This window comes from Oceanicoccus sp. KOV_DT_Chl, assembly GCF_900120175.1.
Lineage (GTDB): Bacteria > Pseudomonadota > Gammaproteobacteria > Pseudomonadales > Dasaniaceae > Oceanicoccus.
The window spans coordinates 576717-784128 of the sequence record NZ_FQLF01000001.1; the positions used below are offsets into that span (position 1 = coordinate 576717).

Below are 207412 nucleotides of genomic sequence, written 5' to 3' on the forward strand. Positions count from 1 at the left end.
GCTCTGGATGTATATTGGGCAAATTTTGCCGCAATGTTAAAGCCATTGCCACCGGAACAAAGTGCTATGGATGCGGGTATGCGCCATGCCTACGAAACCTTAGACCCTGTTATTGCTGAAAACTATGATCCGATACTGCTACAGCATCGTGATTTTATCTATCAACAACATTTAACCCTACCGCTGGATTTTTAATGAGGCTCCCATGACTTTATCGTTACAGGAAATGTCCGATCGCTTTGAAATACAAGATTTGCTTTATCATTACGCTGATATTATTGACCAGAAAAAATTTGATCAATTGCGTGATGTCTTCACCGAGGATGCCTTTATTGACTATAGTGTCTACGGCGGCGCCAAGGGTAACAGGGAGGAGATTATTGCCTTTTTAAAAGAGGCGATGACTATTTTCCCCAATACTCACCATATGAACGCCAATGTACAAATTACGGTTGATGGTGATGTTGGTACCGGGCGGGTGATGTGTTTTAATCCGCAGGAAATGAATTTGGGTGAGACCACTGAAACTTTTATGCTGGGCCTATGGTATGTTGATAAATACCAGCGCACTGAAGCCGGTTGGCGAATGAGTGAGCGGGTTGAAGAAAAGTGTTGGAAGTTTAACGTGCCGGATTTTATGAATATCTAATTAAGTGAGTGGGGTAAACCATGAATATTGTAAAACTTATAATAACTTGTGTCGGCGTGATGGGATTAATTCATCCGGTGTTGGCGGAAATGCCGCGCAGCAGTGCGCCGGAACAGGCTAAGGTTTATATTATCAGCCTGCTGACGGTGCAGTAATCGACTCTCGCACGTTTACCGTCAAGTTTGGATTAAGTGGCATGGGAGTTGCCCCGGCAGGGGTGGATACGCCGAATACCGGTCACCATCACTTATTGGTCGATAGCAAATCGCTGCCAGCAGCAAATCAGCCTATGGGTGGTGATGTAAAACACTTTGGCGGTGGGCAAACGGAGACGGAGTTGACGTTGGAGCCGGGCACTCATACCTTGCAACTAATTCTCGGGGATAAAAATCATGTGCCGCATAACCCTGTGGTAGTCTCTAAAAAAATTACTATCACGGTTAAATAGGAAGTACTGAAGACGTGTCTGAAGAACTGAAGCTATATGGTTTTGATTGTCCTTTTGTCGAGCGCACCAGGTTGTTGCTAGCGTTAAAGCAGCTGGATTACGAATATACGCGTATGCAGGATTTCAACCCAGCGCCTGATTGGTTTTTAGCATTAAACCCACTAGGGAAAGTGCCCGTATTGATTCATCGTGAGCAAGCGATCTATGAATCAGCCATTATTAATGAGTATCTTGAAGATTGTTTTCCCAAGCCTACGGCCTTCTCTAAAGACCCCGCTGCAAAAGCCCTAGCCAGAATTCTTATTGATTACTGCGGTAAAAGTTTTGTGCCAGCGATGTTTGGCCTATTGATGAATCGTGAGCAAGCTAATGCTGAAGCCGTGATGACTGCTAGTTTAGAGAGTTGGCGTTGGTTAAATACTTTTTTAGTTCAGCATAACCGCAAGGGGATTTTGCTTTAGGTGATACCTTTGGCATGGCCGATTTAAGTTACTTGCCATTTTTTACCCGGTATAGCGCTGTTGCCTACTTCCGACATTTTGAATTACCTGCGACGAGTGAATTCAGTCGCGTGCGCCGCTGGCGTGATGCTTGTTGTGATCATCCTCTCCGCTTTATCGCTGATGATGCCAGAGCAACATGTGATTAAGTTGTACTATAGCCATTCGCAAGGTTGGGGGGCTGGGCGCTTACCACCCAAGGGGATGGAAAATTCCCTTGACCCATCTATTCCTTATGATGAAAGACCCATGCCACCCAGACCCGATAAGCAATACTGGTTAAGTTAACACAGCTAAGTTTTTCTGTTAGCTGCCAATTTTAAACCTTGTAGCAAGGCGTTGCGCATCTCTCTTGGGTCGATAATTTCATCGTAAGCCATGGTGTCGCCAGTTGACCATGAACCCGACACTTCAGCTTCAGCTAATTGTTTGGCAGTTTCTGTATCGACGTTGGCGGCGTTACCCCCCCTAAAGCCGGAATGCCCCCTAGCGTAATACCGGGTAATGCCAGCGTGAGTGTTTGCTTGTCAAAGGGGTTCATAGCCATTAACGAACTGCCAAAACCAAACGCTTTGCGTAAGGTAACGTGTAGTTTTGGCGAGCTTAGTTTGGCCTGAGCTTGATACATTTTTGCCGCGGATTTTAAGGTGCCATCCCGCTCTGCTTTAGTGCCGGACATAATGCCGGGGTTGTCGGCTAGAAACAGTACCGGTAGCTGAAAGTTACCAGCAAGGGTGAGAAAATGAGTAGCTTTATCAGCTGCCTCGTGGGTAATCGAGCCAGCATAAACCATTGGTTGATTGGCCACTATCGCGATGGCATGGCCACCTAATCGAGCCAAGCCAGTGACCATTGATTTACCAAAGCCGGGTTGAAATTCTAAAAACGCCTTAGCGTCTACTAGTTCGTCAATCACTTTGTGAATGTCATAGGGTTGCTGGGTATTCCGTGGAATAATCGATAAAATAGTCATTAACGCACGTGGGTTTTGGTCAGTAGTATGGGGGAGAACAGGGGGCGATTGCTGGTTGTTTTGTGGTAAATAACCTAGGTATTCCTGAATCAATTGACAGGCTGTTTGCTCATCCTTAACCACATTATGAGCGACGCCGGAGATGCTGGCATGCATCGCCGCAGAGCCTAATTCTTCTTTGCTAACCTGTTCGCCCATAGCGGCAGCTACCAGTGGTGGGCCAGCCGAGAAAAGAGTAGCTTGTTCCAGCATGACGACAAAATCCATCATGACTCCGCTTAAAGCGCCATGCCCTGCAGAGGAGCCAAACACTAAGGCGATGGTGGGTACTTTGCCGATAAGTTGCGCTAATTCAATTAAGTCACTGGGGGCATAAGGGTGGCGTTCCAGAGAGTTACTACTCGTGCTCCCGCCCCATCTAACATTAATATATAGGGGACTTTTTCCTGTGCGGCCAAGCGTGCCAAGCGTACTCGTTTGGCGTTGGTGCCGTGACCTATAGAGCCACCTTTACTGGTGAAATCTTCGGCGGCAATTACGACACTACGGCCGTTGATACTCGCAAGGCCGCCTATTAGCGCGTCGGCGGCTACGGTGGCTTCACCGTTATAGCTCATGCCGCCGACCAGCGTGCCTAATTCCATAAAGCTATTTTTATCTACTAACAGCTCGATGAGTTGGCGGGCATTTAGCCTGCCACTATTACTGCGTTTGCTCAGTTTATCCTGTCCGCCCATGGCTTGCGCAGTCGATTTTCGATGTTGAAATTCTACTATGAGATCTTGCCATTCAGCGGGAATTTTCTCGTCGCTCATTAATAGTTCACCAGTATTATTGTTCTGCGAGATAGTCTTCACGAATTTGTTTTTTTAAAATTTTTCCAGAGGCATTGCGCGGTAAGGGTTGCTCGCTGAAAATGACACTGCCGGGGACTTTGAAGCCCGCCATTCGCTCTTTCACAAATAGTTTAATTTCATCGGCGCTGCATTTAGAGCCAGGTTTGCAAGTGATGGCTGCAGTAACCTGTTCACCATGAACTGAATCAGGCACGCTGAATACGGCTACTTCCCAAACGGCAGGGTGATCATAAAGGCAGTTTTCAACTTCAACGGCTGAAATATTTTCTCCGCCGCGAATAATAATGTCTTTGGCTCTGTCGACTAAAAAAATAAAATTGTCGGTATCTACATACCCAATATCGCCTGTTCGCAGCCAGCCGTTGACAAATGTGTCTGCAGTAGCTTGTGGATTATTCCAATAACCTTGTGCGACTGTTGCGCTTCGGGTCCAGATTTCCCAGTGCTACCTGGTGCTAATTCGTTGCCCTCTTCGTCGCAGGTTTTAACATCGACGATGGGTGAAATAATTCCTGACGTTTTTGGTTTGTGATAAAACGGCTCGCCGGTACAGGTGGCGCAGGTGGCATTGTTTTCTGTCATGCCATAACCCGTTCCGGGGTAAGCAGCAGTCATTTTTTTATTGACCAGCTCAGTAAAGCGGTCAGGTGTGGCGGCGCCACCACTACCTAGCGCAAATAAGCTGGAGGTATCATATTTTTCATAATCGGGATGGTCTAATACATCCATGACCATAGTGGGTGCGGCACTAAGGGTAGTGATTTTTTCCCGCTCAATGATTTTTAATGCTTCTGTGGCATCCCATTTATGCATCATTACTATTTTTCGACCGCCGCGCAGTGAGAGTAAAAACATGGCGTATAAACCGGATACATGAAAGAGCGGTACTGCCAGTAAGGCGTTGGGTGGATTGCCGCTACTCATCATGGTTTCAATCGCTTTGGGGTTTACCATGGCGGAGCTAATGGCGGAAAATTCAAAGTTGTATAAGGTTTGAATAATATTGCGGTGACTACTTAGTGCGCCTTTGGGTTTACCAGTAGTACCGGAGGTATAAAGAATCTGGATGGGGTCTTCGCCGCCAACATCAAAGGCCGGTAGCGCCACGTTGTCAGCGTTAGCTAAAAATTGTTCCAGTGTTTCAGCTTGCGGATTGTCAAGCGGTTGTTCGCTACGAACAACGACTGCTTTGATTGAGAGTGTAGCGAGATCGTCAGCGATAAAATCATAGCGTTGTTGGTCACAAAAAACGACAGTAGCGCCGGCGTCGCTTAAACCGTACGCCAGCTCATCTTTTTGTCCCCAGCTATTAAGGGGTACCACAATAGCACCTAAAGAAACTACTGCGGCATAACTTGTCATCCATTCCGGGAAGTTACGCATGGCAATGGCAATGCGGTCGCCTGGTTTTACTTGATAACGATTGACTAATTGATAGCCAATACTATCGACTTGCTGAAAGAAGCGATTGAAACTCCATTCATCGCCGTTGTAATTGATAAATACTGCGTCACCATGCGCGCGGGCAACATCCAGTAGGGCTTTTACACTATTTGGAGTCTGCTCATAAACCCGATAGCTTTGGCCCGAGAGTTCCCGCTCTACAATGTGGTAAGGCGCGCCTGCCTGGGTGAGTTGAGTAATCGAGGTATTAATGGATTCAATAAGTGATGTCATAAGTTTAGGTGTTTGGGAAGAGAATTGATGATGCAACGTATGTTGCGCGGAGTAGCTATTATAGGGGCAAGGTAGAAGCGGTAAAATTAAAATAAATGTAATTCAAACAGGTGATGTTCCGCTTGTCAGCAACTGTTATCGTGTTGATGATCATCCGGATTATAGTGATCCCGGTAAGTAAATGCGCAATCAGGAGTTCGACATGTCATTTTTCCCCCATCGTTTTGATAATAAAGTGGTACTCATTACCGGTGCGGCCTCCGGCATAGGTCGGGCCAGTGCTGTGCGTATTGCGCAGGAGGGGGGCAGGGTAATGCTGGCGGATATTGATGAAGCCGGTATGGAGGCAACGGCAACACTCATTGCTAATCCTGAGCAGGTAGCCATGACTCGGTTGGATGTCACCAGCGCTGAGCAGTGCCGGCAAGCGGTAACCAGCACTATAAGCCAGTGGGGACGGTTGGATGTATTGTGCAATATCGCTGGTATTGCGATGGCAAAACATTTTCAAGCAGTGACTGAGGATGATTGGCACCGCATGCGCAGTATCAATCTGGATAGTGTATTTTTTATGAGCCAGGCAGCGATTGCACATTTGATTGAGAGTAATGGCAATATCGTTAATATGGCTTCCTCAGCGGCGTTAGTCGGACAAATTTATAATGCAGGTTATTGTGCGACAAAAGGTGCGGTGGTGATGTTATCAAAATCGATGGCGGTGGAGTTTGCTGATCGTGGTGTGCGGGTTAATGCAATTTGTCCGGGGGCGTGCAAACACCGTTAGTAGAGAAGTTTGTCATGCCGGAGGAGGCTAATATCGATATGTTTATGCGGATGATGCCATTAATGGATATGGCGCAGGCGGAGGAGATTGCAGCATCAGTGGCGTATCTGGCTTCGGATGAAGCCAGATATATTACGGGAACTACCTTGGCGATCGACGGCGGTCAGACGGCCAATTAATGCTTGCTGATAATTCAGGCAGCATTACTTTGTGGATCGGCTGTTTTGTTCCAGGATTCTGGCAAGTAATTGATACCAAGTGCGGCAACTGATTTGCGTAATACTTTTTCCAGATCAAGGATGCCGTCATAGCCAAGAGCTGCGGTATATTCAGCAATCACTTCATCGACGATTTCCATGCTGTCATTGACCAGCGTTGTGCCCATTTCAGTGAGTTCGATGATTTTGGCGCGTTTGTCACTCTCATCAACATGGCGTTTTACGTAGCCGACACGTTCCATTTCTTTCACCAGCTTGCCCATCGCTTGTTGGGTGATGCCGGCGCGTTCGGCCAGTTCGGTGAGTCTGACGGCTTCAAAACCCAGATTGGAAAATAATGAGGAGTGGGAACGGCGTATTTTGGTATGACCGCGCTGGTGGCATTTTTGCAGGGTTCTGCGTTCAAAATCTTTAGCGAGCTCTACCAGTAGTCTGCTGAGATTATTAGATAGTTTATAGGCGGCATCAATTTTAGGTAATGAAGTCATAAGCAGCACTCAGTTGTGATTATTTTTAGCATGCAGCCCAATCTTTGACGGCATGAGTATAAATACGTAGTGAATAGGTATTTATACGTATACGTTAGTACATTAACCAATGATTACAACAAAGTCGAGTTTTGTTATAACAATATTTTATTAGCAGCTAATTGGTAAGCTATTGATATGAAAGATAAAAATGACTCAGGGCTACAGGAGCTACTCAGCAAGCAGGCTATTTATGAGTTGCAGTGTCGTTATTGTCGGGGCATTGATCGCATGGATCAGGCACTGGTCCGTAGCTGTTATCACCCGGATGCCACTGATGAGCACGGTAGTTTTAGTGGTGGGGTAGAGGATTAACTCCAGTGGTGTTGGCGGTTATTGAATAAATATTCGATGAGTATGCACTATGTGGCCAACTGCCTGGTTGAGCTAAAAGACAATAGGGCTGTGGCTGAAACTTATGGTACTGCGGTGCATCAGGGTTTGACTGATCAGCCCGAAACCAATTTAACCGTAGGTTTTCGTTTTATCGATACTTTAGAATGTCGCGCCGGTGAATGGAAAATCCTGCATCGGGTGGCGACCACCGAGTGGGTCAAAAGGAATTTACCCGAGCAGCAGTGGCCAATCCCTGCTCAATTGCGTCGCGGTAGTCGCGATCGACAAGACCCCATTTATAAAGCATGGGATTAAACGCCTGTGGCAATAGCCTTAATTTAGTAGAGACAAGCTATGACTGACCCCGCCAAAACAATGGTAAGCCCCTATATTGATTATCTGGGTATTAAAATTATTCATATGGAGAATGGTATCGCTGAAATGGAATTGGAGCTGACAGATGATTTTAAAAACAGCGGTGGTATGGCTCATGGAGGAGTGTTAGCCAGTTTGGCGGATAGCGCAGCGGGCTCGGCAGCCTTCACCATTGTGCCTGCCAATCAAATTGCAGTCACCACGGATTTCACTATGACCTGTTTGCGTTCAACGGTTAGTGGCACTTTGTATGCGCGGGCAGAAATGATTCATACCGGTAAGCGCTTTATGCGTGCTGAGGTGAAAATTCGCAGCGCCAGGGATTTGTTGGTTACGGCTGGCGTCTCTTTTATGGTAGTGGAGCGGCGCTAAATTATGTTAGCTCTGATGCGGGTTACAGTAATCTTTAAAGTCCGTTGATTTGTTCAAAGCCATAGTTTTTGAATGTCTGGCGCAAATTATCCGGTACTGAGCCGTTTTCAGTGAGCAGCGCAATATCGCCAGCAGGTGTTGCCGACGTCTGGCTTTTTTGCGTGCTAGCTTCAGTGGCAGCAGTTTGGCGTAATTGCAGTACCCGCCGGGCAATCGCCTCACCGGAATCAATCCAGTATTTAATGTGTGGTAGCGCTGTAGCTAGTTCATTTTTGACCAGTGGGAAATGCGTGCAGGCGAGTACCACAGTATCGGCCTGCGGCCAGAGCGGGTGTTGGGCAAAAGGTTCTAACACTTGCTGATAAGCGGCAAGCGCAATCTTTTCCCCCGCTAATTTTTGTTCGACCAGTTGCACGAGTTTATTGGTTCCCAGGCGGATAACGTCGCAATCTATGGCAAAGTCATTAATTAGTTCGTCGGTGTAATCCCGGGCAATGGTGCCCGGGGTGGCTAGTAGGCCGATGACTTTGGATTCGCTGTGAAGAGCCGCAGGTTTGATAGCGGGTACCACTCCGACAATAGGCATGCTGAATTGCGCGCGTAAATGCGGTAGTACCAACGTGCTGGCGGAGTTACAGGCAATGACCACTATATCCGGTTGCTGTTGTGCAATGGCTTTAGCAACGACCTCAAGCACCCGATTAATGAGCACTGATTCATCAAGCAAGCCGTAGGGGTGCATGGCATTATCAGCGAGGTAGCAAATAGATGCCTGCGGTAATTGCTGGCGGAGATGCCCAATAATACTGAGCCCACCGACACCGGAATCAAACACCAGAATGTGATCGTTAGAAGCCTGCATTTTTTTATATTAAATTAGAAAGTGTAGGTGCAGCTATGATAGCGATTAGTTTTCGAATGTCCTAATTAGAATGTCATTGGCTGAATTAGACTGGATGCCAACCGGTAATTATTTTCGTGTAGAATCACCGGCTTATTTATCATCAGAACTTTTTTGTCACCAGCTTATTAATTGACCAGCAGGAAATAGTAGAACTCATGCGCGTAATTACAGTTAACACCAACGGAATCCGTTCAGCCGCTAAAAAAGGTTTTTTTGAATGGTTGGCTACGCAAGATGCGGATGTCGTCTGTATTCAGGAGACTAAAGCCCAGCTTGATCAGTTAACTGACCCGGTTTTTCATCCGGTAGGCTATCACTGTTACTACTTTGATGCTGAAAAAAAAGGGTACAGCGGTACAGCGTTATTTTGTAAAAAGGAGCCTAAAAAAATTACCAGGGGCTTGGGTTTTGATATCGCTGATACCCAGGGACGTTATATTCAGGCGGATTTTGATGGCGTCAGCGTGGCGTCGATTTATTTTCCTTCAGGTTCCAGTGGCGATGAAGCACAGGCGCGAAAGGAGGTGTTTATGGAGCACATCATGGCGCATTTCAAAGCCGCCCGCAGGAAGCGTAGGGAGTTTATCTTTTGTGCGGATTGGAATATTTGTCATAAGGAAATCGATCTGAAGAATTGGCGTGGCAATCGCAAAAACTCCGGTTTTTTACCTCACGAGCGGGCATGGTTGGATACCTTATTTGATGAGGTTGGCTATGTAGATGCCTTCCGGGTCATTAATCAGCAGGAGGAACAGTACACCTGGTGGTCAAACCGTGGGCAGGCATGGGCGAAAAATGTGGGGTGGCGTTTGGATTATCATGTCATAAGCCCAGGGTTGGTGGATAAAATCCAATCGGCCTCAATTTATAAAGATGAGCGCTTTTCAGATCATTCGCCGTTTATCATGGATTACGATACTGACTATTAAGCTGGAGATTGTTTTCAGCGGCAATGATGGCTGTCCATAGTTGCCACTGCCAGCCAATCCAGTTACAGTAGCCGCCGTTTTATCAGTCAATAATTAAAGGTACCCCAATGAATTTTATTTCCTCCGCCCATGCTCAAGCCGCCGGCCAAGCCGCTCCTGAAGCCGGCATTATGCAGCTGGTTTTGATGGTGGGTTTGTTTGTGATGTTTTACTTTATCGCCATTCGTCCACAGCGCAAGCGTCAAAAGGAACACGCCGAGCTGGTCAGTAACCTGGCTAAGTCTGATGAGGTAGTAACCAATAGCGGCATACTGGGTAAAATCACCAAGCTGGATGAAAACTATGTGGTGTTACAAGTGGCTGATAATGTGGAATTGAAATTCCAGCGTGCGGCGATTCATGCGGTACTGCCTAAAGGTACTTTGAAGTCTATCTAAGGCTTCCCGGTGTCGTTTGATGCCCATAGATATATCGATGCCATCGCTTAGCGATGGCTTTTTTTTGTCTCCTCTTCCCCATTTTCTCAATTTTCCCGTTAGACTCGATGCTTTCAACTGAAAGGTTTTGCTAATGACGGTCACATATCCCCCCCGAATTTCACTGGCTCAAACGCCAACCCCGTTACAGTTGCTGGAACGCTTATCTGCAGAGATTGGCGGTCCGCGTATCTGGGTCAAACGAGATGATATGACGGGTAGTGCTGTCAGCGGTAACAAAATACGCAAACTTGAGTTTACTTTAGCCAAGGCACTTGCCGATGGCTGCGACACGATTATTACTTGTGGCGGGGTGCAGTCCAATCACTGCCGGACTACGGCGATACTCTGTGCGCAACTGGGGTTGCAGTGTCATCTCATCTTGCGTGGTGCTGACAATGAGCCTGTGGATGGCAACTTGTTATTGGATCGATTGGTTAATGCGCAGATCAGTTACTACAGCAATGCCGAATATCAGCGCCGTGGCGACGAAATTTATCAGCACTGGATTGAGCACTATGCCGCTCAGGGGCGTAAAGCGATGGCGGTGCCGGTGGGCGCCAGTGATGGTATCGGTTTGTGGGGGTATATTGCCTGTTGTGAAGAATTAAAAACGGATTTTGCCAATGCCAATATTCAGCCGAAACATATTATTTCGGCAACCGGTTCTGGTGGCACCCAGGGTGGTTTGACCGCGGGTAGTGCCTTATTTAATTTAGGGGCGCAGGTACACGGGATTAATGTTTGTGATGACGAACAGTACTTTCTGAATAAAGTGCATCAGGATCTGTTGCAGTGGCAGCAGTGGTATGCCGGGTTATTACCCGCTGATTTTAGTATCGAGCAGTTAGCAGTGAGTGTTATTGATGGCTATGTGGGCCGCGGCTATGCGCAAGCATCGGCAGAGGTTTTCGCCACTATTAAACATGTCGCGCAACTGGAGGGACTAATATTAGATCCGGTTTATACCGGTAAAGCCTTTGACGGAATGATTGATCAAATTCGTCAGGGACGTTTTGCTGATAGTGAAGACATTGTGTTTGTGCATACCGGTGGTATACTCGGTTTATTCGCGCAACGCGAGCAGTTATTTTAAACGAAAAATAAAAAGAGTTTTTTATGGATGCGCTCAGTGCTTTAGTTGGAGATGTAAATAAAATCGTTTGGGGCCCCTATATGCTGGTGCTGATTTTGGGCACTGGTTTGTATTTGATGGTCGGGCTGAAATTTATGCCCTTGCGCAATATCGGTAAAGCTTTTCGATTATTATTTCAGGGTCGTCAAGGTAATGCCGACCAAGGTCAAATTTCCCCCTTTAATGCTTTGATGACATCGCTCTCGGCCACTATTGGTACCGGTAATATCGCGGGCGTGGCGACGGCCATCAGTATTGGCGGGCCGGGCGCGTTATTCTGGATGTGGTGTACTGCGTTAATTGGTATGGCGACAAAATATGCCGAAGCAGTGATGGCGGTGAATTATCGCGAGATTGATGCCGACGGCAATTATGCTGGTGGTCCGATGTATTACATCAAAAATGGTTTGGGCAAAAACTGGAAATGGTTGGCAGCAGCGTTTGCTTTTTTCGCGGCAATTGCCGGTTTTGGTATTGGCAATACTGTGCAGGCTAATTCTGTCGCAGATGCGTTGCAGTCTACTTTCTCGGTGCCGTCGTGGCTGACAGGTTTGGTGTTGTTGGTATTGGTGGGCTTGGTGTTGTTGGGTGGCGTTAAGCGGATTGCCTCCGTAGCCGGATTGTTAATCCCCTTTATGGCAGTGAGCTATTTGCTGTTGGGGCTGGTGGTGTTGTTATTAAATTTTGCCGATATTCCTGCCGCGATTATGTTAATTGTAGAAAGCGCGTTTACCGGTACTGCCGCCCAGGGTGGTTTTGTCGGCGCAGGTGTGATGATGGCGGTACAGTTTGGTGTGGCACGGGGGGTGTTTTCTAACGAGGCAGGTATGGGGAGCGCGCCCATTGCACACGCGGCAGCACAAACCAACGATCCGGTAAAACAGGGCACGATTGCTATGCTGGGTACCTTTATTGATACCCTGGTTGTGTGCTCGGTAACCGGTTTGGCGATTGTATTAAGTGGTTTATGGACGACTGGTGAAGGCGGTGCCTCGTTAACTGCCGCCGCCTTTGCTAGCCAAATTCCCTATGGTGATGTGTTGGTGTCAATTAGTCTGTGCCTGTTTGCCTTCACCACTATTTTAGGCTGGAGCTATTATGGCGAACGGGCCTCGGTGTATTTATTCGGGACGTCGGCGTTAATTCCATTCCGGGTGTTATGGGTATTGGCCATTCCGCTCGGCGCAATGGCGCAACTGGGTTTTATCTGGTTGCTGGCCGACACACTCAATGCCTTGATGGCGATTCCCAATCTGATTGCGTTGTTATTACTTAGCCCGGTAATTTTTAAATTAACCAAACTGGGTATTAAAGAGGAGTGAGCTCGGCTGGCCCTGGCGATTAAGAGATAGCTAATGTAGGGATAATGCTATGCCAAGCTGGTTATTATTTGTATAGTGCGGATCGATGTGATTTTTCAGCTGGTAATAATCTATGGCTTCAGGTTTCGGTAATAAATTAGTCATTGCGATTTCTTCGCGGGCACTGTTCAATCTTGATGACAGTCATCGTGTCTATCAGGAGCAAGGGCTGGAGGCTTATGCCCGTTATCAGATTGAAAATGAAGATAAAATTCTCGACCCGGGTGAAGCATTTCCTATGGTGCAGAAGTTACTCCGTATCAATGAGCGCTTGGAAGGGGATCCACGGGTAGAAGTGATTCTGCTGTCCCGCAATAGTGCTGACACCGGTTTACGTATATTCAATTCGATCGAGCACTATGGTCTAAGTATTACCCGAGCTGCTTTTAGTGGCGGTGAAAGCCCTTATCGCTATGTGTCAGCGTTTGGTTGCCATTTGTTTTTATCAACCGAGCCAGAGGATGTTCGTTCCGCCTTGGCTAACGGGGTTGCTGCAGCAACGCTTATTTCCTCGGCCTCCAGACATGCAGATGATTCCCCGTTGAAGCTTGCATTTGATGGCGATGCAGTATTGTTTTCTGATGAGTCTGAACAAATCTTCAAGCAGAAAGGCTTGGATGCTTTCACCGAGAATGAACGTAATTCCGCGAAGCTGCCTATGACGGGGGTCCTTTCAGAGCATTTTTGGCAGCTCTACATGGTTTGCAATCCGAGTTTTCATCGGAGCAAGCACCGATTCGTACGGCATTGGTGACAGCTCGTTCCGCGCCAGCCCATGAGCGGGTCATTAGAACATTACGTGCATGGAATGTCCGAATTGATGAGTCTTTATTTCTCGGCGGTTTACCTAAAGGGGATTTTCTCAAAGCCTACGGCGCTGATGTATTTTTTGATGATCAAAAAACACACATCGATTCAGCTACCAGCTATGATGTGACGGCCGGCCATGTACCTCATGGTATTGCCAATACATAGTTGCTTAATACCGGATTGTCACAATAAAGTTTATAAATCCGACTTTAGTCACAAATCCCACTCCCTGAGCGGACGCGGCTGAATTTGCTGCTAAGCTAATCACTATGTTTATCTGTTAGAAGCTCTTGTGTACTCAGGCGCTAACGTTGTGATTCAGGTGTGGTTGTTAATGATTCAAACAATACTATTTGCTACAGATATGGGATTGCATACCCACTATCTCTTGCATCACGTCAATTCGCTGGCGGAGCAGTATGACGCCAGAGTCATCGTGGTCCATGTGATGGAGCCGCCAGGCCATTTGGGTGATGCTATGGTGCAGAGTTATCTCAGTGATGATAGCCGTAAAGAATTTAAGCAAGAGGGTATCAGCCGTATTATCGATGGTGTCAAAGGCCGGATTGTTGATGTGCTGGAAGAAGAGTTTATTGATGGCCAGCAGGGTTTGTCGAAAATAAGAGATGTCCGTGTTATTCCCGGAAAGCCGGTAGAAGTGATCTTGCGAGAGGCGGCAGAATGCAGCGCTGATATGATTATTCTCGGCAGTCACGGTGTCGATACGACCACGCCAAATATGCTGGGGTCGGTGACTTCCAGGATTTTACAAATGTCACGGGTGCCGGTTTATATGGTGCCTCTGATACGCAATTTTATGGCGAAAGCGGCGGTAGGCTAGTCGCGGTTGGCTATTATTTTTCGCCAGATTTTAGCAAGCATGTGTTAACAATGCTTATTCCATTCTGGGTTTTCTTGATTGATTCTAGCTTTTGTTAGGCTAAATTAGTTATATAGACTATTGTGTTTATAGGGCTTGACGATGAGACTAATTTAACCCTAAAAAACCACGTTAAGTATCCCTCGTAAGTTATTGATATAAATTGATTTTAATCATTATTCTTTAGGCTGGAGTGCACGCTATGAAGTTGCAACAATTACGTTATATTTGGGAGGTTGCCCACCATGATCTCAATGTTTCTGCTACCGCCCAAAGCCTCTACACTTCGCAGCCAGGGATCAGTAAGCAAATTCGTCTGTTGGAAGATGAGCTGGGTGTAGAAATATTTCCCGTAGCGGCAAACACCTGACTAGGGTAACGCCTGCCGGTGAGGCTATTTTAAAAACCGTGGGTGAAATTCTACGTAAAGTGGAAAGCATCAAGCAGGTTGCCCAGGAATTCAGCAATGAGCGCAAGGGCAGTTTGTCGATAGCCACCACCCATACTCAGGCGCGTTACGCCTTACCTAATACCATTCAAACTTTTATTGAGCAATATCCCGAAGTCTCGCTGCATATGCATCAAGGTACGCCGATGCAAATCTCGGAACTGGCTGCAGATGGCACGGTGGATTTTGCCATCGCTACCGAAGCGCTGGAATTGTTTAGCGATTTAATTATGATGCCTTGTTATAAATGGGATAGAGCGATTATTGTGCCCAAATCCCATGCCTTGGCGCAGAAGTCCGAGCTGACATTGGAAGATATTGCAGCTCACCCGATTGTCACTTATGTGTTCGGTTTTACCGGTCGCTCCAAATTGGATGAAGCATTCATCGAGAAAGGCTTGGCCCCCAAAGTCGTATTTACCGCTGCTGATGCTGATGTTATCAAAACCTATGTGCGTCTAGGTTTGGGTATTGGTATTGTGGCTAAAATGGCTTATGACCCGGCTTTGGATAGTGATTTGGTTGCGTTGGATGCCAGTCATTTATTTGAATCCAGTATTACTAAAATTGGCTTCCGCCGCGGCACATTTTTACGTGGCTTTATGTTTGATTTTATCGAAAATTTTGCGCCGCACCTTACTCGACAAGTGGTTGAAGAGGCCTATCAACGGCATACCAAGCAAGAGCTGGATGAATTATTTGCCCATATTGAGTTGCCGGTTTATTAAACGCTTGTCTGTTTCCTGCCCTGGCATGTTGTCATTTGGCTCATGCTTGGCACTTAGCTCTCCCGTGATTTTGTAATATTTATGCCTATTGCTGGCCGGCACTATTTGGCGTTATAAAATTGTGCGACAGTTTGCTTGGCTATCTGTACAATGCGCGCCCTATGACTGCCTTAACGCTATTAATTATCTACTGTCTTTTAATTTCACTGGTTTCTTTGCTAGGTGGTTGGCTGCCTACACGGCTAAAAATGACTCATACCCGCACCCAGTTGCTGATGAGTTTTGTCGCGGGGCTAATGTTGGGAATTGCCTTTTACCATTTATTGCCACATGCCATTTACACCTTGCCAGAAGCGGGAGGCGTTGATCAGGCAGTCTGGTGGCTGATGGTGGGTTTGCTGTTTATGTTTGTGTTACTGAGAATGTTTCATTTTCATCAGCATGGGCATAAGCAAGAAGAATGTCAGCATGATCATGGCGGTCCGGGTCATCAAGTAAATCGTTTGAGTTGGATTGGAGTGGCTCTGGGTTTGGGCTTGCACACCATTATTGATGGTGTGGCGTTAGGTGCAGCAGTGCAGGCGGGTATAGGCGAAGACGCAGGGGTGTTTGGTTTGGTCGGGCTGGGGGTGTTTGTCGCAGTAGCCTTACATAAACCCTTGGATGCCATGTCGATTGCGTCGTTATTAATGGCCAGTCACGCTAGCGCGAAAACCCGAATGTGGGTGATTGGGTTATTTTCGTTATTGTGTCCACTGGGCGCGATGTTGTTTTTTCTGGGGGTGGCCCAGTTTGGGCAGCAATCCAGTACGGCGGTAGGCATTGCATTGGCATTTTCAGCCGGTGTGTTTATTTGTATCTCGCTGAGTGATTTGTTGCCTGAAGTGCAGTTTCACTCTCATGATCGCTTAAAACTAACGCTAGCGTTATTGCTCGGTATTACTGCTGCTTATGGTATCGGTATGTTGGAGCCTGCTCACGGCCATCATGAAGATGAGGAGAGTCATCATGCGCTGTTCACTATTGAAGTCAGTGCAGATCGAAGCTAGTTCTGCACAAGCATTGCTTGCCTGCTTAAATCCCTGTAGATTGTCGCGCTTTTAGTATTCTGTCTTTTTTATATTGGAGCCTTGCTGTGGAAATCGCCTGTCTTGACCTGGAGGGGGTATTGATCCCTGAAATCTGGATAAACTTTGCCGAGAAAACGGGCATTGAAGAGCTGAAAGCGACCACTCGTGATATTCCTGACTACGATGTGCTGATGAAACAGCGCCTGCGTTTGTTAGATGAGCATGGCTATGGCTTACCTGATATTCAGCAAGTTATTGCAACACTTGAGCCAATGGAGGGCGCGCGCGAGTTTTTGGATTGGTTGCGTGAGCGCTTTCAGGTGGTGATTCTATCGGATACCTTTTACGAATTTGGTATGCCCTTTATGAAGCAGTTGGGTTACCCTGCTTTGCTATGTCATAAGTTGGAAGTCAATGCCGACGGTAAGGTGGTTGATTACAAATTGCGTCAGGCCAATCCCAAGCGGCAGGCGGTGATTGGTTTTCACTCCATGTATTACCGCACCATTGCTGCTGGTGATTCATATAACGATACCACGATGTTGGCGGAAGCTCATGCCGGTATTTTGTTTAAGGCACCGGACAATGTGATCGCCGAATTCCCGCAGTTTCCTGCCGTACATACCTACGAAGACCTCAAAAAAGAATTTATCAAGGCGAGTGAGCGAGATTTAAGCCTGTAAATTTATTGCTCTATGCGAGTGCCGCCAGTAGTTTTTCTACCTTGGTCAGGCACTCTTGGTACTCCGACTCGCACTCTGAATCGGCCACAATACCGCCGCCAGCCCAGCAGTGAATTTTATTCTGTTCGCAGACCATGGTGCGGATGGCGATATTGGTATCCATTTGTCCGTCACAGCTGATATAGCCTATGGCACCGCAGTATGCTGAGCGACGATGCGGTTCCAGTTCTTCAATAATTTGCATCGCCCTGACTTTGGGGGCGCCGGTAATGGAGCCGCCAGGAAAGCAGCTGGCTAATAGGTCAATAGCGGTATTGCCCTTTTTCAATTGCCCGCTGATTGTGCTGACCAAATGATGGACGGTTTCGAAACTCTGTAATTCAAACAGCTCATCCACTTGAATGCTGCCGTGTTTACAGGTTTTTCCCAAATCATTGCGCAGCAAATCCACAATCATCAAGTTTTCCGCTCGGTCTTTCGCGCTATTCAGTAGTTGCTGGGCAAGTTGTTGATCTTGCTCGGGGGTGCGGCCGCGACCAATGGTGCCCTTGATGGGGGAGGTGCTAACACGTTGATTGGCAAGGTGCAGGAAACGCTCTGGTGACACGCTGAGAATCGCTTGGTTTTTGGTTTGAATATACGCTGAAAAAGGGGCTGCGGCAGTACTCCTGAGCCGCTGGTAGGCTTGCCATGGGCTGCCTTCAAAGTCGGCGCTAAAGCGTTGGGCCAGATTGATTTGATAGCAATCACCGGCACTAATATAGCGCTGAATGGTTTCGAAGGCTTGTCGATAGTCAGTCTTGCTGAGGTTGGCGGTGAATGCAGATTCAAGTTGAAAGTCTACAGTGTCAGGTCTGCCCTCATTGCTATTCAGGCGCTGCCTTATATCGGTTAGCACTTTAAGGTCAGTATGGGGATGGGCGACTAGCACTGCTCGTCGTTTACGGTGATCAACCACGACTGCCCAGCTATAAATTCCCACGCTGGCATCTGCCAACGTTGAATCTTGTATAGCAAATGCCGGTATTTCTTCCAGTTGACGGCTGAGGTCATAGCCAAAAAAACCTAAAGCACCTCCAGTGAAGGGGAGGTGGTAGTCGTTATTAATCGCCGGTAAATGCTGCTGCAGCGAGTGCTGCAATTCATCAAAGAACGTGGTTTTGCTACTTGCAGGAGATGTACTTGAGCTGGTTTCACAGAGTGCGACCGGGGCGGCGCTGAAAATATCATAGCGACCGCGGGCTGAAAAAGGGGCTGCGCTATCCAAATAAACCGGCTGCTCCAAATCCAGTAACCGTGCAAATAGAGGTGCCGAATCTGCGCAGTAGGGCAGTTCCTCGATGGTTAATGGCTGCATAAAGCGATATCTCACCGGCCGCGATTGGCTCGGTTTAATAGGTGGTTAAAAGAGGCCAGATTGTAAGCGCTAAATGGCCTTCAAAGCCAGCCAAATTGCGGCCATAAGCTATTGATAATGTTTGCTTTTGCATTGACATAATACGCTTATCCCATTATGGTATCCGCCCGTTTAATGGGGCTGGTTTGGCAGGTTTTTGTGGTTGCTGGAAGTAGTTACCGAACGGCTGCAAGCATATAAAAATGCTGACTTTTTAGGGCGGCGATAAAATCAGGCAGTATCAGATAGTAGGTAGTATATGGCACTACAACGTCCGTTAATATCTGCTTACTCAGTAAAAAACTGTTCTGAGGGGAGTCGCTGAGTATTCGTCCCACCCAGTCACTTGATCGTGCCAATTGGCGATTAATTGATTTAATACTCCCCGATGGTTTTAAAGGAACGCTATTGCTTTCGATAGCGCTAAAGCTTTTAGGCTTGTGGTTTACAGTCACCGACTGACTACAAGGCATTAACAGGAAACATTGAGACAGTATTTATTATGACTAATAATTCCCAAGTTGCGCCTTCATTGGACAATCCCTTCGCTGAAACCCTGGACAGAGAATTTGTTGTTCCGGGACAAATTAACTATAAGCCCGGTCTGTACGAGGAAACCCTGAAAGCAGGTCAGGCGTTAATTGATCGTCCGCGCACTGCTGCGGGTGTAGTCAGTACAGAGAAGCAGCATGCCAAGAATCGGATGACTGTATGGGAGCGTCTAGAGGTACTTGCAGATGCTGGCACCGAACCCACTATATTATTTCAAAATTGGGGTCCCAACCTGGATGGGGCTTCATTGGTAACTGCAGTAGTTAAAATAAACGGACGTGATGTCGCCGTTTATGGTCATGACTTTACTGTGCGTGCTGGCTCAATGGATGCCACTAACGGTAAAAAGCTGGCGCGTTTATTTGAGTTGGCTGCCAAGCGCAAGATTCCGTTAGTCGGTATGAACGATAGTGCCGGCGCCTATGTGCCTGCCGGTGTCGGTGGTCTTGATGGCTACGCCGAAGCGTTTACTGGTTTGCGCCGCATTAGCGGTGTGGTGCCGTCAATTATGTGTATGTTTGGCTTTAATGCAGGGGGTGGCTCTTACTTGCCGCGCCAGGGCAGTTTCGTAATTCAGCCCAATGACACCTTTTTTGGTTTGACTGGTCCCGGTGTTGTTAAATCGGTATTAGGTGAAGATGTTACCCCTGATGAGCTAGGTGGTCCGGGTGTTCACAGTCAAACAGGGTGACCGATTTTGTGGTGCCCGATGAAGTTTCTGCTTTGCAAAAAGTAAAACAGTTATTAAATTACCTGCCAGCCAATAACGCTGAATTGGCGCCGTTCCAGCCAACGTCTGATCCTATTGATCGCAAGACCTGGGATATTGATATCCTGTTAAAGAAAGCCTTCAATTCTCCTACCGGTTTTAATACGCCATTGGATATCAGTATTTTGATCCAGCAACTGTGCGATCACGGTGATTATTTTGAAATTCAACCCGAGCGCGCGCGCAACACGATTTGTGCGTTAGGTCGCATGGGTGGCAACGTGATTGGTTTTGTGGCGAACAATTCGGCGGTTGGCTCAGGTCAGATCGATATTGATGCGGCCTATAAAAATGCGCGGTTTATTCGCTTCTGTAATCTCTACAACATTCCCATAATTTTTATGGAAGATACTACGGGTTTCTTGCCTGGTCGCGATCAGGAGAGCAACGGTATTGTGCAGGCAGGCCGTGCCATGCTGGATGCGATTGTTGATTTGCGTACGCCGCGCTTCCTGTTGCTGGTACGCAACGCTTTCGGAGGTGCTTACGCTTCTTACAACAACTATCCTACCGGTGCCGATTTTGTTATTGCGTTGCCAACTACCCGCGCTGCGGTAATGGGGCCAGCCGGTGTTGAATTTGTTTATAAAGATGAATTGCGAGCTATTCGCGGTGCAGTGCCTGGTCGTATCGCTGCAGCTATTGAAGAAAATACCAGTAATGGTATGTCTGCCACTGAAGCAAAAACCGCAGCTGAAACTGCTGTCACCAATTGGGCAAAGCAGGAAGAAGCGGCATTGGCTTTGCGTTATGAAAGAGAATTAATGAACCCCAATGAGGCTTTAAGTCTGGGGTCAATTTCACAAATAGTTATGCCTAGCGATCTGCGCAAGGTGTTAGCGGAAAATATGGCGTTCCATCTGGAACATTACACAGCAGAGCCGTTGAACGCCGTTCAGCGAGAGTTCTTCTGATAGCCATAGTGACTTGCTCCGTTCGAGCCAAATAAGCTAACACTAACAACAGCATTTAAAAAAGGGTTCTTTAAAGTGAAAACAAGTAATGATTACTACATGAATAATCCAGCGATACATCGCGACCGTCTATTGAGCAAGTCTGATAGTGCGTGGGTGCGGAGCTTTAATTGTGAAGACATGAAGCCACTAATCATCTGTCGTGGACCGATTCGCAAAGAAGCAATGGATGTGTTTGATGAGATGGGCATTCATGGTTACGGTATTTTGTTATCTGAAAAAGATTCTATTACCTACACCAATGCTTTGGCACCTGAATTACGTAAGTTAACTGACCCCGATCGTGTACACCGTGTGCCTGATTATACTGGAGCTACCAAAGAAGAGCGCGAAGAGCGGATTCAGCAGATTATCAATATTGCGCATAGCAATGGTTATGATTCTATTTTCGCGGGCTATGGTTTTATGTCTGAAGATGCGCAGATGGTTGAGTCCATGGAGCGTGCAGGCCTTAACTTTATTGGTCCGGGATCATTTACCCAGCGCTCTGCTGGCATGAAAGATCAGGCAAAACGTACTGCCTTGGAAACTGGCGTATCGGTTACACCAGGTGTTAACAACGCTACTAGTCTGGCGTTGTTTGCCAAATATGGCAAAGACGGTCTTGAGCAATGTGCCAAAGATAATAATCTGGACGTTGATTTTGCTGCCTGCAAGGACGAAGAAGAAAAAGCGTTAGCTTTATTGGCTGCATCGTATCGAGCCGGCATCGATATTATCGTCGCCGCAGATATTGGTCTGGCGCTGCAAGTTGAAGCCAAGCGCATGCTGGCTGAAAAACCGAATAATCGCTTTCGTTTAAAAGCCATTGCCGGTGGTGGTGGTAAAGGCCAACGTATTTTGCAATCAGCTAATTCTTATAAAGGCGCTACGCTCGAAGAAAAAGTAGAAAAAGCTGCTGCTAAAGTACCTTCATTGGTGTTGGAATGTCTGATCGAATTAAAAACCAATGGCGTTGGTGATAATAAAAACGTGTTGATTGAAATGAATATTGATACGACTCGACACCAGGAAATTCAGGTAGTAGGTAATGGCGAGTGGTGTATGACCATGGGTGGTCGTGACTGCTCTTTGCAAATGCATGAACAAAAATTGCTTGAAGTGTCGGTTACTGAAGAAGAATTGGCGACTGCTATTGCGACTGCTGAAACAGCGGGTAGGGCGGCAGAAGTTACACAGCTACAAAAGGATTTGGAAATCCTTAGAAAAATGGAACACGAGGGCGCAGTTTTTGGTAAGGCAGTAAAATTAGATTCAGTAGGTACTTTTGAATGTATCGTTGACGGTGAAGCACATTACTTCATGGAAATGAATACGCGAATTCAGGTAGAGCACCGCGTTACTGAATTGTGTTACAAGCTGAAATTTGTTAACCCTGATGACAGTGCTGATTATTTTATTGCGGAATCACTGGTTGAAGTCATGGTGTTGATTGCGCGCCACAATAAACGCTTGCCACTGCCAGAGCGCCTGCCGCGTGAGCCGGCTTCTGTTGAAGCGCGTTTGAATGCAACCAACCATGCATTGCAACCGCACGCCGGCGGTATTATCGAACGTTGGTCTAACTGTATCGAAGGTGAGATTCGTGATGATCAGGGTATTAGTATGCACAACCCTGATACCGATGTGTTTATGAAGTATCATCTGGCTGGTGCTTACGATTCAAATATTGCGTTGCTATTAACCACTGGCGATACTCGTTTGGATAGCTATCAACGTCTGGCAGAAATTATCCGTCGGACAAATTTACGGGGTAAAGACTTAGCCACCAATTTAGAGTTCCACTATGGTTTAGTTAATTGGTTTATTGGTAACAATATAAATGCCCGTCCAAGCACACGTTTTATTGTGCCTTATTTAACAGCAGTAGGTCAGTTGAAAAATGCGGCCAATGATATTGATTTAAAATTTGCCTATAACAAAATTCGTGGTGATGCTCTGGATTCATGTGATGCGGATCATAAGGCGGCAATGGTTAATGCGCTGGATCGTAAAGCGGGTTTATTGCTGCGTCCACTAAATGAACTGTTTGCTGATCCTCATGTAATGGCAGGGTGGTTGAGTATCAATCAACATAATTTTTCTTTCGAAAATGGCAGGGTTCAGTGGTTAAAAATCCAATTGAAGTGTTGGCCGATTTATATCATTTTTTGCATATGGATTACGTGCCAGGTAAGCCTGCGGCCAATATGATTTGGGGCACGATAATGAATTGCTGCAAAGTGCTGTCGATTTTTATTGCACCTTAAAAGATAAATTGGGCGTATCAAGTTTTGCCGATATCAAAACTAAATTGGCCGGTGCGGCACCCACTGGCATATCTAAGGAACAATGGGTAGGGGTACAAGCCGCCCATGCTGGTTATCAGTTGGGTAGTGAAATTCTTTCGGTACTGCCTTGCTTGGCACAGGCAACAGGTTTCTTTGAGTTGCGTGTTAATGATGACTTGACTATTACTATTCCTGATGCCTTAACAGATGAAGGGTTACAGTCAAAAATGGCTAAAGTGTTAGTGCCGCCGCCAGTTGCCAAGTCTGATGAAATTCTGGCGCTTAGTGGTGGAATGTTTTATTCCCGGGAAGCGCCAGGAATGGATCCGTTTGTGATAGAAGGTAGCCACTTTAATCAGGGCGACCCTTTATACATTGTTGAAGTGATGAAGATGTTCAATAAAGTGTATGCGCCGTTTTCCGGCACAATCGATAAAATTTTGGTCGAAGGTGATGGCATGATTATCAAGAAAGGGCAGCCTTTATTTAAAATCACACCCGATGAAGTGGTGATTGAAGAAACCCCTGAAGATATTCGCGCCCGTAAACAAAGTAAGACGGCTGAATTTTTGGCAGCTATTTAGTTGTTGAAGTGAAACTCGCTTAAAGGAAGTGCAATGATTACAGCATTAGATCACATTGCTATCGCAGTACCCGATTTGGAAGCAAGCATTAAACGCTTTATGGAAGACTTCGGTTTAACTTTTGATGGTACCGAAGATGTTGCCGCTGCAAAAACGTCAACGGCTTTTTTCCCAGTGCCACCAACCAGTATTGAGTTGGTGCATCCTCTCAATGGGGAAGGCCCAATTGCCGGTTATTTGGAGAAGAGAGGTGGTGGTTTACATCACTTATGCTTTCGCTCGGATAATATTGAAGAAGATGTAGCGCGTTTAAAGGCTAAGGGTTACCGGTTTTTATCCGACGGTCCTTCCGATGGTGCGCATAATTCCAAAGTGATTTTTATTCACCCAAAATCCTGTGATGGGGTGCTGATTGAAATTAATCAGCCGGGTGAAGATCATTAATTCAGCTTTTTAGTTGTTAATCAGCTGAAAATTTACAGCTAATAATTATTCCTGCTCGTCCGGAATAATAGTCAAACTAAGAGATTTCTAATCATGTCCGATTACAAACCAAAACAAGCTAGCGTTGAAGAGTGGAAAGCAATGGCCACTAAACAGATGAAGGGGAAAAGCCCGGATGAGCTGACTTGGCATACGGCAGAGGGCATTGATGTTAAATGTCTTTATACTGCGGAAGATATCGCAGGTTTGGAATATACCAATACTATGCCAGGAACTGCGCCTTATATTCGTGGCCCGCAGGCAACTATGTACGCTGGTCGACCTTGGACAATTCGCCAATACGCAGGATTTTCTACCGCTGAAGAGTCTAATAATTTTTATCGCAATGCATTGGCTGCCGGTGGTCAAGGTGTGTCAGTCGCTTTTGATTTAGCAACTCACCGTGGCTATGATTCTGATCATCCCCGGGTAACCGGCGATGTCGGTAAGGCTGGTGTAGCGATTGATTCAATTGAAGATATGAAAATTTTATTTGATGGTATTCCATTGGATAAAGTTTCCGTTTCCATGACGATGAACGGTGCGGTATTACCAGTTTTGGCTGGTTATATAGTTGCAGCCGAAGAGCAGGGGGTAAGTCCTGACCAGTTGGCCGGTACTATTCAGAATGACATTTTGAAAGAATTTATGGTGCGTAATACTTATATTTATCCGCCAGCGCCATCGATGAAAATTATTGGCGACATCATTGCTTATGCTTCTGAAAATATGCCTAAGTTCAACACCATTTCTATTTCCGGTTATCACATTCAGGAGGCGGGTGCAGATGCCGCTCTTGAACTAGCTTACACCTTGGCCGATGGTAAAGAATATATTCGCACTGCGATTGCTGCTGGTTTAGGTATTGATCAATTTGCCCCGCGTTTGTCCTTCTTTTGGGGCATAGGCATGAACTTCTATATGGAGATAGCCAAAATGCGCGCGGCGCGTTTGTTGTGGGCGGAAATTGTTGATGAATTTAACCCCACTAACCCGAAGTCGTCGATGTTGCGTACCCACAGTCAAACGTCGGGTTGGTCGTTAACCGAGCAAGATCCGTATAACAATGTGGTGCGAACCACGATTGAAGCAATGGCATCAGTCTTCGGTGGTACGCAATCCTTACACACCAATGCTTTGGATGAAGCGATTGCATTGCCGACAGAGTTTTCTTCGCGTATTGCCCGCAATACTCAATTAATTATTCAGGAAGAAACGGGTATTACCAAGGTTGTAGACCCTTGGGGCGGTTCCTACATGATGGAAAGCCTGACTAAAGAAATTGCGGATAAGGCGCGTGAATTAATTGCTGAAGTCGAAGAAAAAGGTGGCATGGCGAAAGCAATTGAAACGGGCCTACCAAAGTTACGCATTGAAGAGTCGGCAGCAAAAAAACAAGCCCGTATTGATCGTGGAGAAGACGTCATTGTTGGTGTTAACAAATACATTCTGGCCCAGGAAGATGACGTTGATATTTTAGAAATTGATAACGATGCGGTGCGCGAATCACAAGTTAAACGTTTGGCAGAGATAAGAGCCAATCGTGATGAGGCTGCAGTTGAAGATGCTTTGGAGGCCTTGTATCAGGCAGCCGTTACCGGCGACGGAAATTTATTGGCGCTGGCGGTTAACGCGACCCGCTTACGTGCCACAGTCGGTGAAATTTCTTTTGCCATGGAGCGTGAGTTCGGTCGTTTTAATGCCAATGCACAAACGGTTTCAGGTGTCTACGGTAGTGCCTATCAGGATGATGAAAACTGGCAGAACATCAGCAGCGATATTGATAACTTTGTAGAAAAACACGGTCGTCGTCCTCGTATGCTAGTGTGTAAAATGGGACAGGATGGTCATGACCGTGGTGCTAAAGTTATTGCGACGGCATTTGCTGATGTTGGATTCGATATCGACCTTTCACCTATGTTTTCTACCCCAGAGGAAGTTGCCAAGCAGGCCATAGAAAATGACGTGCATGTAGTCGGTGTTTCTTCCCAGGCTGCTGGTCATAAAACATTGGTCCCTGCGCTGATTAAAGCGCTGGCCAGTCAGGGTGCTAACGATATTATCGTGGTTGCTGGTGGCGTTATCCCAAAGCAGGATTATGATTATCTGTATAAAGCGGGTGTGAAGGGTATTTTTGGCCCTGGGACTAAAATACCCTTAGCGGCGCGCGGTGTATTGGATTCGATTAACGAAGCTTATAAACTCTAAGGCTATATCAAGCTTAGCAACTCAAAAGGATATTAGGCGTCTGTTCGCTGACGCCAGTCGCCCATGACTATTGATCTCGACCAATTACGCTCAGGTAATCGCCGCGCACTCGCCAAGGCGATTACTTTGGCCGAGAGTAAGCTAGACTCCCACCGTGAGCAAGCCCAGCTCGTTTTAGAGCAGTTATTACCTTTTACTGGCAATAGTATCCGTATCGGCATCACCGGTATTCCAGGTGTCGGTAAATCTACTTTTATTGAAACCTTTGGTCTGCACCTGATTGCGCAGGGAAAAAAAGTCGCGGTGCTGGCTGTCGATCCCAGTTCGCCTTTAGCCGGTGGTTCCATTCTGGGTGATAAAACCCGGATGGAAGAGTTATCCCGGCAAGAATATGCGTTTATTCGACCTTCTCCCTCGGAAGGTGCTTTGGGTGGTGTTGCGCAAAAAACCCGTGAAACTATGTTGCTATGTGAAGCAGCGGGCTACGATGTGATTTTGGTTGAAACTGTAGGGGTTGGCCAAAGTGAATATGAAGTTGCAGGCATGGTGGATTTTTTCATGGTGCTGATGTTGCCAAATGCGGGTGATGAGTTGCAGGGAATTAAGCGTGGGATTATGGAATTGGCGGACGCTTTAGTCATCAATAAAGCCGATGGTGAATCACTAAACCTCGCTCAGCAAACCAAGCGGCACTACGAAAATGCCATGCACCTATTGCGTCATACGTCCTTTTGGAGCCCGCAAGTACTGACGTGCTCGGCACAGGAAAAAAATAACATCGACACGGTATGGGGCATGATCTGCAATTATTATGTGGATGCTGTTAAGAATAATTATTTCACTGAAAAACGTGCGCGCCAGAATCAGGAGTGGATGGATAAACTGCTACTTGAAATGCTGAGCTTAAAACTCAAGCAAAATCCGGACGTTAAAAAACAGCTACCGGTATTGCATCAAAAAGTTACCAGTGGTGAAACGACGCCGTTTATTGCGGCTAAAACCCTGATTGATCTTCTGTAATTTATTTTTAAGGTTTCAACTATGGCTGATTTATTGCCGCCTGAACAGGTTAGACCATTACTGGATGAGTTCTTCCAGCAATATTTACCCATTACCCAATATTTGAATATGCGTTCGTATGAATATACTGGCGATAGCTTTTCTCTGGCTATCGACCTGGCCCCTTCAATTAATGACAAGCTAACGGCTTTTGGTGGGAGTTTATATTGTGTGTCGGTGATGAATTGTTGGGGCATGGTTTATTTGCAAGGCCGACAGCGAGGCATAAATCCGAATATGGTCGTCGCCCATGCTGAAATAGATTATTTGGCGCCGGTTGATGATGAAATCATTGTCGCAACCTGTCATGCGCCCGATGATGCTGATTGGGAGGGGTTTTTTGAATCTTTCCATAATCGCGGTAAAGCTCGCGCTAAAGTAAGTTCTACTATTATGTGTAAGGGCAAAGAAGCAGTGCGCTTTAATGGTCAGTATGCGATTATCGGTATGAACGATTAGAACTGAGAGAGTCATGACGTTAACAGTTTATAACAGCTACAGCGGCCAAAAAGAAATTTTTACGCCAATTGAACCCGATACCGTCAAAATGTATGTGTGTGGTCCTACGGTGTATAACCGTGTGCATATTGGTAACGCCAGACCGGTGGTGGTGTTTGATACTTTATATAGACTGTTAAAAACTTTGTACGGTAAGGTGATTTACGCGCGTAATATTACCGATATCGACGACAAAATTATGCAGGCGGCGAAAGATAATAATGAATCCATCGCCGCAGTTTCAGCCCGATATACGGATGCTTATTTTGAAGATATGGCGAAGCTGAATAATCTTGAGCCGGATATTATTCCCTTTGCGACTCAACATGTTGATGAAATGATTGCCATGGTGCAGTCACTAATCGACAGCGGGCATGCTTATGCGGCTGAAGGCCATGTACTGTTTGCTGTGAAATCGATGGACGATTACGGCAAGTTATCCAAGCGCTCCCTGGATGATATGTTGGCGGGGGCAAGGGTAGAAGTGGCTGCTTACAAAGAGTACGCGGGTGATTTTGTATTGTGGAAGCCTTCCGGTGAAGATGAACCTGGTTGGGATAGTCCCTGGGGACGCGGTCGTCCAGGTTGGCATCTCGAATGCTCGGCGATGATAGAAAAGCATTTAGGTAATACCATTGATATTCACGGTGGCGGTATCGATCTACAATTTCCTCACCATGAAAATGAAATCGCACAAAGTACCTGCGCCCACGGTGGCGAACAATTTGTTCGCTACTGGATGCACAACGCCTACATCAATATCGATGGCGAAAAAATGTCCAAGTCATTGGGCAATTTTAAAATGGTTAATGATTTGCTGGAGCATTACTCCGGTGAAGTGCTACGTTTCGCCATTCTGTCTGCGCACTATCGCTCGGAATTGAATTTTAGTGTTGAGGCTTTGGATAATGCCCGTAAGGCCTTGGATAATTTGTACGGATATTTACAAGCCGTGGCTGATGTAGAAGTCGATGATAGTGTCGATATTACTGGTCATGCCATTTATCAGGCGTTGCTTGATGATTTAAATACTCCCATCGCCATCCGCGAGTTACATGGTTTAGGTAAGGCCATGAAGGTCGCTAAAGGTGCTGAGCAAAGCCAATTAAAATCACTATTCCTGAAAACCTCGTCTTTGATGGGCTTGCTGCAACAGCCATTGGATCAATGGTTTTATGTTGAGGTGGCTGAAGATGCATTAGCTGATGTTGATGTCGATGCTTTAGTTGCTGAAATGAAGCAGGCAAGAGCGGATAAAAATTATGCTTTGGCAGATCAGCTTCGCGATAGACTGGCCGAGCAGGGTATTGTTTTAACCCGCGAGGGTTGGAAGCGCGGTTAGTCCTATGGATTTACACTAAAGATTAACGATGCATGTTGCTTGTTCTTTGGTAGTACATCGAGTTAAAAAATGATGACAGTGCTGAGTTTTTTCAAAAAATATTGGTTGCAACTCGCACTATGGTTAATTATTTTCCTTCCGGTTTTTAGTTTTATTCTAGTTTCTGTGGTGCTCTTAGTATTTATGTACTGGCCACAAAAATTCGAGGCAATTGATTTTACTCAGTTTTCGACAGATCAGAGCCGGTTGGTATTATTAGCCCATGGCGTAAAAGACAATACTGAATCTTGGGTAGATCCGTTAAAAAAAACTTACCAGCAGCATGACTATCCAGGTCAAATAATGGCCCTTGATTGGAGTAGCTATGCACAAAATCCGCTGCGCTGCGCGATTGAGGCTAAGCGTATTGGCCATTTGGTTGGTAAGCAGATAGTGCAAAGTAAAAACCTTGTGAGTGCGCACTTGATAGCGCATAGCTGTGGTGCTTTCATTATTTATGCTGCCTGTGAAGCGATTAAGGCGAATAATAGTGAAGTTGTCGTACACACAACGTATCTAGACCCGCTCTCAATATATGGCATCGATAGTAATTACGGCCTTCGTCACTTTGGTTCCTGCGCAGATTATAGTGATGCCTACATAGATACCGAAGATGGTGTTACTGGTAGTAATGTGCTGATCCCAAATACACATACCTATGATGTAACGGCCATAAGGCTGCGAACGAATCACTCAAGTCGGCCACATAACTGGCCAACACTGTATTTCCAGCAATTAGTGGCTGACGGAGTTGCGCCGGATTATTTTTCTGATCGCAGGTTAAAAGAGCGCAGTCCGGCCGGGGTTTTAGAGGTGCTGGATTAGCGCTAGTACTTCGACAAATATTGACGCGTTGCTTCTAATATTTCCTGCTTAAAAGAATTTTCCAACTCCGTTTTTTCCAGATCCAATTTATCGCGATGTGATTTTTCCAGCGCCTTCCAGTCATCAAGAATTGGAATGTGGGCGGTGGCAAGCGCTAATTCATTGAAGGGAATAAAAATTGCCAGCTGCTGTTGCTCTTCGGGTAGTGTCAGTCGATAGGCCATGATACGAATCGCCGCTTCAGTCAGGGAAATCTGTTCTTGTGCTACAGCTTTCAATACCATATTGATATTTTTCAGCGCTACTTCGGCTGCTTGAGTTTCATTTGTTGATATTTTTTCGGATTCCAGCTGGTTTTGCTGTTGGCGTGTATTGGCTTGCCGCCAAAGGTGTGCTGCGTACAGCGCCAAGATCACTATGATGACGCTGCCGATTAATCCCAGAGTTAACATAGAGTTCATAGGTCCATACCGGTTGAATAAGAGGAATAAAGATTGCTGGGTTGTTATAAGCCGTTTTCTTGCAGTAAGGTATTAATCTCGGATGCCATGGTTTGTTGCCACTGTACTTTATTGTTGTCGACCAATTGTTCCAGTGGGATTCTAATGGGTAACTGGAAGCCTCGACAATCGAGGTTGGCTGCAGGAATGGGGATATCTATGGCTACACTAACCCGGATGTCGGTAGGTTTTAATAATGGGGTGATGGTAAACCGCCCGTTGGTGTAGAACAAGCTTTGACAGGGGATGTTGATTTTTTCGCCCATAAAAGTTTGATTAACTGTGCTGCTGATTGCAATGGCCAACGGCAAGGAGGTGTTCATCTGTCGTGTATCGCTGCTAAATGTTGATTTTCCCGATTTTTTTACGGTAATAGAATATAACCCTAGCTCCCAAGGTTTATTCTTATGCTCATAAAGTATCGCGGGTAATTTTTCCTCAATGAGTCGGCCAATAAGTTGGTCGGTTATAATTTCTGCCGACGCTATCGGGGAAATAGCTATTAATAAAGCAAAACTGAAAAATATTTTTCCAGATATTAATTCCACTGTAGATAAAAAATTGTATTGCATGAATCACATACCTTAATGCTAATGATGGTGACTTATATTTTTCCTTGGGGTAGATCGGCGCTTAATGGCTGAGACTGTTCATTAACACTTAGCGTTGTTATCCCATCAGTAATGGACCAGCTCCAAAACTGTTCTTTACCTACTTGTTCGGTCAGTGGTGAAATAGTAATGGTTAGTTCACGGCCGGGGCTAACGACAAAGGGTTCAGGTAGCGGAAACAATATTTGATCCCAGTGGGTGGGCATATCGCTAGGTCCGGTACCAAACTCCACGCCTGAACTTAATGCTGAACTAAACCAGCTGCAAAGCGCAAATACTGTAGCGTTCTTTTCAGGTGTGACTGTGCCGCTGAATACTCTAGGCGTGGTGGCTTTGTTGATGGTGTGCATATCAAGAGAGCCCAAGTGAGCAGTATTCTCCAGTATACACTCAGGGTCCAGCGTGACTAAATCTGTTTGCTGCAATGGCACATGCGCTATGGGTGAGAAATCAATATCGTAGGGTTGGTCTTTTAAAAAACATAAGTCTTCCAATATGTCTTCATCACAAACCAGGCCGGCATGGAGGCTCACTTCGGCGGGAATCATGATGCCATCGGCAGCCAGGTAACGATCACGAACGGCTAACAATGGTTCTAGCATAGCTTCATAAAACAGGCAGTGCCCCATCCATTCGGAAACAATGACATCGACTTTTTTATCGAGCTGCAGGCTTTGATGGTCGTCATGGTAAAAATCAATGCTGTCAAAATTATTCGCCTGTGCGATTTCCTTGGCAGTTTTGATAAAGGGAGAGCGATCAACGGCGATGACTTTGCTGGCTCCAGCACGAGCGGCAAACATAGCAAGTATGCCGGTGCCGCAACCAAAATCCAGTACGGTGTGCTCCGGTTTGACGACCTCGGCTATCGCTTGTTCGTAAGCGTCTGTGCGCACTACATCCTGCAACATTACCTTGTGCATTGCTACGTCACGGTAGGACATACGGTAGTGGCTGGGGTTTTGATCTTGCTCGTTTTGCTTGTTCATATAAGCGTCAACTTTTTCTTTGCTTTAAAATTGAAAAAGAATAGACGAGCGTAGCCGGAAAAGACATTAATATCGTTTCCGGCGGGACGTTATTTTATTGGCTGACGGGCTGCTTGGCGATTAAATCAAACTTCCGCGTCAAAAGAAATTGGCATTGCCTTGATACTGTTGACAAAATAATCCCGAACATAGGCTACCGGCTCGGTAAATTGCGGGTTTCTCAAGCGGGGGATAAATTCTTCAAACATCACCTGCATTTCTAACCGTGACATATGTGCGCCAATGCAAAAGTGTTCGCCAGTGCCAAAGGCGCGGTGTTGACTGCTCAGTTCAGGGTTGTTTTTAAAGCGCTCAACATCGAAGGTCTCCGGGTTTTCAAAAATAGCCGGGTCATGATTGATAGCTTGCCAGTTGAGCACCATTTTATCGCCAGCTTTGAGTTGCTGGCCTGCTATTTCGACATCTTCCATAACGGTGCGGCGCATTTGTACAAAGGCTGGGTTGTAGCGAAGTACTTCTTCAACCGCGAAGGGGATAAGGTCTGGATCGTCGATTAATTTCTGTAATTGGTCCGGGTGTTCAATCAGTAGCCGCATGCCGTGGGCGATCACTGAGCGGGTACTTTCGTTACCGGCGGCGATCAGCATAAGGAAAAATAACTGGAATTCATCGGCCGTTAGTTTTTCATCGTTAACCGTGCCATCAAGCAGGGCGCCAACAATATCGGTTAAGGGTGTGGTTTTGTGTTGCTCTGCCAGATTGGCAGCATAGGCGTAAACTTCGATCGCCGCAGCTTGAGCGGCTGCAGCCCCTTGTTCGCCGCTCATGTCTTCATCTTCAGTAAAGATCATGGTGTTAGTCCATTCGAAAAACTGTTGTTTGTCTTTCATTGGGATACCGCATAGTGACAGTATGGCTACCAAAGGTAATTCTGCTGCGACATCAGTGACGAATTCGCAATGCCCCTGTTTGGCAATGTTATCGATGGTCTCTTTTGCCACTTCGCGGAACCGCTGCTCGTAGCCTTGTACGGCCTTAGGGGTAAAGGCATTGCGGACAATGCGTCGGTACTTTACATGCTCTGGTGGGTCCATATTGACTAGCATTAATCGAGAAAGGGCGATCTCATCCTCTGGCATTTCCTTGGGTAGGATAGTTTTGGCCTGGCTGGAAAATAGTAGCGGCTGTTTGCATATGTAATCGGCAATCTCGCGCTTCATTACAGCCCAGTATGGCACGCCGGTGATGGGATCCTCGATATAAGCGAGGCCACCCGATTGCTCTCTGATCCCCGCGAAGATGGCATGGTGGCCACCACCGATATAAATATCCGGGTCTAATATGTTTTTAAAGGGGCATGATGACATGGCAGGTTTCCATTATTAGTATTTATGGTTGCTGTGGAAGGCGGGCTATTTAGGTGAATTTTATGGTTGGTAAAGCATAACACTGAAAAGGCTAATGTCTTGTAGGGAGTAGGCTAATGAAAGTCGGGGATGGTGATTCATTGCCAAGGTGGTTTAATTATTTGTACTCTCGGTTCGCTGGCATCCACTAGGGTAGAGGATGCGTACTATGAATTAACTGATTTTTTCCGTCTTCATCCGCTAAGTAGCTCTATTAATTCAATTTTTTTCAACGCCAAAGGAAATAATTATGGCTTGTTATAAAAAAACTTAATGCAGTGAAAGGCCCAGAAAGTCTGACTTCGAGCGAACAAGGGTAGATATTGGCCCTCTTTTTGCACTCATTTCAACCCGTTGATATGGCTTCTCAACCGCCAAACAATTGCCGCTTGGTGCCACATTAGGGTAAAATGGCGGGCTGATTAGGGCCAATGTAGGCAATGATACGGCGTTAATCCGTGTTGAACTGTTGGAAGCCTCAAAAAACTGCACATAGAAGAAGCTAGGAAAGATCAGAATAGCTTAAATCTGCTAGAGAATAAGCGCCTTGGATTAATTTTTTCTGCACGAATGGTTTAGCCGCCCTTTGTGTAGTGATCACCGCCCCTGTTAGCTTGTGGCGAAATGTATGGGAAGTTAAATATGACTAGTAAGAACAATCAATCTCGTGGTCTGTATCGTTCAGAATTTGAGCGCGACAGTTGTGGTATTGGCTTTGTTACCAATTTAAAAGGTAAGAAGTCGCACGATATTATTGAGAATGCACTAACCATGCTGACTTGCATGGAACACCGTGGCGGGACCGGCTTCGATGTTCGCAGTGGTGATGGTGCAGGTATTCTGATTCAAATTCCCCATGAATTTTTTGTTACTGAAGGCGAGCGTTTAGGCATAGCAGTTCCTGATGCTGGTGAATATGGCGTTGGGATGATATTTTTCCCCGCAGATGAAACGCTGTTAGAGCCTTGTCGCAAAGTTTTTAATGCCAATGCTGCAGAGCTGGGGCTGGAAATTTTAGGTTATCGCCCGGTGCCTTCTGATAATTCGATGCTTGGTGCTGCATCAGTAGAGTCAGAGCCACAAATTGAACAGGTCTTTATTAAAAAGCCTGACGGACTTACCCAGCAAGAATTCGATCGTAAGCTGTATGTATTACGTAAATACACTGGGCATACTATTAACGAAAAAGTCACTGCCGAGGCTGATGTTTTTTACATCGCGTCTTTATCTTCCAGCACCGTTGTCTACAAAGGTCAGTTCACCACCGCGCAGGTACGCCAGTACTATCTAGACCTTCAAAATGATAACGTGAAGTCCGGTCTAGCGATGTTCCATTCTCGCTTTTCAACCAATACATTTCCTGCCTGGCGTCGGGCCCAGCCGTTTCGCTATTTAGCGCATAACGGTGAAATCAATACTGTACAAGGCAATATTAATTGGATGAACGCGCGCGAAGCGATGTTTAAGTCCATAAATTTTAGTGACGCCGAGCTAAAAATGTTAACGCCGATTTGTAATCGTGGTAACTCTGATTCAGCTAACCTGGATATGGCCATTGAATTATTGGTGTTGAGCGGACGTTCGCTACCACACGTTATGATGATGTTGGTACCAGAGGCATGGCAAACACAGGAAAACATGGACCCTGTGAAGCGCGCTTTTTATGAATATTATGCCTGCGTTATGGAGCCTTGGGATGGTCCGGCATCCTTGTCATTTACCGATGGTAAAATCATTGGTGCTACCCTTGACCGCAACGGTTTACGGCCATCACGTTATCTGGTGACTGATGACGGCACGTTGATCATGGGCTCTGAAACAGGTGCGCTGTGTGTTGATCAATCAACCGTGGTTCAGAAAGGGCGTTTACAGCCCGGCAAGATTTTTGTCGCCGATCTAGAGAAAGGTCGCATCATCAGTGATGATGAAATCAAGAAAGAAATCAGCTCAGCCCAGCCATATGGTCAGTGGTTGGCTGAAAATAAAATTTTACTAAGCGATCTGCCTACCCCAGCGTCCACCCGGGTGCAGCCAGCTGCTGCCAGCCTAAGACGACTGCAAAAAGCGTTTGGTTACAGTAATGAAGACCTGAATATCATCTTTACCCAGATGATAGAAACAGCGAAAGAACCTTTGGGTTCAATGGGTACGCATACGCCATTGGCCGTGTTGTCTGATCGCCCCCAACAATTGTCTGTTTACTTCAAACAATTATTCGCACAGGTGACCAACCCACCGATCGATCCTATTCGTGAAGAGTTGGTGATGTCCTTGCGTGGTTATGTGGGTAATTCACCTAACTTACTTGAAGAAACTCCTGAGCATTGTCACAAGCTCGAAATTGATCAGCCGGTACTGACAAATGAGGAGTTTAATAAGTTAAAACATATTGATCACAATCATTTACAGTCGCAAACGATCAACATTACGTTTAAGGCAAGCGGCAAGCCCGGCGAGTTAAAGTCGGCTTTGGATAGAGTGTGCCAGTATGCCAAAGATGCGGTTAACGACGGTTATACTTTGCTGCTGTTGAGCGATCGCGCTGTTGATACCGATCATGCAGCCATCCCGTCAGTGTTAGCGACTGCTGCGGTGCATCATTATTTAATCCGCGAAGGTTTGCGTGCCAAAACTGACCTTATTTTAGAAGCCGGTGATGTACGTGAAACGCATCATTTTGCCACCGTTCTTGGTTATGGCGCAGCTGCAGTAAACCCTTACCTTGCGTTCGAGTCTATGTACGAGCTGCGTGACGAGGGTGTTATTTCTACTGAGTTATCTAACGAACAGGTTGTTAGCAAGTATGTGAAAGCAGTTAACAGCGGGCTATTGAAAATTTTCTCGAAAATGGGTGTTTCGACACTACAATCCTATCAAGGTGCGCAAATCTTTGAAGCGCTGGGGATTAATCGCGAAGTTATTGATACCTATTTCACTGGAACCATTAGTCGTATTGAAGGTATTTCTCTGGACCAAATTGCGCAGGAAGCGCTGCTCAGTCATCGTGAAGGTTTCCCTACTGAAAGCCGAATTGCTGTTGATAACCTACTGAAAACCGGTGGCGAGTATGCCTGGCGTCACGATGGTGAGAGCCAGTTGTTTAACCCTACGACAATTCGTTTATTGCAGCATTCTTCTGCTAGCAATGACAAGGCTATGTTTAAGGAATATGCCGAAGTTATCGATGATCAGGCAAAACAAGCGCTGACACTCCGTGGCTTGCTGGAATTTCAATCGGGTCATAAATCGATTCCGCTAGAAGAGGTGGAGCCAGTAGAAAACATTTTCAAACGATTTGCTTCAGGGGCGATGTCATTTGGTTCTATTTCCTGGGAAGCTCACACTACTTTGGCAATGGCGATGAATCGTATTGGCGGTAAGAGTAATAGTGGTGAGGGTGGTGAAGACCCGATTCGATTTACTCCAATGGAAAATGGCGATTCCATGAACTCTGCTATTAAGCAGGTCGCATCAGGCCGTTTTGGTGTTACTAGCCACTATCTGGCTAATGCGCAAGAGTTACAAATCAAAATGGCGCAGGGTGCTAAGCCCGGTGAGGGCGGTCAGCTACCAGGGCATAAAGTAGATGCGTGGATCGGTCGCACCCGTGGTTCAACACCAGGTGTTGGCTTGATTTCACCGCCGCCACACCACGATATTTATTCCATCGAAGATTTAGCCCAGTTAATTTACGATTTGAAAAATGCTAATAGAGATGCCCGCGTTAACGTTAAGCTGGTTTCTGAAGCGGGTGTTGGGACGATCGCGTCCGGCGTCTGTAAAGCCTATGCAGATGTGGTTTTGATCGCAGGGCACGATGGCGGTACGGGCGCATCGCCGCTAAGTTCTATCAAGCATGCGGGGCTGCCATGGGAATTAGGTTTGGCTGAAACTCATCAGACTTTGGTGCGCAATAAATTACGTAGCCGTATCGTGGTACAGACGGATGGTCAGCTACGTACGCCGCGTGATCTCGCCATAGCTGCGATGTTAGGTGCGGAAGAGTGGGGTATTGCTACTGCGGCATTAGTGGTGCAGGGCTGTATTATGATGCGTAAGTGTCATTTGAATACTTGCCCGGTAGGTATCGCAACGCAGGACAAAGAGTTACGTAGTCGCTTCGCCGGTCAGGTTGACGTTGTTGTTAACTTCTTTACTTTGTTGGCTGAAGGTTTACGTGAGTTGATGGCAGAGCTCGGCTATCGCACAGTGAATGAAATGGTGGGTCAAACCCAAAGCTTGAAAGTACGCGAGGATGTCGATCACTGGAAATACAAAGGCGTTGATTTGTCGTCGCTGCTATATAAGGAAGAGGGCGCGCCTGATCAAACACTGTATTGTTCAATCGAGCAGAAGCATTTAATTCACGACATTATTGATCGCAAGATGATTATTGATGCGAAAGAAGCCATTGAGAATCAAACTCCGGTCAAGCTTGAATATGATGTGGTTAATACTGACCGTACCATTGGCGCAATGCTATCGAATGAGATATCGAAAAAATATAATGCTGAAGGTTTACCCGAAGACACCATTACCGTGAAATTTAATGGTTCTGCGGGACAGAGTTTTGGTTGTTTCTCTGCTAAAGGCGTGCGCTTGGAGTTAGAGGGCGATGCCAACGATTATTTTGGTAAGGGTTTGTCCGGTGCGCATCTGGTGGTTTATCCCGCTAAAAACGCACCCTTTTCACCTCGCGACAATATCTTGATTGGTAATGTTGCGTTCTTCGGTGCAACCGGTGGTAAAGCCTTTATCCGTGGTGTCGCTGGTGAACGTTTCTGTGTACGTAACTCAGGTGCGACGGCTGTAGTTGAAGGCGTTGGTGATCACGGTTGCGAATATATGACGGGTGGCAAGGCGATAGTCCTTGGCGAAACGGGGCGTAACTTTGCTGCAGGTATGTCTGGCGGTATCGCGTATGTGTTCGATCGAGATGGTACTTTTGCCAGCAAGTGTAATATGGAAATGGTTGAGCTTGAGCCATTGCAAAAGCCGGAAGATATTGCGGACTTAAAAGCCTTGATTGAGGAGCACAAGGAAGAAACCGGCTCGGATGTCGCTGAAGAGCTATTAGCTGACTGGGATAATGCCATTACACGTTTTGTGAAAGTGATGCCTATCGATTACAAGCAGATGCAATTGTATATGGACAAGGCGCGCGAAACTGGCAAGTTCGAGACTGAATATGAAGTGGCTGTCGAAGCTTTCGACATGCATTTAGAAAACCTGGCGGCTCAAAAAGCCTGAGCTGAATAGGAGAAAGAATTATGGGTAATCCCACTGGTTTTATGAAAGTAGCAAGAGCGTTACCGGAAGATCGTGATCCGGCTAAACGATTGATCGATTGGCAGGAAGTTCATGAGCATATGGAAACGCCCGCTATTGAGAAGCAGGCTTCACGTTGTATGGATTGCGGCGTGCCATTTTGTCAGTCGGCTGTCTCAAAATATGCGCCGGCTGTCGCAGGTTGCCCGGTTAACAATCTTATACCTGAGTGGAATCATTTGATCTACAAAGGTCGCTGGAAAGATGCAGTAGACTTATTGCATAAAACTAACAATTTTCCCGAGTTTACTGGGCGTGTGTGTCCTGCGCCGTGTGAAGGTGCATGTGTATTGGGTATTAATGCCGACCCGGTAACGATCAAGTTACATGAAGTCGCTATCATTGATCGTGCTTTTGAAGAAGGTTGGGTCGTTGCTGTACCGCCAGTTAAACGCAGTGGTAAAACTGTGGCCGTGATTGGTTCAGGCCCTGCCGGTTTGGCTGCTGCTGCGCAGTTGAATAAAGCGGGTCATATGGTCACTGTGTTTGAACGCGCTGATCGTATTGGCGGCTTGTTGATGTACGGCATTCCAAATATGAAACTGCAGAAAGAAATTGTGCAGCGTCGGGTGGATTTGCTGGCCGAAGAAGGTGTAGTGTTTGTTACCAATACCGAAGTAGGAAAAGATATTACTGCAGAAAAAATTGAACAGGATTTTGATGCGGTTGTGTTGTGTGTTGGTGCGACTGTGCCGCGTGATTTGCAGGCCGAGGGCCGGCAGTTAAACGGTATTCATTTCGCTGTTGATTTCCTGCGTTTGAATACCAAGAGTTTGTTGGATAGTGAACACAAAGACGGTAATTACATCAGCGCTGAAGGTAAAAATGTTGTTGTTATCGGTGGCGGTGATACCGGTACTGACTGTGTAGGTACGTCATTGCGCCATAAGTGCAAGAATGTAATTCAGCTCGAAATTATGCCGCAGCCACCGTTATCAAGACAGCCAAATAACCCTTGGCCGCAATGGCCAAAGCGTTTGCTGATTGATTATGGCCAGGAAGAATCAATTGCTGTACAGGGTGGCGATCCACGTAATTATTTAGTGCAGACTACCAAGATCGAGGACGATGGTAATGGCAATGTTAAAGCGGTGCATACGGTAGATATTGAGTGGGTTAAAACGCCGGAAGGTCATATGATTCCGCAGGAAGTGGCAGGTAGTGCAAAAGTTCACCCTGCTGACATCGTGTTATTGGCGATGGGCTTTATGGGTCCAGAAGGTGGCCTGGTCGAGCAGTTTGGTTTGGAGACGGACCCACGTTCAAATATCAAGGCTGACTACGATGTGTTTGCGACCAGTAAGCCGAGCATTTTTGCCGCTGGTGATGGTCGTCGTGGTCAAAGTTTGATTGTATGGGCAATTGATGAAGGTCGTCGTGCAGCTCGTGAAGTGGATAAGTTTTTGATGGGCGAAAGTTATTTGCCTTAGTTCACGATCTAGATTCCATTATAAAAAGGGGTGGCGTAAGCTACCCTTTTTTATTGCCTGTGATAAAGAGAGTGTGATGAACTATTGGCTTTTTAAATCTGAACCCGATGAGTACAGTATTAATGATCTGGCCGCCGAGCCATCCGGTAGTGGTTGTTGGGACGGAATTCGTAATTATCAGGCGCGTAATATTCTGCGTGATCAGGTGCGGGAGGGTGATTTTGTTTTTTTTTATCACAGTAGTTGCAAGGTGCCTGGGGTTGCAGGTACAGCGATAGTGACGCGTGGAGCCTATAGTGATCCGGCACAGTTTGACAAACAATCAAAGTATTATGATGAAAAATCTACTGCAGATAAGCCACGGTGGTTTTGTGTTGATCTGAGTTTTAAGTCTCGATTTAAAGAAGTGGTTTCGCTTAAAACTTTGAAGGCAACACCGGCACTGTCAGAAATGATGCTGCTCAAGCAGGGACGTTTATCGGTGCAGCCAGTGACAGCTGATGAGTGGCGTAAAATTTTGCAGATGGCGAAGCCCTAAAAGTAGCGCTTAGTTATTCCTGTGTCGGCCACTCTTTAATATATAAGTCCTGCTTGGCATAAGGAATTTCAATATGGTTTTCTGCAAATGTCTTATAGATCGCCATATATAAATCGTGGGAGATGCGCCCGCGGTCTTCAGGGCGGGTAATCCAGCCCATTAAATTAAAATCCAGACTGGAAGCGCCAAATCCTCGCATGCGAACTTTTGGTTCCGGGTCATTACTTAGATCCGGATTGTCTCTTCCTACTTGTATTAATAAATTAACTACCTGATCAACGTCAGAGCCATAAGCGACACCTACAACAATACGAATTCGTAAGGTTTCTGTGCCGCCGCTTTCATTAATAATTTTTGCATTGGCGATAACACCGTTGGGAATAGTGATTTCAACGTCGTCTCTGGTCAGTAGCCGCGTGCTACGCAAACCAATGGCGCATACTTTGCCTCGTTCCCCTGAATCCAGGTTAATATAATCACCAATTTTGTAAGGTGCATCTGCGACTATAAAAAAACCAGAGAATAAATTGGCAAGAGTATCTTTGGCCGCGAAGCCAATCGCTAAACCGGCGATGCCCGCTGAAGCTAGCCAGCCAATGGGATTGATTCCCCAAATCATTAACAGCATATAGCTGCCAATCATAATAATGAGCAATTTACTGGTCAAATCAAACAGCGGTACCGTTCGGGTTTCTACAAATTTAAAACGGTGATCGCCGCTAAAAGCGTCTAATAATAAACTCGATATTCTGACCGCCGCGCCCATCCAGCTGGCGACGATGAGTGAGACTAATAGGTTGATAAGGACTGAAGTGCCTACCGGTAGTTTGGCAACCATTACTGCCAACGATACACCAAAGAAAAATACGGAGACAAATACCGGTCTTCTCAAGTCATGCAAGATAGCGTCATCGATGGCGGATTGGGTGAAGCTGGTAAGTCGCCCCAGTAAATTCACGAGCAATGAACGGCAAGCTACCGCGAACAGATAGGCAATGAAAATAATAAGTAATGCAGCCAACAGTGAGTGCTGCGCAATTAATTGCCATCCGGGCTGCAGTGCTGCAGGGAGAAGTTCAGCAAGGTCTGGTAGTTGTTCGCTTAGCAAAAACTCTGGTGCCGTTGCTGTAGTTTCTGTGTTACTTACTGCGCTGTCTGCAGGATTGTCGTTGGGCATAGTGTAATCTCTGAGTATGAATGTCACTGACTTGGCAGTCGCGGTAAACTTAACAACTATTAATGTTCTTATTAGTATAGATGAACTTCTTTTATTCGGCGCTTGCATGACTGTATTTATTCTGCCAGATTGTGCACTCGAATTTGGCTCATGGCTAGAATGTTATGGGAACTATAGTTGGGCAATAGCAGGAGGTTGGTATGATCGGATATGTCACCATTGGTGTTAGTGATATGGAAAAAGCAAAAGCATTTTACATAGAGCTTTTGTCAGATATTGGCGCAAAATTAACTATGGATATGGGGCGCATTGCATTTATCGGTGCAGAAGATGGCGGCACTATGCTAAGTCTTTGCGTGCCATACAATGAGCAAGCTGCTGAGCCGGGTAATGGTAATATGATCGCTATTACCCCGGGCTCAAAAGAAGCAGTAGATACACTCTATAAAAAGGCTATTGCGATAGGGGCAAGCTGTGAAGGTGAGCCAGGGCAACGTATCCCTGATATGTTTTATGGTGCTTATTTTCGCGACCCGGATGGTAATAAAATTTGTTTTGCCCATTTTGGATAAACGGGTTTACAGATTTAAAGCACTACGCATAATAGGATTGAATTATGCGTAGTGTGATTTGCCGTACAGGCTGTCCAGCTATTGTTGAAGACTAGTCCAGATCTTTGGCATCGTGGCGCTCCGCCACATAGTTATCATCATCCCCCCAGATACGGTTGACCCTATTACCACGTTTAACGGCAGGCCTTTGTCGAATCTCTTCTGCCCAGCGCAGCACATTTTTGTATGATTGCACATCAAGAAATTCTGCTGCTTCATACAGTTTTCCCATCACTAAACCACCATACCAGGGGTAGTTAGCCATATCGGCGATGGTGTATTCATCACCACAGAGAAACCGGTGCCCGGCAAGCCGTTGATCTAATACATCCAGTTGGCGTTTCACTTCCATGGTAAAGCGGTTGATAGGGTATTCCCATTTTTCGGGTGCGTAAGCGTAGAAATGCCCGAAGCCACCACCTAGATAAGGGACGCTGCCCATTTGCCAGAAAAGCCAGGAATAACATTCGGCTCTGAGTCCCGAGTCACTAGGTAAAAAAGCATTAAATTTTTCAGCTAGATACAACAGAATCGCGCCGGATTCAAACACCCGGGTAGGCGGGGTAGTACTGTGATCGAATAATGCAGGAATTTTTGAGTTTGGGTTTGCAGCAACAAAGCCTGTACCAAATTGTTCTCCCTCTAAAATATTAATCAGCCAGGCATCGTATTCAGCAGCAGTTTTTCCCAGAGCTAATAACTCTTCCAGCATAATGGTGACTTTAATACCATTGGGCGTGGCGAGCGAATACAGTTGTAGCGGGTGTTTACCCACGGATAATTCTTTTTCGAAGGTGGCACCCGAGACGGGGCGATTGATATTGGCGAATTTACCACCTTCAGCGTTAGTATCCCATTGCCAAACTTTAGGTGGAACATAGCTGTCAGAGCTGCTCATAATATCTGGATCCATTGGTTAACTTATTAGGGTGTTACTGTGGTTACGATACTATAATTTTGGTCTCTAGAGATAATTTGCTGCTAATTTAACAAAAATATAATTCTGGGTATGCGTATAGTCGCTGATAGCTCTAAGCTGACTATAATGAAATATATTCGCGCCTAAATTGAGGAGCATCTGCTTGCCCATTCGCAATAAAATTTTTGGTATTTATGCAGTTATGGTGTTATTGGGTATAGGCTTATCCATCACTATTCTGATTTCCGGTCGGGCAATCGATGCGACCTCCAAAGAACTATTAGAAAAGAATGTGCCGCTGCTTGATGATATAAGCACCGTTAAAGTCAGTGTTATCGAGTATGAGCGTATCCTCTACGAGTACTACGCGACGACTGATCAACAGGAAATGACCCGCCGTCATGAAAGCATACATCGTGTGCTGGAACAGGCCTTTCACTCGCTGACATTAATCCCCGAAAATAGACCAATACTGAATGATATTCGGCAAATTTGTGATGAGATCCATTTGCAAGCTGAAAGCCTCGATCAAACATTGTCCAGCAATAGGATTGACTGGGACTTATCCCGTGATCAGCTTGCGTCGATCAGTAATCTTGGGCGCCAGATAACGCCCTTGTTAGATGAGATGCGTGCTCGAATTCAGGCGGAGGTCATAGGTACCGCGAGTTTGGTAGAAACCAATACCCAATTCACAACCCGTTTGGTAGGCCTGTTTAGTTTGGTAATCCTGTTGGTGGCAGCGCTGGTCGCTTTCTACCTCGATAGGTATATGCAGGCACAAAATAAGCTGGGGTTTTTAGCCTACCACGACGCACTGACTGGCTTGCAAAATCGACAACAGTTTGAGGAGGGCGTGGCGGCTTTGGCTGCTGGGAATGAACAATTTACTGTAGGGTTAATCAAAATTGATCGCTTTAACGTGATTACCGCCGGTCATGGCTATGGCGTGGGTGATGCGATTATCCGTGCGGTGGGTGAGGCGCTGTGCGAAGTGGTGAAGGAGTATGGTGGAGAGCAAGCTCAGGCGTTTCGATTTGAGGGAGCCAGTTTTGGCTTTATTGCTAATGCACCCGCGATGACTGGTTTAATTAAGCAATTGCTGCGTCGATTTGAACGACCATTAATAGCGAAGGGTTCGGAGTTTTATATCTCGATTGCTATTGGTTATGTGCAGTATCCTGATGACGAAAAGGACGTGAGCGCATTGATTCAGGATGCCGATGCAGCACTTTCAAGGATTAGCCGTCACGGTAGCGGTGAACCGTTGCGTTTTAAGGACGATATGAGGCTTGCAGAACAAAGCTGGTTGGCTATTGAAAGTGATCTTCGGGCTGCGATTGCTAATGAAGAGCTGGTGTTGTTCTACCAACCGCAGATTTGTGCGCAAACGGGAACGTTGGTGGGGGTCGAGGCGTTAATTCGCTGGCAGTCGCCGCATCGCGGTATGGTACCGCCGATAGATTTTATTCCCATTGCCGAACAAACCGGATTAATTGTCAGCATTGGTGAGTGGGTTATTAAACAGGCCTGTGAACAAGCCAAGCGGTGGCAGCAAGCCGGTGTGTTAGATTGTGTCGTTGCCGTGAATATCTCGCCAAAGCAATTTCTTCACCATAATTTTGTGCAAACTGTCGCTCAGTTGTTAACAGCTAGTGGCGTTGATCCTGCTTTTATTGAATTTGAAATTACTGAAGGGGTGATGGTAGAAAATACTGAGCACTGTATTGATATTTTAGAGCAGCTAAAAGCGCTTGGACTTAATTTATCGATCGACGATTTTGGTACTGGCTACTCTTCGCTGACTTATTTAAAACGGTTTAAAATTGATAAGCTTAAAGTTGATCAGGCTTTCATTAAAAATTTACCCACAGATACTAAAGACCTGGCCATTGTCAGAACTATTATCGATCTCGCTCACAACCTTGGCTTGAAGGTCATTGCTGAAGGTGTAGAAACGGAAACGCAGGCAGAATGGTTACGTTCGTATGGTTGTGAAGAGTTACAGGGCTACTTAATTAGTCGGCCACAACCGGCGTTGGAACTGGCGGATTTTTTTGCGCGCACCGCCAGAATGAATAAAAATGTGAGCCCAGATTGAGCGAGTTGTTAGTAATGTTAATCCAGTATGCGGTAACAAGGGTTATACGCTGCGCCGGGAAGTTTCATTCGGTTATGAAGAATAAAGCTTTTTAGCAATTGGTCCAGCGGCTCCATAATACTTTTGTCGCCTTGAATTTCAAATAGACCATGCTGTTCAATCGCGCGTATACCTTCTTCTTTTACATTGCCTGCCACAATCCCCGAGAAAACACGACGTAAATTAGCTGCCAGTTGATACACCGGCTGTTCTTTGTACAGATTAAGACCATTCATATTTTCATGGGTAGGGTTAAAGGGTTGCTGGAATTCAGGCTCGATATGTAGCATCCAGTTAAAATTATAGGCATCGCCATGTTGTTTGCGATAATTTCTGACATCAAGAGCACCGGCTGTCATTATCTTGGCCACTGCGGCGGGGTCATCGATAACTATTTGATAACGGGATTGCGCCTCCTCGCCTAAGGAGTGGTGAATAAATCCATCAACCTGAGCGAAATATTCTGCAGCACTAGCTGGCCCGGTAAGCACGATGGGAATAGGTTGTTCAGCGTTACTTGGGTGAAGCAGTATGCCTAATAGATACAGAATTTCTTCCATCGTACCTGCACCGCCAGGAAAGATAATGATGCCGTGCGTGCAGCGGATGAAGGCTTCAAGCCGCTTTTCAATATCGGGTAAAATGACTAATTGATTGACGATAGGGTTAGGGGATTCTGCGGCAATGATGCCGGGTTCCGTAATACCAATGTAGCGACCAGTTCCAGTACGTTGTTTGGCTCGGCCAATGGTGGCGCCTTTCATCGGGCCCTTCATTGCTCCGGGGCCGCAGCCAGTACACACGTCCATGTTGCGTAGGCCTAATTGATAGCCCACCTCTTTGCTGTAATCATATTCTTTTCGGCTGATGGAGTGGCCTCCCCAGCACACAACCAGATTAGGTTCCTGATCTGCTTTGAGTACACCGGCATTACGCAGTAAGTGAAAAACCACATCAGTAAGATCACCGATATGATTAAGGTCAAACTGATGAATAAGTTCGCGGCCATAGAGAATGTCTCTTACTACGGTCGCTAAGTGCTCGCGAATGCCCTGAATAATTTCGCCATCGACAAATGCCTCTGCCGGGGCATTTGATAGTTCCAGTTTGATACCGCGTTCCTGTTCAACAATGCGAATATCAAAATCTTTATATTCTTCAAGTAAGGTTTTGCAATCATCTATTTGACTGCCGCAATTTAATACAGCCAAACAGCAATTGCGGAATAGTTTATAGAGGCCGCCCTGACTGGTGTCGAGTAAATGTGCAACTTCGCTTTTGGAAAGTAAGCTCATGGCGCCGAGCGGTGAAAACGTACAACTTGCAATAGTGTTGGCCATGGTGTCTCTAAATAAAAAGGTTGATTAAGGACTGTTATTGATAAGGGTAGTCAATAATTAAGTTAAATACGAGGGTTTGTATTATAGGTTATGCGGCATTACCGGAATGACGGCGTCGCCAATTTTTATAGTGCCGGATATCAGGATTTTACAGCACAGTCCGCCATGGCCTAGCATGGCGGCAACAGCGCCACGGCCGAGTGCTCGTTCTATCCGGGCGCATGGGTGACATAGGGCGGTTGCCTCAAACAGGGCGTCGCCAATAGTGAATTGCTGATAACGCATGGCGTTGAGGTTAATGCCGCTAACAACCAAATTGCGACGTAAAGTTGCCGGTTTGATGTTGGGGATGCCGGAGAAGTGTGCGATCTGTTGGATGTATTCGGTTGAAATTAAAGTGACCTGTCGAGCAGAGCCGGGTGTTTTACTGCAGCGGTGATCACCTTCAAGTCCTAAGCCTTTTAGTGCATTGACGTGATCTGTTAACCGCATATCTGTTTTGTGGGCTGGGCGTAGCCCAATCCATTGCAAAGTGCCTGGTCTTAGCTCTGAAATATAGCGGGAAAATAAACGTTGCTGCGTATTCATCGTGATAACTGTTATCTCTTGGAGTAATCCAGTGAGTTAACTGACAAGCTGGACTAACCTGTTGGGGATAATCACTTATGGCTGAGTTAATACATGCTGAATAAGCGTCAGTAAGTCATTCGCTTTATAGGGCTTGCAAAGATAGTCATTCATTCCAGCATCCAGGCATTTATCCCTATCACTATCCATTGCGTTTGCGGTCAGTGCAATAATTTTAGTTGCTGCTTTTGAGTTGGGTAGTTTGCGGATCTGCTGGGTGGCTTCAAAGCCATCCATTACCGGCATTTGGCAATCCATAAGTACCAGATCGTAGTGTTGTCGCCTAACTGCATCAATAGCAAGTTCGCCATTTTTTACGGTGTCAAAGCTAAAGTTCATATTCGTGAGTAGCGTGGTTAACACTAATAGATTCACGTCGTTGTCTTCAGCGACCAATAAATGAAACTGGTCGGGTTTGAAATTAGCAATGGGGGTAATGGTTAGCGGTGTGCGGTAAGTTTTAGTGCTGCGTTCCGCCTGCTTTTGGTTGACAATAGTAAACCAAAACTCAGCACCATCGCCGAGCTTGCTGTTAGCACTGATGCTCCCTCCGAGTAATTCACAGAGCATTTTTGAAATACTGAGACCGAGGCCGCTACCGCCATATTCGCGAGCAGTTGAGGTGTCTGCTTGGGTAAAGCTTTTAAATAGTAAATCTCTTTTGTGGGGGTCAAAGCCAATACCGGTATCTTTAACACTGAACCGAATGTGATTGTCCTTTGCGATTGAACATTGCAGATTGATAGCGCCGCTATCGGTAAATTTAAAAGCATTGCTTAGCAAGTTGATCAGGATTTGTCGTAATCTGAGAGAGTCGCTATTAATACGTTTAGGGACATTGTTATCAATGTTAACTTGCAAGTTTATGTGCTGATTGGAATTGATGTTAAAAATTGTACAAACGTCTGCAATGAGTTCCCGAACATCAAACTCGTGAATATCGATTTCGAGGGCACCACTCTCAATTTTAGATAAGTCCAAAATTTCATTAATAAGTGACAATAAAGATTCGGCTGAAGTAATTATATTTTCAATATAAGTCGCTTGTTGAGACGACAAGGCTGTTCCCATGGCAATCTCAGCCATACCTAAAATACCATTCATTGGGGTGCGTATTTCATGGCTCATATTGGCAAGAAAAATACTCTTTTGCTGCGTGGCTTGCTCGGCTTCTTGCTTGGCCGTGCGCAATGCGTTGTTCATATGAGCTTGCGAAAAAATATCGGCCATATTGCGGATAAAAGCCACTTCATCTTCATGCCATTGATAAGTATTTTGAGTTTTCTCGCAGCAGACAAAACCAATAAGTTTCCCTTGTGCGCGAATGGCAGCATCAATAGAAGCCTGAATATTGAATTTAACATGTTGCGTGTAAAATTCTTTCAGTTGCGGGTCATTGAGCGTATCATCGCTGACAATAACCTCTTGTTTTTCTAGTATTGAAAAGTAGTGCTGATATTCCTTTTGCTGGTAGTCACAGGGAAGTCTATTAATACGTTTTTCGCATTTTTCACGGGCATCAATTTCGTAAACAACACGAAAAAAATCATTGTCGTCAGTAAGGCATACAGTAACAATTTGAGAGTCCAGCACCTGGTTGATAAGGTGGCAGATATGGGTAGCAGTTTTGTCAAGATCACCATCTATGGTGGTTTGTCTGCGGCTTAGTTCGGCGATGGCAGCTTGTTGTTTTTTTATGCGCTGCAGTTGTCGGGATTTTTGTAGATTGAGTAATGCGCGTTGATTTTCCAGTATGGCGATGGCCGCTTGATCCGACAGTGCCGATGCGAAGGCAATTTCGTTTTCGCTCCAGTGATGCTGGTGATGATTGTGTTCAATACTGATGTGACCTATATAGTTACTTTGGGTGCGAATAGTGGCGTCTAACATCGAGTAGGTGTTGTCGGGGATAAAAAATTGTTCTAACAGTTCAATACTTCTTGGATCTGAACGGCAATCATCCAGTGCCAGCACACGTTCTGCGTTGAGCGCGGTCATATAAAGCGGGTAACAGCTTAATTTAAAATCATAATTGACCTTATTCAGGTCGGTATAACAGTTATTCGGTTTATTGTATTCACAAATACAATGGTTGATATCACCTTCCGGGCTTGCTGTTACCAGCCATACAGAAATGAGATCAGCTTCAAGGTGGTTAGCAGCTAAACGCGACAGCGATTGCCAAAATTGATCAAGGTTTTCCGGGTCTTCGACCAGAATTCTTGATAGCTGCAACAGGATATCTTGCTGCTGTTGTTGGCGTTGACTCATGGGCAGTCTTATATCGGGTTAGATCACATTGAATTACCTGGCCAAAGTAGTATAGATTAAATTTGCTGGCTGGTGATTATCTAATCAGTGTCTTCTGGTGCGTTCTGTGCTTGATGGACGTATTTATGGGCGAATAATACTTGCAGAAGAAAAAAAGTTTGCCTACCATACTGTTTATGTGTACAGTACTTTGAAATCGGGCTACACAGTAAATATTCGGTTGGGTACCCGCCGCGGATTACATAATGTTACATTGACTAATTCGTGCCTGACCACAGCTTTTTAAGAATATTAAGACTAACGCCTAACAAGAACGAGAGAGATCATTATGGATACCAATAAAGAAAAAGCCCTGCAAGCAGCCTTACAGCAAATAGAACGTCAATTTGGTAAAGGTTCCATCATGAAGATGGGTGAAGAGTCGCGGGAAGCGATACCGGCAATTTCTACCGGTTCTTTAGGTCTGGATGTCGCTTTGGGTATTGGCGGCCTACCGAAGGGCCGGATTGTTGAGATTTATGGGCCAGAGTCCTCTGGTAAAACCACTTTGACACTCAGTGTTATTGCTGAGGCACAGAAAAACGGTGCGACCTGTGCGTTTATCGATGCTGAGCACGCGCTTGATCCCAGCTATGCAGAAAAACTGGGGGTTGATATCGACGATATGCTGGTATCCCAGCCGGATACAGGTGAGCAGGCCTTGGAAATTGCGGATATGCTGGTGCGTTCAGGTTCAGTAGATGTCATTGTCATTGACTCGGTGGCTGCATTAACGCCTAAGGCTGAAATTGAAGGTGATATTGGTGATTCTCATATGGGGCTTGCTGCCCGCATGATGTCGCAAGCGATGCGTAAAATGACGGGCAACATCAAAAATGCAAATTGTCTGGTTATCTTCATTAATCAAATTCGAATGAAAATTGGTGTGATGTTCGGTTCGCCTGAAACTACCACTGGTGGCAATGCTTTAAAGTTTTATGCTTCTGTTCGTTTGGATATTCGTCGTACCGGTGCGGTTAAAGATGGCGATGAGATTATTGGTAATGAGACTCGAGTGAAAGTGGTTAAAAATAAGGTCTCGCCACCCTTTAAGCAGGCTGAGTTTCAGATCCTCTATGGTAAAGGTATTTACCGCATGGGAGAGGTAATTGACTTAGGGGTCAAGCAAGGTTTGATTGATAAGTCTGGCGCATGGTATGCCTATAACGGTGATAAAATTGGTCAAGGGAAGGCGAATGCTGCTAAATTCTTACAGGATAATCCTGATATTGCCGAGGCGATTGAATCTAAATTGCGGCAGGAGTTATTGGGTACCAAAGTTGCACCAGAGTTGCATGTTGTTGAAGAAGCCGAAGCGGTTGAATAGCAATCGGTACCTTTAATGTCTGAAGTTCGACCTGTTGATATTCGACGAGCGGCAATGGATTTGCTTGCTCGTCGCGAACATTCCTTTCATGAGCTGTACGCTAAGCTCCGTCGTAAATTCCCTTCTAATTCTACCAGCGCCGATATTGAAAATAACGATGATGCGGCATGCGAGTTAGACAACTTGATTAAGCAGCAGTGTCTGCAGCTCGCTGAAGAAAATTTACAAAGTGATGAGCGCTTTGTTGAGTCGTTTATCAATGGCCGCAAAGCAAAGGGTAAGGGGCCACTGAGAATTCGTCAGGAGCTTGAGCAAAAAAAAATTGACGCGGATCTGTTGTCTATATACCTGGATGATTCCGATGCTGAGTGGGAGTGCTTGGCTGCAGAAGTTTATCGTCGAAAGTTTGGCGATCGTCGAGCGGGAAGTTATCAGGAAAAAACCAAGCGGCTGCGGTTTATGCAGTACCGGGGTTTTAGTTATGAGTTACTGGCAAAGTTGGTGATATAAAAATAATTGGAATGGCGAGGTGAGTTTATAGTCGCAGCATGGTTTAGCTTGGCAGCTCAGTTTTCTATCTGGTGTTTCAATTTGTTCCGGGTTTAAATTGAGTGGGCTCGTCTGGGTTATAGCAGCAGGGTCAGGGTATATGTAAAATCACTTTAACCATAGGGTCTTCATTACTGCTGTCCATATAGCCAATCATACTTGGGTTGTTACCAATCAGTAATTTTATTTCATCGTCATCATTAACCTGATTGGGTGGTTGGCTTTTTCCTGTGAAGACTTGTCTCGCCCAATATGCGTTTAGCTGATTCTGGTTTTTATTAATCAGCTTATCGTAAAACTCAATACGGACGGTACTGGTTCTGGCTTGATCAATGGGTATAACTAATTGCCCGGTTGGCAGGTTTTTCGTTTTCCCGAGAAAAATATTAGCGGCTTGTGCAGGGGTAATGGCATCAATATTTGCATCGCGATGAACAACGACATTGACGCCGGCGAAAAGCTGGCTAGAAAGTAACATGCATAAAGCGGCAGCATGTTTTCGTAAGCATGATGTTCTTGGGTGACGCGGAAACTGAAATGTGTGGGCTCGTTTATACATCAGAACACCACATCCAATACGATAGAGTAGATATCTATGTCGTCGATCTCATCAGCCTCACCGGTAAAGCGTAATCTGTTCCAGGTACCGGCTGTGTTGTCGAGCTCGGTATAGTGATTCCACTCGATTTTGGCGCTAGTATTGGGTGACAGGTTATAGCGAAGCCCTAGGGAATAAGCGGTGCTAGTAAAATTAAGTGGGTCTGTAGTAACAAAACCTGATAATTCTTTAGTATCAACAACTGCGCCAAAACAGTTTCCTGCAACTTCAGTACCCAGACACGCTCTGCCATTTGAAAATGTAGGGTAGGGGGTAAAATCAGGTTCATTGGTGGTGTAGGATTTTCCGATGGTGATATGAGGGAGCCACTCACCCAGATAACGCCCGATGGTGATGTATCCCGCATCAGTATCTCTGAAAACCTCTGTTTGATCGGTATCGTAGATGGAAATTTCTGTTACTAGTAGCCAGTTACCATCATCATACATACTGGCTAACGTGTAGTAAGTCCCGCCATCATTAATGTTTTCAGGCAAGTCTCTGCCGCCAAAACTGGAAAATTCGATATCAAATGTAAAAGCGCTAGCGCGATGCGTCCATGCACCGCTACTGGAGGTGATGTTCGCTCCGTAAAAGTCATTGGTATCGTAGCTGCTTTGGTTGTCACTGCCAGCAAAGAATTGAAACTGATGGATCCAGTCACCGAATGCGACGTTGTATAAAGCGTCTACGCCTTCGTAATTATTAATGGGCAGCGCGTAAAAGTCGCTTGGTGGTCTGGCCCAAGGGTAGCTGAGCCCAATCTCTAATGACTCCGAAAATAAGTATAAAGGGAGTCGTAATCGTCCGGCTCGAAGTGTTAGGGCGTCAGTTACTTCATGGCTGATAAAAGCCCACTCGGTCTCTAGCTCCCAGTCTTCAGCCCCTCTAGCGACCATTTGGATGGTAATGTCAGTCTTTTCGTTAAGTTTAAATCGGGCTTGCAAGCCGGCAATGCTATCCGTATCAAAGCTTATATCATCCCGGTAACTGACATTTTGGTCACCCACTGCGGGGTCGGATTGGGTGGCACTGGCGGAGATGAAGCCATTTAGACTTATCCGGCTGTTTTGATTATGTACTGATTTATCTGTTGACTGTGGGTATTTCTGTTGGCTAGGGCGGGCTTTGACCTGACGTTCCTGCAGCACTGGCTGCTGCTCATCATTAGCTTTAAGTTGTTGGATTTCCTGTTTTAAGGCTTCATTTTCCTCTCGCAGGATGTTCAGCATCTGGTCAATTTCGGCATCGGTATAGGCTAAAACCGTATTGGGCTGAGTGCATGCGGCCAATAATACTAGAGAGGTCGTCAGTTTGGTGAGAGTCATAATACTTGTTCAGTTAATGGTCGTTTAGGTTAAAAGCTATATGAGTATAGCAATAATACAAACTATATGACTATCTCCTGCTCACTGGTCCACGTCATGTTCATGACGGTATGTAGATTTAAAAAAGACTCAATATTTTTGTGAAAATATTCCCAAATAATGAAATGTATGTTTAAATCGCCTCATGGACATTAAATATTCAGCTGTTAACGCTTTATTTCGATTACTTCGGCCACTTGTCAGAATAATGATGAACTATGGCGTTGGCGTTGATGAGTTCATTGAGCTCGCCAAGCGTGCCTACGTGGATGTCGCAGAGCGTGAATTCACTCTGGAGGGACGCAAGCAAAGTACTTCCAGAATTGCCGTATTGACAGGTATGCATCGAAAGGAAGTGGCACGACTTCGGCAGCCCGATGAATTGGAAGTCATGCCTGAAACCTCCCGGCTGAGTCGTGTTATTAGCGGTTGGTGTAACGACCAACGATTTCTTAATGAGCAGAAAAAACCTGCTTTATTGAATATCGAGCAATTTGCAGAGCTAGTAGCTAGCTACAGTGGCAATATGACCAGCAGGGCAACGCTGGATGAATTGCTAAGGGTCGAAGCCGTAACTTGGCGGGGGCGCGCGCTCCAGCTTACCCGAAAAGTGTATATCCCTCATAAATCCGATTTGGAACGCTTGGCGATGATGGGTGAAGCGAGTTCTGATTTGCTAAACACCCTCAGCGTTAACCTCTCACAGCCAGAAGAAAATAGACTGCAACTGAGTACAGTTTTCGACAACTTACCTGCAGAAGTTATTCCTCAGTTAAAAACACTTTGTCATCAGCGCAGTAGCGAATTACTTGCGGAAATTGAAAGCTTTCTGATCTCGCGTGACAGAGACAGCAACCCGGGTATTGAAGGTAGTGGCAGGATGCGCGCGGGATTAGGCATTTACTATATCGAAGAATCAATGGAACCCGATTTATTCCAGGAGTTAGCATGAAGTTAATATGGCAGCGGAAGTATCTATTTCTTACTAGTCTTTTATTGATTTTACCGGGCTGTAGCGGCGGTACCAGTGGGACCGGCGATGGCGGTAATAATAATTCCGGTTATTTGGTTCAGGTGGAAACGGAACAACAGCTAGCGCAGTATTTTTGGCGGCCAATACCAATACAGATGAACTCAGTGAGCCGACTGTTGGCACTGCTGAAGATGCATTGTTTTCGCAAACCAATTTAATCGAGAGTAATGTCGATGAGGCCGACCGGGTAAAATTTGATGGAGAATTTTTATATGTTGCAGAGCTGCAGCGGTTTAGTGGAGATGATAAGCGGGCGCGGGTAAAAATTTATCAGACTGAAACTGCTACCCCCAGTAGCAGCGAGGTGGCTGAAATTATCTTACCCGTAAATGACAAAATCGAAGGTATTTATTTGGAAGGGCAACGTTTAATTGTTATCACGCAAGTGGGGGATGATTTACTCTGGCATACGTGGTTCAGTCCGCAATTATGGCAAGAGGGAGAAATATCCATTTTTGTTTATGACGTCAGTGATAAGTTATCCCCTGATTTTCTCTCCAGTATTATTATGCAAGGTAATTTACTGAACTCCAGAAAGGTTGAGGGCAATCTCTACATCGTCAATCGATTTAAGGTATCGGTAATGAGTGAGGAAGTAGAGCTAGCTGATTACTTGCCCTTCCTAAAAATTAACGGTACCCAAAGTCCGTTACTGGCTGCGACAGATTGCTATGTTGCTCCAATTGAAGAACCAAATAGTAGTTTTATAACTATCGTTAGCGCAATTGATTTAGCCAAACCGGATGCGGTTAATTCACTTTGTTTTAATGGTGATACCAGTGGCTTTTATGCTTCTGGCAAGGCAGTGTATCTCAGCCAGTATGATGCGCAAAATGCACAATCATTTATCCATAAATTTTCATATAAAAATGATGAGGTCGAGTATTCAGGTAGCGGTTCGGTACCTGGTGGTTTGGGAGTGAATAATAGTCATTTTCGGATGAGTGAGTTTGATAATGACTTGAGAGTTGTGAGCACGGTGTCCATTTGGGATGAAGATACAGGTCGTGAGTTCAATCATTATTTATCAATTTTTTCAGAAGACTCATCAAGCCAGTCGTTACAGCAGCGCTCACAAATTCCTAATGAGCAGCAGTCAAAAAAAATTGGTAAGCCTGGTGAGGATATTTTTGCTGTCCGGTTTGTTAAGTCAAGGGCGTATGTGGTTACATTTCTGCAAACCGATCCGTTTTATATTATTGATGTAAGTGATCCGGATTTGCCAGTGATAACGGGCGAGCTTGAAGTGCCGGGGTTTTCCACGTTATTGCAACCTTTGGATGATGACACGCTATTGGGTATTGGTGAGTCAGAGCTTGGTTTTGGGCAAGTTAAAGTAGAGTTGTTCGATGTTAGTGATATAGCTCATCCGGCTAGTCGCGATGTGCTGTTACTTAATAGTTATTACAGCGAGGCTTTATATCAACATCATGCTATCAGCCTATTACCGCAAGCTGATGCCTTTTCGGTGCGAGTGGCTTTCCCCTTGCGAGGATGGGATGGATGCAATTCTATTCAAGGTCTGCAAATGCTTACGGTCAACTTGAGTACCAAGCGCTTGGCTGATGAGGGGGCGTTGCTGCCGGCTATAACTTCATCGTTTGCTCGCGATGGTGAGCGCGCTGTTCTTGCTGATGATGCGGTTTTTTATATGACGGGCAATGATGTGACTAGTGATAGCTGGGGTAACGGTGATAGTTTTGGCTCGGTCGGGGATTTTTTTGAATGTATTACATTTTGAGCAAAGTTTGTGTGTTGATTTACCCAGGTAGTCGGTTGCGCGCTAGGCCTCTACAATCAGTGAGTCGGGTAGCGTAATAACAAATTCAAAACCGCCCTGAATATTTTGCGCTTTAATATTGCCGCCATGATGTTGGATAGCGCGGCTGGCAATCGACAGTCCTAGCCCGTGACCGCCGTTATTTTGGTGGCTGCGGGCGGTTTCTTCGCGATAGAAGGGCAGGAAAATTTTCTCCAGGGACTCTTCAGGTACACCATTACCCTGATCTCTAACAGTAATGGTTATTTCCCCTTGGGGTTTGTTGTAGGTGAGTATCAGGCTTACCTTGGTGTTGGCTGGTGTGTGTCGCAATGCGTTGCGAGTTAAGTTATCAACGGCATGCCACAGCAGGCCGCCGGAAGTGGTGTAGAGCAATTCATCACAATCGCTGATTATTTCAATAACCTTGTGGCTTAACTCTGCTTCCAGTTGATCATCACTAGCAATGCCATGGAGCAGGCCTACTAAGTCAATACAGTCGGTCAGTTCCTGGCTGTAATTAGGCATGACCAGAAGTTGGCTGATAAGCGCATTCAGCCGTTCACATTCTTTTTCAACCCTTTCCAGTTCGGCAGTGTCTTCTCCGTGCTTGCGCTGAGCAAGTGCTAATGCCGCCTGAATACGACCCAGCGGAGAGCGTAATTCATGAGATATATCCCTTACCAGTTGTTTCTGCTCTTCGAGGGTTTTTTCGAGTCGCTGCGCCATATTGTTAAAGTCATGACCTAATTCGGATATTTCATCATTGGCGAGTTTGTTAACCTCAAAGCGAAAATTCAAATTGCCATTGGCAAGCTGCTGCGTTGCTTTTCTAAGTGCGATAATGGGGCGGGTAATTGAACGCGCCATAAAAAAACAAATTATACCGCTAACCAATATGCCCACTAATAAGCGAAACCAAATGTATTTTGTAAAAAAATAAACAAAAGGCGACGGGGGCAGTGGCGTGGCAATTAATAATTTTGAGATCGCTTGCTGGTCTCGTATTAACATTCGGCCGTAAAGAGAGACGTTCTCTGTTTTGGTTACTAGCGTCGGTTGTTCCAGAGTGATTTTTTCCGCGAGTAACCTGATATCGTCTGGCACAGGGGTTGAACGTTTGGGCTCTTGCAAATTAATAATGTAAGCATTGACGGAGTGGATGCTAGGTAAGCCGACTAACCATAGGTCGAGTTCTTTGGGACTGCGGTCCCGGGCGATGTCGGCGGTGCGGCTTAGAATTCCTTGCGCTGCTTTGCCTAATTCGTAGGCGGAGGGTTGATCACTCTTTTCAAATTCATCGCTATAGCGAGTAGCGGCCAGCATCGAAAGTAATACGGTAATAGTAATTAGCCAGAAGCCAATAAATATTTTAAAAAATAACCGATTCATTGGCAGTGGCTAATAGTTAGGTTTCATCAACTTTAATAGCTTGGGTAAATTGATAGCCCACGCCACGAATATTTTTTATCAAGTCATCATCGACACCAAATTGGCCTAACTTTTTTCGTATATTGCTAATGTGGACGTCTATGCTGCGATCATAGGCCGCTAGTTTTCGCTTGAGCACTTCGCTGGAAATATTCTCTTTGTCGACCACGCTGCCAGCGCGCTGCATCAGTAATTGCAGGATTTCAAATTCTGTAGAAGTTAGATGGATTGCTTGTTGTTGGTAATAAAGTTCGCGGCGGGTTGTATCCAGTAATAAATCACCAGTCGATAACACGCTGGGAGTCTTTTGTTGGGTGCTGTTATTGGCGCGACGCAAAACAGCGCGGACCCGGGCAGCTAATTCTTTTGGGTTACAAGGTTTGGGGACATAGTCGTCGGCACCCAATTCCAGTCCCAAAATTCTATCAGTGTCATCGCCACGGGCAGTCAACATAACGATAGGCAGATCGCTGTGTGTTCTTACAGAGCGTAATACATCCAGCCCTTGGCGCCCTGGAAGCATAATGTCCAGTACCATCAAATCATATTTTTTAGTTTGAAATTCACTCACGGCGACATCGCCATTGTGAACAGACGTTATGATAAACCCTTCCAGCTGTAGAAAGTCTGTCAACAATTGACAGAGTTCGACATCATCATCGGCAATTAAAATATGTGCGCTCATCTAGCAGCCCTGTGCTTGTAATCGGTGGTAGCGGTTAATTGTTATTGAAGCTCGAATAATGAGCTATCTCCTTTACATAACTTTTACTTCATGTCAGTAAACTTAACAACAGCCGCCGCTGTAGTGGTAATAAATCACACATTCAAGACTTCGCACTCCTGGTTTTTGATAAATGCGCTGAGTTGCTGGCAATTGGTCTGATTGGTGACGACAGCAATACTGGCCAGTTCTGGTTTGAGATATTGTCCAGTGACGCGCTTCAAGTCAGCTATGGAAACTTGCAAAATACGCTGGCGGAATTCTCGTCGCTGTTGATGGCTACGCCCAAATAACTGATTATGAAATGCTTGCTTGGCTTCTCCCGCCGGGGAGCTTGGTTTATCCAGGCTGCTAATGACGCCGAGTATTGCCTGCTCTAATTGTTCTTCATCGTGTTCTTCGGTTAATAACCACTCTATAGATTTATCAAAATCGCTTAGCGTTTCTTCGATACGTGGATCTCGATACGAGTAAAAACGGAATGCGGCAATATTGGCATCGTGACTGGCTCCGCCACCGTAGGCGCCGCCTTGTTCGCGAATAGCCCGGTGCAAATAACCATTGCGTAAAAAACCGCCAAGTATGGTTAAAGGTGCTGCATCGGGATGATCGACTGGCACGGTTGGATAAGCTTTGGCGCAGAAATTAACCTGGGTGTTAGCTACCCAGACTTGCTTTTTGCTGAGCCGGATAGGTGCTGGGGTATAGGCTTGTGTTTGTGCGGGTCCTGGAATATTTTTCCACAGATCGTTAATGGTTTGTTCGCACTCGCTAATAATATCGGTATCACTGATGAGTAGCTGTTGTTTGTGTGCGCTGAGAATTTGTTGATGAATATCGTTTAACTGGCTAGCGTATTTTTTTAATTCCTCTTCATTCTGAAGCTTTATATCTAATGCTTTAATAGCTTGAATGCCAGCCAAGCCGCTAAGCTTATGACTTAAGGCTGCCGTTGGGCTCATGCCACTACTAGCGGCACTCATTGCCAAGCTATGGCCATTATTGGTAACTGATTGTTCTCTACGAGCACGTTGCTGACTTACCAGTTCGCGCATCCGGCCCAGTTCATCGAAACGAATGTTATGCAATGTTTGCTGCATGAGTTGAGCTTGTTGCAGGTGGTTTCTGGCTAATGCTTTTGAAGACAGTACCAAATAGCTTCCCACTTTTTGTTCATCATCGGTGGCGCCGCGCATGGTGGTGAAGGCGTTGATGCTGCCGCACACTTTTGCCTGCCAGGCTTGAGTCGCTAAATAGTCTTTGTCGCCAATGCCGAGTTCGGTCAATGCATTTGTGTAATGCGGCAGTAGTGCCACCAGTTCATCATCTAATGGTGGTAATTGAATAATGATTTGTTGGTACACCAAACCATTGGTGCCTTGGCTGTAGCTATGGATGGGCAGTATGGAGGAGTCAATGGTTTTGCCATCGACTATTCGAATATCGCGAGGTACATCCTCCAAGCCCACTTTGGGTAAAATAGAGTCGTCATCTTTTTGCATTTGCCGCTTATTCAGGGCGTTAGCTAATTCGATAACCTGCTGTTTTTGCTGGTCGTCCATGGCTGCTTTTATTGCTGCCAGTTTGGTGGCTTCAGCGGCATCTTTGACAGCAGAAAGTTGCTTGTCTGGTGACAGGGTTAGCGACACCCGATGAGGATTGTCGATTAACAGTTTACGTGCCAGAGACTTAATAAACTCCGGGTCCTTAATATCCTCGCGCAACTGTTCCAGTACGGGGTCTAAATTGAGTACTGCAATGGGGTCGCCACGGTGGGTGGCATTACCGATAGCGGCCAGAATAAGTTGCAAGCCGAAGGGGTAGCCATCACCACCAACTTCTCGCTGATGCAGTTCTAACTGGTGCAATACCGCTTCGACCTGCTCTTGAGGTACACCTTGCTCGGCCACTTGTTGAATAGTATTTAGAATCCCTTTTTCGATCGCCGCTATGTTGTCCAGGCTTGCACCTTCAACACCACAAACAAAGGTCAGTTCTCGCATCGAATCTTCCAGTCCACACAGTGGCGAGGGAGAGTTTGCAAGCTCAGTGGTTTCCAGCATACGTTGCAGTGGTGAATTACTGTTATCCAGCAGCACACTGGAGAGTAACTGTCCTTGCAGAAGATCCTGGAGGTTTGCGCTTTGGCCCCATAACCACCCATTACCAAGTGATGCTTGTTGTCGATACTGCCTTCTTCATCAAAGGCATAGTTTTCCTGTACCCGGATCGGTGCGCTATAACGCTTTTCTTCAGGGACATGGATGTTGACATCCAGCGCATCGAATCTGGCTAGCGCCTGTTGCTCAAAAGTCTGTTGGTGCTCGGCGGCTGGAATGTCGCCATAGGTCATGAATATGGCATTGCTTGGGTGGTAGTGCGTTTTATAAAAATCTTTAAGTTGCTGATAGCTCAGTTCAGGAATATGTTCCGGATCGCCGCCACTGTTGTAATGGTAGGTGGTCGTTGGGTAGAGGTGTTTACAGAGGGTTTGCCACAGAGTGCTGGCCACCGAACTCATGGCCCTTTCATCTCATTAAATACCACGCCCTTGTAAACTAAATCGCTGTCGGGGTTGTCGGTCTCGGCAAATTCTACACGGTGGCCCTCTTGGGCAAAATCCAGTTCGTCGAGACGGGAGAAAAATACGGCGTCCAGATAAACATCCAATAGATTGTTGAAGTCTTTGCGGTTTTGGCTGGCGAAGGGGTAGGCCGTCCAGTCAGAGCTGGTAAAAGCATTCATAAAGGTATTGAGTGAACGCCGGATCATCATAAAGAATGGATCGCGGACAGGGTAGCGCTCACTGCCACACAGTGCTGTATGCTCAAGAATATGCGCCACACCTCGTGAATCCATGGGTACGGTACGCAGTGCCACCAAGAAAACATTTTCATCATTATCCGCTGACATGTGGTAGTGCACGGCGCCAGTTTTTTTATGTCGGTATTCTTCAACGGTGATATTCAGGCTGTCGATAGTCTGGCTGCGAAGCCATTCAAATGCTGGGTGTAGGTTTGAAGGGGCAGTGCTGGTTGCTGATGTCATTCTTGATCCTAGCAGGTTGTAGTGGTGAAAAAAGCACCGTAGTTACCGCCATATCCTCTCTATTAATAGGCGGCTTTTAGGTTTGCTATTGTAGCGCTATATCAACGTTCTGCGTGCAGAAATTATAATTCAGAGGGTTAGTCCAGAAAATCAATGTCATCGTATAGAGTATTGAATTACTTAACAAATATAAACTTTTATCGAGTTTGCTTTGAGTTATGCTGCCGCCTAATTACAACGATAGGGTAGCCGCTGGTCGTAACTATTGATGGATCGTGGTCGAGTAGTAAACACTAAAGATGGGGTATGGGATGAAATCTCGCAGTAAATGGCTGTTGGTAGTAACTGCCTGTGTGGCAATTACGGTAGTGCTGGCAGGGATTAAAACGCTGCAAATTCGAGCGGCAATCGCCAAGGGCAAGGCTTTTGGAGAGCCTAAAGAAGTGGTAGAGCTCGCTCATGTGACCCAATTGCAATGGCAGCCAACCATTACAGTGACTGCTGAGGTGAAAGCGCTTCAGTCCGTAGAGTTGAGTAATGAGTTTGGTGGTCGTGTTGTTGAGATAGGTTTTGCAGCCGGGGAGCTGGTTAAAGAAGGGCAATTATTAGTTCGCTTGGATACCACCGAAGAACAAGCGCAATTAGCCGCAGCCAAGGCTGATGCCGAGCTGGCAGCCCTTGCGCTGGCGCGCAATCAGAAATTAGCTAAATCCGGTGTTGCTTCAGAGGAGGCTAGAGATCAAGCATTGGCTCAGCGCAATGCAGCCGTTGCCAGCGAAGATCGCTTGCGAGCAATTATTGATAAGAAAACGTTACGTGCCCCATTTACTGGAATGGCCGGTATTTTTGAGTTGGAAGTAGGGCAATTTCTTCAGGCAAATACAGTGATAACCAAGCTGATCGGCAACAGTGATCAAGTTTGGCTGGATTTCAATCTACCACAACAGCAAGCAACGCTAGTGGTTGGGGATACCGTTACCGTCACCAATATCAAATCAAGAAATAGTCAATCCAGTGCAGACTTTACAGCAACCATTATTGCGAAAGATTCATGGGTAAACCCGCGTTCAGGTAATTTACGCTATCGAGCCATTGCAGATAATACTCAAGGGCGAATCTACCCTGGTACAGTCGTTTCTCTGGCCGTAAATGTTGGTGAGCCACGGCAGGTGATGAGAGTGCCAATGACATCTATTCGCTATGATGCCTTAGGCCCCAATGTCTACGTCCTGGAAGCTGCAGAACCTGGAGCTAAGGCACCTGATCGGGCGCAAAAACGGCCAGTTGTGTTGGGTCCAGAGCAAGACCAGCAAGTGGTTATACTCTCTGGTTTAAATATTGGTGAGCGGATCGCGGGTAACGGCGCCTTCAAGTTGCGCAATGGGTTGTTGGTAACCGCTGTCGATAAGCAAGCACAGCCAGCTAGTGGTGAGGCGGTTAGTGAGAATCAGGAACAAATCCAATGACTGAGATGACGGAAACTAACGTTATCCATAAACCGTCGATTATGGATGTTTTTGTGCAGCGGCCAGTGCTATCAATAGTGATTTCTTTAGCGCTGGTGCTTATCGGCGTGCGCGCCGCTATGAGCTTACCTGTTTTGGAATTTCCTCGTATCGAAAGTGCTGCATTGATTATTAATACCCGTTTGTTGGCGCACCTGCTGAAGTGGTTGAGGGGTTTATCACTGAACCTATTGAGCGAATTGCCGCCACAGTGCCCGGTGTCGATTTTATCGACTCGAATACTACAGCGGGCATGAGTACTGTCAATGTCTGGTTAAAACTCAATCAGAATAGTACTGATGCCTTGTCCGAGCTTTCTTCGCGATTAAGTCAGATTCGATTTGAGTTACCTACCGGGCGGAAGATCCTGCCGTTTCAGTCAGGCGAGCAGATAGGCCGATCGCTGGTTTTTATTTGGACGTACCGCTTACTGCCGGCATGACCAGAGCGGAGACAACTGACTATCTTAGCCGTCGAGTTACGCCGATACTTAATTCTATTCCCGGTGTACAAAATGTTTCCTTTGAAGGTGGTCGCATGCCTGCCATGCGAGTCTGGATGGATCCTGAGCGCTTGGCGATGTTTAATCTCAGTGCTAAGGATGTGGAAGATGCGCTAAAGAAAAATAATATTATCGCCACGATTGGACGCAGTGAGAATAGTTCTCAGCGCATCGATTTGATGGTGGATACTTCATTGCAATCGGTTGTCGATTTTCAGCGTATGGTTATTACGGAGGTCGATAATGCGGTGATTCGTTTGGGAGACGTGGCCCGTATTGAAATAGGCGAAGAAGAAGGCACCGTGAATGCCATGCTTAATTTACAAGATGCAGTATACCTCGGTATTTGGCCTTTGCCAGGGGCTAACGAAATTGATATCGGTGACCGCCTCTATCAAACATTGGATGAAATTAACGCGACCTTACCTGACGGTATGCGAATTGGTATTGGCTACGATGTCACCAGTTATATGCGCGATGCTTTGCGTGAAATTTTTATCACTTTAATTGAAACTGTGGTGCTGGTTGGTATTGTCGTTGTCGTTTTTATGGGGTCTTTACGGACCGCACTAGTCCCTTTAATTACTATCCCTATTTCATTGTTAGGTGCCATTGCCGCTATGTCCCTAATGGGATTTTCATTAAATTTATTGACTGTGTTGGCAGTTGTCCTGTCGGTGGGTTTAGTGGTAGATGATGCCATTGTGGTGGTGGAAAATGTCGCCCGTTTTATGCGTGAAGGCATGACCAGAACCCAAGCAGCATTAGCGAGTTCCCGACAATTATTGTCACCAATAATCGGCATGACTATAACGCTGGCTGCAGTCTATGCACCTATTGGTTTTTTGTCTGGATTAACCGGAGTCTTGTTTAAAGAATTTGCTTTTACCCTGGCCGTAGCAGTGTTGATTTCCGGGGTGGTGGCATTAACCTTGTCGCCGATCATGAGTGCCTATGTTTGTCCTGAAGGTGGCCATGAAGGCAAATTTACCAAAGCAGTTAATAGTTGGTTTTCCCGTATCCAGAATTTTTACGGTCGTGTGCTGGATATGACTTTGCAATCAAGACCGCAGGTATTGACCATTGCGGTTTATTTTTCAATTTTGATCATTCCGTTGTTTTTATTATCACAACAGGAACTAGCTCCTACTGAAGACGAAAGTTCAATTATGGTAATCACATCTGCTCCACCGGATGCATCACTTGAATATACCAGTCGTTATATCCGTGAGGTTATTGCGACGATGCAAACCTTACCTGATACCTTTGGTATGTGGGAAATTGTTCAACCTGGTGGCGGCTTTGGTGGTATGGAGTTCGTTGATTTTGGATTACGTGATCAGTCTGTGCATGATATGTTGCCGGAAGCTTTTCAAAAATTAAATCAGGTAACCGGGGTTAAGGCGTTTCCTAATCTAGGCTCGGCTTTACCTACTGCAGGTAATTTCCCTGTTGAAATAGTGATTATGTCGGCGGACTCTGCGGAAGAAATGTTTCCCTATGCTGAAAAGTTGGTGGCTGCGGCTTTTGCCAGCGGTAAATTTATGTTTGCCGCTACTAATTTACAGATCGATTTGCCACAGGGGCGTTTTCAAATTGATAAAGATCGAGTGGCAGATCTTGGTATGAGCCTATCTGATGTCACTAAGCAAATGGGTCTGCTGTTATCAGGAAATTTTGTTAATCGCTTTGATTTGGATGGCAAAGCATACCGGGTTATTCCCATGGTCGAGAAAAGTGGCGCCCGGATGCGGATGCTTTGTTGGATATGAAAATTCGTACCCCTAATGGTGATGAAGTCGCTTTGTCTAGTATCGCCACGCTGGAGAAAAAATCGGCGCCTCGGTATCTCAGTAAGTTTCAGCAAAAAAATTCTTTTAGGGTCTATGGCCGGAATTTACCTGGTACTACCAAGGAGCAAGCGTTAGCGGCATTGGAGCAGGCCGCTGAGGAGATCATGCCTGCTACCTACTCAATTGATTATGCGGGTGAGTCCCGTCAACTACGCCAGGAAGGAAATACCTTGATTGGTGTGCTAGCTATTGCATTGGCTTTTGTATTTATGGTGCTGGCTGTGCAGTTTAATAGCTTTCGCGATCCATTAGTGGTGTTGCTGGGTTCTGTGCCACTCGCATTTTCCGGCGCATTGTTATTTACTTTTCTCGATTTAACCACGATTAATATTTACTCACAGGTCGGTTTCATTACGCTGGCAGGGTTGATCGCCAAGAATGCGATTTTGATTGTTGAGTTTGCTAATCAGTTACAAGTACAGGGTCGCGATAAATTGGCGGCGATTAAAGAGGCTTCTATGATTCGGTTGCGTCCAGTATTAATGACCACCGGGGCCACAGTGCTAGGACATTTTCCGCTGGTGTTGGTGTCAGGCGCCGGTGCAGAAGCTCGTAACAGCATAGGAATTGTGTTAGTCGCCGGTATGATGGTGGGTACGTTATTTACCTTGCTAGTATTGCCCAGTGTTTATATGTTGCTGGCATCCAAACATAGTCCTAAAACCAAGACTGCGGATGATATCGTACCTGTGGTAGCGGCATAGCATAATAGCGATGCCGCGAGGTTTCATGCTAGTCTGGAAATAATAATAACGTCAGATAGCTGGAAAAGTATTCATGGCTGTTTCTCCCCATTGGTGGTTTATCGCGCTGTATAGTGCATCACTTATTTTGATTGGTTGGTTTGCGGCCCGTAATAGTAAGGAGTCTTCGCTTAAAGATTATTATCTGGCGGGTGCAACACTGGGTCCATTGCCGTTATTTTTTACCCTCTATGCCACTAACTATAGTGGTGGTTCTTTATTCGGTGTGCCTGGGAAAGCCTATCACACTGGATTAGAAGGGGCGTCAATGATAGTCGGTTTGTTTGGTGTCGGCTGCGTGCTGTTGGCTTATGCGCCTAAACTTTATCGGTTGGCTAAAGCGCATCATTTTTTAACACTGGGTGATTTTATTCGCTGGCGCTACCAGTATCCGCCGTTGCTTTGGATGGTGAATGCATTAGCGGTGTTTTCTTTAATCGCCTACGTGCTTTCTAATTTGTTAGCGGTAGGATTATTATTAGAAACCTCCAGTGATGGTGCTATTAGTTTTGCCGTTGGGGTGATTGCTGTTGCGATCATTATGGCGATATATGAAAGCCTCGGTGGTATGCGCTCAGTGGTATGGTCCGATATTATTCAGGGTATTTTATTATTGTTGGGCGCGCTGGTTGCTTGTGCCTGCGCTTTTATGTTTGAGCCGAAAGCGATGCCAGCATTATTAGAGGCATTAGCGAAAGAACAGTCAAAATTGGAGAGTGGTCACTTTCCTGTGGTCAGCTTTATTAGTTTATCGATAGTGATAACGTTTGCCGCCTGTGTATACCCGCAAAAGATTCAACGTATTTATGCGGCAAAAAATATAGGTACTACGATCAAAGCCTATAAAATCATGTTGTTTATGCCGTTGATTACGCTGTTGCCGCTGACGTTGGTGGCGATGTCAGCTCCTGCCTGGGTGCCGGCCTGGAGGGACGCGATAGTGAGCGCGTTATGCTCTATGTGATTGCGCAGCTGGATCCATTTATTTATGGTGCCAGTCATTTGTTAACGCTTTACTTGGCGGCTGGTATCGCCGCCATCATGTCTACCATTGATTCTGCCTTGCTCACCCTCGGCTCGATGATTACACACGAAGGTATTCGGCCCAATAAGCCACACTGGTCGCAAGCAAAATTACAAACCCTGGGTAAGATACTGAGCTGGGCATTAATGGTGCCGATGGTGGTGGCGGCAATTTATTTGCCCAGTTCAATCTGGTCGTTGTTAGTCTTTATGTTAGAGACTATGTTGCAATTAGTGCCTGCGGTAATTGTCGGTGTGTGGTTACCACAATTGCAGGGACGGGCTGTTTTCTGCGGTATGGTGATGGGATTAGTAATAACTCTGGGGTTGAAATTAACGGCTAACTGGTCGATGCCGCTGGGTATTCATTCCGGTTTATGGGGTGTCATAGTGAGTTTGACGATTGCTTTAGTCATGAGTCTTAAGTCTGTAGCTGGGCGCTCAGTGAAGTTGACAACGTAATGAACTAGTTAGGCTTACCTGTCGTAGGTTTCAGCCGTGCGCCTAAAATACCGCGGGCTAGATAAAGGCTTAATACTTCTTCGCCACGCTGTATTTCAACGTTTATCATTTCCCCGGCTTGGCCTTGTCTGGTTTTCTGGTAGAGGCTCTGGGGGTTCAGTATTTTCTCTCCGGCATAGCTAAGTATGAGGTCGCCGGCTTGAATGCCGACAGCAGCAGCGGGGGAGTCAGGTAATATATCGGACACTGCTACGCGATTTTTTTGTTTATAGGCGTAAAGCATGCGGTCATAGTTCACTTCCCCTAAATCAGCGCGCAGTTTGCTATCGATAGCTCTGATCTGTGCATACAGTTTCCCCGCTTCTATACGTCCTTCTCTGTCTTTAGTGGTTCTGGCGACGCGATTTTGTAGTTCCAGTTTTTCCAGCTCGGCCCGATTAGAGAGTTCTTTAATGATGTTAATGGCTGCTGGGTTAATTCCTAGATCTAACAGTCGCTGCTGGTTAAACCAAAGCTCTCTCGGAGAGTTTTCCGTTACAGTTTTTTCAGGCGGTGTTGTATTTCTATCTATGTCGGCGAGTAAGTCTTCCATCAGTTGTAGTTCATACTCCAGCGCTTCACGAATTTGTTGCTCTGCAGTGAGTTGCCGTTTCAGGTCAATAACAGTTTGTTGCAGTGCTTGGTTGTTGCCATTGCCGGGGCTTGCTTGCAGAGTGTTGTCTGTAATTGCTGGGCTTGGCGTTGCCGGCACAACTCTGCTTGGTGGCCAACTGAGTATTATCAGTGTTATTACTGATCCTGTAGCGGCTGCGATTAATTGTTTTACAGGGTGATACATAGAGTGGGCTCAACAATGAATGATGCATTGGCTGATTTTTCGTCAGCATTTTTGAAACAGCAGTTGAAAGTTGTAAGGCGCTTAGTCTTGAAATGATAGCCGAAATTGAAAGTAGTTTCGTCATTGCGATGCTATTCGTGCAAGTGATACTGTCAATTTTTCGTCCAAGTTGAGTGAAACTGGAAAAAAGATTGAAAAAACAGCAATTTACTGTCGACCTGACAGGCTATAGCGCATAAAATACCCAGCCAGCTGATAGCTACTTTAACGCACAGCGGTGGCGTTAAAAATAATTAAAAAAGTACGACACAAAATAAAACGCTAAGGATCTGAGCCAATGATAAGAGTAGTGTTCAACCAGAAAGGTGGGGTTGGGAAGTCGAGTATTACCTGCAATTTAGCTGCGATTAGTGCCAGTAGAGGTTTTAAAACCTTGGTGGTCGATTTGGATGTTCAGGCCAATAGTAGTTATTATCTGGGCCATGAGCAGCCGTTAAATCTTGCCTACGCACATGATCAGGGCCATAAAATGCTTAGCGAAGGCTCCATCGTCGGGCTGTTCAAGCAATCCATTGATCTATTCACTCCAAAGCAAAATCCGATGGATTATGTGGTGGATACGCAATTCGAAAATTTGTATCTAATGGCATCGAGTCCAGCCCTAGATTTGATGGAGCGAGAATTAGAGTCGCGCTACAAAATTTATAAACTGCGCGAAGCTTTACAAGAACTCAATAAAACCTTCGAGCATATCTATATTGATACTGCTCCGGTATTTAATTTTTACAGTAAGTCGGCGTTGATAGCCGCTAACAGTGTCTTGATCCCATTCGATTGCGACACTTTTTCTAGGCAAGCACTTTATGGTTTGATGCAAAATGTGATTGAGCTGCAAGAAGATCACAATCCAGATCTGCGTATTGGTGGCATTATTGTGAATCAATTTAATAAGCAGGCACGTTTTCCTAAATCCTTAGTCGCAGAATTAATTAATGAAAGTTATCCTATCCTGTCTAGTTATATTTCGTCGTCAGTTAAAATGAAAGAGTCTCATGCATTGCAAACCCCGTTGGTGTATCTGCACCCAACGCATAAGTTGTCACTGGAGTTTGATCGTTTGTACCGGGAGTTAGCTGGTGAGCCGGCGATTAAGCGGGAGGAGATACCTCAAGAGCAGCGTGTAGCCTCGCTATTTATTCAGTAGTGATAGCGTGGCATCAGCTTCCTATGGTCTTGGCTTGATTGATTTAAAAAGAAGCTTGTGCGGCTTATCCGGTTTGTGTTATTTTTGATCAGCCCATTCTTATTGAGTTGTTTTGATTGAGCTAACAATAAATTTAATAAAAAATTGTAGTGTTCGCCATAACAATAGGCTATCTCCCTAAGCCAAGTAAGCCACTCAAGCTCATCTATTGCTGAACTGGTTTTACAGTATATGTGACGCTAACAATAATAATATGGATATGGTGCGATGATGAACCTCGAGAAAAAATCTGCTGGCAAGGCAGTGGCTTTGGCCTGTGTACTGGCATGCAGTGTGCCTGCTTATGCCATTAGTATTGGCACTTACAGCCTTGGTAATCACTCAGACGGTAGCGAAAGCCCGCCAGCTTATGGCTTGCGGCTGGATGGTTTGCTGACTGGTGCTAGCAACGAAGAATATACCTTCGACTTCGATCACGCCCTCAGTAATATGACACTTACCTATGATGGGACAACCGTGGTTATAGATGGTGCCGCTTATGGTGGTGAGGATATTGGTAGCGGCTATCAAGTGGGTACCACTGCGGTCTGGGACATTCATTTCGAGTATATAATCGGCGTAAGTCAACCTGGTGATGGCGGTCTGGACGATGTGCGTGTTGATACCGATTACAATAATTTTGGTAGCCTTTCGAGCTCACTGGGTACTTTTGAACTGGCTGACAAGGCTGATGGTAGCAATATGTCATTTCGCTTTGGCGATGAGTCGGGTAGTGGCCACCGCGGTGAGCCCGGTATTTCCGGCTGGGGTTGGTTGCGTCATGGTACCGATTGCGTCAACGAGAGCGATTGCGTCAATGTCCAGTACAGTGATTGGCTTTTTACTGCCAGTCCGGTACCGGTACCTGCAGCCGCTTGGTTATTTGGTAGTGCCTTAATTGGTTTGGTTGCGGTAAAGCGTAAATAAACAGTTTTCAAACGTTAATAAAAAAGGCCCCAACTTTGGGGTCTTTTTTTTGGCATGCGGAGCAGTATTTATAGTGTTTGCGACATGCCGGTGTTTATAGTTTAAAGCTGCCGACCTGGCTCATGAGCTCATTGGATGCGCCACCTAACGATTGGCTGGCCAATGCTGTGTTTTCAGCGTTCGTCGAAGCGGAAGTGGATTGTTCATGAATCGCGGTTAGGTTGCGGTTAATCTCTTCACTCACAGCGGTTTGTTGTTCAACTGCAGCGGCAATTTGTAGAGCCATATCAGTTATTAATTCCACTGAGGCATTAATCTCTTGCAATGAGCTGCCTGCTTCATTGGCGATATCGACGGATGCCATTGCGGAGGTGGCGCTGACTTCCATTTCGGCAACGGCATCGTTAACGCCAACTTGAAGTCCTTCAAGCATTTTTTGAATATCAGTGGTCGAATTCTGAGTTCTACTGGCTAGCGTTCTTACTTCATCGGCCACTACTGCAAAGCCTCGACCTTGCTCGCCAGCTCTGGCTGCCTCGATAGCAGCGTTTAGGGCAAGCAAGTTGGTTTGCTCGGCAATGCTGCGAATCACATCCAGTACTGAAGTTACCCCGGCAACCTGCTGCTCAACTTCCTTGATAAGGTTGGAAACGCTATTGACCTGTTCAGACACTGCCTTGATCTGGCTGACCGCCTGTTTGACAGTGGACAGTCCTTTCGCGCTTAACTCTGACGCACTGCGGGCCTGTTCTGCGGTGCGGCTGGTATTGCCAGAAATCTCGGCATTGGCAGCGGACATTTGATGAACAGCACTGACTACCATTTCCAGTGCTTCATTTTGAATTTGCAATGAATGCTGGGTAGCTGTTGAAATACCTGATAGTTCTCCGGAGGAGTGTGCAACTCTTTCGGAACAACTTTTAGTGTTACTTACCATGATATGTAATTTTTCTAAAAAGAAATTAAATTTGCTGGCAAGGGCGCCTAGTTCATCGGTGCTTGGTGCATCAATTCGCGTGGTGAGGTCGCCGTTACCTGACGCGAGGCCCTCAACACTTTTGGCGATTAGCAGTAACGGTCTGGTGATCAGCGGTGGCACAAATAGAATCATCACAAGGCAGATCACCAGACCGGCAATTAGCGCGCTAACAAGCTGAATACTGGCTTTGCTGGCACTGGTAATGGCATTGTCGGTGTAGAACTCAGATTTTTTTATCTGCGCTTCCTGAATAACATCAATCAGATCGCGGAGCAGGTTGAAGTCACGAGTACTATCTTGTTGGCTTATCTGTACCGCTCGACTAGTGTTGCCAGCATCCAGCGCTGAAAGCACACTTTGAGTGGTTTTATACCATTGCTGATAGAGTTGGTTGAATTGTTCTGCATAGTTATTTGATGGGTCTAGTTCACCCAGGCTAATAGCCTGATTAAACCGTTGTTTAGTCTGGGCCAGATTTTCTTTGTGAGCCTGGCGCTGGCTGCTGTCATTCTTATTGATATAGACCAGCGATCGCTCTGCGACGAGGGCCTGATAAAGATCTCTATCTGCCTGGAGTAATAAATCAATTTGCCGGAGAAACACGTTGCCCACGATATCGGTGTTATGGGATATCTGCTTGGATATTGAAATACCCAGACCAGAGCTTAAGCAGAAAATCAAGCCGACTAGTATTATCGGAAGACTGATTTTCCAGCGAAAAGCCATATTTCGATACCAGTTCATAAATTCTCCTTGATGCAGAATGGATCAATTGTGATGTGATGGTGTGATTTAACTCTATCGGTCGAAGCGCAGTTACCTTTAAGGTTTAGGTTAGATCTAGGGCTTTTGCCAGTCCTCGGGTGGTTTTGATTGCGCAGTATTGCCACACAAATTTCTGAATTCGATGATCTGCGAGTTAAGGCCAACCACTAACACACCAATGGCCATGTGGGGATGTTGCTGGTCATTACTGAAGACCGGGACGGCTATCTTTACCAAAATAGAATCAGTACTGGCATCGTGATATGAATTAATAATATGAAACTGTCCTTTTGTTAGATTAATAGTTTTTAAAAACTGCGCTTCATCGCCCTGATAATAATCGCTGGTACGAGCAGTACTAGCGACTAAACCCCCATTTAGGCCGATTAAAAAGCCTTCTCCGACTAAGGAAACTTGATTGATATAAGCCTGGATCAAGCGACTAACCGGGTTGCCAAGTAAAGATTTGAGGAGTGTTGAATCATTGCCGAGTGATGGCCATAGGGTATCGATAGTAAGGGGGGCAGTGTTGTTTTGCTGATTGAAAATTTGGAGCTGATCAATAATAACAGGGTGTCTGGAGAGCTTTATGACTGAGGGTGCAAGGCAGTCTGCCTGGTTGTTAACGAAATTTTCTGCATGAGCTAGTGTACAAGCTGAAAAAAGGAGACTGATTGCGACTCGTAACATACGCGTCCTTGAATATGATCTTGTGCTTATGGCAGTAAAAAATCCAGCGTTTAGTGTTGAAGTCCAATAAAGGCAATCCGGTGGGTTTGTTTAGCCGCAGGTAGATTTAATATAGTGAGGAGCTCTACAAGTTGCAAGTTAACTGCTGTTTATGTTTTACGCGAGTGTGTTGGTAGCGTCATTCTTTTTGGTTGAGCTGCAGCTCGCTCGCCAGTGCGGTGTTGGCGATGAACGTCGCAGCTACAACGATTGCGACGAATGCTGTCGTTGGTGAGCTTTACGCAATTGCTGGAGGTGCCAAAACGCCATCCAAACCCCTGCAGTTGCGAATAGCATGCCGCCTACAGCTTGACCTATCAATACGCCATTAGCTTGTGCTAATTGACCACCGACAATGACAAAGGGCAGGGTGCCTACGGTGGATTTGCCAACATTAAACCAGGTCGCATACATGGGCTTCCCTAGATTATTAAACGCTGCGTTGGAAATAAATTGGGCGCCGTTAAACATAAAAGTAATGGCGAGCCAGGTGCAAAATAACTCCATTAATTGCGCGGCTTCACCCTGTAATTTGAATAAATCAATAATCGGTTGTTGAAGTATGAATAAAAACAATGACACTAGAGAGACGTAGGCAATATTAAAATACAACGAGTCGCGAAGGGTTCGGTAAATACGGTCAAAGTTATAGGCGCCGAAGTTTTGGCCGATGATAGGCGCAATCGCCCCAGACAGTGAAAAAACCAACGCAAATGCGACGGGGGAAATTCTACCGACAATCGCAAAACCTGCAACATAAGCGCTGCCATAGGTTGCCACTGCTTTAATCACAATCGCGTTGCCAATGGGCGTTGACATATTAGTGAGCATAGCCGGCCCCGCAATTTTGAAAATGGGTTTTAGATCTTCAAAAAAATCGGCTAATACAAATCGCTTCATTAGCTTGTGCTTATTGGTTACGCCATAAAAAGCTAATATCAGTACTACTATACGACCTATCAGAGAAGCAACTGCTGCACCTTCAACTCCCCAGGCCAGAGCAAAAATAAAAATCGGATCCAGTACCGCATTAACGGCGCCGCCACTTAGAGTGGTCAGCATTGATAGGCGGGCATCGCCAACAGCTCTCAATGCGGCCGACATAGCCATACCGGTGGCTAGAATGGGGAGTGACGGAAGTAGTATTTGTAAGTAGCTGACGCCAACATCCAGCGCACCGTCGCTGGCGCCAAGCAAACCTAGTAGTAGTGGCAAGTTCACCCAAATAATCGCTGCCAGTACACTGGTGAGTAGCAGCGCAAGCGTTGCAACATTAACAACGTAGCGGCGCGCCTGTTCGACATTGCGTTGGCCGATCATTCGCGAGACTAGTGCCGCCATTGAAATGGTGATGCCAATACTGAGCGAGACTGTAAAAAATGACAGGCTGGCAGCAAAGCCAACGCCGGCAATAATATCATCGTTATCGAGCATACTGAGGAATAGGATGTCGACCAGGTCAACCAGAAATACGCCTACCAAACCCAGTGCACTTGTCGTAGTCATTACCCAGATATGGCGTATGATCGAGCCACTGAGAAATTTAGCGGGCAAGGTGCTGGCGTTAGCAGGATTGCTCATGAATACACAGTCTTTTAATTATTATCTTTGGCAGTTGAAAAGCTTACTGGATACAGCGGTAGGTGCAAAGGCCGGTTATCATAACATGATAAACCGGCGGCAGGTTATGTGTGAGGTATGAACCATGTATGGCGGGTTGAATCGGACAAAAAATAAACGACAGTCTCAGGCCGCTTAGATGCCAAGTGCTTGCTTAACGGTTTTTTCAAGATCGCCGCCTAAAGGTAGTTCTCTTGATCCATAGGTAGCAATGGCTTGACCGTCTTTATTAACGACATATTTATTAAAGTTCCAGCGTGGAGCGGATCCGGTTTGTTCTGCCAATGCTTTAAACACCGGGTTGGCCGTGTCGCCTTTGACACTGGAGGTGCTCAGCATTTGAAAGGTAACGCCGTAATTGATGTAGCAAACATCTGCGGTCTTTGCCTCGTCTTTATGTTCTTGCCGGAAATCATTGGAGGGAAACCCCAGCACTACCAGACCTTGGTCTTTATATTGTTGGTGTAATTGTTCCAGTTGTTTAAATTGAGGGGTGAAACCACAGTTACTAGCCGTGTTAACCATGACGATGACCTTTCCTGCATAAGCATCGCATAGATTGATAGATTCCTCTGATCGCAATTTACGAGTGTCGTAGTCAAGCAATGAGTTACAGTTAGCAAATGCTGTAGAGCCGCTTGATATCAGCAATAGAGTCAATAGAGCATGCTTGATAGCATTCATGGTTGGGTTCCTTTTTATGAATTACATAAGTATTGACTCTTACGTGTCTATTTAGCTTATGGATTAGTTAAGATTTGTTTGTTCACAAGTCACTTGATTGACTTGACCTTAGTGTCATCGTTAAATCTGTTTTCATTTTAATGACTCAGCATAGCAGTTGAATAGATACAGGATTTCTTATGGCAAAGTTACGTGTGGCAAGCACCCAGTTTCGTACCGGTAATGATGTGGGCGCCAATCTCGCTACTTGGTTGCAATTGATTGATGATGCTGCGGATGGTGGTGCGAAGCTTGTGGTGGGGCCAGAGTTTGGTAACCATACCAGTTTTTATGGTGATAAAGACCATGCCTGGCAGGTGGCACTGACCGATGGCAGTGATTATTTAAAGGCGATTCAGGCGAAAGCCAAGCAACGAAAGATCTTTGTGGTGTTTAACAGTACCTTTCGAGGCGAGCAAGCGCCCACAGTGTATATTCGTAATTTTCTCATTGGCGCTGATGGTGGATTGATCGGTAGCAATGACAAGCAAATATTAATGGGTGGCGAGGCTGAAAACTTAGCGAGGGCTACTCAAGAAGGGCAGGTTTTTGAAACTGACATTGGTCGTATCGGGATGATGTCTTGTCTCGAAGGAGTCCCACCAGAGGCGGCAAGGAATTTAGCCTTAAGAGGCGCTCAAATTATTACCAATAGCCACAATTCCTGCGCATTGGATGAACCTTATTTTCATATTCCAGTGCGTGCTGCAGAAAATCATGTCTGGGTGATTGCGTCAGGTAAGGTCGGCTATATTTGTGTTGATGAAGTGGTAGAGCCGCTGGCGGATCAAGTCGGTATCCCTAAACATTTAATCACCGCCTTGGGTGAAAATTGCATATACGATCCACAAGGCCAGTCATTGGCGCAATTTGAAACCCACCAGGCCGGGTTGATTTTTGCGGACATTGATGTTGCTGACGCAGATAATAAAAGCTGGTTGGATGGACATTTAATTACTGATCGGCGACCTGAATTATATGCCGCGGTAGCCGGGCCGGCGTTTACTTTTGAGGGCAGTGCTAAACCACCAATTGAAAGTGCTATTGTGCAAATGCGCAGTGATCGTCCGGTCAGGGACAATATGGATCGAGCTTTGGATTTGATTGCCGATGCCGCGCAAAATGATAGCCGTTTAATTGTGCTGCCGGAATTGTGCATTTTTGATCGTGGCTGGATACCTAACCATACGGCTGAGGCGCTGGAGTTATCTGCTGATTTTCAAGCTGAGCTTATGCAGCACTGTAAAAAATTAGGCGTCTATGTCGCCGCATCGATCGTCACCGAGGATGATGGCGCAAAACACACGGCGATACTAATCAGTGATCAAGGTAAGGTTATTGGCAGTTACCAGCAAACCCATATACCACAAAGTTATCGCGTCTGGTGCAGCGCCGGTGATGATTTGCCTGTATTTGATACAGCAATCGGGCGAGTAGGTTTTATGCTCGGCTATGATGCAGTATTCCCTGAAGTCGCTACCGTGCTGGCCAGAAAGGGAGCAGAAATTATTTTACACCCCACTGCCTGGAACTTTGATTGGGAGCCGCGTTTGTCGATGCCGGAGCGGGCCGCTGAAAACCGTGTGAGTATTTTATCTGCCTCACGGTTTGATGCAGCGATTAAGCGCGGTGGATTAATAAACCCGATGTCAAAATCAATCCCTTTACGGGCTAGGGACTTGAACCCTATTTGGCCAGTTGAGGCGCCCTATGATCGCGACTGTTATATCAGTAAAACTGTTTATCCTGAGCGTTCAAGGAATAAGGACTTGATTGGTTTTGACTTACAACAAGGACGCAGGCCTGAGTTGTATGCTGAAATTATTAAAGTATAAGTCAGGATTAGACCTATCGGAGTTTACGGTTAACTATTATCAGCAATGATTGCAGCTGCCAGAGATTGGCAGTGGGCAAATATGTTGGTGTTCATTGAGGGATACTCATGAGTACATCCAAATATCGAGGGGTTGCAAAAAAGCCACCCTGCAAGCATTGTATCCGTGCTCGTTGGATTCTGACGGTGCTTATATTGGCGACGATGTTGGTTGTCTTGTATCTGGATCAATCTGCTGCCTAGCAATCCATCTTCGCGAGCTGCGACGTATAGTTTTTATGTTTAATAACGTTGGGTCATTATTGTGATGAATAAATTAAGTCTTACTTGCTATGTAATGGTTGTCGCATTGCTAGCCGCCTGCTCTTCGGTAACAGTCTCTGACTATGAATCAATGCGGCCGGTGTTAAGCGCAGAACAATTTTTTGATGGGCAATTAACAGCTCATGGTGTAGTTAAGGATAGGTCCGGCAAAGTGATTCGCACGTTTAATGCCGATATAAAAGCCTATTGGCAGGATGGGGTGGGTACTCTGGAAGAGGATTTTGTTTTGATGATGGTGAGCAGCAGCGTCGGGTATGGACTTTAACGCCTGCTGGTAATAATCGTTATATTGGTACCGCCGGTGATGTGGTGGGGAGTCAGTAGTTGCTGTCGCCGGGAACAGTATGTTTCTGGAGTATGTGTTACGAGTGCCCTATAACGATGGAACAATTGATATCACCATTGATGATCGTATGTATTTAGTGTCGCCGACAGTGCTGCTGAATGAATCCAGAATGAGCAAGTTTGGTGTTGATGTGGGTGCTTTGCTGTTGGTAATTGAAAAGCGCGGCAATTAGGCTGGCGGGATTGAGTCGGGGTTGTTAATCTTGCGTTCACCAACGAACTATGGATTAAGTGACAATCTTGCCAGATAACGCTGCGATAGTATCGGCTATACAATTATTAAAATCCGCCGCTGAAGTCAGTCGCCAACGGCGTTTACTAGTGCTTGCTGGCGATAAAGAGTGGTCATCTGCGGTGATCGCTGAGTATTTAGCGGAAGCCGCAGAAACTATAGTCTCTTCAAAATTGGTCTGGATAGGCGAACAACCAAACCTGCCGCAGCTGCAATCAATGCCCTCATCCAAAGCCAGACAGTTACTCGGTCAGGAAGTGGAATTACTGATTTATGATGGTTGGTCCGGTATTGATGCTGATGCCCTGGCTGCTAGCAGCGGTGCTATTGCTGGTGGGGGTTTATTCATATTGCTGCTACCCACATTATCCTCATTAACAGCCTTCCTTGATCCACAGTACCAGCGTTTATTAGTTTATCCCTATACCCTTGAACACATTAATGCGCGTTTTTTAGCGCGTTTACAGCACTATATTGCGACGGATAAAGCGTTGCTATTAATTGAGCAGGGACAGGCAGTACCACAGCAAAAAATTCCCGTTAAGACGGCTTCTCCCCTTATAGCATCCCCCGATCATTGTTTAACTGCCGATCAAAGTCAGGCAGTGGCTGCAATCATGAGTGTTCAACGAGGGCACAGTCGGCGGCCACTAGTGATTAGCTCCGACCGTGGTCGTGGTAAATCTTCAGCTCTAGGAATTGCCGCTGCAGAATTATTAGAACAGGGCATTCAAACCATTACTGTTACTGCCCCCAGTCGTCAGTCGGTGGTGGCACTGTTTGATCAAGTCTCCAGGTTGCTTGGTGTCGATTCAGCGAATAAAAACAGTATTAATTATCATCAGTCTCAATTGATTTTCGCCGCCCTGATGAACTCATCAGCAATAAGCCCAATACCGATTTATTGTTAGTAGATGAAGCTGCGGCTATTCCGGCAGCCATGCTTGAAGCCATGTTACGGCACTATAATCGAGTGGTTTTTGCAACCACAGTTCATGGCTATGAAGGAACAGGCAGGGGCTTTGATATTCGATTCAAGCAAACGTTGACCGAGCTTCGCCCGCAATGGAAAGCGTTAGAGTTGAATCAGCCGATACGCTGGGCGCAGGATGATCCGCTGGAACAATTTTTATTTGAGGCGTTGCTATTAAATGCGCAAGCTGTGCCGTTAACGGCGCTGGCGGGGTTAGTACCTCAACGATGTGTTATTGAGCCAATCAACCGCGATGATTTGCTTACTGATCATCAGAGTTTAAACGAATTATTTGGTTTATTAGTTCAGGCTCATTACCAAACAACGCCCAATGATTTAAGAAATTTATTGGATGGCCCTAACATTTCGATTTGGGTTAGCCGTTTTCGAGGACATATTGTAGCGGCAGCGCTGTTAGCTCGTGAAGGCGGTTTTGAAGAAGCCTTGTCGCAGGCAGTTTATCAAGGAGCGCGTCGGCCACGAGGGCATTTATTAGCGCAAAGCCTCTCTGTACATGCCGGTTTTCCGCAGGCCGCGCAAATGACTTATCAGCGGGTTATGCGTATTGCTGTGCATCCGCAGGCGCAACGTCAAGGTATTGGCCGGCAATTACTTAACGCAATGATTGATCATACGCGTAACGCCGGGGTGGATTTTATCGGTTCAAGCTTTTCTGCTACTGCTGATGTATTAGCGTTTTGGCACAGTGTTGGTTGTGTGCCAGTGCGCTTGGGTGTGAGCCGCGACGCGAGTAGCGGTTGCCACTCGGCGCTGGTGTTATCTGCGTTGTCGGAGGATGCCCAGAGCATGCTACTGAATCTTCGTGATCGTTTTGGTAAGCAGTTTCCATTATTGCTAGCCAGAGGATTTAACACGGTAGATTTTACTGTCGTAGAGCAGTTACTACGCGGGCTGGATAGCGGCATGGTACTCGACCAGCAGGATTGGATGGATGTCGAAGCATTTGCCAAAGGTTACCGGCAATATGATATGTGTTTACCAGCGCTGCTGAAGTTGCTATGTGTTTCGATTGTAGGTGAGGGGTGGGGCGTAAACTTGTCTACATTGCAGCGACGAATATTGATTGAGTGTGTATTACAAGGGCGTACATTGGATCAGTTGGTCAGGTCATTACAACTGAGCGGTAAGCGTGCGGTGTTAGAAGAGTTGCGGGCAGCCATTGGTTCCCTTTGGTCGCAGTTGATAACAGCTTAGTTTTATTAGCCAGTAGGCGTTGCATTAAAATTGAGTAGTTTTTACGCACCGAACAGCTTTGGTTGCTACTGGCCTTAATAGAACTTTTGACGGTTGCATTGATGGGATCCTTGCCATAAATTGCTGAATTCTTATCAAACTAGTGGTGCCAGCCTATGCTCCTTGCCTGGAATGGCTGATACCTCAGTTAACAACAATATATATCGAGATTACTATGACAGAACAAGCTGTAAATTATGATGACGTTAAACGCTATCGATTAGACCCTGACCGTGAGCAGGAATTAGTTAATAGTGGTGGTGAGTGTACTTTTATCTGGGCAAATAAAGCAGGGCATCCTCTTGGGGTTACTACTGCCTACGTTCCGGTTGATGGCAAAATCTGGATGACTGCGACCCGAGAGCGAGTTCGAATCAAAGCGATCGCCAGAGATGGGCGTTCATCGATTGTTATTACCAGTAAAGGCACGCCAATGGGTGGCGGTAAAACTGTCACCTATAAAGGGCATACGGTAATACATGATGATCAGAAGACGAAATTATGGATGTACGGGTTACTTGCTGCGGGTATGCAACAAGAAGCTCGCCAGGATAAAGATAATGCATTCACTAGTGGTATTGATCCGGCTATGTTTATTCGTTTTCTTGATACCCCGGAGCGAATCGTACTGGAGTTTACGCCGGAAATGTCGATTCCTTTTGATGGCGATAAAATGGCCGAAGGTACAGCGCAAGCTTATGCAGAATTTGCAGCTGAAGATGCGAAAAAGTAATTTTGATGTAATCGTTATTAACATCATGCCGTGGTCAAATGCGGCGAATGTGTAGCCTTCATAAACGCTATAGCGTGATTGTTCTCGTTGTTTAGTTCGCATTGTATTCAAGGTGGCCATGCGTAATTACCTGTGATGATCCATGCCCAGTAAATATTAATTTCATTGAGGTCCATTCGAAAGCAGGCACCAGGCGTGTATGCATGCGCTTGAGTCTTTGCTCGTAGTCATTGTTGCCAGTATTTGTTTCATAGAATTTATAATAATCACTAAAATTAGGAGAAGTATCGATGTTCCTTAAATTAACTGCAGTATTCACAGCCATTACTTTATTCAGTCTTACAGGTTGTGGCGGTGGCGGTGGCGGCGGTGGTGGCAATGAACCAGTTGCCGCTCCTACTGAGAACGAGGCTGAAGAGACTGTCACGGCAGAAGAAAACGATAGATATATTATTTTAGATAATTATGACCCCATTGATGGGTCTGAAGGGAATGTTTATAACGTTAGTAGTGTATCTGGAGAGCAATACTCAAGTTATTTTTCAATTGATAGCGGTACTATTATCAATGCTATAAGCTGGGCTGGCATTGCACAAAATAGTTCAACGCTTGATGGACAAGTGGCAACATTTATTGTCAGGGTTCACTCTGGCGATATACTCCCTTCTGATAGCCCGGTGGCAGAGGCGGTTGTTTTGGCGAGCGCCTCCCTGTTAGGTTCTTCAGCATTTGGTTCAGTCTACGAGTTTTCATTTCAAGACAGTACTATCTTTACTCTTACCCCAGGCGATTACTGGCTTTCGATAATTGATCCTGAAACAGAAAATATTGGTTTCTTATGGCCAGTTGAAAGAGACTCTGCGTCCACAACCAGAGGTAATGGTGGAGCTTTTAGATCGACTGAAGCATCCAGTTGGAGGACTATTAATAATGGTGTTCCAGCGCGTGAAGCTCGAGGTAGGAATGTATTAATTGAAGGTGTATTACAATAATTTTGATTGCTACAGTGATTCTTAACAAAGCCAGGCCGACCTTGGTATCTTAGTATCGCTGCCTGCTTTAAGTATCTAAATACACTCATTGAGGTTGGTGTTAGTTGTGAGTTTGTCAGCTATTTTTTGTCAATACCACAGTACTCTGTTTAGGATGAACGCTGTCTTATCATTTTAAGCGTTTAGGACTTTGGCTATGTTATACCAGGTGCAAACTTTTAGTATCGGCAACTGCCGTCCGTTTTCCTAGTTGTGCCTTAATGATGGTAATGACTTTTTCAGCAGTATGGCGATAGGTGGTCAACTTGCCACCATATAAGCTTAGTAAACAAGGGTGGTGACTGTCAGTGTGCAGAATACATTCCCGAGGACGAGAAAACGCGGGTGACCTTCCAATGGGTAGTACCCGTATACCAGCAAATTCATCGATAACGGTGAAGCTATTGTCTGGAAAATAATAGCGCACAGTGGTTAATAGATATTCCCGTTCCTGCTCAGATACCGCCACAGTTTTTGGATCGCCGTTAAAGTTTTGTTCAGTGGTGCCCAGCAAGCTATGTTCACCCCAGGGCAGTAAAAAAATAGCGCGTTGATCCTGTGGCGATTCTAGATAAAAAGCGTCTGTTGATATTCTTTCGCGTAAAATTAAATGGCTACCTTTAACCAGTTCGCATGCTAGCTGTTCAGTCGAAGGGGTAACGGATGTTAGTACTTGATTGACCCATGGGCCGCTACAGTTGACCACAAAGCTGCTCTGGATTTGGTTAAGGACTTCGCCTTCCTTTATCATTAGTTGGTAACCATCACTGTACTTTTCAATTCCAGTCACTGTTGCCGGGCAGCAAGTTTGCGCGCCTAGTGCTTGCGCTGAATCTACAACCGCCTGTGTTAGCTGCGTATCATTTGTCTGGCCGTCACTGTAACTAAATAGCGATTTTAGTCCTTTCTTTTTTAAACCAGGCGGGGGCGGGGTGCTCCAGCTAAACCGTGACATTGAAGTAAACCCTGAAAGGATGGCATAGAGTGTTAAACCAAAAAATAGTTGCCAGGGCCTACGTGTAGTTGTTGAGTATACCGGTATATGAAAACGCAAAGGATGCGCTAATGATGGTGCCAGTCGTAATAGCCGGTTGCGTTCTTGCAGGCTTTCTCTGACCAGCCCCAGTTGCGCTGTTTCAAGATACCGCAAGCCACCATGTAATAATTTGCTGGAGCGACTGGAAGTCCCTGCTGCCCAATATTGGTGCTCTATAATAAGCGTTTTATAACCCGCGGCAGCGGCAGCTTGTGCAACACCTGCGCCGTGAATGCCGCCGCCTATCACGACTACTTCGTACTGATTATCTGTCATTGCTGAGTATTCTCGGAGTAGTGCATCTATTCTAATATTCCAGTTTCAGGGAGAGTAGTAAATATTTTTTGCATAGCCTGAGAGATAGTGTAGTGTGCTTTGAAATATTAATAATGTTTTTGGAGCTGGCTTTCTGTGGTTGAAGTAATTGTAGTCATATTAGCGTTGCTGGCAGGCGTGCTGGCGCGAGGCGTTAACCTGCCTCCCATGGTCGGCTTTTTGGTCGCAGGGTTTACCTTAATCCCGCTGCAGCAATTTTGGCCAGAGATCACTGAAATTGATTTCAAACCACTGGTAAGCATTGGCGTTACGTTACTGTTGTTCTGTATTGGCTTGAAATTACAATTACAAACGCTGTTACGACCTTTTGTATGGGCGGTGACCTGTATTCATATGTCGTTGTTGATCGTACTGTGCTTCGCTTTACTGTTTGCACTTAAAAGCATGGGATGGGCATTGGTAGCCGGTTTAAGTATGGAGCAGAGTTTAACTATTGGCTTTGCTTTGAGCTTTTCTTCTACCGTGTTTGCCGTGAAAGTGCTGGAGAACCGTGGTGAGATGGCTTCCTTGCATGGTAAGGCGGCGATTGGCGTATTGGTTATGCAGGATATATTTGCTGTCGCATATTTATCGATGATTTCCGGAACCACACCCTCAATGTTCGCGCCATTAGTGTTACTGCTAATTCCAGCTAAAAGTTTGTTGGTTGATCTTTTACGTCGTTGTGGGCACTCAGAACTGTTGGTGCTTGCCGGATTTGCCATTGCCTATGCTGGCTACGGTTTGTTTGAGGCTGTAGGTTTAAAAGGTGATTTAGGTGCGTTGTTTATTGGTGCAGTATTGGCCAGTTCGGATAAAGGCAAGGAATTAGCTAAATCGTTATTGACGATCAAGGATGTCTTGCTGATTGGATTTTTCTTGTCGATTGGCCAGTATGGACTTCCCTCTGGCGACGCGTGGTTGATGGCCTTGATGCTATTGGTGTTTGTTGTGTTGAAGCCCACGTTGTTTTTTGTGTTGTTTACCCGCTTTAAATTGCGTGCACAAACCTCTTTTTTTGGTGCGCTCGCACTTAATCATTACAGCGAATTCGGCCTCATTGTGCTTGCTATTGCCATGCAGCAAGGCGTATTGCCTGACACATGGGTAGTAATATTAGCGCTTTCATTATCATTAAGTTTTATTTTAAGTTCTTTGATTAATGTGCAAAGCGATAAGTTGTATGCGGGTTTAACCAAGCAGCTACAGCATTTTGAAACCAGCAGTCGTGTAGCTGAGCAGCGCCCAATTGATATTGGTAACGCTGAAATTCTGGTAATGGGAATGGGGCGTTTGGGTACCGGTGTATATGATTATTTACATGCGGGATATAACGATACACTGGTTGGTTTTGAAGAGAGTTTAGTTAAAGTTAAAGAACATACCAAGGTAGGTAGACGGGTGTTAGTCGGTGATGCCAGTGATCGTGATTTATGGCAGCGCCTGTCTATCAGTCAGGTAAAGCAGATCTTTCTGGCGTTAAGTAATCATCGTGAAACTGTGCTGGTGACCAATCTATTGAGAGAGTCTGGCTATGACGGAGTTATTGCTGCGGTGGCTAAATTTGATGACAATCTTGAAGAATTAAAAGCATTGGGCGTTATTGCATTTAATTTTTACTCGGAGGCGGGTGCAGGTTTTGCCGAGCATGTAGTTAATCATAAGGATTTTTGTTTGCTCTCGGAGCGCAGCCAAGCCTCCTGAATAACGGTATTCTGCCTTGGCATTAGCGTTGCGAAGAAATATTACCGCCATCAACCACCAGTTCCGTGCCTGTGATATAGCTCGCTTCATCAGACAATAAAAATCTAACCGCAGTAGCGACTTCTCTGGGCTTGCCCAGGCGCCCCATCAAGATACGCTGCTCAAAAGCTTGTTGGATACTACTGTCATGATCAATCGCTTGTTGAATCATTGGGGTTAAAATTTGACCGGGAGAGACGGCGTTAATTCGAATGTTGTAGCGGGCCAGATCATCGGCCAGCGCTCTATTAATACCCAGCATTCCCGCTTTTGATGCACTGTAGCTGGGATTCAAGGCGTTACCTAAGGTGGCGTTTATCGAGGATATACTAACCACGCTGGCGCCAGTTGTTTTTTTCAGGTCGCTGAGTAGAGCTTTAATAAGAAACGGCCAGCTTCTTAAATTAATATCCAGTACGGTGTTCCATGTTGCTTCAGTAAGTTGTTCTAACGGACAAACACCAGCTATACCTGCGGCGTGCACCAGTCCGCCAAATGTTCCCAAATGCTCTTGGCTAAGCGCGATGCCTTTTTCAATTTGTGCGAGGTCGGCAACGTCTACGGCCAAGCCGAAAGTGTTGACGCCGGTGTTGGTTTTGATACTGCTGGCTATGCTGTTGACTTTTTCACTATCCAAATCCCAAATAGCAACAGGGCGGCCAACGTCTGCGAGTGCCTGGGCGCATGCTAAACCGATACCGGATGCCCCGCCAGTGATAATCACCGGGGAGTTTGGGCTGGATACTATTGAATTCATAGGGGCTAATCCTAATGCTGCGGTAATAACGTTGTTTAAAAAAGTCCCGGCACACGTTGTGATTGCCGTGTGCGGGACAGAAAGACTGTACGATTAAATGAGACCTTATGTACAGCTGATGTAATTAAAACTCATACACAATATCTACACCGTAACTACGTGGCTCACCGAACATTGCGCCAGGTACACCGGCATTAAAATGCGCGATGTAATATTCTTCATCTTCCAGATTGCGTCCCCAGGCAGCTATCCGTAGATCTCCTTGTGGCATGGCAATATTAGATAAGCTAAGTCGCGCATTCAGCATGCCGTAGTCATCGGTGATATAGGTATCGGGGTTGATGCTGGAGCCAGAAAATTTCTCGTCCTGCCAGCTGTACCCAATAGTTGCTACCAGGTCACCTATAGACAATTCCGGAAATTGGTATTCCAGATCGAGGTTGTAACTGTGTTTAGGAATATTCGTAAAGCGAAAATCATCAGCAATATCCTGACCAGTCGCGTCGATGATTTCTTCATAGTCGGCATCGGTATAACCGTAATTCAGGTTTGCGGTTAAGCCTTCGACTAGCAGTGCGGTGACTTCCAGTTCAGCTCCCGCCATTTTGGCTTTACCAGCATTTAATACGTCGGTGATAGAGGGGTCGTTAATGTCTGATTGCACATTGATTTGAATATCATCGTAATCAGCTTGAAACAGTGCGGCGTTAATGCGTAAGCGGTTATCCCACCAGGTTGTTTTGGCGCCGATTTCATAAGACACTAATTCTTCAGGGTCAAAGCCCGCTTCAAAATTGGCGATACTGCTTGCGCGCACATTGAACCCACCCGTTTTATAACCGCTAACAAATTTAGCGTAGAGGTTAACATCGTAACTATAATCATACGCGACGATAAAACTGGGGCTGAAATTACTAAAGTCATTATCTCCCGTACCAGGTTGGCCGGGCGTTACGATTTGTGTGTCCAGAGATTCGCTGGTTTCGGCGATCTCTGCGTTGCGTTCGTCCCGTGACCACCGAGCGCCGACAGTAACGTGCAAACGCTCATCCAGAATTTCCGGGTATAGGTGGTTTGTCCAAACAGAGCGTAGGCGCGATTTTCAGTTTCCACATCGCGGTGACTAATAGTTCTGCGCGCTGGTACTGTGGTCAGATCCGTACTCTCCCCCTGTTCATAGAAATAGTAGATACCGGCGATATATTCTAGGCGGGTGTCCAGGGCGTCACCGACAATTTGCAGCTCTTGCGAAAGCTGATCCTGCTCAGCGTCGGTATTAGTAATGAAAATAGGGAAGGGCCCGTACACGCCGGTCATATAATCCTGATAGGTGTAGTTTTCCAATTCACGATAGGCCGTAATTGATCGCATTATCAGGCTGTCGTTGATTTCCCACTCTACATTAATGCTGTGGCCACTGGAGATAACCGCATTGGCCTGGAGTTCGGAAACTGCTGCATTACCTTCATTACCGCGCGGGGTTGTCTGCGGGTATAAGGGGACCGGTTGAATAAAGGCAGGTGTGTCGTCAATGTCGGAACGGTCATAGGTATAACGCACGCCAAGATTGTCAGTAGCCTGCCACAATGAGTCAAAACGGTAGGCTTCGCGGTCCTGGTCGCCAAAGCGATCCTCGCCAGTGCCGAGATTGTCGACAAAGCCATCTTTGGTAACGGTCAAGTAAGACAGTTTTACCGCCAGTTGGTCATTGATCGGCGTGCTGAAACTGGTTTTGCTACGAAACAGGTCGCGATTGCCGACAGTCAACGCTTGTTTGAATTCTACGGCGTCGAGATTGGGGTTAAGGGTGAGGAAATTTACCGCGCCTCCGGTAGCATTACGGCCGTACAAGGAGCCCTGGGGGCCGCGCAGTACCTCTATCCGCTCAATATCACCGACCTCCATTGCCAAGCCTTGACTGCGTGCCATATAAACACCATCCAAATAGACGGCGACGCTAGGGTCTTGGGTGATTTGATCGTCGCTATTACCCACGCCGCGGATATAAACCCTTGATGTAGTGGCGCTATTGGGGTGGGGTGTCAGTTGCATATTGGGCACATTGGCTTGCAAGTCAACCAGTGTGTTAATCCCCTTATTCTCGATACCGCTGGCACCAAATGCAGCGATAGAGACCGGGATATTCTGCACCGATTCTATTTTTTTCTGGGCGGTGACGACCAGCTCTTCTAGCACCATTTCGCCTGAGCTGGCTGCTTGGGTGGCTAGCATAAGTCCACTTGCCGCTATGGTAGCAGCCCTGCTGGAACGCTTTTTAGTATAAGTATTGTCATTAGTTATCATTGGTTGCAGCACCTTTACTGATTAATTAATTTTCTACCTTCTCGCAGGTAGAATTTAGGGCTGACAAATCTACCTCCGTGCAGGTAGATTTGTCAATAGCCAATGTGTAATCTTTCGGGACCAAAAAAATTAAGGTTTTAAAAGGTTGATTGATGACGGAAAGTGCTAGAACTGATCGCGGGAATGCGACCAGAGAGAAAATTTTACAGGCCGCAGAGGAGGTATTTGCTACCCATAGCTTTGCCGCCTCCCGTTTAGAAGATGTGGCTATAGCTGTAGGTATTCGGCGGGCTTCATTGGTGTATTACTTCAAGAGTAAGCAGGAGCTTTATGAAGCCGTAGAGGCGCGAGTCTATCGAGCGATGATAGAGCTTACTGAGCAAAGGCTTAGTGGTATCAACAATAGTCAGCAAAAATTAATCACGATTTTAGATAGTTGGTTGGATTTTCAAGTGTCGCGGCCCACTGCCGGGCAGCTTATTATGCGTAATATCGCGGATCAATATCCTAGCGATTTGGATCCTATCCGCTTCTCCGGTACTGCGCTCGCGTTGTGGGATACCACGATTCGTGAGGCGCAGGCAAAAGGTGAGGTCGCGGCAGTTGAGCCACAGCATTTGTTGCAAATTTTAGCCGGAGGAATTCTGCATTATGTCAATGAAAGCCATTTGCTAGGCAAGCAGCGCGAGTATGACGTTAGTGATAATGTGCAACTGGAAAAATTCCGGGCACTTTTGCATCAGCTGCTTCGTGCGGTGTTTATTTAATTAATAAGACTAGGCTGCCAAAGCGCTGGCAGCGCATGCACTGATTCAACAAATTTTTACTAGCGAGACATCACATTTTGCATAATTCACCACGCCATTAGCTGTTGAGCCAAGCAGTGCTTGAATGCCTTTTTTGGAATGTGTCCCTAAAATAATTAAATCCGCTTTTCTCTTCTCGGCAAGCATGCAAATGTGATCATAAGGCTTACCCACCTTAATAATTTGATTCTTTTTGGGTACACCAAAAGCACTGGCAAGCTTATCAATTTTGGGAGAGATTTTTTCCGTTAACTCTTTTTGATAATCCCTTGGAAGCATAGAGTAGGGAATCACATGGATCACGATAAGTTTACTGTTACAAAGCTTGGAGAGTTTTGAGGCTTTTGCCAGAACCTCTTTTCCTTCGCTAGTTGCGTCAATTGCACAAAGAATCGTTTTATACATAATATATAACTCTCACAAGTTGTCCGTAATGGTTGGGTATGACCTGAATCCTTGCTGGCAGCACAATACAAACAATCGCTTTACTATACTGAACTTAGTAAAGAACTGTAGTATTGAAGATGATTATTTGCAATTCTGCATCGATAGGTGTGTAAAAGAGTATCAGTGTGTGGCTAGGATACCCTGGCTTATGTTCACAGCACGTAATCCCTCCAGTCAGGGACAGCCCGTTAACTTTAGGTTCTCGCTAGCAGCCACATATTTGTACCTAAGCCAGACGCTATAGTTAGCTGCTTTGCGCCTAGTGATTAGAATTGCAGCGTGGAGAACAACGAAGAGCTATACAATGAATTGCCTAAGAACCCAGCCCAAAAAACGACGAGGCTTCAGTTAAAGGTGATGCAGTTTTGATAGTTGTGTGAGTGCTATCCCATTTTCTACTGCGCGGTGCCTTGCAAGGACATTTTTGCTGTACCTGATATGAGAGCCTATGCATACTTATTATCTACTCAACTGTAGTGAAAGCAGGAAGTCCCTATGAAACTCGTATTTTCTCAAAACAGCATTTTTCATCTCTATCGTTTAAGTGTCATCGTTGCGTCTAAAACCGGCAAAAAATACCGCTTGAGCAACGAGCAAGAACTGAATTCGTTAATTCGTTACTGTAACCGTTCAGAGAGTACCGATATCGCACGCCAGTATGATACCTTCTTACACTCTGTTGAACCTGAAATTCTTACAGAGATTGAAAAAATGACAGGCTTGTTGTTTCAAGAGGTTAGGTTGCGACTGGTTGGATAGGGTATGGCCGCTGGTTTATGAAGTAAATTAATTAGCTTGGCCTGCTTGGCAATGTGGCACATATTTAAATCTGTGCCAGAGTATGCACGCAGAAAATCGCCTATTTCGCAACCTGTAGTACATAGAGTCAATTGAGGTGATAGGCGATTTTATTAGTAAATATTGTTGCGCTGTTGATTAAATCGCTTTTTAATCCCGTTCTGGACAGCGTTCACTGCTATCATTTCTTTCCCTGCTCCCCATTCATTTTTATCCTCCATTATATTTATCTATTGGCTTCTGTCAGCACCCAGCAGAATCAATAATGGCCTATGACAAGTGTGAAGTGGTAATAGTGTGATATATACTGCGGAAATATTGACGTCAATATGGCTATAGGTTCCAGCGTTAACCCACTATTGAGAAATAAGATAATGTTACTGAAAGACACATTAAAGGCGGTGGTCCTGGTTGGTAGCCTGTGCGTCATTGTAGTGTCACCGACCTTGGTTGCAGGTGAAGCGTTAATCATTGGTGGCAATGTTGCCTACGATGAGCCGCCACACAGTTGGGTGGACTCCTGTTCTGGTCAGATAACCGGGGCCAATCGAGTGGTGCTGGAAAGAGCTTTTACGAAAGCGGGGGTTGCAATTACCTTTGATAAACCGATACCAGTAAGCGAAAGTGCCTATCGAACGGTGATTTCACAAATTAACAATGGTGAAGTGGATGCGCTGAAAGCGTTGCCAAGGATTTCGCTGGGTAGCGACTTTTTATTTAGTAACGAGCCGGTCGCTATGATCAAAGAGTCAATTGTCTTCCTTAAAAAGCATAAAAGTAAATTCAGTGAAGATCTGGCAAATGTCTCTGGCCTTAACGGTGTGGCAATGGAGTTGGGAGAAAACCGCCAGCAGTTGATTAAAAAATATGGTTGGAATGTGGCAGTTTATCAAGGCAATGATAAGCATCAGCTTATTACTCAACTTGAGTTGGGTAATTATGACTACATTATTATGGGGACGCATAAATTTCATTTGCTACAGCGTGACTTTATTAAAAATGATAGTTTGCAGTCTATTGAGATCCATGACTTTTATCGTGAATTTTATTTTGTAGTGAAAAAGGAGAGTACGGCTGCCCGCTATCTCCCATTGATTGATAAAGAGCTTAAAGCCATGCGTGACAGTGGCTTTATTGATTTTATCCAGAATAAATATCTGCAAATTTGGATTAATAAAAAAACCTGTGGTAACAATGACTGATTTCTGCTTCATTTTTCATCGGTCACCCAGCAATAATGCAGTGGTAAACACCGGAGTGGGATTTGACCGCCGTTTCTATTCCTGCAAGTAAATTTCCACCTCCTGAATTTATCGTGCCTGAGCCGCGATCTGTCATAGTTCTATCGGTCATCAATTTTTAATCTTCCCTATAGCGTTTCTATTTATACAATCGGAATGGTAAGTATTAATGGCAACGTGATAATTTGACGCTTCCTTGTACAGATAAAGGGTGAGCGGTTGATAGGGTCTGCTTCCATTTCTGCAAAGTTACAACGGTGACACGTCTCAGACCAGGTCGTCACGTTTAGGGTAGGTGTCTACCGCCATCCCAAAATATCGATAAGGCCGAACCTATGCGTTTTTGTTAGTCATTTATTGGCAAGCAATATAGAGGGAAATAATCTCAGTCCAGGCTGATGGGGGTTGATAGCAGATGCTGTTTTGCCCGCTGCAGAGTATTACAATGCTTTAACCCGAGCGTATCTATTGTGGTGCTGTTGTATAGTCGCACAACTATTTTTTGGAGAGTTTGTTATGTCTTATCAGCATGTCATCATCACTGCGTTTGGTGGGCCGGAAAAGTTACAGGTCGTGTTAGAGCCGGAGCTGCCCGAGCCTACGGATAACCAGGTGAGGGTTAAAGTGTTAGCAGCCGGTACCGGCTTTACCGATACAATAATTCGGCAGGGGCAGTATGTGGATGTTAAGGACAAGCCACCCTTCACTCTGGGTTATGACTGGTACGGAGTGGTGGATAAGGTAGGAGCTAATGTCAGCAATGTAACCGTCGGGCAATTTGTAGCCGACATGCCAGTAATTGGCGGTTATACCGAGTTCTTGTGTGTTGATGCCGAGCAGGTGGTGCTAGCCCCTGACGGTCTTGATCCGGCTGAGGCTGTGTGTATGATTTTATCCTACACCACCGCTTACCAAATGCTTACGCGCATACGAGAACTTAAACCCGGCAGTCAATGTTTAGTGCATGCTGCTGGTGGTGCAGTAGGCACGGCTTTGCTGGAATTGGGTAAAGAATTGGGTTTACACATGCTGGGTACTGCATCGGCAGCTAAAAAGTCTTTGGTGGAAAGTTATGGCGCTACTCATATAGATTACCAAAGTGAAGATGTTGAGCAACGCGTTAAGCAATTATCTGCCGGTGGTGTTGATGCGGTCTTTGATACGCTGGGGGTAGCAGCTGGTCACGTTCCTATAGTTGTTTAAAGCGCGGTGGTGTATTGGTTGCCTTTGGAGCGATGCAGTTGACGACCGGTGAGGAAAAATTGCCTAGTTTGTTGCTGGGTTTTGCCAAGTTGATGCTGTTATGGAAGTTGCTCCCTGATGGCAAAGATTCTGTGTTTTACAATATTCATACCCGCCGGGCAAAGCACCCGCAACAATTTAAGGATGATGTGCAGGCTTTGTTTAGTCTATTGAAAGCCGGTAAGTTAAAGCCGGCGGTTGCTGATCGCTTGCCGCTGGATCAGGCGGCAGAGGCGCACCGGAGAATAGACAGTGCAGCCGTGTTAGGCAAAATAGTATTGGTGAATGAGCACTAAGCTAACCAATTGGTAATGGCGTAATATTTTGCCACTGATAGAATCATAGTGATTACTATGCTTTTGGCTAGGTTTTTAAATCAATAATAGGCGCTATACAACTACAGGAATCTCACTAATGGCAGAACAAGAACAACTGCGTGGCAAATTACAGCAATGGCTGGCAGCCCGGCACCCTGAGCGCGAGGGGCTAACGATTTCAGAATTCACCAGTCCAGAGGCGGGAGCCTCGAATGAAACCTTGTTGTTTGATATCAGCTGGACGGAGCAGGGCGCTAGCCAAACGCAAGCGCTGGTAGCCCGCTTGGAGGCCAGTGGCGAAGGGATCTTTCCCGAGTATGACCTGCCATTGCAGTACCGCACGATGCAGCGCTTACAAAACACGCCGGTCAAGGTGCCGACTACGCTCGGGATGGAAATGGATACCAGTGTCATTGGTAAGCCGTTTTTTATTATGGAGCGTCTGCATGGCCGTTATATGGCCGATAACCCTCCTTATCAAATGGAAGGCTGGTTGACACAAGAGTCGCCGCAGGTGTGTGGTGCTATATGGGAGAATGCCATTGCGCAGATGGGGGCCGTTAACAAGGTTGATTGGGAGCCGCTGGGATTTGCTGACTTGTGGGATAACAAAACATTTGCGACGCCTTTGCAACAGCAGTTAGCTTATTATGAGAGTTTTCTAGCTTGGGCTGAAATTTTGGGGCGTCCTTTTCCTAAATTACACCCGGTGCTGGCATACTTGAAAAATAATCAACCGAGCAATGAGCCGCTGGCATTATGTTGGGGAGATGCCAAACCACCCAATTTAATGATTGCAGAAAATAGTGCCGATATTATTGGAGTGTTAGATTGGGAGATGGTGCACTTGGGTAATCCGGTACACGATTTATCCTGGTGGTTTGTATTGGATGATAGTCTGACTAAAGGTTTGGGTTTACCCAAAGTGGATGGCTTACCCGATAGGCAAAAGATGACTGCATTATGGGAGCAGCACAGTGGCCATAGTGCTGCAGAGCTGGATTATTATGAGTTGCTCAGTAATTTTCAGTTTGCCGTGATAATGCATCGCGTGGGTACGCGTTTAACTGCGCAGGGTTATTTTAAACCCGAAGACCAATTTGATTTGAATAACAACAGCACTTTGTTAATTGATGAGCAGATGGCCAAGTTTGGTATTAGTTGAATTGATACGGTAATGTGGTTTTTGCCAATTAAGCTATTGCAACTGTCATTCCTGCGCCGGCGCACTGCTGTTCGGGATAAATTAGCATTATAGAGTTTCAGCCTTCACCAATAGCACGAAACGTGTCGAGATAAGGTAGAGACTCAATTTTGACTCGTCATTCCCGATCAAGACGAGAATGACTTTCGCTTATTTATGGTGTTTCAGGTTTATCCCGGACAGCAGTGCGCGAAGGTGGGTAGCCAGTTGCGATTAACGATCAAGATTGCTCGAACTTTTTTATAGACTGCAACAACAGATTGTTTTACTAGCGTCGGTTGTATTTGAACCTTTGGTCTTTCGTAGCTCTGCCCCCCGGCTACGGGGAGGGTCGATCTGGAAATCAAGTCTCAACGTTGATTCAATAGAGTTGGGGGGGTTAAATAAAACAGGCATTCAGCGCACGATGGGTTGTTGTCAAAATATGCAGTGTTAATTAACTTTTAATTCAGCTGTGTCTTTTATATCGAGAGAAAATTTTATGTCAGGTTCAATAGGCCCCTTGCTTGCTGCAGATGAGCAATTTAATCATCAGGCAGTAGAAACATTCGCCTCCGTCGGTCAAAGTGACCCAGCCTGGGCGGAAAAAGTCTGTGGTATGGCAGCAGCCAAAGATGGCTCGGTACAAATTGCTTTTGGTTTTGGTAAGTACACCAATCGCAATGTGGTCGATGCCTATGCCGGTGTGAGTCGAGGCAAAGAGCAATGGGTAGTAAGGGCTAGCCGTTCACTTAACAGTGACCCTGAAACGGTTAATGTAGGGCCTATTGAATATGAAATTATTGAGCCACTTCACAGTGTGCGTATTTCTTTAGCTGCCAATGAGCATCAACCTATCGCTTTCGATATCGTATTTAATGCGGCTGTGCCATGTGTTGTTGAAGACAGAGAAGATCGTCGTGATATGCACGGCTACCGTAAAGCTACTGATCAAATTCGCTATCACCAAACCGGTGTCGTGACTGGCTGGTTAGAAGTCGAAGGGCATAGGATAGATATTAGTCAGGACAGTTGGGTTGCTACACGGGACAAATCCTGGGGCATTCGTCCGCAAGTCGGCATCCCGATTGCGGATATGGAGCCGGGTTATGAGTCGATGATCCCGCAAGCACTGGCAATTTGGAACCCTATGTTGTTCACACGCGCTGACGGTTCTCATTACGCATTTCATCATTATTTTTTACAGTTCTCTGGTCCTGGTTTTATGCATCAGCAATTACAGGGAGGGCTGGAAACTGAGGCGGGTAAAGAAAATTTGGTGCTTGGGTTAAAACCCGTGTTGGAATTTGACCCCGCTACAAAACGCTTGCAGCGTGGCTGTTTTAATTTTCATATGGAAGATGGAACGGAGCGTCCGATGACCTTTGAAAAACTATCAGAAACCGGATTTTATTTAGGGGCCGGCCATTACCACGGTGGTGACGGCGCTTACCATGGTAGTTGGCGCGGTGACTTACATATTGATGGTGACTATGTGGTCGATGCAAGCAGTCCTGAAGTGCTTGCCAGATATAAACAGTTTCGGGATAACATGATTCGCATTGAAGACCCGGTAGGGGGCGGTGTGGGTTATGGTAATTGCCAAACCTATGTTCATGGCGCCTGGCCAGAATTCGGTTTGACCGGTGATGAACCGTTATTTTAGTTGCTGTGAGCTTCTGTATTGCAGCGTGTGATAGTTTTTATAGGCATTTTAGTTCGTAGTATAGATAAAAGTCCTGTTCAATGGGCTCGCTACGCTCCGCAAGTTTTTTCCAGCCTTGCGGGCAGAGTTGGGCCATCTGCTTATGTAGTGCTTCAATGACAAAAAATGCCGAGTAAGGCGTTTGGGTGCTGCGGCTGAGGCTGTAACGTTCCCTGATTTCAAATTCTTTGTCTGAGTTAAGGCTAGTCTCTGTGCTGGCGATCCCGGTCTTCTGTACTTCCTTTTTCGATTCTTGTTGTTTCCAGACTTCTTTATCCGGGTTTTTGTCACGATGAAACGCTTCAAAGTTTAGTGTGTCGGCATCATCGACATCAAAGTCGGCAATGGTGCTACTGGAAACTCCCAGTAATGACAGCATAATAAAGACGGATAGCAGTTGTTTGCTCATAGTATTTCCAGTGTTCTTATTTTATTTACATTGTAAAAAGAAAAGGGACCATACTTGTTAGTATAGTCCCTTGAGTAAAGCTTTAATAAAATTTTAGAATTTCAGCTCATAGCCTACAGCGAAAGTGGTGTCATCGGTATCGTCGCTACCATCTTCGTCGGCTTCAATGGTTGAGTAGTATGCAAAAACTTTGGTTGCTTTACTTAGCTTGTAGTCGGCGCCAAAGGTTAATTGCGTGTACTCGCCTTCGTCGCCGTCTTCATCTTCAGTTTCGTTGTAACCGTACTGCGCTTTTAGTACCCAGCTAGGCGCTACTTTATATTCGCCGCTGACCAGAAAGCCATCCTCATCATCTTCAAAAACGCTGGAATCAGAGAGTTCGACTGTCTGATACATAAAGCCCAGTTTGGCATCACCGATAGTATATTCAGCTACTGCGCGCATGGTGTCGCGAGAATCGACTTCATCATCCACTGCCAGCGCAAGATACAGGCTTTCTTTGTTGTAGCTTAGGGCAACAGAAATGCCATCGGCGATGCTGTCATCTTCATTGGTTTCGCCGGGAATGAATGCACCGGTAAAGGTGAGACCATCCATATCAGGCGTGGTATACATAACAATGTTGGATTCGCGGTTTTCACCCTCAAAGAGATTTTTAATATCGCCAAGTGGGAGGTCGTTAAATTTATCGATTTTAGACTGGGCCAATTTAGTCGGCGTATCATGCTTGCCGGCGATAACGGTACCGAATCCACCTTGTATACCTGCGTATATATTGCGCTGTTCAAACGTATCATTGTCTTTGCTAGCGCCGCTATCACCATCATCGATATATACTTCAAACTCCATTTTATAGATGGCTTTTAAGTTGTCGTTAATGGCGAGACTGCCTTTAACACCCACTCTGGAAGCATTGCTTTCGAGCTGCCAGTTTTCAACATCATCGCTTTCCAGGTCGTAGTTGTTTAAGGTGAGGTTGGCTTTACCATAGACAGTCATATCCGCAGCATAGGCGCCTGATGTAAACGTTGAAGCAGCTACAATGGCTGCGGGTAATAGTTTAAGTTTCATCCGAGTGTCTCCAAAAGTTTGTTATAGCACCTGTCGGTGTAACCCCACAAAGTGCATATTTATCAATACCGATCCCCCTGGTTATTGAATGCGACAATTGTGGGACAGAAATATTTCAGTAATATGACAGAAGTGACATATTTCTAAAATTCATTTGAGTATAGATGACTTTTAGATAAATCAAGGAAATCAGCGAGATATCGATTTTTCCTCATAATCCACTTAATCCATGGGCAGAATGTAGGTAAATCTACGTACTTACGAGAGAAAGAAAACCCGCTTTACTAAGCGAGCCGGGTATTAATACTTGCCTAAGGGAATTGGTTTATGGATAAATCTACATTGCTCATATTGTCTTTGGAGGCAAATGATCCCGAAGCCGTATGGTTGGAATCATTGCTGAAAGCGGCAGCCGTTTCGTGCCAGCTAGTTAGGGCGTATACCAAAGATGATGCCATCGGTATTGCTCGCTCGACCCGTTTTGATGTTTTTTTGTTGGGTACTTCTTTGCCGCTAGGAGAGCAGCGGGAACTTTGCCGATTTTTTTCCCGAACCTATCCGCACCTTGCCATCGTGGTATTAACCTGTAGAAATTATCCAGAGCGCGCTGTCGAGGCATTAAGGGATGGTGCCGTTGAGTGTTTGTATAAAAATGAAATGGGACAGCACTCTTTGCTAGCTGCGATTCAAAGTGGCATTGAAAGACAATTTCAATTAGAGAATAAAGAGAGTTCCTCGGAATTATCGGCTTGCTACGATTCGCTGGTAAAACTCCCCAACCGCGTTTATTTTCTTGATCTCTTGCAGCACTGTTTAAACAACACAAAAAGTTTAATGGACGGGCAGTCAACTCTCAGTATGCCACTGGTTGTGATGCGGCTTGATTTAGATAGTGCTGATTGTGTTATTGATAATCTAGGTCGGGCACGATTCGATATGTTAATTGTAGCGATGGTAGAGCGAATTAAATCTTTTCTTCTGCCTGTAGATATTGTTGGCCGCGTTGCTGATAGTAGTTTCGTTATTGCTTTGCTGCCTCGTGGCGGGCATGGCATCAGTACACATGAGCTTGAAAATGTATTAAGAAATTTAACGCACGGTATGGCAGAGCCCCATAATTTAGTTGATAGGAATTTTTTTGTAACGTGTAGTATCGGGCTTTCAGTACATGCCCGCGGTAAAGATTGTGCGTTGGAGTTGATTGATATGGCTGAAGATGCCTTACGTAATGCGCAAACTTTTGGTGGCAATTGCAGTAGTTTCTTTGAGTCGGAATTCAATCAGAAAATAGCTGGTCGCTTGCGTTTGTCCAGTGAGCTTCATCATGCGTTGGAACGCAATGAGTTTGTTGTACATTATCAACCAATCGTGGCTGCAAGTACCGGTGAAGTACAGGGCGCGGAAGCATTGCTGCGCTGGTATCGGTCTGATGGCAGTGTTGTGGATGCCGAAGATTTTGTGCCGCTCGCAAATGAAAGTGGATTGATTATACCGATAGGTCGCTGGGTGCTGGAGACTGCATGCCTATCCGCGGTTGATATGTATCATCAATTAAATCTGGATTTTACTATGGCTGTGAATGTATCCATGCAACAGCTATTGGCGCCTGAATTTATTACTGAGCTAACGGACATTATTGATAGCAGCGGTATTAATCCAAAAAATCTTGAGCTGGAAATAGCTGAAACCCTATTGGTTGAAAATAGAGATGCAGTAATCAATGTGCTAATGGAAATTAGAGGCTTGCAAGTGGGTATTAGTATTGATGACTTTGGCAGTGGTTCTGCTTCGCTATTGCATTTAAGTATGCTACCAATCACTAAGTTAAAAGTTGACCAAGCCTTTGTTGCGGGATTAATCAGTTGTCAACGTGATTCGGATATTATTGCTGCCATCATCGCGTTTGCCAGACAGCTAAACTTGACTGTTGTGGCAGAGGGCGTTGAGACCAGTGCTCAGTTGGCGGTTCTATTACAACAATTAGGTTTGCCGGAAGGGGGCAGTGTCAGGGATATTTATATAGCCGACCTTTACCCTGGGGTGATTTTAAGCACTATTTGTCCACACCGGCATTCTCGATGGGAATGTATTAGTGGTTTTCATAGACTTATGTAACAGTCATGGTGTGCTAGTCGCGCCACTAATCACTGGAAAATAACGACAATTACGTCTATTTTGTTAGCAGATAATAATGCATAGATGTTTTGAAGGTTGTCGAGTGAAATCATTTTCTAGTGTGATATTGGAAAAAGCGGATCAGCTTTTAGCTGCTTCCAAAAGTCTGGATTACGACCGGATTGCATTGCATGAGCCCGAAGAGGTTGAAAAACTCCAGACGGTTTTAGCCAGCTTGCAAATTACCAAAAAAAGAATTTCTGAATCTCTGGATCAATACGCCAATAAACAACAATCCCCAGTAAGAGAGCTTGATGATCTTGATGGTTTAATGCTCGAGGACTCGGGTGGTAGTGATGACAAGGCTGCGGAGGCCTCGTCTGGCGTTGATAAAGAAGCGATGTTATCGCAGTTAGCTGATGAAGGTTTTGGCGATCGTGTAGGGCGGGTTTATAACAGCTTTGCCGGCAATCGTTCACTGCCTTTCGCCCAGGTTCCTCATGAGCGTGGGCTTCCTGAGTTTCTGGTGGTGTTGGCGCCTGACTTTACACCAGTGGCTGGTTTACATGGGATTTTTATTACCGATAAAGAAATAATCTCGATGATCCTGCCTTCCGATAAGGCCAATATTGACTGGACTGTGATCAAATCCAAAGGCTATTCAAACGAAGAGGAGATGATTGAGTTTCTTACTTTGATTGCTGCTGGCTTTGATGTGCCCTAAATTGTTGTCCACAAAATCTGTGGATAACTTCGTGGGTAAGTTGTTTAGTTTGCTCCCTTCTTCACGTATATCAACCCCCTTCTTAGATTGATCAAAAATCAATCTCTATCATTAAATATTAATAAAATCAGTCGTTTAGGAGGCTAACTTAAAGTTTTTTATGTCTATTCGCCCTGTGGGTAAGCCGATCTGGTCAAAAAAAGCTCCGTGTGAATAAGTTTTTTGCCTGGTTCAATTTGTCAATCAATTTTCGAGGCTAATTTCTACACGCTTTGGTGTCTATTTCGGCAAAAAGTTGCTAATCAATGCCGCGATAAATGCAGCCACTGGTGCAGGTTTCCTTGACTTCAATTTGGCTGAGTATGGGCAGTGAGGGTTTGAGTTGCTGCCAAATCCAACGACAAAGAATTTCACTGGTAGGGTTTTCCAGGCCAGGGATATCATTCAGGTAATGATGGTCCAGCTGCTCGTAGATTGGCTGAAAATGCTGCTTAAGCTCACTGAAATCCATAACCCAGCCGGTGTGTGGGTCAAGACTGTCACTGACGTAAATCCTTACATAGAAAGAATGCCCATGGAGGCGGGCGCACTTATGACCAGTGGGTACATTAGGTAAGCGGTGGGCTGCTTCAAAGGTGAACTCTTTGTAGATTTCCATAGGTATCGCGCCGAGTAGTAGAGTGGAGTTGGGGGCTTCACGCATTATAAGAAGATCATGTGCAAGCACCAAAACTTTCAGGCATAAAAAAACCACCTCATGGGTGGCTTTTGCTGTTTCCGAATAGTTGGCGGACCGGACGGGACTCGAACCCGCGACCTCCGGCGTGACAGGCCGGCATTCTAACCAACTGAACTACCGGTCCTTTAAGTCCTGTTAACTACTTCTGTAGTATTCAGGGTTCGCAGAGCGAACAAAGCCGGAAACAGTTTTACAACATTTTACTTTTGAGATTGGTGGGTGATGACGGGATCGAACCGCCGACCCTCGCCTTGTAAGGGCGATGCTCTCCCAGCTGAGCTAATCACCCCGCTCTCAAACGTGCGCGCATTCTACATTAATCGGTTTCCTTGTCAAACCCCTGATATAGAAAATCGCGGATATTTTCCCTTTACTACTAATCGTTTGTTTTATAAACAAAAAACCCGTTTGTATGGTGGCAAACGGGCGGTTTTACTTGCTTAAAAGAGGCGCTTTAGCGCATTGTCATCTGCGCTTTTTTTGATGATATTTATTCACTTAATTACAGTTGGTTTTTACCATCAAGCGTTTAAAGCTAATGCCATTGTGATCCTGATCATCACGTTCCGGTTCTCCATCCAGCTCTAGATTGGGGAAGCGCTTGAACAGTTCGGTCATGCTGAGAAAGAGCTGGTGTTTGGCCAGTGCGGCTCCAATACAAAAGCGAGGTCCGTAACCAAATAGTAGATCCGGATTGAACTCCCGTTCAACATCCAGTTTCTCAGGTTGACTGTAATAACTTGGGTCATGGTCTTTAAGGTGCGGCATCATCAGTACCATCTGTCCTTTGCGCACTTTCTGTCCAAGAACGTCCATGTCGGCAGGGGCGTATCGGGCAAAGCCCATTTTCGATTGGGTAGACCAGCGCATGATTTCACTAAAGGCATTGGAGAATGCTTCTGGTGACGCCAGCGCTTTGTCAATTTGGCTGCGGTCGTTTTTCAGAAAGCTATACACCGACCACTGCTGGGCCATTAGGGTAGTATCGGCACCAGCGCCAATCAGCGCCAGTATCAGTGTAATGATGTCCCATTCTTCAAACTGGTCACTCTCTGCTTCTACTTTTAGCAGCGAGCTTAAGAAATCATCTTGCGCCGGGGCGCTGCGTCGTTCGGCGATAACTTTTTTGATGACTTCAATCGCGCGGTTACTATCTTGCCGGGCGGCTTCGCGTTGCTCATCTGAAATAGTAGGGTTCCACGCCTGGGTGAAAGTTAAGATTGCAGGCTTGATTTCATCCCAGTATTTTTCCGGAACGCCTACCATGCGGATAATTGAAATAAATGGAATGTGTTGGGCGACTTCAGTTAAATAATCAAAGCTGTCGGGTGTACCGAGATTGTCAAAAAGTTTAATGATATCCGGCTCAATTTTGGCATTGATATTGGCTACAACATTCCGTGAAAACGCAGGCGAGGTGACCCGGCGTATTACTCGATGATGATCCGGGTCGGCCAGTAAGCTATGGCCAATCAGGGCGCGTTCAAAATTAGTCCACTGTTCTTCAGGCGGGCGCTGCGGGGCAAATTCCCAGTCGTAAAAATCTGAAGAAAGGTACTCGTTTTTCCAGCAGTCCATGATGTCTGTCATTTGCGTCATGATCCAGGCTTGCCAGGGCGCGTACCAAACCAATTTGCCGCGGCGTGCCAGCTCCAGACATTGTGGTACGGGGTCATAAAGATATTCTTGTGAATTAGGGTTATACACTTCTTCAATTGGACGTAGGGATTCTTGTGCCTGTTGCATCGCATGGTTCCTCTGCTATTGATGCTTGAAATTGAGTATCTTCTAAGAGTAGCTATTGTTGTTTCAAATCGCTGCTGCTTGAAGATTACAGATCAGACATTATCAGTGACTAAACTTGCCAAAAGGATACTGGAGTGTAAACTTATTCTCAAGTTACCTTATCATTACAGGCTTGTTAGAAAAGAGAGGTTGGCGTGGGTACATTGAGTACAGAGCTGGTTGGCAGGCGTGAGCGAAAAAAACAGTTACAGCGCGATCGTATTTGTGATGAGGCAATGCAGCTCATTGGTCTGCACGGTGTTGAAGGCACAACTATTGATGCCATTTGTGACTGCGCTGATATAGCGAAAAAAACATTCTATAACTATTACTGCTCCAAGCATGATTTGCTCAGTGATATTTGTCAGTCCAAGTTATTAAATCAAACAGCCATTTTAGTGGATGAGGCTTTGATGCAGAGTGATGATCTGGCGGTGCAGCTGGATTATGTGTTTGCGGTCATGGCTAGTCGAAATCGTCAGGCTGGCAAATTAGAGCGCGAGCTTATTGATTATATGGTTGGCAATTTATCCAGCAACCGGGCAGAGGGAGCCGGTCAGTTAAGTTTTATGAATGATTATTTTTTGCGTTTGTTTAGCGCCAGCAATGAGCATTTAAAGGAAGGGCTTACCGCCGATTTTTGCGCTGAGATGCTTGTGGGTATGGTGAACGCAGTGACGCTTAACTGGCTAAATAATGAGGATTACAATACCCAGCAAAAGTATCGGCAGTTACAGCGGTACGCGAAAGAAAGTTTTTTAAAAAATGCGGGCTAGTGATTCCCGTCAGTGTGAAAGAATGGTAATCAGAATTTATAGAAACAGGCTTGATCAAATAGGCTAAAGCCAGCTATTTTTTTAGTTGTGGTCGCGGCTTTTATTTGAGCGTTGGGCCTTACATGAGCGCAGAGCGTAAGAGGTAAACATGTTAAAACGTTATGATAAACCTATCCCTTTTGGCTGGTATGCCGTTGAGTACAGCGGTAATTTAGCAGTAGGGGAAGTTAAACCGCTGAAGTATTTTGGGCGTGAACTGGTGTTATTCCGTACCGAGTCGGGGCAGGCTTCACTGTTGGATGCTTATTGCCCGCACTTGGGGGCTCATTTGGGGCATGGTGGTATTGTTAAGGGTGAAAGTATCAGTTGTCCTTTTCATGGTTGGCAGTTTGATGGTGAAGGCATGTGTACCGATATCCCATATGCCAAGCGAATGCCGCCAAAAATTGATGGTAAGCAAGCAGTAGGCAAATACCATGTGGAAGAGACTAACCAAATGATTTGGGCTTGGTATCATCCGCAAAATGTGGCGCCTTTATTTCCGATGGAAACAATCTCTGAGCTTCACTCCGACGAGTGGTCAGCTATTGATACCTACGAGTGGACTATTAATACGATTCCACAAGAGACTGGAGAAAATGCTGCAGACATTGCGCACTTTGTCACTGTGCACAGTTCAGTTGGTATGCCTGATGCCGTTGTCACAATGGATGGGCCCAAGCGTCTAACGATGATGAATAGCGAGACCCAGGAAATTGATGCTCATGGTAATGTAGATCGAAGTGGTGAAAACACCGCTAAGGCAAAATTGGAATCCTGGAATCTTGGGCCGGGCTTTACCTATCAGAAGTTTTCCCGTTTGTTTGATATTGTAATGGTCGGCACAGTAACGCCAATAGATGACCAAAATATTCATATGCGATTTAATTTCACTTTACCTAAGGAGCAGTCCGGGGAGCATCAAATGTATGCCAATGGTTTTAGGGACGAGATTGTGTTTCAGGTAGGTCAGGATATTCCTATCTGGGAACATAAAACCTATGTTGATAATCCAGTGTTGTGTGATGGCGATGGCCCGATTGCAAAATACCGTAAATGGTTTCAGCAGTTTTACGCCAGCGATACCGAAAGCGCAAATCGAGCTGCATAAAGAGAAGATTATTTTTATCCTTTATTTTACGATTATAAATTTAACTCTAACTAAAATGAGAGCGTTCTATGTCTGAATTACCACAAGGAAATCCTGGCGATTGCTTAAATTGGCCAATGTTGAAAATAAAATACCTCACCGACCCAGAGAATATCGCAAAATTATTGCCACCTGGTATTGAGCCTGGAAGTAAGCCTGAAGTTACGCTGACCGTTTATAATTTTCCGGTGAATGGTCATCCTGAATTCGGCTTGGTTACTGCTGTTGCTGCTAAACATGATGGTAAGGAGGGGGAGTTTGCCTTAGGGTATGCGATTGATCGAGAATCAGAAATTTTTATTAGTCAGGAGAAATTTGGTCAGCCAAAATACCCTGCCAAGATAGATTATTTTCGATTGATGGACTATGTCGAAGCGAATGTGACGCATCAAAACTATACTTTTTTGGAGTTTAAAGGGCAGGTGACAGAAACCCTTGATCCTGGCCCAGAGTTTGTGGTCAATGAGTTTTGGGTCAAGTACTCGCGTAAAGCCTCATATACCGAGCCGGGTTTTGATTTTCCGCCACATGTAGTTGATGTTTATAGTAAATATGGTACTGCACTGAAACAAAAGGTGGTGGGTGAGCTGACTTTGCGTGAAAGTCCATGGGATCCGATTGCGCAGAATTTACCGGTCAAAAGTGAGCTTGATGCGTATTTATGGACACCTATATTTCTGGATAGAACAGTTAATTTGGGTAAGCCCCTGGATGCCGATGCGTTTGAACCGTTTGCCAGTACCATCGGTAACTCACGGTGGCCCGGCGAAAACGGTGGCCCTAAAAAGAGTTGATTTATAGAATGGTATATCAAGGGATGCTAAGCATCCCTTTTTTGTGGGTGGTCAATACTAGTATTCCAGAATTTGAGCCTGTTGAGTGAGGCCGTGTAAACCTTTTAATTGACACTCGCCGCTTAGCCCGTCATTAAATTGTGTGACTATGATTTGCTGGCTGTTTAGTATTTTCTTGCTATCAGCAATTAATATATGTTGCTGGTCATTCACGGCCATCAGACAATGCTGCTCTTCGTTGTTTTCATTGTAGTAATGGGCGTTAGTAACGGTCTTGCTAATAATTTTGGCAGTGATCAATAGTTTGCCCTGAGTCCCTCTCTCCATTGTCGTTATTTGAGTTAGGTATATAAATTCTTCTGCCATATCTATATCAGTGTCAGTACTTTTTTCTTTTTCATCTTGTTGTTCGGTAATGATGAGAAGGGCTAGTTGATCAATATCAATAGGTGTTTCCATTTTGTATTCGGTAGTTTGTAAAACTAATTGCTGGTCGTCCTGGTGTGCTAGCAGCCACTGGCTTTTACTGCTTATAGGTCGATCAGGGAGCTCGCTGCTGGGTTGGCCAGATTTGGCCCCCCTTTGCTTTTTACGGCATGATCGTAGTAGTAATAAGCGATACAGTTTTTCAGGCCACTAAATGCTCTAAGTTTGATTGGTTGATAAAAACTGTAAAAATTTGCTTTGGTGTTTTTTCCAGTGCGATAATGGATTGATTAAGTTTGCTCATTAGCAATAGTGCTTGCTCAGTCGATGCACCTGCTAATGACGTGATATTTTGTTGCTTGTTGTGCATCCGAAATTTTAAACAAGTGATGTAGTCTTGTTTTACTTGGTTGAAGAATGCTTGTACCTGCAGGTAAATCATACTGTTGTCGGGCGTTAATGCGTCAGTATGATTGAGTTGTGTCAGGTATTCCTGGTCGTGAGCGGCGCACCATAGCTGCTGTCCAGGCTCGCAGTGATCTAATCGTTGTGTCACTGTCAAAGGTATAGTGGATACCAGCTTTCGATGCTGGTTGAGATATTGCTTTAAATGTTTATGTAGTCCTGATGAGAGTGTGTGTCGGTCAAGCTTGTTGAGTAGGTGAAAGGCAATAAATAATTCTTCAACTGAGCTGGAGTTCTCTAACGATACGGAAGGATGTAGATGGCTGAGAGCTTCAGGTTCATAAAGCGAGAGAATATACACAATTTTGTTGACGGTTTTGATTGCGCCGGTGGGTACGGGTAAATGCAAGCTGGTGGTCAGCAGTTGTTCAAGATAGAGCAAATCCATGATCTGAAATGCAATCAGGTTAGCTGTCTTGCGCTGTGGTCCATAAATGATATTGGCTGATTCGTATACGTCTGCATAGACCTGTTTGTAACCAGTAATCAAATGTTTGAGTGCTGAGCACCCGTGATCAACCATGGTTGCGCGTTTTTTATCATCAAAATTACAGGGTTTACGTTCAAACATCGATATTAATGATTTGATTTTTTCGCTAAGTAGTGGCGTATAGGCATTCAGCAGCGCTATCCGTTTACTGTTGGAAACAGGCGCTTTGCTTAGCGTGATTAATTCCCTGTCTGCAATTTCAAGCATTGATGCAATAGCTTTGTTTTTAGCAGAAAATAATTTTTCTATTTCTTTTTCTTGAAAGTTTGTTTCGATATCTTTCTTGCTTTTAGTAATAGGTAGGATGAATTCCAGTGAAATTGTGCGTTCTGGTAAGGTGCGGCCTAGATATTCATCAAGTTCAGCTTTTGATTGCTCCATTTTCGCTTTGCCTTTTTCTGAAAGCTCACGGCTTTTGGCTTTCAGTTTTTGGCTAATAGCGGAGAGCGCGCTATTTTTTTCAGGGCTTGGGCTTTGGCTTGGTACGGCTGGTTCAGGTTTAGCGTTCGCCTGAGCCATTTCTATTTTTTCTTGTTCAATTTGAGTGGCTATCAGTTGCAGTTGGTTGTTGAAGGCGTTCGCGTTATCATCCAGCGGAATAGATTTTCTGGCGGGCGATTGGTTGATGCCATTATTTAAAATTTTAAGTTTATTCACACTCTCCGGTGGGCTTGTTTGTGCATTGCCAGAGTTAAGGAATATGGAGTAGTCGATAGCGATGCAAGAGGTTTCAGCTGTCTCCGCTTTATCGACCTTGGTGGGTTGCGGTTTAGCTTTCTCTTCAACAGCATCTGTCAGCGCTTGATCTAATTCGTCCTCATTTGTAAATAAAGCATCCTCATAGTGTTCTTTGGTTTCAATCGCTATTTCATAGTCCGAGTAATTCTTAAGGGTACAGAGGCAACCGCCTGCTCAATATCCTGTTGAGCATTCGGGTTATCCTGATAGCTTTTCTTTGATTGATTAGGGCTAGCGGGAGGCTTGGTCTTTTCGTCGTTGGTCATGATCTATGCGCTGCTGATGTTAGCTTTTGATTAACTATAGCAATGAATGACGGTTTCAGCGGGCTTGGCGGGTGCAAATAGTCACAAAAATGACTGTGGTCTCACGTTTTTTTGTGGCCCAGGCCACAGTTTTGTTCATAGTTAATTCAAATAGTTAGATTAAGCGCCTATTTTACCCAGTATCTTTGCTGTAGCCGTTGACTATATAGGGCTAACTAGAGACAAGATTTATTGCCATTTATCGAAAGGTGCATAGGAGGGTTTCGTGGCCAAAAGACGTAAAAACAAACAAGTTTCAACAGAGTCTTCTGTTGAAAACGGGAATGCCTGGGTTTTGACCACCAAGCGTGTAGGGGACCGGGTAGCGGGCTGGGTGGTTGATCAGTTATATGAACAGAGTACGCGGCAATTGGCAGGGAGTGAGCGATGCGATGTTACAACCTTTTGCTATCCCACAGGTGCTAAGGTTGTACGTGCCCGATTGCAGCCTGCCGAGCACTAATTATCAGCTAACAGTTCCATAGTTTGCGCTGTTCTCACTGAGCGTTATACTAGCCACTTTCAAGTGGTCAGATCTTTGTTTCGTGCTTGGTTCTCACTAAGCCAGATTCTCTTAGGTTCTGCCAGTTTACCCATGATGGTTTCAACTTGGCTTGCATCGTATGCCCCACCGGTTTTCATCAATCCAGGTTAAATTGTTCAGCGTTAAATGGGGGGCGTTAGAAGTACGATTTCCATTGCGTGCAACACTACTGTTATTTGCAGTCGTCAGTCTGTTGTTAGCACTGGGGGTTTGGCAGCTTGAGCGAGCAGAATACAAACACTTCTTAAATACTCAAATCACGCAACTTGCTGAGCAGGCTCCTCAAGAGCTTCGCGACTTATCACTCCTTGAAACACATCTATCACCGCAGCTAGTCTCAGTTGCAGGCTACTATTTGAATCAGTTTTCTCTACTTATTGATAATCAGCGCTATCAGGGCCGATTAGGTTTTGAGGTGATCACGCCATTCCTGATGGTTAACGAGCAGCTGTTATTGGTCAGTCGGGGATGGATGGCAAGGACAGAATCAGCAGTTTTCATTGAGCCCATTGAAGGTTTGCAACATTTGCAGGGTGTGATTCAGCCATTGCCATTGAAGACGTTTCTACTACCACCTCGTGCCGAGGAGATTCAATGGCCGTTAATATTGCATCATTTTGATTTTCAAACAGTTAAAAATATATATGACAAACAGTTAAATTCAGCAGTTTATCCTAATGTGCTAAGGTTGAGTGCTACTAGCGCAGGCGTGTTGCAGCGACATTGGCCGCAAAAACTTCATAATGCAGATGCAAGTAGTCGCTATGCCCTTCAGTGGTTTGCTATGGCATTTTTGGCTATTATTTTTTATATCCTATTTAATAGCAATCTTATTTCACTGGTTACTAAATAACTCAAAAGTAGACTTATCAAATGAACGAGAAAAATGAGAAGCTCGATTTAAATGTAGATGATAACGCCGTTTCACAAGATGCTGCCACTAGACAAAGAACTTTATGGCTACAGATGAGTTATCACAGCCTGGCCTTTATTAGTGCCTTGGCGCTGTGGGCTGCAGCGGATAGTTGGGCGCTGGTATCAAATTTATTGCTTGCCGATATATTGCTGGTGTTAGCTTCAATTGTGTTTGGCATTGTCATGGGTCAAACTTTCCATGAGTGGGGACATTTTATTGCCACCCTCAAATCCGGTGCAATTTATTCAGTAAAACCTTCCCCGAGAATTTTATTTTTCGATTTTGATTATATCAATAATACTAAAGAACAATTTCTGCAGATGAGTAAGGGCGGTTCCGCCGGCAATTATGTTTTTATTGCCTTGGTGCTGTTATTGATCCCGATGGATAGCGGCGGCCGGATTATGTTGCTTGCGACTGCTATCGCGCTGGCAGTATTTGTGGCTAAGGTGGAGTTTCCGGTCATTAAGCGTGTAAGCTCTGGAGAGGAGACGCTGGAAGTTTTGGCAGACCATTTCGCAGGTGGTTTGGAGTCAGTCTTCAGGCCTGCAATTAATACCGCTGTGATTGCTGGATTAGGTCTTTGGTTGTTTCTCTGTGTGTTTTTCTAATTTAGAAAGTCCTCGGGTTGATCGACATCCCGGATAATTCCAGGGTCGTCAATGGTAATTATCTTAAGCTGACTTCTGTAAGTGGCAAGAATCCTTTTAGCTCCTTGATCTCCTTGCAGTTGTTGTAATTCTTTGAACCATTGGCTGGGAAATAATACCGGATGGCCTTGGCGATATTTTCCGTTCGCATCGCTATAGCTAGGGGTGATTATTTTTTGGGGATCAAAGTTTGAAATTATTTTACTTAGCGTTTGTGCTTTAATCCAAGGCATATCTCCGAGCATTATTAGCACACCATCATAATCTCCATACCGGCTCAACTGTTTAATCCCATCCGTCAATGAGAAGCCCATACCTTGGGATGAATTGAGTGAATAGCAGCAAGTTAATAACAAATTATCCTGATGCTCGCCCAGCAGTAACGCCTGTTTTTTCTGATCACTTTGACGCAGTACAAGTAGCGTTTCCAGTTTAAGTTGTAACGGTATTGCTAAGCTTTGTTGTAGCAGAGTGGCTTGGTCCTGACGATGTCTTGCCAGTCGTTTGTCGCTGCCAAATCGTTGGCTGTTACCTGCGGCAAGCATGAGGGCGGCAATACGTGGCATCAGCTTACTTAACGTGGTTCATTATAACGGGCAATAATATCGGCGATGATGGCGATGGCAATTTCAGCAGGTGTTTTACTGTGAATATCTATGCCTATCGGCGCATGCAAACGATGCAACTGTTGTTCACTGATGCCCAGTTGTAATAGTCTTTGCCTGCGCTTATTTGAGCTGGCTTGGGAGCCCATTGCTCCTAGATAAAAAGCCGGTGTTGAAAATGCATCCATTAATCCCATGTCATCTAAACGCGGATCATGGCTGACGGTAACGATTGCGCAGTTGGGATCATTGGCATAATCGCGAACGACGTCATCTGGCATGCCAGTGTGGATGCTGGTGTTGTCGATCTGCCACTGCGATTTTAATTCCGGGCGAGGGTCGCAAACACTAACGCGGTAGCCTGTCGCCAGCGCAAATTGGGCAAGGTATCTACTCACTTCACAGATACCAATTATCATTAAGTGCACTTCCGGGCCGTAGGTGTGCTGAAGTTGTCGCGGTTGATGGTGCTCATTTTTATCCAAATGTAGATCAGGTCGTTGATGAGTAACGTCCACCGACTGAGTGCCATCGGTATAGTTAACTGTTCGTTGAATTGCCTTTCGTTGCAACAACGATTGCTCAATTTGTATAAATTGTTGTTTTATTGTGTCGCTGATTAGTTCAACAAAGGGTTCGATTAATATACCGAGCGTTCCGCCACAGGGAAGTTTAAAGCGCTCGATGTCAGTCTGGGTTTGACCGTAGATTTTATAACATGCTCTGTCAGCGGCGATGGTGCCAGTCTGTAATTGCGCAATGAGATCGTCTTCTACGCAGCCCCCTGATAAAGAGCCAACAATTATGCCTTCGCTATTACAGGCTAATAAGCTGCCAGTGCGTCGTGGTGAAGAGCCCCATGTCTCAACGACTGTACATAGCCAGCACGAAGTCCCCTCATGCAGCCATCGATTTAATTGGCTGATCACAGCTAAATCGAGAAAGTCATGGTTACTCATCAATTAGCTCAATAATAGCGGCATTTGTCGAAGTCGTTGGCCGGTAGCTGCAAATAGTGCATTGGCAATAGCCGGTGCGACAGCGGGTACTCCAATTTCCCCAATACCGCTGGGTCGCTCTTCGCTGGCAATTATGTGCACTTCTATCACCGGTATTTCATTCATCCGCATCACCGGTAAATCATGGAAATTACTCTCTACTACGCGGCCATCAGCTATCGTCACAGGTGGTTTGGTCGCAGCCGTTAAGGCGTAGATGATGGCGCCTTCAACCTGGGTTTTAACAATATCGGGGTTGATGACAAGCCCGCAGTCGACCGCGGCTAAGATGCGTTCAATCTTGTAACTAGCGCCGCTAACGGTTACTTCGGCAACCATCGCGCAATAAGACTCAAAAGGATCAACAACAGCCAGGCCCTGACTAACGTCTTTGTTTGGATTTCCCCAATTCGCTTTTTCGGCAGCTAATGCCAACACTGCGGCGTGTCGTGAGGCGGGGTCCAGTAATTGTTGGCGAAAAAGTAACGGGTCTTGCTGGCCTGCGTTAGCCACTTCATCAATGAAGCTTTCAACAACAAAACAGTTATGGGAATAGCCGACTGATCGCCAAAAACCGGTTTTGATGCCCGGGTCAAAATATATTTGTGCTACTGAAAGGTTGGGTATGTTGTATGGGACTTTTGCCCCTTCTGCCGTAGTTATGTCGTAGGGGCCGGCTTGCTTGCCAACAAACTTACCCAGCGAACGTGCAATCTCGGTGGGTACCCAGGCCGGCAGCATGGTGGCAGCAAGTTCGACACTTAGTCCTTCTACGATGCTGTTAGAGACAATATTATGTTGCCAACCAATTAATGAGCCTTGCTCGTCCAGCGCCGCTTTTATACCGTGGTAATTGGCACCACGATAATAGTCATGCTGCATATCATCCTCGCGCGACCAGATCAGTTTGATTGGCGTGCCCGGCAATTGTTTGGCTACGGCAACGGCTTCGCCGACAAAATCAGGGTAGCCTCGACGGCCAAATCCGCCCCTAAAAGCGTGGTATTGATAGTGATATTCGCTCGCGGTAGATCCGCATAATGAGCAGCTACTGCCTGACAAATGTCAGGAGCTTGGTTGGGCGACCATACTTCACAGTATTCCCCGGTTATTAATGCCGTAGTGTTTTGCGGCTCCATCGGGCTGTGATGCGTATAGGGCGAAGCATATTCAGCTTCAAGGAGGGTTGCCGCATTAGTCAGCACTTGTGCTAGCTCATCCCCCTGGGCTTTGACTTGGTAAGACTCGCCGTTGATAAGCGCTTGTTGTTGTCGCTGTAGAATGGTGGCGGAATCCAGTCCAGCCAAGGGGCCTTTGTCCCATTCAACGATGAGCTGCTCAGCGGCTTTTTTGGCTTGCCAATAGCTGTCAGCAACAATAGCAATACCGCTGTGAATTTCTGTAACTGCGATAACTCCAGGCATTATTTTTGCGTTGCTGTCGTCCCAGGATTTAATGCTGCCGCCAAAGTGCGGGCAGCGAATAACCATTGCGATTTTCATTTTTGGTAAATTGACATCGATACCAAAGATGGCTTTGCCGGTGCTTTTGTCGGCACTGTCGAAACGGTTGCCGGGTTTACCTATCCAGCGATACTCAGCGGCAGTTTTTAATCTGTAATCAATGGTGTTGGCGTGGCGTGCGTCCATAGCAACATCGGCGTAGGTTAACTGTTGCTGGTTACTTGTGTTGCTGATTACCCCGTTGTTGGTTTTACAAAGCTCAGGGCTGATCCCCAGCGTTGTGCGGCGGCTGAAATTAATAGCGAGCGAGCGGTCGCTCCCGCCTCCCGTAAACTATCCCAGCTACCTCTTACGCTGGTACTGCCACCGGTCATTTGATTGTAATTAACTGGATCCATAAACGCTGGATGAATACCACTCAGTTGAATCTCCATGCGCCCAGGATCAAAGTCGAGTTCTTCACCTAAAATAGTAGGTAGGGCAGTCATGACACCTTGCCCCATTTCAACTTTATGTAATTGAAAAATAACCCGGCCATCTTCAGTGATTTGCAGCCAGGCATTGGGTTGGAAGCTATCGGCCAAAACATTGGGGAAGGGGGGAGTAGCAGATAACCCAAAGCCAATAATTAATCCGCCACCTAAAACACCGGAGCCGATTAAAAAGTTACGTCGACTTAAACTCATGAGTATTTGATTTCCTTATTGCTAGCCGCGCTGGGGTCGAACAGCTGGACGCTAGGCGTTGATTGATGGGCGAGGCTGGTAATTGCTGAAAGAATGCGGGGGTAAGTTCCACAGCGACAAATATTTCCTGCCAGTGCTTGTTTGATTTCGTCTTCGGTTGGCTGGGGGTTGCTCGCCAGTAGCGCTACAGTACTCATTATTTGGCCTGATTGACAATAGCCGCACTGGGCAACGCTATGTTCAATCCACGCTTGTTGTACCGGGTGCTCCCCACCCAGCCCCTCTATGGTCGTTATATTTTTACCATCAATGGCGGCAACAGGAAGAATACAGCTACGACTAGCTTGGCCGTCTATCAGGACGGTGCAAGCCCCACATAACCCGGCGCCGCATCCAAATTTGGTACCGTTCAGTTGGAGGTGATCACGCAGCGTCCATAGAAGTGGTGTGTCTGCGGCTATATCTACGGAGACGGCTTCTCCATTGAGAGTAAAAGAAAACATAATAGACTCGTAAAGTTTTGAAAGGTCAGCTGATAAAGGAATTATACCTCTATAAGATGGTGATTTAACGGTATGGGAGAAGTGAATGCAAATTACAATATTCTCATTACCGGTGTTACCGGTTAATCATTAGTCATCTTAAAATAACGGCAGTAATTTAGGATATAAAAGTGATTGTCGCTGCAGAGTTTGCAATAGCTACGTATCCTAACCTTAAAACGATCAGTTTAGCTTCAATAATAAAAGGTGAAACACCAATGGAAGATAAGACGGTAGTGGCGGCTAAATTTTTTGATAATGCGACAAGTAGTCCGGCTCTGGATACTTTTGCCTATGGCTTGATTGTCTTGCTGCTCTTATTGCTAGCGACATTATTTATTGCTGGCCGAGGTAAAGATACCCGAATATATGACGCGAAGTTGGCCTGGGTAAGGGCGTGGATATATTTTTCAGTGTGTTGGTTATTGAGCTGGGTTACCGGCGTGTTACCTACTTTGCTTAACGCGGAAATAATGAATCTTGACCATTTATCTCAACTGGGGTGGCAGCTTTATATGATCACAGCCTGGGTGATTGTATTGTTTGGTTATCTTTATATCTGGCCGAAAGGGACTGTTACTTACGGTAGGAAATTATATCCACTGTCCACTTTGTTTATTGGCGTTGTTTGGGGGCTTAGTGAGGCACAATTGTTTTTGTCATTTTGGGCAGTTGGAGAACAATTTATTGATCAGCGATGGTTAATAGCACTATTTACTTATTTGCTTGCGTCAATGTCGAACGGGCCGTTGCATTTATTGTATTGGGATCGTTATGTGTCACCTGATCATAATATTTATGAATGGAACATGAAGAAAGTAGGTCTTGCTCATAGCCCCAACTTACTTATCTCGCTTGTGTATTTAGTGGTGTGGGGAGACTTATGGATTTATATGATGTGGCCAACCTTTGCTCTTATTGCCTGTGCTTATGCGCAAAAATTTCCTGCGCCATGGGATAGGCTTGCTCATGGTGAGCTGGAAGCACAGCTGGGCTTGTGTAAGGTAAATACGTTATCACTGGCTCCTGAGAAACGAACAAAAATGCTATAGCATTCTAAAAATGAGGTTTATCTGACCTAATTCTATGAGATCGTTATTATTTAGTGCTGCCTCAGTTATTGGCTGGCTTCGTACTTTACTACCATTTCTGGAGTCTTCATCAGTTAAGCCCCAGTGACCATTGTTATAAAAAACACAGGCGTGTCGAGACGATATACTGGGGTCCGTAAGCTGAATTGTGCCGGTATCCGCTCGACCGATATTCCATATTTGTTGCTCTGAACTCAACTGCAAGCCAATAATTCTACCTTCATGTTTTCCTGAAATAACGACTAATGCTGCAGCTAAGGATTGCTGATCCTTCAGACTATTAGCAATCAAGCTATCAATAACGCTATCAGGGTAGTTGTTGATAGGGGCAGGGCTTTCAATTTTATTGTTATCCTGTAATGACCAGCTTGGTGGCAGCGCGTAGGCTTCACGTACCGCAGTTTCATCCAGGTTGGAAAAACCACTGATGATCACTACCGAGGACTGGTCTTCGCTGGCGTTTGCGGGTTTTAAATTCTTTGAGATAACCGTTCGATCGGGCTTGCAGCGGGAACTACATGGTAAGCAATGCTATCAAATTGAATGACATCGCCTTCATTGAGTATTTGTGGCCGATGGAGCTTGCTGTTATTAACATAAGTACCATTGGTTGAATTCAGGTCTTCAATAGTGAGCTGGCCATCATCTACCGTAATTCTGGCGTGTTGGCGGGATGGATAGCCATGGCGGAGCACAATATCCGCACTTTTATCACGGCCAATACTCATGCAGGCTTGGTTTATTTCAAATTCATCATCGCTGTCCAGGGCGATGAGTTTATAGGTGGTCGCCATTAATTTAGTGTCCGCTCTTATTCTTTTAAAGCTATTTAGTGGCCATTTTATCCGAAATTAGTTATAGCTCCTACGGTTAAAAATTAAGGGAGAGTTAAGATTTGTGCCCAGATAGACCGGGTAGCCCTTCATTGAGCCCCTCAGAGCTGACCATGCGTCCCTGTATTTGGCCCGTTTATCGAGAACCAGGTCATAATTTTTCACAAATGTTCAGTATTTAACAGAACTTCTCCCCTGTAAGGCTATTATTAATTCATATTATCGCCACTAGTTTATGGGTCACACTATGCTTGCTAAAACGAAGCCACCAAAAGTCAGGGTTTTGATCGTGGATGATTCGCGTGTCATCAGAATTGCCGCCAGCAAGATGTTTGGTGATGAGTTTGATGTGGTACTGGCTGTAGATGGTGCCGATGGGTGGGACATCATCCAGCGCGATCCGGATATTCAGGTGGTATTTACTGATCTGGTGATGCCGGAAATGGATGGTTTCGAGCTGTTGAAACTGATTCGAACCAGCAGCAAAGACAAAATCAGTAATCTTCCAGTGATAGTTGCCACCGGTGCAAATAACCCTGAAGTGGCCAAGCAGAAAGCCATTAGCCTGGGCGCGACTGACTTTATTACCAAGCCCTTTGATGCTACTGCAATTCGTGCCAGGGCAGTATCCTACGCTCGATTACATCAGGCCAATCAGGCACTGCAGCAACAAACCACGCTCGATTTACTGACTGGTTTATTAAACATAAAGGGGTTGGAGCAGCAGCTTGGTAAAGAGATTGCTTTCGTCTCGCGTCATCAGGCCTGTATGACTGTAATGGCGGTTGAGTTAGATGGCTTTAAAGATATGTTTATTCGTGTTGGCCGCGGCGGGGCAGAGGCTATTATTAAAAAAGTCGCTAATGTATTAATGGAGACCGTACGTAAGGAGGACACGGTGGCTCGTACCGGGGTGGCGAGTTTTGCCATTACCATGCCATTGGCGCAGGGCAGTAATGCGCTGGAATTAGCCGATAGGCTTTGCCAGAATGTCGAAAACTTAAAGGCGCGTTTAGATGGCAAGAAAATGGATATTACCGTTTCAGTTGGCGTCTGTGTGATAGATTCGGCCAGTGGGGTCGATGTTGATTCAGTACTTAATGCCAGCGAATTTGCCTTGGAACAAGCCTCTACGTTGGGCCGCAGTCAAATGTATCAAACGAGTATGGCCCAATACCTGGTTGAACAAGCACGACTGGCAGGCGATTCGTTTTCAATTGATGATCTATTACATCACTTAAAGGATGGAAATGAACAGGCGGTATTACCCTATTTGGACGTGGCGCTTGAGCGTTTGGAACCGTTTGTTAAATTGTTGTCCTGGCAGCAGAAGCAACGTCTATTAGGATAGTTTGTTCTTTTTGTGCGCATTTTTTCGGGCCGCTTTTTTTGCTGCGCGCTCAGCAATTTGCGCCGCCACTTCCAATTTCTCCTGTTCAATTTGTGCGGGGGTTTCTAATGTGATTCGGCCAATCATGCCTGAACGCAACTCGTTTAATAAAATGGTTGAAATTTTTTCCAGGTCGATGCGGCCCCCCGATCTGAGGCAGCCACGTTTAAGGCCGATTGTTTCTAAAAAATCAATTTCTGTCGTGGGCAGTTCATCCAGTTGATAGCGCTTTTTCAGTAATTCAGGGTAATTGCTTAGTAAAAAATCTGCCGCAAAAAAAGCCACATCCTCATAATTCATCGCGGTATCTTTAATTGCGCCAGTTGTTGCTAGACGATAGCTGCCTTTTTCACTTTCTACTTTTGGCCAAAGCATCCCCGGGGTATCAAATAACATAATACCATTACGTAAATTAATCCGTTGCTGGCCTTTGGTAATAGCAGGTTCGTTGCCGGTTTTGGCGATAGATTTACCCGCCAGTAAATTAATTAACGTCGATTTACCAACATTAGGGATACCCATAATCATCACATGAATATCATTATGACCACGGTCTCTGGCAGGGAGTAACTGCCGGCAAAGTTCTGTTAGCTGGCGTACTTTTTCCGGTTTTTCAGTTGTGAGAGCGAGAGCTTTTACGCCTTGTTTTTGTTCCAGGAAACTAAGCCATTCTGCTGTTAGCAGAGGATCAGCCAGGTCACTTTTCGTCAGGACTTTAATGCAGGGTTTTTCACCTCGCAGTTCCGTAATCATCGGGTTTTCACTGCTGTAAGGAATGCGGGCATCCAGCACTTCAATGATGAGGTGAATCTGAGGCAGTATTTCTTTAACCTCTTTGCGAGCCTTGTTCATATGGCCCGGAAACCATTGGATACTCATAGTTTGATCTCGGTTCAGCCGCGGTAATTATCATTAAGTGCTTGGCTAATTAGATTTACTAAGCCTGATTAGCTCGTAGTGACTCAAAAGAAAAGTTTCTACAAAATTCTTCAATTTCTTTAGCGGGTAGTGGGCGGCTAAAATAATAACCTTGCCCATAATCACAGCCGCAGCTTTCCAGAAATTGCAGTTGCTCTTCTGTCTCTACACCCTCGGCAACAACTTCATAGTTAAGATTGTGTGCCATAGCGATGACAGCAGCCGTAATCTCCATGTCGTCTTTGTCGTGAGGGATATCCATCACGAAAGAGCGATCAACTTTTACAATGTTTACAGGTAGGCGTTTTAAGTAACCCAGAGAAGAATATCCGGTGCCAAAATCATCTATTGAAATAAGGATGCCTAATTGTTTGATGGCCTCAAGGGTTAATAGTGCCTGATCAAGGTTTTCCATTAGCACAGTTTCGGTTAATTCAACCTCAAACTGTTGTGGCGCTAATTTAAATTGTTTCAGTTGGCTATCAATAAACTTGACTAAGCCTTCATCCTGAAATTGTTGAATTGAGAGATTAACTGTCATGACCGTATTGATATTAATAAGTTCTTGCTCAATCATCGAGCGTAACTGCGCACAAGCTGCAGTGATTACCCAGCGGCCTAAAGGTATGATCAATCCGGTTTCTTCTGCTGCAGGAATAAATTCAACTGGACTGACTGGGCCGCGTTGCGGATGTTGCCAGCGGATCAGCGCTTCAAAGCCGGTAAGAGTACCATTTTTAAGATTGAGTTGTGGTTGAAAGGCAAGGGAAAACTCATTGTTGTCGACAGCTAGCCGCAAATCTTTGATCAGTTGCAAATGATCCATCAGATCAGTGTTCATTTGGGTGGTGAAAAATTGATAATTGTTGCGGCCATGATCTTTAGCGCGGTATAGCGCTAAATCAGCATTTTTAATTAGCTCTTCAGCGTTTTGGCTATCATCCGGAGCCATTGAGATGCCAGCACTTGCTGTAATACGAATTTCAATTTCATTTAAGTGGATGACGTTTCTCAGGACTTCCAGTACTTTCTCCGCAACATTAGACGCGGCTATCGAATTGTTTATTCCTGGTAGGATGATGGCGAATTCGTCGCCGCCCAAACGGGCAACTGTATCGCTTGCCCGAACGCAAAGTTGCAAGCGTTCTGCCACAGTGGTGAGTAATGAATCACCAGCATCATGCCCGAGTGAATCATTTATATTTTTAAAATTGTCCAGATCAAGCAGGATCAGGCCTAGTTTATTACCCTCTCTATTAATATTATTGGTCACGTATTCAAGGCGGTTGCGAAATAATCGGCGATTGGCAAGGCCGGTTAACGTATCATAGAACGCCATTTGTTCTAATTGAACCTGGGCATTTTTAATGTCTGATATATCTGTAATTGTGCCCAGATAGCCAATTGGTTCGTTTTCTTGCCGTTTAAGTAAGCCGACAGAACCACTAATCCATTTTATTTTGCCATTATCTTTTAGGCGGCAGCTAATATGTATTGATTGCTTGCTTTCAAGCATGGTTTGCCATTTGTTTTTGATAACATTTTGGTCATCTTCGTGAACGGCGGCTAGCCAGCCGCTGTTAATAATGTTTTCGTTTGGCAGGCCGGTAATTATAGATAGCTCTTCATTGGCGTAGATAAAAAGGCCGTTATCATCGAGTTGAAATATACCTACTTTGGATGAAGTGCTAATTAATCGAAATTTCTCTTCACTTTCTCTCAGGTTGGCGTCTTCCTGTTCAATAACATCCAGCATTTGATTGAAGGAGTCTACGACTTGCCCAACTTCGTCATTGCTGAGTTTTTCAGCGCGGCGGGTATAGTCATCTTCTTCGGCGATAATACGGGCAGTTTCCTTTAAAGAGGATAGCGGTCTTGATATGCGCTTTGAGAAGGTACGGGCGAGTGAGTAGGCAATCATCGAGGCAATAAATGAAACGATCAACATCACTAATACATGATTGGTTTGTCGGTTTTGCAAGTCCTTGGTGTTCGACTTTAAATACAAGTAGCCAATGATGTTATCGTCAACATAAATAGGCTGAATAATTTCGATAAATTGTTTATTGCTTGAATTTAAAACTAATGTTTTGGTAGGTGTGTAGCTGGGGCAATTAATATCATTGTTCGGGTAATTTGCTAGCTGGCCTTCTTTGTTAGTAAGGCTGTTGGGTGAAAATTTATAGATGCAGGCTGCTACAATCGTTTTTTGTAGCTTGAGTGTCGATAGATTGTTTTCTGCCAAACTTGCGTCATCAAAAATAACTGCGGCGCCACTTCGGTTACTGAGTACCGAGGATAGTATGGTTAGTTCATTCTCTAGTATGTCCTGAAAGTTATAGCGGTCGTACAGAATGATCGCAGTCATAGCGATGATTAGGCTTACTAAGCTGGTTATTACACAAAATAATGTCAGTTTTTTAGCGAGAGGTAGGTTGCGAATAAAACCGGTGGTGGTAAATATCATGATATTGCTATCGGACCCTATTTAACGATTTTGGCAATTTCTAACAGGTTGCCACTGATTTCAAAGCCGGTCGCTTTAGCTCTGGTTAAATTAATTTGTAGCTGTACATTATTGTCGACGACAACAAGGCTGATAAGTCCTCCATTATCTAAAAATTGCATATTTTCACCCACTAAAAGCTGCGGATACCTGGAGGCTCTATCAATTAATTTGGGGTTGCTGCCAGCCTTGTGGCTAAAAAAAGTGATATGACAATTATTGATCTCATCAGTGGTTGCTAAAAGCCGAACATTTATAGGCAGACCCTTAGCAGTCCGCGTTGTTAGTTTGTCCAAATAGGTATCAAAGGGGTTGTTGCCTACGATGCAGATATTGGTGGCTGCTTCAGGAGTATGAGAGGCTGGCCAGTTAATAAATTTAATGAGGTTATAAAGGTATGCGGCCTTTATTTTGTATTCACGAGCGAAATTTTCTTCAGCGATTGTAAGCATCGGCGAAACCAGCAGAGTGACCCCACATAAAATGATGCTTATGTATTTTACCAGTCTATCCATTGTCACTATGGCCCTGCATATTCGGGCCTTTATCCTTTGACGGTTGCTTAGAGTACAACGGCTTGGTTTATATTTTTCATTGGCTGGCCCCTTGAATGTGCGGATTTACAATGACTTATCAGTATAGTTTGATAAATAGCCAAAGCGCTATAGGTACTTCCCTCATTGAAATCTCAATAATGGAGCTTTTAATAGAGTAGTATTAACCAACAAATAATGCGCAAAGTGTCAATTCTATGACTATTTGTTATAAAAGTCGGCTATATTAGTTGATTTGAGCTACATTTGAAAATTATTAAGCTCAGGGCTGTTAAATGGCCGGGTTGACTTATATTGTATGTACCAAAATTAATCAGTGGAGCCTGATTATATAATAATTAAATGGGTATGGATGTGGGTGTACAGGTAATGACAGAAGTAGACCGAGTGAATGATTTCCGTGATGATTCCATCAAGGAGCAGTGGTTAGATAAGCTTTGGCAGCATTTATTTGATGGTGATGCAGGCGGGTTGATGAGCCCTGGTCAGATACGACGCGAACACCGCAATCGAGAGCGTGTACGTCAGTTGGAGATGGCATCTATTCTGGAGGTTGAGCAGGAGCTAAACGGCATACATCGAGGACAAAAGTCATTAGATGAGCATGGCAATCTTATTGATACGCCGAATATCGAGACCATCGCTACTCATCAGATAATTGAAAATACGGCTGTTGATCAATCTTTAGATATTGGCACGGATGGCCCTGCGGCGATGCTGAGGTCAGTGGTTAAAGAGGTCAGTGTAAGGGATCTGGAGCGCTCACTGAATTTACGTAAAATAGCTATTTTAGCCGAAAGTGAAATTCTTGGAAGTGTAGTCCGTCCTATTAGCAACCAGCCAGTCAATGCAGAGTGGATGATACGCTGGCGTGAATCAGCGGAAACGGTCTTCAATCCAGAGTTGCAGTTGTTTTGGGCTCGAGTACTTACATCGGAAGTTGCTAGTCCTGGAAGTTATAGCTTGAGCCTGCAAGCTTTATTACTGCAGATAAGTGCTGAGGACCTGGGTGTCATCCGTGTGGGCAGTCAGTATGCATTTGATGATTTTATTTATGATGCAACAGGGGGCTACTTTAATACAGGTGTTCATCAGGGATTTCTCGATGTGATGGAGGACTTGGGTCTGCTCAATGCTGACTCCAGTTCGCGGAACATTGGCAGTAATAGCCCTAACGCCTTCTCTGTTGTGCTGTGTTGCCATAGTAAAGGGTTAAGGATCGATCACGCTGATCGAAATAAGCAGTTAGTATTGCCTGTATTCAAGCTCAGCAGGGTCGGACGACAACTGTTGCAGCTCTGTGATGCCGATGCGGATGTTGCGTACTTGTTTGATCTCGCCAAACGTATTCAGCAGCAGGGGTTTAAAGTGGCGCTGGGGGATTTGTTAGTGAAGGGGGATACTCGCCACTTTGTTGAAAAAATGGTGTTGTGACAAATTAATCTTGCTGTAGCTGCTAACACGCTTAACCTCGGGCGTGCTATTGGTTTAATTAATCTTTATTATTGTCATGTGTTTTGTACTCCGGTTACACCTTCATGTCTCTCCAATCCCTGTTGTTTGCTTATTTTGCACCCTCTATAAGCTGGCTGCTGACTTTACTATTGTGGATCAACGTTAATGACCAAGCTGACTTACCCCTTTACTGATTTGCCTGAACCCGGTTGCACCCTTGAGGTTGCTGATGGCGTGCGCTGGCTGCGGATGCCATTACCGATGGCGCTGAACCATATAAATCTATACCTATTGGAAGATGATGACGGTTGGTGGATCGTAGATACGGGTATCAAATGGGGTGAGGTAAAAACACTGTGGCTTGAGATTATTCGTAATGAATTAAAGGATAAGCCGATTAAGGCCGTATTGATAACCCATAATCATCCTGATCATATCGGTCAAGCAGGTTGGCTTTGCTCAGAATTTAAAGTGCCGTTATATATTACTGTCGGAGAGTATTATACCGCTCGTGCATTTTCAACGGTAACGGCTGATCACCTGGATTGGACTTCGCGCAGGTATTACCTCAGCGTGGGCTTTGATGACGCTTATTTTGACAATATGAAAAGTAATTTTCAGGGTTATGGGGCAGTTGTTGAACCTATGCCGAATGCTTTTCGTCGGCTTGAAGAAGGCATGCTACTCACCATCGCGGGCCGTGAATGGCGGGTAGTCATTGGGCGTGGGCATTCTCCCGAACATGCTTGCTTGTATTGCGAAGAGTTGCAGTTGTTATTGTCCGGAGATCAGGTGATCCCCAAAATTACATCTAACGTCAGTGTTATGCCGGTTGAGCCGGAAGCTAATCCACTGGCAGATTGGCTGGCGTCGCTAGAAAAACTAAAGTCGATTCCCGATAGCACATTAATTTGTCCGGCTCACAACACACCATTCCGAGGTTTACATGCCCGTTTAAATTACTTGATTGAGCATCACCAGGATCATTTGCTAGCGCTGGAAGAGGCCTGTGTCGATGCGAAAACTGCATTGCAATTATTGCCGGTTTTGTTTAAGCGCAAGCTGGATGCATCACAAATGATGATGGCCATGGGGGAGTGTGTTGCGCACTTGAATTATCTGGTGTCTGAACAAAAATTAAGAATCGAAGATCGCGCTGGCGTTTATTATTATTTATCGATAGATCCGACGCTGGAACAAAGAGCCCGGCCGGGAACACATCACCGGGATGATGCGCCCATGCAGATATAATTTTAGTTTGGGAATGAGACTGCTATCTAATTATCCAGAAACTTTTTAATCTCTTCAGCCTGAGCTAAGCCATCCCTATAGCCAAGATCAATTAAGTGCTTACAAAAATCCGGTGTAAATAATAAATAGCTGGCAATATTGACGCCGCCATTATTTGTGCCGCCGCTCACTTTTAAGAATGTACGAATACTACGGGGCAGGCTGCTGATATGTTCATCTGCGAGGGTGTCAATATCTTCGGAGGGTGAAATAATATGGAAATCGATTGGTTTTAACGTTCTGCCTTCCTGATTAGTGATTTCAGCTGAACTGAGTTCTAGCAGGCGGTTCATCTGCTCCAATAATTCGATATCGGTTTCCAGGCTATCAATAAAGGCGCTGTTTAATAAATGGCCGATAACTTGTCCAAATGCAGGGGAGTGAATTCGGCTGTGTGGTTTTTGATATTCTTTTTTGTGGCCACTGGCACTGATAATCAATACTTTGTCGGCACCTAAATGCAAAGCAGGGCTGATTGGCGTTAGTTGCCGCAGTGCTCCGTCACCGTAGTAGTTGCGGCCGATACGTTGTGGTGGAAAAATTGTCGGGATGGCAGTTGACGCCAGCAAATGCCTTAGTTGTAACGGCGTTGGAATACCTTGGCGCCGCCAACGATGCCAGTCGGCTTTACCTGGCCCGCCTTGGAAAAAGGTCACCGACACGCGCTCGGTGTAGTTCATAGCGGTGACGCTGACCGCGGTTATTTTTTTGTTTTGCAGGTTGCGACCAATCCCGGAAAAATCTATCTTTTCCCTTAACAGTTGCTTCAGGGGAACATTGTCCAGTAACGCGACTGGCCGGCCTACAGCAATTCCCGAATTAAAAATAGATAGTAATAAGCGTCTGGCATTGCGCAGGATTCCAATCCAGTCGCTGCGATAAATTTTGTCGGTATTTAGATCAAGCCAAAGTTTTTCCAGGGCAGCACAGGAGTGTTTGAATTCATTTTCATTGCTAGCCAAGGCGACGGCATTCAGCGCTCCCGCAGAAGTACCGCAGAGGATGGGAAAAGGGTGGGGATCATCTGTAATAGTGGCCAGTGCCTTAAGTACGCCGACCTGATAGGCGGCGCGGGCACCACCGCCTGGTAAAATCAATGCGGTCTGGCTGTTGTTATCCAGTGTTGTAGTCTCTTCCAATGGGAATCTCAAGCCTTAGTGTTTTTCATTACTTGCAGTTTAACCCGATATTGCCTATTTTCCACCCATGTAATTTATTAAGTATTGGTCGCGTATGGATAATTTGCGTTTTTATACATTGGAAAAATTCATTAATTTATATGATGGCTATAGAAAGGTCTTTAAAATTGATCATTATAATTTGATATTGTTGCAGCTGGATGGTCAACGATATTTATTAGAAAGTACTTGCCCACATCGTGCTCATCCGCTTTCCGAATCGGATATAAGTGGTGCTGAACTACGTTGCCCTCTGCATGGTTATAGATTCAATATCGCCAGTGGTGATTTGGTTCATGCTACTGAAGAGACTTGTCGAGGTCTTAAAAAGTATGAGTTGGTAGAACGTGAAACCGATATCGGCGTGATGCTTTAGTCGTTAGCGTCGATCAATCATTGACAGGACTGATTTTTATAAATAATTGATTGCGGCGGTTGCCGTAGGTTTTTGTCACTTCGTTGCTGGTTTGCGGGAGCTGCTGATAGTTAGCCATTGATTAATAGGGCCTTCAATTTGTTGTTGTTGTAGAGTAAATCGCCCATTAACCAAGGTTTGCCATTTAAAGTCTATGCTAACGTAATTTTGCGCGGAACGAATATTTAATGATAGATACTCCTGTTGTACCGGTGCGGTTTCAACGGGTCTCCATAGCAGCGCCCCGTGATTGATTTTCTGTGTCTGTTGTTCCCGACGCATAATCATTGGTGTGTTTTCGACAAGGGTATATTGTTGTTGGGCGAGTGTGCGGGTATTCGTTGAATGGTTGGTTTGCTTGTCAGTGGCTGGTGGCTGGCTGCTGATTTCAACATGGAAACGCCGGCTCGGTTGATCTACTTGTAACAGTAACTCTTGTATTTGGTTAACGACCCCTTGCTCGCCACGGATGATCAGTTTTCCACCTTCGGCTAGTAATTTAACGTCACCGGGGTAGATTTTTTGCAATGCTGAAGCTAGCTCGCTGGCGGGTTTGTAGCTTGGTTGGTAGATGTCGGTTACCGTATCGGCGGCTAATAGACCGGCCGTGAGCAAAAAAGCTATCACGATAACTAGCCTAGCCAAAAATATTTTAACCATTCAGATCTCCAGTAGCCGCAAGTTTTTATCCTCGCTGGCTCGTTGCCATAGATCATCAAACCAAACAATATGGTTGTTGGTCACGGGTTTGTTGTTGTAATTGCCCCAGCATTTTTCAGGTTCTTTAATTGATTGGCTGATCATTGCATACAGATCAGCAATAATCAGGTTGTTTTTAATGTCATGGGGTGCAGCATTGGTGCGTCGCAGCAAAATGTTACTCGACAACCGGCGATGTAAGTTGAGGAGGCGATGACCACGGCGGCTGATATTGTGACTATCAACGATTAAAATCCTTATTTCAGAGTAGCGGCTTTTCCGCGCCAGCGCTGAAATACAATCGGCCATTGCATCAGTGTCAAAGGTTTTAGGATCCAGATCGTAGGAGAGTATGCGCAGGTATTTACTACATTGCTGAATCAGTTGAAGCGCCTCGGCGGGGTGGTTGTTAATAGCAAAGTTGCCACCATGTAATCCTAACAGCCGGTGTTCAGCGATTTGTTTACGCATGGAAAGATGCGGTATGCCGGCGTCTAAAAATTCCTCACCGTAAGTGGTAAATCCTTCTCGCTGATAAAAATCAATCGCATGGGTTTGGGCGTATAAATACACTTCATAGTATTGATTTATTCGAGCCTGTTGCAGTGCTGACTGGAGCAGTAGTCGGCCGATACCCTGCTGGCGGTAGTTTGGCAATACTGCCATGCGCCCGATGTGGCCATCGCCTAGCATTCGGCATGTGCCTATGGCTTTTTCATTATCCATCGCCAGCCAGTGCGAGGCGGTGGTGTCATGTTCGTCCCATTCAAGTTCTATTGGGACGTTTTGTTCCTGAATGAAAACAGTATCCCTTACTGCGCGGAGTAAATCCCGGTCTTGTTCCCAGTCAGCGGCTCTAATCGCAATGCTCATCGTCGAAATATACTATCCCTTGATTAAATAAATCTACTAACAGGTTAAGACTTTGCGGGTCACTTAGCAACGGTTGCATATGGCTAAATATCAAGGGTTGGTGGTCGGCGAGAACTTCAATTAACTGTGCAGATGCGGCGCCCTCGGCACTATAGGTTTCACCGTTTATGTAGAGCTGGTGCGTTCCGTTTTGCTGGCTGTAGGCAAAGCGAGCAGCGGGGTTGCGCAGCAGAATATTCTGTTGCTCAAAGCATTGTAAAAAATCGGTATGGCTTAAGGCCTGATTTTCAAACAGTGATTGTTCTTCCGGATATTTTTCCTGCGTCATATAGCGGCCAAACCAATCCACAATTTCAGCGCGGTTCGTTAGCATTAAGTTTAGGATAGTTTGTACGCGATCAATGGCTTGTTCGGTAATCTCGCCGCTATGGGTTTGCGGCGTTAGTTTGGCATCGCTGTAACGTTGTTCAGCGGTCATGTCCGTAATTTTTTCATCACAAAAATCAGATAACAATTCAGCATGGCTGGGAGCACGAAACCCGATAGAGTAAGTCATGCAGTCATTATCATTAGCAATACCCCAGTGGCCATAGCCGGGTGGAATATAAAGCATGTCGCCCGGCTGCAATAATAATTCTTGTTGGGTATTAAAATCGTCTACTAGTTGCAGCGCGTTGTTGTCTTGCAGCGGCGTTTTTGAGTCATATTGTGGACCGATTAGCCAGCGTCTTGACCCAGCGCCTTGCAAAAGAAAAACATCGTAGTTATCAAAATGCGGGCCGACCGATCCCCCACGCGTCGCATAACTCACCATTACGTCATCGATACGCCAGCTTGGAATAAAGCGGAAATGGTTGAGTAGTTCCGCAACTTCGGGTACCCAGTGATCGACAGCTTGCACTAATAAGGTCCAAGGACCGTCGCCAAATTGTTGAAAGTCAGATTCAGCAAATGGGCCGTGATGCAATTGCCATTGATTGTCTGTGGCAGTCACTATGCGCGATTCTATTTCTTCTTCACAAGCTAGTCCTGCTAATTCATCAGCACTTACGGGGTTGCTAAAATCAGGGAAGGCTTGCTTGATCAGCAGTGGCTTTTGTTGCCATTTGTTGGCAAGAAACTGTTCGATATTAAAATTTTGAATAGGCATGGGGTGTATTGAATAGTGACCAGATAAAAAGAAGCCCCGCAATGCGAGGCTTGATCAGTTATATATTGTTGGCTTGATCTATTGCATTGCCAATATAGCTAGCCGGTGATAATTCCCGTAATTCGGCTTTAGCTTGTTCGGGTATATCCAGCGTATCGACAAAGGTATTCAGCGTTTCGCGATTGATGGTTTGGCCTCGAGTCAATGCCTTCAGTTTTTCATAAGGCTCTTCAATATTGTAGCGACGCATTACGGTTTGAATGGGTTCGGCTAATACTTCCCAGCTGTTATTTAAATCGTCTGCTAGCCGCGCTGGATTGAGTTCAAGTTTACCTAACCCTTTCATTGTTGCTTGATAGGCAATTAAGCTGTAACCCATACCCACCCCCATATTGCGTAAAACGGTGGAGTCGGTAAGGTCGCGCTGCCAACGGGAAACTGGAAGTTTGCTGGCCATATGACTGAGAATTGCATTGGCTAAGCCGAGATTACCTTCTGAGTTTTCAAAATCAATGGGGTTAACTTTGTGGGGCATAGTCGATGAGCCAACTTCACCAGCAACCACTTTTTGTTTGAAAAAACCCATCGAAATATAGCCCCAGATATCGCGATCCAGATCTAATAAAATAGTATTGAAACGAGCCATCGCATCAAACAGCTCGGCAATATAATCATGGGGTTCGATTTGGGTGGTGTAAGGGTTCCAGTTGATACCCAGGCTCTCTACAAACTGCTGGGCATTAGCTTGCCAGTCAATATCGGGATAGGCAGAAATATGTGCGTTGTAGTTACCTACTGCGCCATTTATTTTACCTAACAATTGAACCGAGCTGACCTGCTCAACTTGACGTCGCAGACGAGCAACCACGTTAGCAAATTCTTTGCCCATAGTTGAAGGGCTAGCTGTTTGGCCGTGGGTGCGCGATAGCATCGGTGTGCTGGCATAGTCGTGACTGAGGCTGACCATTTTGTCGATGATGGCATTCATTTCAGTCAGCATAAGGTCACGGCCTTCTTTTAACATCAGTGCATGCGACAGGTTATTGATATCTTCGGAGGTGCAGGCAAAGTGGATAAATTCATTGACAGCATTGAGCTCATTATTATCGGCGATAGCGTTTTTTAAAAAATACTCCACCGCTTTGACATCGTGGTTGGTCGTTTTTTCGATATGCTTGATCGCTTGTGCATCGCTCTCGGAAAAATTGTCTGCCAACTTGTTTAGCAGCGCATTGGCTTCAGCGCTGAATGCGGGTACCTCTTGTATCTGTTGGTGGGCAGCCAGACATTGTAACCAGCGTATTTCTACAATCACTCGGCTTTTAATTAAACCGAACTCGCTAAAAACGCCGCGTAGCTGTGCAGTCTTGCTGCCGTAGCGGCCGTCAATTGGAGAAATGGCGGTGAGAGCTGATAATTCCATGAAATGGTCCTAGGTAATCGATGGTAATAAAAAATCGGGTTGTCGAAAGGGCGCTAATCATACAGCAACTGTGTGCTGATTTCAGGTAGTGTGGGCCAACTTCAGCCCAGTTTATAGTGAATCAAGTAACTCTCTGGCGGTTGTGATTAAACGCTGTCTGCTGAGTATTAAATGCCAGCGCTTGCCACCACTCTGCCGCCATAACACCGAGCCACGAATTCCCGCCAGCAGTAAAGCGCGGATGTTGTTGGCATTGGTAGTATTTTGTAGCTGTTGGGCACTCCCGCTTATTTGAATACGGAACTTAAAGGTACTGAGAGTATCCTGATAAATGGCGGCTATATTGGCGGTGGTTGAGTTGATGTTGTCACTGAAGTGCTCGGCTTTAAGGGCGGTATGCTCCAGTCGGCTGCGGATTATTTGCAGTAGCTCACTTTTGGCGGAAAGCTTTTTTTCCAGATAGAGCATACCCATTGTATAGCGCACCACCGTACGGTATTCGTTACGGCTATTGCCGCCGAGAATGTCGCTGAGCAGTTGCAGGCCTAATTTAACCCCGTGCACGCCGCTGTATACGTCAGCAGCATTGTCCGGGTCAAATTGGAATAGACTGTTAATTGAGGGGTTAAAGCTTTCAGCGGCAGCATTCCCTGTACGCGCAATTTGATCCACCAAATAGGCACTTTGTAATACACCCGCTAAAGCGATGGTTTGAGAGATAGTCGCGCTATTGTTCAAATGGTTACCGTAGTTGAAAGGTTGTAGGCTTTTTCGATGACGCCACCGCCGAGGCAGCAGTCATCAACGTAGAGTACCACTGACTGGCCTGGGGTAATGGCACGTTGGGCCTGTTGAAAAACGATTTGATAGCCGCTGTCAGTGGCTCGTACCTGGCAGCGTTGGTCGGCTTGGCGATAGCGAACTTTGGCCATGCATTCAAACGGAAGCTCAGGCCCGTTGCCGTCAATCCAGTGTATTTGGCTAGCGTTGAGTGCTTGTTTAAAGAGGCGAGGGTGCTGGCTGCCCTGAGCGATAATTAGTACATTTCGTTCCAGGTCTTTGTCTACTACGTACCACGGCTCTTCGCTGGCCCCTTTGACGCCGCCAATCCCCAGTCCTTGCCGCTGCCCTATCGTGTGGTACATCAAGCCGCTGTGTTCACCCATGGCATTGCCCTCAACATCTTCGATATTACCTGGTTGTGCAGGTAAGTATTGCTGGAGGAAATCTTTGAATCTGCGCTCACCAATAAAGCAGATACCTGTGCTGTCTTTTTTGTTATGGGTAATTAAGCCATGTTCTTCAGCCAGACGGCGAACTTCCGGTTTTTCCAGTTCGCCAACGGGAAATAAAGTTTTGGCAATTTCATGACCGCCCACGGCATGGAGGAAGTAACTTTGGTCTTTGTTACAGTCCAGCCCCTTAATTAACTGTGCAGTTTCGCCATGGCCCCGCTTGCGGGTGTAGTGGCCGGTGGCAATATAATCAGCACCAAGCGTTAACGCATAATCGAGAAACGCTTTAAATTTTATTTCGCGATTGCACAGAATGTCAGGATTGGGTGTGCGACCAGCTTTATACTCTTGCAGAAAATGTTCAAAAACATTATCCCAATATTCGGCTGCGAAATTAGCGGTGTGTAAAGGGATGCCAAGCTTGTCCGAAACCGATTGGGCGTCAGCCAGATCGTCTTTGGCGGTGCAGTATTCGGTGCCATCATCCTCGTCCCAATTCTTCATAAATAAGCCTTCCACCTGATAGCCCTGTTGTTGTAACAGCAGGGCGGATACGGAAGAGTCGACCCCGCCGGACATACCGACGATGACTTTGATTGGTTTGGGGTGGGTCATATTTTAGTCTAAAGGGTTATGGTGGGTGATGATGGCGGTTTTAATCGTACACTAAATCCAGTGGGTAGCGGTGCCCAGCCAGGTATTGTTCAATAGTGCGGATAACCATCGGCGAGCGCATTCTATCCGCCACGGCTAATACTTCTTCGTAACTCATCCATACTGCCTGTTGAATCCCCTCATCTAGTGGCTGCTGAGCATCATGAGCCACAGCTTTGGCGTGAAATGTGGTGCGATGGTAAGTTGTATCATTATGGGGTGAGGTATACAAACCTACTCCCACAACCCCTATTAGCTCTACAGTCCAGCCAGTTTCTTCCATGGTTTCACGGATGGCTGCTTGCGCCAGGGTTTCGTTCGGATCCAGATGCCCCGCAGGTTGGTTAAAAACCAGTTCGTTATTACACAGTTCTTCTACCAATAGAAATTTACCGTCTTGTTCCACGATGGTCGCAACGGTGACGTGTGGCTGCCATTCCATTTATCAATCCCAAAAATAATTCTTGTCTAAAAATCGGCGATTATAGCTTTCCATGGCGCTTAGGTGTACGTTTTCGCGGTTTAAAATGTTTGTTTGGTAGTTTTTTACTGGATGAGTGGAGATTGTGTTCAGCAAATTGGCCCGGTGCTAGTTGCTGAATATGCCAGTCACCAATGCGAGCACGAATAAGTCTAAGGGTAGGAAAGCCTATAGCTGCAGTCATTCGCCTTACTTGTCTATTGCGACCCTCGGTAATGGTGAGTTCAAGCCAGCAGGTAGGAATAGTGGCGCGCGCTCTAACCGGTGGGGTGCGGGGCCATAGGAGTGGTGGCTCAATTATCCTTACCTGTGCAGGGCGGCAGGGTCCGTCCTTGAGTATGATGCCCGTGGTTAAGGGCTTAAGTTGGATTGTGCTGGGAATCCCTTCAACTTGAACCCAATACGTTTTCGACATCTTGGTATTGGGGTGACTAATTTGGTGCTGTAGTTGCCCATCATCGGTTAATAGCACCAGGCCTTCAGAGTCATAATCCAGCCGGCCAGCGGGGTATACGCCTTTTAGATCGATGAAATCTGCGAGAGTAGGGCGGCCTTCTTTATCAGTAAATTGACATAGCACATTGAAAGGCTTGTTAAGCAGAATAATTTTGGCCATAAGGGCATAAAAAAGCGCTAAGTGATTGTTTTAGCAATACTATCATCTATCGCCAACGGTCGCTTGCTGGTATACTCGCCGGCGCAAAATTTGTAGGGTCAGCCGCTGATCAATTATTGATCGCTGCGCAGCCAAGAGGCGGGAACAGCCTTAAGATCCTAGATTCCAAGATCCTAGACTTCAAGACTTACCGGGAATTAAGCATGACTGATATATCCAAGATTATTTATACATTGACTGATGAAGCCCCGGCATTGGCGACCTATTCGCTTTTGCCAATTGTAAATGCGTTTAGCAACGTGGCTGGAGTGACAGTCGAACCTAGGGACATCTCTTTAGCGGGAAGAATTATTTCCAGCTTTCCAGAAAATTTAACCGCTGAGCAAAAAATTGATGATGCACTGGCTGAATTAGGTGAGCTAACCCTGAAGCCAGAAGCCAATATCATTAAGTTGCCGAATGTGAGCGCGTCTATTCCTCAGCTGAAGGCTGCAATCAGCGAGTTACAAGCACTAGGATATAATATTCCCAACTACCCTGAAACTCCATCTAGCGACGTTGAAGAAGATATTAAATCACGCTATGCCAAAATATTAGGTAGCGCAGTAAACCCGGTATTACGTGAAGGTAATTCTGATCGACGCGCTCCTGCGTCAGTAAAACAATTTGCGAAGAAAAATCCACACCGCATGGGGCCATGGAGTCAGGCGTCACGCACACACGTTGCTCATATGCGCGGTGGTGATTTCTTCTCCAGTGAAAAATCAGTCACTGTTGAGCGCGACTGTGCTGTTCGTATTGAATTAAATAAAGCAGATGGCAGCGTTGAAGTGCTCAAAGAAAAAACCGATTTACTAAAAAGTGAAGTGATCGACGGTATGTTTATGAGCAGAAAAGCGTTACGTCGCTTTTTTGAAGAGCAAATTGAAGATGCTAAAGAAACCAATCTATTATTTTCTTTGCATGTTAAAGCGACCATGATGAAGGTGTCCCACCCGATAGTGTTTGGCCATGCTGTAACAGTGTTTTACAAAGATTTATTTGAAAAACACGCTGAGACTTTTGCGGCATTGGGTGTTAATCCAAATAGTGGACTTGGTAATGTTTACGAAAAAATTGAGCAGTTGCCATTATCACAGCGCGCTGAAATTGAAAGTGATATTCAAAAATGCTACCAAAACCGTCCAGAAATCGCGATGGTAAATTCTGATAAAGGTATCTCCAATTTACATGTGCCCAGTGATGTAATCGTTGATGCATCTATGCCTGCGATGATTCGTGATTCGGGTATGATGTGGGGAGCTGATGGCAAATTAAAGGATACCAAAGCGGTTATTCCTGAAAGCACCTATGCAACAATTTATCAGGAAGTTATTAACTTTTGTAAAACCCACGGTGCCTTTGATCCTACTACCATGGGTACAGTGCCTAACGTTGGCCTTATGGCGCAGAAAGCTGAAGAATACGGCTCGCACGATAAAACGTTTGAAGTGCCTAGCGATGGTGTGGTGAAAGTTATTGATGATCAGGGCAATGTTTTGCTCGAGCACTCAGTCGAACAAGGCGATATCTGGAGAATGTGTCAGGCCAAGGATGCTCCCATTAGAGACTGGGTGAAGTTGGCTGTTAATCGTGCACGTGCTTCCGGTATGCCAGCTATTTTCTGGTTAGATGAAGAGCGCGCTCATGATGCTCAATTAATGCTGAAGGTTGAGCGTTATCTGAAAGACTACGATACCGATGGCTTGGATATTCGCATCATGGCACCTGTTGTGGCGATTCGTTTTACCATGGAGCGTTTGATTCGTGGACAGGATACTATTTCAGTAACCGGTAACGTATTACGCGATTATTTGACAGATTTGTTCCCGATTATGGAATTGGGTACCAGTGCCAAGATGTTGTCAATTGTGCCGCTAATGAATGGTGGCGGTCTGTTCGAAACGGGTGCTGGTGGGTCTGCTCCAAAGCATGTCCAGCAATTCGAAGAAGAAGGGCATTTACGCTGGGATTCATTGGGGGAGTTTTTAGCGCTGTCTGTTTCGTTGGAAGATCTTGCTGATAAAACAAACAACGCGAAAGCTAAGATATTGGCGACTACACTGGATCAAGCTACAGCTGAGTTATTAGATAATAATCGCTCTCCTTCACGTAAGGTCGGCGAGCTGGATAATCGTGGTAGCCACTTTTATTTGGCTTTGTACTGGGCGAAGGCTTTAGCTGCTCAAAATGAAGATGCAGAGTTGCAGGCTGTATTTGGTAAGCTGGCAGCTAATTTGTCTGAAAACGAGCAGGCCATTGTCGCTGAAATGAATCAAGTTCAGGGTCAGCCGACTGATATCGGTGGTTATTACCGTCCCAATCAAGAGCTGGCGACTAAAGCTATGCGTCCAAGCGCGATATTTAATACTGCCTTGGAAACTTTTAGTTAAGCCATGTTTTTCAGTTAGCTGTTGATCCATGATTTAAAAGGGCTATCATTTGATAGCCCTTTTTTGTGTGCGCTGGTTGGGCTTGGATGAATTCAATGTGTCGCCGCTGTGCCACGTAAGTTATTTTTGAAACGGAGTAAGTTATGGCTTATCAATACATTAAGGTTCCTGCTGAAGGTGAAATGATTACAGTGAATAGTGACTTTTCGCTGAATGTCCCGGCACAGCCCATTATTCCCTTTATCGAAGGTGACGGCATTGGTGTAGATATCACCCCGGTAATGGTTAAGGTAGTGGATGCTGCTGTGAATAAGGCCTATGGTGACAGTAAAAAAATCAGCTGGATGGAAATCTACACGGGTGAAAAAGCAGCGGAAATGTACGACGGTGATTGGTTTCCCGCCGAAACGCTGGATGCAATTAAGGAATATTCCGTAGCGATTAAGGGGCCGCTAACCACTCCCGTTGGCGGTGGTTTTAGGTCGCTTAATGTGGCGCTGCGTCAGGAGCTGGATTTGTACACGTGTCTTCGCCCCGTGCGCTGGTTTGAGGGTGTACCATCACCGGTTAAAGAGCCCGCTAAAACTAATATGGTGATCTTTCGGGAAAATTCGGAAGATATTTATGCTGGTATTGAGTGGCGTGCAGACACTCCTGAAGCTAAAAAAGTTATTCAGTTCCTGCAAAGCGAAATGGGTGTGTCGAAAATCCGCTTTCCTGATAACTGTGGTATTGGCATTAAGCCAGTATCAAAAGCTGGCACCGAACGCCTGGTAAGAAAGGCCATACAATACGCAATCGATCAAGATTTACCTTCAGTGACGTTGGTGCACAAGGGTAATATCATGAAGTTTACGGAAGGCGCCTTTAAGGATTGGGGGTATGAATTGGCCGAGCGGGAATTTGGCGCCTCATTGCTTAATGGCGGTCCATGGATGACGCTTAAAAACCCGGTGACGGGTAATGATATTGTGATTAAAGATGTGATTGCCGATGCCATGTTGCAGCAAGTGCTGCTTCGCCCTGACGAGTACAGCGTGATCGCGACCCTTAATTTAAACGGGGATTACCTGTCTGATGCTTTGGCTGCTCAGGTAGGGGGGATTGGTATAGCGCCAGGAGCCAACCTAAGCGATAACATTGCATTGTTTGAAGCGACACACGGTACTGCGCCAAAATACGCGGGCTTGGATAAGGTAAACCCAGGTTCGTTGATATTGTCTGCAGAAATGATGTTACGGCATCTAGGCTGGAGTGAGGCGGCAGATTTGATAATTGATGGGATGAACGGAGCTATTCAGGCGAAAACCGTAACTTACGATTTTGAACGCCTGATGGATGGTGCCACTTTGCTAAAGTGCTCGGAGTTCGGTGATGCCATAATTGCCAAAATGCAGGCATAGCACACACCTTCTCAGGTGATCCACTTTACTGCCATGGCGTATAAACTATGACGCTATGGTGGTAACACAGCCAGTGTAGTTATTATTGATGTTTTCTCAGCTGTTTTCTGTTGTAATCTGAGTAACTTCAGCAACGCTTTCGGAATTAGCTGACTGAATGCCGGTAGCATGTAAACCTTTGGGCCCATTAATGGTATCAAAGGTAACAGTTTGACCCGCTTTCAGTGTTTTATAGCCATCCATATCAATTGAAGAGTAATGAGCGAATATATCAGCACCACCCCCTTCTGGAAGGATAAAACCGAATCCTTTAGCGTTGTTGAACCACTTTACTATTCCGGTTTTCATAGTAGAGGTCCTTTTATTATTGCCCCCAATTGGGCATATTTACTACTTTTACGTCGCCTCAGAAGGCAAACGTCCCCTCGTTTGTTCAAAAGAACGTGACTTTTTTAACATTTTTTAACCAATAGTCAAGGGTTCTGGCTGAAATATAGTCAGAGAGGCTAAAATTTGAGTGACAAACTTGGCAATTATTGGCGTTACAGGCAGGTATATGGGTAAACATCAAAATCTTCTACTAACATTAACCATGGCAGGGGATGAAGACCTTCCGCCGGATGACGAGCGGGAGGGCGATGTTGCGGTAGCGGAATCGATTCCGCAGCTTAAGCCACCACCGCTGTACAAAGTAGTCTTACTTAACGATGACTATACTCCAATGGAGTTTGTGGTTGAGATTTTAGAGTCGTTCTTCCGGATGAATAGAGAGCAGGCGACTCAGGTGATGCTAACCGTACATACCCAAGGAAAGGGGGTGTGCGGTATTTTCACCAAAGATATTGCGGAAACTAAAGCGGCGCAAGTGAATCAATATGCTAGGGATTGTCAGCATCCCTTGTTGGCCGAGATAGAAGCTTCCGAAGATGAATAAACCAGCACAGCAGTTGGATCCAATAGCGGAGTATCAGTATGTTAAGTAAGGATCTGGAACAAACATTAAATCTGGCCTTTAAAGGCGCCAGAACCAAACGGCATGAGTTCATGACAGTTGAGCACTTGTTGTTAGCGTTGGTTGATAACTCAGTTGCTGCCGATGTGCTAGTGGCCTGTGGTGCAAATCTAAGCCAATTAAGAACTGAGCTGGTGGATTTCGTTGACTCTACTACGCCGTTAATTCCCGAGCGCGAATTAGACCGTGAAACTCAACCCACTTTGGGTTTTCAGCGAGTGCTTCAGCGTGCTGTTTTTCATGTGCAATCATCAGGTAAAAAAGAGGTTACCGGGGCGAATGTGCTGGTGGCTATTTTTAGTGAGCAGGAAAGTCAGGCCGTTTATTTTTTAAAGCAGCAAACAGTTGCGCGACTTGATGTCGTAAATTATTTAACCCATGGTATTTCTAAAGTGGCAGGTCATTCAGATCAGGATGGTGATCATGATCAGTCGCATGTAGATGAAGATCAATCTGGCGGTTCTGTAGAAAAAAGTCCCTTAGAAAACTTCGCTACCAATTTGAATGAAGAGGCGAGGTTAGGGCGTATCGACCCCTTGGTTGGTCGTTCTGGTGAAGTGGAGCGGGTGTCGCAAATATTATCGCGTCGCAGAAAAAATAACCCATTATTGGTTGGTGAGTCCGGCGTAGGTAAAACTGCAATAGCTGAAGGACTTGCCAAGTTGATCGTTGATGGTGAAGTCCCCGAGATTCTAAAAGAAAGTGTGGTTTACTCTCTAGATATGGGCTCTTTATTAGCGGGTACCAAATACCGCGGTGATTTTGAGAAGCGCTTTAAAGGCTTGTTAGCTGATTTAAAAAAACGTGAACATTCCATTTTATTTATTGATGAAATTCATACCATTATTGGTGCCGGCGCTGCATCGGGCGGCGTCATGGATGCGTCAAATTTATTAAAACCATTATTAAGTTCTGGTAGATTGCGCTGTATTGGTTCAACCACCTTTCAAGAGTATCGCGGTATTTTTGATAAAGATCGGGCGCTGAGTCGCCGCTTTCAAAAAGTCGATGTATTGGAGCCTTCAGTGGATGAAACCTATCAGATCCTTAAAGGCTTAAAGAGTCGGTTTGAAGAACATCATGACTTGAAATATACCGATAAAGCTTTGCAGGTTGCCGCTGAATTATCCGATCGTTATATCAATGATCGATTTATGCCAGATAAAGCGATCGATGTAATTGATGAAGCAGGCGCGTTTCAGCGTTTGCAGCCAGAAGATAAGCGTAAGTCAACGATTGGCGTTAGTGAAATCGAAGCAGTGGTTGCGCAAATTGCACGTATTCCACCAAAATCGGTTTCTTCGGATGATAAGGAATCATTACAGAAGCTGGAAGAAAATCTTAAAATGGTAGTGTTTGGTCAGGATGAGGCGGTTGCTTCGTTGGCCACTTCCATCAAGTTGGCCAGAGCTGGATTAAAGTCTGTAGAAAAACCGATTGGTTCATTTCTATTGGCGGGCCCAACGGGGGTCGGTAAAACAGAAGTCAGTAATCAGCTGGCTAAAATTTTAGGTCTCGAGTTGATTCGTTTCGACATGTCTGAGTATATGGAGCGTCACACAGTGTCGCGTTTGATTGGCGCACCTCCTGGCTACGTTGGTTTTGATCAGGGTGGTTTGTTGACAGAGGCGGTGACAAAACACCCACACTCTGTCGTATTGTTAGACGAAATTGAAAAGGCGCACCCCGAAGTCTTTAACTTATTGTTACAAGTTATGGATCACGGTACGTTGACGGATAATAACGGTCGCAAAGCAGATTTTAGAAATGTAATCTTTTTGATGACCACAAATGCCGGCGCGGAAAGTAGCAGTCGTCGTTCGATGGGCTTTACAGAGCAAGATAATACGACTGACGCAATGGAAGCCATTACTCGCTTGTTTACGCCGGAGTTCCGCAACCGATTAGATGCTATTGTCCAATTTAATGCTTTACCTGAAGAAGTAGTGTTAACAGTGGTAGATAAATTCTTAATGGAGTTGCAAGGTCAGCTTGATGATAAGAAAGTCACACTCCAGGTTGATGATGATGCACGCCGTTGGTTAGTTGAAAAAGGCTACGATAAAAATATGGGTGCACGTCCTATGGCTCGTATTATTCAGGAACACATCAAGAAGCCATTAGCAGAAAAAGTGCTGTTCGGTACTTTATCCAAAGACGGGGGTGTGGTGGTTGTTCGCGTTGAAAATGGAGAGTTGGTAGTAGAGGAAGAAGCGCTGGCTTAGCGCTTCTTTTTTCTGCTAGCGGGCGCGGTAGGTGATCCGGCCTTTGCTTAAGTCATAGGGCGTTAATTCAACGCGGACTTTATCGCCGGTTAAAATGCGGATGTAGTTTTTGCGCATTTTTCCGGAAATATGGGCAATCACTTCGTGACCATTTTCTAGTCGTACTTTAAACATCGTGTTGGGAAGGGTATCAATGACTTCGCCTTCCATTTCAATCTGATCTTCTTTTGCCATTCGGCACTTTCCTCTTGCTCTCGATGCGAGCGTTCCAATCCAAAATTAGTGAATTTTCCACGGCTCATTTGTCAGGATAAAAATGGGCTGTAGAAAAACTGCGCGCATTGTGCCTGAAAACAGGTTTAGAAGCAAAAGGGAATAGTGTGAAAGCTACTGGATAGCTAGGTGGCATCAGCTGAGGGTCAGCCAGCGGTTGTTAATTAATAGTTGTAGGGGGCGATAATCCGTTTTGTAGCTCATTTTTTGGCATTCTTTAATCCAGTAACCCAGGTAAAGGTGGTCCAAACCAAGCTTGCGGGTCTGTTCGATTTGCCAGAGAACCGCATAGGTACCAAGGCTGCGGCGATCATGTTCAGGGTCAAAAAAGGTATAGATGGCGGATAATCCATGGCGCATTTGATCGGTTACTGCAACAGCAATGATTTTATTATTGAGGTGAAAACCGTAGTAGCGAGTGACGCCAATGCTATCGTTTAAAAAAGAGTCATATTGCTCCCTGCTCGGTGGAAACATGTCGCCATCCTGGTGACGGACTGTGATGTAGTGCATATACAATTGGTATGCCGCTTCATCATCAATGCTGTCCAGCTCCAGCACTTGCAGGTCCTGATTGCGATTGTGGATTTTACGTTGCCGACGGGTAGGCTTGAATTGGTTTACATCCACTCGTGTCGCGATGCAGGCATTACAGCTTTCGCAGTGAGGGCGATAGACATGGGGGCCGCTGCGGCGGAAACCAACATCGGCAAGATCGCTATAGAGATTTGAGTCCAGTGTGGTTTCTGGGTCAATGAATAATGTCGTCGCTTGCTGATCAGGCAGATAGCTGCATGGATGCGGGTGAGTAGCAAATACTTTTAACTCAGCAAGGGCGGTCATATTTAATTTGGTCTTGGCTGCTTTGAATAAAATGCGCTAGGCAGTTGCCATTCGCCTGCCCACTGATGCGCACAGACTCTATCGACATTAGCTTGAAGTAGCCTGCTGAATTCCGCTCGCTCAATTTCTACTGCTCCTAAACTTAGCAAATGTGGATTGCTGACCTGACAGTCTATCAAGGCAAAGTCCCACTGTTGGAGTTGTTGGGCTAGATACGCCAAGGCTACTTTAGAGGAGTCAGTGTGTAAACTAAACATCGATTCACCATAAAATATTTTGCCGATGGATATCCCGTATAGCCCCCCACTAATTGGCCATCTAGCCACACCTCAATGGAATGGGCGATGCCCAGTTGGTGAAGTTTATCGTAGGCGGTCAAAATGTCGTCACCAATCCATGTGCCATTTTGGCCATGTCTTGGAATTGTCGAGCAGTGAAGCATAACTTGCCGGAATTGTTGGTCGGCAGTTACTTTGAATTTACCACGCAGCAACGTTTTTCTAAGGCTGCGCGAAATAACCATTTGACCAGGAAATAGCACCGCTCTTGGGCTCGGGACCACCAGAGTATTGGCTCCGGTTGTTGATACCACGGGAAGATGCCTTGTCGATACGCCTGTATTAGGCGTTGAGTAGTAAGATCGCCGCCAACAGCCAGCAGGCCGTTGGGATCATCTAATGCTTGCTCCGTTGCAGGAAAGCTTAATTCAGTGGGATCCAGCCAAGGTATGGTCGACATAGGCTAATTGGATGCTGACCGGTTCTGGCTGTCAAGCTTTAGGCTAAATTGTCCAGGTATTTTTCGGCATCAAGTGCCGCCATACAGCCGGCTCCGGCAGAGGTCACCGCCTGACGATAGACGTGGTCGGCAACATCGCCAGCAGCAAAAACCCCTGCAATACTGGTTTGGGTAGCATTACCTTCCAGCCCGCTTTGAATCTGAATGTAACCGTCCTTCATCTCTAGCTGGTCGATAAAAATATCGGTATTGGGTTTATGGCCTATGGCAATGAACACGCCGGCGACATCAATCTCACTGGTGCTGCCATCTGCTGTTGCTGCTACTTTCAGTCCAGTAACGCCGCTGGCATCACCTAACACTTCTTCCAGAGTGTGATTCCAAAGGAGGGTGACATTGCCGTTTTGGCTTTTTCGAATAACTTATCCTGCAAGATTTTTTCCGAACGCAGGCTGTCACGGCGGTGCACCAGTGTCACTTCCGACGCTAGGTTAGATAAATACAGGGCCTCTTCGACAGCTGTATTACCGCCGCCAATGACGGCTACTTTTTTACCACGATAGAAGAAACCATCACAGGTAGCACAAGCACTAACGCCTTTGCCCATAAAGGCTTCTTCGGAGGGTAATCCCAAGTACTGTGCAGATGCGCCGGTAGCAATAATCAGTGCGTCACAGCTATAGTTGGCGCTATTGCCCTTAAGGATAAATGGCCGCTGTTGCAGATCGGTAGATTCAATATGGTCAAAAATTATCTGCGACTCAAAACGCTCGGCATGGGCCTGCATTTGCATCATCAAGTCAGGGCCCTGAAGACCTTCAGCGCCACCGGGCCAATTGTCGACATCGGTAGTGGTGGTGAGCTGACCACCTTGTTGCATACCAGTGATGATCACTGGGTTCAAATTGGCGCGCGCGGCATAGACGGCTGCAGTATAGCCGGCAGGGCCGGACCCTAAAATAATCAGAGGGTGGTGTTGTAAGTCGCTCATAATCTACCTTTTAACAATGTGACATCAGTGGTGCTGGTTTAGAGGCTGGCTATCATAGAGTAAATAGGCCCGTAGAAAAACCGTTTCAAAGCTTTTGCCAAATAAACGCTATATTGAGGCAAATACCTGATTTAGATGGTAATATTGGGCTAGTTTTGACAATTAAAAGACCTGTAGCAGAATTTATATTCAATTCATTACAAAACAGGTGACGTCTTCTACATCGGCCCGTAATAATAAAGGAAAGCCACTGTTTTGAATAAGCAGGTCATGCCGGATAAAACCGCTAACAATCCCGCCGTGGAAAAGTTCGTACCCCGCTTGCGTGAAGGTGCATTAATAGGTTTTGTGGCGGTGTTTATCTACTTGTTGATGGCCCTAAGTAGCTATGATCGGGCCGATCCCGGCTGGTCGCGTACCGGTACCGGTGAGCCAGTAATGAATGCAGGTGGACCCACAGGGGCCTGGCTTGCCGATATTTTCCTCTCTATGTTTGGTTATATGGCCTATCTCTTTCCGCTGATGGTAGGGTATCGCGCCTGGATATTGTTTCGGCAGCGTTATCAACCACAGCGCTTTGATTGGGCGTCATTCTCTATTCGAATTATAGGTCTGGTGATTGTCATGGTGGCTAGCACCTCTCTGGCGATGATTGGTGATAATGGTGATTCCGGTTTGCCATTTGGTGCTGGCGGTGCCTTGGGGCAGAGCGTTGGCGCCGCAATGGTGGCTTCATTTAGTTTGATTGGTGCCCGGTTGATCCTGTTGGCTCTGTTTTTATTTGGCATGACAATTTTCACTGATTTGTCCTGGTTGAAATTAATGGACCAAATCGGTGCGTTGACGCTACGCGGGCTTAATCGCAGTTATCTCTATCTGACTCGTTATTGGCAGCAGCGCAAAGAACAGCGCTCTCTAAAGAAAGTGCAACAAGAGCGTAAAGTTGTTATTGCCCAGCAGGTCGAAAAAGAAAAAACTCGGGAGCGCCCCAAAATTCTGCCCTTGCCGAAAAAAGCAGAGAAAAGTGTCCGTTCAGAACGTGAAAAACAGCAGCCTCTGTTTAACGCACCGGTAGTTGGTACTTTACCCAATTTGGAGTTATTGGACCCGGCCAATGACACCCACCGAAAAGGTTTTTCTGAAGAAGCGCTTGAGGCCTTGTCAAAGTTATTGGAGCATAAACTTAAAGACTTTGGGGTAGTGGCTGAAGTCAAAGAAGTATTGCCTGGCCCGGTAGTAACCCGTTTTGAAATTCAACCCGGCACTGGTGTAAAAGTCAGTAAGATCACTAATCTGGCTAAAGATATTGCTCGTTCCCTGGCGGTTATCAGTGTTCGTGTGGTTGAAGTTATCCCTGGAAAGTCAGTAGTAGGTATTGAAATCCCCAATGAAGATCGCGCCATTGTAAATTACCGTGACGTGTTGTCATCTAAAGTCTATGACGATTCCAAATCACCGCTCACCCTGGCGTTGGGGCATGATATTTCAGGTGAGCCTATTGTTGCCGATCTTGCAAAAATGCCGCATCTACTTGTTGCAGGTACTACCGGTTCAGGTAAGTCGGTCGGTGTAAACGCCATGTTGTTAAGCTTGTTATACAAGTCAACGCCGCAGCAAGTGCGCTTGATTTTAGTCGACCCAAAAATGTTGGAACTGTCGGTTTATGATGGTATTCCTCATTTATTGACACCAGTTATCACTGACATGAAAGATGCTGCTAACGGTTTACGTTGGTGTGTCGCTGAGATGGAGCGTCGTTATAAATTAATGTCCGCCATGGGCGTGCGAAATCTTGCCGGCTTTAATCGCAAAATTACGGATGCCATCGAAAGCGGTAATCCGATTCTTGATCCATTGTGGGTCAAAGAAGAAGTCTATCAAGCGGGAGAGGAAGAACCCACGGCGCCAGCGTTAGAAACATTACCGTCCATTGTTGTGGTGATTGACGAATTTGCTGACATGATTATGGTGGTCGGTAAAAAAGTCGAAGAGTTGATTGCGCGGATTGCGCAAAAAGCTCGTGCAGCAGGTATTCATTTAATACTGGCAACTCAACGCCCCTCGGTAGATGTGATCACCGGTTTGATTAAAGCTAACGTGCCTACAAGAATAGCCTTTCAAGTTTCTTCGCGGGTAGATTCCCGAACCATTCTTGATCAGGGCGGGGCTGAACAATTATTAGGTCATGGTGATATGTTGTATCTGCCACCGGGAACCAGTTTGCCGTTACGAGTGCATGGTGCGTTTGTCTCTGACGAAGAGGTGCATCGAGTGGTTGCCGACTGGAAACGGCGTGGAGAGCCTAATTATATTGTTGGTCTCATTGACGAAGGTGCTAGTGGTCCCGCCATTCCCGGTTTTACCGAAGGTGGTAATGATGGCGACAGTGAATCAGATGCGCTCTATGACGAGGCGGTTAATTATGTTATTCAATCAAGACGCGCCTCTATTTCTTCAGTTCAGCGAAAGTTACGAATTGGTTATAACCGAGCAGCTCGATTAATTGAAGCAATGGAAGCTGCCGGTGTAGTCACTGAAATGGGAACCAACGGCAGTCGTGAAGTGCTGGCCCCAGCATCCTTCGAATAATAGTTTTCTTAATAGTGGAATCATTGTGAACTTATATCGCAAAGTAGTTTTATCCTTAGTTATCGCATTACCTTTAAGTTCGTTGGTTTCTGCACAGGATGCAGTAAAACAGCTGGCAGATAAATTACAGGTAATGGATACCTTGCTGGCTAACTTTCAACAAACCATTAAAGACTCTCAAGGAGCAGTATTGCAACAAGCCTCTGGTGTGTTAAAAGTGAAACGGCCGCGTCGTTTTTATTGGCGTACTGAAACACCTTATGAACATTTGGTTGTCACCGACGGTAAAATTTTATGGTTGCATGACCTGGATTTAGAGCAAGTCAGTAAACAGCCATTTTCTGCCGATATGGATAAAGCGCCGGCGTTACTGCTTAGTGGTGAGATTGCTGAAATCAGCAAGCAGTATCAAGTACAAGCGTTAACTTCACAGCAATTTGTGCTTTCGCCGCGTACTGATGATGGTGTTTTTAAGCAGCTGACGCTTGAGTTTCGCGGAGCTTCCATTTCCGGCATGATCCTTCGAGATAGCCTCGATCAAACGACGATTATTGAATTTTCATCGGTGCGCATGAATCAGCCCTTAGCGGATGAGATATTTCAATTCACTCCGCCAAAAGGTGTCGATGTTATCAACAATGAACCGTAATTTATTCGAACAAAAACCGGTTTATCAGCCGCTTGCCGCTAAAATGCGACCGCGTACGTTAGTTGACTATATTGGTCAGCAGCATATTTTAGGTCCTGGTAAGCCGTTGCGGGAAGCATTAGAGAGTGATCAATTACACTCCATGGTGTTATGGGGGCCGCCAGGTGTTGGTAAAACTTCGCTGGCGAAATTGGTGTCCGAATTGTGTGATACACACTTTATCGCCTTGTCCGCAGTATTGGCGGGAGTAAAAGATATTCGCGTAGCAATAGACGAGGCTGCGCATCAGCAAGCAGCGGGTCGCAAAACGATTCTGTTCATTGATGAAGTGCACCGTTTTAATAAGTCGCAGCAGGATGCTTTTTTGCCCTTTGTTGAGGATGGCACCGTGATTTTTATTGGTGCGACTACAGAAAATCCGTCTTTTGAATTAAATAATGCCTTGCTGTCCAGAACCCGTGTTTATAAGTTACGGGCTTTAGAGGTTGATGATATTGAAGCGATTATTTACCGCTCCTGCGTCAGTTACCAACCCATAGAGATTTTGTTAGAGTCTTCGCAGTTGTCCCAGCTAGCCCTGGCTGCAGATGGTGATGCGCGCCGTGCGTTAAATCTGTTGGAGCTGGCGGTGGAGTTAGCGCCGGGAGATGATAAACAAAAGCGTATCGATGAAAATACCGTATCCGAAGTTCTGGATGGTTTTGTCCGTCGTTTTGATAAGGGGGGAGATTTATTTTACGAGCAAATTTCTGCGTTGCATAAAGCGGTGAGAGGCTCGGCTCCTGATGCGGCACTGTATTGGTTTTGTCGCATGCTGGATGGCGGTTGTGACCCTTTGTATATAGCCAGGCGGGTAGTGCGCATGGCCAGTGAAGATATCGGTAATGCCGACCCAAGAGCACTAGAAATAGCTTTAAACGCCTGGAATGTTCAGGAGCGGCTGGGCAGCCCTGAAGGTAGCTTGGCAATTGCACAAGCGGTGGTTTATATGGCTTCTGCAGCAAAAAGCAATGCTGTCTACAAAGCGTTTAACCAAACCATGGCGATGATTAATCAACAGCCTAGTTATGATGTGCCGGTGCATTTACGCAATGCGCCGACGGCGATGATGAAGGAGTTGGATTATGGTGGTGAATACCGCTATGCCCATGACGAGCCGCAAGCCTATGCAGCGGGAGAGAATTATTTTCCCGAAGAGTTAAAAGATACCCGGGTTTATTTTCCTGTCGATAGAGGGCTGGAAATAAAAATTGCAGAAAAGCTGAATTATCTGCGCGAACTGGATAAAAGCAGTAAAATGCAGCGCTATTAAATAGAGGCTGGTGCTGAATTTTAACAATCAGGTAGTTAAAAAATATGAAGCACATACTGATGATTGCTGCCGGTGGCGCCGCTGGTGCCTTGTGTCGCTATTGGATGGTGAATGCAGTGAATACGGTTAGTCATGGTAAGTGGCAGCTGGGTGGTTTCCCATTGGGAACCTTGGCTGTGAATGTGATTGGCTCATTTTGTATTGGCATTATGTATGTGCTAATTACTGAGCGGCTGGCATTGCATCCGGATTGGCGTAGTGTTGCGATGGTCGGTTTTTTAGGTGCATTCACTACATTCTCGACGTTTTCCCTGGAAACCATAACCCTGTTGGAAAGTGGTCTGTTACTTAATGCAGCTGTCTATGTGGTTACCAGTTTATTAGTGTGTGTGTTTGCTTCCTGGTTGGCCATCACACTGACACGTTTTTTATAAAGTCACGATTAAAATTTAAAAGATAAAGGTTTCAATTAAATGTTAGATATCAAACTCATCCGCAAAGACCCGCAAGCGGTAGCTGCGCAGCTAAAAAAGAAAAATTATAGTTTTGATGTGGCGGAATTTATTCGTTTGGATGGTGATCGTAAGCAAGCTGATACCGAAAGCCAAACTCTGTTGGCAGAGCGTAAACAGGCTTCGAAAAAAATTGGCGAACTAGTACAGCAGGGCGTGCCAGTCGATGAGGCTAAAAAAACAGTTAATGAAACTCTGGCAAAAATAGAGCGACAGCTAGAGGCGCTAAAACAGAAAGCGCAGCAAGCTGGTGATGCACTTGATGAATTAATGATGAGTGTGCCGAATATCCCTGAGGATGCGGTGCCGGAAGGGAGTGATGAGGACAGTAATGTTGAGGTATTGACTTGGGGTGAACCTAAAAAATTTGATTTTGAAGTTAAGGATCACGTTGATGTTGGCGAAGCCTTGGGTGATTTGCAATTTGACGTGGCGGCAAAAATAACCGGTTCGCGTTTCGCTGTGATGCAGGGCAATATGGCGCGGTTACATCGCGCTTTAATTCAGTTTATGTTGGATACCCATATCAATGAGCATGGCTACAGTGAGATCTATGTTCCCTATATCGTTAACGCGGAGTCACTTCGTGGCACTGGCCAGTTACCCAAGTTTGAAGAAGATTTATTCAAGTTAGAAGGGGAGCAGGATTACTATTTGATTCCCACTGCCGAAGTCCCGGTAACCAATATTGCGCGCGACAGAATCTTTGAAGCGAAAGAAATGGGTGATGGTTTGCGCTTTGTCTGTCATACCCCTTGTTTTCGTAGTGAGGCGGGGAGTTATGGCCGTGACACCCGCGGGATGATTCGCCAGCATCAATTCGAAAAAATAGAAATGGTAAAGATGGTGCGTCCTGATCAGTCAGCCGACGAGCTGGAATCATTAACCGCGAATGCCGAAGCTATCTTGCAAAAATTGAACCTGCCTTATCGTAAAGTTATTCTTTGTGGCGGCGATTTAGGTTTCTCGGCACAAAAGACTTACGACTTAGAGGTGTGGTTGCCTGGTCAGCAGAAATACCGTGAAATTTCCTCGTGCAGTAATTTTGGTGATTATCAGGCTAGGCGCATGCTGGCGCGCTGGCGTAACCCTGAGACTAATAAGCCTGAATTGTTGCATACGATCAATGGTTCAGGTTTGGCGGTGGGTCGCACATTGGTTGCCGTGTTAGAAAACTATCAAACTGAATCCGGCTCTGTAATCATTCCAGAAGCATTGCGTCCTTATATGGGCGGCATTACTGAGCTGGCCTGACCTTAATGGATTTTTTGCCGCTTTATTTTCAATTAACGAATAAGCCCTGTTTGTTGGTGGGCGGCGGTAATGTGGCGCTGCGCAAAGCGGGTTTGTTAAGTAAGGCGGGCGCAGTCATTCATATTGTCGCTCATGAAATATTACCCGAGCTGCATGCTTTAGCCGTCGCCAGTGGTGGTAGTTGCCGATTGGGGGATTATCATAGCGCTGACCTGGACAATAAGTTTCTGGTAATTGCCGCAACGGATGAAACCCAGCTCAATGCAGTAGTTTCCAAAGATGCGCACCAGCGTCATATCCCGGTTAATGTGGTAGATAGTCCGGACCTCTGCAGTGTCATTTTACCCGCTATTATTGATCGCTCGCCGTTAGTTATTGCGGTTTCAAGTGGCGGTAAATCACCGGTACTGGCGCGGATGTTACGTGCAAAAATTGAAACAATTATCCCTTCAGCCTACGGCCAGCTCGCTAATTTGGTCGGGAATTTTCGTGACCAGGTTAAAGCGCGTTTTGACAATATCGATGATCGGAAAAATTTTTGGGAATCGGTATTGCAGGGGCCTGTTGCTGAAATGGTGTTTGCCGGCAAGCAGCAAGCCGCTGAAGAAATGTTGGCGCAACAATTAGGCGAAGAACTAGCGCCAGGTGGCGAAGTCTATCTGGTTGGTGCCGGCCCGGGTGATCCCGATTTGTTGACGTTTAAAGCGTTGCGTCTTATGCAAAAAGCAGATGTAGTGCTCTATGATCGCCTGGTGGCCGATCAGATTGTGGATTTATGTCGCCGCGATGCCGAGCGAATTTATGTGGGTAAAGCCCGTTCTGACCATGCGGTACCGCAAGAGAATATAAATCAGCTATTAGTTGATTTGGCAAAACAGGGTAAAAGAGTATTGCGGCTTAAAGGTGGTGACCCATTTATATTTGGCCGCGGTGGCGAAGAAATTGAGCAGTTGGCCGAGAACAAGATACCGTTTCAGGTTGTGCCCGGTATTACTGCTGCCTCGGGTTGCGCAGCTTATTCAGGTATTCCGCTTACTCATCGTGATTACGCACAATCAGTCAGGTTTGTGACCGGTCACCTGAGGGATGGAAGTTGTGATTTACCTTGGTCAGAGTTGGTGCATGAGAAGCAAACATTGGTGTTTTATATGGGCTTGGTTGGCCTGCCAATTATTTGTCAGCAATTAATTGCCCATGGTCGTTCTGTGGATACGCCTATCGCTCTAATACAGCAGGGAACCACTCACAATCAGCGTGTAATCAGCAGTACCCTACAAGATATGCCTAATCGAGTGGCGCAGGAGCAGATTAAACCACCGACACTGCTAATTGTAGGCGAGGTTGTGTTATTACGTGAAAAGTTGGCATGGTTTGAGCTTAAAGGAGGATAATAGGTAAAAGTGCCTATTTTATGAACTATTGGCGTTGAGATGATCTAAAGATTTACCCGCTTCCGTCGATAATTATATAAAGGAGGTAAGTAAATAATGATCAATTTTCCCGTCAATAACGCGGTCAATACACCCGCTTCATCGTCATTGGCGAAAGCCAATAGCCGCAGAATTGTTCCTTCGAGTGCGGCAGATAAGCGCGATATATTAGCTGCTGATCGTCGATTTAAGCGCGATCGTCGTGGTCGACGCGGTTCCAAGCAAGTAATGGATAGAAGAGCGGGGGCAGATCGTCGCCGCTCTAGTATCGATTTTAGTGTTTAGTGTCTTTTTGTAGGTTTCTCTTGCAGCTCCAGTGTTAATGATTAACTGCTATTTTGCTGGGCAGATATGCGGGCATAGCGTCTAATAAGATATGGCCGGTTTCTGTCAGTAGTGGGTCTATCTCCTCTTCTTTATCCTGATCCTCTTCCTTGGTGGCATCATCTACGGGGTTATCTGCCAGTTCATCGTCTTCACTGGTTTCAATATCATCTAGTGGCTTCAGTCCTTTCGCCACACGCCGCTTGTTTTCGATGGATAATGCCCTTTCTTTTTCCTGTTGCTGCATTTTGCTGCGTGCTTCTTGCTGCAGTGGTATAGAGGTAATTGCACGATTTTCCGCCATGAGTACAAGTTGCTCATTAAGAAAGATGAAGTCAGGGTCCTTACTCATGCGCTGCTCGTGCTTGGCTTTCAGCGATGGCAGGATAGCGGGTAGGTCAAAATAGTTTGGATGGCGAATGGGGTCGATCCGGTCCCATGCCAAAGCATTCTCGAGTGAACTCTCGCCAACCTTTTCAGTGTCATAAGTGGCAGGGAATTGAATATCTGGTAGTACGCCGCGATGTTGGGTACTTTCGCCAGAAATCCGGTAAAACTTGGATTCAGTAATTTTCAGCTGACCTTGCTTAAGTGGGGCTAATGACTGCACAGTGCCTTTACCAAAAGATTGGGTGCCTACCACAATGCCACGTTGATAATCCTGGATGGCGCCGGCAAAAATCTCTGAAGCGGAGGCGCTCAGTCGATTGATCAATACTGCCAGTGGACCGTTGTAGTAAGCGCTAGGCGAGCGCTTACCGTCGCGGTATACCTTGTTGCTGGAGTGCCTGATTTGAACGGTAGGGCCTTGTTCAATGAATAAACCGGTTAATTGATTGGCCTCTTGCAAAGAACCTCCACCATTTTCACGAAGGTCGATAATGATGCCATCAACTTTATCGTCGATTAGCTCTGTTAATAGTTTTTCTACGTCACGGGTGGTACTTTTATAATTGGGGTCACCCTTGCGCATGGCGTCAAAATCAATGTAGAAGGCAGGGATATCGATGATACCGATGCGGGATAATTTATCTTCATGGTAGATTTCAAGAATCTTCTTTTTTGCGCTTTGTTCTTCGAGTTTGACAGTGTCGCGAATGATATCAATCACGATATTCTCATCGTCAGTCTTGGCGCTTACTGGAATCACTTGTAATTTTACCAGGCTGCCTTTTGGTCCGCGTATTAAGTCAACCACTTCATCCAAACGCATACCAATAACATCCTGAAACTCACCGTCTTTCTGTGCCACTGCCACAATCCGGTCGGAGGGATTTAGTTGTCCTTGCTTATCGGCGGGACCAGCATGAACCAGACGGACCACTTTCGTGTACTCATCCTCCATTTGTAATACAGCGCCAATACCTTCCAGCGACAGGCTCATGTTGATATTGAAATTTTCCGAGGTTCTGGGTGAAAGATAGTTGGTATGTGGGTCGTACAATGAGGTCAGTGCGTTCATGTAGACCTGGAATGCGTCCTCGCTATTAGATTGTTGTACGCGATTGAGTTGGTTTTGGTAGCGTTTTTGTAGCAGAGGTATTATTTCAGCCTCGTCTTTTTTAGCCATACGTAAACTTAATACCCGGCTTTTGATGATTTTACGCCACAGGTCGTCAGCTTCTGCCATGGTAGCAGGCCATGCCAATTGAGTGCGGTCGATAATCAGTGCTTCGTCCTTATCAAAGTCCATGCTGGCAACCATTTCGGGTAATTGTTCGACAATACTGCTTAGACGATCGACAAGACGTTGTTGGTAGCGATTGAAAATAATGTAGCCGGGCTCAAGGTCGCCTTTTGACAGGGTGTCATCCAACTGAAGACGATACTGCTCAAACTCTTTTAAATCCGACTTTAAAAAGAAGCTGCGATTGCCATCGAGCTTTTCCAGATAGGTATCGAAAATACGGGATGACAAGCTGTCATTGAGAGATTGCCGGATATAGTGTCGCTGGCGGAGCTTGCTGATAATGTCTTTAGCCGTTTTTGATTGCTCTGCACTATAGGTTAATGGCGTCGATTGTACTGTCGCAGTCGTGTTTAACGAGAATAATAGCGTGCAAATAAAGAGGGCGCCGAACAGGGAGCGCTGCCAAGTAAATGATTTCAACATAGAGGGTTATTCTCAGTGGTAAATATTATGTATAACAATAGTATAGCGCTATATTTTAAAGTCTTTTCTAGGACGGTTGAGAGGCAGTTCCCCAGCCGATATAACACACAATTTTGCAGTGTAGCATGAAACAGCTATTAAAAAATGGCGGCGTAAAAGTACTGACAGGTCGCGCCACAATTAGTGCCGCTAACCGCGTTTTAATTGGCGATACTGGCGCGGTGATACCCCAATGATTTTCTTGAATAAGCGCGAGAAATAAAAGTTGTCCTCATACCCTAAGCTACGGCTGATTTCTTTGACGCTATTGCCGGAAATATCCAGTAAGTAACAGGCGTGTTCCATCTTCAGGTGCAGGAAGTGCTGTATGGGGGATTGCCCGGTAATCGATTTGTATTTACTGGAAAAGTGGTATTTAGAGAGCTGTACTTTTTTTGCCAGCGTATCCAGTGATAGCTGGCCGTGTAAGTTTTCCTGCATCATCGCATGTATGGCATCGAGATTAAGTTGTTCGGCCTGATTGTTGGCTAAGTGACCACTCGCCCCGAGAAAGCTAAGGATTTGGCGCAATTGGTTACTGGCGTAGACAAAATTGCGAGGGTTATAACCGGTGCGCCTCACCTCCAGCAAGGCTTCGAAATCTGCGACCAGCTTGGGTTGGATGCCAAGAGGTAATACAGAGAAGGCCTGACCATCCGGCACGAGTGGTGCTAGAAAGTGGTTGCTGAGCAGGCCATCAAAATGCACCCAGTAGATAGTCCATGGGCTATTGGTGGTCGCCTGATAGCGGTGTGCGATATTTTTTGGCAGTACTAGCATGTCTCCACGTTTAATAAGCTGGCTGTCGTTACCCACCTGAATAAGACCTTCACCATCAGTGCAGTAAATGATCAGCTGGTCACTATGGATAGGGCGATCCATACGATGGCCAAAGGCATTCGGGTAATAACCGAGAGCAACCAGATAGCAGCCATCGGTGAGTGGATTGGTGGCTAGCTCAGCAACAATAAATTCAGGAACAATAAATCTTATTCCTTCAGGTGAGAGTGGCCATTGCGAGATATCAGGCATAATAAGCCTTTGAATTTAAAGTATTTAAAATTTTTATCATGTGTTTGGGGGGCAAGGGATTTGCGCAACATAGTCCATCAATTTCGCAATTAAATCAATTCTTCCTCCACCTAAGCTGTGTTACCTTATCTGCCGCAAAAAAATTGGTCGCGAATTGATCATGTCAATCATCCCGCGACTAACACAGTTTCATTATTATCAGGTATAGATTATGACAATCGCTAACGATCCCCAGGCTACAGTTGCTGCCTTAATTGCACGTTCACGCAAGGCGCAGGCAGCCATTGAACATTACTCCCAAGAGCAGGTCGATGAGTTAATTAAGGCGATGGTATGGTCGATTGCTGAAACTGAAATTTCTGAAAAGATCGCCCAATTTACTGTTGACGAAACCCAGTTGGGTAACTACGAAGGTAAATTTCTGAAAATTAATCGCAAGACCAGAGCCGCCTTATACGACATCATTGATGACAAATCAGTGGGCGTATTAGAAGAGGATAAGGTTCGTAATATTATTAAGATCGCGAAGCCAGTAGGTGTTATCGGTGCGCTGGCGCCATGCACTAACCCTGAAGCGACGCCGGTTATTAAAGCGATCTCGGCAGTAAAAGGCCGCAACTCAATGATCATCGCGCCACACCCTCGCTCCAAGTTAACCAATAAAATGATTTGCGACCGCATGCGCGAAGCCTTAAAAAAAATGGGTGCTCCTGAGGATTTGGTCATCAGCATTGATACACCTTCACTGGAAACCACAGAGGAATTAATGAAGCAGTGTGACCGGATATTAGCTACTGGTGGCGCGGCGATGGTTAAAGCGGCTTACGCCTCTGGTACGCCAGCTTTAGGTGTAGGTGCTGGTAACGCAGTGATTACTGTTGATGAAACCGCCAACCTTGACGAAGCTGCAGAAAAAATCCGTATTTCCAAAACACTGGATTTAGCGGCTTCCTGTTCCTCCGATAATTCACTGGTGATTGTTGAAGCCGTTTATGACGAGCTGCTGGCCAAGTTGTTAGCTGAAGGTGGTTATCTGTTAAATGAAGGCGATAAAGCCAAGCTGCAAGCGATCATCTGGGAAGATGATCACCTTTCTGCAAAGATTGTGGCACAACCGGCAAGTGCGTTGGCACAGATGGCCGGTTTTGATTTACCGGAAGGTAAAACGTTCCTGATCGTTCCAGAAACTGGCGCCGGTGCTGATTTCCCATTCTCGGGCGAGAAAATGTCGGTCACTATGACTTTGTATAAAGTAAAAGATATTGATGAGGCGATTGCTAAAGTGAATGCGATTCAAGCTTATCAAGGCCAGGGTCATTCTTGTGGTATTTACTCCTACAACGATGACAATATTCTGAAATATGGCATGCAAACCAAAACCTCACGGGTGATGGTTAACCAGCCACAGGCGCCATCCAACAGCGGTAACTTGTGGAATGGTATGCGGCAGACTTTTTCTCTGGGTTGTGGTTCCTGGGGCAATAACAGCACTAATAATAATATTACCTGGCAGGATCTGGTCAACATCACTTGGATTTCCAAGCCTTTAGCCACCTCGAAGGTATTGCCTAGTGATGAGGAATTATTTGGTTCTGTCATCGACAAACTCAAGTAACGGGAAGTGCTATGGACTTTAATTTAACTGAAGACCAACTCGCCTTTCAGGCTGCAGCCAGATCATTTTCCGAGGGCGTATTTGCGCCTAATGCTGCTCGCTGGGATGCGGAACATTTTTTTCCCAAAGAGGCACTGAAACAAGCCGGTGAGTTGGGTTTTATGGGGCTTTATACGCCAGAGGACGTTGGCGGCCTTGGTCTGAGTCGGCTGGATACCAGTGTCATCGTAGAAGAATTAGCACGAGGTTGTACCTCAACTGCGGCTTTTCTCACCATTCATAATATGGCCACGAATATGTTGGCCCGCTATGGCCAAGCTGAAATCATTGAACAGTGGTGCCCGGATATCATTGCCGGTAATAAATTGATGTCTTACTGTTTGACTGAGCCGGGTGCTGGCTCCGATGCCGGTTCTTTGCGCAGTACAGCAACGCTGGATGGCGACCATTATCGGGTTAACGGTAGTAAAATGTTTATCTCTGGCGCTGGCGATACTGACCTGCTAGTGGTGATGTTACGTACCGCTGATACCGGTGCCAAAGGCATTACCGCCTTTGCGATTCCTGCCGATTTGCCGGGGATTGAATACGGCAAAAAAGAAGAGAAGATGGGTTGGAATTCACAGCCCACTCGTTTGATCAGTTTTGATAATGTCCAAGTACCAGTGGCGAATCGATTGGGCAGTGAAGGGCAGGGTTTTAAAATAGCGATGGAAGGCTTGGATGGCGGTCGTATCAATATCGCTACCTGTTCGCTGGGTACTGCGCAGGCTGCGTTAGAAGCTGCAACCCGTTATACCCAGGAGCGTGAGCAATTTGGAAAACCTATAGCCGCATTTCAAAACACCCAATTTAAATTAGCCGATATGGCCACTGAGTTAGTCGCTGCCAGGCAAATGGTCCGTCTCGCTGCTTTCAAATTGGACAGTAAAGACTCCGACGCCACAACCTACTGCGCTATGGCCAAACGTTTCGCCACCGATGTGTGTTTTACCATTTGCAATGACGCGCTGCAGTTACATGGTGGCTACGGCTATATCAAAGAATACCCACTGGAACGCTATGTACGCGATAACCGTGTTCATCAAATTCTAGAGGGCACCAACGAAATCATGCGTGTCATTATTGCGCGACGTATCGTTATGGAAGGGGCGTTGGATCTCATTCGATAGCGATCCCTGAGCGTAGCCTGGTTCCGTACGATAATTAATAACGAGAGGAGTTACCTAATGAGTCAACCCATACTGGTCGAAAAACAGGGTCATGTAGCACTACTGACATTAAATAATCCACCCGCTCATACCTGGACACCGGAAAGCCTGCACTTTTTAGTCGATATCGTTGAGGAATTGAATGCAGATAAAGATAACTACGCGCTAGTTATTACCGGTAGCGGTGAGAAGTTCTTTTCAGCGGGGGCTGATCTCAATCGTTTTAATCACGATGACAAAGGTCAGGTATTTGATTTTTCTGCAGCGTTTGGTAAGTCCTTTGAAACCCTCACTAACTACAACGGTGTCTCGATTGCGGCTATTAATGGTTATGCCATGGGCGGCGGTTTGGAAGTGGCGCTAGCGTGTGATATCCGCATTGCTGACGCCCATGCCCAGATGGCATTACCTGAATGCGCGGTAGGCTTATTGCCCTGTGGCTTAGGTAGCCAGCACTTATCCTGGCTGGTGGGTGAGCAGTGGGCGAAGCGCATGATCTTATTGGGTGAGCGTTTAAAAACGGACAAGGCGCTGGAAATAGGTCTAATTTCCGAGATTGTTGAAAGTGGCACCGTCGCGGAAAAAGCGATCGAGTTGGCGCGCAAAGTAGAAGGGCAGAGCCCAACCTCGGTGCGGGTCTGCAAAGAACTGATTATGGCCGCACGCTCACAACCGTTGAATGCCAATTTTGTCACTGAACGCGAGCAGTTTGTAAAACTGTGGGATAGTCAGGATCAAAAAGAGGGGGTTTCGGCCTTTGTTGAAAAACGCAAAGCGGAGTGGAAAAACGCCTGATGACAGACAACAGCACCCCGCCGGTTTTATTTGAAACGCTGGCCACTACCAATGGTAAGCAATTTGCTATTGCGACCTTGAATGAAGAAAAAACACTTAATGCACTTAGCATCGAGATGGTTGATTTACTCTATAGCCAGTTGCTTGATTGGCAGCAAGACGACTCGATCGTTGGCGTGATGTTACAGGGCGCTGGCCAAAAGGCGTTTTGTGCGGGTGGCGATGTGCAAAAACTGCATCAATCCGCGGTCGAAAATCCGGGCGGCCCCTGTGAGTATGCAGAAAGTTTTTTCGAGCGTGAATACCGTCTGGACTACATCATTCACCAATATAAAAAACCCTTGATCTGCTGGGGCCACGGCATTGTTATGGGTGGTGGTCTGGGTTTGATGGCAGGCTGTAAGCACCGTGTAGTGACTGAAAAAACCCGCATGGCGATGCCGGAGATTACCATCGCCTTGTATCCGGATGTCGGTGGCAGTTGGTTTTTGAATCGAGCGCCCGGTCGCACCGGTTTATATTTGGCGTTAACCGCTGGCTCCATGAATGCGACGGATTGTCTCTATGTAGGCTATGGCGATCACTTTATTCAGCACGAGCAAAAACAGGATGTGCTGGAGCAACTGCTGGCATTGAACTGGTCGGGAAGTGCAGACTCGAGTTTAGTCGATGGGTTGTTGGCAGCGGTGGCTATGAATAATCAATCGGCTTTGCCTGCAGCTAATATTGAACCTCATTTCGATATCATTCAACAGCTCACTGGCTTTGCGACGCTGCCGGAAATTGTGCAAGCCATTACTGAACATGCAACTGATGATAAATGGTTGAGCAAAGGCGCTGCAGCATTGGCCCATGGGTCTGCCTTGAGTGCCTGTAATATTTATCAGGCCTTGGCCCTTACGAAAGAAATGTCTTTAGCCGAAGTATTTCAGTTTGAATTAATGTTGTCTACCAATGTGATACGTCACCCTGAGTTTGCAGAAGGTGTACGCGCGTTACTGATCGATAAGGATCAGCAACCGCGTTGGTTATTTGATCGTGTGGACAATGTGCCGTTGGCCTTGCTCGAACAAATGGTAAGCCCACCGTGGCCGGAAAATCCGCTCAATGATTTGAGTGGCCTTTAAACACTAGTCACTAAATAATAATAACGACCCGCGTGGTCGCTATTTGCAGGAGTAAGAGATGTCTAAAGTTGCCTTTATTGGTTTAGGAAACATGGGCGGGCCGATGGCTGCCAATTTGGTGAAATCCGGACACCAGGTATGTGTATTTGATTTAGTACCCGCTGCGGTGAAGCAGTTAGTCGATGCCGGCGCGACGTCTGCTGCCAGTGCCAATGCCGCTGCTGCCGATGTGGATTTTGTTATCACTATGTTGCCTGCGGGTAAGCATGTTGAAATGGTCTATTTAGGTGATGACGGCTTGCTGAATAATGTTGGACCCAATACTGTGTTATTGGATTCCAGTACTATCGATGCCGCTACTGCGCGCAAAGTGGCGGCAGCAGCCAATGAAAAGGGCATAGCAGTAATGGATACGCCCGTGTCCGGCGGAGTGGCAGCGGCGGCCGCTGGAACCTTGGCGTTTATGTGTGGAGGTTCTGCCGAAAGTTTTGCCAAAGCCAAGTTGATTCTTGAAGGTATGGGCAAGAACATTTTTCACGCGGGTGACCATGGTTCCGGTCAAGTGGCTAAAATTTGCAATAACATGTTGTTGTCGGTATTGATGGTAGGCACGTCAGAAGCGTTAAAGTTGGGTGTCGATAATGGTATGGACCCCGCTAAATTATCCGAGATCATGTTAGCCAGCTCCGGTCGGAATTGGTCATTGGAAGTGTATAACCCTTATCCCGGGGTGATGCCAACAGCGCCTGCCAGCAATGATTACAAACCTGGCTTTATGGTCGACCTGATGTGCAAGGATTTAGGTTTGGCGATGGAAACCGCAGTCCACACCAAATCTTCAACGCCGATGGGCGCGCTGGCCCGGAGCTTGTATTCCGCCCATGCTGCTAATGGTAATGGTCAGCGGGACTTCTCCAGTATTTTGGAAATGCTTGGTAAGTAGGCTTTCTATTGCACGTGTAAACCGGGCGGCTGATAGCGCTTCATTTAAATGAGCTAAGGTCGGTTGTTTAACTTGTACCGTCTGTTCGTCATAGACAATACCGTTATCACTTGAGTTGATACAAGGCTTGCTTTGGATGGCGTCAGTCGCGAGTAAGCGTCCATCACTTGTGACGGCAATAATTCGTTTTGCGCAATATGATGTTGCGTTTTTTGTTGCGTATCTAAACCAAAAACAACGCTGTGGCACGCACTGTACCGCCACAGTCTTGCATTGCCAGGCTGAATTTAGCTGATGATTAATAACCCGGTTAATTTATGCAAGACTGAAGTATCGACTGCCACCATTGTCCGTTCCCCAGGTTGGCCACTGAGCTGCTTCAGCTAGCAAATTAACACTATAAATACTGATAAAAATGCACAATCTAAGCCCATACTCCGAGTAATAGTCGATAGCGTACTGGCAGCAAATCGGACCTGATTCTAATTCTTGCATTGGTGATTATTATTTATAATTTTTATTAACATTGTATCAATGTCACATAGAATGTTTGATTAACCAGTCTAGTGGTTATAGTTACCTCGGTATCACTTATTAAATTAATTATCGCGAGTGTTGATTCACAGTTTACTTATTTTGAGTAGGTTTTGCAGGTAGGGTAGGCTCGAAATTTTTTCGCTGCATGTTGCCGCTAACAGCATCTGCTTCGATCAAGATTATCTTTGCTTTATCAGTTAATAAACGAATAATAAAAATATTTTTATCTGTGTTTGGGGTGAGAGTCACTACACGACCATTGAATAATCGTTCAGCTTGTTGAATGACTTGTTGTTCTGTCAGTGAATTAGCAAACGTAAAATTGATGAGTATAAGCTGGCTTAAAACTAACAATAAGCTTTGGGTTTTGTTAATAATTGAATGCCGTATTTTTAGAGTCATGGTTTTATTGACGCTTTCTGGCTAGGAACCGGGTGAATGTTTGACCGCAAAAAGTGTTACCGGTTGTTGGCGGATTGTGTAAATTACTGCTACTAAATTTATTAACTGACCTTTGCTCTTGCTTTTGCAGGTCATGAGTCACTAACTTTTTTCACTATGTTATGCACATTAGCTCTCATTCCCCTGTTTTTGAGGTCAAAAACTTGTCACCGTACCTGTATATCCATACAAAAAAAGTAAGTCATTGATTTTTAAGGAGAAAATATGCTGGTTATAATTTGTACAAATGGTAATAAGTCACGAACTGACAGGCGCTAGGCGTCGATATAATCAACTTATCCCCTAACTTATCCACAGAATCTGTGGATAAATTCATATAAACATCATAATAGCTTAATAATAGACTAATACACTGCTCTGTTGCCGTTGGGCTGGCATTTGCTTGTAGTGACTATTTTCTGTTTTGTCGAAAAATTTAGCGACTCAATTGTTTATTAATCAAATCCAGCAAGTCATTGAGCCCTATCGGTTTGGTCAGATACTCATCCATCCCTGCTTGCAGTGCTCGATCTTTATAATCACTGCGGGCATGCGCACTGAGCGCGGCAATCACTACCGGCTTGGCGCCGGATTGCTGTTCCTTGGCGCGAATCTGATGACTGGCTTCATAGCCATCCATCTCCGGCATTTCGCAATCCATCAGGATGAGGTCATAGCGTGTTTGCTCAAAGGCTGCTAATGCTTGCAGGCCATTGGCGGCGAGGTCAGGAGTGATGTTGAGCTGTTTTAGCAGTCCCAGGATAACCAGCTGATTTACTTGGTTGTCCTCAACCACTAACACTCGCAGGTGTTGTTGATCATTGCTTAATGTCGCTTGTTGTTCCGCGCTATGCTGAGGGCTGGTCAGTGAACGTACTAAGGCATCATGAAGTAAGGCATGGGTAATCGGTTTCTCCAGCAAAATTTTGATATCGTAATCCGCTAAAATATTTTTGCGGGCCAATGTTCGATTAGCTGCCATTATAATAAAGACGGTAGCAGGAGAGTGCAGCTGTAAATATTCGCTGATTTTTAAGCTGTTGCTGTCTAATAAATGATATTCGGCGAGGACAATGTCAAAGTTGTATTGATCAATGCAGCGTCTAGCTTGATCCACGCTACAGCAAGCAATGACCACGAGATTCCAGCTTTCTAATAAACGACTGATGATGTCGGCTGAGACTGGGTTGGGGTCTACCAGTAGCAGCCGCTTGCCATTGATTGCTGCTGATTTTTTACGCAGCAGTGTTTTATCAATGTCTTTATCGAGCAATAAGCGGGCAGTAAACCAAAAGGTGGAACCGACGCCGGCTTCGCTAATCACGCCAATGCTGCCGTCCATCAGTTCAGCTAATTGCTTGCTGATTGATAAGCCGAGTCCGCTGCCGCCATAACGGCCATAGGTGCTGTCGTCAGCATGTTGAAAGGGGCTAAACAGTCGTTGCTGTTCTTCATTGGTGAGACCAATGCCACTGTCTCTAACAGCAAATTTTAGTTCAATACCATTTATGGATGACTTCTGGGTGGTGCTGACACTCAACAAAATATCGCCCTGGTCGGTAAATTTAAACGCGTTACTTAAAAAATTCAGAATGATTTGTCGCAACTTGGTTGCATCGCCGCGAAGTACCGGTGGTATATCCGGGTCCAGATCGGCAATGAGATTCAGGTTTTTTTCCAACGCTCGTAGCGAAAAGGTAGAGATACAATCGTCTAACAATGTTTCGAGATTAAAGCTGGCGATTTCCAGCGACATTTCACCGGCCTCGAATTTAGCAAAATCCTGTAAGTCGTTAATGATGGCCAGCAGGGACTGGCTTGAACGCTCAATAGTGTTTAAGTAGAGTGTTTGTTGTTCGTCCAGATGGGTCGATTTCATGAGTTCAGTCATGCCTAGCACGCCATTCATTGGGGTGCGAATTTCATGACTCATAGTGGCGAGGAAATTGCTTTTTGAGCGGCTTTCTCGTCGCGCTTGATTTGCCGATTGTTCAAGATTTATGCGTTCAGCTCGGTTTTTAACTAGCTCGGCTTTGGCCTTTAGTTTTTCTTCATTGGCTTTGGCCATACCGAGGTTGGCGTCATTGTTTTCTTTTTGCAGTTGGTTAATACGGTCAGCCAGTGCTAGCGAGAAAAAAACCAGCATCAACGTAGTACCAATAGCGGGTAGACTTTCTGATATCCACTAATGGATAAAATCCCCAAAGTGGTCATATTGCTGGCGATCAAGGTAAAGACCTGAATCATCATCGCAATAATAAAGTGGCCTGCTGAAATTACTCCAGCGCGGCGTACGATAATGCCGGCTGCTAACGCTGCGGCAAATAATAAGCTCATGCTTGCCAGCCCAATAAATATCAATGGCAGGTAACCGGTAGTGAGGACGCCAAATGCTATCAATGACGATAGGATCGCCAGGCTGCGAATCCCAAGTAGTAGTCGTGGTGCATATTTTTTTAAATTCAGAAAATGAATAGAGAATTGAGCGAACATATTGAAATTGACGATGTACATAAACGCGTAGATCGCCAATTTCTCCCAGTTTGAGTCGGTGACGAGGTATTGATAGGCATGCCCCTGATCGGCAGCGATCAAGTAGGTTGCGCTGCTAACGTAAAGTACATAATAAAAGTAACTTCGCTGTCGGCAGGCGAAGAACAGAAATAGATTGTATAGCGTCATCACAATCAGGCAGCCATAGAGCAGCCCGTAAAATAGTTGTCGGTGTTGGTCTCGATCGATAAATAGCTGTGGCTGCCAAATCGTCGCTTTAAATTGAAATAAGGGTTCACTGTCGATACGCCATATCAATGTGATGCTGCTATGCGGAGTGAGGCTAATCGGGTTGATTAAAGTTCGGTGCGGAATGGGGCGATTAGTAAAAGCATCATCCAGGCCAGCGTTGGCGTAGAGGGTTTCAATCTCATTATCCTTAATAAGGTATAGGTCAGCCACCTTGATTGACGGGTATTCCGTCTGCAGAACCAAATCAATAGTTTGCTCACTATCGTTGCGCAATTGACCCTTAAACCAATAGAGCCCCGGCGCCATGATCAATGCGCCAGCGCGCTGGGTACCTGCTTGCCAGTTCAGTGATTCGCTATCACTACCTACCAGTTGGCTGAGATCCAGCGTCTGTTGCTGATCATGCAAGTAGCTCAGCTGCTCATCCAGAACTAATTTGCCCAGCTCCGGGTTAATAACAATATCCTTCGCAGCACATTCCAGGGCAAGTAGTAACCCAAGTAGGGTGCATAGATAGTTAAGAGTTCGCATAGAATTAGCTGCTAAAACCATAGTTATGATGACCGCCGCTTCGCGGCACTGTAACATCAAATATAGGCAGTAACTATTTAACTCGCAGTAACACCTGGTCTGCCTTTATTCATTTAGCGTTTACATCAATAAGGTTATCATGGGTGAAAGGCGCAAGGTTTAGCGCTTATATCAACCACAGACTCAGTATACAGATAGCTATCGGAGTCTTTCGCCATTTCACCGCAGACAGCATAGGGCAATAAACATGGTTACTATTTATCACCTTGGGGTTTCACAATCAGACCGTGTGGTATGGCTGATGGAAGAGCTAAACGCACCCTATACCATTGAGTGGTATGACCGCGGCAGTGATGGTTTGGCCCCGGCTGAATATCGCGCGCTGCACCCGGCTGGTACCGCTCCGATTATTAAGGATGGTGATGTGGTGCTGGCAGAGTCGGCGGCCATCGTTGAATATCTGAGTCAGCGTTATGGTAATGGGCAATTAAGTGTAGCACCGGACCAAGCTAACTATCCCGACTATTTGTACTGGATGCAATTTAGTAATAATGCGCTCACCCTGTTTTTTATTCACTTGACGGTAGGTGTTTTCCCCGTCGAGCAGCAAGCAGCCGCTAATGTCGATTTTTTAACCCGCCGTGAGGAAGCTTACTATCAGCATTTGAACCAGCGTCTTGGAGAGGTCGATTTTTTGGCGGGCGATACATTAACCTGTGCGGATATTTTAGCGGTGTTCAATTTAACTACGTTGCCATTGGCCGGGGCGCGAAAGGTAGATGACCTGCCCAACGTCGTTGCTTATTTAGAACGTATCCAGCAACGGCCTGCCTATAGTAAAGCAATGTCGATTGCCGGGCCGGGGGCCCAAAAGCCGCTTTGATTGGCAGTTTAGCGCATGCTTACTAAGCCTTATCCTGTTTACGCATGGCCTCGTTTTTCCTCAAGGTGTTGCGTCTATTACAGCGTCTATTACAGGACAGGCATAGATTTGTTCACTGCCACAGGTTACTGGTTGCTTATTGCCTTGAGGTTCAAAGCTGAGGACATGTATTTGCTGTGCTTCGAATACCGGCAAGTAAATTTCAGCATAGGCTGAAGAATCATCACTGCTATACCCTATGGTGGGTGAACCAACCGTGGAGATGGTGATACCTGCCGGGTCGCTGAGAAAACGTTGGCTAGTTCTTTCACCATAATGATCATTGATATCAAATACCACATCTGAATAGTATTCCCAGTTATTGGGATCGTCAGGTTTCTTCGCACGCAATACCCAGGCCTTTCCCGCTTCGTCGCCGCCAACCAAAATGCTGGGTTTGGTGCTGCCTTGCATCGATTTCATGGCATGAAACTGATGTGCTGGTCCAGGTGCTAATCGCCCTGGTGCTGACAAAGGGTAGGTTGATGGCTGTGGGCGAATATTGTCTTTAATAATATGCACCGGCCATGGTTGATAGATATTGCCATCCCCGGGAAGCTCTAATACATATACCCGCCCTGGAATATTGCTCTGGGTTTTTGCTGTGCAGTTATCGGGTTGATGATTACTGGCGAGTATATCCACACGGCCATCGTTGTTGACATCGCCCACTTCGATGTCGAAAGGTTGTCCTTGATTGTCACTAATCACCGCCATCCTGGGTAATGTTCCCGTAAGGGCGTTTACCTTTGACCAGGTACTGCCATCCGGTGCGCCAAACACACTGATTTTTTCTGCGAAGAAATTGGTGGTAATGAGCTCCGGGCTACCATCATTGTCGAGATCAGCCATATCGATATGAACATCGGGCCCCTTAAATTGAGCAGCGGGACCACCGTATAAAATGGTTTCTTGCCAAGGTGTTGCAGGATTTAAATCTGGGCCCGGGTTTTTAAACCAGACTAATTCGCCAAAGGGAGGATGGAAACCTTTACCGACACGAAAACCCGAACGCGCAGTGATAATGTCTTTGTAGCCGTCGTTGTCTACATCGTAATAACGTACTTCGTGATACCAACGGGGACTATTGTTGGGATCCATGGGGCGGGTAAATTTTCCGGTTTGTTGGCTTTGATGAATGACATATTCAGTTTTAGAGGGGGCATCAAGATTGATTACTGACAGTCGTCCCGCCTCCCGCGCATTTAAAAAACCTTGTGGCAGTATTGCCGCAGTAAATGGAAAAATACCTTCTTCAACCAAGCTGGCACCATTGGGCCAAATGGTTTTGCCAAATGCCTTGCTGGCTCGCCCCAGCTGGAGGTCAGTGATGATTTCAATATCTTTGGCGGGATCAAAGTTTGCAAAGTCTATGCTGTGGATGTCAGCAATGATCCCGACTTTATCACGGTCTCTGTAAATGCCCGTAAACAGTTTGCTAACAGGATCTTTTTCAACATTGTAGTAACTTGGAATAAACAGCGCGTCCTCACCTCGATAGCGCTCGATAGAAATTTGGGTCGGATTAAAATCCAGTGACAGAATTCCTTTGGGGTAGGGGCTATGCAGTGCTGGGGAGTATTATGGCTTATCATCGTGTGCTGGCAACCTGCCATCAGCAGTAGTGATATTAAAAGAACAGTTAGGCACTGTTGCTGGTACTTGTTTTTCAGGTACATATCGAGTCGCTCTTAAAGCACAGATTGATGGTTTTTGTACGCAGGATCGGATGGACATATTTAATTGCCCTGAAAATTATAAGCATTATTCCGTTCTGAAAAAAAGCGATAAAAAATATTTATCCATTAAGAAGTGTAAAGTTGGTAGTTTTAGTTTTCCTATGGTGACTGTTTGGCATATATCTTTCATCTTAATAAATCTTAATTGCCATTCGTCTTCATCTCGCGATTTAATAGTGTGTTTAACATGAAACACTATTTTTATACGAGGGTAATTTACCCTTGGGTAGCGTGGCTTGGTTGGCTCAGGGGTAAAAAAATTTCCTGTGTCGATGCGCGCAATGTTACCGATTGGGTTGATTGCTTCAGCGAAATAAAAAATATTTCCATTGATCAGCAACAGTAATTGTGGGGTGAGTATGCGTGATGAATTAAGTAAACAGCTTGAAGAGCTGGTGTCCAGGCGACGTTTTTTGGCTGCAAGCGGTGTTGCCGCAGCCTCAATGAGCTTGGCAGCAATGCCAAACTCAGCCCATGCAATGTCTGGTAAACCCCGGACTACAGGTTCGAATAATCAAGCGCCCTTTGAGAGCTTGCGCGACTATTTAGCCGCGATGGAGGATCACGGTTTATTGGTGCGCTTTGATAAAATAGATCAGGATGCTTACGAAGGTACAGCCATTATGTATTACCTGGCGGATACATTTGGTGCTTATGGTGCGCCGGTAGTGTTATTCGAAAATGTTAAACAGGATGGACGTTGGATTAAAGGGCCAATCATAGCCAACAATCAAAGTCACTATCATCAGGAAGCGCTGATGTGGGGTTTAGAGATAGACCCTATTGTGCCAGAGAACTCTTATCGCGCCGGCTTGAAATATATGATGTCCATGCTTGAGGCCAATGGTGGCGATTACCCGCAGATACCGCCAGTACAGGTTGCTCGGGAACAGGCTCCCTGTAAAGAAATTACGCTTACAGGCGATGAAATAGATATTACTAATTTTGCTTTTATACAGGGCAACCCCGGTGATGCTGGCCGCTATATAAATACTGCTTCGTGTTTCACCTATGACCCAGAATGGCAGCAAAATTTTGGAACCTATCGCTGCCAAATCATCAGTGCTCGAAAAATTATTTTAAATTCTGAACCCAATCAAACGGCAAACAGAATGATTCTTCGTGCGATTAAACGCGGCGAAACAATGATGCCGGTGGCCTTCGTGTTGGGTCAGGATCCTGTAACCTGGATGGTGAGTGGCTCTCGTGTTCCTTTGACGTTTAAAAAGCCCATTGATGAGCTGGCTTATGTCGGTGGTATGCGGGGTAAAGCACTAGAGGTTGTTAAATGTGACGATAGCAGTTTGATCGTGCCAGCTCATTCAGAATTAGTGATAGAAGGGGTTATCGATTTAATCAATACCGAGCCTGAAGGTCCGTATCATGAAACCTATGGCTATCTGGGCGACCGTAATGAGGCACGTTTTGCCGTCAGGATTAATAAAATTACCCATCGAAAAAATCCTATATTGATGAATAGCTTTACTAGCATTGGCGGAGGTTTTGTTAAGGCGCCGATGGATGCATACAACGTCAGTTCCTGGCAAAAAAAGTACCCGCAAATAACCGGCATCTTTTATCACGACGATACCAAAGGCGTGTATTTCGTCAGTATCAAAAAAGACAAACCGGGGTTGGGTAAGGAAATAGCGAATGCCATTAGCAAGCGCTCTTTTATTGCCAAGGTGGTGGTAGTGGTCGATGATGATCTGGATATTATGAATCAGGCCGAGATGTGGTTGGCACTAGGGTCCCGCTGGCAGCCTGCGGCAGCGAGTGATATTACTGAGTCAGCGAAAGCCTCCTTTTTTGAGCCTAGCGCTGTTGACGGAAGAACCAGTAAAATTGCCATAGATGCTACGATCCAGTGGCCAGAAGAGGGAGGTCCCAAAGATTTTCCGGCCTTGAACCGTAACTTATTTGAAGCCAAGGCTCCTGATGCGGTAAAGAAGGCGGTGATTAAATGGGCAGATAAAATCCAGCGCAAACCATTCTAGGTTTTTGCTAGCAGGGATCATGCCCTGATGGTTCTATTTTTCAGCTACTTCATCCAGTTGGGGTTTGGCTAGCTTGTCTTTGCGGCCAAGCCCCTGCTTTGGCTGAGGTTTAAGCTTCAATCCCACGGTATTAATATAGCGTCTGGCTGTTTATAATCGACGGCTGAATACGATATAGCTCCTGCCTTATCTGGCCATGGAGATATTTATTGTCGTAATACGTTATAACCACCCCAGGGGAGCCTAAATGAAACAAGCTTTTGCCACCATGTTAGCCATGCAAGATAAGATGAACCAGAAAGTGCATGCCGACTGGATCGCTCAACAGTTTGAGTGGTATCGGGCAATCTGGATTGAGTGTGGTGAGTTGGTCGAGCATTACGGCTACAAGTGGTGGAAGAAACAAACCCGGATATGGATCAGGTCAAACTGGAAGCTATTGATATATGGCACTTCGGGATGAGTGCCTTGTTTGCCGAAGGCCAAAGTCAGGATGCTATCGCTGAGGCGATGGAGCAGCAATTAGCGGGATATCAATACAGTGGCATTGAAGTGCGTGAGGCAACTGAAGCACTGGCGCAGCACAGTCTGGCCACCCGCAGTTTTTCAGTGGCGCTGTTTTGGGATTTGATGAATGCAGTCGGTTTAAGTTTTGAGGATTTGTATCGGCAATATGTCGGTAAAAATGTGCTGAATTTTTTCCGTCAGGATAATGGTTATAAGGAGGGTAGTTACGTCAAACAGTGGCAGGGACGTGAAGATAATGAGCATCTTGTCGAAATCCTCTCCGAGTTAGATAGTCAGGCAGCTAATTTTAGTGAGCAAGTGTATCAGGCGTTGGCGGCCCGCTATCAACAGGCGACTGCGTAATTGTAATGTCTGATACCCCAGCCAATTCACCGCAAAAAATTTCCACCAGTGCTTTGGCTAAAGCGCTGGAAGTCAGTTCGCAACAATTATTTTCTACCTTTAAAGATTACGGTTGGATTCGTAAGTTGGAAGAGGGTTGGGCGCTGACCACCAAGGGTGAATTCGAAGGTGGGGAATATGTTCACAGTAAACGTTATGGTCGTTATATCGTTTGGCCTGACGATGTGTTGTCGCACCCGTTGTTGCAGGCGCTGGAAGATAATCGGCATATTTCAGCCAGCGCTTTGGGTAAAACCGTTGGTATTAATGCCCGAGAAGTAAACCGTATTTTGGCCGAGCTTGGTTGGATAAAACACGGTTTACAAGGCTGGGAGTTAACAGAGCTTGGTGATCAGCAAGGCGGTGTGCAACTGGAAAATGAAAACAGCGGTACTTTCTATGTGGTGTGGCCACAAGCAGTCGAACAACATGCGCTACTGAAAACACAGCTGGCATTTTGCGCAGAAATTTTTTCCCCGGAGTCATCTGGCGATGATTTATTCGCTGATCAAAGTCAGTATCAATCCCTCGATGGACATCAACATAGCAGTAAAGCCGAGCTGCAAATTTGCCATTGGTTATATATGGCCGGGATCGCACACGCCTGCCAACGGCGATTGCCAGTCGCTGAAGAACTGATCGCCGATTTTTATTTACCCGCTTATCAGCTTTATATTGAATGCTGGGATGATGGTAAAAGCGCTGGCTTGGCACAGCGTATGAAACGCAAGGACTGGTATGCTAAATCCGGTGTGGCGGTGATCGATATTGAAAAAGATGATTTGCTGCAACTGGATGAAGTGTTGACCCGTCAATGCCGAAAGCATGGAGTGCGTGTGTATTAATGCTCGATCGTATCTAGGGTTATAGTGACAGTGACGAAAAAAATCAGCCTGTTGTTGTTTTGTTTATTTTTACTGGCCACGCTAGTTTTTTTCTTGCAGCCAAAAACATTTACCTTGGTAGTGAAGAATAACAGTCCACACATGGTTGAAAAAGTTGCAGTCTTTGGTTCGGCCCTGGAACTGGATGGCTGGTTGGTAAATCTTGAACCGGGTTCCCAGCAGGCCTTATCCATGACAATAGCGAGGCAGGGTGGTTTGAAGTACGAGGTACATCAAGGCATGACGCGGGTAGATAGTGTTATTAGTCGTGACGTTGCAACACTGACTGCATTTAAGCAACAGCTAGTCATTGAGTCGGACAATCGATTTTTACTTAGCCCGCTGCCATAATCTGCACCGAAGTTATTAGCATCTTCTCTTTAGTTTTGACCGATGAGTTTTTCTATTGCTGCCAGCAATTCAAAATCTTTGTCACTAACGCCACCAGCATCATGGGTAGTCAGATAAATATCCACGGTGCGGTAGACATTGGCCCATTCAGGGTGGTGATTTAGTTTTTCAGCGATGATTGCAATTTGAGTCATAAAACCGAAGGCATGGACGAAAATCTTCGAACATCAAACGACGATAAAGCTTGTTTTCTTTCAACTCCCATTGCGGTGTTTGCTGTAGGCGTTGAATAATCGCTTCATCACTGAGTGCGCTGGTCGTGCTCATACTGTTTTCCTCGTGGTGGTTGGCTGCGAGTGATTGGGTATTTTATCGTTTTTTTAATAAGACGCCGCTTTCAATATGGTCGGTATAAGGGAATTGGTCAAAGATCGCCATTTTTTCTATGCTGTGGGTGTTATATAAAGTGCTGAGATTATGGTGCAGGGTATCAGGGTTGCAGGAAATATAAATAATATTATCAAAGCGACTAATGAGTTGCTCTGTCGCAGGGTCTAAGCCGGCACGTGGTGGGTCCACTAAAACAGTGGAAAATTGATATTCATTCAGGTCAACCTCTTTCAACCGTCGAAATTCGCGGGTGCCATTAAGAGCGGCGGAAAAGTCTTCACTCGACATGCGAATAACAGTGACGTTGTCGACCTGATTGATCGTAAAGTTATGGTGCGCCGATTTAACTGACGTCTTTGAAATTTCCGTAGCCAGTACGCGGTTAAAGTTTTGTGCTAACACCACTGTGAAGTTGCCATTACCACAGTAAAGTTCAACTAAATCGCCACCAAGATTGGCTGAATGTTGTAGCGCCCATTGCAACATTTTCTGATTCACAGAAGCATTGGGTTGCGTGAAACTGTTTTCCACCTGTTGAAAGTGGTATTGCTTGTTGGCGACAGTGAGTGTTTCGGTTACGTAATCCTGGTCAAGTACCAGGCGCTGCTTTTTACTGCGTCCAATAATACGGATAGATAATTGTTGTTGCAGTTGTTTGGCCAGTAGCTGCCAGTCTTCATTGAGCGGTTTGTGATAAATAAGGCTGACTAAAGCTTCGCCGCTTAATGTGGTTAAAAATTCAACCTGAAACAGTTTGCGTCGTAGTAGCTCGGAGGATTTAACCGCCGTAATGATCTCTGCCATTAAATGGTTGATTCGGGTTGCACCAATAGGGAATTCATTAATGCGCACCGGTTGTTTCGGTTGCTCGCGATTAAACATAACATAATAAGAGTCATCGTTATCGTGCCAAATTTTAAATTCGGCACGTACCCGAAAATGCAGTGCCGGTGACTCAAACACGTCCAGCGCTGGTGGATTAAATTCAGCGAATTGCTGGCTGATACGTTGTGTCTTGCTGGCTAACAGTGCTTGATAGTTTTCAGGTTTGACGTTGCTTAAAGGCATAGGCTGGTTGGTAGAGATGATTGTGGAAGTCGATGGCAGAAGTGGTGCATTATAGTGAATTTATCCCACGCTTGCTTGATGAAATTCCCCTTGTGATTGACTACACTTTGCTGGCTATAGAATAAATAAACCTGATAAACGGATTGTGTTGATGAAAGTATTGGTAACCGGCGGAGCGGGGTATATTGGCAGTCATACCTGTGTGGAGCTACTGAATAGTGGCCACGAGGTAATTGTTGTAGATAATTTATCCAATAGTCACCCGGAATCATTAGCCAGAGTTAAAGAAATTACGGGGCGAAACGTTGATTTTTATCAAGTGGATATTTGCGATAAGCAGGCCTTGACCAAGGTTTTTGCTGCAAACCAAGTGGAAGCTGTGATTCATTTTGCCGGTTTGAAGGCGGTGGGTGAGTCGGTCGCGAAGCCTTCTCTGTATTACCATAATAATGTCTATGGCACGCTGGTACTGACCGATGTGATGGCTGAGCACGGTGTGTTCAATATTGTGTTTAGTTCTTCGGCCACTGTTTACGGTGACCCAGCCTCGGTGCCGATTACAGAAGATTTTCCTTTATCAGCAACCAACCCCTATGGCCGCTCCAAATTAATGATTGAAGAAATATTACGGGATTTGGCCGTGGCAGATGAGCGCTGGAATCCGATTCTGCTGCGTTATTTTAACCCAGTCGGTGCGCACAGAAGTGGGCGTATTGGTGAAGACCCCAATGGTATCCCTAATAATTTGATGCCATTTATTACTCAGGTAGCGATCGGTAAGCGCGAGCAATTATCCGTATTCGGCAGTGATTATGCGACTGTAGACGGTACCGGGGTGCGCGATTATATTCACGTCGTTGATTTGGCTTTGGGGCATTTAAAAGCGCTGGAGAAATTAGCTGACAATCCCGGTGCGGTGGCTTATAACCTTGGTACCGGCAGTGGCTATTCAGTACTGCAGATGGTTGCTGCTTTTGAGCAGGCATCCGGAAAAAAGATTGCTTATCAATTAGTAGACCGTCGACCTGGTGATGTTGCCAGTTGTTACGCTGACCCGGCGTTTGCTGCCAAGGAATTAAATTGGGTTGCGGCTCGAGGCATTGCAGAAATGACCGCTGACAGCTGGCGCTGGCAAAGTCAAAATCCGAATGGCTATAGCGCTGACAGTTAATTAAAGCCGGCCAGGATTTCGGTCTTGCCAGTATTGCCGTGCTAAATTCAGGCAGTCTTTTTGCGTGTTGGCTTTGCCGAGTAGTTTTAAGGCGATCGCAGTGGTACCTATAATTGCCTGTTCGGCATAGTCATTTTGTTGCTTGCCACGCCAGACGGCTTTTAGTTCACGCAAATCCAGTTGTTCGGGTTGTGCTTGCCTGCCTTCAATCAGCTTCGGCCATATTTCTTCCTGTGCCTGGCCGTTAATTACCATCTTAACAATGCAGCTGGCTTCAGGTTTACGCTCTAATTCACCGCCTTCTCCTTTAAATACCGCAGCATTGGTTTGCCCTAACTTGATCGCGGCTTGTTGGTGGCTGTCGGCATAGGCAGGGTGGAAAATACTTTGCATACTGTAGTCAGCGGCCAATGGATTAATTAATCGCGATAGCGTATGTACGGGTGAACGCAGGCCTAAATAATTCCGGAAATCGATAATGCGTTTAAGCTCCGGGCACAGGTAATCCAGTGGCATAAAGCTGAAGCATTGTTGGTCGAGCTGAGTAGCAACTTGCTGCCAGTCTGTTGCTGTGTTGACCCCAAGTTCGGGTAGTACCTGTTCGGTGTAAAGTCGACCAATGGTATGGCCGCTGGCACCATGCATAAAAATACGAATACCTTGATCAGCTAATAAGAAACAGCTTAATAAGTACCAGGGCAGCTGCCGCTTTTTGCCGGCGTAGCTAGACCAATCCAGATTGACTGCAATCTGATCTGGGGCGGCGATATTATCGCGTACTGCACGGACAAATCCGGTAAGTTCATCGGGGCTTTCTTCTTTGACCCGCAACAGCATTAAAAAAGCGCCGAGCTGAATATCCTCTACTTGTTGTTGCAGAATCATACTCATCGCGTCATAGGCTTCCAGCTCTGTGAGTGAGCGCGAACCGGTTTTGCCTTTGCCAAGTATGCGTACGTATTGCGCAAACGGATGCTCGTTGTCTTTGAGTTGGCCAAGTTTTTTACGATAGGTTTCTGACATAGGGGGATTTATCTAATCCTTACATTATAAACAGTTATCCGGCTTGGGTAGGCCGGCAATTTTGGCAGCAATTTTAGCAGGGCTGCCAGGAAACAATTGCAACAAATAAATGCTGCGGCCTTTGTCTTTTCCTAAATGTTGGGTGATATATTTTACCAGCGGGCGCATGGCTGGCGATATTTCAAACTGTTGATAAAAGTGTCGCAATAAATGAATGATTTCCCAGTGGTCAGCACTTAATTCTATCGACTCGTTGCTGGCTAGTTGGTCAGCAATGTCTTCATCCCAATCGTGCAGGTTTTTTAAAAATCCTTCTTTATCCAGAGTGATAGTGCGCCCATCAATTGAGAGGTTCACAGTTAGTACCAGCTCTGTACGCTTTTGTGCTGGGTGCTTAGCGTCACAAATTCTACATCGTCAATAACAGTAACGGTGTCGCTAAGTTGATCAGACAGGCCACGGGCTTTTATATCTGCGACCAGCGCATAAAATCTGATGTCGCTATGTTGTTCGATTAGTGCTGCATACTTGGTGTGATTTTTGGCAGCGTAAACACCGTCTTCAATAAGCAATATAGAACTGCCCGCACTGCAAACGCGCAAGCACTCCTCGAAGCTTGAGTGGTTAAAGGGCGACTTGTTTACAGTGTGTAAAATCATAAGTGATTACAGCGGTCAAAAATTTAAAATAATATCGGCTTGTAATAATAGCGCCGACATCCCGGATTGATCCAGAGGTTTGGTCGCAATGAATAAATCAGCTTCGTTGATATGTCTGGCGGTTAGTGCATCGGTATCCACAAAAAGGTTATTGATATCATACAGCTCAAGTGCTGAGAGTAATTTTTGCTGGCTTTTTAACCCTAGGTCTTCTGGCTGCTGTTGATCGAGCAATTGTAAAACCCCGTCGCCAGTGAATAACAAGCTAAGCTGTTGATCGAATACCGCGGCTGCCAAAGCGATATCAATGGCTTCGCGGCTCAGTGCGTTACCGTAGGGAGCTTTTCGGCAAACTAGCAACAGATGTTTTTTTTCCATATTGCTCATGGCCCAAAAGTAATTAAGCGGTCGGAGTGAATAGCCGCATCGACAAGTTGCCCCAGGCCGGAAATCTCAAAGGGGGGGCTTAAATTACTGGCGGGTTTTTCGTAACGCTCTGCCTCTGTGGCATTTATCACTCCTCGCTTTAATGCGCTGGAGACACAAACCACAAGATCCATCTCATATTTCTGAGCTAATTGTTGCCATTGCTGTGGGATGTTTGTCTCATCCTGCGGTGGGATACTGAGGGTATTGGCGCTATTAACGCCCTCGTGATAAAAAATACCCGATAGAGTTGATGGCCGCCATCAGCAGCAGCTTTAGCAAAACGCAAGGCTGTAGTTACCGACTGGCTGGAATAGGGTGAACCTAAGACAAGTAGCGAAAATTTCATAGCCGTGGCTGACATTAGTGAATGCTAGATAAACAAAAGCCCCGATAAATATCGAGGCTTGGTTAAAGCAGGGTGAGAAATTAATCGTCGCCCATTGCGCCTAGCAGGTGCAGTAGGCTGGTGAATAAATTATAGATATCCAAATACAGTGCAACGGTTGCCATTAGATAATTAGTTTCGCCGCCGTGAATAATACGGCTGGTGTCAAACAAAATAAAACCAGACATCAGTAAAACGATACCGGCGCTTAACGCTAATTGTGCAGCGGGAACGTGGTAGCCCATCATGCCGCCAACCATTAGCACTAATGCAACCAGCACCAGAACTACCAATCCTGTCATCAGGAAGCCACCCATAAAGCTGAAATCTTTACGGGTTGTTAATACATAGCCTGACAGGGTGAAAAATACCAAGGCGGTTCCACCCAGGGCTTGCATTACAATGTTGCCGCCATTGGCCATGGCCAGATAGTGGTTCAGGGTTGGCCCTAAAGCGGCACCCATCAACGCAGTAAAAGCAAATACGACATAAACACCTTTTGTGGTGTTAGCTGTGCGGGGTAATACAAACCAAATTAACACAATGGCGGCGATCATCATGACCATGCCGGCACCGAAGCCCAGATTCATTGCCATTGAAAGTCCAGCGGTGATAGCGCTGACTAGCAATGTCATCGATAGCATCATATAGGTGTTGCGAAGGACTTTATTGGTGGCTAATGCTGAATCAGCTGATTGGCTGTTAGCAAAAACTGGATTGTCACGCATAGTTTTCTCCGTAGGGGTTAATCTGCATGTTATGTTGGCACCATCATAGCTAACTAAGTAGTAAAAGCAAGATCTAGCATCGGTAGCAAGTAATTGATTTTGCAGCTTTTACTAAAGTTAACACTGGGACAGCGGCAGTGCCTCTTAGTTCACCAATATTAAGGAATTGTCAGGTTGTTTGAATGTTTTAATATTCAGTTGGGTGGGCAGGTGTTTTATCGCGGTTTACAGTAAGTCAGCCCGCTATTTCCCACAGGGGTTATTTGACTATACTGCTGCAGGTAGCTTTGCGGGTTTTAGCTAGGGTAAATCTGGTATTTATCGTCGCTAAGTCTTTGTCTTTCTAACAATTCTTCTGAGCTAGACGTTTATGTATCGGCTGTGCTGGTGTATCCTTCGAGGCTGGATTAATAGTCGGTGAAGTGCATGAGTTATCAGGTACTGGCGCGCAAATGGCGGCCAAAAACCTTTCGTGAAATGGTGGGGCAGGAGCATGTGTTGAAGGCGCTAATAAACGCGCTGGATCATAATCGACTGCACCATGCGTATCTATTCACAGGCACCCGTGGTGTGGGCAAAACCACCATCGCTCGAATTTTGGCCAAGTGTTTAAACTGCGAAGCCGGTGTCAGCTCTGAGCCCTGCGGCCAATGCGGGGCATGTGCGTCTATTAATGAAGGCCGCTTTATTGATTTGATTGAAGTGGATGCGGCCTCCCGCACCAAAGTCGAAGACACTCGCGAGTTGTTGGAAAATGTGCAATACGCGCCAACAGTTGGGCGCTATAAGGTGTACCTGATCGATGAAGTTCATATGCTTTCGACTCACAGTTTTAATGCCTTGTTAAAAACCCTGGAAGAACCACCGCCCCATGTGAAGTTTTTGCTGGCGACTACAGATCCCCAGAAATTACCCGCGACTATTTTGTCCCGTTGTCTGCAGTTTAATTTAAAAAATATGAGCCCCGAACGCATTGTCGGCCATTTGCAATATGTGCTTGAACAGGAAATGGTTGGTTTTGATGACCCGGCTTTATGGCTATTAGGCCGTGCTGCCGATGGCAGTATGCGTGATGCCATGAGCTTGGCTGATCAGGCTATCTCCTTTGGTTCCGGTAAATTGCAGGAGGCCGATGTTCGCAATATGCTTGGCAGCATCGACCAAACAGCGGTATACGATATTCTCGAAGCGCTGGCGTCACTGGATGGTGCGCAAATACTTGCGGCCGTGGCGCGCTTGTCAGAACATGCGCCGGATTACGGTTCGGCGCTGGAAGAGTTGTTGACTTTGTTGCATAGAGTTGCGATTGCGCAAGCGGTACCGGATGCAACGGACAACAGCTTTGGTGACCGTGAGCAGGTGATGCAGTTAGCAGCGCGATTGGCGGCAGAAGATGTACAGTTATTTTATCAATTGGGAATAAATGGCCGGCGTGATTTACCGCTGGCACCGGATCCGCGTAGTGGATTTGAAATGGTGTTGCTACGGATGCTGGCGTTTAAGCCGGCGGGTATTCCTGAGCTGCCACAAGTAAGCATTCAAAACAGTGATCTCAGTCAGCCCCCGGTGTCTTCGGAGGCGCCGCAACCTACAAAAAAGTCTGAAGCGCCGCTACCGCCTGCGGCCATTACTCCAGCTGTTGTAGAAGCTGAACCTGAGTCGGTAGTGCCCGCAGCTGCACCCGCACCGGCGATAGCCACAGTGGCGGCAGTTACAGAAACTGTTGTAGCGGCTAAGCCTGCTAGAGCTGAGTTGCAAGTTGCTGTTGAAGTACCAGCGGCAATCGCGATTGCTCAGCAGCCTAAGTCCGATTTACCCGAGTCAATATCACTACAAAACCTGACCCCGGAGAACTGGAGTCATGCCTTCGAGCAATTAGGTTTTGGTGGCGTAGTTGGCAATATCGCCTCCCACTGTGTGTTGCAAAAAATTGACGGCGATCATGTGCATCTTTTATTGGATGAAAATAACGCGACACTCTTCAATGAAAGCTACAGTAATCGCATAGAGTCGCATTTAGCGGTGACATTGAATGCGCCGATTAAATTGACTATCACCGTGGGTGTGGTGGCAGTAGAAACACCTTCAATTTTAAAGGAGCGGCTGAAAGCGGAGCGTAGACAGCAAGCTTTAGTCAGTTTACAAAATGATCCCAATATACAAGTATTAATTAATCAATTTGGTGCAGAGTTAGATGAGCAGTCGGTAGAACCGATTTAAAACGGAACTCAAGCGTGGAGCCAAGAGGTATGTATGAACATTAATGATTTAATGAAGCAAGCGCAGCAGATGCAAGAGAAAATGCAGCAGGCACAGGAAGACCTGGCAGGAAAAGAAGTGCAGGGAGAGGCTGGTGCCGGCCTTGTTAAAATTGTGATGAATGGCCGTCATGATGTTCGTCGTGTCAGTATTGATGACAGCTTGTTAACGGAAGATAAAGAAGTACTGGAAGACTTGTTGGCCGCTGCGGTTAATGATGCGGTGCGTAAAGTTGAAGCCACTAATCGCGATGCCATGTCCGGGCTGGCGGGCGGTATGGATTTATCAGGATTTAAAATGCCCTTTAGTTAAGTCTTTTTTATAATAGTCAGCAAATTATGTTTTATAAAATCAACCAAAGAACAGAAGTCCTATGGCATTTAGCCCCTTAATAGACCAGTTAGTTGACGCGCTTCGCTGTTTGCCCGGAGTAGGCCCAAAATCTGCTCAGCGCATGGCCTTTCATTTATTAGAGCGAGACCGTGAGGGCGGTTTTAAATTAGCGAAAAAATTAGAGCAATCGATGACCGGTGTCACCCGTTGTGAAAATTGTCGCACCTTAACCGAGCAATTGCGCTGTTCTTTGTGTGAAGACCCCAAGCGCGATCAATCTACAATCTGTGTAGTTGAAACCCCGGCTGATGTTTTTGCCTTTGAGCAGTCCGGCATTTATCGCGGTTTATATTTTGTATTAATGGGGCATTTATCACCAATAGATGGTATTGGCCCCGCCGAGATCGGAGTCAGTGATTTGTTGCTGCGCCTTCGTCAGGAAAAAATTGACGAAGTTATCCTGGCCACCAACCCAACCGTAGAAGGCGAGGCCACTGCTTTTTATATCACAGAGCAAGTCAAAGCCTTAAATATTAAAGTGTCACGTATTGCTCACGGAGTACCGCTGGGTGGTGAATTGGAATATGTGGATGCCGGTACACTGGCCCATGCCCTAGCCGGCCGTAGGGTCGTGGATTAATAATGACGGATATCAGCCAGCACCAAATTGAACACCCGGTTTATATTGATAACAACACAGATTTGGCACGTTTTTGTCAACAGTGGGCCAAGGCACCAGTGTTGGCACTGGATACAGAATTTATTCGTACCGATACGTTTTATCCCATTGGTGCTTTGGTGCAGGTTTCAGATGGCACTGGCTGTTTTTTAATTGACCCATTATCGATTGATGATTTCAGCCCCTTTAGCGCGCTGTTAGAAAATAAAGACATTACTAAAGTGCTGCATTCCTGTAGTGAAGATTTAGAAGTGTTTGATCGCTTGTTCGGTGTTATTCCTAATCCACTGGTCGATACTCAAATTGCCGCAGGTCTGGATGGATGGGGTTTAGTTTAGGCTATCAGCGGATGACGGAAGCGTTGCTGCAAATTCATGTGCCTAAAGGCGAGACCCGCTCCAATTGGTTACAACGACCACTAACGGCTTCACAGATTCATTATGCTGCCTTGGATGTAGCGTATTTACCGACGATGTATGAAAGGTTGCGGGAGTCCTTAACGGCAAAAGGTCGTTGGACGTGGTTGCAGGAAGAATGCGCAACCGTGTTGCAGAAATTTTCTGCAGTGGATAACAGTGAAGATTATTATAAAAAGTAAAAGCGGTGTGGAAGTTGTCGTCATCACAGCTTGCGGTGTTGCAAGCGGTCACCACATGGCGCGAGGGGCAGGCAAGGGCGCGCGATAAACCGCGGGGGCGGATATTAAAAGATAGCAGCTGCTACGATATTGCTCGCGTGCAACCTGGCGATCTTAAAAGTTTATCGCGGATCAGTGATATTAGCTCAAAGACACTGCACCGATCTGCCGATGAATTATTGCAGATTATTAAGCAAACACAGGCCTTGGATGAGAATGATCTACCAGCGACGTTGCCCAAACCCTTACCCCCTGAAACGGGCTCTATACTAAAACGATTAAAAAATCATGTGCAGGCAAGGGCTGAACATTTGCAAGTGGCTGAAGAATTATTGGCAAAAAAACGGGATTACGAAGCTCTGTTGCGTTCGGGTGTTGACGATGGGCGCTATCATTTACCGGAAACATTGTGTGGTTGGCGTAAGGCTGTAGTGGGTGATGATTTGCTCAGTTTGCTACAGCGAGAAGCTTAATCGTTCACCCTTGGTTACGTTTGAAAAAAACGTCGAGAACAGCATGAAAAAGATTTGTACCATTTACCGCAGCCCCAAAAAAGAAGGTATGTATCTCTACGTCGATAAAAAAGAAGACTTGGAGCGTGTTCCCGCCGTATTATTAAAAAAATTTGGTAAGCCGGAATTGGCCATGACGTTGGTAATAGAGCCCACCCGTAAATTGGCCAGGGTGGATGTTACCAAGGTGTTAGCGGGCTTGGACGCAGAAGGCTACTTCCTGCAAATGCCACCCCAGGCCGACGCCAGCATGCGAGCCATCCACGAAAAAAACAGTAAAATGTAACCATGGCTAAACGTGTATTCTGGGAGCAAAAGACTCTGGCAGAAATGTCTTCTGAAGAATGGGAGTCTTTATGTGACGGCTGCGCAAAATGTTGTCTGCATAAATTAGAAGACGAAGATACCGGCGACGTATATTACACCAAGGTAGTCTGTCGCTATATGGATGATAACTGCCGCTGCACCGAGTATCAGCGCCGTAATGAGTTGGTCCCCAACTGTGTTTGGCTACGGCCAGAGGATGTTGCAGAGTTTCATTGGCTGCCATCTACTTGCGCATATCGTTTAGTTGCAGAAAAAAAGCCATTGCCCGATTGGCATCCGTTAATTTCGGGTGCTCCTGAAACGGTGCATCAGACGGGTGTGTCGATTAAGGGGCGTGCGTTGAGCGAGGAGTATGTACATCCTGACGGCTATGAGGAACATATTATTCACTGGGTGGAATGATATCTTTTTTGTGATGTGTTAGCGCAGTGTTTTAAAAAAGTCTCAACAGCAAATTCCTCCCGTCCCGTTTTATTGTCATTCCAGGTAGTCTGTTAACACCCCAATTACACATTAAATACTGTGGTCGTAGATACATTAGTTAACTTCCAGAGGTTTTATTGCCAAAGCCGTTCTCAAGCGGCTACTCCCAAAAGCTGACATTTTGTCAAAGTCGGCACGGGCTATAGGCAAGTACTGGCAATCAATCGGTAACAGATTTTTTTCTGAAGGGTCCGGGTCGTGGACATATAGGCAGCGGTCATCGATACCGGTTACTGTAACCCAGTGCGGCGTTTTTTTACCGTCGAGTTGATAGGTGCTGATCAATACCACTACGGCATAGCCTTGTTGCAACCAGTCGGCAATTTGTTGCTGGTTGATGTCGCCATAGTGAATGTTGATAGCTGGATGCGCTTCCGTACGTTGTAGAAATTGTTGATGCACTACATCCAGAATATTTTTCTTGTTGAGTTTACGCACGCCATCAATAAACAACGTGTCATGTGTGTTGAGCCAAACTTCAGTTTCAAAATTATTGTCACCAGCGGCTAGCGCTAAACCAAAAGGGTGACAGCCGCCGTGGCCGGAGGTCATAAAAATACTTGTCGCTTGCCGCCAGATATCCAGTTCCAGCTGTTGATCCATTCGCAATTCTGGTTCGAGGCTGGCCATGGCCATCATCAGTGCAGCTGGGCCACAAGTGAAGTTGGTGGTTTGACAATACCATGGCGTCTGTAATTGCAGGGTTTCCTGTTGTACCTGGGCAATAATTTTTTGCATGCGCAGGGCATCGCTGTGATCTTCATAGTAATCACTAAACTCGCCAAAAATTCGATAGCCATTATTTTGGTAGAGGGCGATGGCCGTCTCATTATGCTTGGCAACTTCCAGTCGTAAAAATAATCGTCCTTGTTCAGCGGCGGCTTTTTCCAATGCTGATAATAATTGTCGGGCAACGCCTTGCCCGCGTGCTTCGGGTAAGCTCGCTAGCGAGTACAATCGCGCCAACCGGGTTCCTTGATGGCACCAAACCAGCCCATAACCCAGTATTTTTTGATGCTGCTGGGCTACCAATAAAATGCCATGCTCGGCTTTAATCCAGTGTCGAAAGCTGCGACGAGTGAGCCTGTCGCTGTCAAAGCAGCGATCTTCAATTGCCAATAGTGCATCTACATCGCTCAGTTCTGCTTCGCGAATATCAAGTTCGATGGGGGCGGCTAACGCCATACATTGCTATCCAATAAATAATGAAATAATTGCCAGCCACGCATTAGCACTGACTGTTGCCATAAATGATCTTGCGGGCAGAAATGTTCGACCATCCGTTGCCTGATACTAGCCTGCTCATTACTACTCACTGAGCCTTCCAATTGCCATTTTCGGCGCCATAAGTCGTGATCATCAAGTAATACTTCAAACAGTGCATCAGTGCCGTAGCTACCGAATTCAAGGGTTAAAAAACAACCGCTATCCTCCATTAGCTGATGCCAGCGGTAATCTAACAGCCCTTGTTTAGGCACTGAAAATGAACCGCCCTCAGCGGTTACGGCGACTGACTGTCCCAATAATTGCCTGGCGAAATGATTGCCGTTGCTACCACTGGGGTGGTCGGATATCAGCTCGCCATAACCCCAGGGGCCGAGACCGGTATGTAAATCCATGACCAGTAATTCTCGACCTGCTAACGACCACTGTGCAATTAATTCATTAATGACTGTTTGCGCGTGCGCCGGGCTTTGGCCGCCATAAAAAGGTGCCCAGTTAATATGATACTGACCACCGCTTAATACTTTATCGAAATAGCTTTGTCCCCATTGCTGTTGTAACTGTTGCAATTGCTGGCGTCGAGAAATGCTGTCCAGCTGCATACAGGCTAACACGTGTTCATAGTCAGGATGGGGGATAGCTGTCTGGTTGAAATCAATAAAATTGCGATTGAGATCAATACCCTGATGATCGCAGCGACGCGCTTGATCCATGCCCCAGGGGTTTAACGCGTGCAACATGACGACGGCTTTGTCTTCCGCTAACCGGGTACCTTGAGCTGCCAGCTCAGCCAGAAAAAAACGTTGCAAGGCGCTACCACAATAGCCTTCGACACCGTGGGTACCACTTATTATAACCAGTACTTTATTGGCTGAAGGGTTGCCAAAATAAATTGCGTCGCTGCTCCAGCTACTGGTCTCTCCAGGAAGCGTTAAATTCCATTGTAGCTGTTGATGTGGCAAATGCTGATTGTCACAACGGCGTAAAAAATCTGTCCGACAGGCGTGGTAATCTTGCAGAAACCACGCTGCTGGTTGGCTTAATGTGTTTGCCTGCATACTAGCGGCCTCTGGACTCCAGTCGGCGCAAAAATTCAGACATAATTTGCATATACAATTCTTCGCCCAGATATTTATCCTCTACCCCGCAGTCAATACTGGGGTTGTCATTGACTTCCAATACATAGGCCTTGCCATCAGTTTCTTTGATATCGATGCCATACAGACCATTGCCAACAACGGCTGCAGATTTCAGCGCTGCATTCAATACTGCTTTGGGAACTTCAAACGTGGGCAGGGTATCGAAACCGCCAGAGAAGAAGCGCTTGGAGTCATGGTTGTAAATTTGCCAGTGGTTACGCGCCATATAGTAACGGCAGGCATAAATCGCCCGGCCATTAAGTACTCCCACTCGCCAATCGTAATCAGTGCGCAAGAATTCCTGTGCCAGTACTAGCGCCGAGTCTTTTAACAGGTCCTGTAGAGTCTGAAATAACACTTCGCGGTTTTCCGCTTTATAAACACCGCGTGAAAAAGAGCCTTCAGGCATTTTAAGCACGACAGGATAGCCTAATTGTTGTTCCAGAGTATCAAGGGTGGCGTCACTACTATCGTTAATAAACAACGTCGTCAGGCTGGGTACCTTTTGATAGTTAAAAGCGTCGTGTAAAAACACTTTATTACAACAGCGTAAAATGGAATCCGGGTCATCAAGTACCACGAGCCCATTGGCTTCAGCTTCTGATGCCAAACGATAAGTATGGTGGTCAATTGCTGTAGTTTCACGAATAAACAGCGCGTCGAATTGATTGATATGCAGTAAATCGGCAGCAGTAACAGTCTGTACCCGTATTCCTAATTTTTCTCCCGCTTTAATGAAACGTGCAATAGCCAATTTGTCACTGGGTGGTACGGCTTCTTCGGGGTTAACTAACAGTGCCATGTCCCAGCGATATTGCTTGCTGGCACTGCTTTTTTGCCACTGTAATTGGGAATATTTTTGTAGCACCTCCAAACAGAAGGCCTGCTCTTGTTGGCTTAATTCTGGCAGTGAACAGCGCTCCAAATTAACAGCAACACCGGAAGCGGCAGCTACAAAACTGATTTTTAACAGGGGTGCAGGATATTGTTGGAACACCCGGTTAGCCAGTTTTTTATAGCGGCTATCAATAACTTCACCCATGCACATGATATGGCTAACGGTTGCTATTTCCGTGTTGTCAGTTTCTACCAGTAACTCTTTACCTTTAAGCCACAGGCCATCACCTTTATTGGCAAAGGTGCGCAAAGCATTAATAGTTTTAATACTGGGAAGTGCTTGATGATGGCGGGCTTCTGCCAGTAGTGAACAATAATACCCCTGGCTTAAATAGCGTTCGGTATTGCACAGGTTAATGACACGAATCTTTGGCTCATTGAGTTTCGGGTAGTCACGCAGATAAGTTTCAAAGCTAATCGCGTTTAACGATGCTTGTTCAAGCGAGATGGTTTCGTCATCCACTACAAAAAGTGTCTTATACATTCGTAGATCCAGTAGAGTGGAGTGATGCTTGGCACATCAATAGCGAACTGACGGTTGGGCACCCCAAGGCACTCGGGGTTAAAAAAATAGCTATTTACAGCAAAGATCAGGGTAGGGCAAGTATTATTAATAGCAAGCAAGGAAAAGTTATTTAATGATTCAAGTGCTGGTATTGGTCTGCGTATGAACTCGCATATCTTTGTCATAGATCAAGCTATTGCATCACCGCTGGCTTGGTCGGGAATGTTAAGATCAAGAGGTAGTTTTTGATCATCTGATAAGGAATAACCTGCCACTAAAGCAAGGTGCCTGTATGTCTAGTAATGCTCGTTTTTACCTCCCCCATTGCACCATTTAACTGATCGGTTAGAGCGGTGGGTTAAAGGGCGCTTATGGTTGCAAGTCCTGATTGCTTTGGCACTGGGGATTGCATTGGGTTTCTTACTAGGGCCTGAACTGGGTTTGGTGGATAAGAAAACGGTCCGAATTATTACTGCCTGGCTGGCGCTGCCAGGGCAAGTATTTTTGGCGTTAATACAGATGATCGTCGTGCCGCTGGTAATCGCTTCTGTGGTACGCGGTTTAGCTGCGAACAGCGATCCCCAGGCATTGAAAAAAATTGGCTTGTTGGCACTGGCTTTTATTATGTTCACCACCATTGTTGGTACTGTGGCCGGTATTGGTTTAGGCCAGATTATTCAACCGGGCCAGCACATAAATAGTGCTGCTTTGGATGATAGTATGATGAGTGCTAGCGTATCTACGCAGACTGCTGGAGGTTTTCCGGCAGCAGAGGATATGCCTGAAAAAGTTATTTCGTTGTTCCCGAAAAACCCTATTGCCTCGATGGTATCCGGTGAGATGTTGCAGGTTATTTTATTTGCCTCTATTTTAGGGTTTGCCTTGATTTCCATCCCGGCAAAACAGGCACAGCCATTGTTCGATCTATTGGGAGCATTGCAGGAAGTCAGTATGCGAGTGGTGTCCTGGGCAATGTATTTAGCGCCATTGGCGGTATTTGGGTTGATTAGTAGACTGGTGGCCAATTTAGGCATTGATGTGCTGACCGGCATGTTGATGTATGTGTTTACTGTGGTTAGTGGCTTATTGCTGTTAGCAATATTGTATGTGGTGATAATTAAAATGGTAGGGGTGGTGAGTCTTCGCTATTTTTTTGCCCATATCAAAGAGTTGCTATTGCTCGCATTCTCGACCAGTAGCTCAGCGGCGGTGATGCCGCTGACGTTGAAAGTCACTGAAGAAAATTTGCAAGTAAGAGCAGGTGTGGCCAGATTTTTAGTCCCGTTGGGTGCAACTATTAATATGACCGGCACTGCGCTTTATCAAGGCGTTGCTACAGTATTTTTAGCGCAGGTTTTTCAAGTAGAGTTGACTTTTAGCAGTTATGTTTTTGTCGTGACTATGGCCATTGCCGCATCTATTGGCTCTCCTGCTACACCGGGTGCCGGTATTGTTATTTTGAGTATGGTACTGGAAGGGGTTGGCATTCCAGCGGCAGGGATTGCTTTGTTACTTGGGGTGGATCGTATTTTGGATATGTGTCGTACTGCCATTAATGTATTGGGTGACGTGGTCATGTGCTGCGTGGTAGAAAAGTTATTACCTAAAGATTCCGCGATCGAGGATTCTAACTAGCCGTATAATAGTCTGTGTATTCTTGTTGGCCTTTTGATAGTCCATGCTGTGGTCTTTTTTATCCATAGCGCATCGTGATACTATTTAGCTGCTGCGTTTCAGTAGCGACCCCATCAGTATTTTTAAAGAGGCAGTGTCCAATAATGGAAACAGGCAGTGAATATTATTATGCATGGATTATTTATCTATTAGCAGTCGCTGCTGCTCAATTATTACTTTGGAAAATTCTTTCCGGAATAAAGAATCGAGATATTACCACCGTGATGCAGTTACTGTTACTGGCGGTGCTGATAGTACCTGCTAGCCTTGAGCAGTCAGGCTATTGGGTTCCCAGTTTTATGGCAGCATTAATGGAGGGTATCAATTTAGGGTTTGAGGCTGCCTTACCAAGAATATGGCCAATATTAATTGCCATGTTTATGTTTGTCGGAACTTCATTATTGTGGGCAATGCGACGGCGCAGTAGGCAGCAGCTAAGCCGATGATAGATTCAATATGCCTGGGCGGATTATGCCTTGTATAGTTTCCTTTGGCCTTTGATGTGCTGTTGTTAATCTTCAAATACCTGCTATAACTAGTTGTTAATATTGCTGTTTATTTGTTTTTATGGAAATAAACGCTGAATATTAACCGGGCAGCGATGTGGTGTAGCTGCCCTCAATGCGAGTTCCAGTCTGTATGAAAAAAATCCGGCTTGCGGTGTTGCCACTCATGGGCGTGTTATCAACGCTATTCATGCTGTTATTAAGTGGTCAGCTTAATGCCCAGCAGGCCACTGTGGAAAATAGTGCGATTGGCGCCTCTGCTCAAAGCCCTGATGTCAGGGTTGTCATCGATATCTCCGGAAGTATGAAACAGAATGACCCGCAGAATCTACGTCGTCCGGCGTTAGAGCTGTTGGTGCAATTATTCCCACCAGGTTCCAAGGCCGGGGTCTGGACCTTCGGTCAATGGGTTAATAATCTGGTTGCCAGCAAAGATGTTGATCAGGCTTGGCGCGATAACGCATTGTCGCAAGCGCTCAAAATTAATTCGGTTGCATTACATACCAATATTCCTGCCGCTTTGCTCAAGGCCGTGGATGATATTGATCAGCTAGACCCTGCCTATAAAGTGCACTTGATATTGTTAACAGACGGCATGGTCGATATTTCAAAATCGCCAGCTGAAAACGCTAAAGCCCGCGACCAAATTATTAATCAGATTTTACCGCGGCTACGTGCAGCGGGCATTACTGTGCATACGGTTGCGCTGTCGCAAAATGCTGATCGCGAACTGATGGAGCGTTTAGCGGTTGAAACGAATGGTTTAGCAGCCGTTGCCGAAACCGCAGAAGATCTTACCAATATTTTTTTACAGGCTTTTGATGCGGCGGTACCAGTAGAGCAGGTGCCACTGGAAGGCAATACGTTTTTAGTTGATTCCAGTATTGAAGAATTTACGGCGCTAATCTTCCGCAAACCTGGCAGTGATGCTGCCGTATTGATCTCACCAGAGAAGCAACAGTTCACCTTACAAAATCATTCCGATGATATTAAGTGGTTTCGCCAACAAAATTACGATTTGATTACGGTAACCCGCCCTTATGAAGGTGAATGGACCATCAATGCTGAACTTGAGCCTAATAGTCGAGTCACCATCGTTAGTAATTTAAGCTTACAACTGGCGCCTTTGCCCAAGGCCAGTTTCGTGGGTGATAAATTAGAATTGATGGCGGCTCTACAAGAGCAGGATAAAACCATTACGCGTCCTGAGTTTCTGAATTTAATAGAAGTGTCAATGCAGGTGTTACGGCGCGATGATGGTGAGCAGTGGCGATATTCATTATCTGAAGTAGACCCATCCCGATGGACGGACACTTTATCGGTAATCTCGATATGCTGAATTCAGTGGCGTTTATGATGTCTCAGTGCATGCTGATGCCAAAACTTTTCAGCGCAAAGTTAAGCAAACCATAGCGATACGTGAGGCGTTTGAGGTTCGTAGCCGCAGTACTAAGGACGATATTCCCAATCATACTGTTAGCCTTTTTGCCCGCAATGCGGATATTGATGGCGCTAATACGAGTGTTATGGCAACCCTGCTATTGCCTGATGGCAGTAACCAGCAAGTATCGCTAGAGGCTAGTGCAGACCGGCGCTGGCAATTACTAATCGAAGGGGTAGGTCAGTCGGGTTTATATATTGTCAGTTTTGAAATCAGTGGTCGCTATAAAGATGGCACTGCCTTTAAGGTTAACACTAATCCGTTAGAAATAGAGCACGAAGTGCTTGGTTCGGAAATTATTCGACCGGTGCCAGTGGTGCCCGTGAGCCCGCCGCCTGAAGCTGAAAACACACCTGCTAAGCCCCAGCCTGAGTCAGAAGTGACGCCTGAGCCAGCAGAGCCGGTGGTCGAGGCTGCCGTTGAGCCCACACAGGAAGAAGGTATTAATTGGGGGCAAATTTTACTTTATGCGGGAATCGGTCTAGGTAATCTTTTAGTGTTAGCGCTAGGCTATTTTGCTTATAAGGCTGTGGCCAGTAGCCCCAGTGAATCGGCTATTCTTGAGGGGCCGGATGACATTGAAGTGGACGAGGATGAAGATGAAGATGAAGATGATATTGAAGAGGATGATGAGGTTAGCGAGGGTGCGCTAGATGACCTTGATGAGGAGCCTGCAGTAGCTGCAGCCGCAGTGACTCCAGCGGTAGAAGATGCTGCCGAAGCTGAGTCTGATGAGATGGATACCGAAGCTATTGATGACCTTGAGGATGAATTACTCGATGTTGGTGAGGTCGATGTTGAAGACATTGATATCGATATCGATGATGTTGCTGTCGAGGATGAGGAAGAGTTAGAAGCAGAGCCCATGGACGACCTGGATGATATTTTAGATTTGCCTGACGATGCCATCGATATCGACCCAGCCAGTGATGACAAATAAATTATCTGACTATATGTAGGGGCTTTAAGAGCCCCTTTTTTGTGTTCGTATGTTTTAAAGTGGCCTATTTGGATAGTGTCGGTGGGCCGGTTCGCCACTTGCCATCATCATTAAGTCTGGTAGTCTAAACGCCCATTTTTTTGCTATAGATGATATTCCCATGAAGTTTCAAGGCACTGATACCTACATCGCAACTGATGACTTACAAATGGCCGTAAATGCGGCGGTCACCCTGCAGCGTCCGTTGCTTATCAAGGGTGAGCCTGGTACCGGCAAAACCCTGTTAGCCGAACAAGTAGCAGAGTCTTTGGGGATGCCGCTCATTCAATGGCATATTAAATCCACCACTAAGGCCCAGCAGGGTTTGTATGACTATGATGCGGTATCGCGTTTACGGGATTCCCAGTTGGGTGATGAGAAAGTTCATGACATCAAGAATTACATCAAGAAAGGGAAGATGTGGGAGGCTTTTGAGTCTGATCAGCAAGTCGTATTGTTGATTGATGAAGTCGATAAAGCCGATATCGAATTTCCCAACGACCTGTTGGTTGAGTTGGATAAGATGGAGTTTTTTGTTTACGAGACGGGTGAAACTATAAAGGCCAAGCATCGTCCGATTATCATCATTACCAGTAATAACGAAAAAGAATTACCTGATGCTTTTTTGCGTCGCTGTTTCTTTCACTTCATCAATTTTCCTGACCGCGAAACCATGCAACGAATCGTTGATGTACATTACCCTAATATCCAGCAACAGTTAGTCACAGAGGCTTTGGAAGTGTTCTTTGACGTGCGGGCAATTCCAGGTTTAAAGAAAAAACCATCCACCTCTGAATTAATCGATTGGTTAAAGTTGTTGATGGCTGATGACATCCCTGATGAAATTCTTAAAAATCGTGATGCCAGCAAAGCCATACCGCCATTGTATGGTGCATTGTTAAAGAACGAGCAAGATGTGCATATGCTTGAGCGTTTGGCCTTTATGCATCGTCGTGAGAGTCGCGGCTAGTCACTGGGTGTGAACGGGTAGTTACTCTATGCTGATCAGTTTTTTTCAAACCTTGAAGCGCGCCAATGTGCCGGTGTCGATTAAGGAGTTGCTGGATTTAATTTTAGCGCTGCAAAATCATTTGGCGTTTACTGATATTGATGATTTTTATTTTTTAAGCCGCACAGTTTTAGTCAAGGATGAGAAGTATTTTGACCGCTTCGATCGCGCCTTTGGCTATTATTTTCGTGACCTTGAAACCCTTGAAGATGTTATTGAGGCGCTGATACCAGAAGACTGGCTGCGGGAAGAATTTACCAAGCAGCTCACTCAGGAAGAAAAAGATAAAATTGAATCTCTTGGCGGTCTTGAAAAATTAATCGAAGAGTTCAAAAAGCGCCTGGAAGAACAAAAAGAACGTCATCAGGGCGGTAATAAATGGATAGGCACCGGCGGTACCTCACCTTTTGGTCATAGTGGTTACAACCCTGAAGGGATGCGTATTGGTGGTGAAAGTCGCAATAAAAAAGCGCTTAAGGTCTGGGAAAAGCGCGAATTTAAAAATCTTGATGACGATGTAGAAATTGGTACTCGCAATATCAAAGTGGCGCTACGAAGGTTAAGAAAGTTTGCCCGTACCGGCGCTGAAGACGAGCTGGATTTGGATGACACCATCAGCTCCACTGCTAAAAATGCTGGCATGCTAGACATTAAAATGGTGCCCGAAAGGCACAACGCAGTAAAGGTACTGTTATTTTTTGATGTAGGTGGTTCCATGGATCCACATGTAAAAGTCTGTCAGGAGATGTTTTCTGCAGCGCGTTCTGAATTCAAACATATGGAATATTTTTACTTCCATAACTTTATTTACGAATCGGTTTGGGATAACAATATTCGCCGTCACACTGAGCGCTTAAGCTTGATGGATGTCATGCATAAGTACAGCAGCGATTATAAGGTGGTGTTTATTGGCGACGCCTCAATGTCTCCCTATGAAATTGTTCAACCCGGCGGCAGCGTTGAACACTGGAATGAAGAATCCGGTGAAATGTGGATGCGGCGCTTAAAAGAAACCTACGAAAAAGTCATTTGGATAAACCCGGTGCCCCCGGAAGATTGGCACTACACGCATTCTATTAATTTGACTCAACAGCTGATGGAAGGGCATATGTACCCATTGACAGTGAAGGGGTTAGAAGAAGGGATGAGCTATTTGTCCAAGTGATGTTAGTAGCGATTACTTGGGTATCTTTTTAGGGTTAGCTATGTATTTAGGCAGATAGTTTGTCCTTATGATAGTAAAAAGACTTCAATGTTGAGTGATAAAAAAATACCAGCTCTTATCATTGTCTAAAAGCAATCAATGCTGCAGTAATTGCCACATTCAAAGACTCAACACCGTTATTCATTGGAATTCTCAGCTGCTGATCTGCGATTTTGGAAATATTAGCTGACACTCCTTCCGTTTCATTTCCCAGTACATACACTACAGATTGTTTCGGTTTGTAATCAAATAGCGATTGTTTTGCGTGCGAGGATAGTGTGCAGATACTGGTTTGCTGTTGTTTTAATTCCTGAAGTGCTGTTGCTAAATCGTCGCAATGCAATAAACGGGTTTTAAATAAAGTACCGACACTGGCTTTGATGACTAGCGGTGAAAGTGCCGCACAGCCTTTGCGCGGAATAATCAAACCATCAACACTGCCTGCACACACTGAGCGAATAATCATGCCTAAATTTTGTGGGTTGGTAATGCTATCTAAAGCGATCAGGTTGAAAGGCTGATCGGGCTTGCGATGATGAATAAACTCATCGACGGATTGGTGTTTAGCAACTTGGATGTCAGCCGCTACGCCTTGATCCTGTTTGCTGTTACGGGAAATTCTTGAGAGCGCTTTGCGGTCATGCCACTGGATTTCAATCTGGCGCTGCTCAGCCAGCGCAACAATTTCAGCTACAATACCACCGGCTTTATTGGAATCGGCCAGATGCAATTTGTAAATGTTGAGGCTGTTATCCTGCAGCGCTTCTAGCACGGGTTTGCGACCGTAGATGGTGAGTAAATTATCAAAGAAAGCTTTTTTTTGCTGGTAGGCGCTGGAGTCGGTCATGCTGCGTTGGTTTCTGGCTGAAAGTATGAGCGAATAATGATAGCAGCCCAAATAAGGCTGCCACTACTAAAAGTTTTTATATCGCAGCTAACCTGCGTTACTGCATTCTTACTCCGGGTGTGGTCTCGCGCGCGGCTTTGGTTACGCGTAATGAGGCTTCTTTTAAGCGTTCAGCAATATCCAAAATTTCAGCGCCGGTTAAAGCCTGGGTAATCGAACCGACGGTAAAGGTTAATTCCGGTGTGCGGCTATAGCCAAATACAGGTACCGAAATATTGCAGACATCGTAGCTACGCTTGGGATCAATTCGATCCAAATGGTAGGGTTCGTCACACAGGGTTTGTTGATAGGTGTTGGTGGCTTTTTCCAGAGTATCCAGACTCCAGTTTTCATTCAGTACCGCCAGACTTTTACCCAAGGTGGCTTCGGCTGATGTTTTAAGCGTCACTTCAAAGCCTCGTGAGTGAATGGCGATCACGGATATACGCAGTGATTGATCGAACTTTTCATGGTACTCGCCCCTGGAATTATGCGAGCGATCCAGCCATTGCTGCAATTGATTTGCTGGTGACCAGGCAATAAAGCAGGCGCCTAGTGGTGCGATATTGGGTAATCGCAGCCCCATTTGAAAGGGGGATTCGAATGGCGCGGAGGTACGATAATGGGCGAGCAGTACAATATGACTACCGGAGCGGCCGATAGCACCACAGCCCATGCCCAACTCCGAAGTGAGTTTTTCGAGTTCCGGGCGGGCATATTCCAATACCGGGAATTGGGCAAAGGCTGCATGGCCCGCTGCGGCAATCGAGGGGCCTAAGCGATAAGCTTTGGATTTGGAATCCTGGACTAAAAAGCCGTAAGTGCTCATGGTAGTTAGAATGGCATGGCAGGTTGCCTTGTTAAGGTTAAGCCGTCGGGTAATATCAGTCAGGCCGAAGGATTGATGAGGGTTGGCCATCAGTAGGTCGATGATGGCTAGCGCTCTGGCTGTCGGTTTTGAAAAAAGTGCCATTGATGGTTAATACTCACGCCGATTAAACAGGCTGTGCAGTATAAATAAGTGCGGGGCGGTAGGGTAATTTATGACGCAAGTTTAATAAAATGAACCGTGATGCTGGTCCTATTGATCAGATAGCAAAAAATTGGCTCTAGCCATGGCGATTGGGGTGTGTTCGTGAGTTTGCCAACAGGTCATGGAAACGTTGACGATTTTTCGCCCCTGTCTCACCACTTTGCAGCGGGTGAAACTATCGCGTTGACGGCCAGGGCTCAAATAATCGATTGAAAAATCGACCACTTTCGGCACCGTCAAAATATCAGCAAACATCATCACGTACAGTACGCCTGCAGTTTCCATAAATCCACCGAGTACACCGCCGTGAATGGCCGGTAAGGTGGGGTTGCCTATATTGCTATCTTTCTGTGGCATCCGAAAAATAAACTCATCTCCGATAGGAAAGCTCTCAATGCCAATTAATTGTGCATAGGGAATCTCTGCAATCAGGGCATCCATGTCACGATTGGCAATCGCCTGTTCAACGCGTTGATGGGTGCTTGTAGTGTGTTCAGGCATTGGTGGAGGTCCCCACGTTTTGCACGTTTACCGGGACCGGCATTAGCATAAAGGCTGCGACACAGGTGGCGATGGGTTTATTGATATCATCTTGATAAGCAATGCCGCGGGTGAATACAACATTGCTAGTGACACGGTAGGCTTCAGCATTGGCAAACACCGACCTATTAGGTGTTGCTGCTGACATATAATCAATACGTAAGTCGAGGGTGGGGCCAATCTCGTAAACCCTTCCAGTGACAGTTGCACAGAAAACCCTAAAGTAGTATCCAATAGCGTAGTGATGGCGCCGCCATGGATTACGCCGGTGTCGGGGTTGCCAATAATTTGCCGGGAGTAGGGCATCTCGAGAGTAATTTTTTTCCTTTCGATGTTAGCAATGCGTAAATCGAGTGTGACGCAATGCGGCAAGCAACTGAGTACCTCTTGCAGCGTTTCGATGGTAAGTGGGGTCTCAGTCATGTTGGGTCCAGAGTTTGCTGCAGCTAAACATAGTTGTGAAATCGCGATCAATATCAGTCACATGTTAGCAGAAGTAATTAGGGCAAGATTAATTTAAAACAGCCGCCACCGCCGGGAAGGTTGGAAAGTTCTATAGAGCCCGTGCGGTCTTTGCAGTGGTGGATTGAAGCAATTTGTTGGGAAAAAAACAAGCCTAGATTGGTGCTGCCACTATTAAAATCGATGCTGCGCTCTTTATTGCTAATGTTATCGATAATCGCTTTTGGGTAGCCACTGCCATTATCGATGATAGTGATAACCAGGTTTTTTTCGATAATCTCGGCGGATAAATCAATATGATCCTGAGTGTATTTTGCACAATTCACCAGAATATTGGTGACTACCCCGGCAATTAAGTTTTCATCAAAGTAGCCGGTAAGGTTGTCATCGCAATGAATGTTTATTGTTACATTGTTGACTTCAAATAATAATTTTTGACTTTCAATTTGTTCTTCCAAAAAGTCGTTTATAAAGACTTCTTCCAGATTTAAAAATAATTGGTCGCTGTTTAATCGATAGAGCCCTAGCAAATAAATTAGGGCGTTGTTGATGCGTGAGGCTTCTCCACGAAGTACGCTGTAACTTTTCCGCTGTTCAGGACGCTCTTCTGCGGTGATATCAATCATTTCATCAAGCGAGGTGAGCAGCATGCCCAATGAATTTTTTATATCGTGGACTGACGACGCCAATAACATTGAGAAATCTATCGGGTTTTTTGAGTCTGTCATTATTACTCCGTAACGGCAGAATGAAAGCCTAATTAAAGACTGCTTTTCATTTTTGCCAGGTGTTCACACAGCACTTTATAACGGTCATGTAGTGGGCTGCTGCTGTCTAAATGACTTAGTTTTTCTTTGGCAGCAGTGCAGCGTTGAATCATAGGGGCATTTACGCCAGTGGCTGCCATCTCTCGAACAAGTGCCAGCATCAAGTTAAGATTTAAACCAATATTGTTGGGGTAGTGTTTAAGTGCTTGGCTGAATAAACGAATGGCTTTGCTGTATTCTTTAGTGGCAAACAGGTCTTTGCCTTCCTGGTTAAGTTCGATAGCTTTTTGTTTGCCTTCTTTGCTTAAGGGTTCGTCTGAAATGCGATCAATTGCCTGACAAATTTCAGGATTATTTTGATGGCTTTCGGCGAGATCCTTAAGAATCGATTGTGCTTTTTCGTGGTCTCCTACAGACTTATAGGTCTTCGCCATATCCAGCATCAGCTCAGCTGATTTATTGGCGGTTCCTGAAATTCGCTGTTGAATATCTTTGATCTTTTCCTGTGATTTTTCAGTATTGCCGGCACTGGCGTGTACACCTGCTTCGAGAATATCTGACTGTAACTCGATGTTTTCATGGTCTTTGTATTTGCGTTTTACTTTCTTAAGTGCTTCTTCTGCATCTTTAATTTTAGCTTTGGCATTGTCCGGGTTGTGGCTAATTTCTGAGTTGATGCAACGAACCAGATTAAAGTGTTGTTCCGGGGATTCATAAACAGAATTATTGCCCAGTCTAATGACTTTTTTACGTGATAATTCAGCACGTTCCCAGTCGTGGTTGTCCTCGGAAATTTCAGCGAGTTTTTCTTGCCTGACAATAGCGTTAGGGGAGACCTCAATGGCTTTTTCCAGTAACTTTTGCGCAGCTTCTATGTCACCTTGACGAGTTTTTATATCTGCAAGGCAGTCATAGATTTCAAGACATAAACAGCCATCATTAATAAGTTTATCAAAGACCCCTTCGGCTTCATCCAGATCGCCCAGGGCCATTAAGGATTTACCGAGACCTATTGATGCCCACTCTAGCTCACGCTCATCCAGAATTTCTTCATAGACTTTTTTGGCTTGACTGTAGCGATGCTTCTTCAGAAAGCAGCTGCCCATAATTTTGTAGCAGCGCTGTTCATATTTGTCATGCAGCTCAATTCTTTCCTGGCAGAGTTCAATTGCGCGATCAAAATCCAGAGTATCCATGGCGTTATTAATTTCATACAGGGACTCTTTTTCCAGTACCAGCCGATCCAGTCTTTTTTGTAAAACCCCTTGAGTGAAGGGTTTGGTGAGGTAGTCGTCCGGTTGATACTCGAGGGCACCGAAGACCATATCTTTGGTGGTTTCGGCAGTGATCATCATATAAATAGTTTTATTTTGAAGGATATTTTTGAAGCGCAGTTCTTCCAGAATTTGTTGGCCGTTTTTATTGTCTCCTAAATTGTAGTCAGCAAGGATGATGTCATAGGGGTTTTCTTCGCATTTAAGGATGGCTTCTTCCCCGTTAGAGGCGGTATCCACCCGAATCATGCCGAAATTATCCAGCATGCGCCTAATGGAGCCGCGCATATCCGGAAAGTCATCAATAACTAATGCGGTTTTTTGTTTATAGATTTTGATAACATCAATTTTTGTAAGGGTCATAAGTCACTGCTTGTTCATATTGTTGTTGGCCAAGACATGAGTGCATTGAAATTGATGCTGACCAGCTCAAAAAAACCTAATAATTTCAGTAAGCTAGTATAGTTCAGATATATTTATTTGCAGTGTTCGCTGTAGTTTATTGGTTCTATTGTGTGGACGGTAGCGACTTTTAGATCATTGACAGCCTGATTAAAGGTTTGGGGGAAGATTTGAAGCAATACGATGAATTGGAAAGTCTGGAGGAGTGGCAGTCATTGGCCTTCGGGGTGGTGTTGGTTTCCCGTATGGGGGCAACTATCGGTTGTTTTGTGAGCTGACAGGTGCGGGGATGCGGCCTTATTTAGCAATATGCTCAATTTGGTCTGGGAGTTTGTCGGAGGAAAAAATCAGCGTATTGATTTCCAGAAGCAGCTAGACAAGCTGGAAATCATCACTCCGGATCCTGAGCAATATGATATATATGGGGTTTGGCCTGCTTTGGATGCAACTGTTGCTATGGCGACTTTATTGGGTGCTTGCGAGCGCTGGGACTTGAGTGAGATTGAGGCAATTGCTGATTTGTCGATGGCCACTATCCAGGGCTATATCGAAGCTGTCGGTGACGCGGTTCAGGATCATCCGCTGATACACTCAGAGCTCTCTTTCGTTGAGGCGTTGTTGGCATTAATCGCGGTTAATGCCCATCGTGGCAGGGCGGAGGTAGTGGCCGTCTTGAAAGCCAGTCTAGGCGAGCAGGAGGTGACGAATATTGGCTTGGCTATTGAATAATTGCGCATTGCCCTCACGCGTGGATTGCTTCTTAAGGTGTTCGCTATATAATGCCCCGACATGGTGCTTTGAAAGGCTTCGCTGCAAATAAAAGTCTCGCGCCATAATTCTAGATTTAGCATTAATTAAATAATGTAAGCTATTGATATAATAATAAGTATTATATTTTTCAGCTAACTAATGGGGGAGAGAATGGGATTCATGTCCAGGCACTTTGCTGTGCTTATTAGTTTATTAATTTTACCGATGGTTGCCCGTGCTGATGATGCGCTCAGCGGTGCCAATACCGGTTGGATACTAACATCAACTGCCCTTGTGCTGTTTATGACCCTGCCAGGCCTGGCTTTATTTTATGGTGGCCTGGTTCGATCTAAAAACGTCCTGAGCGTGCTGATGCAGTGTTTTACTATCGCCTGCATCGCTTCCATTTTATGGTTTGTCGCAGGCTATAGTATAGCCTTCAGTGAAGGTGGTGCTTTTAGTGGTGGTCTATCCAAGATGTTTTTGGCTGGCGTAACCCTTGACTCACTGAGTGGTGATATCCCGGAAACCGTATTTATCATGTTTCAAATGACCTTTGCCATTATTACCCCCGCGTTGATAGTAGGCGGGTTTGCTGAGCGAATGAAGTTTTCCGCTGTGGTGCTGTTCTCGGCCCTGTGGCTATTGGCTGTATATGCACCAATCACTCATTGGGTGTGGGGCGGTGGCTGGTTAACTGAAATGGGATTGTTGGATTTTGCTGGCGGTACAGTAGTGCATATCACGGCTGGTGTTGCTGCGCTAGTCTCGGCGCTGGTACTTGGGAATCGCAAAGGTTTTGGTGAGACTGCGATGCCGCCACACAATATGACTATGACGATTACTGGCGCCGGTATGCTCTGGGTGGGCTGGTTCGGTTTTAATGCGGGTAGTGCTTTGGCAGCAAATGGCAGTGCCGGTATGGCGATGATGGTGACCCACTTGTCCGCCTCTGCTGGCGCCTTTACCTGGCTGTGTATTGAGTGGGTGAAATACGGTAAGCCCAGTGCTCTTGGTGCGGTAACTGGCATGGTGGCTGGTTTGGGTACGATTACCCCCGCTTCGGGCTATGTGGGCCCTGCGGGCGCACTGGTAATAGGGATTACGGCCGGTATTGTGTGTTTCTACGCGACCCTGACCTTGAAACAAAAGTTAAAGATTGATGATTCGCTGGATGTATTTCCTGTTCACGGCGTTGGCGGCATTTTGGGAACATTTATGGCAGGTATTTTCGCTAGTTCTGAGCTGGGCTTGTTCAGTGGTCAAGGTTTGGCGGAAGGCATGACTATTAGCAAGCAGCTGGTCGTTCAGTTAATTGGTATTGGCGCTACCTTTGCCTATACCGCGGTAGTTACCTATATTCTGTTGATCGTTGTGCGCTCCCTGGTTGGCTTGCGGGTCGCTGATGATGAAGAGACCCAGGGGCTTGATGTCATTTCTCATAATGAGAGCGGCTACGATTTGTAAGTCTGGATTTCCTTCCTTGCAGCCCGGTTATCACCGGGCTGTTTTATTTGTTATTAGTGGCTAATTATTACTCAAGATATCGATTACACTGCCGATAGCGTTATTGATCGCTTTCCAAGTATTAAAGCAGGTGTAGCCATGGATATTTCGTCGCTTATCAAATCTCCCTTATCGGGAAAATTTCCTTCCCAATTACCCGCCAAGCCTGATGCTGACGGTCAAGCCCAGTCATCTCGTGGTGATTCCGTCTACTTATCAGATCGAGGTCGCGGTTTAGCCAGCGGTTCGCAGCAGTCTCCGGCGTCTGCTGCAGGCTATGAGGTAATTCCAGCTGATCGACGACCAACGCCAGCGCAAAGTGCTGAGACTATTTTGGGGTTTATTGGCAATCAAATAAAAGGTCTGGCGGCAGATGGCGCTAGCACCGAGCGTCTAGAGCAGGCATTCAATGCTGCGCTTAAAGGATTCAAACAGGGCTTAGGTGAAGCCAAGGAAATTCTCGAAGGTTTTTCCATGCTGGACGACACTATTGCAGCGGGAATCGATGTCACAGAACAGCTAGTAATGGATGGCTTGGCGGCGCTGAAACAGGAGTATTTACCAAATTCTGATATCGTTTTACCGGAGCCAGCAAAAACACCGGCACGTTCAAAAGTGGTTACCGCTTATCAGCAGCAAAGTTTTGAGCAGTCCAGTTATAATCAAAGCCGCGCAGTCGCTGGTGGCGATAATAGTATTCGAAATCAGGCGCTAAGCTATGCGGAGTCTTATCGAAGCAATGGTGCCGTCTCGCTAAGCTTGCAAACTCAGGATGGTGATATTATCCAGTTAACCTTCAGTGCTTCAGCTGCGGCAAATGAAAGTGCGGCGCTGGTAAGGGGTAGCTTGGGTGGTAGTCAGGGTGTTGGCTTATCTTATTCCCGTGAAACCAGCACTTCAAATCAATTTAGTGTCAGTGTGAATGGCCAATTAGACGCAGGCGAAAGAGAAGCCTTGAGTCAGTTGCTAAGTGATGTCTCTTCTTTGTCTGATGAATTTTTTAATGGTGACTTCAATAAGGCAGTTGAGTTGGCAATGGCGTTTGAGATGGACGCCAGTGAGTTCTCGGCGATGTCTCTTGATCTTTCCCGGAGCACCAGTGTCAGTATGGTTGAAAGTTTTGCGACGACTGCAGAGGGCTCTAATGTTGCCAGTATGGATCAAATTATCAGTGCCAGCACTGATGGCTTGCGAGCTATGGTCGAAGAGCTGTTGCAAATGATGGAGCAAGCGAAAACTTTCGCTGAGCCCAAACAGTTATTGTCTAATTTGCTCTCCAATCAATTAGCTCAGCTAGATGTAGGCGTTTAAGGCTGGATAACATTATAGTATCTTTGTCTATCACCGATGTAGTCGACTAATGGCTGCTTAAATGTTGTTGCTGTGCTGGTATATACCTCTAATAATTAGTGTATGAAAAATCTTATTTTATATAGCACGGTGGGCTGCCACCTCTGTGAGCAGGCGTTGGCGATTATCATGCCGCTAATACAGGGTGAGTATCTAATTACTGAAGTTGATATTTCTGAGTCGGACCTGTTGATGGCTCGTTACGGGGTAAGAATTCCAGTCATTCTACGTGAAGATTCGGGCGCTGAAATTGGCTGGCCCTTCGATCAGCAGGCCTTTGTTGATTTTTTACGATGATCATTCTTTTAGCCTAAAGAAGTTGATTGCATTGTCTGTGGTGTGCCGGGCAATATCTTCAAGGCTGTAATGGTGGTGTCGAGCAATTTCGGATAATACCAATGGCAGTGTGCAGGGCTCATTTCTGCGGCTTGAAGGTAGTTCGGGTTTAGGTTTGACTCGCGGCATTAGATAGGGCGCATCCGTTTCAATCATCAAATAATTGATAGGGATGTCGGCAATGAATTCATGCAGATGCTGGCCTCGGCGCTCGTCACAAATCCAGCCGGTAATACCAATAGAAAAATCCAGATCCAGATAATTAAAGGCTTGTCTCTTTTCGCCGGTGAAGCAATGGATAACAGCGGCTGATATTTGATCGCGGTAGTGTTTAAGTATTTCGAGTTGGGCCTGATGCGCATCACGCTCATGTAGAAATAAAGGGAGTTGCAATTGGGCTGCTAGTTCGATTTGGGATTCAAATGCTGCAATTTGCTGTGGTTTGGTGGAAAACATGCGATTGTAGTCGAGCCCACATTCCCCGATAGCGCGAACGACCGGTTGGACGGCAATGTCTGCTAGCTGCTGACAGCTCTCATGATGAAAACTTTTAGCGTCATGCGGATGGATGCCTGCGGTGGAAAATAATTGCTGTGGGTATTGTGTTGCCAGTGCCGCGGCGGCATGGCTTTCTTCAATGTTGGTGCCAGTAACGATTATTTGTGCGACGCCAGCTTGTGAGGCTCGTTTAATCACCTGATCAATATCGTGCTGGAAGCTGTTATTGGTCAGGTTGGCCCTATGTCCACTAATGGTATAGGGTAATGAGTGTCCATGCAGTCTTCGGCCAAAATGTCGCCCTGCTAATCTGTTAAAGGTTAAAGAAATAGTTAATTCTGTCGTTATTAAACCTTTGTAAGTGGTTGTTGCGCAAGTAATTTTTATTTGACAGTAGTGCGGTCTAATTTAAGCTACACTAAAGTGACGATATTCAACGGTGGCAGCAAATACATGTGCTGTAGCGACTAATCTTTAGTCAGAAGTAAATGAGATATAGGTATGGCAAGTATTCTGGATAGCGTTGATCAACGCACAAAATTAGTGGGTGAAAACCGGCTGGAATTACTAACGTTTCGGTTACGTGGTTCACAGTTGTTTGCGATTAATGTTTTTAAAGTGCAGGAAGTTCAGCAAATGCCGAAGCTGAATATGTTGCCGCAAAGTAATCCTGTGGTGGTTGGTGTCACCAGCGTTCGTGGATTGACAATTCCTGTGATTGATTTGAGCAGTGCTATCGGTCGTACGCCTATTGAGCAAAACGAAGCAGCCAATATTATTGTGACTGAATATAATCGCTCGGTGCAGGCGTTTTTGGTAGGTGGTGTTGATCGCATTGTAAATTTAAATTGGGATGAAATTATGCCGCCGCCTGCAGCGTCAGGTCGCAGTCATTTCCTTACAGCGATTACTCGTATTGAAGGAAAGATCGTTGAGATTATAGATGTAGAAAAAGTGTTATCGCAGGTGGTGTCTTTTAACACTGAAATTTCTGAAGAAGTTAAAGACGAAGATTTGTTGGCTCATGCGCGGGGCATGGAAGTGTTGTTGGTCGATGATTCCAATATTGCAATAGAGCAGGCAAGAAGTACTTTACAGCAATTAGGTCTGAACGTATTGGTGGAGACCGATGGTTTAAAAGCGCTGACACTTTTACGCAAGTGGCGCGATGAAGGTATTGATGTTAATAAAAAATTGTTGATGGTTATTACCGACGCAGAAATGCCTGAAATGGATGGCTATCGGTTAACCACAGAAATTCGTAGTGATCCGGCTTTAAAGGATTTGCATGTGGTACTGCATACTTCGTTGAGCGGTGCTTTTAATAATGCCATGGCAGAAAAAGTAGGTTGTAACGGTTTCTTATCAAAGTTCCAACCGGATACCTTGGCTAAAACTATTCAGGACCGAATTCGGGAAAGGATAGGTTAGGCTGGGCGTCTTTTTTTTGACATAAACCGTTACGAGCTAACTGTTTATGTTGAGGTGCGACTAGGCAGTGGCTAGCGCTTATTGGTCACGACCGATGAGAAGGGGAGTATCGCCAGTTAATGAAGTGGTAATGCCCAGGCGATGACCATAGATAATTGAAAACGCAAGTACGTTTTGTACATAATTGCGAGTTTCATGAAATGGCAGGGTTTCAATCCAGATGTCATAGGGCAGTGCAGATGACTGGTTGTTCAGCCATTTTTTAACCCGATGCGGCCCGGCATTATAGGCGGCGGTTGCTAAAATATGATTGCCGGAAAAAACCTCTAGTAATTCTTTTAAATAATTACTACCGAGTGTGATGTTATTTTCTGCGATAAATAAATCTTGTTTTTTGAATGGAATGCCAATTTTTCGAGCAACATTTTTTGCTGTACTTGGGCGTAGCTGCAGTAGGCCTCGAGCACCGACCGAGGAATAAGCATCACTGGCGAAGGCGCTCTCTTGTCTGGCAATGGCGTAAAGCCATTCAGGGCGAATCGTAGTTAATTTTGCTGAATCCAGCATATTACTGCGATAAGCTAACGGGAAGCGAATGGCCAAATCATCCCAGTGTCCTGCTTTGATAGTGGTATTTATCGCCTGCTGGTGCCAGCCCCATTGGTGAGCTATTTGAGTGGCGGCAAGCAATTGTGATTGGTTCAGTCCACTAATCGCTGCATACCATTCGCGTCTCGCAGGGATAAGTTCGCCCATCTGATAAAACTGCTGGGCACGTATGATATCTGCTTTGCCAGCAACAATGGCCCTATCGAAGTTTGTGACTAGTGAATTGTTATTAAAGCCATATTTTTGATTAATGCTTTCCGCGGCTAAAAAGCCGTAGTAGTTGCGTTCAGCTGCGAGCTGAATCAGCATGCCGCGAGCTTCAGTTAAGTGTTTGTTTTGCAATTGCCAGCTACGAGCAAGCCAATAGCGCCAGCTTGGTTTGATCTTATATTCGGTGGGTAGCAGAGCAATCCAGTGTTCAGCTTGGCTCCATTGCTGTTGACGAAGTGCCAGCCGAATACGCCACTCTGTTAAATAATTATCCTCGGCGTTTGGGTCGTGCACAATCAGCCATGGCAGGGCATCATCGCTACCCGATGCTATGATCTGGCGGGCTATTTTATCGCGAATATCGCTGTGTTGATGACTGCTGAATTGGATCATGCCGCGGTAATCGATCCATAATTTGGTCGCTAGCTGGTAATCTCTGGTGGCAAGTCGCTTTAAACCATGGCTGACAATATCTGCTGTATAAAGACTTTGATCAGAAAAATCATCAAATACCTTTAGCCGGCGCGGGTCACGATGAACGCTCAGTAGTCTGCGGCTATAAGGTTTTAATTCTGCAGAAGCGTGGTTGGATAAATAGCGGGCGAGTAAAAGGTTTCTGGCATTTACGGCTAGATTAATACGTTGCCAAACGAGTGCGTCTGTTTCAAACCCTGCTTGCTGCCATCGTTTGAATGAAGGGTTACAGGCATCGGGTAGTGAGTCTCCGCTAAGCCAGAGCGATTCAGTTTGTGCCAAGGCAGCTTGCTCAAGGCCAGATTGATAAAGTGCTTCGAGCCGCCAACAGCGCAATTCGTTGTTGGCAACATTGGCGTCGTAATCAGCTAACAGTGCCTGCCACTGTTTCTTTTGGGCCAGCGTTAGCAGCCATCGTTTACGGAGCTGTTTTCCAGCCACTGAATCACCGTGCCGCGATAAAAAATCAGTGACTTCAGCAGTGGGTAGGCTGCGTAATTTTTTTTCTAGCTGGGCTTTTTCCAAATAGGGGTAGAGCGGGTGTTCCGCCAGTTGTTCCAGGCCTTCCTGGGTTCGGGTCCTGTGCCCTTTCTTAATTGCCAGCAGGGTTTGTCTATAGAGTTGTTGGTGTTCAGCCTCAGCGGTAGTAGTCAGCATATTACTGGCATTGGCAGTGTTTATAGACAGCACCAACAGACCCAGCCACAAGCTCCGGGTAAAAAAGCGAAAATACTTTGTTTGAGTCTCTTGGGTCATGATTGCCAGCAGTGTTAGAATAGCGCCCGATTACAGATCCTAAGTGTAGTCACAATAACTACTTACAGCCTCTTGTTAAAGAAAAATTTTTAACCAAGGCTGTTTAAATACTAACCGTCTTTAGGTTTGATTACTGTGTGTTATCCATGCTGGCTTATGTGAACTAGTTCACATTTCAGTGTCTCCCGCTCGCTAGGCTCACCTCACGCTAACATTCTCTCAATAAATATCGGAACACTGCATGCCATTGTTAAAAATTACTGCTTTGAATTTGGCCTATGGTCATCATGTATTGCTGGAGGATGCCAGTCTGCAATTGTACAAGGGTGACCGGGTTTGTCTGGTTGGTCGCAATGGTGCGGGAAAATCCACATTGATGAAGATAGTTGAGGGTCAGATTAAAGCTGATGGCGGCACGATTTGGCATAAACCCACCGCCCGAATTTCACGCCTTGATCAAGAGCTGCCTAAGGCCGATGACCAAACTGTGATGCAAGTAGTGTCTTCAGGGTTAGCCGAAGTTGGGGATTTACTGAATCAGTATGATCAATTGCTGGCGCAGGAAATGGATGAGGCCGCGCTAAAAAAGTTAGAACAGTTGCAGCATCAATTGGAGGCAAAAGATGGCTGGAGTTTTCAGCAGAAAATTTCAGAAGTACTAAGCCGCTTATCGTTACCGGAAGGCAAACTGATGTCATCCCTTTCCGGTGGTTGGCGCCGCCGTGTGGCTTTGGCAAAAGCACTGTGACTCAGCCCGATTTGTTATTGTTAGATGAGCCTACCAACCATCTCGATATAGAAACCATTCAGTGGTTGGAAAAACAATTACTCGAGTTTAAAGGGGCTGTGCTGTTTATTACCCACGATCGGGCCTTGGTACGTAAGTTGGCGACCAAGATTGTTGAGTTGGACCGTGGGAAATTGC

At 45.7% G+C, this 207412-nt stretch carries 187 protein-coding genes, 2 tRNA genes and 16 pseudogenes (1 of these 205 running past the window's edge); 114 read left to right on the plus strand and 91 right to left on the minus strand.

What is annotated here, in order from left to right; genetic code table 11:
- The 6 genes in view from UNITIG_RS02650 to UNITIG_RS02670 are tightly spaced (at most 41 nt apart) and all read left to right on the plus strand, a layout consistent with a single transcriptional unit that may run on beyond the window.
- A protein-coding gene (locus UNITIG_RS02650; RefSeq protein ID WP_101756972.1) for a hypothetical protein crosses the window boundary here: on the plus strand, positions 1–195 show its end. 570 nt of this gene lie to the left of the window's left edge; only the last 195 of its 765 coding nucleotides appear in the window; its start codon lies off the left edge, out of view; the stop codon is at positions 193–195.
- 10 nt (positions 196–205) lie between these two features.
- Positions 206–649 (plus strand): nuclear transport factor 2 family protein, encoded by a 444-nt coding sequence (locus UNITIG_RS02655; protein ID WP_101756973.1) that lies wholly within the window; start codon positions 206–208, stop codon positions 647–649.
- Between the two features lie 20 nt (positions 650–669).
- The gene (locus UNITIG_RS24860) at positions 670–804 is read left to right on the plus strand and encodes a hypothetical protein (protein ID WP_255399415.1); all 135 of its coding nucleotides are present in this window, start codon (positions 670–672) and stop codon (positions 802–804) included.
- A 41-nt stretch (positions 805–845) separates the two neighbouring features.
- On the plus strand, positions 846–1097 hold the full coding sequence (locus UNITIG_RS24865) for a DUF4399 domain-containing protein (RefSeq protein WP_255399417.1): 252 nt from the start codon (positions 846–848) through the stop codon (positions 1095–1097).
- Between the two features lie 14 nt (positions 1098–1111).
- Positions 1112–1558, plus strand: a complete 447-nt coding sequence (locus UNITIG_RS02665; protein ID WP_159931060.1) for a glutathione S-transferase family protein — start codon at positions 1112–1114, stop codon at positions 1556–1558.
- Positions 1559–1572: 14 nt separating this feature from the next.
- Positions 1573–1746 (plus strand): hypothetical protein, encoded by a 174-nt coding sequence (locus UNITIG_RS02670; RefSeq protein WP_101756975.1) that lies wholly within the window; start codon positions 1573–1575, stop codon positions 1744–1746.
- Positions 1747–2018: 272 nt separating this feature from the next.
- Here the strand turns inward: UNITIG_RS02670 and UNITIG_RS23315 are convergent, their stop codons facing one another.
- The 4 genes from UNITIG_RS23315 to UNITIG_RS02685 are packed head-to-tail and all read right to left on the minus strand — an operon-like array spanning position 2019 to position 5104.
- Complete coding sequence (locus UNITIG_RS23315; RefSeq protein WP_369809137.1) at positions 2019–2999, minus strand: carboxyl transferase domain-containing protein; 981 nt, start codon at positions 2997–2999, stop codon at positions 2019–2021.
- Positions 2927–3385, minus strand: a complete 459-nt coding sequence (locus UNITIG_RS24870) for a carboxyl transferase domain-containing protein (protein WP_200821154.1) — start codon at positions 3383–3385, stop codon at positions 2927–2929. Before UNITIG_RS24870 ends, UNITIG_RS23315 begins: the two co-directional genes overlap by 73 nt.
- A 16-nt stretch (positions 3386–3401) precedes the next feature.
- Positions 3402–3863: a class I adenylate-forming enzyme family protein gene (locus UNITIG_RS25405; RefSeq protein WP_369809138.1), complete on the minus strand. Its 462-nt coding sequence runs from the start codon at positions 3861–3863 to the stop codon at positions 3402–3404.
- On the minus strand, positions 3755–5104 hold the full coding sequence (locus tag UNITIG_RS02685) for a class I adenylate-forming enzyme family protein (protein ID WP_101756977.1): 1350 nt from the start codon (positions 5102–5104) through the stop codon (positions 3755–3757). Before UNITIG_RS02685 ends, UNITIG_RS25405 begins: the two co-directional genes overlap by 109 nt.
- A 202-nt stretch (positions 5105–5306) precedes the next feature.
- Here UNITIG_RS02685 and UNITIG_RS02690 point away from each other — a divergent pair.
- Positions 5307–6067, plus strand: a pseudogene (locus tag UNITIG_RS02690) (SDR family NAD(P)-dependent oxidoreductase).
- Between the two features lie 14 nt (positions 6068–6081).
- On the opposite strand, the gene UNITIG_RS02695 reads toward UNITIG_RS02690, so the two are convergent.
- A complete protein-coding gene (locus UNITIG_RS02695) occupies positions 6082–6594 on the minus strand; it encodes a MarR family winged helix-turn-helix transcriptional regulator (protein WP_101756978.1) in 513 nt (170 codons plus the stop codon).
- A gap of 177 nt (positions 6595–6771) precedes the next feature.
- On the opposite strand from UNITIG_RS02695, the pseudogene UNITIG_RS23950 reads away from it, so the two are divergent.
- Positions 6772–7284: pseudogene (locus UNITIG_RS23950) on the plus strand (nuclear transport factor 2 family protein).
- Positions 7285–7323: 39 nt separating this feature from the next.
- Positions 7324–7716 carry a PaaI family thioesterase gene (locus UNITIG_RS02710; protein ID WP_101756981.1) on the plus strand — a complete coding sequence of 131 codons (393 nt, stop codon included), beginning with the start codon at positions 7324–7326 and terminating at the stop codon, positions 7714–7716.
- Positions 7717–7750: 34 nt separating this feature from the next.
- On the opposite strand, the gene murI is transcribed toward UNITIG_RS02710, so the two are convergent.
- Complete coding sequence (gene murI / locus UNITIG_RS02715) at positions 7751–8578, minus strand: glutamate racemase (RefSeq protein WP_101756982.1); 828 nt, start codon at positions 8576–8578, stop codon at positions 7751–7753.
- 197 nt (positions 8579–8775) lie between these two features.
- Between murI and UNITIG_RS02720 the strand changes: the two genes are divergently transcribed.
- The 9 genes and pseudogenes from UNITIG_RS02720 to thrH all read left to right on the plus strand — a co-directional run bounded on the left by UNITIG_RS02720 (position 8776) and on the right by thrH (position 17140).
- On the plus strand, positions 8776–9549 hold the full coding sequence (locus UNITIG_RS02720; protein ID WP_101756983.1) for an exodeoxyribonuclease III: 774 nt from the start codon (positions 8776–8778) through the stop codon (positions 9547–9549).
- Positions 9550–9656: 107 nt separating this feature from the next.
- The gene (yajC, locus tag UNITIG_RS02725; RefSeq protein ID WP_101756984.1) at positions 9657–9986 is read left to right on the plus strand and encodes a preprotein translocase subunit YajC; all 330 of its coding nucleotides are present in this window, start codon (positions 9657–9659) and stop codon (positions 9984–9986) included.
- A 133-nt stretch (positions 9987–10119) separates the two neighbouring features.
- Positions 10120–11121 (plus strand): D-cysteine desulfhydrase family protein, encoded by a 1002-nt coding sequence (locus tag UNITIG_RS02730; protein ID WP_101756985.1) that lies wholly within the window; start codon positions 10120–10122, stop codon positions 11119–11121.
- Positions 11122–11144: 23 nt separating this feature from the next.
- The gene (locus UNITIG_RS02735; RefSeq protein WP_101756986.1) at positions 11145–12482 is read left to right on the plus strand and encodes a sodium:alanine symporter family protein; all 1338 of its coding nucleotides are present in this window, start codon (positions 11145–11147) and stop codon (positions 12480–12482) included.
- Between the two features lie 112 nt (positions 12483–12594).
- A pseudogene (locus UNITIG_RS02740) lies at positions 12595–13496 on the plus strand (5'-nucleotidase).
- A gap of 169 nt (positions 13497–13665) precedes the next feature.
- Positions 13666–14172, plus strand: coding sequence for a universal stress protein (locus UNITIG_RS02745; protein WP_145999064.1), 507 nt, complete (start codon positions 13666–13668; stop codon positions 14170–14172).
- Positions 14173–14413: 241 nt separating this feature from the next.
- Positions 14414–15387, plus strand: a pseudogene (gene cysB / locus UNITIG_RS02750) (HTH-type transcriptional regulator CysB).
- Between the two features lie 161 nt (positions 15388–15548).
- Positions 15549–16436: a ZIP family metal transporter gene (locus UNITIG_RS02755; RefSeq protein WP_101757161.1), complete on the plus strand. Its 888-nt coding sequence runs from the start codon at positions 15549–15551 to the stop codon at positions 16434–16436.
- Positions 16437–16522: 86 nt separating this feature from the next.
- Positions 16523–17140, plus strand: a complete 618-nt coding sequence (gene thrH / locus UNITIG_RS02760; RefSeq protein WP_101756988.1) for a bifunctional phosphoserine phosphatase/homoserine phosphotransferase ThrH — start codon at positions 16523–16525, stop codon at positions 17138–17140.
- A 10-nt stretch (positions 17141–17150) separates the two neighbouring features.
- Here the strand turns inward: thrH and pabB are convergent, their stop codons facing one another.
- Positions 17151–18497: an aminodeoxychorismate synthase component I gene (pabB, locus tag UNITIG_RS02765; protein WP_101756989.1), complete on the minus strand. Its 1347-nt coding sequence runs from the start codon at positions 18495–18497 to the stop codon at positions 17151–17153.
- Positions 18498–19038: 541 nt separating this feature from the next.
- Here pabB and UNITIG_RS02770 point away from each other — a divergent pair.
- The 8 genes and pseudogenes from UNITIG_RS02770 to UNITIG_RS02805 all read left to right on the plus strand — a co-directional run bounded on the left by UNITIG_RS02770 (position 19039) and on the right by UNITIG_RS02805 (position 30139).
- Positions 19039–20771: pseudogene (locus UNITIG_RS02770) on the plus strand (acyl-CoA carboxylase subunit beta).
- Between the two features lie 99 nt (positions 20772–20870).
- Positions 20871–23685: pseudogene (locus tag UNITIG_RS02775) on the plus strand (biotin/lipoyl-containing protein).
- Between the two features lie 33 nt (positions 23686–23718).
- Positions 23719–24129: a methylmalonyl-CoA epimerase gene (mce, locus tag UNITIG_RS02780; RefSeq protein ID WP_101756990.1), complete on the plus strand. Its 411-nt coding sequence runs from the start codon at positions 23719–23721 to the stop codon at positions 24127–24129.
- A gap of 93 nt (positions 24130–24222) precedes the next feature.
- Positions 24223–26376 (plus strand): methylmalonyl-CoA mutase, encoded by a 2154-nt coding sequence (scpA, locus tag UNITIG_RS02785; RefSeq protein WP_101756991.1) that lies wholly within the window; start codon positions 24223–24225, stop codon positions 26374–26376.
- Positions 26377–26439: 63 nt separating this feature from the next.
- Complete coding sequence (gene meaB / locus UNITIG_RS02790) at positions 26440–27396, plus strand: methylmalonyl Co-A mutase-associated GTPase MeaB (RefSeq protein WP_101756992.1); 957 nt, start codon at positions 26440–26442, stop codon at positions 27394–27396.
- Positions 27397–27417: 21 nt separating this feature from the next.
- The gene (locus UNITIG_RS02795) at positions 27418–27894 is read left to right on the plus strand and encodes a YiiD C-terminal domain-containing protein (protein ID WP_101756993.1); all 477 of its coding nucleotides are present in this window, start codon (positions 27418–27420) and stop codon (positions 27892–27894) included.
- A gap of 13 nt (positions 27895–27907) precedes the next feature.
- Positions 27908–29275 carry a cysteine--tRNA ligase gene (gene cysS, locus UNITIG_RS02800; protein ID WP_101756994.1) on the plus strand — a complete coding sequence of 456 codons (1368 nt, stop codon included), beginning with the start codon at positions 27908–27910 and terminating at the stop codon, positions 29273–29275.
- Positions 29276–29344: 69 nt separating this feature from the next.
- Complete coding sequence (locus UNITIG_RS02805) at positions 29345–30139, plus strand: hypothetical protein (RefSeq protein WP_101756995.1); 795 nt, start codon at positions 29345–29347, stop codon at positions 30137–30139.
- A gap of 2 nt (positions 30140–30141) precedes the next feature.
- Here the strand turns inward: UNITIG_RS02805 and UNITIG_RS02810 are convergent, their stop codons facing one another.
- The 4 genes from UNITIG_RS02810 to UNITIG_RS02825 form a co-directional block, all read right to left on the minus strand.
- On the minus strand, positions 30142–30600 hold the full coding sequence (locus UNITIG_RS02810) for a DUF2489 domain-containing protein (RefSeq protein ID WP_101756996.1): 459 nt from the start codon (positions 30598–30600) through the stop codon (positions 30142–30144).
- A 44-nt stretch (positions 30601–30644) separates the two neighbouring features.
- Entirely contained in the window at positions 30645–31211 is a 567-nt protein-coding gene (locus UNITIG_RS02815; RefSeq protein WP_101756997.1) for a hypothetical protein, read from the minus strand.
- A 32-nt stretch (positions 31212–31243) separates the two neighbouring features.
- On the minus strand, positions 31244–32239 hold the full coding sequence (locus UNITIG_RS02820) for a 50S ribosomal protein L11 methyltransferase (RefSeq protein ID WP_101756998.1): 996 nt from the start codon (positions 32237–32239) through the stop codon (positions 31244–31246).
- Between the two features lie 125 nt (positions 32240–32364).
- On the minus strand, positions 32365–33606 hold the full coding sequence (locus UNITIG_RS02825; RefSeq protein ID WP_101756999.1) for a cytochrome P450: 1242 nt from the start codon (positions 33604–33606) through the stop codon (positions 32365–32367).
- Between the two features lie 681 nt (positions 33607–34287).
- On the opposite strand from UNITIG_RS02825, the gene gltB reads away from it, so the two are divergent.
- From gltB to UNITIG_RS02840, 3 genes are all read left to right on the plus strand, one after another.
- A complete protein-coding gene (gene gltB / locus UNITIG_RS02830) occupies positions 34288–38895 on the plus strand; it encodes a glutamate synthase large subunit (protein ID WP_101757162.1) in 4608 nt (1535 codons plus the stop codon).
- Between the two features lie 20 nt (positions 38896–38915).
- Positions 38916–40403, plus strand: coding sequence for a glutamate synthase subunit beta (locus tag UNITIG_RS02835; RefSeq protein WP_101757000.1), 1488 nt, complete (start codon positions 38916–38918; stop codon positions 40401–40403).
- Positions 40404–40479: 76 nt separating this feature from the next.
- On the plus strand, positions 40480–40941 hold the full coding sequence (locus tag UNITIG_RS02840) for an EVE domain-containing protein (RefSeq protein ID WP_101757001.1): 462 nt from the start codon (positions 40480–40482) through the stop codon (positions 40939–40941).
- A 13-nt stretch (positions 40942–40954) separates the two neighbouring features.
- On the opposite strand, the gene UNITIG_RS02845 is transcribed toward UNITIG_RS02840, so the two are convergent.
- Positions 40955–42118: a mechanosensitive ion channel family protein gene (locus UNITIG_RS02845; RefSeq protein ID WP_101757002.1), complete on the minus strand. Its 1164-nt coding sequence runs from the start codon at positions 42116–42118 to the stop codon at positions 40955–40957.
- Between the two features lie 200 nt (positions 42119–42318).
- Between UNITIG_RS02845 and UNITIG_RS02850 the strand changes: the two genes are divergently transcribed.
- Positions 42319–42690: a VOC family protein gene (locus UNITIG_RS02850; protein ID WP_101757003.1), complete on the plus strand. Its 372-nt coding sequence runs from the start codon at positions 42319–42321 to the stop codon at positions 42688–42690.
- A 91-nt stretch (positions 42691–42781) separates the two neighbouring features.
- On the opposite strand, the gene yghU is transcribed toward UNITIG_RS02850, so the two are convergent.
- Entirely contained in the window at positions 42782–43627 is an 846-nt protein-coding gene (gene yghU, locus UNITIG_RS02855) for a glutathione-dependent disulfide-bond oxidoreductase (protein WP_101757163.1), read from the minus strand.
- Positions 43628–43811: 184 nt separating this feature from the next.
- On the opposite strand from yghU, the gene UNITIG_RS02860 reads away from it, so the two are divergent.
- Positions 43812–45749: a bifunctional diguanylate cyclase/phosphodiesterase gene (locus tag UNITIG_RS02860; RefSeq protein ID WP_101757004.1), complete on the plus strand. Its 1938-nt coding sequence runs from the start codon at positions 43812–43814 to the stop codon at positions 45747–45749.
- Positions 45750–45766: 17 nt separating this feature from the next.
- Here the strand turns inward: UNITIG_RS02860 and ppnN are convergent, their stop codons facing one another.
- The 3 genes from ppnN to UNITIG_RS02875 form a co-directional block, all read right to left on the minus strand.
- Positions 45767–47128 (minus strand): nucleotide 5'-monophosphate nucleosidase PpnN, encoded by a 1362-nt coding sequence (gene ppnN, locus UNITIG_RS02865; protein ID WP_101757005.1) that lies wholly within the window; start codon positions 47126–47128, stop codon positions 45767–45769.
- Between the two features lie 81 nt (positions 47129–47209).
- A complete protein-coding gene (locus tag UNITIG_RS02870; RefSeq protein WP_101757006.1) occupies positions 47210–47716 on the minus strand; it encodes an MOSC domain-containing protein in 507 nt (168 codons plus the stop codon).
- Between the two features lie 75 nt (positions 47717–47791).
- Complete coding sequence (locus tag UNITIG_RS02875) at positions 47792–50026, minus strand: response regulator (protein WP_101757007.1); 2235 nt, start codon at positions 50024–50026, stop codon at positions 47792–47794.
- 328 nt (positions 50027–50354) lie between these two features.
- Between UNITIG_RS02875 and recA the strand changes: the two genes are divergently transcribed.
- Entirely contained in the window at positions 50355–51392 is a 1038-nt protein-coding gene (gene recA, locus UNITIG_RS02880) for a recombinase RecA (protein WP_101757008.1), read from the plus strand.
- Between the two features lie 15 nt (positions 51393–51407).
- Positions 51408–51902: a regulatory protein RecX gene (locus UNITIG_RS02885; protein WP_101757009.1), complete on the plus strand. Its 495-nt coding sequence runs from the start codon at positions 51408–51410 to the stop codon at positions 51900–51902.
- Positions 51903–52032: 130 nt separating this feature from the next.
- On the opposite strand, the gene UNITIG_RS02890 is transcribed toward UNITIG_RS02885, so the two are convergent.
- Together UNITIG_RS02890 and UNITIG_RS02895 are read right to left on the minus strand one after the other, a co-directional pair.
- Entirely contained in the window at positions 52033–52419 is a 387-nt protein-coding gene (locus UNITIG_RS02890; protein WP_101757010.1) for a phosphate ABC transporter substrate-binding protein, read from the minus strand.
- An 80-nt stretch (positions 52420–52499) separates the two neighbouring features.
- The gene (locus UNITIG_RS02895; protein ID WP_101757011.1) at positions 52500–53867 is read right to left on the minus strand and encodes a hypothetical protein; all 1368 of its coding nucleotides are present in this window, start codon (positions 53865–53867) and stop codon (positions 52500–52502) included.
- Between the two features lie 184 nt (positions 53868–54051).
- Here UNITIG_RS02895 and UNITIG_RS02900 point away from each other — a divergent pair, with 184 nt between their 5' ends.
- Both UNITIG_RS02900 and UNITIG_RS02905 read left to right on the plus strand, forming a co-directional pair.
- A complete protein-coding gene (locus UNITIG_RS02900) occupies positions 54052–54858 on the plus strand; it encodes a DUF6502 family protein (RefSeq protein WP_255399421.1) in 807 nt (268 codons plus the stop codon).
- 154 nt (positions 54859–55012) lie between these two features.
- Positions 55013–56680, plus strand: coding sequence for a beta-propeller domain-containing protein (locus UNITIG_RS02905; RefSeq protein WP_101757013.1), 1668 nt, complete (start codon positions 55013–55015; stop codon positions 56678–56680).
- A gap of 42 nt (positions 56681–56722) precedes the next feature.
- Here UNITIG_RS02905 and UNITIG_RS02910 read toward each other — a convergent pair whose 3' ends face one another.
- The 3 genes and pseudogenes from UNITIG_RS02910 to UNITIG_RS02920 all read right to left on the minus strand — a co-directional run bounded on the left by UNITIG_RS02910 (position 56723) and on the right by UNITIG_RS02920 (position 61901).
- Positions 56723–58090 carry an ATP-binding protein gene (locus UNITIG_RS02910; protein ID WP_101757014.1) on the minus strand — a complete coding sequence of 456 codons (1368 nt, stop codon included), beginning with the start codon at positions 58088–58090 and terminating at the stop codon, positions 56723–56725.
- Positions 58091–58106: 16 nt separating this feature from the next.
- Positions 58107–58814: a response regulator transcription factor gene (locus tag UNITIG_RS02915; RefSeq protein WP_101757015.1), complete on the minus strand. Its 708-nt coding sequence runs from the start codon at positions 58812–58814 to the stop codon at positions 58107–58109.
- A 134-nt stretch (positions 58815–58948) separates the two neighbouring features.
- Positions 58949–61901: pseudogene (locus UNITIG_RS02920) on the minus strand (insulinase family protein).
- A 311-nt stretch (positions 61902–62212) separates the two neighbouring features.
- Here UNITIG_RS02920 and UNITIG_RS02925 point away from each other — a divergent pair.
- The 6 genes and pseudogenes from UNITIG_RS02925 (at position 62213) to UNITIG_RS02940 (ending at position 67989) form a co-directional block, all read left to right on the plus strand.
- Positions 62213–63367, plus strand: a complete 1155-nt coding sequence (locus UNITIG_RS02925) for an efflux RND transporter periplasmic adaptor subunit (RefSeq protein ID WP_159931062.1) — start codon at positions 62213–62215, stop codon at positions 63365–63367.
- Positions 63364–63663 (plus strand): hypothetical protein, encoded by a 300-nt coding sequence (locus UNITIG_RS23955; RefSeq protein WP_235015226.1) that lies wholly within the window; start codon positions 63364–63366, stop codon positions 63661–63663. Before UNITIG_RS02925 ends, UNITIG_RS23955 begins: the two co-directional genes overlap by 4 nt.
- Positions 63570–63848, plus strand: a complete 279-nt coding sequence (locus UNITIG_RS24875; RefSeq protein ID WP_255399423.1) for a hypothetical protein — start codon at positions 63570–63572, stop codon at positions 63846–63848. The genes UNITIG_RS23955 and UNITIG_RS24875 overlap by 94 nt, the downstream gene beginning before the upstream one ends.
- A pseudogene (locus UNITIG_RS02930) lies at positions 63845–66465 on the plus strand (efflux RND transporter permease subunit). The gene UNITIG_RS24875 and the pseudogene UNITIG_RS02930 overlap by 4 nt, the downstream one beginning before the upstream one ends.
- A 73-nt stretch (positions 66466–66538) precedes the next feature.
- Entirely contained in the window at positions 66539–67468 is a 930-nt protein-coding gene (locus UNITIG_RS02935; RefSeq protein WP_101757017.1) for a sodium:solute symporter, read from the plus strand.
- On the plus strand, positions 67456–67989 hold the full coding sequence (locus tag UNITIG_RS02940; protein ID WP_101757018.1) for a hypothetical protein: 534 nt from the start codon (positions 67456–67458) through the stop codon (positions 67987–67989). The genes UNITIG_RS02935 and UNITIG_RS02940 overlap by 13 nt, the downstream gene beginning before the upstream one ends.
- A 4-nt stretch (positions 67990–67993) precedes the next feature.
- On the opposite strand, the gene UNITIG_RS02945 is transcribed toward UNITIG_RS02940, so the two are convergent.
- Complete coding sequence (locus tag UNITIG_RS02945; protein WP_101757019.1) at positions 67994–68827, minus strand: PDZ domain-containing protein; 834 nt, start codon at positions 68825–68827, stop codon at positions 67994–67996.
- Between the two features lie 337 nt (positions 68828–69164).
- Here UNITIG_RS02945 and UNITIG_RS02950 point away from each other — a divergent pair, with 337 nt between their 5' ends.
- Complete coding sequence (locus UNITIG_RS02950; protein WP_101757020.1) at positions 69165–70031, plus strand: ParA family protein; 867 nt, start codon at positions 69165–69167, stop codon at positions 70029–70031.
- A gap of 267 nt (positions 70032–70298) precedes the next feature.
- Positions 70299–70997 carry a VPLPA-CTERM sorting domain-containing protein gene (locus UNITIG_RS02955; protein WP_200821155.1) on the plus strand — a complete coding sequence of 233 codons (699 nt, stop codon included), beginning with the start codon at positions 70299–70301 and terminating at the stop codon, positions 70995–70997.
- 94 nt (positions 70998–71091) lie between these two features.
- On the opposite strand, the gene UNITIG_RS02960 is transcribed toward UNITIG_RS02955, so the two are convergent.
- From UNITIG_RS02960 to UNITIG_RS02975, 4 genes are all read right to left on the minus strand, one after another.
- A complete protein-coding gene (locus UNITIG_RS02960; RefSeq protein WP_101757022.1) occupies positions 71092–72720 on the minus strand; it encodes a methyl-accepting chemotaxis protein in 1629 nt (542 codons plus the stop codon).
- Positions 72721–72816: 96 nt separating this feature from the next.
- Entirely contained in the window at positions 72817–73431 is a 615-nt protein-coding gene (locus tag UNITIG_RS02965; RefSeq protein WP_101757023.1) for a PDC sensor domain-containing protein, read from the minus strand.
- Between the two features lie 240 nt (positions 73432–73671).
- The gene (locus UNITIG_RS02970) at positions 73672–75051 is read right to left on the minus strand and encodes an MATE family efflux transporter (RefSeq protein WP_101757024.1); all 1380 of its coding nucleotides are present in this window, start codon (positions 75049–75051) and stop codon (positions 73672–73674) included.
- Between the two features lie 174 nt (positions 75052–75225).
- Entirely contained in the window at positions 75226–75774 is a 549-nt protein-coding gene (locus tag UNITIG_RS02975) for a glutathione peroxidase (protein ID WP_101757025.1), read from the minus strand.
- Between the two features lie 179 nt (positions 75775–75953).
- Between UNITIG_RS02975 and UNITIG_RS02980 the strand changes: the two genes are divergently transcribed.
- From UNITIG_RS02980 to UNITIG_RS03005, 7 genes and pseudogenes are all read left to right on the plus strand, one after another.
- Positions 75954–77648 (plus strand): carbon-nitrogen hydrolase family protein, encoded by a 1695-nt coding sequence (locus tag UNITIG_RS02980; RefSeq protein WP_101757026.1) that lies wholly within the window; start codon positions 75954–75956, stop codon positions 77646–77648.
- A 107-nt stretch (positions 77649–77755) separates the two neighbouring features.
- A complete protein-coding gene (locus UNITIG_RS24880) occupies positions 77756–77890 on the plus strand; it encodes a hypothetical protein (protein WP_255399424.1) in 135 nt (44 codons plus the stop codon).
- Positions 77891–78041: 151 nt separating this feature from the next.
- Positions 78042–78489: pseudogene (locus tag UNITIG_RS02985) on the plus strand (DUF3833 domain-containing protein).
- A 67-nt stretch (positions 78490–78556) separates the two neighbouring features.
- Complete coding sequence (locus UNITIG_RS24885; RefSeq protein WP_101757027.1) at positions 78557–79459, plus strand: tRNA(Met) cytidine acetyltransferase TmcA domain-containing protein; 903 nt, start codon at positions 78557–78559, stop codon at positions 79457–79459.
- On the plus strand, positions 79453–80736 hold the full coding sequence (locus UNITIG_RS24890) for a GNAT family N-acetyltransferase (RefSeq protein ID WP_101757028.1): 1284 nt from the start codon (positions 79453–79455) through the stop codon (positions 80734–80736). Before UNITIG_RS24885 ends, UNITIG_RS24890 begins: the two co-directional genes overlap by 7 nt.
- A gap of 214 nt (positions 80737–80950) precedes the next feature.
- A complete protein-coding gene (locus tag UNITIG_RS03000; protein ID WP_235015227.1) occupies positions 80951–81508 on the plus strand; it encodes a hypothetical protein in 558 nt (185 codons plus the stop codon).
- 290 nt (positions 81509–81798) lie between these two features.
- Positions 81799–82500, plus strand: a complete 702-nt coding sequence (locus tag UNITIG_RS03005; protein ID WP_101757029.1) for a hypothetical protein — start codon at positions 81799–81801, stop codon at positions 82498–82500.
- Between the two features lie 199 nt (positions 82501–82699).
- On the opposite strand, the gene UNITIG_RS03010 is transcribed toward UNITIG_RS03005, so the two are convergent.
- Positions 82700–83851: a glycerol-3-phosphate dehydrogenase/oxidase gene (locus tag UNITIG_RS03010; RefSeq protein ID WP_101757030.1), complete on the minus strand. Its 1152-nt coding sequence runs from the start codon at positions 83849–83851 to the stop codon at positions 82700–82702.
- A gap of 135 nt (positions 83852–83986) precedes the next feature.
- On the opposite strand from UNITIG_RS03010, the gene UNITIG_RS03015 reads away from it, so the two are divergent.
- Entirely contained in the window at positions 83987–85594 is a 1608-nt protein-coding gene (locus UNITIG_RS03015) for a cation:proton antiporter family protein (protein WP_101757031.1), read from the plus strand.
- A gap of 22 nt (positions 85595–85616) precedes the next feature.
- Here UNITIG_RS03015 and UNITIG_RS03020 read toward each other — a convergent pair whose 3' ends face one another.
- The 3 genes from UNITIG_RS03020 to UNITIG_RS23335 all read right to left on the minus strand — a co-directional run bounded on the left by UNITIG_RS03020 (position 85617) and on the right by UNITIG_RS23335 (position 88622).
- Positions 85617–86390, minus strand: a complete 774-nt coding sequence (locus tag UNITIG_RS03020) for an SDR family NAD(P)-dependent oxidoreductase (RefSeq protein ID WP_101757032.1) — start codon at positions 86388–86390, stop codon at positions 85617–85619.
- 124 nt (positions 86391–86514) lie between these two features.
- The gene (locus UNITIG_RS23330; RefSeq protein ID WP_200821156.1) at positions 86515–87432 is read right to left on the minus strand and encodes a TonB-dependent receptor; all 918 of its coding nucleotides are present in this window, start codon (positions 87430–87432) and stop codon (positions 86515–86517) included.
- Positions 87342–88622 (minus strand): TonB-dependent receptor, encoded by a 1281-nt coding sequence (locus UNITIG_RS23335; protein ID WP_200821157.1) that lies wholly within the window; start codon positions 88620–88622, stop codon positions 87342–87344. The genes UNITIG_RS23330 and UNITIG_RS23335 overlap by 91 nt, the downstream gene beginning before the upstream one ends.
- Before the next feature lie 224 nt (positions 88623–88846).
- Between UNITIG_RS23335 and UNITIG_RS03030 the strand changes: the two genes are divergently transcribed.
- Positions 88847–89461: a TetR/AcrR family transcriptional regulator gene (locus UNITIG_RS03030; RefSeq protein WP_101757033.1), complete on the plus strand. Its 615-nt coding sequence runs from the start codon at positions 88847–88849 to the stop codon at positions 89459–89461.
- 45 nt (positions 89462–89506) lie between these two features.
- On the opposite strand, the gene UNITIG_RS03035 is transcribed toward UNITIG_RS03030, so the two are convergent.
- Positions 89507–89905, minus strand: coding sequence for a universal stress protein (locus UNITIG_RS03035; RefSeq protein WP_101757034.1), 399 nt, complete (start codon positions 89903–89905; stop codon positions 89507–89509).
- 537 nt (positions 89906–90442) lie between these two features.
- Between UNITIG_RS03035 and UNITIG_RS03040 the strand changes: the two genes are divergently transcribed.
- The 6 genes from UNITIG_RS03040 to UNITIG_RS03060 all read left to right on the plus strand — a co-directional run bounded on the left by UNITIG_RS03040 (position 90443) and on the right by UNITIG_RS03060 (position 96394).
- Complete coding sequence (locus tag UNITIG_RS03040; RefSeq protein WP_101757035.1) at positions 90443–90706, plus strand: hypothetical protein; 264 nt, start codon at positions 90443–90445, stop codon at positions 90704–90706.
- 413 nt (positions 90707–91119) lie between these two features.
- Positions 91120–91947: an ABC transporter substrate-binding protein gene (locus UNITIG_RS03045; RefSeq protein WP_159931063.1), complete on the plus strand. Its 828-nt coding sequence runs from the start codon at positions 91120–91122 to the stop codon at positions 91945–91947.
- A 555-nt stretch (positions 91948–92502) separates the two neighbouring features.
- Positions 92503–93189: an alcohol dehydrogenase catalytic domain-containing protein gene (locus UNITIG_RS03050; RefSeq protein WP_235015228.1), complete on the plus strand. Its 687-nt coding sequence runs from the start codon at positions 92503–92505 to the stop codon at positions 93187–93189.
- A gap of 14 nt (positions 93190–93203) precedes the next feature.
- Positions 93204–93524, plus strand: coding sequence for a zinc-binding dehydrogenase (locus tag UNITIG_RS23970; RefSeq protein WP_235015229.1), 321 nt, complete (start codon positions 93204–93206; stop codon positions 93522–93524).
- A 118-nt stretch (positions 93525–93642) separates the two neighbouring features.
- Positions 93643–94710, plus strand: coding sequence for a phosphotransferase family protein (locus tag UNITIG_RS03055; protein ID WP_101757037.1), 1068 nt, complete (start codon positions 93643–93645; stop codon positions 94708–94710).
- Between the two features lie 520 nt (positions 94711–95230).
- A complete protein-coding gene (locus UNITIG_RS03060) occupies positions 95231–96394 on the plus strand; it encodes a hypothetical protein (RefSeq protein WP_101757038.1) in 1164 nt (387 codons plus the stop codon).
- 37 nt (positions 96395–96431) lie between these two features.
- Here the strand turns inward: UNITIG_RS03060 and UNITIG_RS03065 are convergent, their stop codons facing one another.
- Together UNITIG_RS03065 and UNITIG_RS03070 are read right to left on the minus strand one after the other, a co-directional pair.
- Positions 96432–96842: a hypothetical protein gene (locus tag UNITIG_RS03065; RefSeq protein WP_101757039.1), complete on the minus strand. Its 411-nt coding sequence runs from the start codon at positions 96840–96842 to the stop codon at positions 96432–96434.
- A gap of 93 nt (positions 96843–96935) precedes the next feature.
- Entirely contained in the window at positions 96936–97913 is a 978-nt protein-coding gene (locus tag UNITIG_RS03070) for a porin (protein ID WP_101757040.1), read from the minus strand.
- Between the two features lie 327 nt (positions 97914–98240).
- Between UNITIG_RS03070 and UNITIG_RS03075 the strand changes: the two genes are divergently transcribed.
- A complete protein-coding gene (locus tag UNITIG_RS03075) occupies positions 98241–100028 on the plus strand; it encodes a bifunctional diguanylate cyclase/phosphodiesterase (RefSeq protein WP_101757041.1) in 1788 nt (595 codons plus the stop codon).
- A 103-nt stretch (positions 100029–100131) separates the two neighbouring features.
- On the plus strand, positions 100132–100752 hold the full coding sequence (locus UNITIG_RS03080) for a hypothetical protein (protein WP_145999066.1): 621 nt from the start codon (positions 100132–100134) through the stop codon (positions 100750–100752).
- Between the two features lie 298 nt (positions 100753–101050).
- Here the strand turns inward: UNITIG_RS03080 and queD are convergent, their stop codons facing one another.
- The 4 genes from queD to UNITIG_RS03100 all read right to left on the minus strand — a co-directional run bounded on the left by queD (position 101051) and on the right by UNITIG_RS03100 (position 103237).
- A complete protein-coding gene (gene queD, locus UNITIG_RS03085; RefSeq protein ID WP_145999067.1) occupies positions 101051–101455 on the minus strand; it encodes a 6-carboxytetrahydropterin synthase QueD in 405 nt (134 codons plus the stop codon).
- An 83-nt stretch (positions 101456–101538) separates the two neighbouring features.
- Positions 101539–101615 (minus strand) — tRNA-Asp (locus UNITIG_RS03090).
- 89 nt (positions 101616–101704) lie between these two features.
- A tRNA-Val gene (locus UNITIG_RS03095) sits at positions 101705–101780 on the minus strand.
- Between the two features lie 209 nt (positions 101781–101989).
- Positions 101990–103237 (minus strand): cytochrome P450, encoded by a 1248-nt coding sequence (locus UNITIG_RS03100; RefSeq protein WP_101757044.1) that lies wholly within the window; start codon positions 103235–103237, stop codon positions 101990–101992.
- Between the two features lie 194 nt (positions 103238–103431).
- Here UNITIG_RS03100 and UNITIG_RS03105 point away from each other — a divergent pair, with 194 nt between their 5' ends.
- The 3 genes from UNITIG_RS03105 to UNITIG_RS03115 all read left to right on the plus strand — a co-directional run bounded on the left by UNITIG_RS03105 (position 103432) and on the right by UNITIG_RS03115 (position 106035).
- Positions 103432–104052: a TetR/AcrR family transcriptional regulator gene (locus tag UNITIG_RS03105; RefSeq protein ID WP_235015230.1), complete on the plus strand. Its 621-nt coding sequence runs from the start codon at positions 103432–103434 to the stop codon at positions 104050–104052.
- A gap of 148 nt (positions 104053–104200) precedes the next feature.
- Complete coding sequence (locus UNITIG_RS03110; protein ID WP_101757045.1) at positions 104201–105202, plus strand: Rieske 2Fe-2S domain-containing protein; 1002 nt, start codon at positions 104201–104203, stop codon at positions 105200–105202.
- 68 nt (positions 105203–105270) lie between these two features.
- Positions 105271–106035: an acetoacetate decarboxylase family protein gene (locus UNITIG_RS03115; protein WP_101757046.1), complete on the plus strand. Its 765-nt coding sequence runs from the start codon at positions 105271–105273 to the stop codon at positions 106033–106035.
- A gap of 57 nt (positions 106036–106092) precedes the next feature.
- On the opposite strand, the gene UNITIG_RS03120 is transcribed toward UNITIG_RS03115, so the two are convergent.
- The 3 genes from UNITIG_RS03120 to UNITIG_RS23025 all read right to left on the minus strand — a co-directional run bounded on the left by UNITIG_RS03120 (position 106093) and on the right by UNITIG_RS23025 (position 108420).
- On the minus strand, positions 106093–106494 hold the full coding sequence (locus UNITIG_RS03120) for a hypothetical protein (protein WP_101757047.1): 402 nt from the start codon (positions 106492–106494) through the stop codon (positions 106093–106095).
- A gap of 169 nt (positions 106495–106663) precedes the next feature.
- Positions 106664–108073: a hypothetical protein gene (locus tag UNITIG_RS03125; RefSeq protein WP_101757048.1), complete on the minus strand. Its 1410-nt coding sequence runs from the start codon at positions 108071–108073 to the stop codon at positions 106664–106666.
- A gap of 206 nt (positions 108074–108279) precedes the next feature.
- A complete protein-coding gene (locus tag UNITIG_RS23025) occupies positions 108280–108420 on the minus strand; it encodes a hypothetical protein (protein ID WP_159931064.1) in 141 nt (46 codons plus the stop codon).
- A gap of 265 nt (positions 108421–108685) precedes the next feature.
- Between UNITIG_RS23025 and UNITIG_RS03130 the strand changes: the two genes are divergently transcribed.
- The 3 genes from UNITIG_RS03130 to UNITIG_RS03140 all read left to right on the plus strand — a co-directional run bounded on the left by UNITIG_RS03130 (position 108686) and on the right by UNITIG_RS03140 (position 110530).
- Positions 108686–108922 (plus strand): hypothetical protein, encoded by a 237-nt coding sequence (locus UNITIG_RS03130; RefSeq protein WP_101757049.1) that lies wholly within the window; start codon positions 108686–108688, stop codon positions 108920–108922.
- A gap of 193 nt (positions 108923–109115) precedes the next feature.
- On the plus strand, positions 109116–109856 hold the full coding sequence (locus UNITIG_RS03135; RefSeq protein ID WP_159931065.1) for an SURF1 family protein: 741 nt from the start codon (positions 109116–109118) through the stop codon (positions 109854–109856).
- Positions 109857–109876: 20 nt separating this feature from the next.
- On the plus strand, positions 109877–110530 hold the full coding sequence (locus UNITIG_RS03140; protein ID WP_101757051.1) for a hypothetical protein: 654 nt from the start codon (positions 109877–109879) through the stop codon (positions 110528–110530).
- Here UNITIG_RS03140 and UNITIG_RS03145 read toward each other — a convergent pair.
- From UNITIG_RS03145 to UNITIG_RS03170, 6 genes and pseudogenes are all read right to left on the minus strand, one after another.
- On the minus strand, positions 110527–111135 hold the full coding sequence (locus UNITIG_RS03145; RefSeq protein ID WP_101757052.1) for a nucleotidyltransferase family protein: 609 nt from the start codon (positions 111133–111135) through the stop codon (positions 110527–110529). The two genes, UNITIG_RS03140 and UNITIG_RS03145, sit on opposite strands and share 4 nt — an antisense overlap.
- 8 nt (positions 111136–111143) lie before the next feature.
- Positions 111144–112133: an XdhC family protein gene (locus tag UNITIG_RS03150; protein ID WP_101757053.1), complete on the minus strand. Its 990-nt coding sequence runs from the start codon at positions 112131–112133 to the stop codon at positions 111144–111146.
- A gap of 3 nt (positions 112134–112136) precedes the next feature.
- Positions 112137–112913: a molybdopterin cofactor-binding domain-containing protein gene (locus tag UNITIG_RS25410; RefSeq protein ID WP_369809139.1), complete on the minus strand. Its 777-nt coding sequence runs from the start codon at positions 112911–112913 to the stop codon at positions 112137–112139.
- Positions 112914–113009: 96 nt separating this feature from the next.
- Positions 113010–113821: pseudogene (locus UNITIG_RS23980) on the minus strand (xanthine dehydrogenase family protein molybdopterin-binding subunit); the annotation flags it as partial.
- Between the two features lie 47 nt (positions 113822–113868).
- A complete protein-coding gene (locus tag UNITIG_RS03165; protein WP_101757056.1) occupies positions 113869–114321 on the minus strand; it encodes a molybdopterin cofactor-binding domain-containing protein in 453 nt (150 codons plus the stop codon).
- Positions 114318–114824, minus strand: coding sequence for a (2Fe-2S)-binding protein (locus UNITIG_RS03170; protein WP_101757057.1), 507 nt, complete (start codon positions 114822–114824; stop codon positions 114318–114320). Before UNITIG_RS03170 ends, UNITIG_RS03165 begins: the two co-directional genes overlap by 4 nt.
- Before the next feature lie 257 nt (positions 114825–115081).
- Between UNITIG_RS03170 and UNITIG_RS03175 the strand changes: the two genes are divergently transcribed.
- Positions 115082–115915: a hypothetical protein gene (locus UNITIG_RS03175; RefSeq protein WP_145999069.1), complete on the plus strand. Its 834-nt coding sequence runs from the start codon at positions 115082–115084 to the stop codon at positions 115913–115915.
- On the opposite strand, the gene UNITIG_RS03180 is transcribed toward UNITIG_RS03175, so the two are convergent.
- Both UNITIG_RS03180 and UNITIG_RS03185 read right to left on the minus strand, forming a co-directional pair.
- Positions 115910–116389: an FHA domain-containing protein gene (locus UNITIG_RS03180; RefSeq protein WP_159931066.1), complete on the minus strand. Its 480-nt coding sequence runs from the start codon at positions 116387–116389 to the stop codon at positions 115910–115912. The genes UNITIG_RS03175 and UNITIG_RS03180 overlap by 6 nt on opposite strands.
- 35 nt (positions 116390–116424) lie before the next feature.
- Positions 116425–116748, minus strand: coding sequence for an FHA domain-containing protein (locus tag UNITIG_RS03185; RefSeq protein WP_101757060.1), 324 nt, complete (start codon positions 116746–116748; stop codon positions 116425–116427).
- 328 nt (positions 116749–117076) lie between these two features.
- Here UNITIG_RS03185 and UNITIG_RS03190 point away from each other — a divergent pair, with 328 nt between their 5' ends.
- Positions 117077–118138 (plus strand): diguanylate cyclase domain-containing protein, encoded by a 1062-nt coding sequence (locus UNITIG_RS03190; protein ID WP_159931067.1) that lies wholly within the window; start codon positions 117077–117079, stop codon positions 118136–118138.
- Here UNITIG_RS03190 and ylqF read toward each other — a convergent pair.
- The 3 genes from ylqF to UNITIG_RS03205 are packed head-to-tail and all read right to left on the minus strand — an operon-like array spanning position 118130 to position 122053.
- On the minus strand, positions 118130–119056 hold the full coding sequence (gene ylqF, locus UNITIG_RS03195; RefSeq protein WP_101757062.1) for a ribosome biogenesis GTPase YlqF: 927 nt from the start codon (positions 119054–119056) through the stop codon (positions 118130–118132). The genes UNITIG_RS03190 and ylqF overlap by 9 nt on opposite strands.
- Before the next feature lie 58 nt (positions 119057–119114).
- Entirely contained in the window at positions 119115–121562 is a 2448-nt protein-coding gene (locus UNITIG_RS03200; protein WP_101757063.1) for an EAL domain-containing protein, read from the minus strand.
- A 17-nt stretch (positions 121563–121579) separates the two neighbouring features.
- Positions 121580–122053, minus strand: a complete 474-nt coding sequence (locus UNITIG_RS03205) for a YfiR family protein (protein ID WP_159931068.1) — start codon at positions 122051–122053, stop codon at positions 121580–121582.
- A gap of 471 nt (positions 122054–122524) precedes the next feature.
- Here UNITIG_RS03205 and UNITIG_RS03210 point away from each other — a divergent pair, with 471 nt between their 5' ends.
- Positions 122525–123589 carry a DUF2806 domain-containing protein gene (locus UNITIG_RS03210; protein WP_159931069.1) on the plus strand — a complete coding sequence of 355 codons (1065 nt, stop codon included), beginning with the start codon at positions 122525–122527 and terminating at the stop codon, positions 123587–123589.
- A 186-nt stretch (positions 123590–123775) separates the two neighbouring features.
- Positions 123776–124861 carry an MBL fold metallo-hydrolase gene (locus UNITIG_RS03215; protein WP_101757066.1) on the plus strand — a complete coding sequence of 362 codons (1086 nt, stop codon included), beginning with the start codon at positions 123776–123778 and terminating at the stop codon, positions 124859–124861.
- Between the two features lie 26 nt (positions 124862–124887).
- On the opposite strand, the gene UNITIG_RS03220 is transcribed toward UNITIG_RS03215, so the two are convergent.
- Positions 124888–126039 carry a patatin-like phospholipase family protein gene (locus UNITIG_RS03220; RefSeq protein ID WP_235015231.1) on the minus strand — a complete coding sequence of 384 codons (1152 nt, stop codon included), beginning with the start codon at positions 126037–126039 and terminating at the stop codon, positions 124888–124890.
- A 94-nt stretch (positions 126040–126133) separates the two neighbouring features.
- On the opposite strand from UNITIG_RS03220, the gene UNITIG_RS03225 reads away from it, so the two are divergent.
- Positions 126134–126454, plus strand: a complete 321-nt coding sequence (locus UNITIG_RS03225; RefSeq protein ID WP_235015232.1) for a Rieske (2Fe-2S) protein — start codon at positions 126134–126136, stop codon at positions 126452–126454.
- Positions 126455–126529: 75 nt separating this feature from the next.
- Here the strand turns inward: UNITIG_RS03225 and UNITIG_RS23030 are convergent, their stop codons facing one another.
- From UNITIG_RS23030 to UNITIG_RS03265, 8 genes are all read right to left on the minus strand, one after another.
- The gene (locus UNITIG_RS23030) at positions 126530–127153 is read right to left on the minus strand and encodes a secretin N-terminal domain-containing protein (protein WP_101757067.1); all 624 of its coding nucleotides are present in this window, start codon (positions 127151–127153) and stop codon (positions 126530–126532) included.
- The gene (locus tag UNITIG_RS03235; protein ID WP_101757068.1) at positions 127154–128065 is read right to left on the minus strand and encodes a GNAT family N-acetyltransferase; all 912 of its coding nucleotides are present in this window, start codon (positions 128063–128065) and stop codon (positions 127154–127156) included. It lies immediately after the preceding gene.
- Positions 128049–129215 (minus strand): cupin domain-containing protein, encoded by a 1167-nt coding sequence (locus tag UNITIG_RS03240; protein ID WP_101757069.1) that lies wholly within the window; start codon positions 129213–129215, stop codon positions 128049–128051. The genes UNITIG_RS03235 and UNITIG_RS03240 overlap by 17 nt, the downstream gene beginning before the upstream one ends.
- Positions 129216–129273: 58 nt before the next feature.
- On the minus strand, positions 129274–130638 hold the full coding sequence (gene purB, locus UNITIG_RS03245) for an adenylosuccinate lyase (RefSeq protein WP_101757070.1): 1365 nt from the start codon (positions 130636–130638) through the stop codon (positions 129274–129276).
- A gap of 111 nt (positions 130639–130749) precedes the next feature.
- On the minus strand, positions 130750–131376 hold the full coding sequence (gene hflD, locus UNITIG_RS03250) for a high frequency lysogenization protein HflD (RefSeq protein ID WP_101757071.1): 627 nt from the start codon (positions 131374–131376) through the stop codon (positions 130750–130752).
- A complete protein-coding gene (gene mnmA, locus UNITIG_RS03255) occupies positions 131373–132488 on the minus strand; it encodes a tRNA 2-thiouridine(34) synthase MnmA (protein WP_101757072.1) in 1116 nt (371 codons plus the stop codon). The genes hflD and mnmA overlap by 4 nt, the downstream gene beginning before the upstream one ends.
- Positions 132489–132528: 40 nt before the next feature.
- Complete coding sequence (locus tag UNITIG_RS03260; RefSeq protein ID WP_101757073.1) at positions 132529–132969, minus strand: NUDIX hydrolase; 441 nt, start codon at positions 132967–132969, stop codon at positions 132529–132531.
- A 40-nt stretch (positions 132970–133009) separates the two neighbouring features.
- Positions 133010–133624 carry a pseudouridine synthase gene (locus UNITIG_RS03265; RefSeq protein WP_101757074.1) on the minus strand — a complete coding sequence of 205 codons (615 nt, stop codon included), beginning with the start codon at positions 133622–133624 and terminating at the stop codon, positions 133010–133012.
- A gap of 203 nt (positions 133625–133827) precedes the next feature.
- On the opposite strand from UNITIG_RS03265, the gene UNITIG_RS03270 reads away from it, so the two are divergent.
- Both UNITIG_RS03270 and icd read left to right on the plus strand, forming a co-directional pair.
- Positions 133828–136056, plus strand: a complete 2229-nt coding sequence (locus UNITIG_RS03270) for an NADP-dependent isocitrate dehydrogenase (RefSeq protein WP_101757075.1) — start codon at positions 133828–133830, stop codon at positions 136054–136056.
- A 143-nt stretch (positions 136057–136199) separates the two neighbouring features.
- Complete coding sequence (icd, locus tag UNITIG_RS03275; protein ID WP_101757076.1) at positions 136200–137459, plus strand: NADP-dependent isocitrate dehydrogenase; 1260 nt, start codon at positions 136200–136202, stop codon at positions 137457–137459.
- 96 nt (positions 137460–137555) lie between these two features.
- Here the strand turns inward: icd and cspD are convergent, their stop codons facing one another.
- Positions 137556–137807 carry a cold shock domain-containing protein CspD gene (gene cspD, locus UNITIG_RS03280; RefSeq protein ID WP_101757077.1) on the minus strand — a complete coding sequence of 84 codons (252 nt, stop codon included), beginning with the start codon at positions 137805–137807 and terminating at the stop codon, positions 137556–137558.
- Positions 137808–138015: 208 nt separating this feature from the next.
- Between cspD and clpS the strand changes: the two genes are divergently transcribed.
- Entirely contained in the window at positions 138016–138393 is a 378-nt protein-coding gene (gene clpS, locus UNITIG_RS03285) for an ATP-dependent Clp protease adapter ClpS (protein WP_101757078.1), read from the plus strand.
- A 38-nt stretch (positions 138394–138431) separates the two neighbouring features.
- The gene (clpA, locus tag UNITIG_RS03290) at positions 138432–140696 is read left to right on the plus strand and encodes an ATP-dependent Clp protease ATP-binding subunit ClpA (protein ID WP_101757079.1); all 2265 of its coding nucleotides are present in this window, start codon (positions 138432–138434) and stop codon (positions 140694–140696) included.
- 15 nt (positions 140697–140711) lie between these two features.
- Here clpA and infA read toward each other — a convergent pair whose 3' ends face one another.
- The 4 genes and pseudogenes from infA to trxB all read right to left on the minus strand — a co-directional run bounded on the left by infA (position 140712) and on the right by trxB (position 143541).
- Positions 140712–140930: a translation initiation factor IF-1 gene (gene infA, locus UNITIG_RS03295; protein WP_101757080.1), complete on the minus strand. Its 219-nt coding sequence runs from the start codon at positions 140928–140930 to the stop codon at positions 140712–140714.
- Between the two features lie 174 nt (positions 140931–141104).
- Positions 141105–141812 (minus strand): arginyltransferase, encoded by a 708-nt coding sequence (locus UNITIG_RS03300; RefSeq protein WP_101757081.1) that lies wholly within the window; start codon positions 141810–141812, stop codon positions 141105–141107.
- A 2-nt stretch (positions 141813–141814) separates the two neighbouring features.
- A pseudogene (gene aat / locus UNITIG_RS25415) lies at positions 141815–142550 on the minus strand (leucyl/phenylalanyl-tRNA--protein transferase).
- A gap of 38 nt (positions 142551–142588) precedes the next feature.
- Positions 142589–143541: pseudogene (trxB, locus tag UNITIG_RS03310) on the minus strand (thioredoxin-disulfide reductase).
- Between the two features lie 270 nt (positions 143542–143811).
- Between trxB and UNITIG_RS03315 the strand changes: the two are divergent.
- From UNITIG_RS03315 to UNITIG_RS03345, 7 genes are all read left to right on the plus strand, one after another.
- A complete protein-coding gene (locus tag UNITIG_RS03315) occupies positions 143812–146130 on the plus strand; it encodes a DNA translocase FtsK (RefSeq protein WP_101757082.1) in 2319 nt (772 codons plus the stop codon).
- A gap of 25 nt (positions 146131–146155) precedes the next feature.
- Positions 146156–146779 (plus strand): outer membrane lipoprotein chaperone LolA, encoded by a 624-nt coding sequence (gene lolA, locus UNITIG_RS03320; RefSeq protein WP_235015236.1) that lies wholly within the window; start codon positions 146156–146158, stop codon positions 146777–146779.
- Positions 146769–148091, plus strand: coding sequence for a replication-associated recombination protein A (locus UNITIG_RS03325; RefSeq protein WP_101757083.1), 1323 nt, complete (start codon positions 146769–146771; stop codon positions 148089–148091). The genes lolA and UNITIG_RS03325 overlap by 11 nt, the downstream gene beginning before the upstream one ends.
- Before the next feature lie 44 nt (positions 148092–148135).
- A complete protein-coding gene (crcB, locus tag UNITIG_RS03330) occupies positions 148136–148525 on the plus strand; it encodes a fluoride efflux transporter CrcB (protein WP_101757084.1) in 390 nt (129 codons plus the stop codon).
- 39 nt (positions 148526–148564) lie between these two features.
- Positions 148565–149857 carry a serine--tRNA ligase gene (gene serS / locus UNITIG_RS03335; RefSeq protein WP_101757085.1) on the plus strand — a complete coding sequence of 431 codons (1293 nt, stop codon included), beginning with the start codon at positions 148565–148567 and terminating at the stop codon, positions 149855–149857.
- A gap of 5 nt (positions 149858–149862) precedes the next feature.
- The gene (gene cysG / locus UNITIG_RS03340; protein WP_101757086.1) at positions 149863–151248 is read left to right on the plus strand and encodes a siroheme synthase CysG; all 1386 of its coding nucleotides are present in this window, start codon (positions 149863–149865) and stop codon (positions 151246–151248) included.
- Positions 151249–151344: 96 nt separating this feature from the next.
- Positions 151345–151572, plus strand: coding sequence for a hypothetical protein (locus UNITIG_RS03345; protein WP_101757087.1), 228 nt, complete (start codon positions 151345–151347; stop codon positions 151570–151572).
- Positions 151573–151606: 34 nt separating this feature from the next.
- Here UNITIG_RS03345 and UNITIG_RS03350 read toward each other — a convergent pair whose 3' ends face one another.
- Together UNITIG_RS03350 and UNITIG_RS03355 are read right to left on the minus strand one after the other, a co-directional pair.
- A complete protein-coding gene (locus UNITIG_RS03350) occupies positions 151607–153724 on the minus strand; it encodes a carboxy terminal-processing peptidase (RefSeq protein ID WP_101757088.1) in 2118 nt (705 codons plus the stop codon).
- Positions 153725–153913: 189 nt separating this feature from the next.
- Positions 153914–154795 (minus strand): AraC family transcriptional regulator, encoded by an 882-nt coding sequence (locus UNITIG_RS03355; RefSeq protein ID WP_101757089.1) that lies wholly within the window; start codon positions 154793–154795, stop codon positions 153914–153916.
- Between the two features lie 211 nt (positions 154796–155006).
- Between UNITIG_RS03355 and UNITIG_RS03360 the strand changes: the two genes are divergently transcribed.
- Genes UNITIG_RS03360 through mmsB form a run of 5 tightly spaced genes read left to right on the plus strand, consistent with a single transcriptional unit; the run spans position 155007 to position 160486 of the window.
- A complete protein-coding gene (locus UNITIG_RS03360) occupies positions 155007–156410 on the plus strand; it encodes an aldehyde dehydrogenase family protein (RefSeq protein WP_101757090.1) in 1404 nt (467 codons plus the stop codon).
- Between the two features lie 11 nt (positions 156411–156421).
- On the plus strand, positions 156422–157582 hold the full coding sequence (locus UNITIG_RS03365) for an acyl-CoA dehydrogenase family protein (protein ID WP_101757091.1): 1161 nt from the start codon (positions 156422–156424) through the stop codon (positions 157580–157582).
- Positions 157583–157639: 57 nt separating this feature from the next.
- On the plus strand, positions 157640–158416 hold the full coding sequence (locus tag UNITIG_RS03370; protein WP_101757092.1) for an enoyl-CoA hydratase: 777 nt from the start codon (positions 157640–157642) through the stop codon (positions 158414–158416).
- The gene (locus tag UNITIG_RS03375; RefSeq protein ID WP_101757093.1) at positions 158416–159543 is read left to right on the plus strand and encodes an enoyl-CoA hydratase/isomerase family protein; all 1128 of its coding nucleotides are present in this window, start codon (positions 158416–158418) and stop codon (positions 159541–159543) included. The genes UNITIG_RS03370 and UNITIG_RS03375 overlap by 1 nt, the downstream gene beginning before the upstream one ends.
- 58 nt (positions 159544–159601) lie before the next feature.
- Positions 159602–160486: a 3-hydroxyisobutyrate dehydrogenase gene (mmsB, locus tag UNITIG_RS03380; protein ID WP_101757094.1), complete on the plus strand. Its 885-nt coding sequence runs from the start codon at positions 159602–159604 to the stop codon at positions 160484–160486.
- A 627-nt stretch (positions 160487–161113) separates the two neighbouring features.
- On the opposite strand, the gene UNITIG_RS03385 is transcribed toward mmsB, so the two are convergent.
- From UNITIG_RS03385 to UNITIG_RS03395, 3 genes are all read right to left on the minus strand, one after another.
- Complete coding sequence (locus tag UNITIG_RS03385; RefSeq protein WP_101757095.1) at positions 161114–161425, minus strand: PepSY domain-containing protein; 312 nt, start codon at positions 161423–161425, stop codon at positions 161114–161116.
- A gap of 475 nt (positions 161426–161900) precedes the next feature.
- Positions 161901–163610 carry a response regulator gene (locus UNITIG_RS03390; protein WP_101757096.1) on the minus strand — a complete coding sequence of 570 codons (1710 nt, stop codon included), beginning with the start codon at positions 163608–163610 and terminating at the stop codon, positions 161901–161903.
- Positions 163610–164740, minus strand: a complete 1131-nt coding sequence (locus UNITIG_RS03395) for a 7TM diverse intracellular signaling domain-containing protein (RefSeq protein WP_159931070.1) — start codon at positions 164738–164740, stop codon at positions 163610–163612. The genes UNITIG_RS03390 and UNITIG_RS03395 overlap by 1 nt, the downstream gene beginning before the upstream one ends.
- A 247-nt stretch (positions 164741–164987) precedes the next feature.
- Between UNITIG_RS03395 and UNITIG_RS03400 the strand changes: the two genes are divergently transcribed.
- Positions 164988–165623 carry a glutathione S-transferase family protein gene (locus tag UNITIG_RS03400; protein ID WP_101757098.1) on the plus strand — a complete coding sequence of 212 codons (636 nt, stop codon included), beginning with the start codon at positions 164988–164990 and terminating at the stop codon, positions 165621–165623.
- 60 nt (positions 165624–165683) lie between these two features.
- On the opposite strand, the gene UNITIG_RS03405 is transcribed toward UNITIG_RS03400, so the two are convergent.
- The gene (locus UNITIG_RS03405) at positions 165684–166925 is read right to left on the minus strand and encodes a VCBS repeat-containing protein (protein WP_101757099.1); all 1242 of its coding nucleotides are present in this window, start codon (positions 166923–166925) and stop codon (positions 165684–165686) included.
- Between the two features lie 835 nt (positions 166926–167760).
- Between UNITIG_RS03405 and UNITIG_RS03415 the strand changes: the two genes are divergently transcribed.
- The 4 genes and pseudogenes from UNITIG_RS03415 (at position 167761) to UNITIG_RS03430 (ending at position 171542) form a co-directional block, all read left to right on the plus strand.
- A complete protein-coding gene (locus tag UNITIG_RS03415) occupies positions 167761–169398 on the plus strand; it encodes a UbiD family decarboxylase (protein WP_101757101.1) in 1638 nt (545 codons plus the stop codon).
- Between the two features lie 247 nt (positions 169399–169645).
- Positions 169646–170268: pseudogene (locus tag UNITIG_RS03420) on the plus strand (dUTP diphosphatase).
- Positions 170269–170273: 5 nt separating this feature from the next.
- On the plus strand, positions 170274–171152 hold the full coding sequence (locus tag UNITIG_RS03425) for a hypothetical protein (protein ID WP_101757102.1): 879 nt from the start codon (positions 170274–170276) through the stop codon (positions 171150–171152).
- 30 nt (positions 171153–171182) lie between these two features.
- Entirely contained in the window at positions 171183–171542 is a 360-nt protein-coding gene (locus UNITIG_RS03430) for a hypothetical protein (protein ID WP_101757103.1), read from the plus strand.
- A 29-nt stretch (positions 171543–171571) separates the two neighbouring features.
- Here the strand turns inward: UNITIG_RS03430 and UNITIG_RS25420 are convergent, their stop codons facing one another.
- The 3 genes from UNITIG_RS25420 to trmA are packed head-to-tail and all read right to left on the minus strand — an operon-like array spanning position 171572 to position 173000.
- Complete coding sequence (locus UNITIG_RS25420; protein ID WP_369809132.1) at positions 171572–171736, minus strand: 4a-hydroxytetrahydrobiopterin dehydratase; 165 nt, start codon at positions 171734–171736, stop codon at positions 171572–171574.
- Positions 171711–171869 (minus strand): hypothetical protein, encoded by a 159-nt coding sequence (locus UNITIG_RS25425; protein ID WP_369809133.1) that lies wholly within the window; start codon positions 171867–171869, stop codon positions 171711–171713. Before UNITIG_RS25425 ends, UNITIG_RS25420 begins: the two co-directional genes overlap by 26 nt.
- A gap of 42 nt (positions 171870–171911) precedes the next feature.
- Positions 171912–173000: a tRNA (uridine(54)-C5)-methyltransferase TrmA gene (trmA, locus tag UNITIG_RS03440; RefSeq protein WP_101757104.1), complete on the minus strand. Its 1089-nt coding sequence runs from the start codon at positions 172998–173000 to the stop codon at positions 171912–171914.
- Positions 173001–173151: 151 nt separating this feature from the next.
- Here trmA and galE point away from each other — a divergent pair, with 151 nt between their 5' ends.
- Complete coding sequence (gene galE, locus UNITIG_RS03445) at positions 173152–174171, plus strand: UDP-glucose 4-epimerase GalE (protein WP_101757105.1); 1020 nt, start codon at positions 173152–173154, stop codon at positions 174169–174171.
- Here the strand turns inward: galE and UNITIG_RS03450 are convergent, their stop codons facing one another.
- The 6 genes and pseudogenes from UNITIG_RS03450 to UNITIG_RS03475 all read right to left on the minus strand — a co-directional run bounded on the left by UNITIG_RS03450 (position 174172) and on the right by UNITIG_RS03475 (position 177395).
- On the minus strand, positions 174172–175194 hold the full coding sequence (locus UNITIG_RS03450) for a glycosyl transferase family protein (protein WP_101757106.1): 1023 nt from the start codon (positions 175192–175194) through the stop codon (positions 174172–174174).
- 24 nt (positions 175195–175218) lie between these two features.
- A complete protein-coding gene (locus UNITIG_RS03455; protein ID WP_200821158.1) occupies positions 175219–175551 on the minus strand; it encodes a TusE/DsrC/DsvC family sulfur relay protein in 333 nt (110 codons plus the stop codon).
- A gap of 2 nt (positions 175552–175553) precedes the next feature.
- Positions 175554–175853, minus strand: coding sequence for a sulfurtransferase complex subunit TusB (tusB, locus tag UNITIG_RS03460; RefSeq protein ID WP_101757107.1), 300 nt, complete (start codon positions 175851–175853; stop codon positions 175554–175556).
- Positions 175854–175868: 15 nt separating this feature from the next.
- On the minus strand, positions 175869–176231 hold the full coding sequence (tusC, locus tag UNITIG_RS03465) for a sulfurtransferase complex subunit TusC (protein ID WP_159931071.1): 363 nt from the start codon (positions 176229–176231) through the stop codon (positions 175869–175871).
- Between the two features lie 5 nt (positions 176232–176236).
- Positions 176237–176643, minus strand: a pseudogene (gene tusD, locus UNITIG_RS03470) (sulfurtransferase complex subunit TusD).
- 65 nt (positions 176644–176708) lie between these two features.
- A complete protein-coding gene (locus UNITIG_RS03475; protein WP_101757109.1) occupies positions 176709–177395 on the minus strand; it encodes a Bax inhibitor-1/YccA family protein in 687 nt (228 codons plus the stop codon).
- A gap of 426 nt (positions 177396–177821) precedes the next feature.
- Here UNITIG_RS03475 and dnaX point away from each other — a divergent pair, with 426 nt between their 5' ends.
- The 8 genes from dnaX (at position 177822) to UNITIG_RS03505 (ending at position 182544) form a co-directional block, all read left to right on the plus strand.
- Positions 177822–179615, plus strand: a complete 1794-nt coding sequence (gene dnaX, locus UNITIG_RS03480) for a DNA polymerase III subunit gamma/tau (RefSeq protein ID WP_101757110.1) — start codon at positions 177822–177824, stop codon at positions 179613–179615.
- Positions 179616–179648: 33 nt separating this feature from the next.
- A complete protein-coding gene (locus UNITIG_RS03485; RefSeq protein ID WP_101757111.1) occupies positions 179649–179966 on the plus strand; it encodes a YbaB/EbfC family nucleoid-associated protein in 318 nt (105 codons plus the stop codon).
- A 61-nt stretch (positions 179967–180027) separates the two neighbouring features.
- Positions 180028–180627 carry a recombination mediator RecR gene (gene recR / locus UNITIG_RS03490; RefSeq protein WP_101757112.1) on the plus strand — a complete coding sequence of 200 codons (600 nt, stop codon included), beginning with the start codon at positions 180028–180030 and terminating at the stop codon, positions 180625–180627.
- 2 nt (positions 180628–180629) lie between these two features.
- Complete coding sequence (locus UNITIG_RS24895; protein WP_255399425.1) at positions 180630–181004, plus strand: ribonuclease D; 375 nt, start codon at positions 180630–180632, stop codon at positions 181002–181004.
- Positions 180989–181264: a hypothetical protein gene (locus tag UNITIG_RS24900; protein WP_255399426.1), complete on the plus strand. Its 276-nt coding sequence runs from the start codon at positions 180989–180991 to the stop codon at positions 181262–181264. The genes UNITIG_RS24895 and UNITIG_RS24900 overlap by 16 nt, the downstream gene beginning before the upstream one ends.
- A 14-nt stretch (positions 181265–181278) precedes the next feature.
- Positions 181279–181776 (plus strand): HRDC domain-containing protein, encoded by a 498-nt coding sequence (locus UNITIG_RS24005; protein WP_235015238.1) that lies wholly within the window; start codon positions 181279–181281, stop codon positions 181774–181776.
- A 43-nt stretch (positions 181777–181819) separates the two neighbouring features.
- Positions 181820–182101: a YcgL domain-containing protein gene (locus UNITIG_RS03500; RefSeq protein WP_101757113.1), complete on the plus strand. Its 282-nt coding sequence runs from the start codon at positions 181820–181822 to the stop codon at positions 182099–182101.
- A 2-nt stretch (positions 182102–182103) separates the two neighbouring features.
- Entirely contained in the window at positions 182104–182544 is a 441-nt protein-coding gene (locus UNITIG_RS03505; protein ID WP_101757114.1) for a YcgN family cysteine cluster protein, read from the plus strand.
- A gap of 135 nt (positions 182545–182679) precedes the next feature.
- Here the strand turns inward: UNITIG_RS03505 and UNITIG_RS03510 are convergent, their stop codons facing one another.
- From UNITIG_RS03510 to UNITIG_RS03520, 3 genes are read right to left on the minus strand one after another with little or no spacing between them, the layout of a single operon-like run.
- The gene (locus UNITIG_RS03510; protein ID WP_101757115.1) at positions 182680–183810 is read right to left on the minus strand and encodes a GNAT family N-acetyltransferase/peptidase C39 family protein; all 1131 of its coding nucleotides are present in this window, start codon (positions 183808–183810) and stop codon (positions 182680–182682) included.
- A complete protein-coding gene (locus UNITIG_RS03515) occupies positions 183801–184907 on the minus strand; it encodes a DUF2817 domain-containing protein (protein ID WP_101757116.1) in 1107 nt (368 codons plus the stop codon). Before UNITIG_RS03515 ends, UNITIG_RS03510 begins: the two co-directional genes overlap by 10 nt.
- 1 nt (position 184908) lies before the next feature.
- Positions 184909–186369, minus strand: a complete 1461-nt coding sequence (locus UNITIG_RS03520) for a RimK family protein (RefSeq protein ID WP_101757117.1) — start codon at positions 186367–186369, stop codon at positions 184909–184911.
- Positions 186370–186765: 396 nt separating this feature from the next.
- Here UNITIG_RS03520 and UNITIG_RS03525 point away from each other — a divergent pair, with 396 nt between their 5' ends.
- The 6 genes from UNITIG_RS03525 to UNITIG_RS03550 all read left to right on the plus strand — a co-directional run bounded on the left by UNITIG_RS03525 (position 186766) and on the right by UNITIG_RS03550 (position 193164).
- Complete coding sequence (locus UNITIG_RS03525) at positions 186766–188025, plus strand: dicarboxylate/amino acid:cation symporter (protein WP_200821159.1); 1260 nt, start codon at positions 186766–186768, stop codon at positions 188023–188025.
- 143 nt (positions 188026–188168) lie between these two features.
- Positions 188169–188510: a hypothetical protein gene (locus tag UNITIG_RS03530; RefSeq protein WP_101757119.1), complete on the plus strand. Its 342-nt coding sequence runs from the start codon at positions 188169–188171 to the stop codon at positions 188508–188510.
- Positions 188511–188703: 193 nt separating this feature from the next.
- Positions 188704–189909, plus strand: coding sequence for a vWA domain-containing protein (locus tag UNITIG_RS03535; RefSeq protein WP_159931072.1), 1206 nt, complete (start codon positions 188704–188706; stop codon positions 189907–189909).
- Positions 189910–189934: 25 nt separating this feature from the next.
- Entirely contained in the window at positions 189935–190951 is a 1017-nt protein-coding gene (locus UNITIG_RS03540; protein WP_101757121.1) for a hypothetical protein, read from the plus strand.
- A gap of 160 nt (positions 190952–191111) precedes the next feature.
- A complete protein-coding gene (locus tag UNITIG_RS03545; protein ID WP_101757122.1) occupies positions 191112–191960 on the plus strand; it encodes a MoxR family ATPase in 849 nt (282 codons plus the stop codon).
- 28 nt (positions 191961–191988) lie between these two features.
- Positions 191989–193164: a VWA domain-containing protein gene (locus UNITIG_RS03550; protein ID WP_101757123.1), complete on the plus strand. Its 1176-nt coding sequence runs from the start codon at positions 191989–191991 to the stop codon at positions 193162–193164.
- A 118-nt stretch (positions 193165–193282) separates the two neighbouring features.
- Here UNITIG_RS03550 and UNITIG_RS03555 read toward each other — a convergent pair whose 3' ends face one another.
- The 6 genes from UNITIG_RS03555 to UNITIG_RS03580 all read right to left on the minus strand — a co-directional run bounded on the left by UNITIG_RS03555 (position 193283) and on the right by UNITIG_RS03580 (position 198528).
- Complete coding sequence (locus tag UNITIG_RS03555) at positions 193283–194050, minus strand: RNA methyltransferase (protein WP_101757124.1); 768 nt, start codon at positions 194048–194050, stop codon at positions 193283–193285.
- A gap of 97 nt (positions 194051–194147) precedes the next feature.
- A complete protein-coding gene (locus UNITIG_RS03560) occupies positions 194148–195062 on the minus strand; it encodes an IclR family transcriptional regulator (protein WP_101757125.1) in 915 nt (304 codons plus the stop codon).
- A 108-nt stretch (positions 195063–195170) separates the two neighbouring features.
- Positions 195171–195623: a PaaI family thioesterase gene (locus tag UNITIG_RS03565; protein ID WP_101757126.1), complete on the minus strand. Its 453-nt coding sequence runs from the start codon at positions 195621–195623 to the stop codon at positions 195171–195173.
- Positions 195616–195810, minus strand: coding sequence for a hypothetical protein (locus UNITIG_RS23340; protein ID WP_200821160.1), 195 nt, complete (start codon positions 195808–195810; stop codon positions 195616–195618). The genes UNITIG_RS03565 and UNITIG_RS23340 overlap by 8 nt, the downstream gene beginning before the upstream one ends.
- 352 nt (positions 195811–196162) lie before the next feature.
- On the minus strand, positions 196163–196852 hold the full coding sequence (locus UNITIG_RS03575; protein ID WP_235015239.1) for a sensor histidine kinase KdpD: 690 nt from the start codon (positions 196850–196852) through the stop codon (positions 196163–196165).
- Positions 196853–196884: 32 nt separating this feature from the next.
- Positions 196885–198528 (minus strand): tetratricopeptide repeat-containing response regulator, encoded by a 1644-nt coding sequence (locus tag UNITIG_RS03580; RefSeq protein WP_101757127.1) that lies wholly within the window; start codon positions 198526–198528, stop codon positions 196885–196887.
- Positions 198529–198861: 333 nt separating this feature from the next.
- On the opposite strand from UNITIG_RS03580, the pseudogene UNITIG_RS03585 reads away from it, so the two are divergent.
- From UNITIG_RS03585 to UNITIG_RS03600, 4 genes and pseudogenes are all read left to right on the plus strand, one after another.
- Positions 198862–199296 (plus strand): annotated as a pseudogene (locus UNITIG_RS03585) (DUF416 family protein); the annotation flags it as partial.
- 201 nt (positions 199297–199497) lie between these two features.
- Positions 199498–200784 carry an ammonium transporter gene (locus UNITIG_RS03590; RefSeq protein ID WP_200821161.1) on the plus strand — a complete coding sequence of 429 codons (1287 nt, stop codon included), beginning with the start codon at positions 199498–199500 and terminating at the stop codon, positions 200782–200784.
- A gap of 138 nt (positions 200785–200922) precedes the next feature.
- Positions 200923–202134 carry a DUF5610 domain-containing protein gene (locus UNITIG_RS03595; protein WP_101757130.1) on the plus strand — a complete coding sequence of 404 codons (1212 nt, stop codon included), beginning with the start codon at positions 200923–200925 and terminating at the stop codon, positions 202132–202134.
- A 102-nt stretch (positions 202135–202236) separates the two neighbouring features.
- Complete coding sequence (locus tag UNITIG_RS03600; RefSeq protein WP_101757131.1) at positions 202237–202470, plus strand: glutaredoxin family protein; 234 nt, start codon at positions 202237–202239, stop codon at positions 202468–202470.
- On the opposite strand, the gene UNITIG_RS03605 is transcribed toward UNITIG_RS03600, so the two are convergent.
- The gene (locus UNITIG_RS03605) at positions 202471–203205 is read right to left on the minus strand and encodes a TatD family hydrolase (protein ID WP_235015240.1); all 735 of its coding nucleotides are present in this window, start codon (positions 203203–203205) and stop codon (positions 202471–202473) included.
- 303 nt (positions 203206–203508) lie between these two features.
- On the opposite strand from UNITIG_RS03605, the gene UNITIG_RS03610 reads away from it, so the two are divergent.
- Positions 203509–204438: a chemotaxis protein CheV gene (locus UNITIG_RS03610; RefSeq protein ID WP_101757133.1), complete on the plus strand. Its 930-nt coding sequence runs from the start codon at positions 203509–203511 to the stop codon at positions 204436–204438.
- 78 nt (positions 204439–204516) lie between these two features.
- Here UNITIG_RS03610 and UNITIG_RS03615 read toward each other — a convergent pair whose 3' ends face one another.
- A complete protein-coding gene (locus UNITIG_RS03615; protein WP_101757134.1) occupies positions 204517–206487 on the minus strand; it encodes a transglycosylase SLT domain-containing protein in 1971 nt (656 codons plus the stop codon).
- A gap of 241 nt (positions 206488–206728) precedes the next feature.
- Between UNITIG_RS03615 and UNITIG_RS03620 the strand changes: the two genes are divergently transcribed.
- A complete protein-coding gene (locus UNITIG_RS03620; protein ID WP_235015241.1) occupies positions 206729–207235 on the plus strand; it encodes an ATP-binding cassette domain-containing protein in 507 nt (168 codons plus the stop codon).
- A pseudogene (locus UNITIG_RS24010) lies at positions 207232–207412 on the plus strand (ABC transporter ATP-binding protein); the annotation flags it as partial. The gene UNITIG_RS03620 and the pseudogene UNITIG_RS24010, both read left to right, overlap by 4 nt.

Coding starts and splice junctions, on each gene's coding strand:
- UNITIG_RS02900 (WP_255399421.1), top strand. CDS start 54,052: ATGGACATTAAATATTCAGCTGTTAACGCTTTATTTCGATTACTTCGG.
- UNITIG_RS02850 (WP_101757003.1), top strand. CDS start 42,319: ATGATCGGATATGTCACCATTGGTGTTAGTGATATGGAAAAAGCAAAA.
- UNITIG_RS25420 (WP_369809132.1), bottom strand. CDS start 171,736: ATGACTCAAATTGCAATCATCGCTGAAAAACTAAATCACCACCCTGAA.
- UNITIG_RS03385 (WP_101757095.1), bottom strand. CDS start 161,425: ATGACTCTAAAAATACGGCATTCAATTATTAACAAAACCCAAAGCTTA.
- UNITIG_RS03575 (WP_235015239.1), bottom strand. CDS start 196,852: ATGACAGACTCAAAAAACCCGATAGATTTCTCAATGTTATTGGCGTCG.
- UNITIG_RS23955 (WP_235015226.1), top strand. CDS start 63,364: ATGACTGAGATGACGGAAACTAACGTTATCCATAAACCGTCGATTATG.
- UNITIG_RS02925 (WP_159931062.1), top strand. CDS start 62,213: ATGAAATCTCGCAGTAAATGGCTGTTGGTAGTAACTGCCTGTGTGGCA.
- UNITIG_RS03510 (WP_101757115.1), bottom strand. CDS start 183,810: ATGGCGTTAGCCGCCCCCATCGAACTTGATATTCGCGAAGCAGAACTG.
- UNITIG_RS02840 (WP_101757001.1), top strand. CDS start 40,480: ATGAACTATTGGCTTTTTAAATCTGAACCCGATGAGTACAGTATTAAT.
- UNITIG_RS02805 (WP_101756995.1), top strand. CDS start 29,345: ATGATGACAGTGCTGAGTTTTTTCAAAAAATATTGGTTGCAACTCGCA.
- UNITIG_RS02755 (WP_101757161.1), top strand. CDS start 15,549: ATGACTGCCTTAACGCTATTAATTATCTACTGTCTTTTAATTTCACTG.
- UNITIG_RS03040 (WP_101757035.1), top strand. CDS start 90,443: ATGAAACTCGTATTTTCTCAAAACAGCATTTTTCATCTCTATCGTTTA.
- UNITIG_RS02970 (WP_101757024.1), bottom strand. CDS start 75,051: ATGAGCAATCCTGCTAACGCCAGCACCTTGCCCGCTAAATTTCTCAGT.
- yghU (WP_101757163.1), bottom strand. CDS start 43,627: ATGAGCAGCTCTGACAGCTATGTTCCACCTAAAGTTTGGCAATGGGAT.
- UNITIG_RS03360 (WP_101757090.1), top strand. CDS start 155,007: ATGACAATCGCTAACGATCCCCAGGCTACAGTTGCTGCCTTAATTGCA.
- UNITIG_RS03120 (WP_101757047.1), bottom strand. CDS start 106,494: ATGGAAACACCTATTGATATTGATCAACTAGCCCTTCTCATCATTACC.
- UNITIG_RS03050 (WP_235015228.1), top strand. CDS start 92,503: ATGTCTTATCAGCATGTCATCATCACTGCGTTTGGTGGGCCGGAAAAG.
- UNITIG_RS03115 (WP_101757046.1), top strand. CDS start 105,271: ATGTCTGAATTACCACAAGGAAATCCTGGCGATTGCTTAAATTGGCCA.
- recA (WP_101757008.1), top strand. CDS start 50,355: ATGGATACCAATAAAGAAAAAGCCCTGCAAGCAGCCTTACAGCAAATA.
- UNITIG_RS02735 (WP_101756986.1), top strand. CDS start 11,145: ATGGATGCGCTCAGTGCTTTAGTTGGAGATGTAAATAAAATCGTTTGG.
- UNITIG_RS03165 (WP_101757056.1), bottom strand. CDS start 114,321: ATGAGTTTAAGTCGACGTAACTTTTTAATCGGCTCCGGTGTTTTAGGT.
- UNITIG_RS02670 (WP_101756975.1), top strand. CDS start 1,573: ATGGCCGATTTAAGTTACTTGCCATTTTTTACCCGGTATAGCGCTGTT.
- UNITIG_RS02975 (WP_101757025.1), bottom strand. CDS start 75,774: ATGAATGCTATCAAGCATGCTCTATTGACTCTATTGCTGATATCAAGC.
- UNITIG_RS24880 (WP_255399424.1), top strand. CDS start 77,756: ATGAGTACATCCAAATATCGAGGGGTTGCAAAAAAGCCACCCTGCAAG.
- UNITIG_RS02845 (WP_101757002.1), bottom strand. CDS start 42,118: ATGCCCAACGACAATCCTGCAGACAGCGCAGTAAGTAACACAGAAACT.
- UNITIG_RS23340 (WP_200821160.1), bottom strand. CDS start 195,810: ATGTCAGCAGCAACACCTAATAGGTCGGTGTTTGCCAATGCTGAAGCC.
- UNITIG_RS03485 (WP_101757111.1), top strand. CDS start 179,649: ATGAACATTAATGATTTAATGAAGCAAGCGCAGCAGATGCAAGAGAAA.
- UNITIG_RS03350 (WP_101757088.1), bottom strand. CDS start 153,724: ATGTTGAAATCATTTACTTGGCAGCGCTCCCTGTTCGGCGCCCTCTTT.
- UNITIG_RS03210 (WP_159931069.1), top strand. CDS start 122,525: ATGACAGAAGTAGACCGAGTGAATGATTTCCGTGATGATTCCATCAAG.
- UNITIG_RS02810 (WP_101756996.1), bottom strand. CDS start 30,600: ATGAACTCTATGTTAACTCTGGGATTAATCGGCAGCGTCATCATAGTG.
- UNITIG_RS03400 (WP_101757098.1), top strand. CDS start 164,988: ATGGTTACTATTTATCACCTTGGGGTTTCACAATCAGACCGTGTGGTA.
- UNITIG_RS03390 (WP_101757096.1), bottom strand. CDS start 163,610: ATGCTGGTTTTTTTCTCGCTAGCACTGGCTGACCGTATTAACCAACTG.
- UNITIG_RS03590 (WP_200821161.1), top strand. CDS start 199,498: ATGTCCAGGCACTTTGCTGTGCTTATTAGTTTATTAATTTTACCGATG.
- UNITIG_RS02910 (WP_101757014.1), bottom strand. CDS start 58,090: ATGAATCGGTTATTTTTTAAAATATTTATTGGCTTCTGGCTAATTACT.
- UNITIG_RS02945 (WP_101757019.1), bottom strand. CDS start 68,827: ATGTATCACCCTGTAAAACAATTAATCGCAGCCGCTACAGGATCAGTA.
- UNITIG_RS03205 (WP_159931068.1), bottom strand. CDS start 122,053: ATGCTTACAATCGCTGAAGAAAATTTCGCTCGTGAATACAAAATAAAG.
- UNITIG_RS02710 (WP_101756981.1), top strand. CDS start 7,324: ATGACTGACCCCGCCAAAACAATGGTAAGCCCCTATATTGATTATCTG.
- UNITIG_RS03500 (WP_101757113.1), top strand. CDS start 181,820: ATGAAAAAGATTTGTACCATTTACCGCAGCCCCAAAAAAGAAGGTATG.
- UNITIG_RS02825 (WP_101756999.1), bottom strand. CDS start 33,606: ATGTCATCATGCCCCTTTAAAAACATATTAGACCCGGATATTTATATC.
- ylqF (WP_101757062.1), bottom strand. CDS start 119,056: ATGAGTATCCAATGGTTTCCGGGCCATATGAACAAGGCTCGCAAAGAG.
- dnaX (WP_101757110.1), top strand. CDS start 177,822: ATGAGTTATCAGGTACTGGCGCGCAAATGGCGGCCAAAAACCTTTCGT.
- UNITIG_RS02960 (WP_101757022.1), bottom strand. CDS start 72,720: ATGAACTGGTATCGAAATATGGCTTTTCGCTGGAAAATCAGTCTTCCG.
- pabB (WP_101756989.1), bottom strand. CDS start 18,497: ATGCAGCCATTAACCATCGAGGAACTGCCCTACTGCGCAGATTCGGCA.
- UNITIG_RS02685 (WP_101756977.1), bottom strand. CDS start 5,104: ATGACATCACTTATTGAATCCATTAATACCTCGATTACTCAACTCACC.
- UNITIG_RS02895 (WP_101757011.1), bottom strand. CDS start 53,867: ATGACTCTCACCAAACTGACGACCTCTCTAGTATTATTGGCCGCATGC.
- UNITIG_RS23335 (WP_200821157.1), bottom strand. CDS start 88,622: ATGCTAGCCACCCAAGCAGCCAGCTCAGGCGAAATGGTGCTAGAAGAG.
- UNITIG_RS03300 (WP_101757081.1), bottom strand. CDS start 141,812: ATGACCGCCCTTGCTGAGTTAAAAGTATTTGCTACTCACCCGCATCCA.
- UNITIG_RS03175 (WP_145999069.1), top strand. CDS start 115,082: ATGGAAGATAAGACGGTAGTGGCGGCTAAATTTTTTGATAATGCGACA.
- UNITIG_RS03535 (WP_159931072.1), top strand. CDS start 188,704: ATGAAAAAAATCCGGCTTGCGGTGTTGCCACTCATGGGCGTGTTATCA.
- UNITIG_RS03475 (WP_101757109.1), bottom strand. CDS start 177,395: ATGCGTGACAATCCAGTTTTTGCTAACAGCCAATCAGCTGATTCAGCA.
- UNITIG_RS03260 (WP_101757073.1), bottom strand. CDS start 132,969: ATGGAATGGCAGCCACACGTCACCGTTGCGACCATCGTGGAACAAGAC.
- UNITIG_RS03505 (WP_101757114.1), top strand. CDS start 182,104: ATGGCTAAACGTGTATTCTGGGAGCAAAAGACTCTGGCAGAAATGTCT.
- UNITIG_RS02885 (WP_101757009.1), top strand. CDS start 51,408: ATGTCTGAAGTTCGACCTGTTGATATTCGACGAGCGGCAATGGATTTG.
- UNITIG_RS02835 (WP_101757000.1), top strand. CDS start 38,916: ATGGGTAATCCCACTGGTTTTATGAAAGTAGCAAGAGCGTTACCGGAA.
- UNITIG_RS03045 (WP_159931063.1), top strand. CDS start 91,120: ATGTTACTGAAAGACACATTAAAGGCGGTGGTCCTGGTTGGTAGCCTG.
- serS (WP_101757085.1), top strand. CDS start 148,565: ATGTTAGATATCAAACTCATCCGCAAAGACCCGCAAGCGGTAGCTGCG.
- UNITIG_RS02730 (WP_101756985.1), top strand. CDS start 10,120: ATGACGGTCACATATCCCCCCCGAATTTCACTGGCTCAAACGCCAACC.
- UNITIG_RS03550 (WP_101757123.1), top strand. CDS start 191,989: ATGCTGATCAGTTTTTTTCAAACCTTGAAGCGCGCCAATGTGCCGGTG.
- UNITIG_RS03520 (WP_101757117.1), bottom strand. CDS start 186,369: ATGTATAAGACACTTTTTGTAGTGGATGACGAAACCATCTCGCTTGAA.
- UNITIG_RS03610 (WP_101757133.1), top strand. CDS start 203,509: ATGGCAAGTATTCTGGATAGCGTTGATCAACGCACAAAATTAGTGGGT.
- UNITIG_RS24870 (WP_200821154.1), bottom strand. CDS start 3,385: ATGAGCGACGAGAAAATTCCCGCTGAATGGCAAGATCTCATAGTAGAA.
- UNITIG_RS02870 (WP_101757006.1), bottom strand. CDS start 47,716: ATGAATACGCAGCAACGTTTATTTTCCCGCTATATTTCAGAGCTAAGA.
- gltB (WP_101757162.1), top strand. CDS start 34,288: ATGACTAGTAAGAACAATCAATCTCGTGGTCTGTATCGTTCAGAATTT.
- UNITIG_RS03515 (WP_101757116.1), bottom strand. CDS start 184,907: ATGCAGGCAAACACATTAAGCCAACCAGCAGCGTGGTTTCTGCAAGAT.
- UNITIG_RS03240 (WP_101757069.1), bottom strand. CDS start 129,215: ATGCCTATTCAAAATTTTAATATCGAACAGTTTCTTGCCAACAAATGG.
- UNITIG_RS24895 (WP_255399425.1), top strand. CDS start 180,630: ATGACGGATATCAGCCAGCACCAAATTGAACACCCGGTTTATATTGAT.
- queD (WP_145999067.1), bottom strand. CDS start 101,455: ATGCGTGAAGCCCCCAACTCCACTCTACTACTCGGCGCGATACCTATG.
- UNITIG_RS25410 (WP_369809139.1), bottom strand. CDS start 112,913: ATGCTGCCGGCCTGGGTACCCACCGAGATTGCACGTTCGCTGGGTAAG.
- cysG (WP_101757086.1), top strand. CDS start 149,863: ATGGATTTTTTGCCGCTTTATTTTCAATTAACGAATAAGCCCTGTTTG.
- UNITIG_RS03355 (WP_101757089.1), bottom strand. CDS start 154,795: ATGCCTGATATCTCGCAATGGCCACTCTCACCTGAAGGAATAAGATTT.
- UNITIG_RS02795 (WP_101756993.1), top strand. CDS start 27,418: ATGGCTGATTTATTGCCGCCTGAACAGGTTAGACCATTACTGGATGAG.
- UNITIG_RS02950 (WP_101757020.1), top strand. CDS start 69,165: ATGATAAGAGTAGTGTTCAACCAGAAAGGTGGGGTTGGGAAGTCGAGT.
- mce (WP_101756990.1), top strand. CDS start 23,719: ATGATTACAGCATTAGATCACATTGCTATCGCAGTACCCGATTTGGAA.
- UNITIG_RS03005 (WP_101757029.1), top strand. CDS start 81,799: ATGTTCCTTAAATTAACTGCAGTATTCACAGCCATTACTTTATTCAGT.
- cysS (WP_101756994.1), top strand. CDS start 27,908: ATGACGTTAACAGTTTATAACAGCTACAGCGGCCAAAAAGAAATTTTT.
- mmsB (WP_101757094.1), top strand. CDS start 159,602: ATGTCTAAAGTTGCCTTTATTGGTTTAGGAAACATGGGCGGGCCGATG.
- UNITIG_RS03055 (WP_101757037.1), top strand. CDS start 93,643: ATGGCAGAACAAGAACAACTGCGTGGCAAATTACAGCAATGGCTGGCA.
- UNITIG_RS02940 (WP_101757018.1), top strand. CDS start 67,456: ATGCTCTATGTGATTGCGCAGCTGGATCCATTTATTTATGGTGCCAGT.
- UNITIG_RS03150 (WP_101757053.1), bottom strand. CDS start 112,133: ATGAGTAACCATGACTTTCTCGATTTAGCTGTGATCAGCCAATTAAAT.
- UNITIG_RS03620 (WP_235015241.1), top strand. CDS start 206,729: ATGCCATTGTTAAAAATTACTGCTTTGAATTTGGCCTATGGTCATCAT.
- tusC (WP_159931071.1), bottom strand. CDS start 176,231: ATGGAAAAAAAACATCTGTTGCTAGTTTGCCGAAAAGCTCCCTACGGT.
- UNITIG_RS03110 (WP_101757045.1), top strand. CDS start 104,201: ATGTTAAAACGTTATGATAAACCTATCCCTTTTGGCTGGTATGCCGTT.
- UNITIG_RS03415 (WP_101757101.1), top strand. CDS start 167,761: ATGCGTGATGAATTAAGTAAACAGCTTGAAGAGCTGGTGTCCAGGCGA.
- UNITIG_RS03425 (WP_101757102.1), top strand. CDS start 170,274: ATGTCTGATACCCCAGCCAATTCACCGCAAAAAATTTCCACCAGTGCT.
- UNITIG_RS03450 (WP_101757106.1), bottom strand. CDS start 175,194: ATGTCAGAAACCTATCGTAAAAAACTTGGCCAACTCAAAGACAACGAG.
- UNITIG_RS24865 (WP_255399417.1), top strand. CDS start 846: ATGGGAGTTGCCCCGGCAGGGGTGGATACGCCGAATACCGGTCACCAT.
- UNITIG_RS03035 (WP_101757034.1), bottom strand. CDS start 89,905: ATGTATAAAACGATTCTTTGTGCAATTGACGCAACTAGCGAAGGAAAA.
- UNITIG_RS03345 (WP_101757087.1), top strand. CDS start 151,345: ATGATCAATTTTCCCGTCAATAACGCGGTCAATACACCCGCTTCATCG.
- UNITIG_RS03185 (WP_101757060.1), bottom strand. CDS start 116,748: ATGGCGACCACCTATAAACTCATCGCCCTGGACAGCGATGATGAATTT.
- UNITIG_RS02890 (WP_101757010.1), bottom strand. CDS start 52,419: ATGTTACTTTCTAGCCAGCTTTTCGCCGGCGTCAATGTCGTTGTTCAT.
- UNITIG_RS03010 (WP_101757030.1), bottom strand. CDS start 83,851: ATGACAGATAATCAGTACGAAGTAGTCGTGATAGGCGGCGGCATTCAC.
- tusB (WP_101757107.1), bottom strand. CDS start 175,853: ATGATTTTACACACTGTAAACAAGTCGCCCTTTAACCACTCAAGCTTC.
- UNITIG_RS02935 (WP_101757017.1), top strand. CDS start 66,539: ATGGCTGTTTCTCCCCATTGGTGGTTTATCGCGCTGTATAGTGCATCA.
- UNITIG_RS03595 (WP_101757130.1), top strand. CDS start 200,923: ATGGATATTTCGTCGCTTATCAAATCTCCCTTATCGGGAAAATTTCCT.
- UNITIG_RS03000 (WP_235015227.1), top strand. CDS start 80,951: ATGACAGAACAAGCTGTAAATTATGATGACGTTAAACGCTATCGATTA.
- UNITIG_RS03100 (WP_101757044.1), bottom strand. CDS start 103,237: ATGCAACAGGCACAAGAATCCCTACGTCCAATTGAAGAAGTGTATAAC.
- UNITIG_RS03325 (WP_101757083.1), top strand. CDS start 146,769: ATGAACCGTAATTTATTCGAACAAAAACCGGTTTATCAGCCGCTTGCC.
- UNITIG_RS03365 (WP_101757091.1), top strand. CDS start 156,422: ATGGACTTTAATTTAACTGAAGACCAACTCGCCTTTCAGGCTGCAGCC.
- UNITIG_RS02745 (WP_145999064.1), top strand. CDS start 13,666: ATGATTCAAACAATACTATTTGCTACAGATATGGGATTGCATACCCAC.
- UNITIG_RS03555 (WP_101757124.1), bottom strand. CDS start 194,050: ATGACCGACTCCAGCGCCTACCAGCAAAAAAAAGCTTTCTTTGATAAT.
- UNITIG_RS03545 (WP_101757122.1), top strand. CDS start 191,112: ATGAAGTTTCAAGGCACTGATACCTACATCGCAACTGATGACTTACAA.
- UNITIG_RS03145 (WP_101757052.1), bottom strand. CDS start 111,135: ATGCCACGTATTGCCGCCCTCATGCTTGCCGCAGGTAACAGCCAACGA.
- UNITIG_RS03235 (WP_101757068.1), bottom strand. CDS start 128,065: ATGAGCATTGCGATTAGAGCCGCTGACTGGGAACAAGACCGGGATTTA.
- UNITIG_RS03530 (WP_101757119.1), top strand. CDS start 188,169: ATGGAAACAGGCAGTGAATATTATTATGCATGGATTATTTATCTATTA.
- UNITIG_RS03370 (WP_101757092.1), top strand. CDS start 157,640: ATGAGTCAACCCATACTGGTCGAAAAACAGGGTCATGTAGCACTACTG.
- murI (WP_101756982.1), bottom strand. CDS start 8,578: ATGCAGGCTTCTAACGATCACATTCTGGTGTTTGATTCCGGTGTCGGT.
- UNITIG_RS02980 (WP_101757026.1), top strand. CDS start 75,954: ATGGCAAAGTTACGTGTGGCAAGCACCCAGTTTCGTACCGGTAATGAT.
- UNITIG_RS03615 (WP_101757134.1), bottom strand. CDS start 206,487: ATGACCCAAGAGACTCAAACAAAGTATTTTCGCTTTTTTACCCGGAGC.
- ppnN (WP_101757005.1), bottom strand. CDS start 47,128: ATGGCCAACACTATTGCAAGTTGTACGTTTTCACCGCTCGGCGCCATG.
- meaB (WP_101756992.1), top strand. CDS start 26,440: ATGACTATTGATCTCGACCAATTACGCTCAGGTAATCGCCGCGCACTC.
- UNITIG_RS02965 (WP_101757023.1), bottom strand. CDS start 73,431: ATGTTACGAGTCGCAATCAGTCTCCTTTTTTCAGCTTGTACACTAGCT.
- purB (WP_101757070.1), bottom strand. CDS start 130,638: ATGGAATTATCAGCTCTCACCGCCATTTCTCCAATTGACGGCCGCTAC.
- UNITIG_RS02655 (WP_101756973.1), top strand. CDS start 206: ATGACTTTATCGTTACAGGAAATGTCCGATCGCTTTGAAATACAAGAT.
- yajC (WP_101756984.1), top strand. CDS start 9,657: ATGAATTTTATTTCCTCCGCCCATGCTCAAGCCGCCGGCCAAGCCGCT.
- UNITIG_RS02695 (WP_101756978.1), bottom strand. CDS start 6,594: ATGACTTCATTACCTAAAATTGATGCCGCCTATAAACTATCTAATAAT.
- infA (WP_101757080.1), bottom strand. CDS start 140,930: ATGGCAAAAGAAGATCAGATTGAAATGGAAGGCGAAGTCATTGATACC.
- UNITIG_RS03225 (WP_235015232.1), top strand. CDS start 126,134: ATGGATAATTTGCGTTTTTATACATTGGAAAAATTCATTAATTTATAT.
- UNITIG_RS03215 (WP_101757066.1), top strand. CDS start 123,776: ATGACCAAGCTGACTTACCCCTTTACTGATTTGCCTGAACCCGGTTGC.
- UNITIG_RS02820 (WP_101756998.1), bottom strand. CDS start 32,239: ATGAACAAGCAAAACGAGCAAGATCAAAACCCCAGCCACTACCGTATG.
- UNITIG_RS03270 (WP_101757075.1), top strand. CDS start 133,828: ATGACTGATATATCCAAGATTATTTATACATTGACTGATGAAGCCCCG.
- UNITIG_RS03030 (WP_101757033.1), top strand. CDS start 88,847: ATGACGGAAAGTGCTAGAACTGATCGCGGGAATGCGACCAGAGAGAAA.
- trmA (WP_101757104.1), bottom strand. CDS start 173,000: ATGCCTTTAAGCAACGTCAAACCTGAAAACTATCAAGCACTGTTAGCC.
- scpA (WP_101756991.1), top strand. CDS start 24,223: ATGTCCGATTACAAACCAAAACAAGCTAGCGTTGAAGAGTGGAAAGCA.
- UNITIG_RS24900 (WP_255399426.1), top strand. CDS start 180,989: ATGGGGTTTAGTTTAGGCTATCAGCGGATGACGGAAGCGTTGCTGCAA.
- UNITIG_RS23025 (WP_159931064.1), bottom strand. CDS start 108,420: ATGACCAACGACGAAAAGACCAAGCCTCCCGCTAGCCCTAATCAATCA.
- cspD (WP_101757077.1), bottom strand. CDS start 137,807: ATGAAAACCGGAATAGTAAAGTGGTTCAACAACGCTAAAGGATTCGGT.
- UNITIG_RS03140 (WP_101757051.1), top strand. CDS start 109,877: ATGAACGAGAAAAATGAGAAGCTCGATTTAAATGTAGATGATAACGCC.
- UNITIG_RS03580 (WP_101757127.1), bottom strand. CDS start 198,528: ATGACCCTTACAAAAATTGATGTTATCAAAATCTATAAACAAAAAACC.
- UNITIG_RS03170 (WP_101757057.1), bottom strand. CDS start 114,824: ATGTTTTCTTTTACTCTCAATGGAGAAGCCGTCTCCGTAGATATAGCC.
- crcB (WP_101757084.1), top strand. CDS start 148,136: ATGAAGCACATACTGATGATTGCTGCCGGTGGCGCCGCTGGTGCCTTG.
- mnmA (WP_101757072.1), bottom strand. CDS start 132,488: ATGACCCACCCCAAACCAATCAAAGTCATCGTCGGTATGTCCGGCGGG.
- UNITIG_RS02955 (WP_200821155.1), top strand. CDS start 70,299: ATGATGAACCTCGAGAAAAAATCTGCTGGCAAGGCAGTGGCTTTGGCC.
- UNITIG_RS02720 (WP_101756983.1), top strand. CDS start 8,776: ATGCGCGTAATTACAGTTAACACCAACGGAATCCGTTCAGCCGCTAAA.
- UNITIG_RS03070 (WP_101757040.1), bottom strand. CDS start 97,913: ATGAAACTTAAACTATTACCCGCAGCCATTGTAGCTGCTTCAACGTTT.
- UNITIG_RS03600 (WP_101757131.1), top strand. CDS start 202,237: ATGAAAAATCTTATTTTATATAGCACGGTGGGCTGCCACCTCTGTGAG.
- recR (WP_101757112.1), top strand. CDS start 180,028: ATGGCATTTAGCCCCTTAATAGACCAGTTAGTTGACGCGCTTCGCTGT.
- UNITIG_RS03395 (WP_159931070.1), bottom strand. CDS start 164,740: ATGCGAACTCTTAACTATCTATGCACCCTACTTGGGTTACTACTTGCC.
- galE (WP_101757105.1), top strand. CDS start 173,152: ATGAAAGTATTGGTAACCGGCGGAGCGGGGTATATTGGCAGTCATACC.
- icd (WP_101757076.1), top strand. CDS start 136,200: ATGGCTTATCAATACATTAAGGTTCCTGCTGAAGGTGAAATGATTACA.
- UNITIG_RS03075 (WP_101757041.1), top strand. CDS start 98,241: ATGGATAAATCTACATTGCTCATATTGTCTTTGGAGGCAAATGATCCC.
- UNITIG_RS23030 (WP_101757067.1), bottom strand. CDS start 127,153: ATGGTTAAAATATTTTTGGCTAGGCTAGTTATCGTGATAGCTTTTTTG.
- UNITIG_RS25425 (WP_369809133.1), bottom strand. CDS start 171,869: ATGAGCACGACCAGCGCACTCAGTGATGAAGCGATTATTCAACGCCTA.
- UNITIG_RS03560 (WP_101757125.1), bottom strand. CDS start 195,062: ATGGCACTTTTTTCAAAACCGACAGCCAGAGCGCTAGCCATCATCGAC.
- UNITIG_RS03200 (WP_101757063.1), bottom strand. CDS start 121,562: ATGATATTTACCACCACCGGTTTTATTCGCAACCTACCTCTCGCTAAA.
- UNITIG_RS03315 (WP_101757082.1), top strand. CDS start 143,812: ATGCCGGATAAAACCGCTAACAATCCCGCCGTGGAAAAGTTCGTACCC.
- UNITIG_RS02815 (WP_101756997.1), bottom strand. CDS start 31,211: ATGCAATACAATTTTTTATCTACAGTGGAATTAATATCTGGAAAAATA.
- UNITIG_RS02915 (WP_101757015.1), bottom strand. CDS start 58,814: ATGAGCGCACATATTTTAATTGCCGATGATGATGTCGAACTCTGTCAA.
- UNITIG_RS03060 (WP_101757038.1), top strand. CDS start 95,231: ATGTCAGGTTCAATAGGCCCCTTGCTTGCTGCAGATGAGCAATTTAAT.
- UNITIG_RS03020 (WP_101757032.1), bottom strand. CDS start 86,390: ATGAATTCAATAGTATCCAGCCCAAACTCCCCGGTGATTATCACTGGC.
- clpA (WP_101757079.1), top strand. CDS start 138,432: ATGTTAAGTAAGGATCTGGAACAAACATTAAATCTGGCCTTTAAAGGC.
- UNITIG_RS24860 (WP_255399415.1), top strand. CDS start 670: ATGAATATTGTAAAACTTATAATAACTTGTGTCGGCGTGATGGGATTA.
- clpS (WP_101757078.1), top strand. CDS start 138,016: ATGGGTAAACATCAAAATCTTCTACTAACATTAACCATGGCAGGGGAT.
- UNITIG_RS03265 (WP_101757074.1), bottom strand. CDS start 133,624: ATGGCCAAAATTATTCTGCTTAACAAGCCTTTCAATGTGCTATGTCAA.
- UNITIG_RS03565 (WP_101757126.1), bottom strand. CDS start 195,623: ATGCCTGAACACACTACAAGCACCCATCAACGCGTTGAACAGGCGATT.
- UNITIG_RS02875 (WP_101757007.1), bottom strand. CDS start 50,026: ATGAGTCAACGCCAACAACAGCAGCAAGATATCCTGTTGCAGCTATCA.
- UNITIG_RS03065 (WP_101757039.1), bottom strand. CDS start 96,842: ATGAGCAAACAACTGCTATCCGTCTTTATTATGCTGTCATTACTGGGA.
- UNITIG_RS03375 (WP_101757093.1), top strand. CDS start 158,416: ATGACAGACAACAGCACCCCGCCGGTTTTATTTGAAACGCTGGCCACT.